This is a genomic window from Parvularcula lutaonensis, assembly GCF_014651915.1.
GTDB lineage: Bacteria > Pseudomonadota > Alphaproteobacteria > Caulobacterales > Parvularculaceae > Parvularcula > Parvularcula lutaonensis.
Genome location: NZ_BMXU01000001.1, coordinates 513171 through 738058 on the forward strand (window position 1 = coordinate 513171; position 224888 = coordinate 738058).

The 224888-nt window shown below is 63.2% G+C and carries 220 protein-coding genes, 3 tRNA genes and 1 pseudogene (2 of these 224 cut by a window edge); 139 read left to right on the forward strand and 85 right to left on the reverse strand.

What is annotated here, in order from left to right; translation table 11 throughout:
- On the reverse strand, positions 1-1470 hold the 5' portion of the coding sequence (locus tag IE053_RS02360) for a M28 family peptidase (RefSeq protein WP_189571137.1). The gene continues 255 nt to the left of window position 1, outside the view; 1470 of the gene's 1725 nt are visible here — the first part of the coding sequence; it begins with the start codon at positions 1468-1470; its stop codon lies beyond the left edge, outside the window.
- Between the two features lie 85 nt (positions 1471-1555).
- Here IE053_RS02360 and IE053_RS02365 point away from each other — a divergent pair, with 85 nt between their 5' ends.
- The 3 genes from IE053_RS02365 to IE053_RS02375 all read left to right on the forward strand — a co-directional run bounded on the left by IE053_RS02365 (position 1556) and on the right by IE053_RS02375 (position 4924).
- Positions 1556-3052 carry a flavin-containing monooxygenase gene (locus IE053_RS02365; protein WP_189571140.1) on the forward strand — a complete coding sequence of 499 codons (1497 nt, stop codon included), beginning with the start codon at positions 1556-1558 and terminating at the stop codon, positions 3050-3052.
- The gene (locus IE053_RS02370; protein WP_189571143.1) at positions 3049-3882 is read left to right on the forward strand and encodes an SDR family NAD(P)-dependent oxidoreductase; all 834 of its coding nucleotides are present in this window, start codon (positions 3049-3051) and stop codon (positions 3880-3882) included. The genes IE053_RS02365 and IE053_RS02370 overlap by 4 nt, the downstream gene beginning before the upstream one ends.
- 112 nt (positions 3883-3994) lie before the next feature.
- A complete protein-coding gene (locus IE053_RS02375; protein WP_189571146.1) occupies positions 3995-4924 on the forward strand; it encodes a hypothetical protein in 930 nt (309 codons plus the stop codon).
- An 89-nt stretch (positions 4925-5013) separates the two neighbouring features.
- Here the strand turns inward: IE053_RS02375 and IE053_RS02380 are convergent, their stop codons facing one another.
- Together IE053_RS02380 and IE053_RS02385 are read right to left on the reverse strand one after the other, a co-directional pair.
- Positions 5014-7323 carry an ATP-dependent helicase gene (locus IE053_RS02380; protein WP_189571149.1) on the reverse strand — a complete coding sequence of 770 codons (2310 nt, stop codon included), beginning with the start codon at positions 7321-7323 and terminating at the stop codon, positions 5014-5016.
- Positions 7324-7365: 42 nt separating this feature from the next.
- On the reverse strand, positions 7366-7728 hold the full coding sequence (locus IE053_RS02385) for a hypothetical protein (RefSeq protein ID WP_189571152.1): 363 nt from the start codon (positions 7726-7728) through the stop codon (positions 7366-7368).
- Between IE053_RS02385 and dnaE the strand changes: the two genes are divergently transcribed.
- Together dnaE and IE053_RS02395 are read left to right on the forward strand one after the other, a co-directional pair.
- Complete coding sequence (dnaE, locus tag IE053_RS02390; protein WP_189571155.1) at positions 7727-11176, forward strand: DNA polymerase III subunit alpha; 3450 nt, start codon at positions 7727-7729, stop codon at positions 11174-11176. The two genes, IE053_RS02385 and dnaE, sit on opposite strands and share 2 nt — an antisense overlap.
- A 62-nt stretch (positions 11177-11238) precedes the next feature.
- Positions 11239-11808: a fasciclin domain-containing protein gene (locus IE053_RS02395; protein WP_189571158.1), complete on the forward strand. Its 570-nt coding sequence runs from the start codon at positions 11239-11241 to the stop codon at positions 11806-11808.
- Here IE053_RS02395 and purN read toward each other — a convergent pair whose 3' ends face one another.
- Together purN and purM are read right to left on the reverse strand one after the other, a co-directional pair.
- Positions 11809-12420, reverse strand: coding sequence for a phosphoribosylglycinamide formyltransferase (purN, locus tag IE053_RS02400; protein ID WP_189571161.1), 612 nt, complete (start codon positions 12418-12420; stop codon positions 11809-11811). It lies immediately after the preceding gene.
- Entirely contained in the window at positions 12417-13409 is a 993-nt protein-coding gene (gene purM / locus IE053_RS02405) for a phosphoribosylformylglycinamidine cyclo-ligase (RefSeq protein WP_189571164.1), read from the reverse strand. Before purM ends, purN begins: the two co-directional genes overlap by 4 nt.
- A gap of 130 nt (positions 13410-13539) precedes the next feature.
- Here purM and IE053_RS02410 point away from each other — a divergent pair, with 130 nt between their 5' ends.
- The 4 genes from IE053_RS02410 to IE053_RS02425 are packed head-to-tail and all read left to right on the forward strand — an operon-like array spanning position 13540 to position 19268.
- Positions 13540-14931: a DUF2066 domain-containing protein gene (locus tag IE053_RS02410; RefSeq protein ID WP_189571167.1), complete on the forward strand. Its 1392-nt coding sequence runs from the start codon at positions 13540-13542 to the stop codon at positions 14929-14931.
- A 3-nt stretch (positions 14932-14934) separates the two neighbouring features.
- Positions 14935-15570: a P-loop NTPase family protein gene (locus IE053_RS02415; protein ID WP_189571170.1), complete on the forward strand. Its 636-nt coding sequence runs from the start codon at positions 14935-14937 to the stop codon at positions 15568-15570.
- 23 nt (positions 15571-15593) lie between these two features.
- Positions 15594-17774, forward strand: coding sequence for an RNA degradosome polyphosphate kinase (locus tag IE053_RS02420; protein WP_189574641.1), 2181 nt, complete (start codon positions 15594-15596; stop codon positions 17772-17774).
- Between the two features lie 6 nt (positions 17775-17780).
- Positions 17781-19268 (forward strand): Ppx/GppA family phosphatase, encoded by a 1488-nt coding sequence (locus IE053_RS02425; protein ID WP_189571173.1) that lies wholly within the window; start codon positions 17781-17783, stop codon positions 19266-19268.
- Here the strand turns inward: IE053_RS02425 and rnd are convergent.
- From rnd to secA, 5 genes are read right to left on the reverse strand one after another with little or no spacing between them, the layout of a single operon-like run.
- The gene (rnd, locus tag IE053_RS02430) at positions 19261-20418 is read right to left on the reverse strand and encodes a ribonuclease D (protein WP_229786027.1); all 1158 of its coding nucleotides are present in this window, start codon (positions 20416-20418) and stop codon (positions 19261-19263) included. The genes IE053_RS02425 and rnd overlap by 8 nt on opposite strands.
- Entirely contained in the window at positions 20415-21293 is an 879-nt protein-coding gene (locus IE053_RS02435) for a 50S ribosomal protein L11 methyltransferase (RefSeq protein ID WP_189571176.1), read from the reverse strand. Before IE053_RS02435 ends, rnd begins: the two co-directional genes overlap by 4 nt.
- Entirely contained in the window at positions 21290-22555 is a 1266-nt protein-coding gene (gene tyrS, locus IE053_RS02440) for a tyrosine--tRNA ligase (protein WP_189571178.1), read from the reverse strand. The genes IE053_RS02435 and tyrS overlap by 4 nt, the downstream gene beginning before the upstream one ends.
- Positions 22552-23574 carry a DUF885 family protein gene (locus tag IE053_RS02445; protein WP_189571180.1) on the reverse strand — a complete coding sequence of 341 codons (1023 nt, stop codon included), beginning with the start codon at positions 23572-23574 and terminating at the stop codon, positions 22552-22554. The genes tyrS and IE053_RS02445 overlap by 4 nt, the downstream gene beginning before the upstream one ends.
- Positions 23575-23599: 25 nt before the next feature.
- Entirely contained in the window at positions 23600-26554 is a 2955-nt protein-coding gene (gene secA / locus IE053_RS02450) for a preprotein translocase subunit SecA (RefSeq protein ID WP_189571194.1), read from the reverse strand.
- A 227-nt stretch (positions 26555-26781) separates the two neighbouring features.
- Here secA and IE053_RS02455 point away from each other — a divergent pair, with 227 nt between their 5' ends.
- Together IE053_RS02455 and IE053_RS02460 are read left to right on the forward strand one after the other, a co-directional pair.
- Positions 26782-27798, forward strand: a complete 1017-nt coding sequence (locus IE053_RS02455; RefSeq protein WP_189571197.1) for a peptidylprolyl isomerase — start codon at positions 26782-26784, stop codon at positions 27796-27798.
- 47 nt (positions 27799-27845) lie between these two features.
- On the forward strand, positions 27846-28229 hold the full coding sequence (locus IE053_RS02460; protein ID WP_189571199.1) for a (deoxy)nucleoside triphosphate pyrophosphohydrolase: 384 nt from the start codon (positions 27846-27848) through the stop codon (positions 28227-28229).
- Here the strand turns inward: IE053_RS02460 and IE053_RS02465 are convergent.
- Positions 28226-29092 carry a class I SAM-dependent methyltransferase gene (locus tag IE053_RS02465; RefSeq protein WP_189571203.1) on the reverse strand — a complete coding sequence of 289 codons (867 nt, stop codon included), beginning with the start codon at positions 29090-29092 and terminating at the stop codon, positions 28226-28228. The genes IE053_RS02460 and IE053_RS02465 overlap by 4 nt on opposite strands.
- On the opposite strand from IE053_RS02465, the gene IE053_RS02470 reads away from it, so the two are divergent.
- The 4 genes from IE053_RS02470 to IE053_RS02485 are packed head-to-tail and all read left to right on the forward strand — an operon-like array spanning position 29006 to position 31465.
- Entirely contained in the window at positions 29006-29929 is a 924-nt protein-coding gene (locus IE053_RS02470; RefSeq protein WP_268249038.1) for a ComF family protein, read from the forward strand. The genes IE053_RS02465 and IE053_RS02470 overlap by 87 nt on opposite strands.
- A 10-nt stretch (positions 29930-29939) precedes the next feature.
- Positions 29940-30197, forward strand: a complete 258-nt coding sequence (gene grxC, locus IE053_RS02475; RefSeq protein WP_189571209.1) for a glutaredoxin 3 — start codon at positions 29940-29942, stop codon at positions 30195-30197.
- Positions 30198-30200: 3 nt separating this feature from the next.
- A complete protein-coding gene (locus tag IE053_RS02480; RefSeq protein WP_189571212.1) occupies positions 30201-31019 on the forward strand; it encodes a carbon-nitrogen hydrolase family protein in 819 nt (272 codons plus the stop codon).
- Positions 31016-31465: a DUF1178 family protein gene (locus IE053_RS02485; RefSeq protein WP_189571215.1), complete on the forward strand. Its 450-nt coding sequence runs from the start codon at positions 31016-31018 to the stop codon at positions 31463-31465. Before IE053_RS02480 ends, IE053_RS02485 begins: the two co-directional genes overlap by 4 nt.
- Here IE053_RS02485 and IE053_RS02490 read toward each other — a convergent pair.
- Positions 31462-31845, reverse strand: a complete 384-nt coding sequence (locus IE053_RS02490) for a hypothetical protein (protein ID WP_189571218.1) — start codon at positions 31843-31845, stop codon at positions 31462-31464. The two genes, IE053_RS02485 and IE053_RS02490, sit on opposite strands and share 4 nt — an antisense overlap.
- A gap of 97 nt (positions 31846-31942) precedes the next feature.
- Between IE053_RS02490 and recJ the strand changes: the two genes are divergently transcribed.
- The 3 genes from recJ to IE053_RS02505 all read left to right on the forward strand — a co-directional run bounded on the left by recJ (position 31943) and on the right by IE053_RS02505 (position 34400).
- Positions 31943-33742 (forward strand): single-stranded-DNA-specific exonuclease RecJ, encoded by a 1800-nt coding sequence (gene recJ / locus IE053_RS02495; RefSeq protein WP_189571221.1) that lies wholly within the window; start codon positions 31943-31945, stop codon positions 33740-33742.
- Between the two features lie 104 nt (positions 33743-33846).
- Positions 33847-33921: transfer RNA gene (locus IE053_RS02500), tRNA-Glu, on the forward strand.
- Positions 33922-34049: 128 nt separating this feature from the next.
- Positions 34050-34400, forward strand: coding sequence for a hypothetical protein (locus tag IE053_RS02505; protein WP_189571224.1), 351 nt, complete (start codon positions 34050-34052; stop codon positions 34398-34400).
- Between the two features lie 143 nt (positions 34401-34543).
- Here the strand turns inward: IE053_RS02505 and IE053_RS02510 are convergent, their stop codons facing one another.
- Positions 34544-36349, reverse strand: coding sequence for an ABC-F family ATP-binding cassette domain-containing protein (locus tag IE053_RS02510; RefSeq protein ID WP_189571240.1), 1806 nt, complete (start codon positions 36347-36349; stop codon positions 34544-34546).
- 63 nt (positions 36350-36412) lie between these two features.
- Between IE053_RS02510 and IE053_RS02515 the strand changes: the two genes are divergently transcribed.
- Positions 36413-37129 (forward strand): hypothetical protein, encoded by a 717-nt coding sequence (locus tag IE053_RS02515; protein WP_189571243.1) that lies wholly within the window; start codon positions 36413-36415, stop codon positions 37127-37129.
- A 101-nt stretch (positions 37130-37230) separates the two neighbouring features.
- The gene (locus IE053_RS02520; RefSeq protein ID WP_189571246.1) at positions 37231-38775 is read left to right on the forward strand and encodes a S10 family peptidase; all 1545 of its coding nucleotides are present in this window, start codon (positions 37231-37233) and stop codon (positions 38773-38775) included.
- A gap of 122 nt (positions 38776-38897) precedes the next feature.
- Here the strand turns inward: IE053_RS02520 and IE053_RS02525 are convergent, their stop codons facing one another.
- The 4 genes from IE053_RS02525 to lgt all read right to left on the reverse strand — a co-directional run bounded on the left by IE053_RS02525 (position 38898) and on the right by lgt (position 42693).
- Entirely contained in the window at positions 38898-39842 is a 945-nt protein-coding gene (locus tag IE053_RS02525) for a ribose-phosphate pyrophosphokinase (RefSeq protein ID WP_189571249.1), read from the reverse strand.
- A gap of 63 nt (positions 39843-39905) precedes the next feature.
- Entirely contained in the window at positions 39906-40667 is a 762-nt protein-coding gene (gene pgeF, locus IE053_RS02530; RefSeq protein WP_189571252.1) for a peptidoglycan editing factor PgeF, read from the reverse strand.
- On the reverse strand, positions 40664-41785 hold the full coding sequence (locus IE053_RS02535) for a class I SAM-dependent methyltransferase (RefSeq protein WP_189571255.1): 1122 nt from the start codon (positions 41783-41785) through the stop codon (positions 40664-40666). Before IE053_RS02535 ends, pgeF begins: the two co-directional genes overlap by 4 nt.
- Complete coding sequence (lgt, locus tag IE053_RS02540; protein WP_189571258.1) at positions 41782-42693, reverse strand: prolipoprotein diacylglyceryl transferase; 912 nt, start codon at positions 42691-42693, stop codon at positions 41782-41784. The genes IE053_RS02535 and lgt overlap by 4 nt, the downstream gene beginning before the upstream one ends.
- Before the next feature lie 355 nt (positions 42694-43048).
- On the opposite strand from lgt, the gene IE053_RS02545 reads away from it, so the two are divergent.
- The 4 genes from IE053_RS02545 (at position 43049) to IE053_RS02560 (ending at position 47397) form a co-directional block, all read left to right on the forward strand.
- Positions 43049-43291, forward strand: coding sequence for an accessory factor UbiK family protein (locus IE053_RS02545; RefSeq protein ID WP_189571261.1), 243 nt, complete (start codon positions 43049-43051; stop codon positions 43289-43291).
- Positions 43292-43770: 479 nt separating this feature from the next.
- Positions 43771-45318, forward strand: a complete 1548-nt coding sequence (locus tag IE053_RS02550; RefSeq protein WP_229786121.1) for a DUF1800 domain-containing protein — start codon at positions 43771-43773, stop codon at positions 45316-45318.
- Between the two features lie 7 nt (positions 45319-45325).
- Positions 45326-46672, forward strand: a complete 1347-nt coding sequence (locus IE053_RS02555; protein ID WP_189571267.1) for a DUF1501 domain-containing protein — start codon at positions 45326-45328, stop codon at positions 46670-46672.
- 221 nt (positions 46673-46893) lie between these two features.
- Positions 46894-47397, forward strand: a complete 504-nt coding sequence (locus IE053_RS02560) for a type III secretion system chaperone family protein (protein ID WP_189571269.1) — start codon at positions 46894-46896, stop codon at positions 47395-47397.
- Here the strand turns inward: IE053_RS02560 and IE053_RS02565 are convergent.
- Positions 47394-48113, reverse strand: coding sequence for a queuosine precursor transporter (locus IE053_RS02565; protein ID WP_189571272.1), 720 nt, complete (start codon positions 48111-48113; stop codon positions 47394-47396). The genes IE053_RS02560 and IE053_RS02565 overlap by 4 nt on opposite strands.
- A gap of 107 nt (positions 48114-48220) precedes the next feature.
- Here IE053_RS02565 and proC point away from each other — a divergent pair, with 107 nt between their 5' ends.
- From proC to IE053_RS02600, 7 genes are all read left to right on the forward strand, one after another.
- A complete protein-coding gene (proC, locus tag IE053_RS02570; protein ID WP_189571275.1) occupies positions 48221-49048 on the forward strand; it encodes a pyrroline-5-carboxylate reductase in 828 nt (275 codons plus the stop codon).
- A gap of 39 nt (positions 49049-49087) precedes the next feature.
- Positions 49088-49726, forward strand: coding sequence for a histidine phosphatase family protein (locus IE053_RS02575; RefSeq protein ID WP_189571277.1), 639 nt, complete (start codon positions 49088-49090; stop codon positions 49724-49726).
- Complete coding sequence (locus IE053_RS02580; RefSeq protein ID WP_189571280.1) at positions 49723-49971, forward strand: exodeoxyribonuclease VII small subunit; 249 nt, start codon at positions 49723-49725, stop codon at positions 49969-49971. Before IE053_RS02575 ends, IE053_RS02580 begins: the two co-directional genes overlap by 4 nt.
- A 68-nt stretch (positions 49972-50039) precedes the next feature.
- Entirely contained in the window at positions 50040-51983 is a 1944-nt protein-coding gene (dxs, locus tag IE053_RS02585) for a 1-deoxy-D-xylulose-5-phosphate synthase (RefSeq protein ID WP_189571285.1), read from the forward strand.
- Positions 51984-51986: 3 nt separating this feature from the next.
- Complete coding sequence (locus tag IE053_RS02590) at positions 51987-52724, forward strand: TlyA family RNA methyltransferase (protein ID WP_189571288.1); 738 nt, start codon at positions 51987-51989, stop codon at positions 52722-52724.
- On the forward strand, positions 52702-53949 hold the full coding sequence (locus IE053_RS02595; protein ID WP_189571291.1) for a class I SAM-dependent RNA methyltransferase: 1248 nt from the start codon (positions 52702-52704) through the stop codon (positions 53947-53949). The genes IE053_RS02590 and IE053_RS02595 overlap by 23 nt, the downstream gene beginning before the upstream one ends.
- A 2-nt stretch (positions 53950-53951) precedes the next feature.
- Entirely contained in the window at positions 53952-55031 is a 1080-nt protein-coding gene (locus tag IE053_RS02600; RefSeq protein ID WP_189571293.1) for a class I SAM-dependent methyltransferase, read from the forward strand.
- Between the two features lie 40 nt (positions 55032-55071).
- On the opposite strand, the gene IE053_RS02605 is transcribed toward IE053_RS02600, so the two are convergent.
- From IE053_RS02605 to IE053_RS02620, 4 genes are read right to left on the reverse strand one after another with little or no spacing between them, the layout of a single operon-like run.
- Positions 55072-55509 carry a PaaI family thioesterase gene (locus IE053_RS02605; RefSeq protein ID WP_189571296.1) on the reverse strand — a complete coding sequence of 146 codons (438 nt, stop codon included), beginning with the start codon at positions 55507-55509 and terminating at the stop codon, positions 55072-55074.
- Complete coding sequence (locus IE053_RS02610; RefSeq protein ID WP_189571299.1) at positions 55506-55970, reverse strand: PaaI family thioesterase; 465 nt, start codon at positions 55968-55970, stop codon at positions 55506-55508. Before IE053_RS02610 ends, IE053_RS02605 begins: the two co-directional genes overlap by 4 nt.
- Positions 55967-56257 (reverse strand): chorismate mutase, encoded by a 291-nt coding sequence (locus tag IE053_RS02615; protein WP_189571302.1) that lies wholly within the window; start codon positions 56255-56257, stop codon positions 55967-55969. The genes IE053_RS02610 and IE053_RS02615 overlap by 4 nt, the downstream gene beginning before the upstream one ends.
- Positions 56258-56271: 14 nt before the next feature.
- Positions 56272-57504 carry a bifunctional alpha/beta hydrolase/OsmC family protein gene (locus tag IE053_RS02620; RefSeq protein ID WP_189571304.1) on the reverse strand — a complete coding sequence of 411 codons (1233 nt, stop codon included), beginning with the start codon at positions 57502-57504 and terminating at the stop codon, positions 56272-56274.
- Positions 57505-57675: 171 nt separating this feature from the next.
- On the opposite strand from IE053_RS02620, the gene IE053_RS02625 reads away from it, so the two are divergent.
- Positions 57676-59091, forward strand: a complete 1416-nt coding sequence (locus tag IE053_RS02625) for an alpha/beta hydrolase family protein (RefSeq protein WP_189571307.1) — start codon at positions 57676-57678, stop codon at positions 59089-59091.
- Here IE053_RS02625 and IE053_RS02630 read toward each other — a convergent pair whose 3' ends face one another.
- The 3 genes from IE053_RS02630 to IE053_RS02640 all read right to left on the reverse strand — a co-directional run bounded on the left by IE053_RS02630 (position 59092) and on the right by IE053_RS02640 (position 62967).
- Positions 59092-60528, reverse strand: coding sequence for a cryptochrome/photolyase family protein (locus tag IE053_RS02630; protein WP_189571310.1), 1437 nt, complete (start codon positions 60526-60528; stop codon positions 59092-59094). It abuts the gene before it with no gap.
- 127 nt (positions 60529-60655) lie between these two features.
- The gene (locus IE053_RS02635) at positions 60656-61402 is read right to left on the reverse strand and encodes a PEP-CTERM sorting domain-containing protein (RefSeq protein ID WP_189571324.1); all 747 of its coding nucleotides are present in this window, start codon (positions 61400-61402) and stop codon (positions 60656-60658) included.
- A 212-nt stretch (positions 61403-61614) separates the two neighbouring features.
- Entirely contained in the window at positions 61615-62967 is a 1353-nt protein-coding gene (locus IE053_RS02640) for an SAM-dependent methyltransferase (RefSeq protein ID WP_189571327.1), read from the reverse strand.
- A gap of 159 nt (positions 62968-63126) precedes the next feature.
- Between IE053_RS02640 and parC the strand changes: the two genes are divergently transcribed.
- The 3 genes from parC (at position 63127) to IE053_RS02655 (ending at position 66680) form a co-directional block, all read left to right on the forward strand.
- The gene (gene parC, locus IE053_RS02645; protein ID WP_189571330.1) at positions 63127-65403 is read left to right on the forward strand and encodes a DNA topoisomerase IV subunit A; all 2277 of its coding nucleotides are present in this window, start codon (positions 63127-63129) and stop codon (positions 65401-65403) included.
- Positions 65404-65456: 53 nt separating this feature from the next.
- Positions 65457-66302, forward strand: a complete 846-nt coding sequence (locus IE053_RS02650) for a MipA/OmpV family protein (protein WP_189571332.1) — start codon at positions 65457-65459, stop codon at positions 66300-66302.
- A gap of 78 nt (positions 66303-66380) precedes the next feature.
- Positions 66381-66680, forward strand: a complete 300-nt coding sequence (locus tag IE053_RS02655; RefSeq protein ID WP_189571335.1) for a hypothetical protein — start codon at positions 66381-66383, stop codon at positions 66678-66680.
- On the opposite strand, the gene IE053_RS02660 is transcribed toward IE053_RS02655, so the two are convergent.
- On the reverse strand, positions 66654-66980 hold the full coding sequence (locus IE053_RS02660) for a DUF1330 domain-containing protein (RefSeq protein ID WP_189571338.1): 327 nt from the start codon (positions 66978-66980) through the stop codon (positions 66654-66656). The genes IE053_RS02655 and IE053_RS02660 overlap by 27 nt on opposite strands.
- A gap of 68 nt (positions 66981-67048) precedes the next feature.
- Here IE053_RS02660 and metG point away from each other — a divergent pair, with 68 nt between their 5' ends.
- The gene (metG, locus tag IE053_RS02665) at positions 67049-68722 is read left to right on the forward strand and encodes a methionine--tRNA ligase (RefSeq protein WP_189571342.1); all 1674 of its coding nucleotides are present in this window, start codon (positions 67049-67051) and stop codon (positions 68720-68722) included.
- Between the two features lie 164 nt (positions 68723-68886).
- On the opposite strand, the gene IE053_RS02670 is transcribed toward metG, so the two are convergent.
- The 5 genes and pseudogenes from IE053_RS02670 to rpmH form a co-directional block, all read right to left on the reverse strand.
- Positions 68887-69210, reverse strand: coding sequence for a hypothetical protein (locus tag IE053_RS02670; RefSeq protein WP_189571346.1), 324 nt, complete (start codon positions 69208-69210; stop codon positions 68887-68889).
- Entirely contained in the window at positions 69207-69998 is a 792-nt protein-coding gene (locus tag IE053_RS02675) for a DUF1338 domain-containing protein (protein ID WP_189571349.1), read from the reverse strand. Before IE053_RS02675 ends, IE053_RS02670 begins: the two co-directional genes overlap by 4 nt.
- Positions 69999-70001: 3 nt before the next feature.
- Entirely contained in the window at positions 70002-71783 is a 1782-nt protein-coding gene (gene yidC, locus IE053_RS02680; protein WP_189571353.1) for a membrane protein insertase YidC, read from the reverse strand.
- Between the two features lie 71 nt (positions 71784-71854).
- Positions 71855-72163, reverse strand: a pseudogene (gene rnpA / locus IE053_RS14650) (ribonuclease P protein component); the annotation flags it as partial.
- 17 nt (positions 72164-72180) lie between these two features.
- Positions 72181-72315, reverse strand: a complete 135-nt coding sequence (gene rpmH, locus IE053_RS02690; RefSeq protein ID WP_189574647.1) for a 50S ribosomal protein L34 — start codon at positions 72313-72315, stop codon at positions 72181-72183.
- A gap of 98 nt (positions 72316-72413) precedes the next feature.
- On the opposite strand from rpmH, the gene IE053_RS02695 reads away from it, so the two are divergent.
- Entirely contained in the window at positions 72414-73895 is a 1482-nt protein-coding gene (locus IE053_RS02695) for a dihydrolipoyl dehydrogenase family protein (RefSeq protein ID WP_229786028.1), read from the forward strand.
- A complete protein-coding gene (locus IE053_RS02700) occupies positions 73895-74509 on the forward strand; it encodes a sensor histidine kinase (protein ID WP_189571355.1) in 615 nt (204 codons plus the stop codon). The genes IE053_RS02695 and IE053_RS02700 overlap by 1 nt, the downstream gene beginning before the upstream one ends.
- On the opposite strand, the gene IE053_RS02705 is transcribed toward IE053_RS02700, so the two are convergent.
- The 3 genes from IE053_RS02705 to IE053_RS02715 are packed head-to-tail and all read right to left on the reverse strand — an operon-like array spanning position 74506 to position 77713.
- Complete coding sequence (locus IE053_RS02705; protein ID WP_189571358.1) at positions 74506-75435, reverse strand: lysophospholipid acyltransferase family protein; 930 nt, start codon at positions 75433-75435, stop codon at positions 74506-74508. The genes IE053_RS02700 and IE053_RS02705 overlap by 4 nt on opposite strands.
- Entirely contained in the window at positions 75432-76412 is a 981-nt protein-coding gene (gene lpxK / locus IE053_RS02710) for a tetraacyldisaccharide 4'-kinase (protein ID WP_189571361.1), read from the reverse strand. The genes IE053_RS02705 and lpxK overlap by 4 nt, the downstream gene beginning before the upstream one ends.
- The gene (locus IE053_RS02715; RefSeq protein ID WP_189571362.1) at positions 76412-77713 is read right to left on the reverse strand and encodes a 3-deoxy-D-manno-octulosonic acid transferase; all 1302 of its coding nucleotides are present in this window, start codon (positions 77711-77713) and stop codon (positions 76412-76414) included. Before IE053_RS02715 ends, lpxK begins: the two co-directional genes overlap by 1 nt.
- A 157-nt stretch (positions 77714-77870) precedes the next feature.
- On the opposite strand from IE053_RS02715, the gene IE053_RS02720 reads away from it, so the two are divergent.
- The 3 genes from IE053_RS02720 to IE053_RS02730 are packed head-to-tail and all read left to right on the forward strand — an operon-like array spanning position 77871 to position 81294.
- Positions 77871-79667 (forward strand): ABC transporter ATP-binding protein, encoded by a 1797-nt coding sequence (locus IE053_RS02720; RefSeq protein WP_189571365.1) that lies wholly within the window; start codon positions 77871-77873, stop codon positions 79665-79667.
- Positions 79664-80599, forward strand: a complete 936-nt coding sequence (locus tag IE053_RS02725) for a DMT family transporter (protein WP_189571368.1) — start codon at positions 79664-79666, stop codon at positions 80597-80599. The genes IE053_RS02720 and IE053_RS02725 overlap by 4 nt, the downstream gene beginning before the upstream one ends.
- A complete protein-coding gene (locus IE053_RS02730; protein WP_189571371.1) occupies positions 80596-81294 on the forward strand; it encodes an N-acetylmuramoyl-L-alanine amidase in 699 nt (232 codons plus the stop codon). The genes IE053_RS02725 and IE053_RS02730 overlap by 4 nt, the downstream gene beginning before the upstream one ends.
- Before the next feature lie 165 nt (positions 81295-81459).
- Here the strand turns inward: IE053_RS02730 and IE053_RS02735 are convergent, their stop codons facing one another.
- Positions 81460-81921 carry an ABA4-like family protein gene (locus tag IE053_RS02735; protein WP_189571374.1) on the reverse strand — a complete coding sequence of 154 codons (462 nt, stop codon included), beginning with the start codon at positions 81919-81921 and terminating at the stop codon, positions 81460-81462.
- Positions 81922-81962: 41 nt separating this feature from the next.
- Here IE053_RS02735 and IE053_RS02740 point away from each other — a divergent pair, with 41 nt between their 5' ends.
- Positions 81963-82478, forward strand: a complete 516-nt coding sequence (locus IE053_RS02740; RefSeq protein WP_189571377.1) for a gluconokinase — start codon at positions 81963-81965, stop codon at positions 82476-82478.
- Here the strand turns inward: IE053_RS02740 and IE053_RS02745 are convergent.
- From IE053_RS02745 to dnaG, 5 genes are all read right to left on the reverse strand, one after another.
- Positions 82475-83401 carry a DUF2167 domain-containing protein gene (locus IE053_RS02745; RefSeq protein WP_189571380.1) on the reverse strand — a complete coding sequence of 309 codons (927 nt, stop codon included), beginning with the start codon at positions 83399-83401 and terminating at the stop codon, positions 82475-82477. The two genes, IE053_RS02740 and IE053_RS02745, sit on opposite strands and share 4 nt — an antisense overlap.
- Before the next feature lie 160 nt (positions 83402-83561).
- Positions 83562-84035, reverse strand: a complete 474-nt coding sequence (locus IE053_RS02750; protein WP_189571383.1) for a YaiI/YqxD family protein — start codon at positions 84033-84035, stop codon at positions 83562-83564.
- Entirely contained in the window at positions 84028-84525 is a 498-nt protein-coding gene (locus IE053_RS02755; protein WP_189571386.1) for a YbjN domain-containing protein, read from the reverse strand. Before IE053_RS02755 ends, IE053_RS02750 begins: the two co-directional genes overlap by 8 nt.
- Before the next feature lie 104 nt (positions 84526-84629).
- Complete coding sequence (gene rpoD / locus IE053_RS02760; protein WP_189571389.1) at positions 84630-86576, reverse strand: RNA polymerase sigma factor RpoD; 1947 nt, start codon at positions 86574-86576, stop codon at positions 84630-84632.
- A gap of 40 nt (positions 86577-86616) precedes the next feature.
- Complete coding sequence (gene dnaG, locus IE053_RS02765; protein ID WP_189571392.1) at positions 86617-88482, reverse strand: DNA primase; 1866 nt, start codon at positions 88480-88482, stop codon at positions 86617-86619.
- 249 nt (positions 88483-88731) lie between these two features.
- On the opposite strand from dnaG, the gene IE053_RS02770 reads away from it, so the two are divergent.
- Entirely contained in the window at positions 88732-89793 is a 1062-nt protein-coding gene (locus IE053_RS02770; protein ID WP_189571395.1) for a hypothetical protein, read from the forward strand.
- Positions 89794-89795: 2 nt separating this feature from the next.
- Here IE053_RS02770 and IE053_RS02775 read toward each other — a convergent pair whose 3' ends face one another.
- Positions 89796-90269 (reverse strand): GatB/YqeY domain-containing protein, encoded by a 474-nt coding sequence (locus IE053_RS02775; protein ID WP_189571398.1) that lies wholly within the window; start codon positions 90267-90269, stop codon positions 89796-89798.
- A 160-nt stretch (positions 90270-90429) separates the two neighbouring features.
- Here IE053_RS02775 and carA point away from each other — a divergent pair, with 160 nt between their 5' ends.
- Both carA and IE053_RS02785 read left to right on the forward strand, forming a co-directional pair.
- Positions 90430-91572, forward strand: coding sequence for a glutamine-hydrolyzing carbamoyl-phosphate synthase small subunit (gene carA / locus IE053_RS02780; RefSeq protein WP_189574666.1), 1143 nt, complete (start codon positions 90430-90432; stop codon positions 91570-91572).
- Positions 91573-91716: 144 nt separating this feature from the next.
- A complete protein-coding gene (locus IE053_RS02785) occupies positions 91717-91977 on the forward strand; it encodes a hypothetical protein (RefSeq protein ID WP_189571401.1) in 261 nt (86 codons plus the stop codon).
- A 15-nt stretch (positions 91978-91992) separates the two neighbouring features.
- Here IE053_RS02785 and IE053_RS02790 read toward each other — a convergent pair whose 3' ends face one another.
- Together IE053_RS02790 and IE053_RS02795 are read right to left on the reverse strand one after the other, a co-directional pair.
- Positions 91993-92517, reverse strand: coding sequence for an SRPBCC family protein (locus IE053_RS02790; RefSeq protein WP_189571404.1), 525 nt, complete (start codon positions 92515-92517; stop codon positions 91993-91995).
- Positions 92495-92845 carry an ArsR/SmtB family transcription factor gene (locus IE053_RS02795; protein WP_189571407.1) on the reverse strand — a complete coding sequence of 117 codons (351 nt, stop codon included), beginning with the start codon at positions 92843-92845 and terminating at the stop codon, positions 92495-92497. Before IE053_RS02795 ends, IE053_RS02790 begins: the two co-directional genes overlap by 23 nt.
- A 111-nt stretch (positions 92846-92956) precedes the next feature.
- On the opposite strand from IE053_RS02795, the gene IE053_RS02800 reads away from it, so the two are divergent.
- Positions 92957-93580 carry a hypothetical protein gene (locus IE053_RS02800; protein ID WP_189571410.1) on the forward strand — a complete coding sequence of 208 codons (624 nt, stop codon included), beginning with the start codon at positions 92957-92959 and terminating at the stop codon, positions 93578-93580.
- 5 nt (positions 93581-93585) lie between these two features.
- On the opposite strand, the gene rnr is transcribed toward IE053_RS02800, so the two are convergent.
- Positions 93586-95913, reverse strand: a complete 2328-nt coding sequence (rnr, locus tag IE053_RS02805; RefSeq protein ID WP_189571413.1) for a ribonuclease R — start codon at positions 95911-95913, stop codon at positions 93586-93588.
- Positions 95914-96043: 130 nt separating this feature from the next.
- On the opposite strand from rnr, the gene IE053_RS02810 reads away from it, so the two are divergent.
- The gene (locus IE053_RS02810; RefSeq protein WP_189571416.1) at positions 96044-97210 is read left to right on the forward strand and encodes a LysM peptidoglycan-binding domain-containing M23 family metallopeptidase; all 1167 of its coding nucleotides are present in this window, start codon (positions 96044-96046) and stop codon (positions 97208-97210) included.
- A gap of 664 nt (positions 97211-97874) precedes the next feature.
- Here the strand turns inward: IE053_RS02810 and IE053_RS02815 are convergent.
- Positions 97875-98807: a DUF3108 domain-containing protein gene (locus tag IE053_RS02815; protein WP_189571420.1), complete on the reverse strand. Its 933-nt coding sequence runs from the start codon at positions 98805-98807 to the stop codon at positions 97875-97877.
- A gap of 177 nt (positions 98808-98984) precedes the next feature.
- Here IE053_RS02815 and rpmB point away from each other — a divergent pair, with 177 nt between their 5' ends.
- Positions 98985-99266: a 50S ribosomal protein L28 gene (rpmB, locus tag IE053_RS02820; RefSeq protein ID WP_189571423.1), complete on the forward strand. Its 282-nt coding sequence runs from the start codon at positions 98985-98987 to the stop codon at positions 99264-99266.
- A 42-nt stretch (positions 99267-99308) separates the two neighbouring features.
- Positions 99309-100049, forward strand: a complete 741-nt coding sequence (locus IE053_RS02825; RefSeq protein WP_189571426.1) for a VUT family protein — start codon at positions 99309-99311, stop codon at positions 100047-100049.
- On the opposite strand, the gene IE053_RS02830 is transcribed toward IE053_RS02825, so the two are convergent.
- Positions 99978-101003 carry an esterase-like activity of phytase family protein gene (locus tag IE053_RS02830; RefSeq protein ID WP_189571429.1) on the reverse strand — a complete coding sequence of 342 codons (1026 nt, stop codon included), beginning with the start codon at positions 101001-101003 and terminating at the stop codon, positions 99978-99980. The genes IE053_RS02825 and IE053_RS02830 overlap by 72 nt on opposite strands.
- The gene (cobT, locus tag IE053_RS02835; protein ID WP_229786030.1) at positions 101000-102859 is read right to left on the reverse strand and encodes a cobaltochelatase subunit CobT; all 1860 of its coding nucleotides are present in this window, start codon (positions 102857-102859) and stop codon (positions 101000-101002) included. The genes IE053_RS02830 and cobT overlap by 4 nt, the downstream gene beginning before the upstream one ends.
- Positions 102860-103093: 234 nt before the next feature.
- On the opposite strand from cobT, the gene IE053_RS02840 reads away from it, so the two are divergent.
- Entirely contained in the window at positions 103094-103969 is an 876-nt protein-coding gene (locus IE053_RS02840; RefSeq protein WP_189571446.1) for a VPLPA-CTERM sorting domain-containing protein, read from the forward strand.
- Positions 103970-104025: 56 nt separating this feature from the next.
- Here the strand turns inward: IE053_RS02840 and parE are convergent, their stop codons facing one another.
- From parE to sfsA, 3 genes are all read right to left on the reverse strand, one after another.
- Entirely contained in the window at positions 104026-106014 is a 1989-nt protein-coding gene (parE, locus tag IE053_RS02845; protein WP_189571449.1) for a DNA topoisomerase IV subunit B, read from the reverse strand.
- A gap of 70 nt (positions 106015-106084) precedes the next feature.
- Positions 106085-106429, reverse strand: a complete 345-nt coding sequence (locus IE053_RS02850) for a hypothetical protein (protein ID WP_189571452.1) — start codon at positions 106427-106429, stop codon at positions 106085-106087.
- 59 nt (positions 106430-106488) lie between these two features.
- The gene (sfsA, locus tag IE053_RS02855; RefSeq protein WP_189571455.1) at positions 106489-107208 is read right to left on the reverse strand and encodes a DNA/RNA nuclease SfsA; all 720 of its coding nucleotides are present in this window, start codon (positions 107206-107208) and stop codon (positions 106489-106491) included.
- A gap of 46 nt (positions 107209-107254) precedes the next feature.
- On the opposite strand from sfsA, the gene IE053_RS02860 reads away from it, so the two are divergent.
- The 3 genes from IE053_RS02860 (at position 107255) to IE053_RS02870 (ending at position 108600) form a co-directional block, all read left to right on the forward strand.
- Entirely contained in the window at positions 107255-108043 is a 789-nt protein-coding gene (locus tag IE053_RS02860; protein WP_189571458.1) for a competence/damage-inducible protein A, read from the forward strand.
- A gap of 35 nt (positions 108044-108078) precedes the next feature.
- Positions 108079-108465 (forward strand): response regulator, encoded by a 387-nt coding sequence (locus tag IE053_RS02865; RefSeq protein ID WP_189571461.1) that lies wholly within the window; start codon positions 108079-108081, stop codon positions 108463-108465.
- 50 nt (positions 108466-108515) lie between these two features.
- Positions 108516-108600: transfer RNA gene (locus IE053_RS02870), tRNA-Leu, on the forward strand.
- 141 nt (positions 108601-108741) lie between these two features.
- Here the strand turns inward: IE053_RS02870 and IE053_RS02875 are convergent.
- Positions 108742-109668, reverse strand: a complete 927-nt coding sequence (locus IE053_RS02875; protein WP_189571465.1) for an alpha/beta hydrolase family protein — start codon at positions 109666-109668, stop codon at positions 108742-108744.
- Between the two features lie 103 nt (positions 109669-109771).
- Between IE053_RS02875 and IE053_RS02880 the strand changes: the two genes are divergently transcribed.
- Positions 109772-110995, forward strand: coding sequence for a kynureninase (locus tag IE053_RS02880; RefSeq protein WP_189571469.1), 1224 nt, complete (start codon positions 109772-109774; stop codon positions 110993-110995).
- Here the strand turns inward: IE053_RS02880 and IE053_RS02885 are convergent.
- The 6 genes from IE053_RS02885 to IE053_RS02910 all read right to left on the reverse strand — a co-directional run bounded on the left by IE053_RS02885 (position 110992) and on the right by IE053_RS02910 (position 115603).
- Entirely contained in the window at positions 110992-111729 is a 738-nt protein-coding gene (locus IE053_RS02885; RefSeq protein ID WP_189571472.1) for a sterol desaturase family protein, read from the reverse strand. The genes IE053_RS02880 and IE053_RS02885 overlap by 4 nt on opposite strands.
- The gene (locus tag IE053_RS02890) at positions 111729-112382 is read right to left on the reverse strand and encodes a DUF2959 family protein (protein WP_189571475.1); all 654 of its coding nucleotides are present in this window, start codon (positions 112380-112382) and stop codon (positions 111729-111731) included. The genes IE053_RS02885 and IE053_RS02890 overlap by 1 nt, the downstream gene beginning before the upstream one ends.
- Before the next feature lie 130 nt (positions 112383-112512).
- Positions 112513-113178, reverse strand: coding sequence for a 50S ribosomal protein L25/general stress protein Ctc (locus IE053_RS02895; protein ID WP_189571478.1), 666 nt, complete (start codon positions 113176-113178; stop codon positions 112513-112515).
- Positions 113179-113682: 504 nt separating this feature from the next.
- Positions 113683-114243: a demethoxyubiquinone hydroxylase family protein gene (locus tag IE053_RS02900; RefSeq protein ID WP_229786031.1), complete on the reverse strand. Its 561-nt coding sequence runs from the start codon at positions 114241-114243 to the stop codon at positions 113683-113685.
- Between the two features lie 3 nt (positions 114244-114246).
- Positions 114247-114819 carry a disulfide bond formation protein B gene (locus IE053_RS02905; protein WP_189571481.1) on the reverse strand — a complete coding sequence of 191 codons (573 nt, stop codon included), beginning with the start codon at positions 114817-114819 and terminating at the stop codon, positions 114247-114249.
- Positions 114820-114892: 73 nt separating this feature from the next.
- On the reverse strand, positions 114893-115603 hold the full coding sequence (locus IE053_RS02910) for an exopolysaccharide biosynthesis protein (protein ID WP_189571484.1): 711 nt from the start codon (positions 115601-115603) through the stop codon (positions 114893-114895).
- 61 nt (positions 115604-115664) lie between these two features.
- Between IE053_RS02910 and IE053_RS02915 the strand changes: the two genes are divergently transcribed.
- From IE053_RS02915 to IE053_RS02935, 5 genes are all read left to right on the forward strand, one after another.
- A tRNA-Leu gene (locus tag IE053_RS02915) sits at positions 115665-115749 on the forward strand.
- Between the two features lie 128 nt (positions 115750-115877).
- Complete coding sequence (locus IE053_RS02920; protein ID WP_189571488.1) at positions 115878-116075, forward strand: hypothetical protein; 198 nt, start codon at positions 115878-115880, stop codon at positions 116073-116075.
- Positions 116076-116144: 69 nt separating this feature from the next.
- The gene (locus IE053_RS14615; RefSeq protein WP_308430423.1) at positions 116145-117449 is read left to right on the forward strand and encodes a M23 family metallopeptidase; all 1305 of its coding nucleotides are present in this window, start codon (positions 116145-116147) and stop codon (positions 117447-117449) included.
- Between the two features lie 67 nt (positions 117450-117516).
- Positions 117517-118131 (forward strand): histidine phosphotransferase family protein, encoded by a 615-nt coding sequence (locus tag IE053_RS02930; protein WP_189571491.1) that lies wholly within the window; start codon positions 117517-117519, stop codon positions 118129-118131.
- Between the two features lie 77 nt (positions 118132-118208).
- Complete coding sequence (locus IE053_RS02935; RefSeq protein ID WP_189571494.1) at positions 118209-118592, forward strand: response regulator; 384 nt, start codon at positions 118209-118211, stop codon at positions 118590-118592.
- On the opposite strand, the gene IE053_RS02940 is transcribed toward IE053_RS02935, so the two are convergent.
- Positions 118577-119089, reverse strand: coding sequence for a CinA family protein (locus tag IE053_RS02940; RefSeq protein ID WP_189571497.1), 513 nt, complete (start codon positions 119087-119089; stop codon positions 118577-118579). The genes IE053_RS02935 and IE053_RS02940 overlap by 16 nt on opposite strands.
- Positions 119086-120246 (reverse strand): bifunctional 2-C-methyl-D-erythritol 4-phosphate cytidylyltransferase/2-C-methyl-D-erythritol 2,4-cyclodiphosphate synthase, encoded by a 1161-nt coding sequence (locus IE053_RS02945; RefSeq protein WP_189571500.1) that lies wholly within the window; start codon positions 120244-120246, stop codon positions 119086-119088. Before IE053_RS02945 ends, IE053_RS02940 begins: the two co-directional genes overlap by 4 nt.
- Positions 120247-120389: 143 nt before the next feature.
- Here IE053_RS02945 and IE053_RS02950 point away from each other — a divergent pair, with 143 nt between their 5' ends.
- The 6 genes from IE053_RS02950 to IE053_RS02975 all read left to right on the forward strand — a co-directional run bounded on the left by IE053_RS02950 (position 120390) and on the right by IE053_RS02975 (position 125318).
- On the forward strand, positions 120390-121487 hold the full coding sequence (locus tag IE053_RS02950; protein ID WP_189571503.1) for a hypothetical protein: 1098 nt from the start codon (positions 120390-120392) through the stop codon (positions 121485-121487).
- A 163-nt stretch (positions 121488-121650) separates the two neighbouring features.
- Positions 121651-122172, forward strand: coding sequence for a 50S ribosomal protein L10 (rplJ, locus tag IE053_RS02955; RefSeq protein ID WP_189571505.1), 522 nt, complete (start codon positions 121651-121653; stop codon positions 122170-122172).
- 51 nt (positions 122173-122223) lie between these two features.
- Positions 122224-122604, forward strand: coding sequence for a 50S ribosomal protein L7/L12 (gene rplL / locus IE053_RS02960; protein WP_189571508.1), 381 nt, complete (start codon positions 122224-122226; stop codon positions 122602-122604).
- Positions 122605-122750: 146 nt separating this feature from the next.
- Positions 122751-123362 (forward strand): hypothetical protein, encoded by a 612-nt coding sequence (locus IE053_RS02965; protein ID WP_189571511.1) that lies wholly within the window; start codon positions 122751-122753, stop codon positions 123360-123362.
- Positions 123363-123423: 61 nt separating this feature from the next.
- Complete coding sequence (locus tag IE053_RS02970) at positions 123424-124302, forward strand: DUF4349 domain-containing protein (protein ID WP_189571513.1); 879 nt, start codon at positions 123424-123426, stop codon at positions 124300-124302.
- A gap of 86 nt (positions 124303-124388) precedes the next feature.
- Positions 124389-125318, forward strand: a complete 930-nt coding sequence (locus IE053_RS02975; protein ID WP_189571515.1) for a sterol desaturase family protein — start codon at positions 124389-124391, stop codon at positions 125316-125318.
- Between the two features lie 9 nt (positions 125319-125327).
- On the opposite strand, the gene IE053_RS02980 is transcribed toward IE053_RS02975, so the two are convergent.
- Together IE053_RS02980 and IE053_RS02985 are read right to left on the reverse strand one after the other, a co-directional pair.
- Positions 125328-125954 (reverse strand): glutathione S-transferase family protein, encoded by a 627-nt coding sequence (locus IE053_RS02980; RefSeq protein WP_189571518.1) that lies wholly within the window; start codon positions 125952-125954, stop codon positions 125328-125330.
- A gap of 167 nt (positions 125955-126121) precedes the next feature.
- The gene (locus IE053_RS02985) at positions 126122-126418 is read right to left on the reverse strand and encodes a UrcA family protein (protein WP_189571520.1); all 297 of its coding nucleotides are present in this window, start codon (positions 126416-126418) and stop codon (positions 126122-126124) included.
- 270 nt (positions 126419-126688) lie between these two features.
- On the opposite strand from IE053_RS02985, the gene IE053_RS02990 reads away from it, so the two are divergent.
- Positions 126689-128665 carry a winged helix-turn-helix domain-containing protein gene (locus IE053_RS02990; protein WP_189571523.1) on the forward strand — a complete coding sequence of 659 codons (1977 nt, stop codon included), beginning with the start codon at positions 126689-126691 and terminating at the stop codon, positions 128663-128665.
- Positions 128666-128677: 12 nt separating this feature from the next.
- Here IE053_RS02990 and IE053_RS02995 read toward each other — a convergent pair whose 3' ends face one another.
- Positions 128678-130618: a S9 family peptidase gene (locus IE053_RS02995; protein WP_189571525.1), complete on the reverse strand. Its 1941-nt coding sequence runs from the start codon at positions 130616-130618 to the stop codon at positions 128678-128680.
- A 525-nt stretch (positions 130619-131143) separates the two neighbouring features.
- On the opposite strand from IE053_RS02995, the gene rpoB reads away from it, so the two are divergent.
- The 36 genes from rpoB (at position 131144) to rplQ (ending at position 161092) form a co-directional block, all read left to right on the forward strand.
- A complete protein-coding gene (gene rpoB / locus IE053_RS03000) occupies positions 131144-135229 on the forward strand; it encodes a DNA-directed RNA polymerase subunit beta (protein ID WP_189571528.1) in 4086 nt (1361 codons plus the stop codon).
- Between the two features lie 81 nt (positions 135230-135310).
- Positions 135311-139522: a DNA-directed RNA polymerase subunit beta' gene (rpoC, locus tag IE053_RS03005; RefSeq protein ID WP_189571531.1), complete on the forward strand. Its 4212-nt coding sequence runs from the start codon at positions 135311-135313 to the stop codon at positions 139520-139522.
- A 163-nt stretch (positions 139523-139685) separates the two neighbouring features.
- Positions 139686-140657, forward strand: coding sequence for a glycosyltransferase family 2 protein (locus tag IE053_RS03010; RefSeq protein ID WP_189571534.1), 972 nt, complete (start codon positions 139686-139688; stop codon positions 140655-140657).
- Positions 140654-141637, forward strand: a complete 984-nt coding sequence (locus IE053_RS03015) for a sulfotransferase family protein (RefSeq protein ID WP_189571537.1) — start codon at positions 140654-140656, stop codon at positions 141635-141637. Before IE053_RS03010 ends, IE053_RS03015 begins: the two co-directional genes overlap by 4 nt.
- A 249-nt stretch (positions 141638-141886) precedes the next feature.
- Positions 141887-142258 (forward strand): 30S ribosomal protein S12, encoded by a 372-nt coding sequence (rpsL, locus tag IE053_RS03020; protein ID WP_183817093.1) that lies wholly within the window; start codon positions 141887-141889, stop codon positions 142256-142258.
- 14 nt (positions 142259-142272) lie between these two features.
- Positions 142273-142743 carry a 30S ribosomal protein S7 gene (gene rpsG, locus IE053_RS03025; RefSeq protein WP_189571540.1) on the forward strand — a complete coding sequence of 157 codons (471 nt, stop codon included), beginning with the start codon at positions 142273-142275 and terminating at the stop codon, positions 142741-142743.
- A 15-nt stretch (positions 142744-142758) separates the two neighbouring features.
- Positions 142759-143187, forward strand: a complete 429-nt coding sequence (locus tag IE053_RS03030; protein ID WP_189571544.1) for a hypothetical protein — start codon at positions 142759-142761, stop codon at positions 143185-143187.
- Positions 143188-143217: 30 nt separating this feature from the next.
- A complete protein-coding gene (fusA, locus tag IE053_RS03035; RefSeq protein WP_189571547.1) occupies positions 143218-145311 on the forward strand; it encodes an elongation factor G in 2094 nt (697 codons plus the stop codon).
- Positions 145312-145337: 26 nt separating this feature from the next.
- A complete protein-coding gene (tuf, locus tag IE053_RS03040; RefSeq protein WP_189571550.1) occupies positions 145338-146513 on the forward strand; it encodes an elongation factor Tu in 1176 nt (391 codons plus the stop codon).
- 117 nt (positions 146514-146630) lie between these two features.
- Complete coding sequence (gene rpsJ / locus IE053_RS03045; protein ID WP_189571553.1) at positions 146631-146942, forward strand: 30S ribosomal protein S10; 312 nt, start codon at positions 146631-146633, stop codon at positions 146940-146942.
- A gap of 27 nt (positions 146943-146969) precedes the next feature.
- Entirely contained in the window at positions 146970-147872 is a 903-nt protein-coding gene (gene rplC, locus IE053_RS03050) for a 50S ribosomal protein L3 (RefSeq protein ID WP_189574675.1), read from the forward strand.
- Positions 147872-148492, forward strand: a complete 621-nt coding sequence (gene rplD / locus IE053_RS03055) for a 50S ribosomal protein L4 (RefSeq protein WP_189571556.1) — start codon at positions 147872-147874, stop codon at positions 148490-148492. The genes rplC and rplD overlap by 1 nt, the downstream gene beginning before the upstream one ends.
- Positions 148489-148788: a 50S ribosomal protein L23 gene (locus IE053_RS03060; protein WP_189571559.1), complete on the forward strand. Its 300-nt coding sequence runs from the start codon at positions 148489-148491 to the stop codon at positions 148786-148788. Before rplD ends, IE053_RS03060 begins: the two co-directional genes overlap by 4 nt.
- Positions 148789-148792: 4 nt before the next feature.
- A complete protein-coding gene (gene rplB / locus IE053_RS03065; protein WP_189571562.1) occupies positions 148793-149632 on the forward strand; it encodes a 50S ribosomal protein L2 in 840 nt (279 codons plus the stop codon).
- Between the two features lie 3 nt (positions 149633-149635).
- Positions 149636-149914, forward strand: coding sequence for a 30S ribosomal protein S19 (gene rpsS, locus IE053_RS03070; protein WP_189571565.1), 279 nt, complete (start codon positions 149636-149638; stop codon positions 149912-149914).
- A gap of 2 nt (positions 149915-149916) precedes the next feature.
- Complete coding sequence (gene rplV / locus IE053_RS03075; RefSeq protein WP_189571579.1) at positions 149917-150294, forward strand: 50S ribosomal protein L22; 378 nt, start codon at positions 149917-149919, stop codon at positions 150292-150294.
- On the forward strand, positions 150294-151019 hold the full coding sequence (gene rpsC / locus IE053_RS03080; RefSeq protein WP_189571583.1) for a 30S ribosomal protein S3: 726 nt from the start codon (positions 150294-150296) through the stop codon (positions 151017-151019). Before rplV ends, rpsC begins: the two co-directional genes overlap by 1 nt.
- Before the next feature lie 10 nt (positions 151020-151029).
- Positions 151030-151449 carry a 50S ribosomal protein L16 gene (rplP, locus tag IE053_RS03085; protein ID WP_189571586.1) on the forward strand — a complete coding sequence of 140 codons (420 nt, stop codon included), beginning with the start codon at positions 151030-151032 and terminating at the stop codon, positions 151447-151449.
- Positions 151449-151694: a 50S ribosomal protein L29 gene (gene rpmC, locus IE053_RS03090; RefSeq protein ID WP_189571588.1), complete on the forward strand. Its 246-nt coding sequence runs from the start codon at positions 151449-151451 to the stop codon at positions 151692-151694. Before rplP ends, rpmC begins: the two co-directional genes overlap by 1 nt.
- Complete coding sequence (gene rpsQ, locus IE053_RS03095; RefSeq protein ID WP_189571591.1) at positions 151687-151941, forward strand: 30S ribosomal protein S17; 255 nt, start codon at positions 151687-151689, stop codon at positions 151939-151941. Before rpmC ends, rpsQ begins: the two co-directional genes overlap by 8 nt.
- 50 nt (positions 151942-151991) lie before the next feature.
- The gene (rplN, locus tag IE053_RS03100) at positions 151992-152360 is read left to right on the forward strand and encodes a 50S ribosomal protein L14 (protein ID WP_189571594.1); all 369 of its coding nucleotides are present in this window, start codon (positions 151992-151994) and stop codon (positions 152358-152360) included.
- Positions 152360-152674, forward strand: coding sequence for a 50S ribosomal protein L24 (rplX, locus tag IE053_RS03105; protein ID WP_189571597.1), 315 nt, complete (start codon positions 152360-152362; stop codon positions 152672-152674). Before rplN ends, rplX begins: the two co-directional genes overlap by 1 nt.
- Positions 152667-153233 carry a 50S ribosomal protein L5 gene (rplE, locus tag IE053_RS03110; protein WP_189571600.1) on the forward strand — a complete coding sequence of 189 codons (567 nt, stop codon included), beginning with the start codon at positions 152667-152669 and terminating at the stop codon, positions 153231-153233. Before rplX ends, rplE begins: the two co-directional genes overlap by 8 nt.
- 57 nt (positions 153234-153290) lie before the next feature.
- A complete protein-coding gene (gene rpsN / locus IE053_RS03115; RefSeq protein WP_189571617.1) occupies positions 153291-153596 on the forward strand; it encodes a 30S ribosomal protein S14 in 306 nt (101 codons plus the stop codon).
- A 15-nt stretch (positions 153597-153611) separates the two neighbouring features.
- Positions 153612-154010, forward strand: a complete 399-nt coding sequence (gene rpsH, locus IE053_RS03120; protein WP_189571620.1) for a 30S ribosomal protein S8 — start codon at positions 153612-153614, stop codon at positions 154008-154010.
- A gap of 2 nt (positions 154011-154012) precedes the next feature.
- Positions 154013-154546, forward strand: a complete 534-nt coding sequence (gene rplF, locus IE053_RS03125) for a 50S ribosomal protein L6 (protein ID WP_189571623.1) — start codon at positions 154013-154015, stop codon at positions 154544-154546.
- Positions 154547-154548: 2 nt separating this feature from the next.
- Complete coding sequence (rplR, locus tag IE053_RS03130; protein WP_189571626.1) at positions 154549-154911, forward strand: 50S ribosomal protein L18; 363 nt, start codon at positions 154549-154551, stop codon at positions 154909-154911.
- A gap of 10 nt (positions 154912-154921) precedes the next feature.
- Positions 154922-155512 carry a 30S ribosomal protein S5 gene (gene rpsE, locus IE053_RS03135; protein WP_189571629.1) on the forward strand — a complete coding sequence of 197 codons (591 nt, stop codon included), beginning with the start codon at positions 154922-154924 and terminating at the stop codon, positions 155510-155512.
- Positions 155513-155604: 92 nt separating this feature from the next.
- Positions 155605-155790, forward strand: a complete 186-nt coding sequence (gene rpmD, locus IE053_RS14405; RefSeq protein ID WP_373302865.1) for a 50S ribosomal protein L30 — start codon at positions 155605-155607, stop codon at positions 155788-155790.
- Positions 155791-155923: 133 nt separating this feature from the next.
- Positions 155924-156433, forward strand: a complete 510-nt coding sequence (rplO, locus tag IE053_RS03145) for a 50S ribosomal protein L15 (protein WP_189574677.1) — start codon at positions 155924-155926, stop codon at positions 156431-156433.
- A gap of 158 nt (positions 156434-156591) precedes the next feature.
- Positions 156592-157941, forward strand: coding sequence for a preprotein translocase subunit SecY (secY, locus tag IE053_RS03150; protein ID WP_189571635.1), 1350 nt, complete (start codon positions 156592-156594; stop codon positions 157939-157941).
- On the forward strand, positions 157938-158543 hold the full coding sequence (locus tag IE053_RS03155; protein ID WP_189571638.1) for an adenylate kinase: 606 nt from the start codon (positions 157938-157940) through the stop codon (positions 158541-158543). Before secY ends, IE053_RS03155 begins: the two co-directional genes overlap by 4 nt.
- A gap of 132 nt (positions 158544-158675) precedes the next feature.
- On the forward strand, positions 158676-159044 hold the full coding sequence (rpsM, locus tag IE053_RS03160) for a 30S ribosomal protein S13 (protein ID WP_189571641.1): 369 nt from the start codon (positions 158676-158678) through the stop codon (positions 159042-159044).
- Positions 159044-159439 carry a 30S ribosomal protein S11 gene (rpsK, locus tag IE053_RS03165; RefSeq protein ID WP_189571645.1) on the forward strand — a complete coding sequence of 132 codons (396 nt, stop codon included), beginning with the start codon at positions 159044-159046 and terminating at the stop codon, positions 159437-159439. Before rpsM ends, rpsK begins: the two co-directional genes overlap by 1 nt.
- A 53-nt stretch (positions 159440-159492) precedes the next feature.
- Positions 159493-160509: a DNA-directed RNA polymerase subunit alpha gene (locus IE053_RS03170; RefSeq protein WP_189571647.1), complete on the forward strand. Its 1017-nt coding sequence runs from the start codon at positions 159493-159495 to the stop codon at positions 160507-160509.
- A 163-nt stretch (positions 160510-160672) separates the two neighbouring features.
- Positions 160673-161092: a 50S ribosomal protein L17 gene (rplQ, locus tag IE053_RS03175; RefSeq protein WP_189571650.1), complete on the forward strand. Its 420-nt coding sequence runs from the start codon at positions 160673-160675 to the stop codon at positions 161090-161092.
- Between the two features lie 56 nt (positions 161093-161148).
- Here rplQ and IE053_RS03180 read toward each other — a convergent pair whose 3' ends face one another.
- Positions 161149-161871 carry a sulfotransferase family 2 domain-containing protein gene (locus tag IE053_RS03180; RefSeq protein ID WP_189571652.1) on the reverse strand — a complete coding sequence of 241 codons (723 nt, stop codon included), beginning with the start codon at positions 161869-161871 and terminating at the stop codon, positions 161149-161151.
- 105 nt (positions 161872-161976) lie between these two features.
- Here IE053_RS03180 and IE053_RS03185 point away from each other — a divergent pair, with 105 nt between their 5' ends.
- Positions 161977-163287, forward strand: a complete 1311-nt coding sequence (locus IE053_RS03185; RefSeq protein WP_189571655.1) for a metal-dependent hydrolase family protein — start codon at positions 161977-161979, stop codon at positions 163285-163287.
- 3 nt (positions 163288-163290) lie between these two features.
- On the opposite strand, the gene IE053_RS03190 is transcribed toward IE053_RS03185, so the two are convergent.
- Positions 163291-164463, reverse strand: coding sequence for a glycosyltransferase family 2 protein (locus IE053_RS03190; protein WP_189571658.1), 1173 nt, complete (start codon positions 164461-164463; stop codon positions 163291-163293).
- Positions 164464-164595: 132 nt separating this feature from the next.
- On the opposite strand from IE053_RS03190, the gene IE053_RS03195 reads away from it, so the two are divergent.
- Genes IE053_RS03195 through IE053_RS03215 form a run of 6 tightly spaced genes read left to right on the forward strand, consistent with a single transcriptional unit; the run spans position 164596 to position 170942 of the window.
- On the forward strand, positions 164596-165972 hold the full coding sequence (locus IE053_RS03195; protein ID WP_229786032.1) for a Do family serine endopeptidase: 1377 nt from the start codon (positions 164596-164598) through the stop codon (positions 165970-165972).
- Positions 165972-167273, forward strand: coding sequence for a replication-associated recombination protein A (locus IE053_RS03200; protein WP_189571668.1), 1302 nt, complete (start codon positions 165972-165974; stop codon positions 167271-167273). The genes IE053_RS03195 and IE053_RS03200 overlap by 1 nt, the downstream gene beginning before the upstream one ends.
- Before the next feature lie 53 nt (positions 167274-167326).
- Positions 167327-167452: a hypothetical protein gene (locus IE053_RS14555; protein WP_268249039.1), complete on the forward strand. Its 126-nt coding sequence runs from the start codon at positions 167327-167329 to the stop codon at positions 167450-167452.
- Positions 167453-167456: 4 nt separating this feature from the next.
- Positions 167457-169034 (forward strand): hypothetical protein, encoded by a 1578-nt coding sequence (locus tag IE053_RS03205; protein ID WP_189571674.1) that lies wholly within the window; start codon positions 167457-167459, stop codon positions 169032-169034.
- Positions 169031-169975, forward strand: coding sequence for a site-specific tyrosine recombinase (locus IE053_RS03210; protein WP_189571677.1), 945 nt, complete (start codon positions 169031-169033; stop codon positions 169973-169975). The genes IE053_RS03205 and IE053_RS03210 overlap by 4 nt, the downstream gene beginning before the upstream one ends.
- On the forward strand, positions 169959-170942 hold the full coding sequence (locus IE053_RS03215) for an acetyl-CoA carboxylase carboxyltransferase subunit alpha (protein ID WP_189571683.1): 984 nt from the start codon (positions 169959-169961) through the stop codon (positions 170940-170942). The genes IE053_RS03210 and IE053_RS03215 overlap by 17 nt, the downstream gene beginning before the upstream one ends.
- Positions 170943-171021: 79 nt before the next feature.
- Here IE053_RS03215 and IE053_RS03220 read toward each other — a convergent pair whose 3' ends face one another.
- On the reverse strand, positions 171022-173988 hold the full coding sequence (locus IE053_RS03220; protein WP_189571687.1) for a helicase-related protein: 2967 nt from the start codon (positions 173986-173988) through the stop codon (positions 171022-171024).
- A gap of 139 nt (positions 173989-174127) precedes the next feature.
- Here IE053_RS03220 and IE053_RS03225 point away from each other — a divergent pair, with 139 nt between their 5' ends.
- The 4 genes from IE053_RS03225 (at position 174128) to IE053_RS03240 (ending at position 178209) form a co-directional block, all read left to right on the forward strand.
- A complete protein-coding gene (locus tag IE053_RS03225; RefSeq protein WP_189571690.1) occupies positions 174128-174517 on the forward strand; it encodes a hypothetical protein in 390 nt (129 codons plus the stop codon).
- A 316-nt stretch (positions 174518-174833) separates the two neighbouring features.
- The gene (locus tag IE053_RS03230) at positions 174834-176567 is read left to right on the forward strand and encodes a DUF5666 domain-containing protein (RefSeq protein WP_189571695.1); all 1734 of its coding nucleotides are present in this window, start codon (positions 174834-174836) and stop codon (positions 176565-176567) included.
- An 88-nt stretch (positions 176568-176655) separates the two neighbouring features.
- Entirely contained in the window at positions 176656-177555 is a 900-nt protein-coding gene (locus IE053_RS03235) for an alpha/beta fold hydrolase (protein ID WP_189571699.1), read from the forward strand.
- Positions 177556-177561: 6 nt separating this feature from the next.
- Positions 177562-178209, forward strand: a complete 648-nt coding sequence (locus IE053_RS03240; protein WP_189571703.1) for an RluA family pseudouridine synthase — start codon at positions 177562-177564, stop codon at positions 178207-178209.
- Between the two features lie 51 nt (positions 178210-178260).
- On the opposite strand, the gene IE053_RS03245 is transcribed toward IE053_RS03240, so the two are convergent.
- A complete protein-coding gene (locus IE053_RS03245) occupies positions 178261-179403 on the reverse strand; it encodes a flagellar biosynthesis protein FlhF (protein ID WP_189571706.1) in 1143 nt (380 codons plus the stop codon).
- Between the two features lie 251 nt (positions 179404-179654).
- Positions 179655-179936, reverse strand: coding sequence for a CtrA inhibitor SciP (gene sciP, locus IE053_RS03250; RefSeq protein WP_373302862.1), 282 nt, complete (start codon positions 179934-179936; stop codon positions 179655-179657).
- Between the two features lie 383 nt (positions 179937-180319).
- Between sciP and aspS the strand changes: the two genes are divergently transcribed.
- Together aspS and IE053_RS03260 are read left to right on the forward strand one after the other, a co-directional pair.
- The gene (gene aspS / locus IE053_RS03255; RefSeq protein ID WP_189571710.1) at positions 180320-182155 is read left to right on the forward strand and encodes an aspartate--tRNA ligase; all 1836 of its coding nucleotides are present in this window, start codon (positions 180320-180322) and stop codon (positions 182153-182155) included.
- Between the two features lie 117 nt (positions 182156-182272).
- Entirely contained in the window at positions 182273-182797 is a 525-nt protein-coding gene (locus IE053_RS03260; RefSeq protein WP_189571713.1) for a hypothetical protein, read from the forward strand.
- A 343-nt stretch (positions 182798-183140) separates the two neighbouring features.
- Here the strand turns inward: IE053_RS03260 and IE053_RS03265 are convergent, their stop codons facing one another.
- Both IE053_RS03265 and IE053_RS03270 read right to left on the reverse strand, forming a co-directional pair.
- Complete coding sequence (locus tag IE053_RS03265) at positions 183141-183620, reverse strand: hypothetical protein (protein ID WP_189571716.1); 480 nt, start codon at positions 183618-183620, stop codon at positions 183141-183143.
- Positions 183621-183697: 77 nt separating this feature from the next.
- Positions 183698-184249: a DsbE family thiol:disulfide interchange protein gene (locus IE053_RS03270; RefSeq protein ID WP_189571720.1), complete on the reverse strand. Its 552-nt coding sequence runs from the start codon at positions 184247-184249 to the stop codon at positions 183698-183700.
- 105 nt (positions 184250-184354) lie between these two features.
- Between IE053_RS03270 and IE053_RS03275 the strand changes: the two genes are divergently transcribed.
- The 3 genes from IE053_RS03275 to IE053_RS03285 are packed head-to-tail and all read left to right on the forward strand — an operon-like array spanning position 184355 to position 185347.
- Positions 184355-184747: a hypothetical protein gene (locus IE053_RS03275; RefSeq protein ID WP_189571723.1), complete on the forward strand. Its 393-nt coding sequence runs from the start codon at positions 184355-184357 to the stop codon at positions 184745-184747.
- Positions 184748-184759: 12 nt separating this feature from the next.
- Positions 184760-184969 carry a hypothetical protein gene (locus IE053_RS03280; RefSeq protein WP_189571726.1) on the forward strand — a complete coding sequence of 70 codons (210 nt, stop codon included), beginning with the start codon at positions 184760-184762 and terminating at the stop codon, positions 184967-184969.
- A gap of 3 nt (positions 184970-184972) precedes the next feature.
- A complete protein-coding gene (locus IE053_RS03285) occupies positions 184973-185347 on the forward strand; it encodes a YbjQ family protein (RefSeq protein WP_189571729.1) in 375 nt (124 codons plus the stop codon).
- Positions 185348-185533: 186 nt separating this feature from the next.
- Here the strand turns inward: IE053_RS03285 and IE053_RS03290 are convergent, their stop codons facing one another.
- Together IE053_RS03290 and IE053_RS03295 are read right to left on the reverse strand one after the other, a co-directional pair.
- The gene (locus IE053_RS03290) at positions 185534-185803 is read right to left on the reverse strand and encodes a hypothetical protein (protein ID WP_189571732.1); all 270 of its coding nucleotides are present in this window, start codon (positions 185801-185803) and stop codon (positions 185534-185536) included.
- A gap of 440 nt (positions 185804-186243) precedes the next feature.
- A complete protein-coding gene (locus IE053_RS03295; RefSeq protein WP_189571735.1) occupies positions 186244-187731 on the reverse strand; it encodes a phosphomannomutase/phosphoglucomutase in 1488 nt (495 codons plus the stop codon).
- A gap of 166 nt (positions 187732-187897) precedes the next feature.
- Between IE053_RS03295 and IE053_RS03300 the strand changes: the two genes are divergently transcribed.
- The 14 genes from IE053_RS03300 to IE053_RS03365 all read left to right on the forward strand — a co-directional run bounded on the left by IE053_RS03300 (position 187898) and on the right by IE053_RS03365 (position 203533).
- Entirely contained in the window at positions 187898-190522 is a 2625-nt protein-coding gene (locus IE053_RS03300) for a penicillin-binding protein 1A (RefSeq protein WP_189571737.1), read from the forward strand.
- 87 nt (positions 190523-190609) lie between these two features.
- Complete coding sequence (locus tag IE053_RS03305) at positions 190610-192361, forward strand: gamma-glutamyltransferase family protein (protein ID WP_189571740.1); 1752 nt, start codon at positions 190610-190612, stop codon at positions 192359-192361.
- 81 nt (positions 192362-192442) lie between these two features.
- On the forward strand, positions 192443-194068 hold the full coding sequence (locus IE053_RS03310) for a SulP family inorganic anion transporter (protein WP_229786033.1): 1626 nt from the start codon (positions 192443-192445) through the stop codon (positions 194066-194068).
- Positions 194069-194134: 66 nt separating this feature from the next.
- Positions 194135-194845 carry a hypothetical protein gene (locus tag IE053_RS03315; protein WP_189571743.1) on the forward strand — a complete coding sequence of 237 codons (711 nt, stop codon included), beginning with the start codon at positions 194135-194137 and terminating at the stop codon, positions 194843-194845.
- 298 nt (positions 194846-195143) lie between these two features.
- Entirely contained in the window at positions 195144-196253 is a 1110-nt protein-coding gene (prfB, locus tag IE053_RS03320; protein WP_189571746.1) for a peptide chain release factor 2, read from the forward strand.
- A complete protein-coding gene (locus IE053_RS03325; protein ID WP_189571749.1) occupies positions 196250-196501 on the forward strand; it encodes a hypothetical protein in 252 nt (83 codons plus the stop codon). The genes prfB and IE053_RS03325 overlap by 4 nt, the downstream gene beginning before the upstream one ends.
- A gap of 55 nt (positions 196502-196556) precedes the next feature.
- Positions 196557-196976, forward strand: coding sequence for a hypothetical protein (locus tag IE053_RS03330; RefSeq protein WP_189571751.1), 420 nt, complete (start codon positions 196557-196559; stop codon positions 196974-196976).
- 30 nt (positions 196977-197006) lie between these two features.
- Positions 197007-198116: a THUMP domain-containing class I SAM-dependent RNA methyltransferase gene (locus tag IE053_RS03335; protein WP_189571754.1), complete on the forward strand. Its 1110-nt coding sequence runs from the start codon at positions 197007-197009 to the stop codon at positions 198114-198116.
- A 165-nt stretch (positions 198117-198281) separates the two neighbouring features.
- On the forward strand, positions 198282-199178 hold the full coding sequence (locus IE053_RS03340; RefSeq protein WP_189571757.1) for a septal ring lytic transglycosylase RlpA family protein: 897 nt from the start codon (positions 198282-198284) through the stop codon (positions 199176-199178).
- On the forward strand, positions 199178-200335 hold the full coding sequence (locus IE053_RS03345; RefSeq protein ID WP_189571760.1) for a D-alanyl-D-alanine carboxypeptidase family protein: 1158 nt from the start codon (positions 199178-199180) through the stop codon (positions 200333-200335). Before IE053_RS03340 ends, IE053_RS03345 begins: the two co-directional genes overlap by 1 nt.
- Positions 200332-200967 (forward strand): dTMP kinase, encoded by a 636-nt coding sequence (gene tmk, locus IE053_RS03350; protein WP_229786034.1) that lies wholly within the window; start codon positions 200332-200334, stop codon positions 200965-200967. Before IE053_RS03345 ends, tmk begins: the two co-directional genes overlap by 4 nt.
- Positions 200945-201928, forward strand: coding sequence for a DNA polymerase III delta subunit-related protein (locus tag IE053_RS03355; protein WP_189571762.1), 984 nt, complete (start codon positions 200945-200947; stop codon positions 201926-201928). Before tmk ends, IE053_RS03355 begins: the two co-directional genes overlap by 23 nt.
- Positions 201918-202697, forward strand: a complete 780-nt coding sequence (locus tag IE053_RS03360; protein ID WP_189571765.1) for a TatD family hydrolase — start codon at positions 201918-201920, stop codon at positions 202695-202697. Before IE053_RS03355 ends, IE053_RS03360 begins: the two co-directional genes overlap by 11 nt.
- Complete coding sequence (locus IE053_RS03365) at positions 202694-203533, forward strand: MBL fold metallo-hydrolase (protein WP_189571767.1); 840 nt, start codon at positions 202694-202696, stop codon at positions 203531-203533. The genes IE053_RS03360 and IE053_RS03365 overlap by 4 nt, the downstream gene beginning before the upstream one ends.
- A 68-nt stretch (positions 203534-203601) precedes the next feature.
- On the opposite strand, the gene IE053_RS03370 is transcribed toward IE053_RS03365, so the two are convergent.
- The 3 genes from IE053_RS03370 to IE053_RS03380 form a co-directional block, all read right to left on the reverse strand.
- The gene (locus IE053_RS03370; RefSeq protein WP_189571770.1) at positions 203602-204474 is read right to left on the reverse strand and encodes a sulfotransferase; all 873 of its coding nucleotides are present in this window, start codon (positions 204472-204474) and stop codon (positions 203602-203604) included.
- A gap of 74 nt (positions 204475-204548) precedes the next feature.
- On the reverse strand, positions 204549-205295 hold the full coding sequence (locus IE053_RS03375; RefSeq protein WP_189571773.1) for a hypothetical protein: 747 nt from the start codon (positions 205293-205295) through the stop codon (positions 204549-204551).
- Between the two features lie 260 nt (positions 205296-205555).
- Positions 205556-206302, reverse strand: a complete 747-nt coding sequence (locus IE053_RS03380; RefSeq protein WP_189571776.1) for a histidine phosphatase family protein — start codon at positions 206300-206302, stop codon at positions 205556-205558.
- Positions 206303-206450: 148 nt separating this feature from the next.
- Between IE053_RS03380 and IE053_RS03385 the strand changes: the two genes are divergently transcribed.
- Both IE053_RS03385 and IE053_RS03390 read left to right on the forward strand, forming a co-directional pair.
- On the forward strand, positions 206451-208115 hold the full coding sequence (locus IE053_RS03385; RefSeq protein ID WP_189571779.1) for a D-alanyl-D-alanine carboxypeptidase family protein: 1665 nt from the start codon (positions 206451-206453) through the stop codon (positions 208113-208115).
- Positions 208112-209362 (forward strand): hypothetical protein, encoded by a 1251-nt coding sequence (locus tag IE053_RS03390; protein WP_189571782.1) that lies wholly within the window; start codon positions 208112-208114, stop codon positions 209360-209362. Before IE053_RS03385 ends, IE053_RS03390 begins: the two co-directional genes overlap by 4 nt.
- Here the strand turns inward: IE053_RS03390 and mfd are convergent.
- The 4 genes from mfd to IE053_RS03410 form a co-directional block, all read right to left on the reverse strand.
- A complete protein-coding gene (gene mfd, locus IE053_RS03395) occupies positions 209359-212862 on the reverse strand; it encodes a transcription-repair coupling factor (protein WP_189574694.1) in 3504 nt (1167 codons plus the stop codon). The two genes, IE053_RS03390 and mfd, sit on opposite strands and share 4 nt — an antisense overlap.
- A 144-nt stretch (positions 212863-213006) precedes the next feature.
- Complete coding sequence (locus IE053_RS03400) at positions 213007-214719, reverse strand: ArnT family glycosyltransferase (RefSeq protein ID WP_189571786.1); 1713 nt, start codon at positions 214717-214719, stop codon at positions 213007-213009.
- On the reverse strand, positions 214716-215453 hold the full coding sequence (locus IE053_RS03405; protein WP_189571789.1) for a glycosyltransferase family 2 protein: 738 nt from the start codon (positions 215451-215453) through the stop codon (positions 214716-214718). Before IE053_RS03405 ends, IE053_RS03400 begins: the two co-directional genes overlap by 4 nt.
- Before the next feature lie 208 nt (positions 215454-215661).
- Entirely contained in the window at positions 215662-215937 is a 276-nt protein-coding gene (locus tag IE053_RS03410; RefSeq protein ID WP_189571792.1) for an FAD assembly factor SdhE, read from the reverse strand.
- Between the two features lie 138 nt (positions 215938-216075).
- On the opposite strand from IE053_RS03410, the gene fdxA reads away from it, so the two are divergent.
- The 5 genes from fdxA to IE053_RS03435 all read left to right on the forward strand — a co-directional run bounded on the left by fdxA (position 216076) and on the right by IE053_RS03435 (position 220402).
- Positions 216076-216417 (forward strand): ferredoxin FdxA, encoded by a 342-nt coding sequence (gene fdxA / locus IE053_RS03415; RefSeq protein WP_189574696.1) that lies wholly within the window; start codon positions 216076-216078, stop codon positions 216415-216417.
- Between the two features lie 482 nt (positions 216418-216899).
- Positions 216900-217436, forward strand: coding sequence for a CarD family transcriptional regulator (locus tag IE053_RS03420; RefSeq protein WP_189574698.1), 537 nt, complete (start codon positions 216900-216902; stop codon positions 217434-217436).
- A 96-nt stretch (positions 217437-217532) separates the two neighbouring features.
- Positions 217533-218633 carry a sensor histidine kinase gene (locus IE053_RS03425; RefSeq protein WP_189571794.1) on the forward strand — a complete coding sequence of 367 codons (1101 nt, stop codon included), beginning with the start codon at positions 217533-217535 and terminating at the stop codon, positions 218631-218633.
- The gene (locus IE053_RS03430; RefSeq protein ID WP_189571797.1) at positions 218630-219004 is read left to right on the forward strand and encodes a response regulator; all 375 of its coding nucleotides are present in this window, start codon (positions 218630-218632) and stop codon (positions 219002-219004) included. Before IE053_RS03425 ends, IE053_RS03430 begins: the two co-directional genes overlap by 4 nt.
- A gap of 48 nt (positions 219005-219052) precedes the next feature.
- Positions 219053-220402: a Na+/H+ antiporter NhaC family protein gene (locus tag IE053_RS03435; protein WP_189571800.1), complete on the forward strand. Its 1350-nt coding sequence runs from the start codon at positions 219053-219055 to the stop codon at positions 220400-220402.
- A 111-nt stretch (positions 220403-220513) separates the two neighbouring features.
- Here IE053_RS03435 and IE053_RS03440 read toward each other — a convergent pair whose 3' ends face one another.
- From IE053_RS03440 to guaB, 7 genes are all read right to left on the reverse strand, one after another.
- Positions 220514-221308: an SDR family oxidoreductase gene (locus IE053_RS03440; RefSeq protein ID WP_189571802.1), complete on the reverse strand. Its 795-nt coding sequence runs from the start codon at positions 221306-221308 to the stop codon at positions 220514-220516.
- A gap of 30 nt (positions 221309-221338) precedes the next feature.
- Positions 221339-221917, reverse strand: a complete 579-nt coding sequence (locus IE053_RS03445) for a DUF4167 domain-containing protein (RefSeq protein ID WP_189571805.1) — start codon at positions 221915-221917, stop codon at positions 221339-221341.
- Between the two features lie 202 nt (positions 221918-222119).
- Positions 222120-223358 carry an RsmB/NOP family class I SAM-dependent RNA methyltransferase gene (locus tag IE053_RS03450; protein WP_189571808.1) on the reverse strand — a complete coding sequence of 413 codons (1239 nt, stop codon included), beginning with the start codon at positions 223356-223358 and terminating at the stop codon, positions 222120-222122.
- A gap of 2 nt (positions 223359-223360) precedes the next feature.
- Positions 223361-223648, reverse strand: a complete 288-nt coding sequence (locus tag IE053_RS14655) for an SDR family oxidoreductase (protein WP_373302863.1) — start codon at positions 223646-223648, stop codon at positions 223361-223363.
- Positions 223572-223784, reverse strand: coding sequence for a hypothetical protein (locus IE053_RS03460; RefSeq protein WP_189571811.1), 213 nt, complete (start codon positions 223782-223784; stop codon positions 223572-223574). Before IE053_RS03460 ends, IE053_RS14655 begins: the two co-directional genes overlap by 77 nt.
- 55 nt (positions 223785-223839) lie before the next feature.
- Positions 223840-224373, reverse strand: coding sequence for a pseudouridine synthase (locus IE053_RS03465; protein ID WP_189571814.1), 534 nt, complete (start codon positions 224371-224373; stop codon positions 223840-223842).
- A gap of 18 nt (positions 224374-224391) precedes the next feature.
- Positions 224392-224888, reverse strand: partial view of an IMP dehydrogenase gene (gene guaB, locus IE053_RS03470; protein ID WP_189571817.1) — the final stretch only. 979 nt of this gene lie beyond the right edge of the window; only the last 497 of its 1476 coding nucleotides appear in the window; its start codon lies beyond the right edge, outside the window — the gene reads right to left on this strand; its stop codon occupies positions 224392-224394.

Sequence of the window (224888 nt, forward strand, 5' to 3'; positions counted from 1 at the left end):
GTTGTCGACATAGAGCATCGGGACACCGCGTTTCGCGAACTCGACGTGGTCAGAGCGGTAGAAGTAACCGCGCTCGGGCGTCGGGTCGGGGCGGAGGACCTTGCCTTTCCGGCCTGCTACCTCAGCCAGGATGTCCTCGAGCTCCGAGGAGCCATAGCCGACGACGGTGAGGTCGTTGGCGGGACCCGTGGGCAGGATGGCGTCGATATTGATGCCGCCGACGATCGAAGAGAGCGGAACCGGCGGGTTCTCCGCGAAGGCTTTGGAGCCAAGGAGGCCCGATTCTTCCGCCGTCACGGCGAGGAAGATCTGGGAGCGCGAAGGGCGGTAGCCTGCATCGGCATAGGTCTCGGCGATGGCGAGGATGCCGCCCGTGCCCGTCGCGTTGTCAACGGCGCCGTTATAGATTCCGTCTTTGCCATTTGCCTGCATCGCCTCGTCAACGCCCAGATGGTCCCAGTGCGCGGTATAGATCACGTATTCGTCAGGCCTGTCGGTGCCGGGCAGGACACCCGCGACATTGGCGCTTTCGGTCTCTTCGAGGCTCTGGGTCAGGTTGGCGGAGAAGGTGATCTCTCCAATCGGCACGGGCGTGAAGCCGGCCATGGTGGCCTGCTCTTCCATGCCCTCGAGATCCATGCCTGCCTGCTCGAACAGCTGCTCGGCCTGTTCCTCGGTGATCCAGCCCTCGAGCATGACGGGAGCCGTGTCGTTCGGGTTGCGCGGCAGGTTGAGCTGCGGGCCCGACCATGAGCCTTCCACGACGCCCCAGCCATAGGCTGCGGGAGCGGCCTGGTGAATGATGATGGCCGCCGCTGCGCCCTGGCGCGCGGCTTCTTCGAACTTGTAGGTCCAGCGACCGTAATAGGTCATGGCGTTGCCGCCGAAATCCTCGCCCTGCTGGCGGAAGCCCGGATCGTTGATGAGCATGACCACCGTCTTTCCGGTGGCATCGAGCCCTGCATAATCGTCCCAGCCATACTCCGGCGCCACGACGCCGTGGCCGACGAAGATGACTTCGGAGTCCTCGATCGAAAGCTCGGGGTCATCGCGCTTGGTCCAGTAGACAGCTTCCGGTCCGTATTCGAGCGGATCGCTGAGCGTGTCGGAGTAGTTGAACCGTGCCGATGACCGGCTTGGGTCGAGGGTCCTGCTGACCAGCGTCACCGGGTGCTCGAAGCTGTCGCCGATCGGCTCGAGACCGAGGCGCTCCATCTCCGAGACGAGGTACTCACGGGTCTTCTTGCCGCCGGGCGTGCCCGGTGCGCGACCCTCGAAGCTGTCATCGGCCAGGGTGAGAACATGGCGCTTCAGGACCTCTTCGGAAACCGGGCCAAGCGCCTCCATCGGGTCTTCGGAAGCGGCCTGGGCCTGAGGCGCGGCCGTGGTGTCCGCGTCCGTCCGCTCGCTGCCGCCGCACCCAAGGAGGGCGATAACAGTTATGCCTAGAAGCGCCTTTGTCTTGAACATGAATTCTGCTCATCTCTTGCTTAATTTGCTGGATAATCGCGCCTGGCCTCGGGAACAAGCGGGAAAGGGCGCTGCAGGGAGGAACATGGAGCAGCAACGGATCGAGGATGTCGTCATCATCGGTGCCGGCCTGTCAGGGATCGGCGCGGCCAGTCGCCTGCGCATTCACCTGCCGCACCTGTCGCTCAGGATCTTCGAAGCGCGTGATTCGATGGGCGGGACCTGGGACCTCTTCCGCTATCCCGGCATCCGCTCGGACAGCGACATGTACACCCTGGGCTATCCCTTCAGGCCCTGGCACCTGCCCAAGGCGCTGACGGATGGTCCTTCGATCAAGAAATATATCGAGGAGACGGCCGCCGAGTACGGTGTCGACGACAAGATCGAGTATCGCTCGAAGGTCACCGAGCTCTCCTTCAATTCCGACGAGGCGCTGTGGACCGCCAAGGTCGAGCGCGAGGACGGCTCGGTCGAGCGGGTGATGTCGCGCTTCGTGATTTCCGGCGTTGGCTACTACGACTATGAGCGGGGCCATGTGCCGATGATGGGCGGGGAGGAAGACTTCCGTGGCCAGATCATCGAGCCGCAGTTCTGGCCCGAGGACCTCGACTACCAGGGCAAGAAGGTTGCGGTGATCGGCTCTGGCGCGACGGCCGTGACAATCGTTCCGGCCATGGCCCAGTCGGGGGCCGGACACGTCGCGATGATCCAGCGCTCGCCGACCTACATCGCCTCGCTGCCCGCCAAGGACCCGTGGTTCGATACGGTCAGCAAGGTGCTGCCGCCCGCTGCGACCTACAAATTCTTCCGTATCAAGAGGCTGCTGATGGGCACCATGACCTATCAGCTCTCGAGGCGCTTCCCCGGCTGGATGAAAAAACAGATCCTCAAGGCGACGGAAGAGGCCCTCGAAGGCAAGGTGCCGGTCGACCCGCACTTCAAGCCGAGTTACAACCCGTGGGACCAGCGCTTCTGCCTCGTTCCGGACAATGACCTTTTCGATGTCCTGAAAGACGGCAGTGCCTCCATCCACACGGGCGCTATCGAGAAGTTCACCGAGAAGGGCGTGCTGCTCGCCGATGGGACGGAGGTCGAAGCCGACATCGTCATCAAGGCGACGGGTCTCAAGCTGAAGCCGCTTTCGGGCATGAACATGTTCGTGGACGGAGAGAAGCGCGAGTTCAAGGACAGCTTTATTTACAAGGGCTTCATGTTCTCAGGGATGCCGAACTTCGCGGCGCTGTTCGGGTACACGAACGCTTCATGGACGCTGAAGACCGACCTTGCCTGCCGCTATCTCTGCCGCCTCATCAAGGAGATGGAAGACCGCGGCATGGACATCATCGAGCCGAGCTATGGTGCGGTGGCGCCCGAGGCACACCCGGCGATCGACCTCAAATCCGGCTATGTGAACCGCGGCATCGACATGTTCCCCAAACAGGGCGGCGAACGTCCGTGGAGGAACCATCAGTCCTATATAGCGGATTACTTCGACATGAAGTTCGCGAAGCTCGATGATGGCGTCATGACCTTCCGCAAGGCCGAACCCGTTCCCGTGCTGATGAAGGAAGCCGCTGAATGACCCAAGGCAAGGGCACCGTCGTCATCACCGGTGCAGGGAGCGGGATCGGCAGGGCGCTGACGGCGCTCTGTGCAGAGCGCGGCTATGACCTCGTCCTTTACGACATCAATGGCGAGGAGCTGGAGAGCTCTGCCGAAACCGCGCGGGCAAAGGGCGTGAAGGTTGCCGCCCGTGTCCTCGACGTGGCTGATGAAGGCGCGATCAACCAGGCCGCGGAGGAGGTGGCGCAGGAGCAGGGTGCGATCCGTATGCTGTTCAACAATGCTGGGGTTGCACTGGGCGGGCTGTTCGAAGACTACACGCCGGAGGAATACAAATGGCTGATGGACATCAATTTTTACGGTGTCGTCAACATGAGCCGGGCGTTCCTGCCGCTGTTGCGCAAGTATGAGGGCAAGGCGCAGCTGGTGAATGTCAGCTCTGTCTTCGGCATTATCGCGCCGGAAGGCCAGACGGCCTATTCAGCCGCGAAATTTGCCGTGCGCGGCTTCTCGGAGGCGCTGCGGCACGAGCTTGAAGGCTCGAATGTCGGCGTGACGGTGGTCCATCCCGGCGGCGTGGCGACCAATATCGCCAAGCGCGCACGGGTCTCCGACAAGGTCCCGAAGGAACAGCACGAGATCGCGCTCAAACGCGCGGAAAAATCGCTGAGCATGCCCCCGCCGCGGGCCGCGGAGATCATCCTGAACGCTGCGGAGCGGGGCGACGGCCGGATTCTCGTCGGGACCGACGCGCGGATCCTGACGGCAATCACGAGGGCCTTTCCGATCCATTATTGGAAGATCCTGAAAGCCATACCCGGCCTGCGACCCCCGGAACGGCAACAATGATAGCGCTAACGCCGGTTTTAAGCATGTTTCTTCCAATGTTACGGCGAACTCACGCGGTGGACTGACAGGTTCTGTTACGTTGGAACTCCTGAGGGGATGAAAGGAGTGTTTGATGCGTATCAAACCTGTTGCCGCACTCCTGGCGGCTGGATTTGCGGTTTCTCTGTTGCCGGGTGTGGCAGCGGCGGAAGACGGCCGCGACAAGACCCCGAAGATCAGGCTCGAAGGCGCTTCGGAACCCGAGACGGGATCGGCGCGCAGGGAAGCCCAGCGCCGGGAGGCCCGGCGTCCTGAGAACGTCCGCCGCTACTCGAACAACGAAGACCGACATGGCGTCGATGCCGACATCCGCATCCGCGTCGGGGATCGCCACCGCCGCGATCGCGACCGGCATTACGGCGGCCGCCACTGGCGCGGCGACCGTTGGAACCGTCTGTACTATGATGATTGGTACTGGGACAGCTGGTACTGGAACAATTGGGACCGCTGGGACCGCTACGACAACTGGAACTGGCGGGTCGACAACCGGCGCCACTACCGCCGTGGCTTGCGCAGTGAGCTAATCATCACCCGTGATGGCGTCATCAAGCGGCTGTGGATCCGTCGTGGCCGGGTCGTGGATGTCGATATCATCGGCAGGGTCTCGAACCGTGGCCGTCGTGGAAGGGATTACGGCTGGCACGATGATCGCGACTGGGATGACCGGAATGATCGCCGCCGTCGCCGCGATGATCGCTATTATGATGATTATGACGACCGCCGTGACCGCGACTATTATCCGTACAGGGGCAATTCGGCGCAGAACCTCGAAGGGCCCGAAGTGCGCTACCAGAGCGATGATGGCGAGATCGTCGGCCGGGTGATCCGAGATCCGAACATCCGGCGCGAGGCGCTGGGCGATGCCGACCTCCGTCTCGATGACCGGCTGGAAGGCGGGGAAGTGAGACGGCCCGTCGAGCGCCTGGCGCCGGAAACCCGGTCCCCGGAAGCCCAGCCCAAGACCTTCCAGGGCATCAAGGGCCGCGTGGTCTACGACGACTGATTGGCCAGCGCAGGGGCACCGGCCTCCCCCTCGACGGTGCCCCAGCCAAGAAAGCGCGCTCCACCCGGAGCGCGCTTTTTCTTTGGAGATCAGGCAGCGGTCAGGAAGCTGCTGATGACCTTCTTGACGCCGACATCGTCGAACTCGACTTCGAGCTTGGTGCCTTCGGCGCGCAGGACGGTGCCTTCGCCGAATTTCTTGTGCGCCACGCGCTCGCCCTTGCAAAAGGTCTCGTCTCCCGGCGCGGACGAAGCGATCAGGCGCGCTGTCCCTTCGATCGGCTCGTTCGTCTGTTGGCGGCCATATTGCCGGGCGCGCTTCCAGCCGGGGGTCTGGTAGGTCGAGGCGCTGTCATCGAGGACAAGATCGGCGAAACGCGACTGCGCGGGCATCTCGCGGGCCGAGACGCCGTAGAGGCCCGGCTCTGAAAGCACGTCGACCTCTTCTTCAGGCAGCTCGTCAATGAAGCGCGAGGGCAGGGAGTTCTGCCAGCGGCCATAGACCTGCCGGTTCGATGCAAAGCTGATGCGGCAGCTCTCCCGCGCGCGGGTGATGCCGACATAGGCAAGGCGCCGCTCTTCCTCGAGGCCGACCTGGCCGTTCTCGTCGATGCTCCTCCGTGAGGGGAAGATCTCTTCCTCCCAGCCGGGCAGGAAGACGACAGGGAATTCGAGGCCCTTTGCCGCGTGGAGGGTCATCAGCCAGACCTGCCCGTCCTCGGACTCCGTGCTGCGTTCCGCAACGAGGCTGACATGGTCGAGGTAGCCCGCAAGGGTGTCAAACTCTGACGCCGCGTTGACAAGTTCCTTGAGGTTCTCGAGCTTGGTCGGGGCCTGGACGTTCTTGGAGTTCTTCCAATAGTCCGTGTAACCTGCTTCTTCGAGGACCATCTCGGCCAGCTCTGCCGGTTTCATGGTCTCGGCCTCGCGTGCCCAGCGCTCAAGGGAGAGGAGGAATGTGGCCATGGCGCCCTTGGCCTTGCCCTTCAGCTCGTTCGTCTCGAGCATCAGTTGCCCGGCAGCAGCCATGGAGATGCCGTTCTTCCGTGCAAGGACGTTAAGTTGGGCCAGCGTCTTGTCACCGAAACCGCGCCGCGGCTTGTTGATCACCCGCGAGAACGAAAGGTCATCCGCCGGGTTCCTGACCAGCCTGAGATAGGCGAGGGCGTCTCGCGTCTCCTCGCGTTCGTAGAAGCGCGGACCGCCGACCACCTGGTAGGGAATACCGTTGGTGTTGAAGCGCTCTTCGAAGGCGCGCATCTGGAACGACGCGCGGACGAGGACAGCCATGTCGCTCAGGGAGCGGCCCTTCATCTGCTCGCTCTCGATATCCTCGGCGACCTGGCGCGCCTCTTCCTCGCCGTCCCAGACTCCGCGCAGCTTGATGAGCTCGCCGCCTTCCTGCTCCGTCCACAGATCCTTGCCGAGGCGTCCCTTGTTGTTGCTGATGATCGCACCGGCGGCATTCAGGATCGGCTGGGTCGAGCGGTAGTTCTGCTCGAGCCTGATGACCTTCGCGCCCGGAAAATCCTTCTCGAAGCGGAGGATGTTCTCCACCTCCGCACCGCGCCAGCCATAGATCGACTGGTCGTCGTCCCCGACCACGCAGATATTCGGCGGGGTGTCGTCGGATGTCTTGGCAAGGAGGCGCAGCCAGAGATACTGCGCGACGTTCGTGTCCTGATACTCGTCCACCAGCATGTAGCGGAAGCGGCGATGATACTCGGCCTGAATGTCCGGATTGCTGCGAAAGATTGTCAGGTTGTGGACGAGGAGATCGCCGAAATCCGCGGCGTTGAGCGTGATGAGACGGTCCTGATACTCCCTGTAAAGAGCGATCGCCTTGCCATCGCCGAAGACATCCGCCTCGTGATGGGCGAGATCCGACGGGCGCTGGCCCGCGTTCTTCCAGCCGTCGATCACGGCGGCCATGCCGCGGCCCGTCCAGCGTTTCTCATCAAGTCCCGCCGCTTCGATCACCTGTTTGCAGAGGCGGATCTGGTCGTCCGTGTCGATGATCGTGAAGCTCGGTTTCAGCCCGACGACCTCGGCATGGCGGCGGAGGATCTGGGCTGCGACCGAGTGGAAAGTCCCCATCCAGCGGAGGCCCTCCGCACGCTCGGACCCGACCAGGCTCGCCACGCGATCCCGCATCTCCCGCGCGGCCTTGTTGGTGAAGGTGACGGCGAGAATTTCCCACGGGTTCGCGCGGCCGCTGGCGAGAAGGTGCGCGATCCGCGTGGTCAGCGCCTTCGTCTTGCCGGTCCCGGCACCGGCCAGCATCAGGACCGGTCCTTCGGTCGTGAGCACGGCATCGCGCTGGGCGTCGTTGAGGTCGTCTAGATAGGGCGCGTTCTGCGCCGGCGCCGTCGGTCGGGCGCGCTCGGAAAGAGAAGGCATCGGCTCCCTATAGAGGAGTCGGAACGCCTCGTGAACGCCTCATCAGGGGCTTCCGTGCACGCTGACGATGATTTCAGGAGTTGCGATTCTTCTTTGTGGATAACTGGCCAGGATTTTCTCGCGGTGCGGAACACATTGAGAACACTGGGTTCTGGGTGCTTCTCCGGTGGTTTCGTGGCGTGACACCCCAACGACCTCCGAAAAAAGCCGTTGTCTTGTTGCTGGAAAAATGCGAACGGGAGGAGAACAAAAAAGGGGCGAACCATGACCTTCGTGAAAGATCTTGCCGGATTTACCATTGTTCTCAGTATTCTTGCCACTGCTGTTGCCCTGATCGGTTGAATTCTGGCCTGTGGAGAATGAGCTGCGCCACGGGGCGGCGGAATCGCCTAGCGTCTGGGCCATGCCGGCCTCGTTCATCCATCTCCACACCCATTCCGCCTATTCGCTCGCTGAAGGGGCGATCCCCGTCAAAAAGCTGAAGAGTCTGTGCGAGGCGGCGCAGATGCCAGCCCTCGCGGTGACGGATACGAACAACCTGTTCGGCGCGCTCGAAGTCGCGGAAACCTTCGCCGAAGCAGGCATCCAGCCGATCACGGGCATCGAACTCGCCATTCTTCCCGAAGGGGAGGCCGATCCGCGGGCCAAGCCGAAGCCGCTCTGCAAGCTGGTCCTTCTGGCGCAAAACGAGGCCGGGTACATGCGGATAATGGAGCTCGCCTCGAAGAGCTTCCTGCAGCCTGCCCGGCCGGGCGAAGCTTGCGTCACGCTGGTGGATGCCTGTCAGGACACGGACGGCATTATCTGCCTTTCCGGCGGGCTCGACGGGCCGATTGACCGCGCCCTCAAGGAAGGCGACCGGCGCAGGGCGTCGAAGCTGACGTCGATGCTGGCCTCGGCGTTCCCACAGCGGTTCTATATCGAACTGCAGCGCTCGCCACTCACCTCCGGGACCGACGCGCGCGGGCGTTTCCCACATGAAAAGGCGCTGGTGGAAGAAGCCTTCGGCAAGGACCTGCCGCTGGTTGCGACCAACAATGTCTATTTCCCCAAGCGGAAGGATCACGCCGCGCACGACGCGCTGCTCTGCATCGCCGACGGTACCTATATCTCCCAAGACGATCGCCGCACGGTGCCGGAGGACTTCTGGTTCAAGACCGAAGACGAGATGCTTGCGCTCTTCGAGGATCTGCCAGAGGCGACGGCCAACACTGTCGAGATCGCCCAGCGCTGTGCCTTCCGGCCGCGGACGCACGCTCCGATGCTTCCGAGCTTTGCCGGCGATCTTGAGGGAGAGACGAAGGCGCTCGAAACGATGGCGTGGGAGGGGCTCGAGAAACGCCTTGCCGAGATCGAGCCTGCCGCTCCGCGTGAAGAGTATGAAAAACGCCTGACCCACGAACTCAACGTCATCGCGACGATGGGCTTCCCCGGCTATTTCCTGATCGTGGCTGATTTCATCCAGTGGGCGAAGGCGCAGGACATTCCCGTCGGTCCGGGCCGCGGGTCCGGTGCCGGCAGCCTCGTGGCCTATGCATTGACGATCACGGACCTCGATCCGCTGCGCTTCGGCCTGCTTTTCGAGCGCTTCCTGAACCCCGAGCGGATCTCGATGCCGGACTTCGACATCGACTTCTGTCAGGACCGGCGGGACGAGGTGATCCGCTACGTCCAGGAGAAATACGGCCATGACCGCGTGGCCCAGATCATCACCTTCGGCAAGCTGCAGGCGCGCGCCGTGCTGCGGGATGTGGGCCGTGTGTTGCAGATGCCGTTCGGACAGGTCGACCGGCTCTGCAAGCTGGTGCCGAACAACCCGGCGAACCCGGTGACCCTCCAGGAGGCCGTGGACGGAGAACCGCGCTTCGCCGAGGAGCGCCGCGCCGATCCGCAGGTCGGTGTACTGATCGATACGGCGCTCAAGCTCGAGGGGCTCTACCGCCACGCCTCGACCCACGCTGCGGGCGTCGTGATCGGTGACCGGCCGCTGCACGAAATCGTGCCGCTCTATCTCGACCCGCGCTCGCCAATGCCTGCGACCCAGTTCAACATGAAATGGGTTGAACCCGCGGGCCTCGTGAAGTTCGACTTCCTCGGCCTCAAGACCCTCACGGTGATCCGCAGGGCGATCGAGAACCTCGCCAAGGAGGGCATCTCGCTCGATATCGACAAAATTCCCGTAACGGACGAACGCACCTTTGCCATGCTGACCCGTGGCGAGGCGACCGGCGTGTTCCAGCTCGAAAGCGCGGGCATGCGCGCCGCGCTCAAGGGCATGAAGCCGGACACGCTCGAAGACATCATCGCGCTCGTCTCGCTCTATCGTCCGGGGCCGATGGACAACATTCCGACCTACAACGCGCGAAAGGCGGGCGAGGAAGATCCCGACTACCTGCACCCGATGCTGGAGGGTGTGCTCAAGGAGACTTTCGGCGTCATCATCTACCAGGAGCAGGTGATGCAGATCGCGCAGATCCTCTCCGGCTACTCGCTTGGGGAAGCTGACCTTCTCCGCCGCGCGATGGGCAAGAAGAAGAAAGAGGAGATGGACAAGCAGAAGGTCCGTTTCATCAAGGGTGCAAAGGAAAAGAACGTTGATCCGAACGCCGCTGAACGGATCTTCGAACTGGTCGCGAAGTTCGCGGGCTACGGCTTCAACAAGTCCCACGCCGCTGCCTATGCCTGGATCAGCTACCAGACGGCTTATCTGAAGGCGCACCATCCGGCGGCGTTCCTCGCCGCGTCGATGTCGCTTGACCTTGCGAACACGGACAAACTCGCGATTTTCGTGGGCGAAGCGAAGCGCTCGGGCGTCAAGATGCATCCGCCCTGCATCAACAGGTCCGGTGCCGATTTTGCCGCCCGGAACGGTGAGGTCTACTACGCCCTCGGCGCGGTGAAGAATGTCGGCTTCGAGGCGATGCGCCACATCGAAGCTGTCCGGCGGGAAGGTGGTCCGTTCACGGACCTTTATGACTTCGCCGAGCGCATAGACGGGCGCCAGGTCGGCAAGCGTGGAATCGAGCAGCTTGCGCGGGCCGGCGCGTTCGATGCAATCCATGACAACCGGGCCGAGGTGCTTGCTGCGGCTGACTTCATCTGCCGCTATTCCGCTGCGTGTGCGGAAGAACGAAGTTCGGCCCAGGCTGGCCTGTTCGGCGGCGGGCGGAGCGACGTGCCGCGGCCGAAGCTGCCCACGGCTGCGCCGTGGCCGGTGGCCGAAGCCCTTGAGGAGGAGAGAGCAGCCATTGGCTTCTACCTTTCCGGCCACCCGCTCTCCGCCTACCGTGATGAGCTCGAGCGGATGAACATCGCGCCCGCTGGCCCGCTGCACGCCGAGCAGGATATCGGCACGCGGAGCCTGCTCCTTGCCGGTGTCGTCCGTGAGGTGAACAACCGCCGCTCGAAATCGGGCAAGCGTTTCGCGTGGATCGCGCTGTCCGACGAAAGCTGTGATTTCGAGGTCACGGCGTTCAGCGAGGTGCTTGAGCGCTTTGAAGAGCTGCTGACGCCGGGCACGCCGCTGGTCCTGTCGGTCACGGCTGACGACAACAGCGGTAGCCTGCGCCTGACGCTTGAGAGCGTGCGGAAGCTCGACAGGACATCCGCGCCGAAAGGTCTTGAGCGGTTGGCGATCACTGTGGCCGAGCCTGATGCCATGCCCGCCATACGGGCGAGCCTCAAAGCCTGCGCGTGTGACGACGAAGATGTGGCCCCACGGCTCGTCCTGCCGCTCTCGGATGAAGGGTGCGAGGTCATCATTGCCCTGCCTGAGGAGTACCGTGCAGGCGCGAAAAGCCGGGGTCCGCTGCAGCTTATCAAGGGCGTGGGCGCCGTGACACGCTTGGCCTAAGTTCCCATAAAGGAACCATCTCATCCGGCACTCCGTCCGGGTGGCCAGAAGAGGAATCTGTCATGTCGATCCGCCACGCACTACCCGCAGCCCTGTTGACCGCTTTCATTGCTGCGTGCGGAGGCGGGGACAAGGCATCCCAGTCCGAGGGCACTGGCGCTTCCTCCGAAACGTCGACCACAGCGGAGGTGGAAGAGGGCCGCTCGATGCTGGATGTCATCCGCGAGGAGCCGCGCTTCTCGACCCTGCGAGCGGCGATCGAGGCGGCGGACCTCGAGGCTACGTTCGAAGAAGAAGGCCCGATGACGCTCTTCGCGCCGAACAATGAAGCCTTCGCGAACCTGCCCGAAGCGGCGTCGGTCGAGGTGCTCACTGCCCCCGCCAACCGGGACCTGCTGCGTGAGATCCTTGCCTACCACGTCGTCCCCGGACGGGTTCAATCATCCGACCTCGTTGGCAAGGCGTCCGAGACCGAGACGCTCAACGGCACGCCTCTGCGCTATGACGGGACCGGAGCTGTCATCCAGGTCGGGCAGGTTCCCGCAACCGCGGTGGTCACGATCCCGGATATCGAGGCGACGAACGGGGTTGTCCATGTCGTCGATGCCGTTCTTCTTCCGCCTTCGGAGTGATCAGCGCAGGGACAGGAGGATGCCCGGCTGCACGTCCCATTCAGGCTCGCCGCCAAGACACTTGGCGAGGGCCGCCGGGTAGAGGAGGTGCTCCGCTTTCTGGACCCGCGCAGCGAGCGTATCCGGTGTGTCCTCTGCCTTCACCGGCACCACGGCCTGGCCAACGATGGGACCGCCATCGAGCTCGGGCGTGACGTAGTGGACGGTGCAGCCTGAGACGGCGACCTTCGCCTCAATGGCCTGTTCATGGACATGCAGCCCACGGAAGAGCGGCAGGAGCGAGGGATGGATGTTCAGCATGCGCCCGTTCCACCGGACGACGAAGTCTTCGGACAGGACCCGCATGAAGCCCGCAAGGCAGACAAAGTCGGCTCCTGCCTCTTCGAGCGCGGTTTGTACGCCTTTCTCGAATTCCGCACGGCTCTTGCCCTTGCTGGCGACGACGGCCGTCGGGATGCCGGCTTGCTTCGCGAGCGCGAGACCGCCTGCACCATCCTTGTTCGACAGCACAAGGACGATCTCGCCCGGGATCTTTCCCGCACGCTGGGCCTCGATGATCGTCGCCATGTTCGAGCCGCGCCCCGAAATGAGAATAGCGATCTTCGTGGTCATGCGGCCTCGAGCGATCCGATGGCGAAGCTGCCTGGGACAGTCGAGAGGACGGCGTCGGCCTTGTCCTCGGCCGCGACCAACACCATGCCAATCCCTGCATTGAAGACGGTGCGAAGCTCCGTGTCCGACAGGTTGCCCGCGGTCTGCAGCCATTCGAACAGCGGCGGTCTCGGCAGGCGGTCTTCGTCGTAACGTGCCGTCAGCCCGTCGGGCAGCACCCGCGGCATGTTCTCGACCAGGCCGCCGCCGGTGATGTGGGAGAGGCCCTTGAGAAGTCCCGCATCGAGGGCGGGCTTCAGATCCTTCACGTAGATCCTCGTCGGTGCCATCAGCGCCTCGGCCCATGTGCCGCCCCACGGGGTCTCGGCATCGAGCTTCACGCCCTGTTCCCTGATCAGCTTACGGATCAGGGAATAGCCGTTCGAGTGGGCGCCGGAGGAGGGCAGCGCGAGGAGGACATCGCCTGCCTGCATCTCTCCCATGCGCGGCAGGAGCCCTTCGCGCTCGGCGGCGCCGACGCAGAAGCCTGCGAGGTCGAAATGGCCGTCCTCATAAAGGCCCGGCATTTCCGCGGTCTCCCCGCCGATCAGTGCCGCTCCGGCCTCGAGGCAGCCATCTGCGATGCCCTTCACGATGGTTGCGGCATCGTCGACCTCGAGCTTACCGGTGGCGAAGTAATCAAGGAAGAAGAGGGGTTCGGCGCCCTGCACGAGGACGTCGTTCACGCACATCGCGACGAGGTCGATGCCTATGCCGTCGAAGATCCCGGTTTCGATCGCCAGCAGGAGCTTGGTGCCGACACCATCGGTGCCCGAGACGAGGATCGGGTCCTTGTAGCCGGTCGCCTTAAGGTCGAAGAGGCCGCCGAAGCCGCCGAGATCGCTGTCAGCCCCCGGCCTGCGGGTTACCTTCGCGAAGGGAGCGATGCGTTTTACGAGTTGGTTGCCGGCGTCGATATCCACGCCGGCCTTTTTGTAGGCGTCGGTCATGGCCCCCGATAGGCGGCTCCGGCCCTCCCGTGAAGCCCTTACCGAAGACCAAGGTTTCAGACGCGGTTAGCAGTCGCGTCGCGGGGCAGGCGGTGCTAGAGATTCGCCGAACGTTCCCGGGGACCCCTGAATGCCGCGTCTACTTGTCTTGATCGCCCTCGTGTTCGCAGGCGCCAGCGCTTCGGCGCAGGACGTGTTCACCGTGCCTGAAGTGCCGGTCTTTGCCGAGGCGAAGACCTCGGCAGAAGCCCAGCAGCAGGCCCGTGACCAAGGTCGGAAAAAGGCTCTCGATCTTCTCTTCCGTCGCCTTGTGGCCGAGGAGGACTGGATCTACCTGCCCACGCTCTCGACCGGTGCCTATGCACCGGCGTTTGACCGCGCGCAGGACGAGTTCGCGGATTACGGCCTCTCGGTGACGGTGAAGCAGCCGATTACCCTGTCCGACGAACAGGTGCAGGCTTTCGAGCAAGAGACCAATGTCTTCGACGAAAAATCGTCGGGCACGACCTACCGAGCGAACATCACCTACCGCTTCAAGCCGGACGCGATCCGCAACACCCTGCGCCGCGCCAGCCTGCCTTACTCCGAGGAGCAGGCGCAGCAGGTGATGATCCTTCCAGTCCTGCAGACGGACAACGGTGTCTATCTCTGGGAAGCCAAGAACCCCTGGGCCCGCGCATGGCTGGAGCGGCCCCTGACCCATGAGCTGACTCCCATGGTCTTGCCGCGTGGCGACCTGATCGATACCCAGGCGATTACCGCGGCCGAGGCCCTCAACCTCAACACTGCGGCGCTGCGCGCTTTTGCCGAGCGCTATAACACCGGGCGGCTGTTCGTGGCCCTCGGTCGGCTGACCGAGGCGGACGACCAGTTCCGCCTCTATGTCCGGCTGATCGAGGCGACGCCGCCCGCAATCGGTAGCCGGGAAGCCTCGGCCATCGGCTCGCAGGTGACCGAAGCGTTCTTCCGCGGCCCGAATGACGATTTCCCGCTGCTCGCCCGCCGCGCGGTGGAGAGCACGGTCGCCAAGCACGCCAACAACTGGAAGCGCCAGACGCTCGTCGATTACTCCCAGCAACGCCAGTTCGAGCTGACGGCCTGGTTCTCGTCCCAGCGGGAGTGGTCGGATATCCAAGAGGCGCTCGACTCCACGGCCCTTGTGGTCGACCGGGAGGATGGGGTCTTCAACCGTGAGAACGCCAAGATGCAGCTCACCGTGGTCGGGGCCGAGGAGCAATTCGAGCTCGCCATGCGCCAGTTCGGGCTCGACGTCTGGCAGGACACGGGCGGCAACTGGCATATCGCCAAGCGTGAGCTGGCGGCCGAGCTGAAGACCCGCCTCGAGCCGCTGACCACTGACCTCGACCGCGAAGAAGAGCGCCGCCGCGGGCTTGGCCGTTTCTTCCGCCGCGACCGCGAGCGCGGCGATACTCCCGAAGCCGAGATCAGAGCCGGAGAGAGCGAGAGCGAGGACGATATTCCCGATCTCCCTGACGATCTCTTCGGAGACGGCGGACAGTAAGCCTTGAGCCAGCAAACCGCCTTGCCCTTTGCGCCTCGGGTGCATGGCGAGGCGCCCTATCGGCCCAGCCCTCGCCAGACTGAGGTCGGGGACGCCCTGACCCGGCAGGCCGAAGCCTTGCTGCGTGCGCCTGGTGGCCTGACGACGCTCGTTCTTCACGGGCCTGAGGGCGCGGGGAAAACGCGCCTTCTCTTCGAGCTGTTCGGAGCGCGGCCCGAGCTGCCGGTGGAGGTGCTCGACGTGGCGGAAGTCGGTCCGATGGATCTCTTTGCCGAGATCAACCGCAGCGCTGCGGTGAGGCAGGTTCTTGTGCTCGAGGCGCGCATCGCGCCACAGCGGTGGTACCGTGAGGCCGAAAACGTGCCGCCGGACCTCCTCTCAAGGCTCCATGCATCGCCTCAGTTCCACCTCGACAGGCCAGGCGCTGACGCGCTTTTCGCTGTCTTGTGTGCAGACCTATCGCTTCACGGGCACAAACTTAACGACGCTGAGGCTAGGATGGTGGCCGACAGGCTCCCGAGGCACTTCGGCGCGCCGCGGGCGTTCTGTCGCGCTCTCGACCGGGCCGGGCGTCAACCTTCGCGCCGGGCGCTGTTGAACTGGGCGCTCGAAAGGGTTCATGTCGCGCCGAAGGATTGATCCGGAGAGATCTCGTGACCTCGATGCCGCCGCAGCCGCCGGTCCCTGCCCAAGGCGCTGATAAAGCGCCAGCCCTGACGCTCGACAGTCCGGGCCGGTTCATCAATCGGGAGCTGAGCTGGCTCGACTTCAACGATCGTGTCCTCGAAGAGGCGAACAATGAGCGCCATCCGCTACTCGAGCGGCTGCGCTTCCTGTCGATCTCCGCGTCGAACCTCGACGAGTTTTTCATGGTCCGTGTCGCGGGCCTGGTCGGACAGGTGCGCTCCGGCGTCACGACGCTGAGCCAGGAAGGCTTGAGCCCCCGCAAGCAGCTCAAGCTTATCAATGAACGTGCCGCCGCCGTCATGGGACGCCAGCAGGAGACCTGGCGCACCTTGCGCCGTATGCTGACAGAAGAAGGTGTGGAACTCGTCGAGGCAACCGATCTCAACGACAGCGAAGCCCGCTGGCTCGAAGCAGAATTCCTGGCCAACATGTTCCCGGTCCTGACGCCGCTCGCCCTCGATCCGGCGCATCCATTCCCGTTCATCCCCAATCTCGGTTTCGTGCTCTGCTACCAGCTCGAAGGCCCTGCAGGCGAACTGACGGCGCTCCTGCCGGTACCGAGCAAGGTCAGGCGATTCATCCGCCTTCCGACGAATAGCGAGATGGAGAATGGCCGACCAAGGGTCCGCTATATCACCCTGGAGCGAACGATCTCCCACTTCCTGCACCATGTATTCCCTGAACGGACGATCATGTCCTCCGGCGCGTTTCGTGTCATCAGGGACAGCGATGTCGAGATCGAGGAAGAGGCCGAAGATCTCGTCCAGCAGTTCGAGACCATGCTCCGACGCCGCCGCCGAGGTGATGTCATCCGCCTGACGATGGATGCGGAGATGCCGTTCGCCCTTCGCGATCTCGTCAGCGCCAAGCTCGATGTGCATCCCAACGATGTGGTCCTCGTCAATGGCCTCCTCGGGCTGGCGCAGACGTCCGAGATGATCCCGTCGGACCGGCCCGACCTCCTCTTCCCGCCGTTTGAAGCCCGCTTTCCCGAACGTATTCGCGAGCACAATATGGACTGTTTTTCCGCCATTGCGGAGAAAGACATCGTCGTTCACCATCCGTATGAAGACTTCGATGTCGTCGTCCAGTTCCTCAATCAGGCCGCAGCAGACCCTGAGGTTATCGCGATCAAGCAGACGCTCTATCGCACATCAAAGGACTCGCCGATCGTCAAGGCGCTGATCGAAGCAGCCGAGGCAGGAAAGAACGTGACCGCGCTTGTGGAGCTCAAGGCGCGCTTCGATGAAGAGGCCAACATCCAGTGGGCAAGGGCGCTCGAGCGGGCAGGGGTCAATGTCGTCTACGGATTCGTCGACTACAAGACCCACGCGAAGCTGAGCTACGTTGTCCGGCGCGAAGGCGCTTCGACCAGAAGCTATGTCCATGTCGGCACCGGGAACTATCACCAGATTACAGCGAAAGTGTATACGGACATTTCGCTATTCACCTGCGACGAAGCGATCGCTCGGGATACGGCCCGTGTTTTCAACTATGTCACCGGCTACGCCGCGCCGAAGTCCTTCGAGCGACTCTCCATCGCTCCGGTGAACATGCGGCAGACCTTCGAGCAACTGATTGATGACGAAATCGCGCATGTGAAGGCCGGACGGCCCGGAGCGATCTGGGCCAAGATGAACTCGCTTGTCGATGGACCGCTGATCGACAAACTGTATGAGGCAAGCTGCGCCGGGGTGGAGATCGACCTCATCGTTCGCGGCATCTGTTGCCTCCGTCCGGGTGTCGAGGGTCTCTCGGAGAACATCCGTGTCAAGAGTATTGTAGGCCGGTATCTCGAGCATTCTCGTATCTATTGCTTCGGCGCCGGGCAGGAGCTTCCGTCTGACCAGGCGAAAGTCTTCATCTCGTCAGCGGACTGGATGCCCCGGAACCTCAACCGCCGGGTTGAAGTTCTGTGCCCGGTCACCAACGAGACGACGCATAACCAGATCCTCGACCAGATCATGGTCGCAAATCTCAAGGACAACATGCAGAGCTGGTCGCTGGGACCGGATGGGCAGTATACCCGCGTCGAGGTGGAGCCCGGTGAGGATCCTTTCAACGTGCACGACTATTTCATGACCAATCCAAGCCTGTCAGGGCGCGGAGCAGCGTTGAAAGAGCGGCCCCCACGCATGTTGTCGGTGGAGGACTAGACTTTCATGCCCCACTGGCCACGCCGCGCCGTCGTCGATATCGGGTCGAACTCCGTCCGCCTCGTGATCTTTTCGGGGCCGCCGCGCGTCCCGGTGACGATTACGAACGAGAAAGCGCTTTGTGGTCTTGGCGACCGTGATCCTGAGACTGGCGAGCTGCGCGAAGAAGCGATGCAGCGCGCGCTATCGACGTTGCGCCGCTTCCGCGCGGTGATTGAAACCGAAGAGCCCGAGACGCTCGACGTCTTCGCCACCGCAGCCGTGCGCGATGCGCCGAACGGGCATGGGTTCCTGAACGAGATCAGGGATATCGGTTTCGAGCCTCGGCTCATCTCGGGTGAGAAGGAAGCGCGCCTGGCTGGCCTTGGCATCCTGTGCAGTGCGCCGGAAATCAAACGCGAGAAGATCGCTGCGATCGGCGGTGATCTCGGTGGCGGCAGCCTTGAGCTAAGCCTCCTTGGCGGACCGCGGGGTGACGTTACGAATATGGTCAGCCTGCCGATCGGTTCACTCAGCATGCAGGCGCGTTTCGGCACCGACCGGAAGGCAGCAGCCAAGGCGGTCGAAGCCTATTTCGACGAGCTGCCTTGGCTGCGGGAAGTCCCGACGCCTCAGCTCTACATCGTCGGCGGTTCATGGCGAGCCATTGCGCGAGTGGCGATGCACCAAGGCGAGCATCCTGTCCCCATCCTTGACCATTATACGATGAGTGCGGAACAAACGGTCGAGGTTTGCCAGTTTGTCGAAACAGCCGACCCCGAGGCGATCGGGTCGATCAGCGGCGTGCAGAAAAAGCGTGTCCCGGTCCTTCCCATGGCTGCCATTGTGCTGCGGAAGCTGGTCGAAGTCTCTAGGCCCAACAAGGTGGTGGTCAGTGCCTGCGGCGTGCGGGAGGGGCTGCTCTTTGACCGCTTGCCCGCGCGCCTGCGAGCGGAAGAGCCTCTGTTCGCCTTGGCCGAGGATATTGCCGAGCGGTTGAGTGGCGGACGGACGCCGCACGCTGACGCCGTCTGCAGACTGGTCGACCCGATTTTCGATGAGACCCCAGCAATGCGAAGGCTGAGGACTGCAGCGGCCATCATGGTGCGTATGGGGAACATGACGCACCCTGACCGTCGCGCTGTCCATGCCGCTGCGACGATCATGGCTGCGCCATTCTTGGGCATTGACCATATCGAACGAACGATCCTAGCGGTGATGGTGAAGGCCCGCTTCAACGGGTCGATCAATAAAGACGACCCGGTGATCCCGATGGCCGTCATTGATGACGAGCAGCAGGAATATGCCGTGCGCGTGGGCTATGCCCACCGCCTGGCCAGCAGTCTGCGGACGCCGCTTTACGATGAAGAGAGCGGCTTCGAACTTGAGCTCGATGACGGGGAGCTTCTGCTGAAAGTAGAGCCGAGGGTTGCCGACTTCGTCGCGGAGGCGGCGGTGAAGGACTTCCACCGGCTTGCCTCCGCAATGAAGCTCGAAGGCCGCATTGTCAGCTAGACGAGCGGTCTACGACCGAAACCCGTTTGCCTTCGAGGCCCAGCGCAAGCTCGCCGCGCTTCAGCCTTAGGGCCATGTCTCCAAACACCTCGCGCCGCCAGCCGCGCAGGGCGGGAATATCCGCATTGTCGTCCAGTGCCAGGGCGTCGAGGTCGGAGGCGCTCGCGAGGAGCTTGGGCGCAACGTTGTGCGCCTCGCACTGCCGTTTCAGCAGCACACGGAGAAGGTCGACAACATCCGGTGGACCGGGCTCCCGCTGTCGCTTCTCGATACGAGGCAACGCATCGCGGGGTATCTCCCGACCCCGGGCAACAGCATCGAGAAGACCCTTGCCCGCTGCTGACCGCTCGAAGCCGTTGGGGACAGAGCGGAGATTGCCGAGTTCGCCGGCCGAGCTTGGCAGGGCACGCGCGACTTCGAAGATGACTTCATCCTTGATGATCCGGGCGCGCGGGACGTTCTTGCGCTGCGCCTCTGCTTCACGCCAGCGGGCGATCTCGATGATCGGCCCCAGTTCTTTCGGCTTTACGTTCCGCATCTTGAGGCGCTGCCAGGCTTCTTCCGGCTTCACCACGTAAAGCGAAGGGTCGGAGAGGGCCGCCATTTCTTCCTCGACCCAGGCATGGCGCCTAGTTTCCCGCAGGCGTTGCAGCAGGTTTTCGAACACATCGCGCAGGTGCGTCACGTCACCGAGGGCGTAGTTGAGCTGCTTCTCGGACAGGGGACGTCGCGACCAGTCCGTGAAGCGACTGCCCTTGTCGATCTGCTTCCCCGTCAGCTCACGGACAAGTGGTTCGTAGCCGACCTGGTCGCCAAAGCCGAAGACCATGGCTGCGATCTGCGTGTCAAAGAGCGGGGTGGGAAGCTCGCCCATAAGGTGCACGAAAATTTCGAGATCCTGTCGGGCGGCATGGAAGACTTTCACCACCTCTTCGTCGCGCAACAGCTGGAAGAAGCCTTCGAGCGAGACACCTTCGGCCAGGGGGTCGATGATGACGGCCTCGTCCGGCGTGGCGGCCTGGATCAGGCAGAGTTGGGCGTAATAGGTCTTTTCACGCAGGAACTCGGTATCGACCGTGACGTATTCAGCCTTGCGGGCCCGCTCCGAGAACGCGGTGATGTCTTCCGTTTTCGTCAGGACGGGGATCATGCTCGGCCCTCCTTGAGGTGGAGAAGCGGCCAACGATCGGTGCCGCGCTTCTCCGCAAGATCGAGGCCTTGGTCCGCATACGCAGCTTCGACCCGGTCGGATTGCTCATCAAGCAGTCCCGCGAGGATGACCCGCCCCCCATCCGCGGTAACCGCCCTGATGTCCGGCGCCAGTTCGATAAGCGGGCCTGCGAGAATGTTGGCGATCACGAGGTCAAAGGGCGCGTTGTCAGCGATGGCTGCCGAAGCCGTGCCTTCCGCGACCTCCCAGATGATTCCGGGAGCGTCGTTGATCTCGGCGTTCTCGGCAGCGATGGGTATGGACGGCTCGTCAATGTCTGTGGCGACGATCACGGCATCGGGCCAGAGCTTCCGCGCTGCGATGGCGAGCACGCCCGAGCCGGTTCCAAGATCGAGGATCTTCTTCACCGGCAGTCCTGCCATGTCGCTCAGCATGTCGAGACAGGCATGGGTGGTGGGATGATGACCAGTGCCGAAGGCGCGGTTCGCCTCGATCTGGAGCTTGATGCCGTCCATCTTCGAGGCTTTCTCCGCATCGTGGGAGCCGAAGAGGACGAAGCAGCCGGACTTGACAACGCCGAGGCCTTCGAGCGCGTGGGCGACCCAGTCGCGGTCTTCGAGGTCTTCACGGACGGGAGGGCCAAGCTCTTGCGGGAGCATTCCTAGGGCGTTGGCCGGAATCGGGTCCTCCGTATAGGCATGAAGGCCCCATGGGGCATCCGCCGCCTCGACCGAAGCGTCATCCAGCCGGACGAGGGAGGCCGCATCGACAGGGGGATCGATAAGCTCCGTCAGGATCAACTCAGCCTGTTCGAGAAGCTCCTTCGGCCCGGTCCAGGTGGTGCGGACAGTCATGAGGACACCTTCACGAGGCCGTGCTTCTTCTTTCCGATCGAGAGCTTGATCGCGCCATCGCGGACATCCTCCGGGTTCAGCGGGCGCTCCTCGATCAGTGGTTCATCGTTGATCTTGAGGGCGCCGCCCTTGATGTGCCGGCGGCCCTCGCCATTGCTGGCAATGAGCGAAAGCTCCTGAAACGGACGGAAGAGCGGGAGTCCCTCGGCAAGCTCGGCCGCGCTGACCTCCACCGACGGCAGGTCGGACGCCGCCGAGCCCTGCTCGAAGGTCTGGCGAGCGGTTTCCGCAGCCTTTTCCGCAGCTTCACGGCCATGGAGCAGCGCCGTGGCTTCAGTTGCGAGAATCTTCTTGGCCTCGTTGATCTCGCCGCCCTCCAGCTTCTCGAGGCGCTCGATCTCGTCGATCGGAAGAAGCGTGAAACGGCGCAGCATTTTGCCGACATCGGCATCGTCGGTATTGCGCCAGAACTGCCAGTAGTCATACGGGCTGAACTTGTCGCCATTGAGCCAGACGGCGCCGCTTTCGGTCTTGCCCATCTTCTTGCCCGAAGCCGTGGTGACAAGCGGCGTGGTCAGTCCGTAGGCGTGACGCTCCCTGCCTTCAGCGGCAGAGACGCGGCGGATGAGTTCGACACCGTTGATGATGTTTCCCCACTGATCACTTCCGCCCATCTGCAGGATACAACCGTGACGCTTCTGCAGTTCGAGGAAGTCGTAGGCCTGCATCAGCATGTAGTTGAATTCGAGGAACGTCATCGGCTGTTCACGGTCGAGGCGGAGTTTGACCGAATCGAACGTCAGCATACGATTGATCGTGAAGTGGACGCCGTAGTCTCGCAGGAACGAGATATAGGACAGCTCCGACAACCAGTCGTCATTATTGACCATCAGTGCGTCGTTCGACCCGTCACCGAAAGTCAGGAAGGGGTCGAAGGCTTTCTTGATACCGGCAATATTCGCCGCGATGTCGGCATCGGAGAGAAGCTTCCGCTGCTCGTCCTTGCCCGTCGGATCACCAACTTTCGTCGTCCCTCCGCCCATCAGCGCGATCGGTTTGTGGCCGGCGCGCTGCAGGTGGTGGAGCATCATGATCTGGGTCAGGCTGCCGACGTGGAGGCTGTCCGCAGTGGCGTCAAAGCCGATATAGGCGGTCACGGTGCCGTTCAGGAATGCCTCATCCAGTGCGCCGGGGTCCGTTGTCTGATGAATGAACCCGCGTTCGTCGAGAGTGCGGAGAAAATCGGAGCGGAAATCGCTCATAGTCGTTGTTCCTGCTTGTCGATCCACTGCTGGAGGTGCGTGGACAGAAGATGTGCCGGGAGCGGCCCTTCAGAGGTCAGGGCAGCCGCAAATGCTTCCGGGTCATAGCGGGGGCCAAGGCGCGCTTTTGCATCCGCTTCGGCCTGGAGGATCACCAGCAAACCGGTGAAAGCCGCGAGGTGCCTGTCGGGCTGGTGGCGGATCGTTTCGATGACCTGCCGACTTTCCTCCTCGCCGAGTCCCGTTCGTGAGCGGAAGACAAGGAGCGCCTCCTCTTCGGAGAACGAATGGCCATGGAGTTGCAGGTCAGCAAGGGCGAGGGTGCGGTACCACGGGAGGAGGTCGGCGCGCTGCTCTGAGGTCTTGAGCTGCTCGTAGAGCGCCAGACCGGCACGGTACTCGAGGAAGTCGATCTGGGAGCGGAACACTGGCACCACTGGCCCGTCGACCAAGGGCTGGGTCGGCGGCTCAAGGGTCAGGCGGACCGCCGGCATGTGGTGGAGCGGCCTGACATCCTCTTCCGCAGTCAGCACGCTGAAAGAAGCTTCCGTTTCATCCGCCTTCGCGCCGATATGGTAGCGGCTCAGTGCCTCCCTGCGGGCTGGTGTATCCTCCGCTGCGAGCGCGGCTTCAGAAAGCGCGATGTCTCTCAGCGAGACCTCTGAAAAGAGGTCGAAATTGAGCTGCCCCTCGGGGGAGAGGCCTTCGCGGTCGAACTTGCGGTTGAGCTCGGTGAGCTGACTTTCGATCATGCTCTTTCGCTGCTGCGCCTGGCCTGCCGTCAGGGGAATCGAAGGGTCGATGAAGGGCCATTCGGCAGTGCGGAGGGGGTCACGGGCCAGCCGTTCGGGCCACAGGCCGTCGAGGAAGGCCACGAGCCTTCCGTCCTGCCGTAACCGCTCGGCATCGACCGCCTCCGTCAGCGGTTCGAGCGGGCGGGACCGGGCCGTGTCCGCAGGTTCGCCGCAGGCCGCGAGGGCGGCTACAGCTCCTGAGATAGCGATCAGTCCACGCCTCATTGTCGTGCGCCTTCGGTGGGGAGAATCACTCCGCGGCTTGCGTTCCCGCGTTCGGATGGCCGTGGCAATGCTTGAACTTCTTGCCGGAGCCACAGGGGCAGGGCGCGTTGCGGCTGACCCGGCCCCAGGTCGAGGGATCATCCGCACGCACCGCCTTGCTCGCGCGTTGTGCACGGACGGAACTGGTGCCGACGGCCTGGCCGTAGCTGCGATAGGGGGCTTCGGGCCCGCCATGGCCGGCGTCGTTCTCGCCCGTGGTGGCGTCGATGTGAACTTCCTTCAGCTTCTCCGGGTCGAGCTGCCCGCGCTTCTGGAGTTCGGCGATCAGGCGCTTGGCCTCCTCGACATCGAGACGCGGAGCCTCGGCAGGGCGCTGCTGCTGGATCTGGACGTGGTAGAGGCTCCGCGTCACCTCGCGGCGCAGACCGTCGAGCAGGTTCTGGAACAACGCAAAGGCTTCGTTCTTGAACTCGTTCAGCGGGTCCCGCTGGCCAACGCCGCGCAGGCCAACGACGGAGCGCAAATGATCGAGCTGCTGCAGGTGCTCGCGCCATTCGCGGTCGATCGTCTGCAGGAGGATCGCCTTCTCGATCTTCCGGGTGTTCTCATCACCGAATTCCGCGGTCTTCTCGGCCCACTTCTTCTCGGCAGCTTCGCGAACCCGGCTGATGATCTCGTCATCCGCCACGCCTTCTTCAGCGGCCCAGTCGTGAACCGGCAGGTCCAGGCCGAAGATCTCTTCGATCTCCTTCTTGAGGCCGTCGAGATCCCATTGCTCCGCATAGGAACGTTCCGGGACATAGGTCAGGACCGTGTCTTCGATGACGGAGTCACGCATGTCCGCGACGATCTCGCTGACGTCGTCGCTCTCCATGAACTCGATACGCTGCTCGAAGATCGCTTTGCGCTGGTCGTTCATCACGTCGTCGTATTTCAGGACGTTCTTGCGGATGTCGAAGTTGCGCTGCTCGATCTTCTTCTGGGCGTTCTCGACCGCCTTGGTGAACCAAGGGTGCTCGATCGACTCGTCCGGTTGGATGCCGAAGCGTTTCAGCATCTTCTCCATGCCCGAGCCGAAGATCCGCATCAGGTCGTCTTCGAGCGAGAGGTAGAATTTCGTCGTACCCGGATCGCCCTGACGGCCCGAGCGGCCCCGGAGCTGGTTGTCGATCCGGCGACTTTCGTGACGTTCCGTGCCAAGAACGTAGAGGCCTCCAGCCTCGAGGGCCTTCTTTTTCTGGTCTGCGATCCGGGCCTCGATCTCCGCACGCTTGGCGGCGATCGTCTCGGCATCATCCTCGTCGGACAGCTGGGTCATGATTTCCATGTCCACCGAACCGCCGAGCTGGATGTCCGTACCACGGCCAGCCATGTTGGTGGCGATGGTCACGGCGCCCGGCTCACCGGCCTTGGCGACGATCTCCGCCTCCTGTTCGTGGAAGCGGGCGTTGAGGACGCTGTGCGGCACCGGGATCGGCTTGCGCGACATGGCCTCGATCTCGTCCGCGAGCTTTGTGAGCTCGGCTTTCTCTTCGACCTGCTTGTCCTTCAGGTCGTCGGCCTTCTTGCGGAGGTCGGCTGCGACCTCGCGCCAGAACTTCTTGTCCGAGAGAAGCTGCGAGAGATACTCTGACTTTTCGATGGAAACCGTGCCGACGAGGACCGGCTGGCCTTTCAGGTGGCAGCGGGCGATTTCCTTGGCGATCGCGCGGTATTTCTCGCGCGCCGACATGTACAGTTCGTCGTCGAGGTCTTCCCGTGCGATCGGCTTGTTCGTCGGAATCTCGTAGACGTTCAGGTCATAGATGTCCTGGAATTCGCCTTCTTCGGTCAGGGCCGTCCCGGTCATGCCGGAAAGCTTCTTGTACAGACGGAAGTAGTTCTGGAACGTGATCGACGCCATCGTCACGTTCTCGGGCTTGATATCGACGCCTTCCTTGGCCTCGACAGCCTGGTGCAGGCCATCGGACCAGCGGCGGCCTTCCATCATCCGGCCGGTGAACTCGTCGATGATGACGACCTTGTTGTCCTTGACGATGTAGTCCTTGTCGCGCGTGAACATCTTGTGCGCACGCAGGGCGTTCTGGACGTGGTGGACGATGGCAACGTTCTCGGCCTCGTAAAGGCTTTCGCCTTCGATCAGCCCGGCCTCGCGGAGGAGGTCTTCGATCTTCTCGTTGCCTTCGTCGGTGAGGATGACGGTCTTCTTTTTCTCGTCGATCTCGTAGTCTTCTTCGGTAAGCTGAGGGATCAGCTTGTCGATGGCGATGTACAGCTCGGACTTGTCATCGGTCGGACCACTGATGATCAGGGGGGTCCGCGCTTCGTCGATCAGGATCGAGTCCACCTCGTCCACGATCGCGTAGGCGTGGCCGCGCTGGACCATCTGGTCGCGCGATTGCTTCATGTTATCGCGAAGATAGTCGAAGCCGAGCTCGTTGTTCGTCGCGTAGGTGATGTCGCAGGCATACATCGCGCGCCGCTCGTCGTCGTTGAGCTCGTGGTAGATGACGCCCGTGGTCATGCCGAGCTGGGCGAAGACCTTGCCCATCCATTCGGCGTCGCGCTTGGCGAGGTAATCGTTGACGGTGACGATGTGCACGCCTTCGCCGGTCAGGGCGTTGAGGTAGGCTGGCAGTGTCGCAACCAGGGTCTTGCCTTCACCGGTCTTCATCTCGGCGATGTTGCCGCCATGAAGGACCATGCCGCCGACGAGTTGCACGTCATACGGACGGAGTCCGAGAGCCCTGTCGGCCGCTTCGCGCACGAGGGCGAAGGCCTCGTCGAGAAGCTGGTCCAGCGTCTCGCCGTCCTGATAGCGCTTCTTCAGCTCTTCGGTCTTGGCCTTGATGCCTTCGTCGGAGAGCGCGGCCATGTCATCGGCCAGCTCCCCGATCTTCTTCGCGCGCTTCATCAGCGGCTTCAGACGCCTTTCGTTGGCGGAGCCGAACAGACGCTGCGCGAGCGATTTTTTTGCCATTCCTGAATGCCTTCTCGAACCGTCGATGCCCCGCGGGAGAGCAAGAACCGTGCACGGCCGCTTGGCCGCGGGCAGTGGGCCCTCGGGGAGGTCTGCAGATAGGGAGGGGTCCCGCGCGATGTCAAATCCCCGAGGGGTGTGTCGGGACGGCACTTGTCTTGCACTGGATAATTCTTCACTGGCTCATAAGCCGGTTAATGACGAGTTAACGGATCACGGAAACGGGAATGGTGAGCGTGGAACACAAGACACCTTCTACGAAACGTGTGGGCGCGAAGGCGTCCTGGGGTTTTCAGGCCAAGGCTGCTGCCGCGGCGCTGTCCGGCTTTGGACCGCGCGCGGCGCTGCACGGGGTCTTCGCAGCGGTGCTGGTCTGCACCGCTGCGGCCGAAGCGATTCGCCTTGGCGTGGTCGAGCGTCCCATGACGCTGATGACCGCCTACACGGATGTCGATCCGGTGGTGGCCAAGGTCGGCCGCGAGGTTCTGCGTGTCTCCGATGCCGTGGCACATGCGCAGTTCATCGGCGACGACGTTGAGAATGCTGCTGTTCCGCAACTTATCGCCTCGGGCACCGTGGATGACGCCGCCGATCATCTCGCTCTGGCACAGCTTGCGCGTGAGCAGGGCCTCGACGGGGCTCTAGAAATCCGCGCGGCAGTGGCGCTCGCCGAACGCCAGATCCTCGCCGAGGCATTCCTCGACCGCGTTGTCAGCGCGGCCGTGACCGAGGATGCCATCCGCGCCCGCTACGAAGCGGAGAAGGCTGCCCTCGAACAGGACAGTATCCTGCGCCTTTCGAAGATTGTCGTGGCCACCGAAGAAGAAGCCCTTGCGATCGCCGACCGCCTGCCGCGTTCGACGTTTTCCAGCCTAGCTGCGTCGAAGTCGCTGGACGAGGCGACTGCAGAGAAGGGGGGCCTGATGGGCGATGTCAGGCTGTCGGAACTGCCTGAAGAGCTTGCCGCTGCCGTGGCCGAGCTCCCGATCGGTGGTCATACCGCTCCGATAGCGACGGACGACGGCTACACGATCCTGAAACTCGAAAGCCGACGTGCCCAGCGTCTGGCCCCGTTCTCTGAACGGCACGATGCCATCGCCGCCACGCTGCGCGATGAAGCCATTGCATCCGCGATTGCTGCAGCACGGGAGAAGGCGCCGGCCCGGATCCGCGCCGCCGAAGCGATCATGGCCGATGAAGCGCAAGTCTCGGGTGGCACCCTCGCCACCGTGCGCCGTCTCTGATTCGCATCGCTGTTCCCCTCCGGGAACAATCTCACTAAGGGCCGCGTATGCTCATCGTCGCGGCCGTTGCCCTGATCGACAAAACCGGATGTGTCCTTCTCAGCCAAAGGCCTGAAGGAAAGGCCCATGCTGGCCAGTGGGAATTTCCGGGCGGCAAGGTCGAAGAGGGCGAGAACGTCGGCGAAGCCCTGATCCGGGAGCTGCGGGAAGAGCTTGGCATCGACACGGAGACGAGTTGCCTCGCTCCGCTGGCCTTCAACGGAGAGGGCGACCTCCTGCTGCTCCTCTATGCCTGCCGGAAATACAAAGGTGTCCCGACACCCTTGGAAGGCCAGACCCTCGCATGGGCGCGTCCCGACGAGATTTTCTCCTATGACCTGGTCCCGGCGGACAAGCCACTGGCTGCCGCCGTGCGCGACCTTCTGAGTTAGTCGCCTTTCATGCCCCGCACGGCGTCGGCCAGCGATGCCTTCGCGCTTCCGGGCTTGAGCGGCTTGGGCTGGCTCGGATGCGGCGCCCAGCCAGTCAGCACGCCGATCTCGAACACCGTCTCCTGTCCGTCGAGCGTCGCCAGCGCCTGACCCAGCACGTCACGCCGCAGAGCCCGGCTCCCCTTGGCCAGCGCGAGCGTCTCGCCCATGCCGCGGAGGTCCTGCAGCAGGGTCATGGGGTTTCGGTAGCGCACGGTCACTGGCTGCACGTCCACCACGGGGAGGGCGAACCCCGCCCGCTGGAGAAGGCCCCCTGCGTCCTTCGTCGCGACGAACGGGGCAACCCGCGGTGAGACGCCGCCGGTCACGGCCGCTTCGGCGTCACGAAGCGCCTGGCGGAGGTTCGAAAGCGTCCGCTCGGCTGGGAAGCTGGCAATGAAAAGGCCATCGGGTTCCAGCACCCGCCGCATCTCGACCAAAGCGCCCGGAAGGTCGTCTTCGGCGTGGAGGCTCATCAGCGAGACAACGAGGTCGAAGCTCTTGTCAGCGAAGGGCAGGGCGTTGGCGCGGGCCTCGACCGGCGCATCGGTGCCGAGCGCCTTCAGGAACGCTGCGCTCTCGCCAGCGATCGTTACCTCACCCACATCGGCCTTCTCGGTCAGGATCTCTGCCAGCAGCGGCGCGCCGGGACCATGAAACAGGGCTCGCTCGAAGCGTTTCTGCACCGTCTCGAGACGGTCGAGCGCGTCCTCGGCCACCTTTCGGTGCAGGAAGTCATGCGCTGGAAAGTTGCGCGCGGCGCGGGCGAGCCGCAGCTTGCGCAGTTCGGGGGCAAACACCGAGGGCGGCGAAGGTTGAGTCATTCCGGTCGAATCCATGACGGAGCCCTTGCCACGAGGCAGGACGGAGGGCGAGGCCAAGCCTTGCTTGCAAGGCCGTTTGCCGCGGTCGCATCGCTTCTTTTCCCGACCCAGTGCCCGGTAACGGGCCAGGCGGTGGCAACATCGGGGTTTTTCTCTCCCGAAGGTTGGGCTCGCCTGAGCTTTGTCGCTCCACCCGGCTGTTCGCTCTGCGGTGCGCCCTTCGACCATGCGGAGAAGGAAGAGCCGCTCTGCGCGCCCTGCGCGGCTCCCCACAAATACCCCCGCAATCTGTGTGGACCGAAGCGGCTCGACGCGGTCCAAAGCGCGCTGCGCTATGACGAGGTGTCCGCGCAGCTTGCCCTCTCTCTCAAATATGCTGACCGGCAGGACCTCGTCCCGGCGCTCGGCGCGGTCATGAAGGTGGCCCTCGACAGGCTCGCCCCGTCGCAGGACGCCGTTCTCGCACCGGTCCCGCTTCACCCGAGCAGGTTACGGCAGCGCCGTTTCAACCAAGCCGCGCTCCTCGCAAGCGCGCTTTCAAAGCGCAGCGGGCTGGCGGCGGATCCGGCGCTCCTTCTCAGGCGCAAGGCGACCTCGCAGCAGAAGGGGCTCGGTTTCGAGGGGCGCTTCCGCAATCTCTCCGGAGCGTTTGAGGCGCGCCCGGCAGCCCAGGGCCGGAACGTCATCATCGTCGACGATGTTCTCACCTCGGGAGCCACGCTGGTTGGTTGCGCGCGTGCCCTGCGCAGGGCGGGTGCTCGCGGCATCACAGCTGTGACCCTGGCGAGGGTTTTCCCCGACGCCAAAGCTCCCCAAGTGGATTTGCCGGAACTCTAGGGACCACAGAATGGCCAAAGTCACAGTTTATACGAAGATCATGTGCCCGTACTGCATCCGCGCCATGGACGTCCTCAGGAAGAAGGGCGCCGAGATCGAGGAGATCCCCGCCGCTTTCGACAAGGCGAAGAAGCAGGAGATGGTGCAGCGATCGGGCGGCCGGACGACCTTCCCGCAGATCTTCATCGGCGACGAGCATATTGGCGGCTGCGATGACCTCCTTGCCCTTGAGCGCGCGGGCAAGCTCGACGCGAAGCTGGCGGCGTAAGCGATGAGGGCGGCGGTCATCCAGATGCGCTCCGGGATCGACCGGTCCCGCAATCTCGAGGATGCCGAGAAGCTGATCCGCGAGGCGGCGGAGGACGGTGCGCAACTGATCCTGACGCCCGAAATGACAACGCTGCTCGACCGCAACAGGGACCGCCTGATGGCGAGCCTCATCGAACCCCGGCCTGACGAGGAGGACTTCTTCGCCGAGCTTTCCCGAGAAGTCGGCGCGACGCTCATCATCGGCTCGGTGCCGGTCCTGGGCCAGCAGAAGGTCGCCAACCGCTCCATGGTCTTCAGCGAAGGCCGCAAGATCGCGACCTATGACAAGATCCACCTTTTCGACGTGGACCTTGATACCGGTGAGAGCTGGCGCGAATCGAACCTCTACCAAGAGGGAAAGGAAGCGGTTCTGGTCGAAGGCATCGGTGCCAAGGTCGGCCTTTCGATCTGCTACGACCTGCGCTTTCCGCACCTTTATCGTCGCCTGGCCCAGGCAGGGGCGGAGGTGCTGACCGTGCCCGCTGCTTTCACGGTGCCCACCGGCGAAGCGCACTGGGAAGTGCTCTTGAGGGCGCGGGCGATCGAGACAGGCAGTTTTGTCCTCGCCGCCGCGCAGGGCGGAGAGCACGAGGATGGCAGGCACACATTCGGCCACTCCATGATCGTCGATCCTTGGGGATCGGTCCTCGACAAACTGTCCCACGACAGCCCGGGCGTCGCGATGGCCGATCTCGACCTCGCCAAGGTCCGCGACGTGCGGTCCCGCATCCCCTCGCTGGTGCTTGAACGCAGCCCCGCCATTCGCACATATAGAGCGTGATTAAATACTCTCTCCGCTGTGCCCAGGACCACCGGTTCGAGGGCTGGTTCTCGTCATCGGCCGATTTCGACCGGCAGAAGGACGAGGCCATGCTCGAATGCCCGGCCTGCGGGACCTCCGATGTTTCCAAGGCCCTGATGGCCCCCGCCATCGTCAAAGGCGGCGTATCCGCCTCGAAAGCCAAGAATGCCATCGAAGCGATCTCCCAAGAATGGAACGAGGTCGCGCGCAGGGCCAAGGACTACGTCGAGAAGAACTTCGAAAACGTCGGCAAGCGGTTCCCCGAAGAAGCCCGCCGCATCCACTATGGCGAAACCGACCCCAAGCCGATCTTCGGCGAGGCCACTCCGAAAGAGGTGAAGGAGCTGAAGGACGAAGGCGTGCAGGTCGCGCCCGTCCCGCAGCCGATCCCTGATGCCGGCGAGACGAAGAAGAAGCTGAACTAGCCAGCGTCGCAGTAATCAGGCTTCTCAATCCAGAATTCGGGTTCCTGCTCGTCGACTGCAACGTACCCAGAGCGATCCTCATTCCATACGAGGCGCAGTGTTTTCTGTGTATTGTAACTCCCGACTTTCGACTGGTCGGTCATGGTGACCAACTGTTCCTGCTCATCCGCGACTTTGAAGGATCGATACCAATCGGGCTCATCGATTACGAGCGTGTCGGCTCCCAAGCGAATTGTGTTCGCCGGGAAAAAATCGATTGGCGTGTCCGCGCAGCTCGCCTTCAGCCGCTGGCCGAGGCTTGAGCGGAAGCTGCGGAGCTGGAGCTCCGTCTGGAGAGCTTCAGCGGTTAGGACTGGAGGGGGAGCTTCGAAAAAGATCATTGAGATGCTGTAAGGGTGGATAAGTATCTAGCTGTTGCTAGTCGGCCAGGGCCCCGCTTGTCTACCGTCCAGCTATCAGACCGTGTAGCCTGTATCCGTGCCCCTTGATTCGTTTTCCGACGCGCCGCTCCTAGGCGTCAGCCGGTCCGCCTCCGGACGGATCTGGCGGCAGCGTCCTGTCTGCAGGCGGACGGCCGATCTCGCTGTCCAGCGATACGGCATCGACGCGCTCCTTGCCGACGTTCTCGTCGGGCGCGGGGTAGCGGCGGAGGAGATCGAGGCGCATCTCGCGCCATCGCTGCGCCAGAGCCTTCCTGACCCTTCTGTCCTTATGGAGATGGACGTCGCTGCAGAGCGTCTTGCAGACGCTGTCCAGCGCGGCGAGACGATCGGCATCTTCGGCGATTATGACGTTGACGGAACGACAGCCTCGGCGCTCCTCTACCGTTACCTGCGCAGTATCGGCGCGGAGCCGGTCGTCCACCTTCCGGATCGCTTCACGGAAGGCTACGGGCCGAGCCGTGAAGGATTCCGCAGCTTGGAAGAGCGCGGGGCGAGCGTCATCGTCACGGTGGACTGCGGCTCGAACCACGGAGACATCGTCGGCGCTTCGTCAGCGGACGTCCTTGTCCTCGACCATCACCTGATGTGGGAGCGGCCGGAGGTCTTCGCGCTCGTGAACCCCCAGCGGCCGGGCGACACTTCTGGTCTCGGCGGGCTGTCAGCGGGCGGCATCGCCTTCATGACGATGGTGGCGACAAACCGTGTCCTGAGGGGGCGCGGCTGGTTCCAGACGCGGCCCGAGCCGAAGATCATCCAGTCCCTCGACCTCGTGGCCCTCAGCCTCATCTGCGATGTCATGCCGCTCAAGGGCCTCACCCGGACGCTGGTTGCCCAGGGTCTCAAGCTCCTCGGCGATCTCGAGCATGGGCAGGGCGGTAATCCTGGCCTCCGCGCGCTTGCCGCAGAAGCCGGGTTGTCCGGCGCTGCGCAGGCAAGCCATTTCGGCTTCCAGATCGGCCCGCGGATCAACGCGGCAGGCCGCATCGGCCATGCGCGCATAGCCTTCGATCTTCTGACTACGGACGAGACTTCACGCGCAGCAACCATCGCCGCAAAGCTCGAAGCCCTGAACAAGGAACGCCGCCGCCTCGAAGACCAGGTAAGGCGCGAGGCACTCCAGCAGGTCGATGCGCAGGACCTCCCCGAAGACGCGCCGATTGTTGCCGCAGGCGAAGGCTGGCACCCCGGCGTCGTCGGTATCGTGGCGGGACGCCTCAAGGAACGCTACAACCGTCCGGCCTTCGCCATCGCCATGCAGGACGGTGAGGGGACAGGCTCGGGACGTTCCGTACCCGGCGTCGACCTTGGATCCGCCGTCAGCGAAGCGGCCAAGCTCGGCATCATCACAGGGGGCGGTGGCCACGCCATGGCCGCGGGTCTCAGTCTCACTGAAGCGCAGATCGCGCCGTTCCGGGAATTCATGGCCGAGAAACTCAGCCGGGCGGTGGCCAGCGCCACGGAGGAACATCCGCTGATCCTCGATGGCGTGGTCGGGATCGGTGCTGTCCACGGAACGACCTGCAAGGCTCTCGGCCCGGCAGGCCCCTTCGGCAATGGCAACCCGGAGCCGCGCTTCGCCCTCGCGGACGTCGTCATCCGCCATGCCCGTCCGGTGGGTGAGCGTCACCTTTCCATCACCATCGAAGACAAAGTCGGCAAGACCGCCCGCGGCATCGCTTTCGGTGTCGTCGGCGAGCCCCTCGGCGACCTCCTCGATTCAGGCGACCGCCGCCGTCTCCATCTCGCAGGCCGGATCACGCCTGATACCTGGCGCGGCGGCGAGGCAGCCCAGTTCGAGCTCGACGACGCCAGCGAGGCATCGCCAGAGCTCTAGCCTCTGGAAAACTCGCGACGAAACTTCCCGCCGCTTCGGACAAAAAAGGGGTTGATCGCACTTCCGCGATTTTCTATGTGCGCGGCTCGGGCGCAGCCCACTGCGCTCCCTTCGTCTATCGGTTAGGACGCCAGGTTTTCAACCTGGAAAGAGGGGTTCGATTCCCCTAGGGAGTGCCACTTTTCTTCCTCTATTCTGCCATTGTTTCGGCAAAGTCTTGTGACACTTTGCGACAGAAGCGGCCCGTCCTGAGAAAGGCCTGCGACAAGGTCGGGACAGGGTCATGGCGGAAGAGAGGAGTCCTGCCATGTCGCTCAAGACCGTCATCACAGCCGCCCTGGCGCTCGGTGCCGTCGCCTGTGCCAGCCAGTCCCAGGCCCAAGCCGCGCCGGGTTGGCGTCTCAATCCGGCTGCATGCCCTGATCTTCGCGAGGATATCCGTGATGCCCGTGTGACGCGGAGCAGGCGGGACCTGCGCGAGGACCGGCGTGACCGCCGCGTCACCAATTGCCCGGCCTCTGCCTTCGTCTTTGTCGGCAGCCAGCGGACGAGAAAGCCCCCGCGGCCTCATTTCTCGGCGATCTACGTGACCTCCGGCGGGACCTATTACGGTATTCGCAGCGGTCGCCGTGTGCCGATCCTGATCGTCGAGAGATGAGCCCCTAACCAGCCCACGAGCCGGGTCTGGAAAAAACAACCCACCTCGCTGGCGGGTCGCTTCTTCGGAAGGACAAGGCTGGCACCAGAATTTGTGCGTCGGTTCGCGCCGACCGGCTTCCACAGCCGGTCGGTCTCGTGATGTCAGCCTTCCAGCTCTTCCCGCTTCATCTCCAGTTCCAGCCATTGCTCTTCTGCGGCCTCCAGCGCTTCCTGCGCGGCGGCGAGGCCCTTTTGCGCCTTGTCGAAAGCATCGGGGTCCTTGGTGAAGAGGTCCGGGTCGGCGAGGGCGGCTTCGTGCGTTGCGATCTCCGCCGAGAGCTCTTCCATCCGTGCCGGGAGGGTTTCGAGGGCGTGCTTGTCTTTGAAGCTGAGCTTGCCGGAGGATTTCCTGCGGGCAGGGGGCGAAGCTTTCTTCTCCGCTTTCGGAGCGGATTCCTTCGGCTTGAGCATGTCCTTGCGCTGGCGGGCCATGTCGGCATAGCCGCCGGGATATTCGCGCCAGCGGCCGGGGCCCTCCTCGGGCACGGGCGTCAGGACACTGGTGACCACCCGGTCGAGGAAGTCCCGGTCATGGCTGACCAGCATCAACGTACCCTGATAGTTCGCCAGCGCCTCTTCGAGAACATCGAGCGTCTCGAGGTCGAGATCGTTGGTCGGCTCGTCGAGCACGAGGAGATTCGACGGCTTGGCGAGCGCGATGGCGAGCGCCAGCCTGCCGCGCTCTCCGCCTGACAGTGCACCGATCGGCTGGCGCGCCTGCTCGGGGGAGAAAAGGAAATCCTTGAGATAACTCAGCGCATGGCGCGGCTGGCCCCCGATGGTGATCTGGTCTCCGCGTCCTTCGGTCAGCGCGTCCATCAGGCGGGTCGTGTCCTTGAGACCCGCCCGTTCCTGGTCGAGGCCGATGATCTCCAGCTTCGTGCCATGCCGGACCATGCCCTCATCAGGTTCCATCTGCCCAAGGAGCAGTTTGAGGAGGGTCGTCTTGCCCGCGCCATTGGGCCCGACAATGCCGAGGCGATCGCCACGGTTGAGCTTCAGGTCCAGGCCCGTGACTATCGCCCGGTCGCCATAGGAAAAGGAGAGGCCCTTCGCCTCGATCACCTGCTTGCCAGAAGCCTCCGCCTCGCTCACCGTCAGGTCGACGGCCCCCTGTGGCCCGCGTCGCTCCGCACGCTGACGGCGAAGGTCGCCGAGCTGAGCGAGCCTGCGAACATTCCGCTTGCGGCGAGCGGTGACGCCAAACCGAAGCCAGTGCTCCTCGCGCACGATCTTGCGGTCGAGCTTGTGGGCGGCGAGTTCCTCCTCTTCGAGGACCTTGTCGCGCCAGCTCTCGAAAGCCTTGAAGCCCTCGTTGAGGTGGCGCGTCTCGCCGCGGTCGAGCCAGACGGTCTCCGTCGTCAGGTTATCGAGGAACCGTCGGTCGTGGCTGATGACAACCAGTGCGGAGCGGCTGCGCTTGAGCTCGCTCTCCAGCCAGAGAATGGTATCGAGGTCGAGATGGTTCGTCGGCTCGTCCAGCAGCAGCACCTCGGGCTGCGGCGCGAGCGTACGGGCAATCGCGATGCGCCGCTTCTCGCCCCCAGAGAGCGGCTTCGGATCGGCGGAGGGGTCGATCCCGAGTTCCGCCAGCAACCGTCCGACTTCGCCGGGATCATCCGTAGGCGACAACCCGCCCATCACGACATCCTCGGCCGTTGCGTAGGCCGAGAAATCGGGATCCTGCTCGAGATAGTGGAACGTCGTGCCGGACCGCACGGTCCGCTCGCCGCTGTCCGCTTCCACAATGCCCGCCGCGATCTTCAGGAAGGTCGACTTGCCCGACCCGTTGCGGCCGACCAGTGCGATCTTCGCGCCGTCATGGACGACCATTTCGGCACCGTTGAGCAGCGGCGTGCCTCCAAAGGTGAGGCGAATGTCTTTGAGCGAGAGGAGCGGGGCAGCCATCCGCGCTCGGTAAGCGGGGGACGACGCTGATGCAATCCTCGGCGGATCGTGGCATGGGGCGGTATGGTTCGTATTGCTCTCACCGTTATCGCTCTTTGTCTCTCGACCGCCGCACAGGCGCAGAACACCGCTGGCGTCTTCGGCCCGATCATCAAGGAAGGCCACAAGCTGGCGGAGTATCGCTTCTCCAGTGGAGAGCCCTTCGACAACCTCACGCCCTGGGCGCAGAGGATCTTCTACGAACAGTCGTTCAATGACCGTCTGATGGGCAGGCTCGAATACCAATGGCGGGACCAGTCGGAGTTCACCGATGCCCAGTTCGAATTCCTTCGCGCGATGCTGTGGATCGATGCCGGCAAGCTGACCGAGAACTGGCATACCGGCTTCCGCATCGATGCGAGGGTCCGGGACGGTGGCAGGCCGGACGACATTGCGCTCAGCTGGTCGAACCAGTTCACGCTCTCCGAGGATACCTTCGCCCGCTTCGTGGTGATGAGCTTATTCAATATCGGCGACGGAGTCGATGCATCGCCTGTCATCGAGACCCGTTCGAGCATCTTCAAACGCCTCGACAGCGGGCACAGCATTGGCGTCGAACTCTATGACAACCTCGGCCAGGTGAACGCCTTCGCATCCTTCGAAAAAGGGCGTCACGAGATCGCGCCCGTCATCACCTGGCCGGTGCCCGGGCCCTACACGCTGTATACGAGCGTCTCGTTCGGCCTGTCCGATCCCGTTCCCGATTACGGGCTGCGCCTTCGGGTCGGGCGCCAGTTCTAGGCGCTGCTCCCGCGCCGGTTGTGCGCGCGCTTGCTGCTTTCTCCTAGCCTTGGCGCCGCGGGGCGCTAGGCTCCGCTTCTGACTGAACAAGGGAACCCGCCATGCTGCTCAGCCTGACCGCTGCGCTGTTCCTCAGCGCCGCTGCCATCGACGACCACGATAACGGGGCGGCTAAAGGCTCCCGCGCCAAGATCAGCCAGGTCGCAGGCGAGACCACCAGGCGCTGGGACCTGAAAGGCGAGGACTTCGACTACGACGTGAGGGCGGGCTTCCTCCCCCTCGGGCCTGAAGGCGCACCGGACGCCGAGATCTTCCACACGGCCTATCTCAAGAAGGGCGCGGATGCTTCCGAACGGCCAATCACCTTCGTCTTCAACGGCGGGCCGGGCGCAGCATCGGTCTACCTGCACATGGGTGCGCTGGGGCCGAAGCGGATCGCCTTCACCGAAGATGGCGACATCAAGGCACCGCCGGTGGAGCTCGAGGATAATCCCGACAGCTGGCTACCGTATACGGACCTCGTCTTCATTGACCCGGTCGGGACGGGCTTCTCGCGGTTTGTCGGGGAAGCAGCGGAGATGGAGGGCGGCGAGCCCAAGGGAGCCAAGGACTATCAGTCCGTAAGCGGAGACCTCCGCGCCTTGGGCGAGTTCATTGAACGCTACCTTGCCGAGAACAATCGCTTCCTGTCGCCGGTCGTCGTGGCCGGCGAGAGCTATGGCGGCTTCCGCGCGGCGATGCTGGCGCAGCTCCTTCCGCGCCAGCATGACGTGCCGCTATCGGGTTCGGTTCTCATCTCTCCGAAGTTCGATCTCTTCGGAGGCCGCAGTGACAACCTGCACCCCGCGCCATGGCTGACCCGCGTGCCGAGCTATGCCGCTTCTGCTGCCAGCCAGGGCAAGGGACTCGCCGACGAAAAGCTCACCTCGATCGAGGCCATGGCCGGCATCCTCGAGGAGGCGGAAGCCTTCGCGGTCGAAGACTACACGCGCTACCTCGTGCAGGGCGAGATGATGGACGAAAGCGAGCAGGCGGAAATCCTCGAGCGCTTCGCCGAGATCACCGGCGTCAGCGAAGGCTTTGCCAAGCTCCAGCGCGGGCGGGTCTCGCAGTCGGAATATGCGAGCGAGCTGCTGCGCGAGAACGGCCAGCTCGTCGGGATTTACGACGCAACGATTGCCGTCACTGATCCCAGTCCTGAGCAGTTCGAGTCCGGCTACAATGACGACCCGCTCTTCGTCCTGTCAGGTCCCTACCGCGCGGGGCTTATCAGCTATCTGTCGGAGATCGGCTTTTCCATGCCTGACCGGCGCTACGACAGCCTGTCGGGTTCTGTCGGCTCGGCTTGGCGCTACTATGTCGGCTCGCCCAAGCGGCCCCAGCCGCCCGCCGCCGCCGAGGCGCTACGTGAGGGGCTGACGATGAACAAGCACCTCAAGGTCTGGATCACCCATGGCGCGATGGACCTGCAGACCCCCTATTTCGAGAGCGCCTATGTCATTGCCAATATGGGTATTCCGGAGTCCGTCCGCGGCAATGTCCGGCTCGATACCTATTATGGCGGGCACATGTATTACATGCACCGACAGTCCTCGAAGGAATTTGCCGAGGATGCGGGGGCGTTCTTTGAAAGCCTGGGTGACTGACTGCGCGCCTCACGGCCTGACCGTGGGGCCTCCAGCCTGAACCAGTCAGCAGGCTGATGGGGCAAGCTGCTCAACCCACGATTCCCGGGCCACGCCTTTGCCGTGGGAGGGGATTTGGCCGATCAGTCGAAAAGGCTCGACACCGACTCCTCGTTCGCGATCCGGCGGATCGCTTCGCCAAGGAGGCGGTCGACGGAGACCACGTCGATCTTCTTCGCGCCTGCGCGTCGCCCGTCATCCGCGATCGAGTCGGTGATCACCAGCTTCGAGAGGTGCTCGGAGGTCTCGACGCGCTCGACGGCTTTGCCGGACAGGACGCCGTGGCTGATATAGGCTTCGACCTTCGTGGCGCCCTTGCCCTTGAGAGCTTCAGCGGCGTTCACCAGCGTGCCACCCGAATCAACAATGTCGTCGAACAGGATGCAGTCCATGCCGCTGACGTCGCCGATGATGTTCATCACTTCCGACACGCCAGCCTTCTCACGCCGCTTGTCGACGATCGCTAGGGGCAGGTCTCCAAGGCGCTTTGACAGCGCACGGGCGCGAACCACGCCGCCGACATCTGGCGACACGATACAGGTGTTCGAGAGGTCATCCCTCCGTGTGCGCTTGATATGTTCTTCGAAAACCGGCGTGGCATAGAGATTGTCGGTCGGAATATCGAAGAAGCCCTGGATCTGCCCTGCGTGGAGGTCCATCGTCAGCACACGGTCAGCGCCGGCCGTGGTGATGAGGTTGGCCACCAGCTTGGCCGAGATGGGGGTGCGGGGCCCGGCCTTCCGGTCCTGTCGCGCATAGCCGAAATAGGGGATGACCGCGGTGATCCGGCTGGCCGAAGCGCGGGCCAGCGCATCGATCATGATGAGCAGTTCCATGAGGTGGTCATTGGCCGGATTGGACGTCGACTGGATGACGAAGACATCTTCGCCCCGGACGTTCTCCTGGATCTCGACATGCACCTCGCTGTCATTGAAGCGTTTCACCTGCGCATTGGCGACAGGGGTATCGAGGCGTTTCGAGATGGCTTCTGCGAGGGTGAGGTTCGAGTTCCCGGTGAGGATTTTCATGGCGCTGGCTCCTGGACGCGCGGGGTTTGTGACGGCCCCATGTCAGGAGTCAAGAAGCTCGGGTCACGCAAGCGTGACCATGATGGCCGAGACGTTGTGGCCGAATTGCTTCTCGCCTCTTCGCTGCGCGGCGCGATAGCTGAAATAGCGCTCGGACTCTGCCAGCGTATCTCCGCCGACATCGTCGATCCTGTCCGCCGTGATGCCGGCATCCTGCAGCCTGTCGCGGACGAACCCCGTATGGTCATAGAGGCTCCGGCCAGTGCCGAGCGCTTCGAAGTGCCGCGTGGCTTCTGGAAACCCGGCCGTCACTTGGGCGATCAGGTCGTCCCGGACCTCGAAGCTGGCCCGTCGCAATGACGGGCCGATCACGGCGCGAAGCTCTGAAGGCTCAGCGCCTTTCGATGCCATAAGGTCGACCGTGCTCTGAATAATACCGAGGAGGCTCCCGCGCCATCCTGCGTGAACCGCCGCGACCATCCCGCCGCCTTCGATCAGGATTGGCACGCAGTCCGCGGTCAGGACAGCAACCGCCAGACCCGGCGTGAGGGTGACGAGGGCATCGGCTTCGGGCCGCCTGTCGTGGTCGAAAGGCACATCGATGAACAGCGCGCGGGCGGAGTGCGTCTGCTTGGCGGTCAGCACGTGGTCCGCGCCAAGCGCTCTCGCGATGCGCCTGCGGTTCTCCACCACCGGTTCCGGGGCATCGCCCGAATGAAAGCTGCCATTGAGGCCGGCGAAGACGCCCTTGGACACACCGCCTTCCCGGCTGAAAAAGCCGTGCGGCGACGAGATCAGCGCACTGACGAGCCTCGGCGGGCTCATTCGAAACCTGGAGGGACCGGGCTCCCCTTGGGGGATAGCGCCAGCACCTTGAACAGGCTTCCCATGCCATCCCGGTCGATGAGGCGAAGCCCGCCAGAGACGAACTCCTCGCGTTTCTTCTCATCAGCGATGCCTTTTGCCACCGCTTCAAGGCGGAGCTTCAGGCCCAGTCGTTCGAGGAAGTCGCCCTGGCGCACAGGGCCGTCCGTGCGCAGCTCTTCGGCGCGCGCGCGGCGGGCGAGGGCGGAGAAATCCACATGGGCGGTCACGTCTGCGAGGCCCGGTTTCTGCAGCACGGGCCAGAACTGGTGTCCTTTCATCGCCTGCAGCGTGTCGCCATAGCCTGCGCGACCGTGGCCGTAGTCGATGATGAGGGCACGGCCCTTGGCATCGCGCAGGCGGTGGCCGATCTCGGCGATGATCTCACCGCCAACCGAACAGGTTTCGAAGATATCCTCTGGCTTCGCGCCGGGCGGCATGCCCTGTTGCCCGCCATATTCCTTTTCGGAAAGCACGAAGGCCAACCGATCGTCATCGGTCAGGCCGACGAGACGCTCGCGCCAGGGGGTGTCGCCATCGCTGGCGGTGCGGACGAACTGCCTGATGGGCAGGCAGTCGAAGAATTCGTTGGCGACAAGCAGGGTCGGGCCGAGGGGCACGTCCTCGAGCTTGTCCGCCCAAGTGATCGTCACCCCGGTCTCCGCCAGCAGATGTTTCTGCGCATAACGCATGCGCCCCGAAGCCTCGATCATGTAGACATGGACGGCCTGGAGGAAGCGGGGACGGACCTTCGCCACACGGAGGATGTCCGACATCAGCGTGCCGCGTCCGGGGCCCAGTTCGACGAGGTTGAATGCAGAGGGCGCGCCCATTGCTTCCCATGAATGCACGAGCCAGCTCCCGATCAGCTCACCGAAGACCTGGCTGATCTCAGGGCTGGTCGTGAAATCGCCCTGCGCGCCGAGAGCGGTCTGGGTGGCGTAGTACCCGTGCTGGGGGTGGATCAGGGCGTCGGTCATGAAATCGCCGACGCGGATCGGACCGTGATCGCGGATCAGCTTGACGAGCCGTGTTTCGAGCGGTGTCGGCGTGTCGTCCTCAATTTGCGTCTTGCTCATGCTGCGTTCCGGGTCCCTCTGAACCGGGGGTGCCCGCGGTAGAGGAGGAAGAGGCCGACGAGCACCATCGGTAGCGACAGAAGCATGCCCCGGGTCAGGAAGCCAAGGGTCGCCGCATAGCTGTCGGGCTCACGGAAGAACTCCACGAAGAACCGCGATGCTCCGTAGCCTGCAAGGAACAGCCCCGTGGCTGCGCCGCGGAAGCGCAGGATCCGGAACCGGGTCACGGCAATGCGGAGGACAATGAAGAGAAGGACACCTTCGAGCGCGGCTTCATACAGCTGGCTCGGATGCCGCGGCACCGCATCGGCTGCGTAGATCCAGCGGTCCTGCGCCTCGCTGAAGTAATCCGGGAACCGCATGCCGATCCAGCTATCGGTCGGACGGCCGAAGAGCTCGCCATTGATGAAGTTCGCCAGCCTCCCGAAGAACAGGCCGATGGGTGCCGCGCAGGCGAGAAGGTCGCCGATGCGCAGCGGGTCCGTTCCCCGCTTCTTGGAAAAGATCCAGGTGACAAGGGCGACGCCGATCAGGCCACCGTGAAAGCTCATGCCGCCAGTCCAGACGGCGAGGGGAGGCCAGACCGGAATCGTCCCCAGAAGCTGCGGCCAGTCATTAAAATCCTGCCAGATCAGCTCTGGCCGGTAGAACATGACGAAACCGAAACGACCCCCGAGAATGACGCCAAGGATGATCCAACTGACAAAATCGTCTAACGCCTGTTTATCGAGCGGCGGGCGTTCAGGGTTCCTGATCGAGCCCCTGGCGTTCCATAGTTTGTGATCCTTGAGCAGCTTGCCAAGGTAAATCCAACCCAATGAAATGCCTGCCAAATATGCAAGAGCATACCAACGGATCGGCAGCGGGCCGAGGTGGAAGAAAACCGGGTCGATCTCTGGGAAATTCATGCTTCGCCCTTAGTCCGATTGGGTGACGCTGAACAGCGTCGGGCTTGCGGGTTTTCCACAGTCCGTGCTTGATCCTGTTAGGGCCGTGGGCGGTATTGAAAACCGTTCATTCACCGATGGGTTGTATCACAACCTCTGTTCGTTGTGTTGGGAACAGCGGGCAGCGACTCGCCTTGGTGGGTGGGGCGCAAACTTCGCGGACGGGTGCGACATCAGGGAAGGCGTCGTTTCGTTCATTGGTATGGTGCGGTGATCAAAGGGGATTGCAGGGAAGAACAGACGTGGTTGATGCTTGACGGCAGTGGGATTTGGGAGCTTTTGCTCGTCGTCAGTTGATAGCATCGAGGCCATTCACATGCAGACGAAATCGCCAGTCTTCGACGGTGTCGCGAAACTTATCGCGGAGGCCGCGGGAACGGCCGACGGTGTGCGCCGTGAGGCAGAAACTGCCTTGGCGAGCCAGCTGCAGCGCTTTCTGGCGGACCAGGACCTGGTCACGCGTGAGGAGTTCGAGACCGTCCAGGAGATGGCAGAACGCCTGCGTGAGGAGGTTGAGGCCCTGAAAGCAGAGGTCTCGGAGCTGAAGAAGAGCTGCTAGCCAGGCGGCCATCCACGCGTCCCAGCAATGAGCGGTGATCATCGCGGACGGGCCTTTTGGCCCGAAGGCGGTGAAAAGTGTTCAGTAGGACAGCTTCGACGATTGCGTTGGTACTGCTTCTGGCAGCTTGTAAATCTGGGGGAGCCGATGGCGGTGCCCCCGTGGGCGGTGCTCCCGCTCCCAATCCGGCACCGGCCCCTGCGCCGGCTCCCAGCCCCGATCCGGCCCCTGCGCCGGCTCCCAGCCCCGACCCGGCCCCTGCGCCGGCTCCCAGCCCTGACCCGGCCCCCGCGCCGGCTCCCAGCCCCGACCCGGCCCCCGCGCCGCCTCCCAGCCCCGACCCGGCCCCCGCGCCGGCTCCCAGCCCCGACCCGGCCCCTGCGCCGGCTCCGAGCCCGACCCCGGCGCCCCAGCCGACCACTCCTCCGGCTCCTCCTCCGAATCCGAAGAACAACCCGGACGACGCCGCTCGTTTCTTGGTGCAGGCGAGCTTCGGCCCGACGCCCCAGACGATCGTGGATGTCCAGACCCTCGGCTATGAAGGTTGGATTCAGGACCAGTTCGGCAAGCCTCTCGGTCAGGACCTGCTGGCTCGTTACCAGGACCACCTGGCAGCCGGCGGCGTGAACAAGCGTCTCGGCCACATGGTGCAGTTTTGGGAGCACGCGCTTTACGGAGATGACCAGCTCCGTTGGCGCTCGGTTCTCGCGCTGTCGCAGATTTTCGTGGTCTCCTACCAAGACCCCGAGCTCGTGCCGCTTTCGCAGGCGGGTACGGTTTTCCTGACCTATCTCCGTGACGAGGCGCTGGGCAATTACTGCGACCTCGTTCGCAAGGTTACTTACAGCCCGGTGATGGGCATGTACCTGACCTATCACGGCAACCGTAAGACGGACCCTGTGAAGGGCTTCGTTCCGGACGAGAACTATGCCCGCGAGATCCTCCAGCTCTTTACCATCGGCACGGAGGAGCTGAACCTCGACGGAACCAGCAAGGGCGTCGAGACGTATGACAGTTCCGACATCAGCGAACTGGCGAAGGTCTTCACGGGCCTCAACTCCGAGGGTGTCCTCTTTGCCCGCGGCGCGCGCGACCCTGAGTCGAACAAGCCGATGATCGGCTTCGACTATCAGCACGAGCCAGGCACGAAGACCTTCCTCGGCACCACGTTGAACAACGGCACCGACACGATCGCCGATGTGAACGAGGCCCTGGACCACATTCTCGCGCACCCGAACGTTGCTCCGTTCGTCGCCAAGCAGATGATCCAGAAGTTCGTCACCTCGAACCCGTCGCCGGCCTACGTCCAGCGCGTGGCGCAAGCCTTCAACGCTGGGCAATACCAGTTCAGCGATGGCTCGACCGCGGGCACGGGACGGCGCTGTGACATGAAGGCGACGCTCGCCGCAGTCCTTCTCGACCAGGAAGCGCGCAGCCCGACCTTCTACCAGCGTGACGACTACGGGAAGGTCCGCTCGACGCTCCTGCGTCAGGCCCAATTCCTTCGTCTGTTCACTGTGCCGCGCCAGATTTCGACCACGGGCATCCTGCCGGACATCGGCGCTCTGGGCTTCGACAACTCGAAGAACAACATGCCCTTCATGTTCGGACCGTCCGTATTCAACTTCTACCGCTCGACCTATGTTCCGGCGGGTACGGAGATTGCGCGCCGCGGCATGGTCGCCCCGGAGATGCAGATCTTCACGGCGGACAACATCCTCAACATCACCGATTGGACGCAAGGAAAGTTCGTCGGCAACTTTACCGGTGGCAACTCTGTCCTCATCAAGGACAACGACTACCTGGCGCAGCTCGCACGCACGCCGGACCAGCTCGTCGATGAGCTCGATACGCTGATGACCTATGGCACCCTCGCGCCCGAAGTCAGGCAGCACATGATCGACATGCTCAGTGAGATCGAAAGCAGCCGGTCGCCGTCACAGGTGTCCGACAACGGTCTCAGCCAACGTCTCAGCATCGCTGCATCGATGTTCATGACGACCCCTGAATACATCGTCCAAAGGTAGGCTCATTATGACGACCAGACGCGATTTTCTCAGAACAAGCCTCGCCGGCGGCATCGCCGTCACTTCGATGAGCCTGCCTGCGGCGGCTCAGGCACAAACCCCCGGCTACAAGGCGCTCGTCTGTATACTGCTGGACGGTGGTATGGACAGCTTCGACTGCCTCGTCCCGAACACGACGAACGACTACAATCGGTGGAGCGGCTACCGCCAATCCATGCTCAAGGGCTATGACCCCGGCCAGCGGGACATGTCCTCGCTCCATGCCCTGACGACGGCAGGCAGCCCGAACCTCGGCTTCGTGCCGGAGATGGCCGACATGGCCACGCTCTACAACGAAGGGTCGATGGCGATCGTCTCGAATGTCGGGCCGCTCGTCCAGCCGACCACGGCAGCTCAGGTTGCTGCGGGTACGGCGCAACTGCCTCCGCGCCTGGAAAGCCACAATGACCAGCTTGCGATCTGGCAGACCATGGCCCCCGACGGGCAGGCGACCGGCTGGGCGGGCCGTTTCATCGACCAGTTCGGCGACCTTGATCCGCTCGCGCGCATCACCGTCGGCCGCCCTGCACCGATGGCTCCGAGCGACCTGTCTCCTGGGATCACCCTGTCGCGCGGCTCGCTGACCCTGCCGCTCGGCATGGGCGAGAGCCGGATCTACGGTAGCCCGTGGCTTCCGAGCCAATTCGAGCGTCACTATCGTGGCCAGAACCGTTCGTATTCGAACATCCTGATGCAGGAGGTTCTCAACGCGCAGAACCGGGCGCTTGATGGCTCGATCTCCCTGCAGGACGCGCTGGCGATCCAGACCGCAGGTGGTGCTGTCGCACGGCCGGGCAACGACCTCTCCAATGACCTCGCCATGGTGGCTGACGTCATCGCGCACCACCAGCAAACCGGGGTCAGCCGCCAGGTCTTCTGTGTGCAGATGTACGGCTTCGATACCCACGCAAACCAGGCGGATCGCCTGCCGCCGCTCCAGGCAGAGCTCTCCGAAGCGTTGCTCTCCTTCCACCGCGGCATGGAAGCGATCGGTATGGAGAACGATGTCACCACCTTCACGGTATCGGACTTTGGCCGGACGCTGGTCGGCAACTCGAACGGCACCGATCACGGCTGGGGCGGCATGTCTTTCGTCGTCGGTGGTGCGGTCAATGGTGGCCGCTTCGTCGGCAATGTCCCGCCATACAGCACCGGCCACGGCCAGGACTGGCGGCGCGGGGCGCTGATCCCCGAGACCTCCATCGAGCAGTTCGGCTCGGCGCTCGGTAGCTGGTTTGGTGTCGACAATGCCGGGCTCGACAATGTTTTCCCCAACCGGGGCCGCTTCGACATGAACGCGACACAGATCTTCTAACTGCAGGTCCGCCGAGCCACGGGGCAGGGTAGCCCCTTTTTCCCGATCGGTTGGTGCGTTCCACCAGCCGGTCGGGATCGTTTTGTCTCCGACTCATTCCTTATCCAGATGTGCCCCGGTCGTCCGCGACTCCGCTTGGCGCTGGTCCCGAGTCATCCCCCTATGGTCATCACTCGCCCCCGGGTTGCCGCCAGGGCGCGCTTCGCCATACGGAGACGGCCATGACGCTCACGGATTTTTCGTACGAACAGCAACCGATCGACCCCATCGAGATGATCGAGTCGCTGGCCCGTGCGCGGGATCTTGACGCCCAGCGTGTCGATGACACCGAAGTCCATGTCTGTCTCTCGGGCTCCTGGCGCGACGTCTCCATGTGGTTCTCTTGGCGGCGCGAGGCACAGGTCCTGCAGATCGGCGCACCTCTCGAGATCAAGGTCCCGAATGCCCGCAAGGCCGAGGTGCTGAAGCTCCTTGCCCTGATTAATGAGCGTCTCTGGGTCGGCCATTTCGACCTCTGGCAGCGTGACGGCGAGGTGGTTTACCGCAATGGCGCCGTGCTGTCTGAAGCCGAGGGGCTCTCTCACGGCCAGGCCGAAGTCCTGCTGCGCGGCGCCATGGAAGCCTTCGAGCGCTATTATCCGACGTTCAACTACGTCGTCTGGGCAGGAAAGAGCGCCGAGGAAGCGATCGCTGCCTCGATTCTCGATGTCGAGGGTTCGGCTTAAATATCCGCTCCCGGAGCATCGTAGACGTCGACGCCTTCTGACCGCTTGAGGGCATTGACCACCTTGTAGGTCACCGGCGTCAGCAGGGCTTCCCACGCGACCTTGAGCGCATAGTTCGTCACCATGACTGTGAGAACGAGCTCCAAGGTCCACACGCCGAGGAAGGCGAGGGGATAGAAGATCAGGCTGTCGACGCCTTGTCCCACGATCGTGGAGCCGATCGTTCGCTGCCAGAGCCGCGAGCCTTTCATGCGCACCTTCATCACCGCCATGACCCGCGCATTGGCGATCTCCCCGAAATAGAGTGCCAGCAGCGAGGCCGCGACGATCCGCGGCGCCTGTCCGAAATTGGCCTCGAAGGCCGATTGTCGGTCGATTCCGCCGATATCAGCGTTCCAGCCCGGCGCGGGCGGCATCAGGGTGATGATCCCCGCCATCACCGCTGCGAACAGTGCCGCTGCCGTTGCCGCTCGGATCGCCCGCCTTGCCCGTTTGTAGCCATAGACCTCGGTCAGCACGTCGCCGAGCACATAGGAGAGGGGGAAGAAGAGGACACCGGCACCAAAGGCGAAGCCTCCGATATCCGCGACCTTCCCGGCGCCGATGATGTTCGAGCAGACGACAATGACGCAGGTCGCGGCGAGCAGCAGGTCGAAATACTTGAAATGCCTCGCAGAGGCTTCTTCCCCGCTGATATTGCGCAATGCTTCTGCCATGGCCCTGTCCGGTGCTGCCGAGGCCCGTCCTAGCCTCGGAGGCGAGAAAGGGAACCTGTCCGCTCGGCCCCCTTGGGTTCTGGGCAGACTCCGCTAAAGCGCCAGCCATGACCAAACCGATCAGCATGATCCAAATCGGCGCCGGCTCCATGGGCGGCGCTCTTCTGAAGTCCTGGATAGACAGCGGCGTCATCGACCCGGCATCTTCTGCCATCATCGACCCACGCCCGACGCCGGAACTGGAGGAGATGTGCGGCAAGGCCGGCCTCGCCATCAATCCCGAAGCCGATCGCGGTTACGACCTCTGCGTTCTCGGGATCAAGCCGCAGATGTTTGGCGGCATCGTGCCCGCGCTCGACTGGCCGGAATTCGGCGACACGCTGTTTGTTTCCATCGCTGCGGGCATCACGGTCGAGGAGATCGGCATGCTCCTCAAGCCGAAGGCTCCGGAGCCCCGCGTCCTCCGCGTCATGCCAACGCTTCCCGCCAAGGTCCGCGCGGGCGTGACTCTTCTTGCAGAGAACCCTGCGCTCTCCGCCGAGGATCGTGCCATGGGCGAGCGCCTGATGGCCGCTGCCGGTGCGGTGCACTGGTGCAGGGACGAGGATGAGCTCGACCGCCTGATGGGGGTCACGGGCTGTGCCCCCGCCTTCCTGCTTCGTGCTGTCGAAGGCCTGATGGCGGCAGCCGAGGACCAGGGCGCCAGCACAGAGGATGCGCGCTTCCTCGCCGAGCAGACCTTTATCGGGACCGCTAAGCTGCTCGAGGCCGACGGGCGTGATCCCGGCACTCTTCGGGAGGCCGTGACCAGCCCTGGCGGGACGACGGCCGCGGGCCTCGATGTCCTGAACGAAAGAGGAATCGTGGAAAGCTTCGTTGCGGCTGTCGCGAACGCGTACAAACGCGCGCAGGAACTGGCCAAAGGCACGAAATAGCTGGCCCTCGTTCGCGGGCGCCTTTAAGAACTTCGATCGATGACCGGCATGATCGTCACTGCGCGTCACGGGCGCCCCAATGTTGACCGCAGCGTGAAGATCACGGCGCGGGAATACGGGCGCTGGTGGGCGAATTACGACCTGACGGGGCTCGCTCCCGACCAAGAGCCGCCGCAGAGCCTCATCGACATCGCCTCGAATGCCGAGGTCGTCCTTTGCTCGACCATGCCGAGGGCGATCGAGACGGCCGACGCCGTGGTCGATAGTGCCCGGATCGTTCCGCGGGATTCTCTCTTCGTGGAAGCCCCGTTGCCGCCGCCGCCCTTTTTCCCAGACTGGATCAAGCTGACGCCGACGACGTGGGGCGTCATCAGCCGCACCTTCTGGTTCCTCGGCTACGCGCCCAAGGGTTGCGAGAGCCACCGCAAGGCCCGCAAGCGGGTGAAGGCCGTGGCCGACCGCCTGGTTGCGGAGGTCGAAAGCTCGGGCGGTGACGTTCTTCTTTGCGCGCACGGTTATCTCAACTGGATGATTCACCGTGTGCTGATCAAGCGCGGGTGGGAGCTGGTCGAGCACCGGGGCGGCAACGACTACTGGTCCCACAGGGCCTACCGCAAAAAGGAAAAGGTGAGGAGCCGCGCAGCAAGGCCGCGCCGCGCCTCGATGGCTGCCGAATGACCCAGAAGACCGACACGGATGTCGCGGCGCTCTCCTTCGAGGAAGCGCTGAAACAGCTCGAAGCGATCATCGCGAAGCTCGAAAGCGGCGAGGTCGCGCTCGAGGAATCCATTACGCTCTATGAGCGCGGCGCAGCGTTGAAAGCCCACTGCGAGAAAACCCTCGCCGCAGCCCGTGAGCGAATCGAGAAAATCGTCGAAGGCAAGGGCGGCGACGTGAAGGCTGAGCCTGCGAGCTTCGAATAGTCTGGGCCGGCGTGCCGCAGCATTGCTTGCTTGCGGCGCAGGACAGAACCGCTTAGCCCTTAAGGGTTATGCCAGTGAACACCCCCCTTCTTGACCGCGTCACCGTTCCCTCCGACCTGCGCAAATTGCCGAAGTCTGACCTTCGCCAGCTTTGTGACGAACTGAGGGCGGAGGTCGTGGATGCGGTGTCCCATACGGGCGGGCACCTTGGTTCGGGACTGGGGGTCGTGGAGCTGACCACGGCGATCCATTACGTCTTCAACACGCCAAAGGACCGGCTGATCTTCGACGTTGGCCACCAGTGCTACCCGCACAAGGTGCTGACGGGGCGGCGGGACCGGATCAGGACCTTGCGCCAAAAGGACGGTCTGTCGGGGTTCACCAAGCGGTCCGAGAGCGAGTACGACCCCTTCGGCGCGGCCCATGCGGCGACCTCGATCTCAGCGGCTGTGGGTTTTGCTGCGGCGCGGGATCTCAAGGCCGAAGCGGGCGACAAGTCCGAGGAAGACCGCCGGGTCATCGCGGTGATCGGCGATGGCTCGATGTCGGCGGGCATGGCCTATGAGGCGATGAACAATGCCGGCGACCGCGCTTCCCAGCTCACCGTCATCCTCAACGACAACGACATGTCGATCGCCCCGCCTGTGGGCGCGATGTCGGCCTATCTCGCCCGCGCGGCGAGCTCGGGCAGCTATCAGGGCTTCCGCAACCTCGCCAAGCAGCTGACCAAGAACCTGCCCAAGCGGGTCCGCGATCTTGCCGCCAAAGCCGAGGAGTATGGCCGCGGCATGGTGACCGGCGGGACGCTGTTCGAGGAGCTGGGCTTTTATTACGTCGGCCCGATCGACGGGCACAATCTCGACCACCTTCTTCCCGTGCTCGAAAACGTCAAGGACATCACCGATGGCCCGGTTCTGGTCCATGTCGTCACGCAAAAGGGCAAGGGCTACCAGATGGCCGTGGACAAGGGCGACAAGCTCCACGCGGTCTCGAAATTCGACGTCGTCTCGGGCGAGGAGAAGAAGTCTGTCTCCAATGCGCCGTCCTACACCTCCGTCTTCGCCCAGCAGCTGATCGAGGAGGCGCGGAAGAACGAGCGGATCGTCGGCATCACCGCGGCGATGCCCTCGGGCACCGGCATCGACAAGTTCATGAAGGAATTCCCGGACCGCACCTTCGACGTCGGCATCGCCGAGCAGCACGCCGTGACCTTCGCGGCGGGGCTGGCGGCGGATGGCATGGTGCCGTTTGCGGCGATCTATTCGACCTTCCTGCAGCGGGCTTACGACTCGGTCGCCCATGACGTGGCGCTGCAAAACCTGCCGGTCCGCTTCGCGATGGATAGGGCGGGCCTCGTCGGCAATGACGGCGCGACCCATGCGGGGGCGTTCGACACGGCCTATCTCGGCTGCCTGCCGAACATGGTGCTGATGGCCTGCGGCGACGAAGCCGAGCTCCAGGCGATGACCCGCACGGCTGCCGAGTTCGACGAGCACCCGATTGCCTTCCGTTTCCCGCGGGGCGAGGGCGCTGGCGTCGAGATGTATGAGGCGGGCAAGGTGCCACTTCTCGAGATCGGCAAGGGCCGCATCGTGAAGGAGGGGACCAGTGTCTGCCTCCTCAATTTCGGCGGCAGGCTTTCCGAGGTCCTCAAAGCGAGCGAGATCCTCGGTGCCCGCGGCCTCTCGGCCACCGTCGCCGACGCCCGCTTCGCCAAGCCTCTGGACGAGGACCTGATCCGCAGGCTCGCCAAGGAGCACGAGGTCCTCATCACCATCGAGGAAGGCTCGATCGGCGGCTTCGGGTCCTTCGTCCTCCACTTCCTCGCGCGCGAAGGCCTCCTCGACCTCGGCCAGCTCAAGGTCCGCACCATGCACCTCCCCGACCGCTACCAGGACCAGGCCAGCCCCAAGGAAATGTACGAAGAAGCAGGTCTCATGGCAGAAGACGTCGCGAAGCAGGCCCTCATGGCCTTCGGCCAGGAGCCGCAGGCAGCCGACGCCCGCGCCTAAGCCATGCGCCTCGACCAGGCGCTCGTTGAAAAGGGCCTCGCGCCCAGCCGTGCTCGCGCGCAGGATATGATCCGTGCGGGGCATATCCTTGTCGATGGTGCGGCTTCAACCAAGCCCGCGGCGAAAGTCGCCACCGGCGCTCGCCTCGAGGTCAAAGGCGAAGCCCATGACTATGTCTCCCGCGCCGCCCTCAAGCTGGTGGGCGGGCTCGATACCTTCGCCATTGATCCTGCAGGCAAGACCTGCCTCGATCTCGGCTCGTCCACCGGGGGGTTCACCGACGTGCTCCTGAGACGCGGCGCAGCGAAGGTCTTCGCTGTCGATGTCGGCACGGACCAGTTGCACGGGACCCTCCGCCGCGACCCCCGCGTTGTCAGCCTTGAGAACACCCACGCAAAGGCATTGAGCCGGGACCTTGTCGCAGACCCGGTTGATCTCTTTGTCTGCGACGTGAGCTTCATCAGCATCAGGAAAGCCCTCCCGCCAGCCCTTTGCTTGGCATCGCCCGCGGCTGAACTCTGCACTCTCGTGAAGCCGCAGTTCGAGCTTGGTCGCGAGGCCATCGGCAAGAATGGCCGCGTCTTAACGCCCCCGGAGGAGCAGGAGGCCTATATTCGCCGCGAGATCGTGCCGTTCCTCGGAAATCTCGGTTGGCCGGTTCATGCTCTTGCCGTAAGTCCCATTGCCGGGGGCGAGGGCACGTTGGAGTTTCTGCTTCATGCGACGAAGACGCCCACCTAAGCGCGCCTCGGCCAAGGCGGTGATCTGCACACTGAGGGTAGATGGCCTCAATGCTTCCGGCGAAGGGACGGCTGGGTCTGTCCGTGTACCGTTTGCGCTGCCAGGGGAGCGGGTTGTTGCTTCAGTGTCCGGCCATGCAGCGAGAGTGCGCGACCGCCAGACAGATGCGGAGGATCGGCACGAGCCTGTCTGCCCGCATTTCGGCCTCCCCGGCGATGGTTGCGGCGGCTGCTTGCTGCAGCATCTGGGCGCCGACCGGGCGCTTGAGCTGAAAGAAGAGCGCCTGCTGTCAGCGATCAGGCGCTTCTTCCCCGACGCCGAAATCGCTGCTGTCCATCGCTCGCCCCCGAAAAGCCGCAGGCGCGCCAAGCTGGCCGTCAGGCCCAATGCAGCCGGGTTCAGGGAGCTGGCCGGAAAGAAAATCATCGACCTTCAGTCCTGTGACGTTCTGCACCTGGAGATCTTCGGCCTCCTCGCGCCGCTGAAGGAACTGGCGAAAACCCTGGACGAGACTTTCGACGCGCAGGTGACATGCACGGCGACGGGATTGGACGTCGCCATCGAGGGTATTGACGAGAGCGAACTGAGCCTCCGCGCCCGCGAGGCGCTGGTCGACTTCGCGCAGGAAAGGGACCTTGCGAGGCTCTCCGTCGACGGCGTGCCCATGGCCGAGAGGCGCACCCCGCGGATCGAACTCGGCGGGGTCTCCGTCACGGTGCCATCCGGCGTGTTCCTGCAGGCCACCTTCGAAGGCGAGAAAGCGCTGATCGGCGAGGTGCTGGCGGCGTGCAAAGGCGCCGCTTCGGTTGCGGACCTGTTCTGCGGCCTCGGCACCTTCGCCCTGCCGCTCAGTGCCAGGGCCAAGGTCTTTGCCGTCGATGCAGCGGGACCGGCGGTCGCTTCGCTCGATGCGGCTGCGAAGGCCGCCGACCGACCGATCGAGGCCGAGGCGCGCGATCTCTTCAAGCGGCCGCTGATGGCAGGTGCGCTGAAGCCCTTCGGCGCGATCGTCTTCGATCCGCCGCGGGCCGGGGCAGGGGACCAGGCCGCAGAGATCGCTGCCTCCGGCGCCGAGACCATCGTTGCTGTGAGCTGCAACCCGCAGAGCCTCGCCCGCGACGCGGAGAAGCTGGCTGCGGCCTACGATCTCACCCGCCTCGCGCTGGTGGATCAGTTCGGCTGGTCGCCCCATGTAGAAGCGGTGGCGGTGTTCAAACGGAGGTAGCGATGGGGCTGGTCGGCACGATCGAGAGGCGGATGCGCGAGGCACAGTACCGCGCGGCGACGACGGCGAAGGTCGGCTGGTTCTCGACCTTCTACGTCATGGGGCGCCACATCGTCGGGCCGCTGACCAAGCCCGGCGAGGTGCCGAAGCCCAGCAAGACGCCAGCGCCATCGCTCGCGACCATGCGCGCCGCGTTCGGCCAGCTCTTCGATGATGAGTGGGCAGACATCGACCGTGGCGTCTACAGGATGCCGCGCGAGTTTCGTGAGCGGCCCGACCCCTTCCGTTCCCTGAGCAATGCGCGGGATTACCTGCGTGAAGCGAGGGCTGTGGCGAAGCGTGCCCATACCCCCGGCGGCGGCGTCGAGGTCCGCGAGCGCACATCCGACGACTTGCCGAACTACTACCGCCAGAATTTCCACTTCCAGTCGGATGGCTGGCTGTCCGAGCGCTCGGCCAAGGTCTATGACACGCAGGTCGAGGTCCTGTTCACCGGCTCTGCCGACGCGATGCGCCGTCGCGCTCTGCCCTTCATCGCCGAGGAAATCCGGCGGCTGGTCCGTGAGGGACGCGCCGAGAGTGACATCCACTTCGCTGACGTTGCCTGCGGCACGGGCCGCCTCCTCAGCGATGTGGTGGATAATTTCCCTGACCTGAGCATCTCAGCGGTCGATCTTTCAGAGCCCTATCTCGGCGAAGCGCGCCGCGCTGCCGAAGGTGCCAGAAATGCCCGCTTCATCGGTGCCCCCGCGGAGAAACTGCCCTTTGCCGATGGCTCAGTCGATATTCTGACCACGGTCTATCTGTTCCACGAGCTTCCGCCGAAGGTCCGACGGGAGGTGGCTGCGGAGATCGCGCGTGTGCTGAAGCCCGGTGGACTCTACGTCCACCTCGATAGCGTGCAGTATGGCGACACTTCGATGGATGCTCTGCTGGAGGGTTTTCCGGCCGCGTTCCACGAGCCCTACTATGACAGCTATTGTAAAGAGCAGCTTGCGGAGCTTTTCGGCGAAGCAGGGCTGGAGCCTGACGGCCAGCGGGTCGGGTTCCTGTCGAAGGCTTCGGCGTTCAGGAAACGCTGAGTACATCCCAGGGCGGAACGCAATGCGATCCGCCCTATCATCACTCCTCAAACACCCTGAGCGCGATCTGCGCGCTCGCCACTTCCCGCTCCCGGTCGCCCTGCCAGCCGCGGGCTTCGACAAAGGCAATCCGCCTGCCGACCCGTTGCACGGACACGGCGACGTCGAGGTCCACGTCCCGGCTTCCGCGGAGATAGCTCGTATGCACGCTGATGGACCGAGCCCTTAAAGGCTCTGGCGTCCGACTCAGCACTTCGAGCGTTGCCGCATACTGAAGGAATGCAGAGATCACACCGCCGTGCAGCGCCCGGATCACCGGGTTGCCGATATGCGGCTCGTCAAAGGTCAGCCGGTAGCGCTGCTCTCCGTTCTCGATCGAGATTCGGGTGCCGAACCAGGCGCCGATGTTCGAGCCTTCGACGAGAGCCCTCGCTCGCGCGAGGGTTTCCTCGGAAACGTCAAGAAGATCGCGTCTCATATCCGGCTCACCTGCGCTGAGCGCGTGCCGACCATGAAGGTCCCCGCGGCGGTGGCTAGAAGCGTTCCGTCTTCGGACGTTGCCTTGCCGCGCACGATGGAAACATCATCCATGATGCCCTCGCAGATCGCCTCGCAGACAATGTTCTCCCCCGGCTTCGCATGGGTGTAAGTATCGGTCTGCAGGTTGATCGTCGCGAGGGGCTGGAAGGTTTCGAGGTCCGACCATGTCGCCATGCCCATGATGGTATCGAGCAGGATCGTCATCAGGCCTGGATGGATTGTGTCGCCGTCGAGGAAGCGCTCGCTCGGCGTCACCCGCACGGCGATCTCTCCACGACCGACCCGCAAGGGTTTCGGCGCCAGTTCCGAGAACAGGGGATGTTCCTTGGTGAAAGCCGCCTGAATACCCTGGAAGGCCATGGCGATTCCGGGAGCGAGGGGTTGCGGCGCGTCGGTCATCGCGTTCTCAGTCTTTCTTCCTCGTACTGAATGCCCCAGCCGATGATCTGGCGCCATAGCGCCTCGGCGAGGGCAGGGGGAAGGGATTGCTCTTCGGCCCGGGCACGGACCTTGTCCACAACCTCCTGGATGCGCCAGGGCACGGTGGCCTCGTCCGGTGAGTTCTTGAGCTGCCATGCCCGGTCCACATAGGTCCAGCGCTCGGCCAAGAGGTCCACGAGCGCCTTGTCCAGCCGGTCGATCTCCGTCCGGACTTCGCTCATCGTCTTGCAGTCTTCAGCTTTCATCCTGCCCCCTCCGGTCAGGTAGCGGGCTCCTCCCGCGTGTCGATATCCGCGCCGCGTTCCAGCGTCCTGTGCACCGGGCACCGGTCGGCAATCTGGAGGATACGCTGCCTCTGCTCTTCACTCAATTCGCCTTCCAGGGATACTTTACGGGTGAAGTGGTCGATCGGCGGCTCCTTCTCCATGGCATCTGCGGCGCCGTCGGCGTGACGCTTCTCATGATCCACCTTGACGGTGACCCGATCGAGGGGAAGCTTCTTGAAATCCGCATACATCCTGATGGTCATCGTGGTGCAGGCCCCAAGGGCGATCGAGAGATACTCGTAGGGCGAGGGGCCAGTCCCAAGGCCGCCTTTGACCGCGGTCGGCTCGTCCGCCAGCAGGCGGTGCGGACCGGCTTTGACCAGGGCCTGGAATTTGCCCTGTCCGGTCTCGCGCACCTCGACTCCCATGGCCTCTTCCTCGGCTCCCTGGGCAGCCGCCACGCCGTCACCGATATAGCGCTCGGCCCAAGCCGCGATCACGTTTGCGGCATAGGCAGCGTCTTCCTTCTTGCTGAGCAGGTGGTCGGCCGTATCAAGACTGATGAAACTCTTCGGATGCTTCGCAGCGACGAACAAGCGGGTGGCATTATCAATGCCAACGACATCGTCCGTGGGCGCATGGAGGATCAGGAACGGCCGCTTCAGCTCTGCTGCGCAGGCTTCGATATCGTGGGCCTCAAGGTCGTCGAGGAACTGCTTCCGGATACGGAAGGGACGATCGGCCAGGCTCACCTCCGCTTCCCCCTTCTCATGGATCTCGTCCAGCTTGCCGCCAAACTGCTCAGCGACATGACTGGTGTCAGCGGGCGCCGCGATGGTTGCTACGGCTTTCACGGAAGGCAGGTCCCGCGCCACCGCGATCACGGCTGCCCCGCCAAGCGAATGGCCGACCAGCAGCGCCGGGGCTTCGTAATTGTCAGAGAGGAACTGCGCGGCAGCCTTGAGGTCCCCGAGGTTCATCGTGAAGTTCGTCGACACGAAATCACCGCCCGATCCACCGAGCCCGGTGAAGTCGAAGCGAAGGACAGCGATCCCTGCCTTGGTCAGCGCCGTCGCCACGGCTCGGCTGGCGGTCAGGTCCTTCGAACAGGTGAAGCAATGGGCAAAAAGCGCAAAGGCTTTCGGCATGCCTGCAGGCATATCCAGCCGAGCAGACAGCTTCGCGCCGCCTGCGCCGTCGAATTCGATATGGACGGGTTTGGCCATGGATGTCCTCCTCGCTCCTTTGACCGGAATGGGCCCAGTGTCGTTCCTGCGCCAGTCTTCGCCGCAGTGCCCCCTGTGGTTACGTGCGGGTACCGCTGCGATCGCAGTCTTTCGGGGTGGCAACAATTTCGGAAAACTCCTAAATGATTTTCCGAAAGGGAAGTCGGGCTCATGGTCACACGTCTGTTGTTGTTCGTCGTTTTGCTATGTGGGCTGGCGGGCTGCGGCGGCGAGCCTGAAGCGGGCGAGGGCCGGAGCGAGGCTGTTCTCGCTGACTACGCAGGCGACTGGGAGGGCGAGCTCCGGCTCATGGGCCAGAGGCTTCCTCTGGTCCTGCATATCGAACCGGGCACCGATGATGCGGTCACCCTCGACAGTCCGGCCCAGAGCGCCTTCGGCATCGCTGCCTCTGACTACGGCGTCGAGGAGGGCGTCCTCGATCTCCGCTGGGACGCTCTTGGGGCGCGTTATGTCGGCCGGTTGAGCGAGGATGGCGAGCAGATCTCGGGGCAGTTCTCCCAGAACGGCCCCTATTTCGAGCTGAACTTCATCCGCGCCGGGACTGCTCCCGCTACCGAGGGAAGCCCTCGCGCCGAGGCGGCAATGCCGAATCGTCCGCAGGAGCCGCAGCCTCCCTTTCCCTACCAGGTGGTCGAGGTCATCTTGCCCGAGGAGGCAGGCGCGCCGCGACTCGGTGGGACGCTGACCATGCCTGACGGTGAAGGGCCATTTCCCGGCGTTGTGTTGCTGACCGGATCGGGACCTCAGGACCGGGACGAGACGATCCTGGGGCATAAGCCTTTCAAGCTGATTGCGGACCGTCTCAGCCGGAACGGCGTTGCGGTCCTGCGCCTCGATGACCGCGGCGTGGGCGAAAGTGGCGGCGATTTCGCCGCGACAACCATGGACGACAAGGCGGCAGATGCGCGGCGCGCGATGAGACGCCTTGCAGACGAAGAGCATGTTGGCGCGGTCGGCCTGCTCGGTCACTCGGAAGGCGGAATGACGGCCTTGCTTGCAGCCGAGGGTGCTGAGGTCGATTTCATCGTGACGCTCGCAGGTCCGTTCGTGAAACCTGATGTCCTGATCGTGGAGCAGCTCAGGCTTGCCCTTGAACGATCGGGCGTCCCCGCTGCGACCGTGGAGCAGCAGACAGCGCTTCAACGCCGTCTCCTCGACGCTGCACTCGATGCAGACACGCCCGGTAAAGCTTGCGCCTCCGTCGCGGCGGTTGCCGAGGAATTTGGCGAAGCCATCAAGGCACAGGCAGGGCAGCTCTGCACGCCGAGCTTTTTCTCTTTCCTGCGCACGGACCCTGCCGCATTGGCAGCGGGTTACGACGGTCCGCTTCTTGCGCTGTTTGGCGAGAAGGATTTCCAGGTCCCGCCGCAGATGAATGCAGATGCTCTCCGGGCGATTGCCGGCGACCGCGACAATGTCGAGATCGTCGTCGTCCCGGACGCGAACCATCTCTTCCAGACTGCCGGAACCGGGCTGATCGAGGAATATGGAGAAATCGAGGAGACCATGCGCGAGGATGCCCTCGAACAGATTGCCTCTTTCGTCAGCGGTCAGACAGAAAGGTAATTACTTGATCGCCTTGTATCGGGACAGGGCCTCCTCGCGCATCTTGCCGTGGTCAACGATCGGCTCGGGGTAGTCTTTCCCAAGCTCGACCCCAGCCTTTCGCAGCACGTCCTTCGGCGCTTGCCAGGGCGCATGGATATGCTTTTTCGGCATGTCTTTCAGCTCCGGCACGTGCCTGCGGACATAGTCCCCGTCCGGATCGAATTTCTCGCCCTGCGTGATGGGATTGAACACGCGGAAGAAGGGCGCGGCGTCGGCGCCGCATCCTGCGACCCACTGCCAGCTTGCAGTGTTGGAGGCGGGGTCGGCGCAGACCAGGGTGTCCCAGAACCATTTCATGCCCTTGCGCCAGTCGACCAGCAGGTCCTTGACAAGAAAGCTTCCGACAATCATCCGCACGCGGTTATGCATATGCCCCTCGGTCCAGAGCTGGCGCATCCCGGCATCGACAATGGGATAGCCGGTCTGGCCCTTCTTCCAGGCTTCCAGCTTGTCTTCGTCATTGTCCCACTCGAACCCCTTGAACTTGTCCATCAGTGGTTCGTCGAACATGTGACCGAAATGGTAGAGGAGATTGTAGCTGAACTCCCGCCATGCGAGTTCGGAGAGGAAGGTGTTTCCTTCTTCCTGCGGAATGTCTCCGTCCTCGATCTTCTGCTGCATCTCACGATACATCGTGACCGGAGAAATTTCGCCGAAGTGGATGTGCGGCGCCATGCGTGAGGTATGGTCAAGATCGGGACGATTGCGATGGCTGGCATAGTTCTTGGCGCCTTCGCTCTTCAGCCAGTCAAGCCAGCGCCTGCGCGCGCCCCGCTCGCCGGGTGTCCAGACCGGCTCGAAGCCCTCGGCCCAGTTCGGCCTGGTCGGCAGCAGCCCCCAGTCATCGAGCTTGTCCGTGTCCGGAACACGGGATGGGGCTTCGAGCTTCTGCACCTTCGCAAGCGGGTCACGGATGTCGCGCTGCTGCACCTGCTTCCAGTAAGGAGTATAGACCTTGTACGGACCACCAGACTTGGTACAGATCTCCCAGGGCTCGTTAAGCAGCCGCCCGTTGAAGCTCTTGACCTCGAAGTCCTCTGAAAGCTGCTCTTTCAGCGCTTTGTCCTGTTCGATCTGCCAGGGCATGTAGCGGCGGTTCCAGTAGACCGCCCCGGCACCGAGTTCTTCGGCAATCTGCGGGACGATCATCCCGGCATTCCCCCGCCTGAGGATCAGGGTACCACCGAATTTTTCGAAATCGTCCTGCAATGCGGAGAGCGAGTGGTGCAGCCACCATCGTTGGGCGCCACCCATTTTCCACTCACCCGCAACTTCGTCGTCGAGCACGTAGAGGCAGGCAACGGCGCCGCCGCGATCTGCAGCCGCTCTCAGGGCCGGGTTGTCGTCGAAACGGAGATCTTCGCGGAGCCAGACGAGGGCGGGCTTTTCAATCATGCCGGACAGTTAGCGCGCATCCACGCAAGACCAGACGCGACGCCTTGCCTCGCACCGGGACTAACTGTGACGCGGGCACAAAAAAGCGCGGCCGAAGCCGCGCTTTTCTAATCTATGGGCCTGTCGCTTAGGCTTTGCGACGACGGCGCGCCGCGGCGAGACCACCAAGGCCAGCCAGGAAGAGCGGCAGGGCGCCAGGAACCGGAACGAGAGTGCCATCTTCCGGGCGGAACGTAATCCCGGCGAGGGCAAAGTCACCATCGCTGTCGTCCGCACCGGCGCCCGGCGAGAACATGATCGAGGTCACGCCACCAACACCGCCGAGAAGCTCGCTCTCGAAACCACGGCTCGTACCACGCTGGGTCGTCGCGAAGGTTTCCCAGCTGCCGATTGACGTCGTGCCGGTGAAGAGTTCCGCGATAGCGCTCTCGGTCTGAGCAAGCGTCGGCGTGGAGACGTTGGGGTCCGAGAACAGGTCGAGGTAGAACAGCTCGGTCACGATGACCGGAACGCTGAACGACACCTTGACCATCTGGTTGCCCTTGGTGCTGACTTCGTCGTTGCCGATGCCCAGGCCATCGCTGTCACAGGCGAACATGCCGCCCGGCTGGCAGTGCGGACCGGGTTGCGAGTTCTCGTCGGCGTTCGTGGCACCCGGGAAGCCTTCGATCGTGACGATCACTTGGCCGATCCGGATTTCGAACGGGTTGAGGGTGTTGTTCTGAGGCACGCCGTTACGCTCGTTGATACCGTTCGCGTTGGTATCCGAGCCGGGGCCCACAGCGTGTTTGGTCAGGTCAAGGAGCGCGGCGTTGGCGGTCCCGAGGCTGAGTGCAGCGATTGACGCAGCTGCAAGCGAAAAGAGTTTTTTCATGTCATTCCCACTGGTCACAAGGCGCGCTCGTCTTGGACCCCCCAAAACTGCTTACCTGCGATGCACCATACAGGAATTTATGACTACCTGTATAGCTAAAATTCGTAGCAATTCTGTGAACAGGTTAATGTCCTCAAAAAACTGGCGAATTTCCGCCGCCTGCTTCAGTTTCCAACGGCTCCGTAAAGTTAAGACAAAGGGTAAACGCAACGTTAACCATAGTATAGTGCGGATCGGTCGAGGGGAAGGGCTGTGCGCCCAGGTTGGCGTTTTACTGCAGTTATCGCGTAGTTCGACGAAGCCCCTCTTTCGAACCCCTTGATGAAGAGCGCGAAGTATATTTGCCACAAGGAAGTACGGGCCTCTCCGGCCTCTTTGACAGCGGCCTCACGGTTGGCCGCCAGGCGCTCTTCCCAGGCCTTCAAGGTCAAGAAAAAGTGTTCACGGAGACACTCGACGTCCATCACCTCGAGACCGATTCGCCCCATATTGGTGATCGTATTGCCCACGTAATCGAGTTCGCCGCCCGGGAAGATGTAGGTAGTGATGAACTCCATCGAACGTGTCTGTTTGCGGAAATTCTTGAGATCCCGGCCCCCGCGGCGCGTCGTCGCCTGATGATAGTGAATGCCCTTTGGTTTCAGGAGCCGCCTGATGATCTCGAAATGGCGGTCGAAATTCTCCCAGCCGACATGCTCGAACATCTCGACCTGGCTGATCTTGTCATAGACCTCGCGCTGGTCCGCCAGTTCTCGGTAGTCCTTGAGTTCGAGCGTCACCAGGTCTTGAAGGCCCATCTCCCGCACCTTTTCCTGGCCATGGGCGAGCTGTTCCTTCGACAGGGTCAGGCCATGGACATGGGCGCCGTAATGCTTCGCCGCATGGCAGGCGAGCGAGCCCCAGCCGCAGCCGATATCGAGCAGCCTGTCCCCCGGTTTCAGCCGCAGCTTCCTGCAGATCATGTCCATCTTGTGGAGCTGGGCTTCTTCAAGCGTGTCGTCTTCGGACCGGTAATAAGCAGACGAATAGAGCAGATTTTCGTCGAGGAAGAGTTTGAAGAACGCGTTCGAGACGTCGTAGTGGAAGCTGATTAGTTCCTTGTCATCGCGCTCTTCGTAAGTTGCGCCGGCGTCCTTGGTGTAGCCGGGCAGGTCCTTTGCCGCGATGTTGCCACCGATGATGAAGGGCAGGGCATGCCTCGCCATTTTCAGCCGGTCGATTCGCTTGAGAAGATGCACGGCGTCGCCGTGATTCCACCGCTCGATGAACTGGTAGGGGCTGCCGCCATTCAGCCTGATGTCCTGCCCGGCCACCAGCTGGAGCAGCGTCACCAGGTTGGGCTTGAGGAGGAGCTTCCGCACCGCGTTAGGCGAGGCGATCGCCAGCACAAGGTCGTCGCGCGCCCCTTCCTTGAGGGGCACGCGGTCACCGTTCCAGAGTTCGACCGTGAAGTCGGCCTTCAGGTGGGTGGCGATCTCGCCCAGCATCACTCTCATTGCTTCGAGCTGCTTGCGTGCGCGCTTGCCCCCCGATCCCAGGGTCGGCCCGTTGGCGGTCTGCTTCATGAATTCGTGCCCGGTCGTCAGTCTTGAGCCCTAGCCCTTAAAGGAGGTCACGTTTCCGCGGGAAGCCCAAAAGCGACCTGTCCCATTGATGATAAACTGGGGCTTTATCACTGGCGCGGTGCGCATTAACGCTGGCCGCTACCCTTCAAGGAGACGCCGATGGCCCGCCGCCCCAAGGGCACCAAAGCTGCGCCGCCCCCGCCGCCCGAGCAGATTTTCGATGAGCCGATCACGGAAGCGCTGTCCCAGCGCTATTTGGCCTATGCGCTCTCGACCATCACCGCGCGGGCGCTTCCCGATGTTCGTGACGGCCTGAAGCCCGTTCACCGTCGGATTCTTTATGCGATGCGCGGGATGCGGCTTGCGCCCTCGGGCAGCTACAAGAAGTCGGCCAAGATCGTCGGCGAGGTGATGGGCAATTTCCACCCTCATGGCGACCAAGCCATTTACGACGCCCTCGTTCGTCTCGTGCAGGACTTCTCCGTCCGAGTGCCCCTTGTCGATGGACAGGGGAACTTCGGCAATGTCGACGGCGACAATGCGGCTGCCATGCGGTACACGGAAAGCCGGATGACCGAGGCCGCCGAGCTCCTGCTCGAAGGCATCGATGAAGACGCCGTCGACTTTCGCGATACCTATGACGGCGAGGGCAAGGAGCCTGTGGTCCTTCCCGCCGCCTTCCCGCATCTCCTTGCCAATGGCGCGGCAGGCATCGCAGTGGGCATGGCCACGTCCATCCCTCCGCATAACCCGGCGGAGCTGATCGACGCGGCGATCCATCTCATCAAGACCCCCGCCGCCCGCACCGAGACGCTGCTGAAGCACGTCAAGGGCCCCGATTTCCCGACCGGCGGTGTCTGCATCGAGCCCTATGAGAGCCTGGTCGAGGCCTATGAGACCGGACGCGGCGGCTTCCGCCTGCGGGCCAAGTGGCACACGGAGGACCTTGGTCGCGGAAAATACCAGATCGTCGTCACCGAGGTTCCCTACCAGGTCCAGAAAGCTCGCCTGATCGAGCGGATCGCCGAGCTTATCAACGGCAAGAAGCTGCCGATCATCACCGATGTCCGCGACGAGAGCGCCGAGGACGTGCGCCTCGTGCTCGAGCCGCGAGCTGGCACGCTCGATCCCAACGCCGTCATGGCCGCCATGTTCAAGGCGACCGACCTCGAGATCCGCTTCCCGCTGAACATGAACGTTCTCGATGCGGACGGTGCGCCGCGGGTGATGGGCCTGCGCGATGCACTGAACGCCTTTGTCGATCACCGCCGTGAGGTGCTCCTGCGCCGTTCGCGCTTCCGCCTCGACAAGATCGAGCACCGGCTCGAGATCCTCGCCGGCTACCTCATTGCCTATCTCAACCTCGACGAGGTGATCCGGATCATTCGGTATGAGGACCATCCAAAGGAAGAGCTCATCAAGGCATTCGACCTCAGCGACGTGCAGGCTGAAGCCATCCTCGACATGCGCCTGCGCCGCCTGCGCAAGCTCGAGGAAATGGAAATCAAGAAAGAAAACGCCGCCCTGAAGAAGGAGCGGGCGGAGCTCAAGAAGCTGGTCAAGTCCGAAGAACTCCAGAATGCCCGGATGACAGCTGACCTGCGCGAAGTGAAGAAGAGCTTCGGTGGCAAGGACGGTCTCGGTGCGCGCCGCACCGAAATGTCCGATGCCCCTGCTGATGACAACATCAACATCGATGACCTTGTCGAGAAAGAGCCGGTGACGGTGGTCATCTCCGCCAAGGGGTGGGTCCGGACCCTGAAGGGCCACACGGAAGACCCCTCTTCAATCAAATACAAGGACGGCGACCGCGAGCGCTTCGTTCTTAACGCGATGAGCACGGACAAACTCACGCTCTTCTCCACTGCGGGCAAGAGCTACACTCTTGCGGTGAACGAACTGCCGGGCGGAAGAGGGCAGGGCGAGCCGATCCGCCTGCTGATCGATCTCGGGCCGGGTGATGAACCGGTGACGGTGCTCAAGCAGGCGGAGGGGCGGCACTTCCTCCTCGCCTCGACGGCGGGACATGGCCTGTTCGTCAAGGAAGAGGACACCTACGCCAACACCCGCAAGGGCAAGCAGCTCCTGAACCTCGCGCCGGGCGCCGAGATGGTCGTCGCGCGGCCGCTGGAGAAAGCGCCGACGAAGAAGGACTTCGTCGCTTCCGTCACATCGAACCGCAAGCTGCTCGTCTTCCCCGCCAGCGAGCTTCCCACCATGACCCGCGGCAAGGGCGTGATCCTGCAGAAATCGGCCAAGGCGAACCTTGTCGATGCCAAGCTTGTTGATCCCGAAATCGGTCTTACCTGGGTCGACCGTGCCGGCCGCGAGCAGTCCGAACCGAAGTGGAAAAACTGGATTGGCAAACGTGGCGGTGCGGGCACAGCCGTGCCGAAAGGTTTCCCGCGGAACTTGAAACTCGGCCAAGCAGGTTAACCTAAGAGGCGACCTGTGTGAGAGTAGAAGTCGAGTCGGGGAGTCGGTCTTTTATGTACCGGAAATACTTGGGTCTTCTGGCTGGCGCGGCCAGCATCGGCGCGCTTGCCCACGCACAGACACCGGAAGAGATCGAGCAGTACAAGAAAATGACGATCTTCCAGCTCGGCGCCGCGGTCGCGGTCAATAACGAGCCGTACCGGAATTTCAACGGCGGCGACCCGAACAAGCTGGTCGTCCCGTTCTACGTCTATAACAAGAACAACCTGACCCTTGCGGGCCCGAACATCTCCTACCGTTTCTGGCGTCCCCTCGACGTGCAGATCTCGGCAGAGGGCAAGTACCGCTTCCAGAACTACGAAGAGGATGACAGCCCGTTCCTTGAAGGCATGGGCGATCGCAACGGCACTTTCGAAGTCGGCCTCAAGGCGCAGAAGCGCTACAACCGCCTCCGACTGCAGGCCGAAGGCTTCGTCGACGCAGCAGGCCAGCACGATGGCTATGAGCTCACGGCGCGCGCGACCCTCGAGGTCGGCAATGGCCGGATGATCTCCTTCCGTCCGCTGGTGGGCGTGAGCTACCAGTCAGAAAACCTGATCCAGTATTATTATGGCATCACCAATGCCGAGGCCCGCGTGAACCAGGCCGTCGGAGACGGAACCTTCATGGACCGCCCGGCCTATTTCGCCGATGGCGGTGCCGTGACGCCTTTCGCGGGCGCTCAGGTCCGGGTCCGCCTCTCGCGCAGGCTCGCTTTCCAGGGGCAGGTGAAATCGGCCTTCCTCCCCGACGGCATCACCGACAGCGCGATTGTCGAGAAGGACAACCGCACCAGCGCCTTCTTCGGCCTCAGCTACGCGCTGTCAGGACCGGGCGTGAAGCCGGGGCAGTGGCTGTAAAAGGCGCCGAACAGAGCTGGAATTAGGGCCGAAGCTCCACATATCTTCATGAGGATATCTTCATGAGGAGCTTCAACGTTGAACCGGCCATTCTTCGACTTCGTTTTCTCGTTTCAGGGTCTTGCGACGCTGATCTTTCTCATGGTCGTTGCCGAGTACTGGGCGTGGTTCCTCGTCGGTTTCGGTCTCCTTCTGACGGTCCTTGTTGCCCACTTCTTCAGAGGCGGCACCGCCCCGATCGACCCGGACCGCAAGAAGATCAAGGAGAGCCCCAACAGCTATTGGACCGCCGAACAGAAGCGCGCGTTCTGGGCGCGGAAGGAGGCCGAGCGGCGCCGTGCCATGGCGGCTTCAGCTCCCCTCGATCCCCCTCGGTAGCTCCTTCGCGAAGCTGATCATCAGGCTCCCATCGCTCAATTCCTCGCGGCGGAGCTTGAGATAGGGCGCGTATTCGTCTGATCCGTAGAATCCCTGGGCTGCTTCCATCGAGGGAAACTCCGCCAGCACGGCCCAGTTGCCGGGTTGCTCCCCCTCGACCACTCCGGCGGTTTTCGTCGCGGCGAGGAACCGCCCCCCGAACTTCTCGATGATCGGGCCGAGATGCCGGCCATAGCGGTCCATGTAGTCGTCGTGGTCCTTCACCTGGACATAGACGAATGTGTAGACGGGCTGGTTCATCGGGCTCTCTCCTCTGGTCGCGTCATTGCCCCCGTTGCGCCGCCGAAAAGAAGCGGGCATCAGGCGCCATGGCTCGAATTCTGATTACCTCCGCGCTCCCCTACATCAATGGCATCAAGCACCTTGGAAACCTCGTCGGCTCGATGCTGCCGGCGGATGTCTATGCGCGCTTCATGCGGGCGAGGGGGCATGACGTGCTGGCGATCTGCGCCACGGACGAACACGGCACCCCGGCCGAACTCGCCGCGCTGAAGGCCGGGCAGGATGTCGCCGACTACTGCGCGACCCAGTACCGGATCCAGAAGGAAGCGGGCGAAGCCTTCGGCCTCAGCTTCGACCATTTCGGCCGCTCCTCCTCGCCGGAGAACCACCGGCTCACCCAGCACTTTGCGAAGAGGCTGCAGGAGAACGGCTTCATCGCCGAGGTCGAGGAAGAGCAGGTCTACTCCAATGCGGACGGACGCTTCCTGCCCGACCGCTATGTCGAGGGCACCTGCCCGAACTGCGGCTTCGAGAAAGCCCGCGGCGACCAGTGCGACAACTGCGGCAAGCTCCTCGATCCCACCGACCTGATCGAGCCGTACTCGGCGCTCTCGGGCTCGAAGGACATCGAGCGGCGAAAGACCAAGCACCTCCACCTCCTCCAATCCAAGCTCGAGGACGAGGTCCGCGCCTGGGTCGATCAGCACCCGGAATGGCCGGTCCTGACGAAGTCGATCGCGTATAAATGGCTTGATGAGGGCTTGCGCGACCGATCGATCACCCGCGATCTCTCCTGGGGCATTCCGGTCCCCGGTCTGCCGGGCAAGGTCTTCTATGTCTGGTTCGATGCTCCCATCGCCTATATCGCCGCGACGGAGCAGGGGATCGGAGAGGACTACCGGAAATGGTGGCGTGAGGACGAAGGTGCCGACGATGTCCGCTACGTCCAGTTCATGGGCAAGGACAATGTGGCGTTCCACACGGTCAGCTTCCCCGCAACCATTCTCGGCTCGCGAGAACCGTGGAAGAAAGTCGATACGCTGAAGAGCCTCAACTGGCTCACCTGGTATGGCGGCAAGTTCTCGACCTCCGAGAACCGCGGCATTTTCATGGACCAGGCGCTGGAGTTGCTGCCCGCCGACCTCTGGCGCTGGTATCTCATGGCTAATGCTCCTGAGTCGGACGATACGGCTTTCACGCTGGAGAGCTTCCAGCAGACGGTGAACAAAGACCTCGCCGACGTCCTCGGCAATTTCGTCAATCGCATTGCCCGCTTCACCGCCTCGAAATTCGACGGTGTCGTTCCCGATGGCGGTGAGCCGGGCGAGGCGGAGGCTGAACTGCAATCTCAGCTTTCGAATCGGATTGCTGAGTATACGAAGCATCTCGAAGCGATGGAGTTCCGCAAGGCCTTCGCCGAACTGCGCGGTATCTGGGTCCTCGGCAACGAATACCTGCAAAGCGCCGCGCCGTGGGCGGCCTTCAAGGAAGACAAGGACAAGGCGGCGATGATCGTTCGCACGGCCCTCAATCTCATCCCGCTCTACGCCCAACTCTCAGCCCCGGTCATTCCGCACACCGCGGACAAGCTGGCTGATGTTTTCGGCACGGAGGCTCAAGGCTGGCCAGAGGAAGGCGAAGCCCTGCTCGACAAGCTCGAACGCGGCAAAGCCTTCGAGGCCCCGCCGGTCCTCTTCAAGAAGGTCGAGGACGAGCAGGTCGAGGAATGGGCCGAACGCTTCGGCGCGCCCCGGGGGTAGGGCTTCAGAGCGCCGCTGCCAGAAAAGTGCTGTCATCGCGGGGCGCTCGGTAGAGCGAGCCCGGGACCGCAACAGTGCTCTGTCCGCAGTCCGGGCTCAGGCGTCGCCTGCCCGGGAATGACGGCGGAGATTGCTCCTGCAATTCAGGATGACCGTCAGGCTCTCTACCGCTTCTTCCGGTACTTCTTCTCAAACGCCGCGTTCAGCGTCTTCGCGTCGGTCGCTCGTGAGTAATGCTCACGGCGGAAGCGGCTCCGGACGAGGTAAGAGCCGATGAGCGCGAAGGCCAAGGTCCCGAAGAACACAAGTGCCGTGAAGGGAAGCAGCGAGGAGAAGATCTCAGGGCTGAACTTCCCGCTACGGAGCAAACGGACTGCCGTCCCGAGGATCAAGAGCCCGACGTAGAAAAGCCCGGCCGCCATCAAAGACTGGCGGACGATGGTGCCGAGGTCGGCGAGGTAGTATTTCGCCGCCTCGGAGAACGTCACTGGTTGGTGCTCTCGAAGATCTTGTCGGCACTGGCGGCGACGAAGCCCTGATAGAGCCCCCCTTCGGGCATCTCGTAGCGGCGGGCGAATTCGTAAAAGCAGCTCGGCAGCTCGAAGGTTCCATCCGTGAACGTCACCGGGACCTTGGTCGCCATGGTCGAGCACTGCTCCAGATAGACCTCGGGCGAGCCCTTGATGAGGCCGCCCGACGTATTCATCGGATAGCCGGACTCCTCGACAAACTCCGCGAGATCCTTGAGCTCGTCGAACGTCTTCAGGGCGTTGAAGAAGACGGTGAAATGGTTTGCACAGAAGCCGAACGCCGAAAGCCACGCCGCGTATTCGCTCTCGGCATAGAGCTTCTCATAGTCCGCGTGCGATGTATCCCAGGGCCGGCCCATGTTCAGCATCATCGGGTCCGAGAGCTGGTCTTCGGTCATTGTGTCGACCAAACATTCCATGGTGTGCCTAAGCTCGTCAGAGCACTTTTCGAGAAGCAGCTCCGAGATGAAGACCTTCGGGCGCAGCGGGTCCTCATGCGCGTAGTATTTCGCGTAGAGTTTCTTCGCCTCGAAATGGTACTCGTCCTGCTCGGTATAGCCGAGGTCAAGAAAAGGCTGGGCCAGTTTGTGGATGCCCAGCCTGTGATCGTTCAGCGTACGGAAGGCGACGTGGTCGTTGACGACCGTTTCGCCGCGCGTCTCGAAGAGATCCTTGATCTCCTGAGCCTGCGGGGTGAGGGCGGCGTAACGCTGCCAGAGCTGGCTGAAGAGATCGTCGAGGGTCATTCCTTACTCCGCAGGCTTTTCTTTGACCGCACCCTTCTTCGAGAAGGTCTGCTTGATATTGCCGAGCAGGTCCACTTCAACGCCTGCGCGCTTCATGATGACGTATTGTTGCACCACGCCGAGGAAGGTGTTCCAGAACCAGTAGAGCACGAGCCCTGAGGCGAAGGGCGCGAAGATGAACATGAAGATCAGCGGCAGGAAGCCGAAGACCTGCGCTTGGACCGGGTCGGCCGGCGGCGGGTTCAGCTTCGTCTGCACCCACATTGCCGCGCCCATCAGGAGGGGCAGGATACCGATGCCGAGGAAGGGCCCGATGACCGGAACGACCGTGGGGTCGTAGGGAAGCAGCCCGAAGAGGTTGAAGATTGTTGTCGGATCGCGCGAGGCGAGATCCTTGATATAGAGGAACGGTTCGTGCCGGATCTCGATCGTCGTGAAGAGCACCTTATAGAGTGCGAAAAAGATCGGCATCTGCAGGAGCACTGGCAGGCAGCCAGAAGCCGGATTGATCTTGTGCTTCTTGTAGAGCGCCATGATCTCCTGCTGTTGCTTGAGCTTGTCGTCCTTGTACCGCTCCTGGATGCGCTTCATCTCCGGCGCGACCTTCCGCATCCCGGCCATGGAGCGGTAGCTCGCATTGGCGAGGGGGAAGAGCAGGGCCTTGATGACGAGGGTGAGGAGCAGGATCGCGACGCCGTAATTGCCCGTCAGCTCGGCAAAGAAGTGCAGCGTGTGGAAAATCGGCCGCGTCAGGAAGAAGAACATCCCCCAGTCCACGGCCTTGTCGAAATCGGAGATGCCGAGATTTTTCTCGTAGTTCTGCAGGGTTTCCACGACCTTGGCACCTGCGAACATGTGCGAGGTAACCGAAGCCGTATCGCCCGGCTGGAGCATGAAACCATCCAGCTGGTAGCTCGCACGGTAGACTGGCGTGGCCGTGTTGGGCACGCGCGTCAGCTTGAGCTGGAAGGGGGTATCCTGCGGCGGGATTGCCGCGGCGAGCCAGTACTTGTCGGTAATCCCGGCCCAGCCGCCAATGCCTGTTTCGGTGACGGCGTTCTTGGGATTCTTGTCGAGCTTCTTGTATTTCCGGTCGTAGAGCTGGCCGTCCACGACACCCAGGGGACCCTCGAACAGGATCATGAAGTTCTGGAGGTCCTCCGGCAGGCCCTTCTGGATCGCGAAGCCATAGGGCAGCACCGAGGCCTGCTCCGTGCCTTCATTCGTCACCGAATGCTCGGCAGTGAACATGAACTCGTCATCAACCGAGATCTTGAGCGTGTGTAGCACATCACCGTCGCGGCGGGTGAGGGTGACGGGCGTTTCGGGCGTCAGGCGGGCCCCTTCGGGCGCGCTCCAAACGACCTGGTCATCGCCCTCGCCATTCACGATCAGACCGCTGCGGATATAGGTCGCTGTGGTCGTGGAGCGGGGGCTCAGCACGTTGACCAGAGGCGCATCATCGTCCGGTGCGACGCGATAATTCTTGAGCGAGATATCGTCGAGGGTCGCGCCGCGCAGGTTCAGCGAGCCGATCATGCTCGGTGTGTCGATGGCGATCCGGCCCGGCGCCTGTTTCAGGGCCTCGATCCGCGTCAGCGTCGCATCGACGGTCGGCACGGCCAGGTCGGCCGTGAGAGACTCAGGTGCCGATTCGGCGGCCGCGATGCCAGCTTCGCGTTGCGCCTCACGCTGTGCCTCCCGCTGCGGGCCCAGGACCATCACGTCCCAGCCGATCAGGATGATGAAGGCGAGCCCGAGGGCGACGATAAAATTGCGATCCATGGAGCGCTCTTTCTCTCGCGCCACCGGCCCTGACCGGTGCGCGTCACAAAGGGTTCGGGCGCGGATGCGCCTCAGCCGTCGCGAGCCTCTAGGAGGGCCGTGCGAAGCTCGTCAAGCAGGAGTGGGAACGGGGCTGTGAATGCTTTCCTGCGAGCGATCAGCACATAGTCACGACCGGGCTCTGCGTGGAGCGGGAAAACGTCACGCACGGCCGCGCGCAATCGCCGCTTGATGCGGTTCCTGATGACGGCTGTGCCAAGTTTTTTCGTAACCGTCAGGCCCACTCTTGCGAACTCGTGTTCATTCGAGAGGAACTGCAGGGTGAAGCAGCTTTTGGAAACACGACGGCCTGAGCGCGCGCGAATGAAATCGGCACGCTTCCTGAGCGTCTCGACCCTTAGGCCGACAGTTGCTTCCGGCCCTTGGAACGACGGTTCGCAAGGACTTTGCGACCGCCAACGGTCGCTTTGCGGGCAAAGAAGCCGTGACGGCGTTTGCGTTTCAGGTTCGAGGGTTGAAACGTGCGTTTCATCGGTGACCACCGGTCTATTGTCTGACAAGGCGTGGCCAATACTCGAAGACCCGGCGCGTGGTCAACGCGTCATGCGAGAATTTTGACGGAGAATTATCATGGCCGACGCTAGCGGCGCCGCGAGCGTGGACGAGGAAACACGGGTGATGAAGACGATCAACGCTGATGTCTGCGTGATTGGAGCAGGCTCTGCCGGCCTGACGGCGGCTGGCGGCGCGGGTGCGCTGGGCCGCAAGACGATCCTGATCGAAGCGCACAAGATGGGCGGCGACTGCCTGAACTTCGGCTGCGTCCCGTCGAAGACGCTGATCGCCTCGGCCAGGGTCGCGCACACCATGAAAGACGCCGCGCGATTCGGGATCGAGCCAGTGGCGGAGCCGAAAGTCGACTTCCTGAAAGTGATCGCGCGGGTCCAGAAGGTGATCGCGGATATCGCCTACCATGACTCCGAAGAACGGATGAAAGAGGAGTTTGGCGTGGACACCATCCGCGCCCGCGCGAACTTCGTGGGGCCACGCGAGGTCATCGCGGGGGATGTCCGGGTGAAGGCAAAGCACTTTGTCATCGCCACGGGCAGCTCGGCCTTCATCCCGCCGATCCCAGGCCTCGAAGGCACGGGCTACCTCACCAACGAGACAGTGTTCTCGCAGACCTTCCAGCCGAAGAAGCTGCTCGTCCTCGGGGGTGGCCCGATCGGCGCGGAAATGGCCCAGGCGCACAGGCTGCTTGGCTCCGACGTCACGATCATCGAAAAGGGGCGGATCTTGGGCAAGGACGACCCCGAGCTCGTGGATGTCGTCCGCAAGCGCCTCGTTGCCGACGGCATCGACATCCGCGAGGGCACCGGCGCCACCGCCGTCCGCAAGCAAGGCGATTCCTTCATCGTCACTGTCGAAACCGAAGACGGTGGGACCGAAGAGGTCTCGGGCGACCAGCTCCTTGTCGCGGTGGGTCGCAAGGCCAACGTCGATAATCTCGGTCTCGAAGCGGCCGGCGTCGAATACGATCCGCGCGGTATCAAGGTGAACGAATATCTCGAGACCTCGAACAGCCGGATCTACGCCGTCGGTGACGTGAACGGAGGACTTCAGTTCACCCATGTCGCGGGCGCGCAGGGACGCATTGCGCTCAACAACATCCTGCTCAAAGTCCTCAAGAAGAAATTCAACCCCGACATCGTTCCCTGGGTTACCTACACCGAGCCGGAGCTCGCCCATGTCGGCCTCACCGAGAGCCAGCTCAAGGAGCGCGGCATCAAATACGAGGTCGCGCGTGCGGGCTTCGACCATAACGACCGGGCCCATGCCGAGGGTGCGCCAGAGGGTATCCTGAAGATCTATGTCGACGGCAGCGGGAAAATCCGCGGCGTGGACGCTGTCGGTATCCACGCCGGCGAGATCATCCAGCAATTCGCGCTGGCTGTATCGAGTGGCCTGAAAATCGGCGCCTTCGACGACATGATCGCTCCGTATCCGACTCTTGGCGAGATTTCGAAAGCTGCGGCTGACGAGTACAGCTTCGACAAGCTGTTCACGCCGTTCAACAGGGCAGCGCTCAAGCTGCTGGCGATGTTCGACTGATGGATCGCCGCGCGGACATCTACCACAAGGCCGTCCGTGCGCTGCGCCACGACGCGCGCAACCTCCTGTCGGGCGTCGCCATCATGGCCGACCATTTCGAAGCGACCGGTGACGCCAAGGGAAAGCAGTTCGCCCGGTACCTGTCCGACAAGATCAACCTCATGGTGAGGATCGCCGAGCGGGCGGACATCCTTGCGGATATCGAGGAGACCTCGCCGTCTTCCCACGCACCGGGCGCCTTGGTCCGTTCAGTGATCGAAGAGCTGCCTGAAGGCCGGGACCTCGTCTCCGTCGATGTCGCCGATGATCCGCTCTCGTGCAGCCCGGTCCTGCTCGAACTCGCCCTGCGAGAGGTGTTGGGCAACGCCGTGGCGACAGGCACCCCGGTGTCCGTCCGTCGGGAAGGGAGCGAGCTCGTCGTTAGCGATAACGGTCCGGGCGTCAGCGACTTGGTTCGGGAGAAGCTCTTCGAGCCGTTCCGCGGCGCCAAGCGCCCCGGCGGCACGAGCCTCGGGCTACCGATTGCTCTCGCCGCGATGAAAGCCCAGGGCGGCGACATCTCCGTCGAAAGCTCCGCCGACGGAACGACGGTCAGGCTCAGCTTTCCCGGTTAGGCCGGGGTGATTTCCGCAGGCCACCTGCGGTGGAACCAGAGCCATTGCTCGGGCCGGGCGAGGATGAAGGAGCCGAGGACTTCGTTGACCTCCGCCGTCACTTCCTCGACCGACCGGTCGCCTGCTTCGATGGGCTTGTGCATCGTCACGACGAAGCGCGGGCCGGGGCGGCGGATGATCTGGAGCGGGACCAGCGGGATGCCCATCTTCTTGGCCAGCCTCGCCGCCGCCGGAGCGGTCATCGCCGGGTAGCCGAGCAGCGGCACTTCAATGCCGTCATTGAGCTTCTGGTCGACCAGCATGGTCAGCGAGTAGCCGTTCTTGAGGGCCGTCAACAGGTCGCGCCCGCCGCGCTTGCCCTTCGGAATCTGGAGCCGCGTCATCGCCTTGCCGCGCAGCTCGATGATTTTCTTGTCCACGAGAGCGTTGTTCGGTGCCCTGTAGACGGAACCGAACTGCGCCCCTTCCTTGCGCAGCATCGCGCCAAGGGCCTCCCAATTGGCAAAGTGCCCGGAGAAGTAGATCGCCTGCTTGCCGCCTCGCGTGAATTCGCGCAGCGCGTCGATATTCTCCACCTGCACGCGGTCGGCCAGCTCCTCGATGTGGGCATACTCTGCCATCGTCCGCCCGACATTCTCCCAGCAGTCGCGCAGGATGGCCGATCGCTCGGCCTGCGTCATATCCGGGTAGATCAGCCGCAGGTTCGCGTCGCCGCGCTTGTGCACCTTGCGCACGAGCGGACCCAGGACCCGCATCGTCTTGCCCAGGAAATCCGACGCCCGCTCGATCGGCATCTGGCCCATCAGCCACAGGAGGCCAAGAAACAGCCCGGCCTCGATCCGGCGGCCCACGGTCACCGGCTTGTTCTTGCGCGGCTCGGGCAGCGCGATGTCTGCGTCCCATGCAGGTGCTGTCGTTTCGCTCATCGTCGATCCTCAACCAGGCGCAGCAGGCGGTCCCTGTCATCGACCTGCGTCGCGCCGCGAATGGCGGTGATGCCATCTCGGGCGGCAGGTTCAAGCCGGATATAGTCTTTTTCCGTCGTCACAAGCTGCGCTCCCGCCGCCGTAGCCTCCACCCGGAGCGCGGCGATCTCACCCTCGGTGAAGCTGTGATGATCGGGAAAGGTCAGAAACTTGATAGGTTTCGCTGCTGCTTCTTCAAGGGACCGGGAAAAGCGCTCCGGCCTCCCAATGCCGCAAAAAGCCAGGATCGGCCCCTCGGGGATTGAAGTTCGATCGATCGCGAACCATGCCCGAAACAGCGGCTTGCCGCCTGCAAGCCTTGCCAGTTCGGGCGGCGTTTCAGCCTCCGGACCCGGCAGGACCGCGACAATCGCATCGGCTCGCGCTGCCGCCGCTTCAGGCTTCTCCCGCAGGGGGCCGGCTGGGAACACCCGTCCATTGCCAAACAGCGTGTCTCCATCGACCAGCATCAGAGAAAGCGTTTTCTTGAGGCTCGGGTTCTGGAAGCCGTCATCCATGACAATAAGCGTCGCGCCATCCCGCGCCGCAGCCTCGGCTCCTGCTGGCCGGTCGGCGCTGACCCAGACCGGCAGGTCCTGCGCAAGCATCAGTGGCTCGTCGCCGACCAGCGCCGCGGCATCGTCCTCCGTGACCCTCCGCGTGCCCTTCTCCTTGCCGCCATAGCCGCGGGTCAGGACATGGGCCTCATGACCACGCTCTCGCAGGGACTTCGTCAGCATCCGCACGAAAGGGGTCTTGCCCACGCCGCCCACGGTGGCGTTCCCGACACAGATGACCGGGCAGGGCGGCTCCGCCCCAGGCTTCGACAGCCTTCGCTGGACAATCTGATGGTAGATCTCGCCCACCGGCGACAGTGCGCGGGCGAGGAAGGCGTTCCGCTGGTCCCGCTGCCAGAAGCGAGGGGCGTCGAGCGGCATCAGTCTTGGATGCCGGCCTTGAGAAGCACGGGCTCAAGCGCTTCGATCAGGCCCTCGAGCACGGTCTTCGCGCTCTCCTCGGCCCATTCCTTCGCCTGGTCCGACATGGTCTTCCGGGTCATCTCGTCACTGAGAAGACGGCTGAGTGCGGCGGCAAGGTCGCGCTCGTTCCGCACGAGGGCCGAGCTTCCCGACTGGCGCATCGCTTCATAGGTATCCGCAAAGTTGAACACTTGCGGCCCATGCAGGATCGCACAGCCGAGCCGGGCAGGCTCCAACGGGTTGTGGCCGCCAATCGCGGGGAAGCTCCCGCCGACAAAGGCGATGTCCGAAAGTGAATAGAAAATCCCCAGCTCGCCCAGCGTGTCCGCGATATAGACCTGCGTCGTCTCGTCGATCTTCTCGCCATGGGACCGTCTGGCCACGGAGAAACCGTGGTCATGGCAGATGTCCTGGATTTCGTCCCCGCGCGAGGGATGCCGCGGTGCAAGGAACAGCACCGTGTTCGGAAGTTCTGCGAGGATCTGGCGGTGAGCCGACAGGACCTGCACCTCTTCGGTCTCATGGGTCGAGGCGGCGAGCCACCGCGGACGACCAGCGAGCCAGCCTTCCACCTCCGCGACCATGCCCTGCGGCGCGGGCAGCGGATCAGCGGCGAGCTTCAGGTTGCCCAAAGTGCCCACATGGCTCTCCGAAAGGGTCTCGAAGCGCTCCGCGTTCTCCTGATTCTGGGCGATGATGATGTCGAAGACCCCGAGAAGCTCCCGCGCCGCCCGCTTGCGCCCCTGCCAGCTTTCGAAGCTGCGCGGCGACATCCGGCCATTGATGAGAGCCATTGGCAGGTTGCGCTTCGCCGCTTCACCCAGCATCACGGGCCAAAGCTCGCTTTCGACGAAAAATGCAGCGTCAGGTTTCCAGTGATCGAGGAACCGCCGGACGAAATGCGGCTGGTCGATCGGCACGTATTGGTGGACCGCGCTCTCCGGCAGCCTGCGGCCCATCAGCTCCGCGGAGGTGACGGTGTGTGTGGTCACGAGAAACTTCAGGTCGGGATACTTCAGCGCCAGCCCCTCCACGAGGGGCAGGACCGAGAGCGACTCACCCACTGAAGCTCCGTGCAGCCAGATCAGCTTGCCGTCGGGCCGGGGCAGGGAAGGGATTCCGCGCCGTTCCGAGAGGCGCGAAGGGTCTTCCTTCCCGGCACGCAGCCGCCGCTCCAGCGCATAATTCGCCACCGGCCTCAGCAGCTTGGTCGCTGCGCGGTAGGTTCTGAGAGACCAGGCCTTGGGAGGCGTTGGCATGCGTTGGGCTCCTGACGGTCGGCAGTACTTATGCCACCGCGTGACGGTGGACGCAGCCTATGCCACTGGACGGTATAAAAAGCACGGCACTGCGACGCTTTTTTGCAAAAAGTTCGGCATCGCTGGACCGGCGCGGCCACTCGGGCAAAAGGAAGCCATGATTCCGCCCAAACGATCGCTCCTTTTGAGAATCTGGCGTGAGCACCTGTCCCGCTATGCGGGGCGGCTGGCGCTGGCTTTCCTGTTCATGATCGGCCTCGCCCTTGCCGAAGTGGGATTCGTGCTGGCGACGGAGTGGATCTTCGCAGGGCTCGAACCCGACCGGGCGAGTCGCTTTGCCGATGTGAACGCCCGAAACGTGATGATCTGGGGGCCTTTGCTCATCATCGTGCTCGCCATCGTTCAGGCAGGCTTTTTCTATCTCCAGGCGCTGACGGCACAGGGCGTGGGGATTGCGACCCTCCGCGACCTCCAGAACCGCATGTTCGGCGCGATCCTCCGCTACGACGTTGGCCAGGTCAAAGGGCGGACAGACGGCGAGGCCCGCGTCGGCGGCCTCGTCAGCCGCTTCACCAACGACATGACCACCCTGCGCGAGACCCTGCGCCGGGCGCCCAACGGTCTCCGCGATCTCGTCAGGCTGGTCGGCTTCATCGGCGTCCTTGCCTTTCTCGACCCGGTCCTCTTCCTCTGTGTTTTGCTGATCTACCCGCTTGTCGGCATCCCGATCTCCATCATCGGCCGGGCCATCCGCAGGCTCGCGCGGCGGGTCCAGGCCCAGATCGGTGACATGACGGGGCTCCTGGCGGAGAGCATCGGCGCCTTGGAAACCATCAAGGGCTATGGCCTCGAGGAGCATGAGCGGAAGCGCATGGCGCAGGCGTTCGAGGAGCGCCGCTCGCTGCTGATGAAGCTGGTCCGCTACACGTCGGCCAACGAGCCGATGGTCACCGTGGTCGCTTCCCTGTCGATTGCCTTCATCATCGCTGTCGCCGCATGGCGGATCGATGCAGGTCTCCTGACCGGGCCCGAGCTCGTCGCCTTTCTCATCGCCATGGCCCTGCTCAGCCAGCCCGCCCGTGGCCTCGGCACGTTGAACGCTGTCCTGCAGGAAGGTCTCGCTGCGATGGAGCGCGTCTTCGGCGTCATCGATGCCAAGCCCAAGATCGTCGATCCGCCCCATCCCAAACCACTCCCCATCGAAGCCGGGAAAGCCCCGGCCATCGGGTTCGAGAATGTTGTTTTCTCCTATGACGAGGGCGTGCCGCTCCTCCGGGGTTTCAACCTCGACATCCCCGCCGGGGCCACGGCGGCGCTGGTCGGCCCGTCCGGTGCAGGCAAATCCACCGTGTTCGGATTGCTCCCACGCTTCTACGACCCGCAGGCAGGCAGGATCACGATCAACGGCACCGGAGTCCACGAGGTGAGCCTCGCCGCGCTCCGTTCACAGATGAGCATCGTCACCCAGACACCGATCCTCTTCGACACCACCATCGCGGACAACATCCGCATGGGGCGTCAGAACGCCAGCGATGCCGAAGTGCAGGCCGCCGCCAAGGCTGCCGCGGCACACCGTTTCATCGAACGCATGCCCGACGGCTACAATTCCAGGGTCGGTGCGGGCGGCAATGCCCTTTCTGGCGGGGAGCGCCAGCGCATCGCCCTTGCGCGGGCTTTCCTCAAGGACGCGCCCATCCTCCTTCTCGACGAGGCGACCTCCGCCCTCGACGCCGAGAGCGAGCGCCTGATCGAGGAAGCCATGAAGCGCCTGCGCGAAGGCCGCACCACTCTCATCATCGCGCACAGGCTCTCCACCATCCGCGACGCCGACCTCATCGCCGTCATGCAGGACGGCCAGCTCATTGAGCAGGGGACCCATGAGGGCCTCCTTTCCCAAGGCGGCCTTTATGCAAGGCTCGTTGCGCTTCAGGACCGCCAGGCGGAGCCGGCATGAAGCCTGCCCATGCGCTGCTCCTGATCGCGATCTGCCTTGCGTGGGGCCTGCACATGGTCATCGTGAAGGCGGTGACCGGAATCGTCGACCCGCTGACCTATGTCGCCTTCCGCATGCCGATCCTTGCGCTGATCCTCTCGCCGCTCCTGCGCTGGTACCCGGGGCAGATGCACCGCGTGCTGATTGCCGGGGCCTGTTTCGGTGGCCTCAATTACATGCTGATGTTCACTGGCATTTCGCTGACCACGGCGTCCATCGGCTCGGTCCTCGCCGAAAGTTACGTCATCATCGCCACGATCTTCTCGGTCGTCTTCCTTGGCGAGACAGTCGGCTGGAAGCGCATCGCAGGCATCGCCACGGCGCTCATTGGTGTGCTGATCATCGCCACGGCAGACGGAGATGCTACCGGCAGCGCCAACCTTCCCCTGGGCGCGTTCCTCATCATCTGCGGCTGCACGGCCGAGGCGACAGGCGCGATCTTCGTCAAGAAGATCGACGGCGTGAAACCGCTCGCCCTGCTTGCCTGGATGGCCCTCGTGGGCAGTATCGTCAGCATCCTGCCTGCAGCCATCCTCGCCAAGGACCATTTCGCATGGATCTCCGATGGGTCCTTTACTGCCGTAAGCGGTGCGCTCCTCTATTCGATCCTCATCGCCAGCGTCTTTGGCCACACCAGCTACTATTTCCTGCTGCAGCGCGTTCCGCTCAGCATCATCGCGCCCTCGGGCCTGCTCATCACCTTTTTCGCCGTTCTCTTCGGCGTCCTGCTGCTGGGCGAGGTGCTGACCCCGCGCCTGATCCTGGGGACCGGTCTCGTGGTGGCAGGTGTTGCCGTGGTCCTGCTGCGCAGCCACCAGCCTGACCGCAAGCAGGTGCTTGCCGCCGCCGCGGCATCCGACGACCAACCGGCTCAGGAGGCTTTGACGCCATGATCGACAAGGAATGGACCTCGCCCAATCACGGCGACCGCAAGGGCAGGGACATCTCGATGGTCGTGCTGCACTACACCGGCATGAAGACGGCGGAAGAGGCGCTTGAGCGCCTCTGTGATCCCCAAGCGGAGGTGTCGGCCCACTACCTCATCGAAGAGAACGGCCGTCTGCACCAGCTCGTCCGCGAGGAGCGCCGCGCCTGGCATGCCGGCGTCGCCCAGTGGGGCGGTGAGACCGACATCAATTCCGTCTCCATCGGCATCGAGCTTGTCAATCCGGGTCATGAGTTCGGCTACCGGGACTTTCCCGACGACCAGGTCGACGCGCTCATCGACCTCCTCGAAGCTATCAAGGATCGTTACCAGATCCCCCGTGCGCGGATCGTAGGCCATTCCGATGTCGCCCCCGGCCGCAAGGAAGACCCAGGCGAGAAGTTCCCCTGGAATGCCCTGGCTGCGGAGAAGCTCGCCATCGGCCCGTGGTCAGGCCAGATGCCGCTCACTTTGCCCAATGAAGAGCAGGCCCTCGGCCAGCTCGCCACCATCGGCTACGGTGTCGAGACGTTCGGCGCTGAGGCCTGCATCCTTGCCTTCCAGCGCCGCTTCTGTCCGCGGCGCATGGGGCAGGGCCTCGACCAGGAAACCCGCGCCGCCATTGCCGAGGCCTGCGAGAAAACGGGCGCCTGTTCGGCCTGACCGCTAGCGGAAGAATCCGCCATGCCAGAGCGCCCAGCCGACGATCACGATGAACAGGACGAAGCCGACGGCGAAGAAGGATCCTTTGGGTTTCATGGTCATCGCTCCACTGTCTGCGCCCAGTTCTAGAGCGGAGGGGCCGCGCCGGTGCAAGCCCCCGAGGGGCTAGGCGCGACTTTGCAGCTCCGCTGGAACCGCGACCAGCTCCCGCCGCATCACCTGCCGCATGACGAGGTAGAGGAGGAGCCCGAACGGCCCGGCCATGAAGGTGAAGAACAGAGGCACGATCACGAGCAGGTGCGGAACCCGGTTGGCCTGCGCATCCCTGACGATCCAGGCGCCGACAAACAGGTCGAAGGCCAGATAGTGCACCCAGCCTGCCACGAACCCGTACTCGTTCGACATGAGCCCCATCACGCTCTCCAGCGTCGAGAAGTCCGGCGCCTCGAAACCCCCGCCCGCGGCGGTCAGGTGGATCAGGAGGCTGAGATAGAGAACCGCCAGCACCGGCACGACGAGTCCGAACGCAAAGAGCTGGGTGAACCGCCAGCGCGGCAGGAAGACAAGCAGCAGCCAGGCGGGCAGCACGCTCATATTGACGTATTGGAACAACTGGTCGGCGCTCATGCTATGCCCTCGAACATCGAATCCGGGAGAGCCTAGAGGGGATGAGCCAGAACGCCACCAGCCTTCAGCAGAGAAGGCTCATCGTCGTCATGGGACCGGCGGGCGCGGGCAAGAGCGCCGTCGGATCGGCTGTCGCCCGGTTGCTCGGCGTCAGGTTCATCGAAGGCGACGAGTTCCACCCGCCGGAGAACATCGCGAAAATCAGGGCGGGGATGGGCCTGACCAATGAAGAGCGCCGCCCGTGGATCAGGTCCATCGGCGAGGCCGTGCGCGCTTTGGATGACCCGGTCGCTGTCCTCGCCTGCTCGGCCCTCAACTGGAAAATCCGTGCGATGATGAAAGAGGAGATCCCGGCGGATCTCCGCTTCTTTCTCCTCGACGTTCCGGAGGCGGAGCTCCGCCGACGCCTCGCCACGCGTCAAGGCCACTTCGCGGGCCCCGCACTCCTCCAAAGCCAACTTGCCGCCATGGACAGGGCAGAGGAGGCGAGAAGGGTGGACGGCACGAGGCCGGTCGCCGCGATCGCCAGGGAGATCGCGGCGCTGGCCGAAGCCTAGTCTTCCTTCTTGCCTGAGAAGAGGCGCCTCAGGAACGCGAACGGCGCGAGGAGCACGAACCAGAACTTCTTGAGAAGCAGGAGTGCCGCGCCGAGAAGTCCCGCGCTCTTGGCGAATTTCACCCCGGCCAGCGCGGCGAGGACACCGACAGCGCCCGCTGCCGCAACCTTGTCGCCTTCCTCGAAGTCCGCATAGGATTGTTCCGCATTCGGCTCGTAGGCCGTGAGGATCGTTTCCAGCTCTCTCTCGATCTCTTCGGCCGAGATGTCGTCGTTGAAGGGAACGAGGCTGAACTTCACATAGCCGCGACGGTCGAACCGGGTTGCCTCGACATTGATGACCGGATCACCGGCCCAGTCCATCCGTGTCGCATAGTAGAGATAAGCCTTGTCACGATTGAGCGTGGGGTAGACGAACCAGTCATCCGCCGTGATCTCGATCCCGAGATTGGCGCTCTGGCCCTTGAGGCCCTCGACCATGTCGTCCCAGATCTGGTTGATCTGCTTCTCCCGGTCCGCTGCCTCCCAGTCATCGAACGTCACATAGCCATCGGAATTGGGCTTCTCGATGATGAGTGTATCGATGGCCTCGGTCGGCTGGAGGATCATGGCGTCGATGATCCGGCAACTGCCCGGTTGCCAGCCCCAGTCGTTTTCCGTCGTGTCGCAGATCGCATCGCGGCTCGCATCGATGCTGAACGAGCTGGTCGGCGTCAGGCTGCCGCGCTGGAGTTCCTTCGGCTCGGTCAGCCACGAATAGCCTTCGTAAAGCTCCGCTGCGCCGGGTCGCAGAATGTTCGGATTGGACAGCTCGGCCGCCAGTTCGACGGCGGGTTCGAGATCAGCCTGCGTCTCTTGTGCTTCCTGCGCATGAGCGCAAAGCGGCGCCGCCATGAACGCGCCGAGAATGATGAACTTCTTCATGATGCCCCTGTGTTTTCAGAAGGAGCATGAAGTGTTGGGCACGAGCGATCAACCGTTTGTGAGGCCCGGTTGCTTTTTTTGTCATGTCGGCCTTGAGCGTTTGGAAAAGCCGGGCGGCCACGTTTGTCGCTGCGGGCAGCGCGCGGTGATTGGCCTCGGATCAGTTTCTGACCGCGCGCCCAACCAACAGGTCCAGCGTCTGCAGGAACCGCGAGCGGTCTTCCTTCGTGAAGGGCGGGCCACCTTTGCCGTATTGGTCGCCGCTGCCGCGGAGGTCGTTCATGATGGCGCGCTGGGCGATCGCGCCGCCTATGGTATTTTCCGTGAACGGATGTCCGTTGGGGCCTGTGACCTCTGCGCCGGCCTTCAGGCACCTGTCGGCGAGCAGGATGTCCGCCGTGACCACCACCTTGCCAGGGCCAGAGAGCTCCGCAACCCTGTCATCGGCCTCGTCAAAACCTCCGCCCACGACCTGTTGCCTGATGAGCGGGTGCCGTTCGAGACGAAATCCCTGGTTGGCGATGAACAGGACAGGCACGCCGTAGCGCAGGGCAACCCGGATGCACTCTTCCTTGACCGGACAGGCATCGGCATCAACGAGCAGGACAGGCTCGTCCGTTGACGGATCAGTCATCGCCCGGCTTGTCGCTGTCGTCGGGGAAGGGGAAGTCCTCCTCGAACCAGCGCACCGCTGTCGCCCACCAATCGATCACGTCATCGAAATTGCGCTTCGTCAAACCGCCACGTGTCGAGACAACCCATTCCAGCCAGGGGTCGCCGTTCTTGTCGATGGACGCACTGCCAAGGGGTCGGTTGAAATTGTAGGCGTTCGTTGCCTCGAGCGATGTGCCTTCGGGCAGGTCGAAGCCGATCTGGAATTTCAGCGAGTGACAGACATCCTCCTTGTCACAATCGAGGAAGTAGATGTCGTAGTTCCATCCACCGATACCCGTGCGAATGACATTGTAGCCCTCATCATCCGTCTCGAGCAGCGCGCGATAGCCCGCATTCTGGAGATAGCGGACAACGGTCTCCGGACGCTCGGCCAGGACCTGCTGGGCGTGTGCGGAGGACAGGCCGGACAGGCCGAGAGCGGCAATTGCCGTGATTGACCGTGTGATCATGGGAACCCCCTGTATTCGCTGGCAAGCTTGCATGGCTTCTGCCTCAGGAAAAGAGGGGGGGAGCACCCGAAACGAAATAGGCCGCCCGGAGGCGGCCCTGCTTCTTAGTTGTCGAGGAAGCTGCGGAGCTTCCGGCTCCGGCTCGGATGCTTGAGCTTGCGGAGCGCTTTCGCCTCGATCTGGCGGATGCGCTCACGGGTGACCGAGAACTGCTGGCCGACCTCTTCGAGGGTGTGGTCCGTGTTCATGCCGATACCGAACCGCATACGGAGGACACGTTCCTCGCGCGGCGTCAGCGAAGCGAGGACGCGGGTCGTGGTCTCGCGCAGGTTCGACTGGATTGCGGCATCGATCGGGAGGACGGCGTTCTTGTCCTCGATGAAATCGCCGAGATGGCTGTCTTCCTCGTCACCGATCGGCGTTTCTAGGGAGATCGGCTCCTTGGCGATTTTCATCACCTTGCGGACCTTTTCCAGCGGCATGGAAAGCTTGTTGGCAAGCTCTTCCGGCGTCGGCTCGCGGCCGATCTCGTTGAGGATCTGGCGCGAGGTGCGGACGATCTTGTTGATCGTCTCGATCATGTGGACCGGGATGCGGATGGTCCGCGCCTGGTCTGCGATCGAGCGGGTGATCGCCTGGCGGATCCACCAGGTCGCGTAGGTCGAGAACTTGTAGCCGCGGCGGTATTCGAATTTATCGACCGCTTTCATCAGGCCGATATTGCCCTCCTGGATCAGGTCCAGGAACTGAAGGCCGCGGTTCGTGTATTTCTTCGCGATCGAAATGACGAGGCGCAGGTTCGCTTCGACCATTTCCTTCTTGGCGATCCGCGCTTCGCGCTCGCCCTTCTGCACGGTCTGCACGATGCGGCGGAAGTCCGACACAGTCAGGCCGGTCTCCTGGGCAAGCTGGCCGATTTCGTCACGGATGGCGATGATCTGCTTTTCGCCCTTGGTCGTGAAGTTCTGCCAGCCGCGCCCTTCAAGCTTCGAGACGCGTTCGAGCCAGTCCGGATCAAGCTCGTTGCCGAGATATTCGGCAAGGAACTCCTGACGGTTGACGCCATAGCTGTCGGCGAGGCGCACCAGCTTGCCTTCGAGGCCCATCAGGGCACGGTTGATGGCGTAGAGCTGCTCGACCAGCGCCTCGATGCGGTGGTTGTGCAGGCGCACCGAGCGGACCCGCTCGACAATGTCTTTCTGGAGTTTCTTCAGGCGCTTGAGCTGGCTTTCGGAAAGGTCTTCACCCTGCAGCTGCTGCTCGATCTGGATGTCCTGGAGCCTGCGGAGCTTCTTGAAGTCGTCCGCGATGTCCTGGAAGGTCTGCATGACACCGTCGCGCAGTTCGGCTTCCTTGGCCGACAGCGACAGGTCGCCTTCGTCGAATTCGTCTTCGTCCTCGCCAGTTTCGGCGGCGCGGGCTTCCTGTTCCTTCTGGACGCGCTCGGCGACTTCCGGCCGGGTCATGTCCGGGCGGCTCTCGGGGCCACCGGAGAAGGTCGCGTCGAGGTCGATGATGTCGCGCAGGAGCACGCGGCCTTCCTCGAGTTCCTCGCGCCAGACCGTGATGGCCTCGAACGTCAGCGAGCTCTCGCAGAGCGCGCGGATCATCGATTCGCGGCCAGCCTCGATGCGCTTGGCAATGGCGATCTCGCCCTCACGGGAGAGCAGCTCAACCGCGCCCATCTCGCGGAGATACATCCGCACAGGATCATCGGTGCGGTCGCTGTCGGCCTTGGTGTTGGTGGTGACGGTCTGGGCCGTCTTCTTCTCGACGACTGCAGAGCCGGTGGCTTTCTCGCCAGCCTTCTCTTCTTCCTCGGCCTCTTCGTTCTCGGTGACGTTGATGCCCATGTCCGAGAGCTTGGACATGATGTCTTCGATCTGCTCGGAATTGTACTCGTCCTCGGGGAGGACGGCATTCAGCTGGTCGTAGGTGATGTAGCCTTTTTTCTTCGCCTCTTCGATCAGCTTCTTGACCGAAGCGAGGTTCATATCGAGCACCGGCTGTTCGCCCGTCTCGTCGGCTTGCACTTGAGAAGTCTTGCTCATTCGGCCCCTTGTCGCGCCTTAAGGCCCGGACGAGGGTGCGCTATGCCGCGTCACTTCCTCCGGAGCCATTCTGCCTATCCGTCCCAGCTCCAAGGCTTAGCCGGACGGAGTTTAACCAAATTTTCTCTCGGGCCGGGTCGAGATGGGCCTCCGCACCCGCTTCACTGATCTCCGCGTTCAGGATCTTCTGCCGCCGGTCGATCAGGTAAACGTCGCGCCATCCGTCCTTGGCGATCCCGTCCTCTGCATCTCGTCTAATGAAACGGACCGTCCGTACCAGGGGGTCCGCAGACCAGCGCTGGTAGATGGATTCCGCTTCCGAACAAACGCTCAACTGAGTACGCAAGCCTTCAAAGTCAAGGTCTGGAGCGCCGATCAATGCATCCACCGTCCGGCTCCAAAGCTTTGCCAAATCTGGGTCTTCGATGGTGAGCGCGAGAATGTCCTCTTCGAAATGATGGAAGAGCTGGGGGTGATGGATCAGGCCGATCACGAGCTGCGCCTCACGGGCGGAATTCTTCGGCGCTCCGATGCCTCCCTGGCCAAGGCGTGAACGAAGCTCGGGCGACAGCTTGGCAGGTGGCTGAACCCTCCGCTTTCGCTGGGCTTGCCGTCGTTCCTTGCTGTCCCGGATGATCTGCCCCCGCAGGTCATAGAGCCGGTCCTTGAAGGCTTGGCGCATGGCCCCCTTCATCGCCGGGTCCTGGATCCGGCTCGCCCGCTCCATGATCTCGGTCTCGAGGGCTGCGATGTTCTCGGCGGAGCCGGCGCCATGCCTTGCTAGGGCCAATTGCCACATCGTGTCCTCGGCATCGCTGCGGGCGGCGAGGATCTGGTCCATGGCGGGTTTGCCGCCACGCCGCAGCAGATCGTCCGGGTCCTCGCCATCCGGGAGGAAGGCAAAGCGCAGGGACTGCTTCGCCGACAGGGCGGGCAGGGCACGGTCCAGCGCCCGTTCCGCGGCGCTGCGGCCTGCGCGGTCGCCGTCGAAGCACAGGACCGGCGCCTGCTGCACCCGCCAGAGGAGCCTCAATTGGTCCTCGGTCAGCGCCGTGCCCAGTGGCGCAACCGCGGCATAGCCCGCCGCGTCGAGGGCGAGGGCATCCATGTAGCCTTCGCAGACCAGGAGCGGGGCATCGCCCTTCAGCTTGGTCCGCGCGCGCCCGAAATTGTAGAGCACGCGGCCCTTGTGGAAGACATCCGTCTCCGGCGAGTTCAGGTACTTGGCCGGCGCGTCCTTTTCGAGTGCCCGGCCGCCAAAGGCGATCACGCGCCCGCGGCCATCGAAGATCGGGAACATCACCCGGTGACGGAAGCCGTCATAGGTGGAGCCGTCGCTCTCCCGGACCTTGAGAAGCCCTGCGCTGACGAGGATTTTCTCGTCCACGCCCCGGCCAAGGAAGAACCGCTTCAGCGAATCCCAACCCTGCGGCGCGTAGCCGAGGCCGAAGGCTTCGAGGCTCGACCGCTTGACCCCGCGACGACGCAGGTAGTCCCGCGCCTCGGCGCCTTCAGGCTCCATCAGCGCTTTCTGGAAGAAATCACTCGCATCGGCGAGGACCTTGTAGAGGACTTCCCGCTCGGACAGCTTGCGCTCGTCTGCCTGGGTCATGCGTGGCACTTCCATGCCTGCGAGTGCCGCCAGCTCTTCCACTGCCTCGGGGAAGGTCCGGTTCTGGTGCAGCATCAGGAACTTGATGATGTCGCCCGAATTGCCCGACGAGAAATCGAAGAAGGCCATCTTCTCGTCATTCACGTAGAAACTCGGCGTCCGCTCCTTGTTGAAGGGGCTGAGACCGCGCCACTCGCGGCCCGCCTTCTTGAGCTGCACGTGCCGCCCGATGACGTCCGACGCCCGAAGGCGCGACTTCAATTCATCGAGGAACTGGGGCGGAAAGCTGGTCATGGTCTGGAGCCTAACCCGCGTCGCGCTGCGATGCGACGCCGCGATATCAACAACACTTTCTTAAGAATCGTTTATGTGAGGTTAACGGCGGGATTTAGTATCATCGTCACTACCAGGAGAAGAACCGGGCACGGCTCTTGCAAAGCAGGGCGTGAGTGAAGCTGTCGAGGAGCGCCCTCTCTGACCTCTCGAGATGAGAATACGCGCCGCAAGGACGCCCTGCTTGTCAGCGCGCGTCGGGCAAGGCGATTGCGGAACGCCGTCATCGGCGGGACCAGCGCCCTTGCGCTCGTGGCCCTGATGGCATCGAAGGGCTCGTCGATCGCGGCCCTCTCGGGTGACGGTCTCGATCTCAATCCTGGCGCAATCTTGATGCGGAGCCTCGTCACCGGCACTGCGCCGGAGACGCAGGAATCGTCCCTCACTGACGTTCGGGCCCGTTCCGAGGCGGCGCTGGCCAAGCGTTTCGAGGAGCAGGGGCTCTCGGCTGATGGCGCGCATCAGGACGGCAAGGGCGAACGCTACGATGTCGGCGAAGACGGCGACTCGTCCGGCCACGCCAAGCGCGACGCAAACTTTGATCCTGACATGTTCGACCGGATCATGCAGGCCCTCGCCGATGCCGAGGCGGCCGCTGACACCGCGGGTGGTCTCGATTTGGGAAAATCGGCTTCGCCTCTTGTGCCTGCTGGTCTCGGTGGGCCGACGGGCGGGGACGGCACGTCCGATACGCCTGATGGCTCCTCCCGAGCAGGCGGCGACACAGGCTCGGCCGGTCCGATCGGCGGCGGCGTCGGTGGCGGTGTTCCTGTCGGCGGCGGCGGCACGCCTGGCGCGGTTCCAGGCGGAAATTCTCCCGTTCCCGGCGGAAATCCGGTTGACGATGATCCCGAGGCGGATACGCCGCCCGAAGGCGACAACCCTCCGGGCGACAACCCTCCGGGCGACAACCCTCCGGGCGACAACCCTCCGGGCGACAACCCTCCGGGCGACAACCCTCCGGGCGACAACCCTCCGGGCGACAACCCTCCTGATTGCGAGAGCCCTGTCGCCGGCATGCCTGTCCCGACGGATGGCATCGACGGCACGCTGGCGGGCGAAGTGATGCCGAGCGCTGGCGGTTCAGGCAGCCCCAACGGCGCCGATGGCCAGCTGCCGAGCGACTGCAATGGCGATGAGCAGCCGGACGATCCTGACGGGCCTAACCCGCCGGGCGACAACCCGCCGGGTGGCGAGGTGCCGATCCCGGCGCCGTTCCTGCTGTTGCCAGCAGGTCTCGCGATGCTCCTGAGGAAGAGAAAGCGCGCCTAGCTTCAGCCGAGGCGCGCCTTCACCAACTTGTTCGCAGCGGAGAAATCCATCCGCCCGGCGTAGTTCTGCTTCAGCGCGCCCATGCACTTGCCCATGTCCTTGAGCCCTTCGGCGCCAATCTCGGCGATCACGCTATCGACAGCGTTTTCGATCTCCGATTCGCTCATTTGCTTGGGCAGGTAGCCGCGGATCACGTCGATCTCGGCCCGCTCCTGCTCGGCCATTTCGATCCGGCCGGCCTCTTCATAGGTTCTCGCGCTGTCCTGGCGCTGCTTGACCATCTTGGTCAGCACCTCGCGGACTTCGTCGTCGGACAGGCCGCAGCAGCGGTCCTCGCTGCGCGCCTGGATGTCTCTGTCTTTGATCGCAGCCTGCATCAGGCGCAGGGTGGAGATCCGGACCTTGTCGTCGCGCGCCTTCATGGCCGCTTTCAGGTCCGTTGCGATTTGCTTCGCAAGGTGTCCTTGCTCGCTCATTTCAGTCCTTTCGGGGCCTGCTTGAGGGGGAGGGCAGGCCGATTTACCTTTTCCCTTGCGCGGGCCGCGACCAGGTGTATCAACCGGGCCGTTTGCCGCGAGATAAAGGGTCCCCGGTCCTTCTCGGAGCCTGACGGGAACCGCTGGAGATGATGTGCCGCTGAGACTGAGTCAAGACACGAACATCCGTCCTGTCACCGGGCTTCTGGTGCTTGAGGATGGAACAGTTCTGGAGGGCCAAGGGTTCGGCGCGGTCGGCGAGGCCGTGGGCGAGGTCTGCTTCAACACCGCGATGACCGGCTATCAGGAGATCCTGACCGATCCGTCCTACGCGGCGCAGATCGTCACCTTCACCTTTCCGCATATCGGTAATGTCGGCGTCAATGACGAGGACATCGAGAACGCCGCGGCCAACGCCGCCATCGCGGCCCGCGGCGCAATCGTCCGCGCGGATGTCACGGCGCCGTCGAACCACCGTGCACGGATGGACCTCGAGGCGTGGATGCGCCGCCGCGGCATCATCGGCCTTACCGGCGTGGACACCCGTGCCCTGACCGTCCGTATCCGGGAGCAGGGGATGCCGAAGGGCGTCATCGCTCACAATCCCAATGGCCGCTTCGACCGCGACAGGCTCATCGAGCGGGCGAAAGCCTGGCACGGCCTCGAGGGCCTCGATCTCGCAAAGGAAGTCTCCACCGAACGCCCCTTCGTCATCGACGGCGATGGCCCCCATGTGGTCCTTCTCGATTTCGGCGTGAAGCGGAACATCCTCAACCGCCTGAAGGCCGCGGGCTGCAAGGTCACGGTTGTCCCGGCCAAGACGGGCTTCGACGAGATCATGGCTGCCAAGCCCGACGGCGTCGTTCTCAGCAATGGTCCGGGTGATCCTGCCGCCACCGCGCAATATGCCGTACCCGTCATTCAGAAGCTGATGGAAGCACGGGTGCCGATGTTCGGCATCTGCCTTGGCCACCAGCTCATGGCCCTCGCCGTCGGCGCCACGACCGTGAAGATGGCTCAGGGTCACCACGGAGCCAACCACCCGGTGCTTGAGCACGAGACCGGCAAGGTCGAGATCGTGTCGATGAACCACGGCTTCGCGGTGGACGAGGAGAGCCTCCCGGATCGCGTCGAAAGCACGTATACGTCTCTTTTCGATGGCACCAATGCAGGCATCCGGGTCAAGGACGCCCCCGCGCTGGCCGTCCAGCACCATCCCGAGGCTTCGCCTGGCCCGCAGGACAGTTTCCCCGTCTTCGACCGTTTCGTGGAGCTGATGCTCAAAGAGAAGTCGGCGGCCTAGACCATCCTCAACAGGCAAAGCCGTAAAGGGACGTCCCGGCAGCGTCCTTTTTATTGTGCGCCTGCGAAGACACTTTCGCTCAAAAGAACGTTGCCAACGGTTAACCTTCTGCTAGCGTCGTCCTCTTGGGACAGGAGGTATATCATGGTCACCAAGGGGCTATTGGGGCTTTTCAATCTCGGCATCTTGCCGCTGGTCGTCGTTTTTCTCATCGCGATGTTCGCGCCGGGAATTTTTGACCAACTCGCCGCGGGTGGCGATACGGTCGTCAATCTCATCGGCGACCTGATCCCGGTGGAAGGTGCCGAGAACGCCAGTGGCGAACTCGCCGGTGGTTCGCTCGTCACGCTCTATCTCGGCGTATTGCTGGGCCGTGTCGCGGCGTTCTTCCGCTCGCGCGACTAAAGACGGCAGGGCGGATCAACCGCCCACCCGCTTCCAGTACATCTCTTCGAGCGGGGCGTAGTGGACCCAGAAGTCGCGCGCCTCGCAACCACTCACCAGGTCGACCAGCAGGTCGAGATGGGCGTGCCACCCTGCGGCCGCGCCCCAACGATGCTCGTCACGCACGAGCCTGGTGTGGAGGAGATGCAGGACGGTCCCGTCGCCATCCGGCGTCAGGGTGATCGTCACGTGGGTTGAAGCACCGCTTTCTTCCGGCCAGCTGAAGGCCAGGAGGCGCGGCGGGTCATAGGCCGTGATCGTGCCTTCAAAGGTGATCGGATCACCGCATCCCACCGTCTTCGGCGGAGGGGAAGCGGAAATTCTGCTATGGTCGAAGTCAAACACGACGGTGCCGCCGACCTCGTTTCCTGTCTCGCCTGCACAGAACCATCGCTTCCGCAGCGCAGGGTCAGTCAGGTATTCCCACACCCGTTCAGGCAGGGCAGGCAGTCGGCGCCGGATTTCGAGCTGGTCTTCCTCAAGCTGAACGTCCGTGCTCATCGCTCTTCTCCTCCTTGAGCGCCTGCTCGAGGGCATAGTGAGCGCTGCTCCAGAAAACGCGGTACTTGTCGAGCCAGTCATGCGCCCGCTTCAGCCGGGCCGCATCGAGGGCGATCATTTGCTGGCGGCCGTGCTTGCGCCTGCGCACCAGACCCGCCCGTTCAAGGACCTGCACATGTTTCGATGCGCCTGCGAGGCTCATCGAGAGCGGGGCGGCAAGGTCACTGACGCTGCGCTCCCCGAGGGTCAGCTCGGCCAGCATCGCCCGCCGGGACGGATCACTGAGGGCGCCAAAAGTGGCATCAAGATCGTTTAATTGCTCAACCATAGGGTTGAGTATATCGGCCACTCCAAAAAGTCAACCAATAGGTTGAGTGACGGTCGCGGTTGCCGTGCGTCCGCATGAACCATAACCTTCGGCTTCATCTGGGAGGGCACCATGATCAGGACTTTCATCGCCGCGGCAACCGCGGCACTTCTTGCGACCTCGGCGCAGGCGCAAATCCCCGAACCGCTGGCCAGCACCAAGCTGCCAAATGTGGATCGCGCGACGCTGGTTCCGGTCCTTCAGCAGATGGGCTTGCGCCCCGAGACCGTGACGCTGGAGAGCGGCGAAGCGCTCGCCATCACCACGCCGAGCATGACTGTCATCCTGCGTCCGCGGGTCTGCAATCCGGACTGCGCAGGACTCTTCATGCTGTCGATCGTGCCGGATTCCGGAACGGCGGATCAGATCAACGCCTACAATTCTTTCGTCCCCGGTTCGAAAGCCGTGCGTCTGCCGAACGGCTCCACCGCTATCAGCCGTTACCTCATCGCAGATTACGGGCTGATAGCAGGCTCGTTCCTCATCGACCTCCAGGTCTTCGCCAACACCGTCGGCCGCTGGCAGCAACGGAACTTCCCGATGGGCAGCAACGTCCAGTCGGTCTCGCTGACCGAGCCCGGCGAAAGCCAGTTCGACTCCGAGATGCAGGATCTCCTCGACGATGTTCTCGAGCGGCCCGAACTCTGGAGCCGGGAAGTCGGGCATAGCAAATTTGACGGGATCTTCCCGCAGTAGGCGGACTATCGATTCTTCTTCTTCGGTTTCCGCTTGAAGCTCAGGGGCGGCGCATTGGATGTCGGTGCGTCGCCTTTTTTCCTGTTCTTCGCGCGTGACGCCGCGCGCTTGGCCTTCTCATGCCGGGAAGGGGGCTTTGCGTCCTTCCTGTCCGCTTCCTTCTTCGTCTTCTTCTTCTCCGCCTTCTTCGGCGAAGCCTTTTTCCGCTCTTTCAGCTCCTCGGCAGGCCGCGGCTTGGTCAGCATCTCGAAAAGCAGCCCGCCCTGGACCGGCGTCACTTCCAGAAGCCGCACCTTGACAGGCATTCCCATCGTGTAGGCGCTACCATTGCGCTCGGAGACGAGGGCGTTGCGTGTCTCGTCAAACTCGAACCGTTCCCATCCTAATGTCCGTGCAGGGATGAAACCATCCGCACCGGTCTCGTCGAGCGTGACGAACAGGCCGACACGGGTCACGCCACTGATCCTGGCGGAGAACGTCGCGCCGGTGCGTTCCTGCAGGAAGCTTGCAAGCATCCGCGCCTCGGTATCTCGCTCGGCCTGCACGGCGGCCCGCTCGCGCTGCGAGATCCCTTCGGCCACGCTGTCGAGCCTGTTCTCGTCTTCGGGCCGCTCCGCCCCCGGACCAAGGCCGAGGGCCCGGACGATCGCCCTATGTACCGTCAGGTCCGCATACCGACGAATAGGCGACGTGAAGTGGGCATAGCGCTTCAGCGACAGGCCGAAATGCCCGATATTCTCGGTGTCATAGATCGCCTGGCTCTGCGACCGCAGGACCGACATCGCGATGATGTCCATCTCGTCCTGCTTGCGCGCCTTGGCGAGAATGCCGTTCAGGTTCGATGCCCGCACCTCGTCCGCGCGGGGTAGGGTGTAGCCCAGCGGCGCAAGGTATTGCCGCAGGCCATCCAGCCGCTCCGGGTCCGGACGGTCATGCACACGGTAGATCGCTGTTCGGTCATGCTCCTGCAGCGTCTCCGCCGCGCAGACATTCGCCAGGACCATGAACTCCTCGATCAGCCGGTGCGCATCCATCCGCTCCTTGCGCGTGACGCCGGTGACATTGCCGCTCCCGTCGGTTTCGATCCGCCGCTCGGGGATGTCGAGATCGAGCGGCTTCCTGCGCTCCCGCGCCACCACCAGCGCGCGGTACGCTTCGAAGAGCGTCTTCACTTCGGCCGGGCCATCCTCGGTTCCGTCCTCAATCGCCTGAGCCTCCTCATAGGCGAGGTTCCTGTGATTCTTAATCTGTGCACGGAAAAACCGATGCTTCCGCTTCGAGCCCGATTTGTCGATCTCGATCTCGCAGCACAACGCCAGCCGAACTTGGCCTTCCTTCAGTGAGCAGAGGTCGTTCGACAGCCTCTCCGGCAGCATCGGCACCACCCGGTCGGGCAGGTAGACCGAGTTGCCGCGTTTCTCCGCTTCCTTGTCGAGGGCGCTCCCCGGACGGACGAAGTAGCTGACATCGGCAATCGCCACGGTCAGGCGGAAGCCCCCATCCTCCAGCTTCTCCGCATGCACCGCATCGTCGTGGTCCCGCGCGGCGGCCGGGTCGATGGTCATCAGGGGCCGGTCCGTCAGGTCGATGTGATGCTCCGAGGGCTCCATCTTCAGGGCCTCGGCCTCACGAAGGACCTGCGGCGGGAATTCCAGCGGAATGTCCTGCTCGGCAAGGGCGATGAGCGAGAGGTTCTTCTGCTCCTCGACCGAGCCTATCACCTCCGTGATCCGCCCCTTTTGCGGGCCGTAGCCCCGCTGCGGCTTCGGCTCTGCCCAGACCAGGTCGCCGTCCTTCGCACCAAGCGTCTCGTTCTTCTCGATACGGAAGAAGCTCTTCGACTTGCGGCTGACAGGCTCCACCGTCCCGCCTTCGCGCTCTTCGCGGAAGACGCCCAGCATACGTCCCTGCGGCTTGCCCAGGGGCTTGAGCACCGAGGCGACAACCCGGTCGCCATCTTTCCGAAGCTTGCCGAGAAACCGGTCCCCGACGCCGATGGCAGGCTTCACCCGGCCCGCTTCCTTAGACGGCAGCACGACCTTCGTCTCTGCTTCGTCCTTCGTCAGGGAGCAGGTGAGGTCGCCCTCGTCATCCATCCCCGTGACGACCAGCACCGTGACCGGCGGCAATTGCCCTGGCCGCTTCGCCCGTTTGCCGTCGAGGGAGAGCTTGCCCTCATCCTCCAGCCGCTTCAGGGCGCGCCGCAGCTCCGCGCGCTCCGCGCCTTTCACGCCAAAGGCGCGGGCGATGTCGCGACGGGTGACGGGGGTTTTGCGTTCGGCATTCTCGCGCTCGACATAAGCGACGAGATCCTTGTCAGTGGGAAGACTCATGCATCTTCAATGGCACAGACTGCGCCCTGTCCCAAAAGGAAACGATCTGGGACGGGGGATTAGCCGTTTGTTAAGCGTAGCAGGCGCATTCGTTAGGGGTCTCCTAACCGGCAGACCCGGAGAGCCCACTATGCCTACCGCGCGCAAGAACCTTTTCCTTCCTGTTTCCAGCTTCGCCCTCGTGGCTGCGGCAGGTGTTGCCGTGCTGTTCGATGCGGCGCATGCGGAGAGCCAGGTGCCCGTTCGCTATGGCACCGATCCCGGTTATGCCGGTGAGGCGCCGCAGGCCCTGAGCTATGCTGATGAAGACGCGCCGGCCCCCGTGGGGGAGATCGAGCATATCGTCCAGGCTGGTGATACGGTCTACGCCCTTGGTCGCCTCTATGACGTCCCTCCGGCTTCGATCATCGCCAAGAATCGCATGGCGGCTCCCTACGAGCTTCAGATCGGCCAGCTTGTGTACATACCGCAGGGGCAGGCCGAAGCACTGCCGCGGACCCAGACGGTCGGCATCGACCGCCGTCCGATCGCCAATGTCCAAACGCCGCGCACCAAGCCGCGCGAAGGCCGCTTCGCCCTCGATTCGGTTTATGAGGTCCGTCAGGGCGACACGGTCTACAGTTTGTCGCGCCGTTTCGGCATGTCGGTCACCGACTTCGCTGCCGCCAACAACCTGCGCCAGCCCTACACGATTTCGGTCGGCCAGCGTCTCGTCGTGCCCGGTGCCGCAGCGCCCGCGCCTGGCCGCGCGACCCAGCCGATCATTGCTGGCAGCGACATTCGTCGCCGCACGCCTGACCAACGCCAGCTCAACGCCAAGGTGATCGAGGAGACGATGTCGCCCCGCCGCCTGCCGGAGCTGGGCTCGAACAGCCCCTTCGCGTGGCCCGTCCGCGGCCCTGTGCTGATGGACTTCGGTGACAAGACCGCTTCGGGCACCCGCAGCGACGGCATCAACATCGCAGCGCCGATCGGCGCGCCCGTGCGTGCCACCGCCGATGGCGAGGTCGTCTATCGCGGCTCCGAGCTCGACGGTTATGGCAACCTGCTTCTCGTCAAGCACGACAATGGCTGGGTGTCGGCCTATGCCCACACCGACGCGATCCTCGTCAGGAAGGGCGATTACGTCCGTCAGGGTCAGGTCATCGCCAAGGTCGGGCGCTCCGGCAGCGTTGACCGCCCGCAGCTTCACTTCCAGCTAAGGAAGGACCTGCAGCCCACTGACCCGATCGTCGCCATGCAGGGCGAACTTGATGGAGCAGGGCAGGCCCTCACAGCCGCCAGCCTCCGCCGATAGATCCCAGCTCCACTGTCATTCCGGGGCGGGCAAGGCCCGAGCCCGGAACCAAGACAGTGCCGGCGTCGGTTCCCGGGCTCGCACGACGAGCGTCCCGGAATGGTACCCTGAGCACCGCCCATCAGGCGCTTCCCACGGTCCGGTCGTGGGGAGCGTCAGAAAAGAAATCCCCGCGCGCTCCAGCCAGCGTATCCTGTCCGTCCCTGCTGCTATTCAGGACAATCCGGGTTCGTCACGGATTGGCAGCGGGGCGGTGTTCCTCGACGCTACGGATGACAACCCTTGGGCGCTGGACGAGGGCTCAAAGTGCTCTGTGGGCCCCTCGCAGAAAAACACCGGGAGCGGAGGCGAAAGGCCCGCATACAGATTATACTGGAAGCGAGCCCTACCGTCCGCTCCGTTACCTGATCTCCTCTGTCCTCAAGCAGCGAAGCGATAGGACAGACGAAAAGGTCCTCAAACAGCGAAGCGATAGGACAGACGAAAACCACGACCACCTACGGGCGGCTCTCGGTGCTGCAGTGATCCCGGGGCGCTCAAAGAGCGAGCCCGGCACCCGAAAAGCGCTGCCCATGGCTTCCAGGCGCGAGCCCCGCCCGCGCCGGAATGACGGAAAGGGGCGGAGTGAGGTTCCGCTCACCGACCCGAACGAAAGGAGCTACCCCTAGAGGTTCGTCACCTCGCCATCGGCCTCGATCAGCTTTGGACGTTTCGCCTGGAGCGATGCCCCGATCAGCCCCGACCGGGCGACGATCTTCACCGGGACGTATTTCAACGTCTCGCTCTGCAACGCTTCCGGTACTTCGGCCATGTAGACCCAGATTTCGCCCTCGATGTCGCCGCGGTTCTTTTCCTTGTAGCCGGCGATCTTCTCCTGCGTCAGGCGGCACTTGTAAGCGTCGCCCTTGAAGCGGCCGGAGCCGTTCTTCTTCACGTACTCCTTGCCATCGGGCTTCATCACCAGGTCGAAACGGCGGCGCCCATCGAGGACAGGAACGAGGCGGTCGCAGGGTTCTTCGCCGGGGGCGACCGGCGTGAAAGTGAGGGCCACGAGGGCGGCGAGGGGGTCGACGGCACCCTCGGCCAGCTCCTCGGGAACCGGCTCGCGGAAATTGTACTCGGGCAGGGACCACAGGCGGTAACGGCGCTCGCCCGGCGCCCGGTAGATCTCAGTGCGCTGCTGGTCGTCGTCTCCGTCATAGTCGTGATTGTAATAATAGGTGGAGACGATCTCGCCATCCTCGCCGAACAGGCCCGAGGCCACGGCCGTTGCCTCGCCGTCGGAGAACCAGCGGGCAATTCCCCGCTGCTCCATCTTGTAGTCGACCCGGTAGCCTTTCTCCGTGACCGTCACGTCAAGGAAGACCCGGCCGATATCGAGGCCAGCCAGCTCGCCCTTGAGGGTGGTGGAATAGGTGACGCCGTCATCGCCGATATCGAACGGCGCTTCCCCAAGGGGTTCAGGCTTGGGATCCACTGCGAAGAGCGCCGTCCAGGCCGGGGTGCCATAGTCCGGGTAGGGACCCGTATCGCTCGCGAAGGAGACGCCAAAAGCAACAGGAACCAAAGCAAGCGTGGAAGCCACGAGACGGACCATATTCTTACCCAAGAGCAACAGAGGCTCCGGGCCCCCTACAGGTGAATGCGTAACAATCTAAATGGTTCGCTGAAAGCGAGACTGAACGGTTCCCACGGCTTTGTAACGCTTGACGGGGGCCGGGGTCGCCGCTAGGCGCGCTCCTTCCGATTTCTCTACTTTTGCTCGAGGTCATCCATGTCCCGCGTTTGCGAGTTCACCGGCAAAAAGCCGATGGTGGGCAACAACGTCTCCCACGCCCAGAACAAAACCAAGCGCCGCTTCCTGCCGAATCTGTGCAACGTCACACTGACGAGCGAGCGCCTTGGCCGCCAATTCAAATTCCGTATCAGTGCTCACGCGCTGCGTTCGGTTGACCACATTGGCGGTCTCGACGCTTTCCTTCTGAAGGCGAAGGACGATGTGCTGTCCGACCGCGCCCGCAAGGTGAAGAAGGACATCGCGGCGGCCTCGGCTTAAGCGTAGGCGTCCTGTCCGTCGACAGCGCCTTTGGGGGTGCGGATGACGGCCGATCACAAGCCGTTCGATACGGGGTCAGCTGACCTGGCTGACACCATGGTGGTGGAGCGGTTCTACGACCGTGAGCTCACCGGTCGTGAACGTGCGATCAAACTGCTGAAACAGTCGCTTGCCGCGCTGGCCCGCCTCGTCGGGCTGGCGCTTTTGCTTGTGCCGTTCCAGCTCATGGGTGTCGTCACGCTCGACCTGCCCCTGTCGATGTTCGACAGGCTGACCCCTGAGGACGGGCTTGCTGCCTCCCGCTTCATGAGCCAAGGGGAGGGGTACCTGATGATGGTCCTCCTCGCGGTCCTGCTGATGACCCGGCGTTGGGGCAGCCAGCTCACCGGACGCGTCATCATGCTGTCTTGGGTGTTAACCATCGTCTTCCTCACCATGCTGATCGTCGACCTCGCGCCAGAGCTGGACAGCGAAGACTTCCCCAGTGCGCGGTTCGTCGGATCGCTCATCGGTTCTTGGTTTGTCGGCCAGCTTGTGGCCGTGACGGTCTACGACCTGCTCCGCGGTGGTGCGTGGTGGCGCGCGCCGTTTTTCGGCTCCGCCCTGGGGTTTGCGGTTCAGGCGGCGATCTACTTCCCCGGAGCCTTCGCGGGCACAGGTGCTCCCTGGGGCTGGTGGATGGCGGTGAGTCTGTTCCTGACCACCCTGATTTCAGCCGTCTTCCTTCTCTTCTACGGCCCGCTCCGCCGCCTCATCCGCCCCGTCCCCGGCCTGGGCGGGTGACAGCGCGCAGCTTCCAGACAGCCTGAGGGTCATCAGCACGGTGCGCTGGACGGGATTGAAATTGTCGTCGGAGACCAGGAGCAGGTTCTCGCCGCCGTCTGCCGATCGGTAGAACGCGATCCCCTCCATGTTATCCGCCCCGTCGAGGACATTGAGACGACCGAGATTCCTCGCCCTCACATCGCCACCATCAAGGGACCGGAGATCGGAAATCCGCAGCACCTTCACCTTCGCCCGTGGGCCATGGAACCGGTCGTAGGCACGCTCGAGCACGAAAAGCCGATCCGTATCCGGATCAGCTGTCGCGTCCGTTACCGCGAAATCTCTCTCCGTCCGGTAATAGCCGGCAAGCGTCGGCTCGTCTCCATCCCACAGGACGATCGGAGCGCGACTGCCGCCGATTTTGCATTCGGAGATGAAGACGACCTCATCATCCGACACCCGCGCGGCAGCCTCGAACCCGGTATTGCGGGAGAGACCGCGGACGAAGGACAGGTCGACTTCCGAGGACAGGACATTCATCTCGCGACCGAGCACCTCTGCATAGACTGCGTCATTGTCCCGCTCCCGCGTGATGAGCCAGCCATCCTTGTAAGGAACGAGCGCTTCGGTGTCCTTGCCGCCGCCTGGCGCTAACTTGTCGCGCTGGAAGTAGCGGATCACATGGTTGCTGAGGAGCTGCAGCTTCCCGTGCTCACCGATAACGACATCGGCGAACCAGAGCTGGCCACGGTCACTCAGGAACACGGCCCGCTTGTTCTCCGTATCGAGATCGATGCCGGAATAGCCACCGAATTGCGGCGGTCCGTAGGCCGTCGTCCCTGATGTCATGGTCATGCAGCCGATCTCGCGGCCGGCAGGGCGCAAGCCAGAGAAACGCTCGAACCGGACGTCGATCTCGATCGGCTCGCCGGGCGATAAAGCAAAAAACGCTGCCGCGAAAAGGCCGATCACGCGCGGCGCCTTCTCGCCACGGGCGCCTGGGTCTCGTCTTCGAACAGCGCCGCGAGCTGCTCGGTCATCGCGCCGCCAAGCTGGTCGACGTCGGTGATTGTGATGGCGCGGCGGTAGAACCGGGTGACGTCGTGACCAATACCGATCGCCAGCAGTTCCACGGGCGAGCGGTTCTCGATCATTGCGATAACCTCCCGAAGGTGTCGTTCGAGATAACTTCCTCCGTTGGCAGATGATGTCGTGTCATCGACCGGTGCACCATCGGAAATCACCATCAGGATACGCCGCTGCTCGGGTCGGGCGATCAGCCGGTCATGGGCCCAGAGCAGGGCTTCGCCGTCGATATTCTCCTTCAGGAGACCTTCCTTGAGCATCAGGCCGAGATTCTCCCTGCTCCTGCGCCAGGGAACGCCGGCGGGCTTGTAGATGATGTGCCGGAGGTCATTCAGACGACCGGGATGCTTTGGCCGACCATCGCGGACCCACTTCTCCCGCGACTGGCCGCCTTTCCAGGCCTTCGTCGTGAAGCCGAGGATCTCGACCTTCACGCCGCAACGCTCCAGAGTTCGCGCGAGAATGTCAGCGCAGATGGCTGCAACGGTGATCGGCCTGCCGCGCATCGATCCCGAATTGTCGATCAGGAGCGTGACCGTCGTGTCGCGAAACTCCTGCTCGGTCTCCTGCTTGAACGAAAGCGGCTGGAATGGGTCGATGACCACCCGCGAAAGCCGGGCTGCATCGAGGACCCCCTCATCAAGATCAAACTGCCATGCGCGGTTCTGTTGCGCCAGCAGGCGACGGTGCAGGCGGTTGGCCAGCCGCGCGACGACGGCATGCAGGTTTTCGAGCTGGCCATCGAGCTGTTTGCGAAGCCGGACCAGCTCATCGGGAAGGCAGAGCTCGTGGGCATGGGCGATCTGGTCATATTCTGTCGTGTAAGGACGATAGATTTCGCCTGAGTCACCGAGTGTTTCCCGGCGCAGGATCGGCGCCTCGTCGCCTGCCTCGTCGCGTGGATCGCCTTCGTCGATCTGGGTCGGATCATCCGGCATGTCGGCTTCGCCATCATTGGCCTCGCCAAAGTCCGGCGTCTGGTCTTCGGGCTCGCTATCGCCTTCAGGGGCCTGGTTCTCGTCCTCGTCCTGCCCGTCGACCTCCGGCTGTTCGCCTTCGTCAGGCGGGGCGTCCTGGTCGTCTTCCCGTGTTTCCTCGTCACCGGTCTTGTCACCAAGATCGATGGCTTCGATGATCTCGCGGGCGAGCTTCGAGAAGGCTTCCTGATCGATGTGGGTGTCCCGGGCGACCAGCGCATCAAGGGCGTCGCCGCAGGTATTCTCGATCTCCTCGCGCCAAAGCTCGACAAGTTTCTCCGCAGACTGAGGAACTGGTCGCCCGGTCATCCGCTCCCGCGCAAGAAGCTGGATGATATCGGTGACCGGAACGTCCTGCCGGTCTTCCATCCGGCGGTAGCCTTTCTCGTCGAGGGCCCGCTCCAACGCCGCGTCGAGATTGCGCCCGATACCCTCCATCGCATTCGCGCCGAGGGCCTCGCAGCGGAGGTCTTCGAGAGCCGCGAAGAGCACACGACCCTCCGGGTTATCCGGCTGGAGCTTTTGGTGCAGCGCTTCGTCATGATGGGCGAGTTTGAGCGCGGCAGCGTCGGCATGGCCGCGGCTGATGGAGACTTTCTTCCGGTCCAGCTTGCGTGGCGGAAGCGGCAGGCGCGCCTCCGAGCCATCGACAACCGGACGGTCGCCGCCAAACTTCACGTCAGCCTCGGGCTCGGCGGAAATGGCCCGCGTCGCCTGGGCGAGCACGCGCTTGAAGCGCTCGGTCGGGCTCTCTTGTTCTTTCATGGGGCACATTTAGGCGCGTGCACCCCTTGCCGTCACCCTCTCATGCGCGGCGTGTTGCCTCTACGGGATTAACCATGCGCGCGAGGTAGGTCAGTGGCCCGACTCGATACGTCCTGGTTAAGGCCAGAACATTCGACAGGCGAACATACGAGTCGTTCTTCCCGTATCGAATGCAAGCATTCCTTCCTTGATCGAAGCAGCTGTCAGAAAACGCCAGGTTGACGGAAACGTGTAATGGAGACGCAACGGCTGAGGAAAAATCCTTCCTTCTCAATCGTGTATTGGGGATCGAAGATTAATGCACTGAATTTGCGAGGAGAATTCAGAGGTTCAATGGTTAACACCAGCTTCATGCCGGAACGGTTCATGGTCAACACCCGCCCGATCTGCGGCGTCGGCCATCAACCATGCTTGGTTACGTTGTTGACTGGTATGGGGCGTGCACTGAATGGTCGGGAACCGAATTCTTACCTCACGGGGGTTAACATGAAAAAGCTTCTCACCGCCGCAGCGGCGTCCCTGTTTGCAGTCACCGGCGCGCAAGCTGCTGTGATCGATTTCGATGACGGGGTCGTTTGGAGCTCTGTCGGAGCTAACTACCAAGGCATTGACTGGTCAGACCAGAACCGCGGTTTCCTGTTTGGCAAAGCGAATGGTTCGGCAGACCAGTACGCCTTTGTCCATAATGGTGATCCTAACGATACAACGTTGCCTGACGCTACAATTCGCTCGATAGATGGCAGCCTCCTTCATTTTTCCGGAGGCGAGTTTGCAAAACGCTATCCGACGCAAGGACTCCTCTTCACGATTACAGCCTACGCGAACGGTGTCGAGACTGGATCCTTCACGATCTCTGATCTTTGGGCGGGACACTTTAAGGACTACAGTTTCTCCTTGATCGGCGATTCCTTCAAATTCTCATCGGGCGGCAATCTGGTGCTGAATCAGATCTGGCGCGCGCCATATGTCTGGATGGAATCCGCGGTGGCGATGGACGATCTTCGCATCTCATCAGTCCAGACCTACGAAAACCCGGTCCCCGCAGCAGGGCTGCTGCTTCTCACCGGCCTTGGTGCGCTTGGCTTCAAGCGCCGCAAGCAGAGCGCATAAAATTTGCTCACGGAGTAACTATGGAAACGGGCCCCTTGAGGCCCGTTTTTCATTGCTCAGACGTCGAGGACTTCCTGCGCAAAGGCTGCGTTTTCCTGGATGAACTGGAAGCGCGGCTCGGCTTTCTTGCCCATGAGGCGACCGAAGAGATCTGACGCAGCGTCACCATCGGGTGGCAACTTCACCCGCGCGAGCTGGCGGGTGGCGGGGTTCATCGTGGTTTCTTTCAGGTCACTGGCATTCATTTCGCCGAGGCCCTTGAAGCGGCCGATATCGACCTTGGCGTTGGCCGGGAACTCCTTCGCCCGAAGTTCTTCACGCTGAGCATCGTCGAGGGCGTAGACCGTCTTGCCCTTGTGGCTGAGGCGGTAGAGCGGCGGCTGGGCGAGGTAGAGCCTGCCAGCGCGGACGAGATCCGGCATCTCCGTGAAAAACAGGGTCATCAGAAGCGCTGCGATATGCGCGCCGTCGACGTCGGCATCGGTCATGATGATGACCTTGTCATAGCGAAGGTCGTCGAGATCGAACTTGCCGCCGAGGCCCACGCCCAGGGCAAGCGCGATGTCCATCACTTCCTGATTGGCCATGATCTTGTCGCGGGTGGAGCTTGCGACGTTCAGGATCTTGCCGCGCAAGGGGAGGATGGCTTGCGTCTCGCGGTTGCGAGCCTGCTTCGCCGAGCCGCCTGCGGAATCACCCTCAACGAGGAAAATTTCCGTACCCGTTCGGTCCTTCGCCGTGCAGTCGGCAAGCTTGCCGGGCAGGCGGAGCTTTTTCATCGCGGAAGCCCGCTGGACCTCTTTTTCCTTACGCCGACGAACCCGTGACTCGGCTTGGTCGATGACGTGCTGGAGGAGTTTCTCCGCTTCCTTCGGATGGTCGGCGAGCCAGTGATCGAAGGCGGGGCGCACCGCCGCGTCTGTCAGTTTCTGCGCCTCGACAGTGGCCAGCTTGTCTTTGGTTTGCCCCTGGAATTCAGGGTTCGAGACGAAGACCGACAGCACCGCCGCCGCCGTGCCGAGCACGTCTTCGGCCGTGATCTGTGCCGCCTTCTTGTTGCCGGTCATCTCCGCATAGGCCTTGAGACCGCGGGTCAGAGCCTGCCGGAAACCCTGCTCATGGGTGCCGCCTTCGGGGGTCGGGATCGTGTTGCAGTACGAAGACGTGAAGCCGTCCGCCATCTGACCAGCCGGGCTCTGGAACCCCGCCGCGCCCCAGGCGATGGCCCATTCGATGGTGCCATGGCCGCCTTCCTTGGCGACCTTTCCGGAAAACAGGGACGAGGTGATGGTCGGACGTTCACCGATGATCGTGCCGAGATAGTCCTTCAACCCGCCGGGAAAACGTAGAGTCGCCTTCTCGGGCGTCGTGTCGCCCTCGGACAGCAGTTCCTTGTCGCAGGACCAGCGGATCTCGACGCCGCCGAAGAGGTAGGCTTTCGACTTCGCCATGCGGAAGATCCGGGCCGGCTTGAAGCTCAGCTTCTTGCCGAAAATCTCCGGGTCCGGATGGAAGGAAACCTGCGTCCCGCGGCGGCCCGAGACCTTGCCGACCTTCTTGAGCGGCGAGGTGGGGATGCCCTTGGAATAGGTCTGGCGATACAGCTGCTGGTCCCGAGCAACTTCCACAGTCAACTGATCGGTCAGCGCATTGACGACGGAAATACCGACGCCGTGCAGGCCGCCGGAGGTCGCATAAGCCTTGTTCGAGAATTTTCCGCCCGCATGGAGGGTGGTCATGATGACTTCGAGGGCGGACTTGGTCTTGAACTTGGGGTGCTTGTCGACAGGAATGCCGCGGCCATTGTCGCCAACCGTCAAAGTTCCGTCCGCAGCCAAGTGGACTTCGATCCGTGTCGCGTGGCCGGCCACCGCTTCGTCCATCGAGTTGTCGAGGACCTCGGCGAAGAGGTGATGGAGTGCCCGCTCGTCCGTGCCGCCGATATACATGCCAGGGCGCTTGCGCACCGGCTCCAGGCCTTCGAGGACCTCGATATCCTTGGCGCTGTAGGAAGTGGCTTTCGCGGCCCGGCGGGTGGCGGACATGACGTCTCCGGTTTGTCTCGGAACAGGGTAGGAACGGAGGCCTTAGGCTGCTCCGGCCCTTGAGGGAAGCTCAGCGGAGCCTTCTGGGGATATCGACCCGTCGCATCGGCTCGCCCAAGGCCCTCTGGGTCGTTGCAGTCTCGTCCTCCCGGTCATCCTCTCCGTCCGTCTCATGGAGAGGCGCGGACAGCTCTTCAGGCAGGACCTCCTCGGCATTGCGGAAAAAGCTGTCGACCCGCGGGTCCTTCCTCCGGAGCCAGCGCAGGAAGCGCGCGGCAAGCGGGTTCGATGCCACGAGAATGATGATCGAGATGAAGAGCAACAGCAGCCCGAGCGGGATCGGCGAGATTGTCAGCGGAATGCTGACCACGAGCAATACGAGCCCGACGATCGTCCCAATCATGCGCCAGATCATCCGCGCTTCCTCCACGCCTGAGGATGTAATTTAGGGTTGGGCCGGGATGAATGCCAGTGTCAGGCCTCAACCGGGACGGCAGCGCGCGGCGTGATCGCCCCCGGTGCGATGTCGCAAACGACGGCACGCATCTGGACGCCCTGCTGCGCGGCCCAGCTCAGGCCTTCGGCGTATTTCGGGTCGAGGTCCGCTGCGGCTTTCACGGCTTCCGCGTCACCACGTTGGACGATGAAGAGGAGAAAGGCATCGTGTCCTTCGTCCACCATCCGCGCGAGCTCCCGCAGGTGCTTGAGCCCGCGGGTTGTCACACAGTCCGGGAACTCGGCGATGCCGTCGTCGCGCCGCAGGAGGTGGCAGTTCTTCACCTCGATGTAGCGGTCGCGTTCCGCTCGCTGGAGGAGGTCGATCCGCGACTTTTCCTCGCCATAACGGACCTCCCGCGCAAGGTCGCCTTCGGGGTCGATGCCATCGACGAAGCCTGCGCGAATGGCTTCTTCGGCCAGCCGGTTGGGCAGGTTGGTGTTGATGCCGACCGGGACCACCCCGCCGCTGGGCGGGCTGGGGCAATCCACGATCTCCAGCGTGAGCGGCAGCTTGCGGTTCTTGTTCGGCGAACGGCTGAGCCAGCAGGGTGCATCCTCCGGCGCAACGCCCAGCATCGCGCCGGGGTTCGGGCAATGCACTGTCTCTTCGCGACCATCCGGGTGGACGACATCGGCGAGGAAGCGCTTGTAGCGACGGATCAGGCGGGCGGGCTCGAGGGGTGGGTCAAACTGCACGGGTCAGGGGTTAGACGGGCTCGCCGGATAGCGCTACCGGGGCCGTATGACAGAAAGCTCCTATCCCCGCGCCGCGTGCCTGCTCATCGGTGATGAACTCCTCAGCGGCCGCACCCGCGACGCCAATTCCCACCACCTCGCGCGCGTTCTCCACGACCGCGGTCTCGAACTGATCGAGATTCGCGTGGTCCCCGACGAGATGCCCGCCATCGTGTCTTCGCTCCGTGAACTGAAAGACAAGGCGGAGATCGTCTTTACATCCGGTGGGATCGGTCCGACCCATGACGACATCACCGCCGATGCGGTGGCGGAGGCATTGGGGCGCCCGATCGCCGTGCGCGAGGACGCGCTGGAGATCCTGAAGCATCACTACGCGAAGCGCGGCGAAGAGGTCACCGATGCCCGACGCCGCATGGCGCGTGTGCCCGAGGGCGCCGAATTGATCCCCAATGCGATCACTGGAGCCCCCGGCTTCGTGGTCGACAATGTCTATGTCATGGCGGGCGTGCCCGCGATCTTCGAAGCCATGCTCGATGCGGTGAAGGACAGACTGCCGACCGGGCCGGAGGAGACGGCGTTCAGCGTCATTGGCGAGCTTGGCGAAAGCTCGATTGCCGATGGCCTCCGTGATCTCCAGACAGCGCTCAAGGGGCTGAAGATCGGCTCCTATCCCGGTCCGACGGGCAGGGGCGGTGACCTCGTCATCGTCTGCCGTTCCCAGAATCCCGCGACAGCAGAGCAGGCCGCTCTCGCGGTCAAGGCGCTCTTCGCGGCCCAGGGGGGCGATGCTCGCATCGAAGAAGGCCAGCTACGGCAATCACTTAATAGTAATTAAGCGAACGCTGACGGTTTTGTGGTGTCTTTGCTCCCATGAGAGGGACCACCACACCCGCCGTTCTCGTCTGCGAGGATGACCCGATCCAGGCCAAGGTCCTGGCCGAAGGACTGATGCGGCGGGGCATGACCGTCATCGGCCCTTGCGCGACGCCCGAAGACGCCAAGGCACAGGCGGAGCGCCATGAGGTGAGTGCGGCTCTCCTCGATGTCTCTCTCGAGGGCGGAAGCTGCGCCGACGCGGCATCGGTTTTGGCCGGGCGAGGCGTGCCCTTCGCCTTCATCACCGGCTACAGCACCGACGCGGCCAGCACTTTGCGGAAATTCTCCGACCACCTCGTGGTGCCGAAGCCCATTCCCCCAGACCTCCTGGACCAGATCATCGATACGCTCATCCCGCCTGCCGCCCTGCCTGCGGAGTAGAACGGCCCGGTTGCCATACGCAGCCATGCTGCCCCATATGACCCGACCCTGCGGGCGTGATGGAATTGGTAGACATAGCGGACTTAAAATCCGTAGCCTTCTGGCGTGGGGGTTCGAGTCCCCCCGCCCGCACCAGCTTTCCATCTCACGCCAAGTTGCGCTTCCAACGGGGCGGCGTCGATGGCCGGGGTCGCGGCCTTGGGGACTTCGCCCCTGCCAGCGGCATCCCGGAATCTGCGCAGCAAGTCTGCAGGACCCATCAACCAAGCCCTCGGCCTAGAAGCCCAGCAGTTCCTCTAGCAGCTCCACCTGACGCTCCCACGCTTCCGTGCCCGGAGCGATCAGCTCCACATGGCCGCCCGGCACTTCGACATAGCGGGCATCGCCGCCCGCATCACGGACATCCGCCGTGAAGCCGAGGCCGAGGATGGGCGGGGCGATCCTGTCGCGAGTGGCGTTGACGCTGACCTGTTCCGCGGGCGGAGGGAGAAGGCGCGCAAGGCTCGTGTCCGTAAAAACATCCGGACGGTCGGGGGAGGGCTCTCCGGTGAGAAGGTCCATGACGTCGGCAAGACAGCTCGGCAGCGTGACAGGTGCCGACCGTTCGAGATCCGCAAGCCCGCCTGATACAACGGCACTTGCGATCAGGAAGGGATCGCCTGAATGAAGGGGGCTGTCTTCCGGCAGGTTCGGCCGCGCCGAAGCCCAAGCGACCAGGTGCCCGCCCGCCGAGTGCCCGAAGCCGGCGACACGGCTCGTGTCCAGGGACCATTCGGCAGGCACGTTGCGCAGCGCATCGACGGCTTCTGCCACATCGGAAAACGTCCCCGGATAGCCGCCGCCTTCCTCGTCAACGCCGCGATACTCGATGTTCCAGACCGCCATGCCGCGCTGGCGCAAGTCCTCGGCGGCATAATTCATCAGTGTGCGGTCCGCGATCGCCTTCTGCCAGCAACCGCCGTGGATCATCAGGACGACAGGGTGCGGGCCTTCCCCTTCGGGCAGCCAGACATCGATGACGCCAGCATCCCCCTCACGGTAACGCAGCGTTTCGCTCGGCTCTGGCAGCGGGCGTGAGGTCAGGTCCGGCCAGGCCATCAGCGGGGCCTCCTCGCCGATGACCAGTGGCTCCTCGGCCTCGATCTCCATGTCGACTTCGCCGCAGGCCGCGACCAGCGCCAGCACGCCCAACATCACACGCATGTCTTTTGCCCCATGAAAGCTCCGTCCAGCCTAGGCCCACCGCGCCGATCTGTCAGCCGCCGAAGCTCTGGCCACAGCGCGCCTGACGCGGCAGAGGAGGGGGATGACCAGGATCCCGACCTCGCGCGCCGAAGCCGAAGCCCTCGACGCCGCCGACCCGCTCGCCCCTGCGCGGGCAAGGTTCAGGCTGCCCGAAGGTGTCACCTATCTCGTCGGCCATTCCCTTGGCCCGGCGACCGAGATGGCCATCGCACGGGCAGAGAAAACGGCGACCGAAGAATGGGCGAACGGCATCGTCCGTTCGTGGAACACGGCGGGCTGGATCGACCTCGGCCAGAGCGTTGGCGCACGGATCGCCCGGCTGATCGGCGCGAAGCCTGAGGAGGTGGTGGTCTGCGACTCGGTTTCGGTGAACCTCTTCAAGCTCGCTGTTGCCGCTCTTCCGCTCGCGAAAGAGCGGCGGGTAATGGTCGAGGACGACGAGTTCCCGACAGACCAGTACATGACCGGCGGCATTGCACGGACGACAGGCGCAGCCTTCGACCACTTGCCTGCTGGCGAGGGGATCGAAGCGCTCGCGAAAGGCGGGGTGCTGATCAAGAGCGCGGTCAACTACCGTACGGCTGAGATCATCGACATGGCGGCTTTCGAGCAGGAGGCACGCCGCACGGGCGCTGTCATCGTCTGGGATCTGAGCCACGCAGGCGGCATCGTGCCGGTGAAGCTCAATGATAGCGGTGCCCTTTTCGCGACGGGGTGCACGTACAAATACATGAATGGCGGGCCGGGTGCGCCGTCCTACCTCTACGTCGCTGCCGGTATCGTAGGCGAGGTCCATACCCCGCTGCCCGGCTGGCTGGGCCATGCCCAACCGTTCGCCTTCTCAAAAGAGTATCAGCCTGCGGAGGGTGTCAGCCGTTTCGTCGCTGGCACCCCGACCATACTGTCGCTTTCCGCCCTCGACGGTGCTCTCGATGCTTTCGACGGCATCGAGATCGGTGCCGTGCACGGGAAGGCGCAGGCGCTGGGCGATCTCTGCTCCATGCAGGCGGCGACATTCGGCCTCACGCTCGGCTCTCCTGCCGCAGGCGAGCGGCGGGGCGGGCATGTCAGCCTCCGCCATCAGGAGGGCTACGCCGTGACGCAGGCCCTCGCGGCGCGCGGCATCCTTTCGGATTTCAGGACGCCGGACACGATCCGCTTCGGGCTATCGCCACTTTTCCTACGGTACACAGACGTTTGGGACACAGTGGCCGCGCTCGGCGACATCCTGGAACACCGTCTCTGGGACAGGCCAGAGTTCAAGGTCCGGGCCAAGGTCACCTAGGCTTTCCCGAACGGGTCCTTCATCAGCTGGCCGAACGGTGCGTCATGCGTCCCTTCGACACCGTACTGCCCCCGCGTGTCCGCCTCCCGGTAGGTGCCGAAGAACCTGTCCCAGAAGGTGAAAAGCGTGCCGTAATTGCTGTCCGTGTACCGTCGCTCCGGGATGTGGTGGATGCGGTGGTGGTGCGGCGAAACAATCACCTTGCGGATCGCGTCGTCGGTCTTCTCCCTCAGCATGACGTTCGAATGGTGAAAGCCAGCCGCGATGATGACCAGTGCGTCGAAGAGCAGGATTGCCGGGATCGAAATATCCAGCGCAAGCACCCAAAGCCCGCGCACGAAAGCCGAGAGGATCACCTCGCCCGGATGGAACCGCAGCGCCGAGGTGACGTCGAGAAACTCGTCATAATGATGCACACGGTGGAAACGCCAAAGCAGCGGGACTTCATGGTTCGCCCGGTGCCACCAGTAGATGTAGAACTCGAGCAGCAGAATATCCGTGCCGAGACGAAGCCACATCGGCCAGGCCTCGCGCCAGGCCGGCCCGATCTCCGCCGCGCCAAGCGAAACAGGCGTCACGACGAGAAACGTCGTCCCGAACCCGACCACGCCAAGCATGGCATTGCGCAAGAGCCGCGCCCGACTACTTGGCCATGGGAAGGCGGGACGCAGCCTCTCCCATAAAAACCATCCGGCAAGCAGGGCGACGGTGACGCCCGTGAGAATGCCGGTCATCAGCTCGCAGGCATGGCCGCGATGAAGGCCTCGGCTTCCGCGATCGCCTTGTCCATCTCACGGATCAGGTCGTCCACGCGGCTTTTGATCTGGGCGAGTTCGGTATCGAGTCCGGCGATCGCCTGGGCGTTGAGGTTGTGCTTCAAGAAAAGGACCTGGTCTTCGAAGAGTTCTAGCACTGGATCCATCCGCGCCGCAGCCGCGTTCATCGCGGCGAGCACCTGCTTATAGCGCTGTTCTGTTTCGCGCAGTTGCTGCTCCGACCGCCGGCGGAGGTCCGGAGACTGATAGTCGTTCAGCTCCTGCCGCCATTCCCGGAAAAGCGCCGTGCCGACATTCTCGATCGAATCGATCCGCGACTTCACCAGCTTGGCTTCGCCCTCGAGCTTTTCGTACTGTTTCGACAGGCGGTCATAGGTCTTGCCAAGCTCGCCGCCGTCGAAATTCACGAGAGCGCGGTATTGTTCCAGCGCGTCCTTGAACTCCTCCTGCGCATGAGCCTGGGCGTCGCGGGCGCTATCGACCCTGTTCACCAGGATGTCGCGCTTCTCGATGCCGATATTCTCGAGCGCATTGTAATAGGTGCTCGCGCAGCCGGAGATCACGACGCTGCCGAGCACGAGAGCGAGGGCGGGAGGAGAACGAAACACCATTGTTCGATTATGGTCCGCGGCGTTCCGGCCCCCAAGCGAAATTCTCGTGAATGGCAGTCCCGCGACGCAAAAACGCCCCGGTCCGCAAGGGAGCCGGGGCGTTCGTGGAAAACTGCGTGAAGCGCGAGGCTTACTCGGCGTCGCCGTCCGCGTCGTCCTTGACCTCGGTGGCCGGGACTTCGTCCGGTGCGACTTCGTCTTCCTCGTCAGCTTCCTGCGACTTGAGGCCCGACGGCGCAGCGATCGTCGCGATGGTGAAATCGCGGTCGGTGATCGTCAGCTCGACGCCCTTCGGCAGGGTGGTGTCGGAGATCTTGATCGTGTCCGACAGCTCTTTCGAAGCGAGATCGAATTCGAAGGCTTCGGGGATCTCGGTCGCCGGGGCAACGACTTCGACTTCGTGACGGACGACGTTCAGCACGCCGCCTGCCTTAAGGCCCGGACAGGTCTCTTCGTTGAGGAAACGGACCGGGACGTTGACCGTGACCTTGGTGCGGGCATCGACGCGCATCAGGTCGACATGGATCGGCAGGTCCTTGACGACGTCGACCTGGATGTCGCGGCCGATGACCTGGTGCTTCTTGCCCTCGAGTTCGACGATCGACAGAACGTCGATGAGACGGCCGTTGTTATAGGCCTTCAGCACCTCGTTGTATTTCATCTTGATGTTCATCGGCTCGTCCTTGCCGCCATAGATCACGGCGGGGACCCAGCCATCACGGCGCACGGCGCGGGAGCCGCCGGTGCCGGAGCGCTTGCGGGGTTCGCAGGCAAAAACAGTTGCTTCAGAAGACATGGCTCGGTCCTTTCAGTTCATCCCGCAGACTGGACCTCCAGCCCCCGGAAGAAGAGCTGCGCATGCCTGAGCAGGGCGGCGCGCAGCCCGGGTTTCCTTTGAAGCGCTGGCGGGTAGTGGAAAGGCTGCCATTTGGCAAGCCCGTAGGGCGGAACGCAAAGCGATCCGCCTTCACCGCGACCAATGGCAGGTCGCTGGCGCGTTCCGCGTGACATATCCCCGCGCGCTCGACCTGCGCTATCCTCCCCTTGCAGCACCCACGGAGGGCCTCCCGGTACCGTCGGCGCGAAGGGGACGTGCTTTTCGGAGCTCCGTGGACTGAGGGTGCGCCCTCGGTTCGCCGATGGTCCATGACCGGCGTGAGCTGATGTTCGGCCGTCCCTTATGCGCTGGATCTGGAGACGCCAGGCGATGGGCGTGTAGGAAGCCTGCACGCTGCGGCAAGCCGCGGGGCGATCCCTTCTCACATGGTTCCGTCCGCGTCAGGCGGATGTCTGGCGCGCCTCAGACCTTTTCGCTGACCTTGATCGCGAGATTGCAGCCTGCCTCGATGATCCGCTTCATGAAGCGGTAGCCCGGTGCCTGCTCGGCGCCCTCTTCGATGGCGGTGTCGTGGTGCTCGAGCTCGTCTTCGCGGAACTCCGCGAACGTCGCCCGGAGTTCGTCCTCACCTTGACCATCAAGCTCGTCGACCTGCTCCTGGTAGTGCTTCTCGATCACGCTTTCGACAGCGGATGTGCAGGCCATCGCGGCTTTCTCCCCCATCAGCGCGGTGCCTGCGCCGAGGGCGAAGCCCGCCGCGTTCCAGAGCGGGGCGAGGAGCGTCGGCCGCGCGCCGCGCTCGGCAAGGAGGCGGTCGAAGGTCTCGAGGTGCTTCTGCTCGCCTTCCTCCATGTCCTTCAGGAGGAGCGCGATCCGGGTCTTGCCGGGGAGGTCGCCGAAGACGGCGCGCTGGCCGCGGTAGATCTGCACCGCGCCATACTCGCCGGCATGGTCCACACGGAGCATTTCTTCGGTCCGGCGCTTCAACTGGGTCGGGACGGGCGGTCTGGCAGTCTCGCTCAAGGCTTACTCCGCGATTGCAGGGGAGCCGACGCGGTCATTGCGGAGGCCCTTCGCCGCCCTGAGGAAGGATAGGCCGGCAACACCGGCAAGCATTAGCGAAATGAGAGCGTTGTAGCCAGCCATCGAGATCCCGAAGAGCCGCCAGGCGGCTTCGCTGCAGGACGGACCCGCGGCCGGTTCCTCGAGCGAGCTGAGCAGGTCGCTGCCTACGAAATTCGTCAGGTCCGCATTGCGTCCGCCGCCGGCGCATTCGTTCGGGCCGGGCCAGAAACCCCACTCGACGCCTGCATGGTAGCCGGCCAGCCCGGCGCTGAAGAGATAAAGGAGCACCATGGCCCCCAGGAAGGCAGCGAAGATCCGGGTGCCGCCCCGCGCCAGCATCATCACGGCGATGGCAAGAATGGCCACGCCAATGGCGGCCCAGTGGACCTCCCGCTGGTCAAGGCAAAGAAGGCAAGGGGTGAGACCAGCAATGCGCTCAAAGGCATGCGCGGCGGCGATCAGCGAGAAGCTGACCCCTGCGCACACACCGATCGCGATCTTGGGATCGGAAAGTCGTTCAAGACCTCTAGTCATTACGCTTACTTCGCGCCGACGCATCGTCATGGAAACCCTTCCGCGCGTCGCGCGCGCGTACGTCGCAGGCAGCCTAGCCAGAAATCCGGCCAACCACGAATGCCTTCATCGCCGAAATCGCCTCGGCGCCGAAAAAGACGAGCAGGAACACCCAGATAAGACCGATCGCAAGACCAAGCAGGATGAGAAGGCCGTCACGCTCCAGAAGGCCCACCGCGGCGAGCCCGACGCCGATTCCCGGCGTCGTGTTGGTCATCGGCAGGGGAACGAGGATCGAAGCCGCGGGAATCAGCATCAAGGCACCAACGATTCGGGCGCCGGTGCCTTCGGAAAGGAAGGTCAGGCGCGGCTTCGCGAGGCGCTCGAGAAAGCCGAGGGTCCGGTGAGCCCGGTCCACGGTCCTACGCAGGCCAGCGACGGAGACCTCACGCTCGCCCAGCGCCTTGGGCAGCCAGGGATGCTCCCGCCCCGCAGCCAGTTGCGCGGCGAGGGCCAGCATGGGCAGGGACACGATCTGCGGGATGCCATAAAGAAAAGGGATCGCGCAGGGCAGGGCCAGGATGAGGATGGCAAGGCCGAATGCGCGCTCGTCCAAGGCATCGATCAGCCGGTGCAGGGTGATCTTGTCCTCGTCATCCGGTCGCGGATCCTCGGCGGCGAAGCGTTCGAGGACATTCGCCAGCATGACGGTCACGCGGGCTTCGGCGTTCTCGGATGCATTCATCGGCTGCTCCATCCTGTCGGGGCTTTCGCGATAGCTGTCGAGCGTAAACAAACCAAGCACATGCGCCAGCCCTCGGAACTACTGGACATCGAAAGGAACGACCTTACTGTGGCGCCGTCACGCGGGTGTGGCGGAATTGGTAGACGCAGGGGATTCAAAATCCCCCGCCGCAAGGCTTGTCGGTTCGAGTCCGACCACCCGTACCACCTTTTGTTTCACGGAGCGCAGCGCCTTCGACGGCTCGCGGAGAGGGGCTTCTGCCTACCCAAAACGAACCTTCTCTTCCCTTTGGCCATTCCCTGACCACATGATGGAACCAGCACGGGAGACCGCCATGAGCGACAAGGCAGCCCAGACCCTCGACGAAGATGCGATCCGCCGGATCATCGAAGCCACCGTGGCCGCCGCGGGGGAACCTGATCCCTCGACGCTGCCACATCTTGTCCGCCAGCGCCTGCAGGGCCAGGCCACCGGCGACATCGACCTTGAGCAGTATATCAAGCGGGTCCTGCGCGAAATGCGGAAGGCCTGAACAAGCCTTTCTTAAACGTAGGCCACCCGGTTCTTGAGATCGCAAGACTTGTCGAGCAAGTCTTGCCGGATGAGGGCAATCCTGCTTGCAGCGCTTGCGGCGACGGTCGCGTGTCTGTCCCCGGCGGTGGGGCAGGAAGACGAGCCGCGCCGTCCGCTCTGGACGGGAGCGGATACCCTCGACGACCAGAGCCTGTTCGGCCAGTTCCGCGCCCTGCGCGACAGCCAGCAATTCATCACCGAGCCCATTCTTGATGGCGAAGCGCTCCCTGAGTTCCTGCAGCGCCTCGGTGTTCCGGCCACCGATGCAAATGCGGCATCGCAAGCGGTTTTCGCTGAGGCTGGGATCGAGAAGCTTCCCGACGACACCGTGGTCCGCGTCAAATTCATGCGCAGCCCGGCCACTGTCTTCGAGATCGCGTCAGGTGCCTACCCCAGGGCCCTGCAGGCGATGGAGATCCTTCTCGGGACGGACAGGCTGATTGTCGTCGGCCGGACCGATGACGGGTTCGAGGCAGCGTCCCGGCCGGTCGATCTCGAGATCCGCTACGTGGCCGCGGCGGGAGAGATCAACCGATCGCTGTTCTCCGCGGCTTTGGGAGCCGGCGTGCCGCGCGAGGTGATGATCCGCTTCGCCGACGTCTTCGCCTTCGACGTCGATTTCGCCCGCGAGATCTTCCGTGGGGACCGGTTCGAAATCATCTACGAGGTCTATGTCGACAAGGAGGGGGAGGAGATCGGCGTCGGAGAAATCGTCTTCGCGGCGCTAACCTGGAAAGGCGGGACTGAAGCCATCGGTTACTATCGGTTCAAGCCAGAGGGAGCCGAAGAAGCCGCCTATTACGCTGCCAACGGACGAAATCCACGCACGCTCCTGATGAAGTCGCCGATCAATGGCGCGCGGGTCACCTCGCGCTTCGGTCGCAGGCGCCACCCGGTGCTCGGCTTTGTCAAAGGCCATGCCGGCGTCGATTTCGGCGCGCCGCGGGGAACCCCGGTCCTGGCGGCAGGTGACGGTGTGGTGAAACTCGCAGGCCCCCGCGGCACGTTCGGCAATTACATCCGACTCGAACACTCCGAAGGGCTCGAGACCGCCTATGCGCACCTCAACGGCTTCGCCAAGGGCCTGAAACAGGGCCAGCGGGTCAAGCAGGGCGAAGTGATCGGCTATGTCGGCTCGACAGGTCGCTCCACCGGACCGCACCTTCACTACGAAGTCCTCGTCCAAGGCCAGCCGCAGAACCCCGAAACCGTCAAGGTCGCGGTGGGGGAAACCCTCGAAGGAGAGACTCTCGAATCCTTCTACGGGGTGCGTGAGACCTTCAACGACATGCGGATCCGCCCCTTTGCCGTCGCAGAGGCAAGACTTCCTTAACCTCTTGCCGTCGACCTCAGGGGGCTTCAATGCCGCTTCCCATCATCCCGGTCGGAGAACCAACCGAATGCAGCACGATTCCGAACTCGATTTTGCATCCCTCCTTGCCTCGCGACTCTGCCACGACCTCGTCAATCCGGCGGGCGCCCTGAACACCGGTCTCGACGTCGTGAAGACCGAGACCGACCCGATGATGATCGAGGAAGGCCAGAAGCTGATCGCCACGTCGATGGAGCGCGTGCTTTCTATGATCGAATTCGCCCGCGTCGCTTACGGTGCGTCGGGCGGCAGCGAGGGGACCATTGACATGGCCATGGTCCGTGACTTGACGAAACGGGTTTTCGCGCATTTCAAGGCTGACCTTGACTGGCAGATCGAGAAGCCGGGCCTCGAGAAAGCCGAGGGGCGGGCGCTGATGAACCTGCTGCTTGTCTGTGAGCGCATTGTCCCGCGCCGCGACAGCGTCGTCCGGGTCGAGGAGGCGGGAGACGGCTACGCCATTATCGCCACGGGCAAACGGGCCAAGGTGCCCGAGGATGTCGCTGCTGCGTTCGCAGGCGCGGACGGCGATTTCGAGCCGAAGGCGATGCCCGCCCGGCTGGCCCAGAAACTCGCGGCGACTGTGGGTAAGTCGATCACCGTCGAAAGCGGCGAGGACATGGTGACGATCCTGCTTCGATAAACTTTGAGGCGTCGAGTTAAATAACGCTTGAGCCTGTCTGCCCCATGGGATCGCTACCGCAAACCGAAGGGGCAGAAATGGCACGTTCCGTGGTGATCGAGGATTCCAGCCGGGTCCGCGGGATCGCGATCGAGCTGTTGGGCCGCCTCGGAATTGAGGCCGAAGGGATCGCAACGGCGAAGGAGGGGGCGAGCTTTCTCATCGAGTACAAGCCCGACCTGGTGCTCCTCGACTGGGACCTGCCGAAGCTCGGTGCACTCGACATCCTCACGGCCATGGCCGAAGCGGCATTGTCGCCGAAACCCAAGGTGATCCTGATGGCCACGGAGAACGACCCCAAGCAATTCGCGCTGGCGCGGGCGGCAGGCGCGGCGCGTTACATCCTCAAGCCTTTCGATGCCGATGACCTCCGAGCAGCCCTGCGCGGCGCGGGAGTCAATGTCGATCAGGATACGGACTGACCGCAGAGGTCGATCCCGCGCAGGAGCAGTCGTAGCCCGTTCCGCATCGCGAGGGTCCTGACGAGATCGCGGCAATGGCCCGGAAAGAGCCTGCGGTCCGAGATTGTCCCGAAGGGACCCGACAACCCGAACCAGACAAGGCCGACAGGCTTTTCAGCGGTACCGCCGCCGGGTCCTGCGACGCCGGTGACCGAGACGGCGATGTCGGCTCCCGAGCGCGCTCGGGCACCGGTCGCCATCTCCATGGCCACGCACCTGCTGACGGCACCGTGGTCATCAAGGGTTTCCTTCCGCACACCGAGAAGGTCGATCTTGGCTTCGTTGGCGTAGGTCACGAACCCATGAGTGAAAACTGCTGACGATCCGGGGACGGAGGTGAGGGCGGCGGAGATGAGGCCCCCCGTGCAGCTCTCGGCGGTCGCAGCGGTCAAGCCTTCCGACGCGGCGCGGGTGATGACCTTTTGGGCCAGCGCGCGGGACTGCGGGTCGCCGATCATGACGCAGGCAGGGTTACGGTCACGAGCGCCTGCGCGGCGATCCCTTCGCCACGCCCGGTAAAGCCGAGCTTCTCCGTGGTCGTTGCTTTCACAGCCACGCGGTCGAGGCTTATACCCATGATCTCGGCCAGCGCACCGCGCATCGCTTCGCGATGAGGGCCCACCTTGGGCGCTTCGCAAATCAGGGTGACGTCCGTGTGCAGGATCCTTCCCCCGCGTTTCTTCACGAGCTCGGCAGCGTGGCGCAGGAAGACTTCCGATGGCGCCCCGCGCCATTGCTCGTCCGAAGGCGGAAAATGCTGGCCGATATCGCCCTCGGCAAGAGCGCCGTAGATCGCATCGGTCAGGGCGTGCATCCCGACATCGGCATCGGAATGGCCCCTGAGCTTCTGCGTGTGCGGAATGTCAACGCCGCAGAGGGTGACGTGGTCGCCATCCTCGAAGGCGTGGACATCAAAGCCTTGCCCGACACGGGTTTCCATGGCGCTCTCCAGTAGCCGCTCGGCCAGAGCGAAATCCTCCGGACGGGTGATCTTGATATTGGTGGGGTCGTCTTCGACCAAGGTGACCGGCCTGCCCGCGGCCTCGAACAGGGAGGCGTCGTCCGTCATGTCTTCGCGCTCCGAGAACTGACGATGCAGGTCGAGAATTTCTTCGAAGCGGAAGCCTTGGGGCGTCTGCGCCCGCCAGAGGCGATCGCGCGGGACTGTGCCGCTAATGACCGGGCCGTCTCCCGCGCGCTTCAGGGTATCGCTGACCGGCAGCGCGGCGATCGCCCCGCTGTCGCGGCGGGCAGCGTCGATGACACGGTCGATGGTCGCGGAGCTGACGAAAGGACGGGCACCATCATGAATCAATACGATGTCGGGTTCTTCGCGCGCGAGCGCTTCGAGGCCGCGCAGGACAGAAGCCTGTCGCTCGGCGCCTCCCGGCACCGGTGGAGCGATCTTGGGCAGGCCGCTGGCGGCATCGGCAAAGCGGTCTTCCTGTCCCTCGGCTATCACGGCAAGGATCGACGTGATCCGTGGGTGATCCGCAAATGCGCGGAGGGTCCTTCGCAGGACAGGTTCTCCGACGATGCTCCGGTACTGTTTGGGAAGCTCGCCACCTGCCCGGACACCCTTGCCTGCAGCGACGATAACAACGGCAACTTTCATGGCCCGGCTTTGGCAGAAACCGGGCAAGGCGGGTAGCCCCGTCTCCAGCGACTCCCTTTTCTCCGTGATTTCGGATAAGAAATAGAGGCTTTTCTCCGTGATTTCGGATAAGAAATAGAGGTCAGGCTGGGTTGGAGCCGCGTATGGGTGCGATCGGAAGTCTCCTGAAGGGCATTATCGCTGCCGCGGTCGTCACGGCGATCGTGTGGATCGGCGCGCTTCTCCTGCTGAACGTCGCGTGCCCGCTTGGTTGCGAGGCACTCGCGCCGTATTCGGAACTGGTGAAACAGCCCGCTCCGCTGCTCGGTGAAGGCATGTCGATGGCGATGCTGCTGATCGCCATCCTGTTCCTTGGTCTCGTCATTGTGCTCACGCCGAGGGACATGGTGATTTCCCTCGCTGCGGTCTTTGCGATCCTGATCGGCGCGGTTGTCTTCCTGATGCACATGACCCCGGTTCTGGAGGCGCAGGAACCCGAGCCTGAGCCTGTCGTCACACCGGCGCCCGAGCTTGATGCCGCCGCGAGCGAGCTGCCGATCCTCGAGCCGGCGCGCTGCGCACCGGACGAGTTCCTGAGCGAAGATGGCTGCCGCAAATGCATGGTGACGGAGACGGTGACACGGCCCCCGCGCCTCGACTTCGGCCCGGTCGAGACCGGCGCATTCTGGCAGTACGCCAAGGACCGCACCGTCATCAGTGGCGGGCAGGCGATGGACGTCGACAGCTTTGTCCGCTCCCTCGCGAGCAGGGCGGACTTCTGTTCGGCGGAGGCGGTGCTGGTCTTCGGATCGGCTTCATCCGACGGCCTGCGTTCGGTGAACGAGCAGCGGGCCCGGAGAAGGGCCGAGAACCTGGCCGATGCCGTGCGCGAGGCGTGCGGGCCGAGCGGGCCTGAAATCTTCGCGCTCAGCCTTGGCCAGTCCGAAGCCGAACGTGACGTGGACGAGGATCGCCCGGTCACGATCACGGCGATCAGGCGCTCGAACGGCTATGAGCTGACCGGCGAGCTGATCCTCGATGAACTCGGCTATGAATTGGCCGAGGGCCGGGCGGTTTCGCCGCTCCTCGAACGCCGGGAGAGGTTCCCGCACCCCTGGTCAGGTCCGAACGGAACGGCATCCGCGCTCGAAGTGAAACCTCGCCCCGTCGAAACACGGATGGTCCCGGCCCCTGGCGCGCCTGAAAGCTGCGGCGCGCCTGATCTCTTGGGGGTTGACGGACGCCCGCCCCTGCGCCAGTAGGCCCGCTCGCGCAGGTGAGCTGCGCCACGTCGAAGACCGCAGGCATCCATAAGCCCTGCCGAGACGGCTGAAAGCCAATCGGATGCGTCAGGCCGTATGGCCCGATGGCACGCATCGTTCTCCGCCGCGGCACGGTCTCAACTGCCCATAAGCGGAGAGTTTCATGCCCCTCTCTAGGGAACAAAAGAAGGATCAGGTTGCCTGGTTCGAACGTGTCCTCAACGACAATGAAGTCGTTGTGGTCATGAAGAACAGCGGCCTGACCGTTGCGGAGGTCTCCGACCTGCGTAACCAGATGCGCGAAGCGGGTGGCGGCGTGAAAGTCGTCAAGAACCGCCTCGCCAAGATCGCTATCGGCGATCGTCCGGGTTCGGAAGTCAAAGAACTGTTCACCGGCCCGACCGTCATCGCCTATTCGGCGGATCCGGTGACGGCTCCGAAAGTCGTCGTCAAATGGGCGAAGGATCACGACAATCTCGAGATCCTCGGTGCCCTGATGGGCGAAACCGCCCTCGATGCGCCGGGCGTCGACAGCCTGTCGAAAATGCCGTCCCGCGAAGAAGTTCTCTCGCAGATCGTTGGCAGCCTTACCGCTCCGTGGACGAACGTCCTCGGTGCCGTTGGCGCACCGGCTGCGAACCTTGCCGGTATCGTCAAGACGATCGCCGAAAAAGAAGACGCGTAACAACAACCGTTCTCTGATCCGAACACAGACTAACCAAGGAAGACCCAAACCATGGCAGACATCAAAGCACTCGCCGAACAACTCGTTGGCCTCACCCTGCTCGAAGCCAAAGAGCTCCAGGACCTCATGAAAGAAGAGTACGGCATCGAGCCGGCCGCCGGTGGCGCCGTCATGATGGCCGGCCCGGGTGGCGGCGACGGTGGCGCGGCCGCTGAAGAGAAGACCGAATTCGACGTCATCCTCGCTTCCGCTGGCGACAAGAAAATCAACGTCATCAAGGAAGTCCGCGGCATCACCGGCCTGGGCCTCAAGGAAGCCAAGGAACTCGTCGAAGGCGCTCCGAAGCCGGTCAAGGAAGCCGTCTCGAAAGAAGAAGCCGAAGAGCTCAAAGCCAAGCTCGAAGCTGCTGGCGCGACCGTCGAGCTCAAGTAATCTCGTCTCCTCAGGGAGATCCGAGCGGAAAACCCCGCGGCAGCGATGCCGCGGGGTTTTTCTTTGCCGGGGGTGGTGAGCATAAAAGCATTTGATTCAGGGGGGTGATCCGTCCACCTTCGTGCAGGGCTTATGGGGAACTCGTTATGATGTTGGTTTTTGGCGATGGGTCGCAACAGGCGGACCTGTCCCGTGAGGGTATTGGGGCTGCCCTCCGGCGTCTCCGCCATGACGGGCTGCGAATGGTATCGCTGGTCCGGACCCAGGACGAGTGGCTGATCGCCATCGCCTGCGAGACGGGTTTTGAACTCTTCTACCTGAACGACGCCAAGCTCGATTACCGGCGTCGTCTGGGCGTGAAGTCGGCCGATGATGTCGCCGTCATCATGCTGGCGTTCGCTGATGGCGATACGTCATGGTCGCAAGGATTCGAGGCCATCACGGCTGACGAAATCATCTTCGCCCTCGGCGAGGATGAGGACGAAGTCGCCGGGTATCTCGCAAACCTTCCCGCCGGGATCGCGCTCCTCGTTGCGTTTGCCGTCGACACCCCTCTTGGTTTCGGAACCATTCTGGATGCGTTCATCGAGGGCGCCGCGGCAGGATTGATCGGCGGTCTGGGCGGCGGGCTTGCGGCAGGTGTGTTCCAGTCGAACCTGCCCAAGGCTGTTGGTTATCTCGCGGTCCTGTTTGCCATCGCAGGCAGTGTCGGTGCCTTTCTCGCGCTCCGCTGGTTCGCGCTGGGGCTCGTTGGCTGACAGGAAGGCCACTTGCCGGTGGAACCCTCCCATGCAAGCGTTTGCGCAAGGGAGAGCGACCATGCGGTTCATGACAGCGTTTGCGGCCATGCTAGCACTCGGTGCCTGCAATGATGATGGTGCCTATAATGCACAGCAGCCTGTCTACGCCGAACTTGCCGAGGAAGCGGACACGGTTGCCGTAACCGGTGCTCGGTTAAAAAGCGGCGCACCGCCGACGGAGCAGGGCGGGGAGCCGTCTGCGACCCGCTACCTCGCCTATGCGTATAGCGGCACGCTGCTCCTCCCCTCGGAATCGGTGAAGCCGGTCCTCAGCCGGCACGAGGAAGCCTGTATCGCCGCGGGCCCCTCGACTTGTCAGGTGCTGGAGAGCTCTGTCGAGGAACGAAACGCGGACAGTGTGTTCGGGACACTCAGTTTCCGGGCGACACGCGACTATATGAACGCCTTCCGTGCAGGGCTGGCAGCGGAGGCGGAGGCCGTAAAAGGCTCTGTCGTCAGCATGAATGCCAGCGTGGAAGACCTGACCCGGGAGATCCTCGACACTTCCGCCCGGCTCGAGGCGCAGAGGAAGCTGCGCGACCGTCTGCTCGTCCTGCTTGAGAAAGACACGGACGATGTTGGCGACCTGCTTCAGGTGGAGCGTGAGCTGGCACGCGTGCAGTCCGAAATCGAGAGCACCGAGAGCTGGCTCCGTGCCCTTGAAGGCCGGGTCAGCATGGACCGGATGACGCTGTCCTACCAGTCGATCCGAAAGCCGGTGACCCAGAGCACCGGCCAGCCACTGGCGGAAGCATTCCGCAACTTCTTCTACGTGGTGTCCGAGAGCCTCGCGGCAGTTATTCTCTTTGTCGCGGCGGCGCTGCCATGGCTGATCGTGGCGATCCCCGCGCTCTTCCTTCTCCGCTTCGCGATCAACAGGATCCGCCGGAAACCCTGATCGGGCCGGACTGCTGCTGACTGGTGTGTCGGCTTGGCAATCGCTCCGGAGCGCGTAACCTCTGAAGGAGCGAGGAGGGCGGCCCGATGAGCGTCCACCACTACCTTTTGTTTTTCGCGCCGGTTTTCCTGACGATGATCGCCGTCGAAGTTTTTGTCGGCCGCAAGCGGGGACTGGCGCTCTACTCACGGGGCGAGACAACGGCCTCGATCGCGATCGCCCTCGGCCAGCGTCTCCTAGCGCTGTTCCCGCTCAGCCTCGTCGGTTTCATCACCCTGTCGGCTTATGAGAACCGGCTGTTCGAGATCCCGAGCGATGCCTGGTGGTATATCCCGCTGCTCTTTGTGCTGATGGAGTTCGCCTATTACTGGTTCCATAGGCTCAGCCATGGCGTGCGGTGGCTCTGGGCGACGCACTCTGTCCATCATTCGATCGAGGAGATGAACATCCTCGCTTCCTACCGGTTCGGCTGGACCGGCAGGATCTCGATGGGCGGCCTGATCTACGCGCCGCTGGCCCTGCTGGGTTTTCCGCCTGCGCATTACCTTGCGATGCTGGCGGTAAACCTGATGTACCAGTCATGGCTGCATACCGATCTCATCGGGAAGCTCGGCCCGCTCGAGGGGATCGTGAACACGCCTTCGGCGCACCGGGTCCACCATGCGAAGAACGCCGATTACCTGGACCGGAACCATGGTGGTGTGCTGATGGTCTTCGACCGGCTCTTCGGTACCTACCAGGCCGAGAGGGACCACGTCCCGGTGGAGTACGGCCTGGTGACCCCGTCAGGGTCAAAAAACCCGCTCAGGATCGCTTTCCACGAATGGGGCAGCATGCTGAAGGACCTGCGGCGGCATCGGCCTGCCGCGTGGCCGGGTCTGCTCTTCGGCCCGCCCGGATGGGCCCCGGACGGGCAGGCTCGGACCAGCGCAGACATCAGACGGGAGTACCGTAACAGCCTGGGCGCGCCGGATGCGAACCTGGCGATTGCGCCGTCTGTTCAGCCTGCGGAGTAGGCGCGCGGTCTACTGCGCTTTCGCAGCTTCCATCTCAGCGATCAGCGCCATGTCCCGGGCCTTGGCCTTGCGGAAGGGGTCTCGGCCGGTGAGACGGCCTGCATAGGCCGCGAACGCGTCTCGCTTAGGCAGCGTCTCGAACTGGAGGCCCCAGACAATCTGGCTGCCGAGATAGACGTCGGCGGCGGAGAAGCGCGCGCCGCAGACATAGTCTCGATCGCTGAGGAGGGTTTCGAGCACATCGACGACCTTGTCGTAGCTGCCGAAACCGAAGGAGCGGCTCTGTTCTTCGGTGGGAACGATACCCGCCGAGTTCATGCTCACCGCCTGCTCGACCGGCCCAGCGGCAAAGAACATCCAGCGGTAATAGTCGTGCCTGTCTTCAGGCGTGGGGCCGAGACCCTTTTCGGGGAAGGCGTCAGCGAGATAGGCGCAGATCGCGGCGACCTCGGTCACCACCTTGCCGTCATGGCGGATGGCGGGCACTTTCCCCATGGGATTGATCGCGGTGTATTCCGGACCCTTCATTTCGGGTCCGTACTGGATGATCCGCTCTTCATAGGGCGCGCCAACCTCTTCGAGCATCCAGCGGACTATCTGCCCGCGCGACATCGGGTTGGTGAAGAATTCCAGCATGGCCTTGCCCTCGGATTGCCGCCTGAAGGGAACAAAAGATGTACGCTCCCGCAAGGATGGATCACAGCTCTCGGGAAAACTCCTGCCGCTAGGGAGTCGGCAGGGGTCCCGCGCACACCTCAAGAACCGCGAGCGGAGTGCCCGCGGCTCCTTCGATCGTGCGACACTCAGAATCGGGCGCGGTCTTGGTAGGCTGCTGTCAGGACAGGTTCGTCGAGTTCGGTGATCACGCCCTCAATGGCGTCCTCGGTACAGCGACGGATCTTGTGGCCAGGCGTGCCGTGGCGTTCGCCCTGCTTGCAGAAGCGGCGGGCCTTGGTTTCCAGCCGGTCGAGCAGCGCTTCGCGCGCACCTTCGGATCGAAGCTCGTTCTCGTCGAAGGCGAAGGTGAAGTCCTTGGCCTCGGCGGCTCCAGCGGGATGGGCTGCGTTGAGGATAGCGGCGGTGAGAAGGGTGGCGATCATGGTCGTGGTCTCCCCGGGGTTGGTGACCAGACCCAGATGGACCGCGACCCCGCTGCACAACCCGATGGCAGGCTGACGTTTTGCGGAGGGCTTTATGATGGCCACCATCAGTCAGATTTCGAGGGGAAATTCGCGCCTGCTGGCGATTCCATCAGGGTTTCATCAGGCCGCCATCCGGCGATTTCAGGGCCTCACGGGTGGAAGATCGTCGCAAACGATCTCATCTCGACGGGGAGTCATGGGGCAGGATCGCAAGGGAAGGAACACGACGTGCCGGAGAATGCCCGCCAGAAACTGGTCCAGATCGGTGAGTTCCTCTTCGATCGCAGCCGGAACCTGCTCACGCGCGGCGAGGCCGAGCAAACCCTTGAGCCCAAGGTTGCCGATCTACTCGCCCGGTTTGCGAGGGAACCCGGCCAGACCCTTTCTCGCGGCACGCTGCTCGACGATGTCTGGGGCACCCGCATCGGTTCCGATGAGAGCCTGACTCGCGCAGTATCGCTCCTGCGCAAGGCATTCAAAGCCGATGAGGGGGCCACCTATATCGAGACCGTGCCAAAGCGGGGCTATCGCCTCGTGGCGCCGGTGGGGGATGCCGAGCAGGCGCCTCGGGTCGAGACACAGCCTGCTGCGAAAGCCGCGGAGGGTCGAAGCGAGCCCGGAGCCGGTGAGGTTCGGCAACCGGAACATGCAGGGCCGTCAGTGTTCCGGCGTTCCGGACTGAGCGGGGCCGTGGCCCACGTAACATCGAGTGTCGTCTATAGCGTCGCCGGTCTTGCCGCGCTGGCGATCATGGCGATCGTGTTGGTCACCATGGTGGAGATGGCGAAGAAGCGGGACATGATGGCGAGCGGGGGCATCGCTGTCGCGAGCTTCACCGGCGAGGCGTCCAGCGAGCGTTCTTCCGAACTCGCCGCGTCGCTGGCGGAAAGACTTCCCGCGGTCCTGATGGCCAATACACTCGATGTCCGCACGGATCCGGAGCGGGCAGGGCTGTTGCTGTCAGGTTCGGTGGATCATCAGGGCGGGGACATTTTTGTCGTCTCCGTCCAGCTTGTCTCCCAAGCGACGGGATCGGTCCTCTGGGCGGCCCAGCTCAAGCGTCATGACGACGAAGGCTCATCCATCCGCGACGACGTCCTCGGATCGGTGGGTCACGCCCTTGGCTGTGCGATCAAAGGCTTTGACGTCTACGACATGAACGCAGCCTTTCTGCCGATCGCCATGCGCTATTGCAGCGCCTCGCGGGATGCACCGGGCACCGCCGCGCATATCGAGGCGATGAACGATCTCCTCGGTATCGCTTCGGACAATGCTTCGGTCTGGGCTGCGCAGGCCGTCGCGCAGGTGCTTTGGGCGCAGCAGAACACAGGCCGTGCGGACCGCATTCCCGAAGATGCGCTGGACGCTCTCGACAATGCCTTCAGCATGGCGATCGAAAAGGACGCCCCGGCGATCGCGCTGGCCGAAGTGATGACATCCGCCCCAGGAGCGCTTTCGCTCTCCGAGCGGGAAGAGAAGCTGCGGGTTGCAGCGCTCGACCACGGGCCGATGCGCAATCTCGCGCGGAGCCTCCTCGCCGAGCAGTTCCTCAGCGTGGGAAGGCACGCCGAGGCCGAGGCGCTGGCCACCGCGATCAGGAACACCGATCCTGCCCATGCAGGTGCTTACAGGCTGAGCGTGCTGGCCGAGACGCAGGACGGGAACTGGGAACGGGCCCAGGCGTTCCAGGAGGCGGGGGAGCGGTTCGATCCGGAGGCGGATTGGCTGGCGTCAAGCGGTTTCGATCTTGCGCTTTACCGAGGCGATCTCCCGACAGCTGCGGCTCTCTGGGAAGAGCAGGGAGCGAAAGCCTTCATTGGCGTCGGCGGTTCTGGTACCGCCTGCATCGACCTGTTTCTCGAGACTGCCCGCGCCAAGCAGGCGGACGACCTTGCGAGTGTTCGTCTCGACCGCGCCTGTATCGGCGTCGATCCAGTGACACGAGCGCGGCTCTTCCTGGCACTTGGCGAAAACGTCTTTGCGGCGCAGGAGCTGACCCGTGTGGGGTCGGGAACAACACCCGACGCAAGGCGGGCGCTGTTCGCGCCTGCCTTCGACCCGTTCCGGAATGACGAGAGGTTCTGGGGTGCTCTCCAGCGCACTGGCCTGATCGAGAGCTACATAGAGACCGGGCGCTGGCCGGATTTCTGCGGCGATCGCCGTTTCACCCCGGCCTGCGAGGAGGCCGCCCGCTTTGGGAGCTGACGGCCAACACTTTTAGTCCGTTCCGAGATGGTCTTCCAGGAACTTCGTGATTTCCTGGTACAGATGGACGCGGTTGTTCAGTTTCCTGACGGAGTGCCCTTCATCGGGCCAGCGCAGGTACTTCACCTCGACCCCGCGCTCCCGAAGGGCCTTCACCATGCGGTCGCTTTCGGAGACCGGGTCGCGGGGATCATTCGCGCCGTGGCTGAAGAGCATCGCGGCCTTGATCCTGTCGACATTGTTGATGGGTGAGATCGAGGCGAAGAAAGCCCGTTCCTCGGGGTCTGTGATGTCGCCATATTCGATGACGTCCGATGCCTTGAGATAGGGCGATGCCTCCTCCAGCGCGCGGACCCAGTCAGAGACGCCCACGAGCGAAACGCCCGCCTTGAAGAGATCAGGATACGCGCCAACCGCTGCGTTGGTGAGGTAGCCGCCATAGGACCCGCCCATGATTGCCACGCGCTCTCCATCAAGGCCGTCCGCCTGCTTCAGCCACGCCACGGCATCGGCGACATCGTCAACGGCCTTGGTCCGGTTCCGTCCGTTGTCCATCCTTGCAAAGCTCTTCCCGAAGCCCGTCGAGCCGCGGAAGTTAAGGTCGAGCACGGCGATGCCGCGGGTGGTCAGGTACTGCGCCAGCGGTTCGAAGGTGGGACGGGCCTGCGCCGTGGGGCCGCCATGGACCATAATCACCACCGGCGCATTGCCTTCCGTATCAGGACGATAGAGAAGCCCCTGCAGTTCCACTCCGTCACGGGCCTCGAAACGGACAGGCTTTGGGGCCTGGAAAGATGCCAGGTCGAGGCCGCCATCCTGCGGTTCCGCCAGGATATCGAAGCGCGGGCGGCGCTTGGTGAGGTCGAGGAGGCCCACCGTGCCGGGCGTTGTCGGTCCGCGCAGGGTCACAGCCAGCTTGGCCGCGTCCTTCGCGCCGTCGAGGCTGTAGATTCCTCGCGGCAGTTCGGGGAGGAATACCCGGCGGTTGTTCCGGGTGACATCAAAGGCACCGATGCCCGAATAGCCGTCCTCATTCTCGGTCCAGACGAGGTAGCGGCCCCCGGCGAGTTCGACATCCTCGATATCCCGGTCGTCATGCTCGTGAAGGAAGGAGAGAGCTGCGTTGGCGTCGCCGGTTTCCTCGAAGGCTTCGAGATCGAAGAAGGCGAGGGCCTGGAATTCGCGCCCGTGGTTCGTCGCCATCCAGAAGCCCGACCCATCGGGCTTGAAGACGAAGCTCTGGTAGTTCGAGATATCCTCGGGATTGAGGAGCGTCGTGAGCTCTCCGGTGCTGACGTCCAGCAAGTGGAGGACGTTGCCATCCTCGCCGCGGGTCTCCGTCACGATCACTTCGTCGGTGCCCGGACGCCATGCCTGCGGGAAGAAACCGAACCGGCCTTCATAGACCTCGCGCACGCCGTCGTCGTCGCTGAGATAAATGTCGAAGTCCGTGCCGTTCCGGCGTGTGGTCGCGAACACGAAGCGGTCGCCATCATCGTCGAAGTCACCAAAGCTGTTGAACGCCTCGGAGGCATCGAGCAGCCTCTCCTCGTGGTGGCCGTCCACGGTGAGGAGGGTATATCCCACCCGCTCGTTCCCGTCCGTGTCAGCGGCAATCCTGATCCTGCCGTCAGGGGCGAAGCCAAAGCCCGAAACACCTGTGCCAAAGGTCAGCTGTTTCGGCTGGCCGCCTTCATCGGGAACGGCGAAGACCTGCGGCTCGCCCGTGATGGAGCTGGTGAACAGGACCGTCTCGCCGTCGGGGCTGATCGTTCCGCCCGAAGCGCCGGTGACCTTGAAAAAGCGGACAACGTTCGGCGGTTCGGCGCCAGCAAGACCGACGCTTGCCGGTGCAGGCGAGGGGATGTCCTCGGGAAATTCCCAGTCTTGCTCGGATTGCGAGGCCTGCAGGGCGATCGCCGCGGCCGAAGCGGTCAGCATGGTGATGAGCATGGTTGCGCCTCCTTCTTGTTCCCGCCTCGTTAGCGTCGAGGCTGTCGCGGGGTCGAGGCGCTCAGGCAGCGTCGAAGGGGCACTGGGCAGCCCGCACGCCCACGCGTAGCCGCGGCGCCGGTTGGGCGTGTCACGGCCATGGGCGATGGTCCTTGCCTCGCGCCCGGGCGGGTGTCTCCCTGGTTCGTCGAGCGATGCTGATCGCGAGCGGTGATGAACAGGGCGTGGCGAAAAAAGCGCTTGTCAATCACTTAGCTTTGCATTAACGCGCGCGTTTCCGGGGTCGGCGGCCTTCCCGGAACTGGCTGTGCACGTGCAAACGAACTTCGTTGTAAACAACTGATTTTTTCGAGCGCTTCATACCCCGCTCGCCCGATGGGCGCGGGGTATTGGCGCTTTCACTCGCCGTCGCGTTCCGCCGGACGCGACTTGGAGCGCCTGAAGTCTCGGGCGTTCGGAAATTCTGGGTGCCCCGCCGGGCGCCCGCAGGAACAAAGGCCCACCGGGGTCAGTTAAGGGCGGTTTATGGCTCAGAGCTTTGTCGAAAAGAAACGCATCCGCAAGGGCTTCGGTCGCATCGGTGATGCGGTCACGATGCCGAACCTGATCCAGGTTCAGCGCGAATCCTACGAGGCTTTCCTCCAGCGCTATGTTGCGCCGGAACAGCGCAAGCGCGACGGGCTCGAGGCCGTTTTCAAATCGGTCTTCCCGATCTCGGACTTCACCGAGACCGCCTATCTTCAATACGTCTCCTACGAATTCGAAGACCCTAAATTCGACACCGAAGAGTGCATGCAGCGCGACATGACCTATTCGGCGCCGCTGAAGGTCAAGCTCCAGCTCGCCGTGTTCGAGGTCGACGAAGATACCGGCGCGAAGTCCGTGAAGGACATCAAGGAGCAGGAAGTCTACATGGGCGAACTGCCGCTCATGACGGACAACGGTACTTTCATCATCAACGGCACCGAGCGCGTCATTGTCAGCCAGATGCATCGTTCGCCGGGCGTCTTTTTCGACCACGACAAGGGCAAGACCCACTCTTCGGGCAAGTTGCTCTTCGCAGCGCGAATCATTCCCTATCGCGGCTCGTGGCTCGATTTCGAGTTCGACCCCAAGGACATCGTCAACGTCCGTATCGACCGTCGCCGCAAGCTTCCGGCGACGACGCTTCTCTACGCCCTCGGCCTCGACCAGGAAGACATCCTCGAGATCTTCTACGACCGGGTGAAGCACACGCGGCAGGGGCATGGTTTCACCATGCCGATCGACAAGGAGCGCCTGCAGGGCTCCAAACCCGAGCGTGACCTCGTTGATGCCGAGACCGGCGAAGTTGCCGTTCCCGCTGGCAAGAAGGTCACGGCCCGCACGATCAAGCAGCTCGAAGAAGCCGGCACGAAGAACTTCTTCCTGACCCGCGAGCAGATGCTGGGCCGCTATTTCGCGCGCGACCTCGTCAACCGCGAAACGGGTGAGCTCTATGCCGAGGCTGGCGACGAAGTGACGGAAGAGGCGCTCGAGCGTCTCGAGGAAGTCGGCATCGACGAGTTCGAGACCCTCGACATCGACCACGTCAATATCGGCGCCTACATGCGCAACACCCTCGCCGCCGACAAGAACAACGGCCGCGAGACCGCGCTGATCGACATCTACCGCGTCATGCGTCCCGGCGAGCCGCCGACGCTCGATACTGCGGAAGCCCTGTTCTCCGGTCTCTTCTTCGATGAAGAGCGCTACGACCTCTCGGCTGTCGGCCGGGTGAAGATGAACATGCGCCTCGGCTTCGACAACAACGAAGTCACCGACGAGATGCGCACCCTCCGCAAGGAAGACATCATCGCGGTCCTCAAGACGCTGAACGACCTGCGCGACGGCCGCGGCGAGATCGACGACATCGACAACCTCGGCAACCGCCGCGTGCGTTCGGTTGGCGAGCTGATGGAGAACCAGTACCGCATCGGCCTGCTGCGCATGGAGCGGGCGATCAAGGAGCGGATGAGCTCCGTCGAAATCGACAACATCATGCCGAACGACCTCATCAACGCGAAGCCGGCTGCCGCCGCGGTTCGCGAGTTCTTCGGCTCGTCGCAGCTCAGCCAGTTCATGGACCAGACCAACCCGCTGTCCGAGATCACCCACAAGCGCCGTCTGTCGGCGCTTGGGCCGGGTGGCCTGACCCGCGAGCGTGCCGGTTTCGAAGTCCGTGACGTTCACCCGACCCACTATGGCCGGATCTGTCCGATCGAGACGCCGGAAGGCCCGAACATCGGTCTCATCAACTCCCTGGCGACCCACGCGCAGGTCAACAAGTACGGCTTCATCGAGAGCCCGTATCGGCGCGTCGTCGATGGCAAGGTGACCGGCGAGGTCGTCTACCTGTCCGCCATGGAGGAGCAGCGGCACGCAATTGCCCAGGCGAATGCCGAGCTGAACGAAGACGGCTCGTTCGCGAACGAGTTCGTCAACGCCCGCTACCGGGGTGAAGCGACGCTGATCCCTCGGGAAGAGATCGCCTTCATCGACGTCTCGCCCAAGCAGCTCGTCTCCGTGGCCGCAGCGCTCATCCCGTTCCTCGAGAACGACGACGCGAACCGCGCGCTCATGGGTTCGAACATGCAACGCCAGGCCGTGCCGCTGATCCAGGCCGAAGCGCCTTATGTCGGTACCGGCATGGAAAGCGTCGTGGCGCGGGATTCAGGGGCTGCCATGGCTGCCCGCCGCGCAGGCTTTGTCGAGCAGGTCGATGCCCAGCGTATCGTTATTCGCGCGACGAAAGAGCAGGACACCTCCAAGCCAGGCGTCGATATCTACAACCTGCGCAAGTTCCAGCGCTCGAACCAGAACACATGTATCAACCAGCGCCCGCTGGTGAAGATCGGTGACGAGGTCGAGGCCGGTGACATCATCGCTGACGGCCCGTCCACGGATCTCGGCGAGCTGGCGCTCGGCAAGAACGTGCTCGTCGCGTTCATGCCCTGGAACGGCTACAACTTCGAAGACTCGATCCTCATCAGTGAGCGGATCGTGCGCGATGACGTCTTCACCTCGATCCACCTCGAGGAATTCGAAGTCGCTGCTCGTGACACGAAGCTTGGGCCTGAAGAAATCACGCGCGATATCCCCAACGTGTCGGAGGAAGCCCTGCGCAACCTCGACGAAGCCGGGATCGTGGCGATCGGTGCCGAAGTGCATCCGGGCGACATTCTTGTCGGCAAGATCACGCCGAAGGGCGAGAGTCCGATGACCCCGGAGGAGAAACTCCTTCGGGCCATCTTTGGCGAGAAGGCGGCGGACGTTCGCGACACTTCGCTCAAGCTGCCTCCTGGTGTTTCCGGCACGGTGGTCGAGGTCCGCGTCTTCAACCGCCACGGCGTCGAGAAGGACGAGCGGGCCCAGCAGATCGAGCGTGACGAGATCGAACGTCTCGCCCTCGACCGTGACGACGAGCAGGCGATCCTCGACCGCAACATCTTTGGCCGCCTCGAGGAGATGCTCCTCGGCGAGGAAGCCGTCTCGGGTCCGAAGGGCTTCCCGAAGGGTAAGATCACCCGCGAGAGCCTGAAGGAAACCCAGCGTGGGCTGTGGTGGAAGATCGCCATCGCCGACGATGCCAAGATGGGCGAGATCGAGGGCCTGAAGAAGCAGTACGAGGAGAGCCGCGAGCGCCTCGAAGACCGCTTCAAGGACAAGGTTGAGAAACTCCAGCGTGGCGACGAGCTGCCGCCGGGCGTCATGAAGATGGTCAAGGTCTTCGTCGCTGTGAAGCGCAAGCTCCAGCCGGGCGACAAGATGGCCGGCCGTCACGGCAACAAGGGTGTCATCTCGAAGATCGCGCCGATGGAAGATATGCCGTTCCTCGAGGACGGTACGCCGGTCGACATCGTGCTCAACCCGCTCGGCGTTCCTTCGCGGATGAATGTCGGCCAGATCCTCGAAACCCACCTCGGCTTTGCCTGCCGCGGTCTTGGCCGTGACATCCAGGAAGCCTGGGAAGCGTGGGAGCGCGGTGAAAGCGGCAAGAAGGAGTTCGTCGAGAAGCTGAAGGACGTCTACGGTCCGGACCAGGAGCTTCCGAAATCGGATGAAGACCTGAAGGAGCTCGGCAAGAACCTCTTCAAGGGCGTGCCGATCAGCACCCCTGTCTTCGATGGTGCCCGCGAGGCGGAGATCGTCGAAATGCTGAAGAAGGCAGGGATCTCCGAGACCGGCCAAGTGACGCTGCAGGATGGCCGCACGGGTGAAGCCTTCGCCCGCCCGGTGACCGTGGGGTACAAGTACCTCCTCAAGCTGCATCACCTTGTCGACGACAAGATCCACGCCCGTTCGATCGGCCCGTACTCGCTCGTCACCCAGCAGCCGTTGGGCGGCAAGGCGCAGTTCGGCGGTCAGCGCTTCGGCGAGATGGAGGTCTGGGCCCTCGAAGCTTACGGTGCGGCCTACACCCTCCAGGAAATGCTCACCGTGAAGTCGGACGACGTCGCGGGCCGGACCAAGGTCTACGAAGCGATCGTCCGCGGCGACGACAGCTTCGAAGCCGGGATCCCGGAGAGCTTCAACGTTCTCGTCAAAGAGATGCGTTCGCTCGGCCTGAACGTCGAGCTTCAGAACCGATAAGCGTTCTGGCCGGAGGGCGAGCCCTCCGGCCACAGAGTTTTCGCGGGGATGACCCGCACCGATTTTGAGAGGAGAGACCCTATGTCTCAGGAACTCGCAAACGTCTTCAATCCGCTGGCCCAGCCGCAGACGTTCAACCAGATCCGCATCTCTCTGGCTTCGCCGGAGAAGATCCTGTCGTGGTCCTACGGCGAGATCAAAAAGCCGGAGACCATCAACTACCGGACGTTCAAGCCGGAGCGTGACGGCCTCTTCTGTGCGCGGATCTTCGGTCCCGTGAAGGACTATGAGTGCCTTTGCGGCAAGTACAAGCGCATGAAGTACAAGGGTGTCGTCTGCGAGAAGTGCGGCGTCGAAGTCACCCTGTCGAAGGTGCGCCGTGAGCGGATGGGCCACATCGAGCTCGCCGCGCCGGTCGCGCACATCTGGTTCCTGAAATCGCTTCCGTCCCGGATCGCGATGTTCCTCGACATGACCCTCAAGGATGTCGAGCGGGTCCTCTATTTCGAGCAGTACATCGTCATCGAGCCGGGCATCACGCCGCTGGAGCCGCTGCAGCTGCTCACCGAAGAAGAGTATATCGAGGCCCAGGAGCAGTACGGCGAAGACCAGTTCACGGCCGGTATCGGTGCCGAGGCCATCCGCGAGATCCTCGCCAACATGGATCTAGAGGCGATCGCCGAACAGCTCCGTGTCGAGATCGCCGAGTCGACCTCCGAGCTGAAGCCGAAAAAACTCGCCAAGCGCCTCAAGCTGATCGAGAACTTCATGGCCTCGGGCAACAAGCCCGAATGGATGATCATGACGGTCATTCCGGTCATCCCGCCGGAGCTGCGTCCGCTCGTGCCGCTCGATGGTGGCCGCTTCGCGACGTCGGACCTCAACGATCTCTATCGGCGGGTCATCAACCGGAACAACCGCCTCAAGCGCCTCATCGAGCTGCGCGCGCCTGACATCATCGTCCGCAACGAAAAGCGGATGCTGCAGGAAGCCGTCGATGCGCTGTTCGACAATGGCCGCCGCGGCCGCGTCATCACGGGTACGAACAAGCGCCCGCTGAAGTCGCTGTCGGACATGCTCAAGGGCAAGCAGGGCCGCTTCCGCCAGAACCTTCTCGGCAAGCGCGTCGACTATTCGGGCCGTTCGGTCATCGTGGTCGGGCCCGAACTCAAATTGCACGAGTGCGGACTACCGAAGAAGATGGCGCTCGAGCTCTTCAAGCCGTTCATCTATTCGCGGCTTGACGCGATGGGCCTCTCCGCCACGGTGAAACAGGCGAAGAAGCTTGTGGAGAAAGAGCGTCCGGAGGTCTGGGACATCCTCGACGAGGTGATCCGTGAGCACCCGGTGATGCTGAACCGCGCGCCGACGCTCCACCGCCTCGGTATCCAGGCATTCGAGCCGAAGCTCATCGAAGGCAAGGCCATCAACCTGCACCCGCTCGTCTGTACGGCCTTCAATGCCGACTTCGACGGCGACCAGATGGCCGTGCACGTGCCGCTGTCGCTCGAGGCACAGCTCGAAGCCCGTGTGCTGATGATGTCGACCAACAACATCCTCAGCCCCGCGAACGGCAAGCCGATCATCGTGCCGTCGCAGGACATTGTCCTCGGCCTCTACTACATCACGCTCGAAAAAGAGGGTGAGCCGGGCGAGGGCATGGTGTTCTCGGACATCAACGAGATCGAGCACGCCCTGCAGGCTGGCGTCGTCACTCTCCACACCAAGATCAAGGCCGTCTGGCGCTCTGTCGATGCCGAAGGCAACGAGACGATGGAGCTCGTCGACACCACGGCCGGCCGGATGAAGGTCGCCTCGGTCCTGCCGAAGGACAACAATGTCCCGTTTGAGGTCATCAACAAGCTGCTGACCAAGAAGACGATCCAGGGCCTGATCGACACCGTCTACCGCCACTGCGGCCAGAAGAAGACCGTCATTTTCGCCGACCAGATCATGGACCTTGGCTTCAAGGAAGCCTGCAAGGCCGGTATCTCCTTCGGCAAGGACGACATGGTCATTCCGGAAACGAAGGCTGCGATCGTCGAGGAGACGCGCCAGCTCGTTTCCGAGTACGAGCAGCAGTATGCGGACGGCCTCATCACGCGCGGCGAGAAGTACAACAAGGTCGTCGACGCCTGGGCGAAGTGTACGGACCGTGTCGCCGAGGAGATGATGAAAGAGATCTCCACGACGAAGTTCGATCCCGAAACCGGGCGGCAGCTCGAGCCGAACTCGGTCTTTATGATGTCGCATTCCGGCGCCCGTGGTTCACCCACCCAGATGCGCCAGCTCGCCGCCATGCGCGGCCTGATGGCCAAGCCTTCCGGTGAGATCATCGAGACTCCGATCGTCTCGAACTTCAAGGAAGGCCTGACGGTGCTCGAGTACTTCAACTCGACCCACGGCGCGCGGAAGGGTCTTGCGGACACCGCGCTCAAGACGGCGAACTCGGGATACCTCACCCGTCGCCTCGTCGACGTCGCGCAGGATTGCATTGTCAAGGAAGAGGATTGCGGCACCGAAACCGGCATCACGCTGGAAGCCATTGTCGATAGCGGCGAGATTGTTCTCAGCCTGTCCGAGCGCCTGCTCGGCCGGACCCTACTGAATGATGCCGTCGATCCGGACTCCGGTGAAGTCATGATCCCGGCGGGCACCCAGCTCGACGAGAACCAGGCCGAAGCGATCGAATTGGCGGGCATCCAGAAGGTGAAGGTCCGCTCGCCGCTGACCTGCGAAACCCCGATCGGTGTCTGCGCCACCTGCTACGGCCGTGACCTTGCGCGCGGCGAGCCGGTGAACGTCGGTGAAGCCGTCGGCGTCATTGCGGCCCAGTCGATCGGTGAGCCGGGCACGCAGCTGACCATGCGGACCTTCCACGTCGGTGGTACCGCACAGGTTGGCGACGTCTCGCTGATCGAAGCCAGCCATGAAGGCACCATTCGCCTCGAAAACCGCAATGTCGTGAAGGACTCTGCCGGCGACCTCGTCGTCATGGGCCGGAACACGCTCATCAAGATCGTCGGCAAGGAGGGCGAGGATCTCGCTTCCTTCAAGGTGACGTATGGCACGAAGCTGCGCGTCGATGACGGCGACAAGGTCGAGCGCGGCCAGCGCCTCGCCGACTGGGATCCCTACACGCTGCCGATCATGACCGAGGCTGCGGGCAAGGTGAAATACGAGGACCTTGTCGAGTCCGTCAGTGTCCAACTCGTTGCTGACGAGGACACGGGTCTTGCGAGCCGCGTGGTCACCGACTGGCGTTCGAACCCGCGCGGTGCGGACCTGCGTCCGGCCATGCTGATCGTCGATGACGAGGGCGAGCCGGTGAAGCTGGAGAACGGCCAGGAAGCTCGCGTGCTCCTGCCGGTCGAGGCCATTCTCTCGGTCGAAGACGGAGCGAAAGTCGGGCCGGGTGACGTGCTCGCGCGTATCCCGACCGAGGGCGCAAAGACCCGGGACATCACCGGTGGTCTGCCCCGTGTCGCCGAGCTCTTCGAGGCGCGTCGCCCGAAGGACCACGCGATCATCGCGGAGATCGACGGCCGCGTCGAATTCGGTCGCGACTACAAGAACAAGCGCCGGATCTCGATCATTCCGACCGAGGAGGGTGCGGAACCCCGCGAGTATCTCGTCCCGAAAGGCAAGCACCTTGCGGTTCAGGAAGGCGACTTCATCGCCAAGGGCGAGTACATCCTCGACGGCAACCCGGCGCCCCACGACATCCTCGACGTGCTCGGCATCGAGGCGCTTGCTGATTATCTCATCAACGAGATTCAGGAGGTTTACCGCCTGCAGGGCGTGCCGATCAACGACAAGCACATCGAAGTGATCGTCCGGCAAATGCTCCAGAAGGTCGAAGTCCGCGATCCGGGCGACAGCCCGTTCCTCAAGGACGAGCAGGTCGACAAGGTCGAGTTCGACGAGGTCAACGCCCAGCTCAAGGAGAATGGCCAGACCCCGGCAACGGGCGATCCTGTCCTCCTCGGCATCACCAAGGCGTCGCTCCAGACCCGCAGCTTCATCTCGGCGGCCTCCTTCCAGGAGACCACCAGGGTCCTCACCGAGGCAGCGGTTCAGGGCAAGGTCGACACCCTGGAAGGCCTCAAGGAGAACGTCATTGTCGGCCGCCTCATTCCGGCCGGCACCGGTGGCCAGATGGCCAAGCACCAGCTCGAAGCCGACAAGCGCGACGAAAAGCTCATCGAAGAGCGCGAAGTCCGCGAAGCGGCGGCCCTCCCGGCACCCGACCAGGTCTTCGAGAGTGGCGGCGACACGGCCGCGGCCGAGTAAGAATTCAGGAAGGCGGGCTACGGCCCGCCTTTTTGTTTAGACAGAGCTGCTAGGATTCCGCCATCCCGAACGTCTCGGGGCGAATCCCGTTCCAGGGGCCGACTGACGCTGCCTGCGTCAGGTCTGGTTGGGATGAAGGCAGCAGGGCCAGGGACCACGGATCATGCTCGACGACCTCGGCATCGTCGTCATCGGACGGAACGAAGGAGAGCGGCTGAAGACCTGCTTCGGATCGCTGCCCAATGGCGTCCCCGTCGTCTATGTCGACTCGGGCTCCACCGACGGCTCGCCCGAATGGGCGGAGGCGCAGGGGGCGGAAGTGGTTCGTTTGTCGACGGACAGACCATTCTCCGCTGCGCGCGCGCGGAACGAGGGCTCCGAGCGGTTGGTGCAGCTGCATCCGGACACGTCCTATGTCCAGTTCATCGACGGCGACTGCGAGCTCCTCGACGGCTGGCTTGAAACCGGGCTTGCTGCCCTGCGCGCCAACGAAAAGCTCGCCGCCGTCGCAGGGCTGCGGCGAGAGCGCTATCCCGGAAAAAGCTGGTACAACGAGCTGTGTGCCTATGAATGGGACACCCCGATTGGCCGCGCCGACGCGATCGGTGGCGATGCGATCTACCGGGTCGAGGCACTCACGAAGGCCGGGCTGTTCGATCCCATGATGATGGCGGGGGAGGAGCCGGAACTCTGCCTCCGCCTGCGCAGGCTGGGCTACGAGATCGAGCGGCTCGATGCCGACATGACCTTGCATGACGCGGCAATCGAGAGCTTTGGCGCGTGGTGGAAGCGGGCGGTTCGGTCAGGCTACGCCTACACCCTCGGAATGCTCAAACACGGCCGTGATGGGTATAATGTCCGCGAGGTGATCAGGGCCCTTGTTTGGGGCGGCCTTTATCCTCTTCTCGTTTTCCTGACGCTTGTCTTCGGGCCCCGTGTCGTCGCCTTCGGCTTGATCGCATTCGGCATTCTCAAATGGTGGCGGGTGACCCGTCGCGTCGGTGCGCGCTACCGGAACCCCGGAAAATATGCGGCATTCATGATGCTCACGAATGTTGCAGAGGTTCGCGGCATCATTCGTGCTCTGGTCGAAACGGCCAAGGGAGAACGCCGTATCGTGGAGTACAAAGGGTGAGCACGCAGCTTTCGACGGACGACATCGAGACCCGCGCACCGACGCCGAGAGAGCGACCGCATATCGTGCTCTGCGGCTCCCTCCGTGCGGGGACGACGATGCTCAGGCTCATGCTCGGCCGTCACCCGCTGGTCGAGGGACTGGGCGAGAGTGATTTCCTGTTCGATGGCGCCCCCATCGACAACGAGGCGACGCCCGAGAGGATCGAGTGGTTCCGCCACCGGTCGGTCGACCGCCGACCCGCGCGATGCCTGGGGTTCAGGCCGCCGACCGGCGAGCGCTATGTCGATATGCTCAATGATCTCATCGCCCAGCACCGCATCGGGCGCGATCATCTCCTGATCACACTGCATCGCCACTTCGATATCGCTGCTCGGATGCTGCCCAACGCGTTCTTCATCAGGCTGCAGCGTGATCCTCGCGATGTCGCGCTGTCGGCCGTTCCGATGGGATGGGGTGGCATCCCCTATTTCGGGCTCGACGTCTGGATGCAGGCCGAACGCGACTGGCTCCGTGCGAAGGACCACATTCCTGAAGAGCGGCGCGCCTTCATCCGCTACGAAGACCTGGTCCGAGATCCAAGGGGCGAGCTTTCCCGTGTGCTTGATGCGGCGGGCCTGCCCTTCGACAAGGCCGTGCTGGCGCCGGGGGATAACACCACCTACGCAGCCCCCAAGCCGCGGGAGCACGAAGCTTTCCGCAGGAAACTGAGCGAAAGGGAGATCCGGGAGATCAATGCCCGGCTAGCCTGGCTGCCGGAGGATTATGGCTACAACCTGTCTCCCGCCGAATCACCCAGCGCGATCCGTTCCCTCGAGCTTCGAGCGCTCAAGATTGCTGGCATCTTCAAATGGCGGCTTGACCGCTATGGTCTCGGCCTCACGCTCGCTGACGTGGCGGGCCGCAAGCTTGGGCTGAAGGGCCTTGAGGCCAAGGCCCGCCGTGAGATGCGGGTCATCGACGCTGCGCATCTGAAGTAGTCGACGCTGGTCTGCGAGAACCTGACGGATTGCTTGTGGAAAGCCGCCTCTATCCTGCTTGACGTCTCGCCTATGACCCGCTAGCGGCACCAGACGCCAGATAGGGCGCTGTCGGTTCGCCGAAACAACCCTAGGCACATCGTCAAGGCAGGTCATTGTTACCGCGCGGGTTTTCCTTTGCGCGGCACTCTTTTTGGCATTTCTGTCTGGCGATCCTGGTCACGAGATTTTGGAACGAAAAGGGCTCTAATGCCGACGATTCAGCAGCTGATCCGCAAGCCGCGGAAGCCGAAGCGGAAGATCAACAAGGTTCCGCACCTGCAGGGTAACCCGCAGAAACGCGGCGTGTGCACCCGTGTCTACACCACGACCCCGAAGAAGCCGAACTCCGCGCTTCGGAAGGTCGCCAAGGTGCGCCTGACCAACGGTTACGAGGTCATCAGCTACATCCCCGGTGAGGGTCACAACCTTCAGGAGCACTCGGTGGTTCTCATCCGTGGTGGCCGCGTGAAGGACCTTCCGGGTGTCCGCTATCACATCCTTCGCGGTGTCCTCGACACCCAAGGCGTCAAAGACCGCAAGCAGCGCCGTTCGAAATACGGCGCCAAGCGTCCCAAGTAATAGGGTAGGCGAGCATGTCCCGCAGAAGACGCGCCGAGAAACGGCACATCAACCCGGACCCGAAATTTCACGACGTCCAGGTTTCGAAGTTCATGAATTACGTGATGCTCGACGGCAAGAAATCTGCCGCCGAGAAGATCGTATACGGCGCATTCGAGCGCATGGAAGAGAAGCTCCGCCGCCCGCCGGTCGAGACCTTCCGCGAAGCCATGGAAAACGTGGTGCCTGCTGTTGAGGTCCGTTCGCGCCGCGTGGGCGGTGCGACGTACCAGGTCCCCGTCGAGGTTCGCCCGGACCGCAAGCAGGCCTTGGCCATGCGCTGGATCATCGGTGCAGCTCGCAAGCGCAACGAAACCACCATGATCGAGCGCCTGTCGGGTGAGCTCATGGACGCGGCGCAAAACCGCGGCGCGGCCGTCAAGAAACGCGAGGATACGCACAAGATGGCGGAAGCCAACCGCGCGTTCTCGCACTATCGCTGGTAGTCCGGAGCAGGTTTGATGAACAAGCTTCTCTCCATCCTCGCAGTTGCGTCCCTTGCGATTGCTGCCTGCTCGACCACGGTTCCTGAGGAGCCGGAGGTCCAGCGCGCCAACGCCACGCCGCGCGCGACGCTGAACACCGTAACCGTCGGTGGCCAGTCTGTCCGCACGCTGGCCGACGCTGTTACCGCTGGTGAGATCGAGCGGCGGGCACGTCTTGCGGCGGCAGCCGGTTTCGAGGGCGACAACAAGGGCAACGCCTGTTTCCAGGAGCCGGTGTTCCGCGGTGTCGTCGGGGGAGAGCTTGCCTCGGACCAGACCCGCCGCCGCGAGTTCTGGACCTACTCGGTCTGTGGCGAGAGCTACGAAGTCCCGGTTACGGTAACAAAAAGACAAGGCTCGGCGACGGTTGATTTTTCCGTCGGTTCCGGGCGAGAGGCGCGCTGAGACCCTTAGGCTCGGCAAGGATCACGAGACATGACACGCGAATACCCTATCGAGGACTATCGGAACTTCGGGATCATGGCCCACATTGATGCGGGCAAGACCACGACGACCGAGCGTATCCTCTACTACACCGGCAAGTCCTACAAGATCGGCGAAGTCCATGACGGCGCCGCGACCATGGACTGGATGGAGCAGGAGCAGGAGCGGGGTATCACCATTACCTCGGCTGCGACGACCACCTTCTGGACCGGCCGCGACGGCAAGAAGCGCCGCTTCAACATCATTGACACTCCGGGCCACGTCGACTTCACCATCGAGGTCGAGCGTTCGCTGCGCGTGCTCGATGGTGCCATCGCTCTTCTCGACGGTAACGCCGGTGTCGAGCCCCAGACGGAAACCGTCTGGCGCCAGGGCGACAAGTACCGCGTGCCGCGGATGTTCTTCATCAACAAGATGGATAAGCTCGGCGCGAACTTCTACACGTCCGTTGACTCCATCCACGAGCGTCTCGGCTGCAAGACCGTCGTTCTCCAGTTGCCCATCGGTGAAGAGAGCGACTTCAAGGGCGTCGTCGATCTCATCGAGATGGACGCGATCGTCTGGAACGAGGAAACCCTCGGCGCGAGTTTCGATCGCGTGGAGATTCCGGACGACCTGAAGGAAAAGGCGGCGGAGTACCGCGAGAAGATGATCGAAACGATCGTCGAGCTCGATGAAGAGGCGATGGAAGCCTATCTCGAGGGCAACGAGCCTTCGAACGAGAAGATCCGTGAGCTGATCCGCAAGGGCACGATCAACGTCGAATTCCACCCGGTGCTGCTTGGTACGGCGTTCAAGAACAAGGGCGTGCAGCCGCTTCTCGACGCGGTGATCGACTTCCTGCCTTCGCCGGTCGACGTCCCGCCGATCAAGGGTATCGAGCCTGACACGGGCAAGGAAGTGACGCGTCTGTCTTCTGACGACGAGCCGCTTTCGATGCTTGCCTTCAAGATCATGAATGACCCGTTTGTCGGTACGCTGACCTTCTGCCGCATCTACTCCGGCACCTTGGAGCAGGGCGCTTCGGTGCTCAACACCGTCAAGGGCAAGAAGGAGCGCGTCGGCCGCATGCTGCTGATGCACTCCAACCAGCAGGAAGAGATCAAGAGCGCATACGCCGGTGACATCGTCGCGATCGCGGGCCTGAAAGACACGACAACGGGCGATACGCTCTGCGTTCCGAACAAGCCGGTGATCCTCGAGCGTATGGAGTTCCCGGAGCCGGTGATCTCGCTCGCTGTCGAGCCGAAGACCAAGGCTGACCAGGAGAAGATGGGCATCGCGCTCAACCGTCTCGCGGCGGAGGATCCGTCCTTCCGTGTGCACACGGATGAAGAAAGCGGCCAGACGATCATCGCGGGCATGGGCGAGCTTCACCTCGACATCCTCGTCGACCGGATGAAGCGTGAGTTCAAGGTCGAAGCCAATGTCGGTGCTCCGCAGGTTGCCTACCGTGAGACCATCACCAAGGCTGCCGACATCGACTACACCCACAAGAAGCAGTCGGGTGGTACGGGTCAGTTCGCGCGCGTGAAGTTCCGCATCCAGCCAGGCGAGCCGGGGTCCGGTTTTGTCTTCAAGAACTCGATCGTCGGTGGTGCCATTCCGAAGGAATACATTCCGGGTGTCGAGAAGGGTCTTCGTTCGGTTCAGGAAGCGGGTCTTCTCGTGGGCTTCCCGATCCTCGACTTCGAAGTCGATCTCTATGACGGTGCCTTCCACGACGTCGACTCGTCGGTCCTTGCCTTCGAGATCGCTGCTCGTGGCGCCATGAAGGAATACAAGGACCAGCTTGGCCTCGCTCTTCTCGAGCCGGTCATGAAGGTCGAAGTCGTGACCCCGGACGAATACACCGGAACCGTCATCGGCGACCTCAACTCGCGTCGTGGCCAGATCCAGGGCCAGGAGGTCCGCGGCAACGCAACCGTCGTCAACGCGATGGTGCCGCTTGCCAACATGTTTGGCTACGTGAACAACCTGCGTTCGGCCACCCAGGGTCGTGCTCAGTACACCATGCAATTCGATCACTACGAGCGCGTTCCCAACGCGGTCGCGGATGAAGTCAAGGCGAAACTCGCCGGGTAACACGGTCAGAATACGGAGATAGGATTATGGCCAAGGAAAAGTTTGAACGGACGAAACCGCACGTCAATATTGGCACGATCGGTCACGTCGACCACGGCAAGACCACGCTGACCGCAGCGATCACCAAGTATTTCGGTGATTTCCGCGCGTACGACGAGATCGACGGTGCGCCGGAAGAGCGTGAGCGCGGCATCACGATTTCGACCGCACACGTCGAATACGAGACCGAAAACCGGCACTACGCTCACGTCGACTGCCCGGGTCACGCCGACTACGTCAAGAACATGATCACCGGTGCTGCCCAGATGGACGGCGCGATCCTTGTCGTGAACGCTGCCGACGGCCCGATGCCGCAGACCCGTGAGCACATCCTGCTCGCCCGTCAGGTCGGTGTCCCTGCGATCGTCGTGTTCCTGAACAAGGTCGACCAGGTCGATGACCCGGAGCTCCTGGAGCTCGTCGAAATGGAAGTGCGCGAGCTTCTCAGCTCTTATGACTTCCCGGGCGACGATATTCCGATCATCGCAGGCTCGGCTCTGGCTGCGCTCGAGGGCCGCGACCCGGAAATCGGTGAGAACAAGATCCGCGAGCTGATGGCTGCTGTTGACGAGTACATTCCGACCCCGGAACGTCCGATCGACCAACCCTTCCTGATGCCGATCGAAGACGTCTTTTCAATCTCGGGCCGTGGTACGGTGGTCACCGGTCGTGTCGAGCGTGGTGTCGTCACTGTTGGTGATGAACTCGAAATCGTCGGCATCCGCCCGACCACCAAGACGACCTGTACGGGCGTCGAGATGTTCCGCAAACTGCTCGATCGCGGTGAAGCCGGCGACAATGTCGGTGTTCTCCTCCGCGGTGTAGACCGTGATGGCGTTGAGCGCGGCCAGGTTCTCTGCAAGCCGGGTTCTGTGACCCCGCACACCAAATTCGTTGCTGAGGCCTACATCCTCACCAAGGAAGAGGGTGGCCGTCACACGCCGTTCTTCAACAACTACCGCCCGCAGTTCTACTTCCGCACCACCGACGTGACCGGCATCTGCACGCTGCCGGAAGGCACCGAGATGGTCATGCCGGGCGACAACGTGAAGCTGAACGTCGAACTGATCGTTCCGATCGCCATGGAAGAGAAGCTCCGCTTCGCTATCCGTGAAGGTGGCCGCACCGTCGGCGCCGGGATCGTTTCCTCGATCATCGAGTAAAATAGGCCTTTTCTTCGGCGGGCTGCTGCATTAGTGCGGCAGCCCGCCGATCACTTTTTTCAGCTCCTCTGAGGCGCTCGGCCCGCCATCACGAGCCCAGTCGTAAGGACTAGGACATTGCAACAGAATATCCGCATCCGGCTGAAGGCGTTCGACCACCGCGTGCTCGACACTTCCGCCAAGGAGATCGTCAACACGGCGAAGCGCACCGGCGCCCAGGTCCGTGGCCCGATCCCTCTCCCCACCCATATTGATCGGTACACTGTCCTTCGCTCGCCGCACGTCAACAAGAAGTCGCGCGAGCAGTTCGAGATGCGTACGCACAAGCGTGTTCTCGATATCGTGGAGCCGACCCCGCAAACCATCGACGCCCTGATGAAGCTGGACCTGTCCGCTGGCGTCGACGTTGAGATCAAGCTGGGAGCGTAAGCGATGTCCGTTACGGAACGTCAGCAAATGCGCAAGACCCAGCACCGGCCGCAACCGCTGCCTGCCCAACACCAGGTGCGCACCGGTCTGATCGGCAAGAAACTGGGGATGACGCGCCTCTACACTGCGGAAGGCACCCACGTGCCGGTCACGGTCGTCAGCCTCGAGAACTGCCAGGTTGTCAGCCATCGCACCGCTGAGAAGGACGGATACACCGCCCTCCAGCTCGGCGCAGGCACCGCCAAGCTGAAGCGCGTTTCGAAGCCGATGCGCGGTCACTTTGCCAAGGCGAAGGTCGAGCCGAAGCGCAAGCTCGCCGAGTTCCGCGTTCCTGAAGATGCCATGATCGAAGTGGGGTCGACCATGACCGCTGACCACTTCGTCGCTGGTCAGCGTGTCGACGTTGTCGGCACCTCGATCGGTAAGGGCTTTGCCGGCGGCATGAAGCGCCACAATTTTGGCGGCCTCCGCGCCTCGCACGGCGTGTCGATCTCGCACCGTTCGCACGGCTCTACCGGCCAGTGTCAGGATCCGGGCAAGGTTTTCAAAGGCAAGAAGATGGCCGGCCACATGGGTGACGTCCGCGTGACCACCCAAAACCTCGAAGTCGTCAAGACTGACGTGGCTCGCGGCCTGGTCATGATCAAGGGCGCGGTTCCGGGTTCTGCCGGGTCGTGGGTCCTGATCAAGGATGCCATCAAGAAACCTCTGCCCGAAGACGCTCCGCGTCCGGGCGCGTTCGCCGCTCCCAACGAAGAGGTCGAAGCTCCCGAAGAGGAATCTCTGCTGGCCGAGGCCGGCGAGAAGACGCCCGTCGGCGCTTATGACGCTCCGGTCCCTGAGGACGGCGGCGAAGCGAAGGAAGCCAATGCGGAGGAGCAGGGCGGTGACGCTGCTGCTCCTGCCGCTGACGAAGGAGACAAGAGCTGATGAAAGTCGACGTCATCACTCTCGGCGCGGACAAGTCCGGCGATGCTCAGCTGAAGGACGAAATCTTCGGCATTGCTGAGCCGCGCAAGGACCTCCTGCACCGGTACGTCGTTTGGCAGCTTGCCAAGCGCCAGCAAGGCACGCACAAAACGAAAGAGCGCGGCGAAGTCGCTGGCTCGACGAAAAAAATCGTCCGCCAGAAGGGCTCCGGCGGTGCTCGCCACGGCAACAAGAAGGCTCCGCAGTTCCGCGGTGGCGGCAAGGCTCACGGCCCCCGCGTCCGCAGCCACGCGATCGATCTTCCCAAGAAGGTCCGCAAGCTCGCCCTGCGTCACGCCCTTTCTGCCAAGCAGGGCGCTGGTGAGCTGATCGTCATTGACGAAGCCAAGCTCGACACGCCGAAAACCTCGGCGCTTGCGGGCAAGCTGAAGTCCCACGGACTCAAGAACGCGCTCATCATGGATGGCACGTTCGACGAGAACTTCTCGAAGGCTGCCCGTAACATCGAGGGCGTCAACATTCTCCCGGTCGCCGGCGCGAATGTCTACGACATCCTCAAGCACGAAAAGCTGGTCCTGACCAAGGCTGCGGTCGAGGGCCTGGAAGAGAGGCTCGCATGACCGAAGCGACTGCGAAGCATTACGACACCATCACGTCTCCGGTGATCACCGAGAAGGCGACGATCGGTGCCGAGCATAACCAGTACGTGTTCAAGGTGCCGCTGAAGGCGACGAAGCCTGAGATCGCTGAAGCCGTCGAAGCTCTTTTCGACGTCAAGGTGAAGGCCGTGAACACGCTGATCAACAAGGGTAAGGCCAAGCGCTTCCGTGGTCGTCCGTACACGCGTTCGGACGTGAAGAAAGCGATGGTCACCCTCGAAGACGGTCACAGCATCGACGTGACGACGGGGCTCTGAGACAATGGCACTGAAGACATACAATCCGACGTCGCCGGGTCGCCGCACCCTCGTGACCGTGGACCGCAAGGGTCTGCACAAGGGCCGTCCGGAAAAGACGCTCACCGAGGGTCTGCACAACAAGGGTGGCCGTAACAACAACGGTCGAATCACGGCCCGTCGTCAGGGTGGTGGCGCGAAGAAGCTGTACCGGATCATCGACTTCAAGCGGCAGCGTTACGACGCCATCGCGACGGTCGAGCGTCTCGAGTATGACCCGAACCGTTCGGCCTTCATCGCGCTCATCGAATACGGCGACGGCGTCAAAGCCTATATCCTTGCGCCGCAGCGCCTGCAGCCGGGCGACAAGGTCGTCTCGGGCGAGCGCGTCGACGTGAAGCCTGGCAACGCGATGCCGTTGAAGAACATCCCAGTCGGTACGATCGTCCACAATGTCGAGCTCAAGCCCCTCAAGGGCGGCCAGCTTGCCCGTTCGGCTGGCGCCTATGTCCAGCTGGTCGGTCGTGATGGCGACTATGCGCAGATCCGGCTCAAGTCCGGCGAGGTCCGCCTCGTCCATGGAGAGTGCCGCGCCACGATTGGAGCGGTTTCGAACCCGGATCACTCCAACACGGTTCTCGGCAAGGCCGGCCGCAAACGCCATATGGGCAAGCGCCCGGCGGTTCGCGGTGTCGCCATGAACCCGATCGATCACCCGCACGGTGGTGGCGAAGGCCGTACCTCGGGTGGCCGTCACCCCGTCACGCCGTGGGGCAAACCCACCAAAGGTAAACGGACGCGGAGCAATAAAGAGACAGACCGTCTCATCATTCGCTCGCGTCACGCGAAGAAGAAGGGACGCTAATTCATGCCGCGTTCAGTATGGAAAGGACCTTTCGTCGATCGGTACCTCCTCAAGAAGGCGGCTGAGGCCGGCGAGGGTGGTCACAAGGGCGGTATCAAAACCTGGTCCCGCCGTTCGACGATCCTGCCGCAGTTCGTGGGGCTGACGTTCAACGTCTATAACGGCCAGAAGTTTATCCCGGTGCATGTCACCGAGGACATGGTCGGCCACAAGCTCGGCGAGTTCAGCCCGACCCGTACCTATTACGGTCACGGCGCTGACAAGAAAGCGAAGCGGAAATAATCATGGGTCAGATGAAAAATCCGGTCCGTCGTGAGGAAGATCAGGCGATCGCCAAGGGTCGCATGATCAAGACCTCGCCGCAGAAGCTGAACCTCGTTGCTCAGTCGATCCGCGGTCTGAAGGTCGAGCGGGCCCTCAACGAACTCGAGTTCTCCCGCAAGCGCGTCGCTCGCGAGGTCAAGGCTGTCCTGGAAAGCGCGATCGCGAATGCCGAGAACAACCACGATCTCGATATCGACAGCCTCGTTGTCGAGGAAGCCTTTGTCGGCAAGAACCTCGTCATGAAGCGCTTCCGTCCGCGTGCCCGTGGCCGCATCGGTCGCATCAAGAAGCCGTTCGCCGAGATCACCATCAAACTCCGCGAGAAGGAGACTGCATAATGGGTCAGAAGGTTAACCCGATCGGTCTCCGTCTGGGGATCAACCGCACCTGGGACAGCCGTTGGTATGCGCCGAAAGGCGCATATGGGGATCTTCTCCACGAAGACCTTGCCATCCGGAACTATTTGCTCAAGCGGCTCAAGAATGCAGGCGTTTCGAAAATTGTTATCGAGCGTCCGCACAAGAAGTGCCGCGTCACGATCTACTCGGCGCGTCCGGGTGTCGTGATCGGCAAGAAGGGTGCTGACATCGAGAAGCTCCGCCAAGAGCTTTCGAAGATGTCGAGCTCGGAAACGGTCCTCAACATCGTCGAGATCCGCAAGCCGGAAACCGACGCCACGCTGGTTGCCGAAAACATCGCGCAGCAGCTGGAGCGCCGTGCGTCGTTCCGTCGCGCGATGAAGCGTGCCATGCAGACCGCGATGCGCATGGGTGCCCTCGGCATCCGCGTGAACTGTGCCGGTCGTCTCGGTGGTGCAGAGATCGCCCGAACGGAGTGGTACCGCGAAGGTCGCGTGCCGCTGCACACCCTGCGTGCCGACATCGACTACGGCACCGCCACCGCCCGCACCACCTATGGTGCGATCGGTATCAAGGTCTGGATCTTCAAAGGCGAGATCCTCGAGCACGATCCGATGGCGCATGAGCGTCGCCTGATCGAGGCCCAGACCGGCGGTCCGACCATGAGCCGCGAGCGTCGTCCGCGTCGCCGCGAGAACGCATAAGAGGTCTGAAATGCTACAGCCGAAACGGACGAAGTTCCGTAAACAGCATAAAGGCCGGATCAAGGGCACCGCTAAAGGCGGCACCAGCCTGAACTTCGGTTCCTACGGCCTCAAGGCCGTGGAGCCGGAGCGGGTCACCGCCCGCCAGATCGAGGCCACCCGTCGTGCGATCACCCGCCACATGAAGCGGGCCGGTCGTGTGTGGATCCGGATCTTCCCGGACGTGCCTGTCACCGCCAAGCCGACAGAAGTGCGGATGGGTAAGGGCAAGGGCTCGGTCGACCGTTGGGTTGCCAAGGTGAAGCCTGGCCGGATCATGTTCGAAATCGACGGCGTCAACGAGCAGGTCGCGCGTGAAGCGCTCGCGCTCGGTGCCGCGAAACTTCCGATTAAAACCCGCATCGTCAAGCGGATCGGGGAGGACGCGTAATGAACGCTCAAGAAGTTCGCGATCTCAGCGACGACGAACTCAACGCGAAGCTGCTCGATCTCAAGAAAGAGCAGTTCAACCTGCGGTTTCAACGTGCGTCGGGTCAGCTCGAGAAGACTTCTCGCGTGGCGGAGGTTCGTAAGGCCATTGCCCGCATCAAGACCATCCAGACCGAGCGCCGCAAGAACGCCGACGCTCCGGCCCGCACCAAGCCGGAACAAGTGAAAGAGGACAACGATGCCTAAGCGTATCCTGCAAGGGTCTGTCGTTTCGGATAAGGGCGATAAAACTGTTGTCGTCCGCGTGGACCGCAGTTATCTGCACCCGCTCCTGAAGAAGGTCGTACGGCGCTCCAAGCGCTATCACGCCCATGACGAAACCAACTCCGCCAAGGAAGGTGACGTCGTTCAGATCATCGAATGTGCGCCGAAGTCGAAGACCAAGCGCTGGGAAATCTTCAGCGGAGCCGATGCGGCTAAGGCTGAAGCTTAAATCTATTGGATAGCGCCCGGTTTCCCCGGGGCTGAACGGAGGATCAAGCTATGATCCAGATGCAGACGAACCTCGACGTCGCCGACAACAGCGGTGCGAAGAGGGTGCAGTGCATCAAGGTTCTTGGCGGGTCGAAGCGGAAATACGCTTCCGTGGGCGACATCATTGTGGTGTCGGTCAAGGAAGCCATGCCGCGCGGCCGTGTCAAAAAGGGCCAGGTGATGAAAGCTGTGGTGGTCCGGACCGCGAAAGACATCAAGCGTCGCGACGGTTCCGTGATCCGCTTCGACGGCAATGCAGCCGTCATCGTGAACAACAACAAGGAGCCGATCGGCACTCGTATCTTCGGCCCGGTGACGCGCGAGTTGCGCCGAGCCGGTCATATGAAGATCGTGTCGCTGGCGCCGGAGGTGCTCTAATGGCCGCGCGTATCAAGAAGGGTGACAAGGTCGTCGTCCTCGCGGGCAAGGACAAGGGTTCGGAAGGCGAAGTCCTGAAGGTCTTCCCGAATGAACAGCGCGTCCTCGTCCAGGGCTGCCAGATGGTCACCAAGCACGTGAAGCCGTCCCAGCAATCCGCTGGTGGCCTTCAGCGCACCGAGGCACCGATCCATGTGTCGAACGTCGCCCTGAAGGATCCGAAGGACGGCAAGCCGACCCGCGTCGGCTTCGAAATCCGCGACGGCAAGAAGGTCCGCGTCGCCAAGCGTTCGGGAGAGGTCATCGATGGCTGATACTGCCGTGGAAAACTACGTCCCGCGCCTGAAGGCCCGGTACAATGACGTCATCCGGGCCAAGCTCAAGGAAGAGCTCGGTCTCGCCAACGTCATGCAGATCCCCAAGCTCGGGAAGGTTGTCCTGAACATGGGCGTCGGCGATGCGGTCAATGACCGGAAGTCGATCGAGACCGCTCTTGCCGAGATGGAAGCCATTGCCGGCCAGAAGCCGGTTGTCACGAAGGCCAAGAAATCAATTGCGGGTTTCAAGGTTCGTGAAGAGATGGCGCTCGGCGTCAAGGTCACCTTGCGCCACGACCGCATGTATGAGTTTGTCGATCGGCTGATCACCATCGCGATGCCCCGGATTCGCGACTTCCGTGGCCTGAATCCGAAAAGCTTTGATGGCCGTGGCAATTTTGCCATGGGCTTGAAAGAGCACATCGTGTTCCCGGAGATCGACTACGACAAGGTAGAAGGCCAACGCGGGATGGACATCATCGTCTGCACCACATCGGACAATGACGATCACGCCCGTGCGCTTTTGAAAGAGTTCAACTTCCCCTTCCGCAAGTAAGGGGGCCGTCTTCGGTACTTCCGTCCGTGAACGGAAAAGGCCGGAAAGGAGAAAGACATGGCTAAAAAGGCTATGGTCGAGCGGGACCTCAAGCGTCGCCGCATGGCCAAGAAGTGGGACGCCCGTCGTGAGCGCCTGAAGGCGATCATGAGGGACGAGGCGGCCAGCCCGGAAGACAAGTTCAAGGCAGCGATGCAGCTTGCCGAGATCCCGCGCAACGCTTCGAAGACCCGTATCCGTAACCGGTGCCTCGTGACCGGCCGTCCGCGCGGTTACTACCGTAAGCTGAAGATGTCCCGTATCGCGCTGCGTGAGCTTGGCTCGCTCGGCAAGATCCCGGGTCTCGTGAAGTCGAGCTGGTAAGGAAGTCGAGCCAAGATGACCATCAGCGATCCTCTCGGTGATATGCTCACCCGCATCCGCAACGCGCAGATGCGCGGGATGAACAAGACCGTCACCCCTGCGTCCAAACTTCGCCAGCGCGTCCTCGACGTTCTGCAGGCGGAAGGCTTCATTCGCGGCTACACCCGCGTGGAGCAGGACAACAACAAAGCCGACCTCGAGATCGAGCTGAAATATTTCGATGGTGATCCTGTCATCTCGAAGATCAAGCGCGTGTCGAAGCCGGGTCGCCGGGTCTACAGCTCGGTGAAAGACATCGAGCCCGTCCGGAACGGCCTCGGTATCTCCATCCTGTCAACGCCCAAAGGCGTGATGTCCGACGCGGTTGCGCGCGAACAGAACGTCGGTGGCGAAGTCCTCTGCCAGGTGTACTGATCATGTCGCGCATTGGTAAGAAACCGGTCCCCATCCCGAGCGGCGTTGAAGCGAAGATCAACGGCCAAACCGTTCAGGCAAAAGGTCCGAAGGGCCAGCTCGAGTTCGTCGTGAACGAGCTCTGCCTGGTCAAAATGGGCGACGATGGCGTCGAGGTGACCCCGGTCAACAAGACCAAGGAAGCCCGTTCGCAGTGGGGCATGAGCCGCACGCAGGTCGCCAACATCTTCGAAGGCGTGACCCAAGGCTTCAAGAAGAACCTTGAGCTTGTTGGCGTCGGCTACCGTGCACAGATGAAGGGCAAGACCCTCGTTCTCGCACTGGGCTATAGCCATGATATCGAGTTCGAGCCGCCGCAGGGCATTGAGATCAAGGTCGGGAAACCGACCGAGATCGAGATCTCCGGCATCGACAAGCAGGTCGTTGGTGAAGTCGCAGCGAAGATCCGCAGCTTCCGTCCGCCGGAACCCTACAAGGGCAAAGGCGTGAAATACGCTGGCGAGTACATCTTCCGCAAGGAAGGGAAGAAGAAGTAATCATGCCTCTCACCCGGATTGCAAAACTCAAGAAACGCGCCGACCGCACCCGGACGGCGCTTGCGAAGCGTGCCGGTGGCCGTCCACGCCTCAGCGTCTATCGCTCGGGCAAGAACATCACTGCACAGATCATCGACGACGCCGCGGGCAAGACCCTCGCTTCGGCTTCCTCGCTGGAAAAAGAACTCCGCGAGGCTGGCAAGGGCTCGACCACGGACGCCGCTGCGAAGGTCGGATCCCTTGTCGCCGAGCGCGCGAAAGCCGCTGGCATCGAGAATGTGATCTTCGATCGCGGCGGTTACCTGTTCCACGGCCGGGTGAAAGCCCTGGCAGAAGCTGCCCGTGAGGGCGGCCTGAAATTCTGAGGTCAGACTGATGGCAAGAGAACCGAGACAAGGTGGTGATCGCCGTCGTCGTGGCGGCAATCGCGAAGAAGAGCGGGACGAGTTCCAGGACCGTCTTGTTGCGATCAACCGCGTCGCGAAGACCGTGAAGGGTGGTAAGAACTTCGGTTTTGCCGCTCTCGTCGTGGTCGGCGACCAGAAAGGTCGCGTCGGCTTCGGCAAGGGCAAGGCCCGCGAAGTGCCCGAGGCGATTCGCAAGGCTTCGCAGGAAGCCAAGCGCAACATGATCCGTGTGCCGCTCCGCGATGGTCGCACGCTGCACCACGATGCCCATGGTCGTCACGGTGCCGGCAAGGTCACCGTTCGTACGGCGCCCCCGGGTACCGGCGTCATCGCCGGTGGCCCGATGCGTGCCGTCTTTGAGATGCTGGGCGTCCAGGACGTGGTCGCGAAGTCGATCGGCACCTCGAACCCCTACAACATGGTCCGCGCGACCATCGACGCCCTGAAAGAGCAGTCGAACCCGCGTTCCATCGCGGCCAAGCGCGGTCTCAAAGTGTCGGACCTCATCGCCCGTCGCGCGGCGGTGCAGGCTGACGCCACCACGGTGGATGCAGGCTAATGGCTGACTACGAGAAGAAAACCACCGGCCGCGGCCGTGTGGTCGAGAAAAACCACGGTGCCGAGAAGGCCAAGAAAGAGGGCCGGCCCACGATCACCGTGCGCCAGTACGGCTCTCCGATCCGTCGCGAGGCGAGCCAGCTGGCCACCCTCAAGGGCCTGGGTCTCGGCAAGATCGGCCGGGAGCGCGAGCTCGAGGACACCCCGGCGATTCGCGGCATGGTTCGCAAGGTCCGCCACATGGTCGAGATCGTCGGCGAAGGCCGCGCGCTCAGTTAACCGGCTGATCGCAAGACAGGTATGGAGAGGGGAGGGCGCTTGCCCTCCCGCTTCGTTTGGGGCATTGCCCCCTCAGATCAAAGGCGAGGCCCGCGACTGCCGGGCCGTATAGTCGAAAGGACAAGACATGAGCATTCGTCTCACCGACCTCGCAGACAATCCCGGTGCCCGTAAGGAACGCAAGCGCGTTGGTCGCGGCATTGGCTCGGGCCGCGGCAAGACCGGCGGCCGCGGTGTGAAAGGCCAGAAATCCCGCTCGGGCGTCGCCATCAATGGCTTCGAGGGGGGGCAAATGCCGCTCCACATGCGTTTGCCGAAGCGTGGCTTCAACGCGCCGAACACGAAGACCTTCGCAGAGATCAACCTCGCGACGCTTCAGGCTGCCGCCGATGCCGGCCACGCCACCATCACCGAGGATGCCCTCGTCGAAGCCGGCCTCGTCAAGAACAAGCGCGATGGCCTCCGTCTCCTCGGCTCGGGCGAGCTTTCGGCCAAGGTCGACGTGACTGTCACCTACGCGACCAAGTCGGCTCGCGAAGCGGTGGAGAAGGCCGGCGGGAAGGTCACCATGACCCGTCCGGAAAAGACCAAGCGTCTTCGCGGCAAGGAACGCGAAGAGGCGAAGAAAGCCGGCAAGAAGTAGCACGAAGCGTCATCCCGGAGGCCGAAAGGCCGTCCGGGATCCATCGGTTGATGCGATGGGTTCCGGATCCGTCGGCGCTCCGGCCGGGATGATGTCCGGGCACGATCTTCTCGCCGGGGATGGTGCGCCGCAACGCAAGAGCGTCTAAGGACGTCGTTATGACTTCAGCCGCAGAACAAATGGCTTCGAACTTCAGCTTCGGCAACTTCGCCAAGGCTGACGAGCTTCGCAAGCGTATCCTCTTCACCCTCGGTGCACTGATCGTCTACCGTCTTGGCACGTTCATCCCGATTCCGGGGGTGAATCCCGAGGCTTTTGCCGATCTCTTCCAGACCCAGACAGGCGGCCTCCTTGGCACGTTCAACCTGTTCTCGGGTGGTGCGACAGAGCGGATGGCAATCCTCGCGCTCAACATCATGCCCTACATTTCGGCATCGATCATCATGCAGATGATGTCGGCCCTGGTGCCTTCGCTCGAGGCTATCAAGAAAGAGGGCGAAAGCGGGCGTCGCCAGATCAACCAGTACACGCGTTACCTGACGGTGTTGCTTGCGACCGTGCAGGGCTACTTCATTGCCGCGACCATCGTTGGCCAAACCAGCCCTTCGGGTATCCCCGTCGTGGCCAATGCAGGACCGCTCTTCATCCCCGCGACGGTCATTACCCTCGTTGGCGGCGTCATGTTCCTGGTCTGGCTTGGTGAGCAGATCACCGCGCGGGGGATCGGCAATGGCATCTCGCTAATCATTTTCGCAGGCATCATCGCAGAGCTGCCGCGTGCGGCCGCCGGTCTCCTGACGTCCGGCCAGACCGGTGCGATCCCAGCCTATGTGGTTGTCCTCGTCCTCGTGATGGCGATCGGCATCATCGCCTTCGTGGTGTTCATGGAGCGTTCGCAGAGGCGCCTCATTGTCCAGTATCCGCGCCGCCAGCAGGGCAACCGGATGACCCAGGGCGAGACGAGCCACCTGCCGCTCAAGCTGAATACCGCTGGCGTTATCCCTCCGATCTTCGCCAGCTCGCTTCTTTTCCTGCCGGCAACGGCGCAGGGCGCCATCGGCACCGATGCACCGCTATGGCTTCAGGATCTCGTGGGCGCGCTCAGCCCCGGCAGTTGGCTATACATTGCCATCTACGCCGTCGGCATCATCTTCTTCTGCTTCCTCTACACTTCGATTGTCTTCAATCCGGAGGATACGGCCGATACGCTGAAGCAGTATGGCGGCTACATTCAGGGTTACAGGCCCGGCAAGAAGACTGCCGAGTATATCGATTACGTGCTGACCCGAATCACGGTGATCGGCGCTGCGTACCTGACCTTTGTCTGTGTTCTCCCTGAGTTTCTGAGAATGCAGATTTCGGCGATCCCGGTGTATCTAGGGGGTACGTCGCTGCTCATTGTCGTGACGGTCACGCTGGACACGGTGCAACAGATCCAAGGCCATCTGCTGGCGCAGCAGTATGAGTCGCTGATCAAGAAGTCGAAACTACGGGGAGCGCGTCGGTGATAGTCATTTTCCTTGGACCGCCGGGAGCTGGGAAGGGGACCCAGGCCAAGATGATTGCGGCCCGCCGTGGTATCCCTCAACTTTCGACCGGTGATATGCTCCGTGCGGCAATTGCCGCTGGCACCGAACTCGGGAAGAAATGCCAGTCGATCATGGCGGCCGGTGATCTTGTTTCCGATGAGATCGTCACCGGCATCATCTCCGAGCGCATCGACATGGACGATTGCAAGTCCGGGTTCCTGCTCGACGGGTTCCCTCGGACAGTTCGGCAGGCCGAGCTGCTCGAGGAAATTCTCGAGGAGAAAGGCCGCCAGGTTGATGTCGTTCTTGAGCTCCGGGTTGATGACGAAGAACTCGTCAATCGCCTCAAGTCCCGTGTGGAAGAAACAAAGGCCGCCGGTGGCGAGGTCAGGGAAGACGACAACGAAGAGACGTTCCGCAAGCGTCTCAGTATTTACAACGAACAGACCGCGCCGCTCATCCCGTTTTACGAGAAGCGCGGCCTCGTCAAAGTGATCGACGGCATGAAGCCGATCGACGAAGTCACCGCCGAAATCGAGGCAGCTCTCGATTCGGTGGAGCCTGGCCGAAACCACGCTTGACATGGAAAGATGAGGGTTTAGACCCCCACTTTCCGCTAACACGGACCGCGGACCCTTTTGCCTGCGTGGCGAAAGAAAGTCCCAACAATTTCAAGGCACCGAAGTTCGGTGCACCCGCTAGAGAGGAATTCGATGGCCCGCATCGCCGGCGTTAACATCCCGAATAATAAGCGCGTTCATATCGCGCTGACCTATATTCATGGCATCGGACCGGCCAAGGCGATGGAAATCGTCGAGAAAACCGGTCTCGACACGAACCGTCGTGTCCAGGATCTCACGGATGCTGAAATTCTGAAGATCCGCGAGACGATCGACGCCGACTATACCGTCGAAGGCGACCTTCGCCGTGAGAACGCCCAGAACATCAAGCGCCTCATGGACCTCGGCTGCTATCGCGGCCTGCGTCACCGTCGTGGCCTTCCGGTTCGTGGCCAGCGCACGCACACCAACGCCCGCACCCGTAAAGGTCCGGCCAAACCGATCGCCGGGAAGAAGAAATAATGGCACGTACTCCGACCCGTCAGGCGCCGCGTCGCCGCGAACGCAAGAACATCGTTTCGGGCGTCGTTCATGTGAACGCCTCGTTCAACAACACGCATGTCACCATCACCGACGCGCAGGGCAATGCCATCAGCTGGTCCACGGCTGGCCACATGGGCTTCAAAGGCTCGCGCAAATCGACGCCTTTTGCCGCGCAGATGGCAGCTGAGGACGCTGCGAAGAAGGCCATGGAACATGGCCTCCGCTCGGTGGACGTTCTGGTTCGTGGTCCGGGTTCGGGCCGTGAGAGCGCGCTTCGCGCGCTGCAGGCTGCTGGTCTGACGGTCACGACCATCAAGGATGTCACGCCGATCCCGCATAACGGTGTCCGTCCGCGTAAACGCCGTCGCGTCTAACAGACTCACCTTAGGCTCGGGGCTCGCCTGCAAGCGCCCCAATTGGAGACCATATGCTCGAAAAAAACTGGCAGGAGCTCATCAAGCCGCAAAAGCTTGAAGTGCAGCCGGGTTTCGACCCGCAGCGCAAGGCGACGATCGTCGCCCAACCGCTTGAGCGCGGCTTCGGCCTGACGCTCGGCAACTCGCTCCGCCGTATCCTCATGTCCTCGTTGCAGGGTGCCGCTGTGACTTCGGTCCAGATCGACGGCGTCGTGCACGAATTCAGCTCGATCCCTGGTGTTCGTGAGGACGTCACGATCATCATCCTGAATATCAAGCAGCTCGCGCTGCGCATGCATGTTGACGGCCCGAAGCGCCTGACCCTCAAGAAGCAGGGGCCTGGTGTGGTCACTGCCGGCGACATTCAGGAAACCGCTGACATCGAGATCCTCGACAAGGATCACGTGATCTGCACCCTCGACGAGGGCGCAGACCTTCACATGGAATTCACGGTCCAGACCGGCAAGGGCTATGTCCCGGCCGATCGCAACCGTCCGGAAGACGCTCCCATCGGCCTGATCCCGGTCGACAGCCTGTATTCGCCGGTCCGCCGTGTCTCCTACCGCGTCGAGAACACCCGCGAAGGCCAGGTCCTCGACTATGACCGCCTGATCCTCGACATCGAGACCAATGGCGCTGTCAGCCCGGAAGACGCAGCAGCCTATGCTGCTCGGATCCTGCAGGACCAGCTCCAGATCTTCGTCAACTTCGACGAGCCTCAGGCCGACCAGACGCAGGAGAAGGAAGAAGAGCTGCTCTTCAACGCTGCTCTCCTCAAAAAGGTCGACGAGCTCGAGCTTTCGGTGCGTTCGGCGAACTGCCTGAAGAACGACAATATCGTCTATATCGGCGACCTCATCCAGAAAACCGAAGGAGAGATGCTCCGCACTCCGAACTTTGGTCGGAAGTCGCTGAACGAGATCAAGGAAGTCCTGGCTTCCCTCGGCCTGCATCTCGGTATGGACGTGCCGGACTGGCCGCCGGACAATATCGAAGAACTGGCTCGCAAGTTCGAGGACCAGTCGTAAGACCACTCCCTGCGGGTCGACCGTGGGGTCCATTTCTACCCCCTCGACGAGAGCCTTGCTGTTGGAGAGGGGCACCCCGGGCTCCGCTGGCACCATGCCGCGGTGGTTGCGGGAACCGAACAACCAAACCATCCGGCCTCGCCGGAGTAGTGGAGAGTGAACCATGCGCCACGGCGTTGCGCACCGCAAACTGAACCGCACGGCGAGCCACCGGAAGGCGATGTTCGCCAACATGGCGGCGTCGCTCATCAAGCACGAGCAGATCGTGACCACCCTTCCGAAGGCGAAGGAGCTCAAGCCGATCGCCGACAAGCTCATCACGCTTGCCAAGCGGGGCGACCTTCATGCCCGTCGTCAGGCGATCTCCAAGATCCGTGACGTCGAGATGGTCGGCAAGCTCTTCGACACGCTCGGCCCGCGCTATCAGGAGCGTAACGGCGGCTACACACGCGTCATGAAAGCGGGCTTCCGCTTCGGCGACAATGCTCCGCGCGCTGTCATCGAGTTCGTCGACCGCGATGAGACGGCCAAAGGCCAGGACTCGGGCCCGACGATGAAGCTGGTCGAGGCCGACGAAGAGTAAGTCTCAGGCCCCTTGCGAGGGGTCAGGGTATCAGGTTTCAGGAGAACGCCGCGCGGCTATTTCAGCCAGCGGCGTTTTTCTTTTGCGACCAGGAGCGGCGCCATCGCCTGGGCGCTCAAGTTTCGCCAGGAAGCTCGGGCGTCGGACGGCATCGCGCTCAGGTCTGGCCTGGAAAACCCGAAGCGGTCATAGTCCTCGGCATAGAACCTCAGGATCGCCTCGGCATCCTCGCGGTGAACGGTGACGTCACCAAGTTCCTTGGCTGAGGAGTTCGCTCTTTCGATCCCATAGGCCACCGTGTCTCCCGCGACCGCGTCGAGCCTGGCGACAAGGGCGTCGAATCCTGTCTCGAATCGGAAAACCTCGGCGTTCGCCGGAACGAAGTCCGCCTGCGGACGGATATGATTGTGGTAGATGCGTGGATCCTTCGCCGCCCCCGCAAACATGCGCCGTAGCCAGGACGAGAAGTCCGTCGCCATCCGTCCCTGGGCCTGTTTCTGGAAGCGGAATTCGCTGACGATCCGGTCGATCGGATCGCGCACCATCGTGAAGCAGAGGTCTATATCCTCGGGAATGAATTCGGTCAGGTCTTCGGCCGTGAAGTGCCCCGGCGGCGTGACGAAGCCGCGCTTCGCGAACTCCGCCATGAAGGTAGTCCGGTTCGACATCACCGGCGTGCCGAAACGCCGCCCGAGATAATTGGTGATCGCCGTGCCCGCGGTTTTCGGGACATGGACGAAAAAAATCCGGGGACCGCCGCGTGGAATGTAGAGAGGCATGGTCGGACCCGGTTTCTCCCTGCTGCACCGCACGCGCCAAAGGGCGCTGAACCGTCGTCATAGGCCAGTCTGGACAGAGGCCTTCAATACGCTTCTAGTTCCATAATGGTTAGATTTTTGTTCGCCGCCTCCGCTCTGGCGCTCGGCACGGCCCAGGCCGCCGACGTCACCGTCCTCCGTACCGACCGCCTCGTCGCCGTTCCCGGCGACAGCAGCCCCAAAGCGGCGACGATCCTGATCGAGGACGACAAGATCCTCGAGGTCCGGGATGGGCGCATTTCCGATCGGGCACTGTCGGAAGAGGGCCACACGGTCGAGGCGAGCTATGATCTCGGCGGGCACACCGTGCTGCCCGGCTTCATCGACGGTCATGTCCACATCACCAGCGAGAACAATCCGCGCGGAAGGCTCCAGCGCGTCGAGCTGAGCTCCGCCGACCGTGCGTTGATGGGTGCAGGATTCGCGAAGAAGACCCTCATGGCTGGCTTCACGACAGTCCGTGACGTGGGTGCCGACGGCGAGGCGATCTTTGCCCTGCGCTCGGGCATCGAGAGGGGCGATGTTCCGGGACCGCGCATCCTCGCCAGCGGCAACTCCGTTTCGATCACCGGCGGCCATGGTGACGGCACGCAGGGCTATGCCCTCGAAGTGGCGGAGCTGCTAAAGAGCCCTGCGGTCTGTGACGGCGCTGATGACTGCCGTCGTGCGGTTCGGGAGCAGATCCGCCGCGGCGCCGACCACATCAAGATCACTGCCACCGGCGGTGTCCTGTCGAACACACAGACAGGAACGGAGCAGCAGTTCACCAACGAAGAGCTCGCCGCCATCGTCGATGCCGCGAACAAAATGGGCCGCGATGTCACCGCGCATGCGCACGGCAAGGGCGGGATCGAAGCGGCGCTCAATGCCGGTGTGCGGACTATCGAGCACGGCACCTATCTCGACGATCGGACCATCCGTGCCTTCCGCCGGAACGACGCCTTCCTCGTGCCGACGCTTCTTGCTGGCGCCACGGTGGCCGAGTGGGCGAAAGACCCCAACACCTTCCTGACACCCGCCCAGCGCGCCAAGTCCGCCGAGGTCGGGCCTTTGATGCAGGAGATGGGGCGCCGCGCCCATGAGGGCGGCGTGAAGATTGCCTTCGGCACGGACTCGGGCGTCTCCAAGCACGGCGAGAACGCAAAGGAGTTCGCGCTGATGGTCGATGCAGGCATGACCGAGGAGGAAGCCATTCGTGCCGCCACGGTCGTCGGATCCCAGAACATCCGTATGGAAGACAAGATCGGCACGATCGAGGCGGGCAAGCTCGCCGACATTATCGCTGTGGAGGGCGATCCTCTCAGCGACATCGAATTGCTGCAGACCGCGGTCAATTTCGTGATGAAGGATGGCGAGGTCTTCAAGGCGCCCCAATAGCTCCTAGCTTCGCGGCGTGCGGGTCCAGCGCTTGGTGCTCGCACGCCCGGACTTTCCATAGACCCCGAATTTCGAGAGCAGGAACACCGGGAGCCGGGACAGCTCCGCAGGCGGCAGGACGCTGCGCCCGTCGCGAATATAGGCGATGACGACGGCATCGAAGAAGGTGAGGGCGGCAAGACCTGCCAGCAGGAGCGGCAGCCAGGCGCCGAGCATGAGGAGCACTGCGCCCACCCCGCCCGCGGCAAGCACGGCCGCTGCAAACACCGTCAGCGGAGGCACGGCGACGTTGAGGGCCAGCATGGCCTTCCACGGTGCGGTCAGCCCACTGACGAGAAGGCCCGGCACCCGTGCACGGGCCATGCGGAGGGAGCCATGTTCCCAACGCGCGCGCTGCACGGTGGCGGCGCTGTCGCTTTCGGGGAACGTGCTCGTCACCGCTACATCTGGCAGGAAGTCGATCCGCATACCCTGCTGCGCTAGGGTCAGGGTCAGGGCCAGGTCCTCGACGATTTCGCCGGAGCCGAGCGCCAGTTTCTCCGCGACAGGCCACGGGAATGCCGCGCCCGCTCCGGTCAGGCGGGTCGTCTTTGCGAGCCGCCACAGCCCTTCCATCCTGGTCTTGTTGATCAACCGCCAGGCGAAGGCCGCGATCTTTCTCGCAGGGCTGGCGCTTTCCGCCGCTTCCATGAGGTAGAGCGCCTGCGCAGGCCGGCCGGAGGTTTCGGCCACCGAAGCCACAGCTTCGAAGAGTCCTTCGGCGTGAAAGCAGTCCGCATCGGTGAAGACCACCGTTGCTGGCGGGTTCTGGCGCAGGTGGTCGAGCGCGAACTGCAGCGCATAGCCCTTGCCGCGCTTCTCCGCATCCTTGCGCGCCAGCATTTCGGCGCCAGCCGCCAGCGCCACATCCGCCGTCCGGTCGGAACAATTGTCCGCGACGACGATCAGCCGGTCCCGCGGCCGCAATTGGCGCTTCACGTCTTCAAGTGTCGCCGCGATGCCCGCTTCTTCGTTATGGGCGGGAATCACCACGGCCATCGGCCCGGCGCCGCCCTTGGCTACAGGTCCTCCGACCTTTCCGGATGCGAGGACTTCCACCAGCAGCCACAAGCCCAGCAGCAGCAATCCGGCGGAAAACACCGATGCGACCACCGCGAGGAGCATGACAATCTGCATGGGAACCCCTTTTTCCCGTCCGGACGCGACCAAAACCGCCTATCTCTTGGGGACAGGACCGGCTCCGGTCTTGCCAGGCCGGGTCTAACGACCCATCCAAAGGGCTACAACACGCACCTTTCGGGGATGTTCATGCGCGCAGTCACGCTTGTTCTAGCAGTTTTCGTCTCTCTCATCGCCAGCGCGTCGGCCGAAACGCGCCAGCCCGCGACAGATCTCGATCTCCGCGCCACCTATGCGCCGATCGTGAAGCAGACGGCGCCAGCGGTGGTGAACGTCTATACCAGCCGCACCGTCAGAACGCGCAGCCTCTTCGACGATCCCTTTTTCAGCCAGTTTTTCGGGCAGGCGCCGGGAGGGCAGACCCGCCAGCAAAATTCCCTGGGCTCGGGCGTGATCCTCGACCCTGACGGCATCATCGTGACGAACAACCACGTGGTCGAGGGAATGGATGAAATCCGCGTCTTCCTCCCTGACCGTCGCGAGTTCGAGGCCAAGCTCCTGCTCGCCGACCCCCAGACCGACCTGGCCGTCCTCAAGATCGATGCCGGTGAACCGCTACCGGCGCTCCGCTTTGCGGACAGCGACGCGGCGGAGGTCGGCGACATCGTCCTCGCCATCGGCAACCCGTTCGGGGTTGGCCAGACCGTCAGCTCAGGGATCGTCTCTGCGCTCAACCGGACGAATGTTTCGGTGTCGGACTTCCAGTTCTTCATCCAGACCGACGCCGCCATCAATCCCGGCAATTCGGGGGGCGCGCTCGTCGATATCGACGGCAACCTGCTCGGCATCAACACGGCGATCTATTCCCGGTCCGGAGGGTCGAACGGCATCGGGTTCGCCATCCCCGGCAATCTCGTGCAGCGGGTCCTGGCGAGCGCAGTGACGGGAGAGACCGTGGTGCGCCGCCCGTGGCTCGGTGTGCTCGGGAGCGACGTTGACAGCCGCATTGCCGAAGCCATCGGCCTCGACCGTCCGCGGGGCGCGCTTATCAGCCAGCTCTTCAAGGGCGGCCCAGCGGACCGGGCAGGCCTCAAGGAAGGCGACATCATCGTCTCCATCGCGGGGCAGGAAGTCATGGACGGCGAAGCCCTTCGCTATCGCCCGGCGACCCGCTCGCCCGGCGAGACCATCGAGATTCGCTACCTCCGCGATGGCCGCGAGCGCCGCACAAGGGCAAAGCTCGAGTATCCGCCCGAAATCCCGGCAGCCAATCGCACACTGATCGAAGCGGACTGCCCGCTCTACGGCGTGACAATCGCGAACCTTTCGCCAGCCCTCAACGAGGAACTGGGTCGCAACCCCTTTGACAAGGGCGTTGTCGTCATCGGCGTCGATCCCCGCGTCGCCACGCGCCGCACACCGGTCCGCGCTGGCTACCAGATCTTCGCCATCAACGGACAAAGTGTCGATAAGGTCGACGATGTCCTCCGGGCGCTCCGCTTGCCGATGGAATCGATCACCGTGCGCGATGCCCGCGGACGGACCGGAACGATCAGGCTCCGCTGATGAGCCTTTTCGATGCGGCAGGTCTTGGCGATGCGGTCCCGACACCGCTGGCCGAGCGGCTGCGTCCGCAATCCCTCGATGAGGTCGTCGGCCAGAAGCAGCTCCTTGGCGAGGGCGGCAAGCTCCGTGTACTTCTGAAGACAGAGGCATTGCCATCGATCATTCTCTACGGCCCGCCCGGAACCGGCAAGACCACCATCGCCCGCCTGATCGCCAAGGAGACAGGCCGGCACTTCGAGCAGCTCTCGGCCATTTTCTCCGGCGTGCCCGACCTCAAGAAGGCCTTCGCCGAAGCCGAGGCGCGGCGTGACACCGGCAGGGCAACGCTCCTTTTCGTCGACGAGCTCCATCGCTTCGACAAGCGCCAGCAGGACAGCTTCCTGCCGCATATGGAGACCGGCCTCATCACGCTTGTCGGTGCAACAACAGAAAATCCCAGCTTCGCTTTCAACCGCGCGCTTCTGAGCCGCGCGGTCGCGCTCAAGCTCGAACGTCTGACAGCGGAGGATCTCGAAATTCTTCTTCAGCGTGCGGAGAAGGAACTCGCCAAGTCGCTTCCGGTCACGGACGAGGGCCGCGCCGCCCTCATCGCCATGGCCGACGGCGATGGCCGCGCGCTCCTCTCCCTCGCCGACCAAATTGCCGCCTCGAGCCCGCCTGAGCCCATGGGTGCCGAAGCTCTCCGCCGATCGTTCTCGGGCCGCGCCATGGCGGGCGACAAGAGTGGCGACATCCATTACGACTTCGCGAGCCTGCTCCAGAAGTCGATCCGGGGTTCCGACGATGACGCGGCCCTTTATTGGACCGCGCGGATGCTCGAGGCGGGCGAAGACCCGATGTTCATTTTCCGCCGCTTGACGGTCATCGCGTCCGAAGACATCGGCAATGCCGACCCCCGTGCCTTGCAGGTGGTCATCGCCGCCCGCGAGGCTTTTCGCCAGCTCGGCGAACCCGAAGGACACATCCCGCTGGGGCAGGCCGTCGCCTATCTTGCCACCGCGCCTAAGTCGAACGCCAGCTACTCCGCTTTCAAGAAAGCCATGGCATTCGCCAAGAAAACCGGCTCGCTCCCGCCACCCATGCATGCGGTCAACGCGCCGACGAAGCTGATGAAGGAAGAGGGCAGGGGCGAGGGCTACGAATACGACCATGATGCCCCCGGCGGCCATGCCGGACTCAGTTACCTTCCCGAGGGTATGGAGAGGCTGGATTTCTACCAGCCCGTCGACCGGGGCTATGAGCGCGTGATCGCGGAGCGTTTGGCCCTGTTCCGGCAAAAACGACAGCAAAGACAGCGGTGAGACAGGTTCCGCTGCGCCGCGGCATGGTTTAGTGTCCCCGGACGGGTGGTCTCATGCGCTTCATCAGTTTTCTCGTCACGCTCCTCATTCTCGCCGTGGTGCTCCTTTACGTTCTGGGCGATCGGCGGCAGCCTGAGACCCGGACGATCACGCAGGAGGTCGAGCTCGACGCTCGGTAGCGCCATGAAGCAAGCCATCCTCGCCAGTTTTCTCGCCCTTGCGTCCGCGACCGCTCCCTTTTCAGCGGCAAAGGCGCAGGTCGAACGTGCGAATTTCGACTCGAGCCCTTTCTCGCTCGGCACGCTGACCGAGAACGAAGGCGCCCTTGGCCGGGACCTTTGGGACGGGGCCACGGCCGAGGAGATCGCCGACCAGCTTCGCAACGTCCCCACCAGCTACGAGGATCCTGTCAAACGCCTGATCCTGCGGCGGGTGCTGCTTTCGCCGGGCAACGGCCCCGACGGCGCGGATGCCGATCTTGCCGGGCTGAAGCTGCTTCGTGCAGCAGAGGCCGGTTATGTGATGGAAGCCGGCGCCCTGGCCGAGCTGATGCCCGGCCTCGTGGTCCAGCCCTCGCTCAGCCGCATTGTCGCGATGCGCGACCTTTACAAGCTCCAGTTCGACCAAGCCTGCGCGCGCGGGGCAAACCTTCGGGAGGGGCGCCAGCAGCCCTTCTTCGTCCGCCTGCGGGCTTTCTGCTACATCCATGCGGGCGAGACGCCTGCCGCTGAGCTGACCATCAGTCTGGCGCGGGAAGAGGGCGTCCTCTCCCCTGGGGACGAGCAGATGTATGCGAACCTCTTCGCTCGCAGCGTTCCCAACGAATTTCCCCGCAGCGCTCTTCAGTATGCAGCCTACCGCAAGCTCGGCGGGCTGTTCGCGCCTACGGATATTCCGGATGTCACGCCGGCCGTTGCAGCGGCCATTGTCTATGACCGCGGCCTTTCGACTCCGACACGCTCGGCCGCTCTCGTCCGCGCTGCTCGGGAAGACCTGGTCCCCGCCCGCGATCTTGCTGACGCTGCTGCCTCGCTCGAAGGCGAGGAGGTCGCGAGCGTCATCGCCACCATCGCGGCCCAGCCCGCAGGCTCCTTCAACCGGTCCCAGGCCATCGGTGAAGCCTTGGTTGCAGCGAAGCAGAACCCGGATCTCTACCTCGTCCTGACCAAGATCTATGGTCAGGAAATAGCCTCCATGCGGCCCGACGCCGTGACCATGCCCTACGCGACCGAGCTTGCGCTCAGTTCGCTGATCATCCGAAACTTCGCGACGGCTGAAGCCTGGATCCAGGCGGTCGCCGCCGAGAACACCATCGGAGCGGAACGCGCGTTCCTCAACCTTGCCAAGCTCTACAGCTATCTTCGCCCCGGCGCGGCGCAGCGTCTTGCAGGCGCGATCGGCGAGCGCCTGCCCGACCCGCCGGTTCCCGCCATTCGCATTCCCGATGCCCTGGCGCAGGCGCAGGCGAGCGCGGATCTCCCCACGACCGTGGACCGGGCGATCACGGCAGCGGCCAGCGGCGCGCGTGGATCCATGCTCCTCGCCGCACTCGCCACATCCGGCGTCCGTGCCTCGGGCGAGCTTGCCGCTGTGCGCGATACGGTCGGCGCGGCCCTTTACAAGCGTGCCGAAGCCAACCGCCTTGCCGCGGACGCAGCCTTCCAGCGTCAGGCCCTCGAGAGCGTAGGGTCCCTCCGTGAGGAGGTCATCAACAAGGAAGCCTACGTCCCGCGCCTCAAGCCGATCGCGGCAGGTCAGTGAGCGACGCCTGGGCCATCGAGGCCTTTCTCGAAATGATGGTCGTCGAGCGCGGCTCGTCCCAGCGGACCGTGCGCAATTACGGCCGTGACCTCGGCCGAGTCACAGAGTTCCTGGGCAAGCGCAACAAGGACCTCCTCTCCGCGGGCCGCGATGACCTTGCAGCCTATTTCCAGCATCTCGAAAAGACAGGCCGGAGCCAGGCAACAGCCGCGCTCTGCCTGTCCGCTATTCGCCAGTTCTACGGCTACGCCTTCGCTGACGAGCTGCGCCCCGATAACCCCGCGCTCACGCTCGAAGCGCCGAAGAAAGCCAAGCGCCTGCCGAAGGTCCTGACGGTGGAGGAGGTCTCCGACCTTCTCGATACCGCCGACCGCGAGGCTGAAAGCGGTGATGCCAAGGCGCTGCGGCTGCAAGCGCTGCTGCATGTGCTTTACGCCACGGGCCTCAGGGTTTCGGAGCTCGTCTCCCTCTCGGCCAACAGCTTTTTCGGCACCGGTGGCTCGATCCTAAGAATCAGGGGCAAGGGAGACAAGGAACGCCTTGTCCCCCTGACCGAGGAGGCCGAGAAAAACCTCCGCCGCTATCACGAAGAAGCGCGCCCGGCCTTCCTGCCCGAGGGTGGCAGCAAGTGGTTGTTTCCGAGCCGAGGCAAGCAAGGTCACCTGACCACCGCCCGTTTCGCGCAGCTTCTCAAGGAGATAGCGGCGAGGGCAGGAATTGAGCCCACGAAAATCAGCCCCCACGTCCTGCGCCACGCCTTTGCGACCCACCTGCTCGAAGGCGGCGCGGATTTAAGGTCCCTCCAACACCTTCTGGGGCATGCTGACATCACGACCACACAGGTCTACACGCACGTCAGACAAGACAGGCTGCGCAGGGCACTCGAAGAGTACCACCCCCTGGCGCGCCCCGGGAAAGGAAGTCATGCGGACGTATCTTGATTTCGAGAAGCCGATCGCGGAGCTCGAGACGAAAATCGACTCCCTGCGCGAGATGGACGACGAGAATGCCTCGAAGGAAGTCGAGCCGGAGATCCAGCGCCTCGAAGAAAAGGCGAAGAAGATCCTCAAGGACACCTATGCCGGGCTTAGCCGCTGGCAGAAGACGCAGGTCGCGCGCCATCCGAACCGTCCGCACTTCATCGACTATTCAAAGGGGCTTGCCACCGGCTTCACCGAGCTGTGCGGTGACCGCGCCTTCGGTGACGATCGCGCCATCATCGGCGGGGTTGCGCATATCGGTAAGCACCGCGTGGTCATGATGGGCCATGAGAAGGGCACCGACACCGAGAGCCGCCTGACCCATAATTTCGGCATGGCCCGGCCCGAAGGCTACCGGAAGGCCATCCGCCTCGTGGAGATGGCTGAGCGCTTCGGCCTGCCTGTCGTCACCCTTGTCGATACCGCCGGTGCCTATCCCGGCCGCGGTGCTGAAGAGCGCGGCCAGGCTGAAGCAATCGCTTCGTCCACGGCCAAATTCCTCGAAGCCCGCGTCCCGGTGATCGCGATCATCACCGGCGAAGGCGGCTCGGGCGGTGCCATCGCGCTTGCCGCGGGCAACCGTGTCCTGATGCTCGAACATTCCATTTACTCGGTGATCTCGCCCGAGGGCTGCGCTGCGATCCTCTGGAAGGACGCCATGGCCAAGGGCGAGAACAAGGCGCCCGATGCTGCCGATGCCATGAAGATCTCCGCGCAGGACCTCCAAAAGCTTGGCGTGATCGACGGCATCATCCCGGAGCCCGTGGGCGGCAGCCACCGCGCCCCGGACCTTGCCATTGCTGCGGTCAAGGACGCCATCTGCCAGCACCTCGATGAACTCGTCGGCCTGTCGCCGGAAGAGCTGGTCGCCCAGCGGCGGGAGAAGTTCCTGGAACTTGGTCGACAGGGCCTCGACGCCGCGGCCTGATCCGGAACATCGGAATTCAGAACAAGAAAGGCCGACGGAGAAACCTCTGTCGGCCTTTCTTTTTTTCTGGTCTGCCGGCTCAGTCCTTTTTCAGGTTCGCCAGCACCGCGAAGGGGCTGTCGGGATCGGCCTCTTTCGACTTCCTCGGGCCAGAGCTGAACGTGCGTGGCTTTTGTGGGCCCTTTTGTGGGCGCTTGCCCTTGCCCTTGGGCGGTCCGCCGCGCTTGGCGTCTGCGCCGTGCTTCCCGCCCGGCTTGCCGCGGCGCTGCTGTCCTTGGCCACGGTTGTTCCGCGGCGGCTGGTAGCGCCACAGGGTCACCGTCTCCATCACGGGTTCTCCCGGCGTTGCCGCTGTCTCGGGCGTCACGTCAACGGTGGGGGCGGGGTCGCCCGCGGCGCTGACCGGCGTCTCCACCGGCTGGGCCTCACCCTCCGTGGGGGTCGCTGCCTCCGCAGGCAGTGCGCCGTCAGCAGGAGCCTCGGGCGCTCCAGCGATCTCGATGGCGGGCGTTGCTGCGGGATCGGTCTCGGGCTGCGCGCGCGCCGCCGTCGGTGCCGGATCCTCTACGGTCTCGGCCACCGGATCGGCAATCTTCGGCGCCTCGGCTTTCACCTCGCGTTCCACCGTCTGTTTGCGGTATCCGAGGTTCTTGAGAATGTCTTCGAAAGCCTCTCCGGAAACGCCGACGAGGCTCATCATCCGCTGGTTGGCTTCGAAGCCTTCCTTGGAGCCCTGTTCCCGCGCCGAACGGATTTCCTGCGCAAGGCGCTCGAGCATGTCGATCCGCACCGCCCGGTTGCCGGATGGCCGGTAGCCGACGGCGTACCAGAAGGCATGTGGGACCTTCTCCTCGGCTTCGACCGATGTTGCGCCAGCCTGCGGCACCGGGAAAGCGTCGGGATCGTTGCCGCTCCACAGCGCCCAGAGCAGGCCGAGGAACTGCGCCGGAGCAGGTTTCAGGAGGGCGGGGATAAAGAGGGTGTACTCGCCGAACCGGACGCCGAGCTTGCGCAGGCCCGCCCGCTCGTCCTGGGTCAGCGCCTTGACCTCCTCGGCGATCGGCCGCCGCGACATAGCGCCGAAATTCTCGACCAGGCGGAAAGCCACGCCCCGTGCACCGGGGGACAGGGCCTCTGGGTGATCGGACGGACGGTTCAGCGCCGCCTGCAGGGCGACGAGCGGCCCCGCCAGCCCCTCCACGCGGTCAGCGATGAAGGCGCGCAAACGCTCCTCGATCGCGGCCACCGCGCTGGCGGGCATGTGCTCCATCGCCACGAACTTGAAGTCGGGCCGCAGGGGCTGCGGGCCTTTGACGAGCTGAGCGACGACGCTCTGCCGCCAGACGATCTCGCCGCCGGGCTCGAGCCTGAATTCTTCCGGCTTGGCCGAGGCCAGCGCGGAGGCTCGCGCCATCAGCTCGGGCTGCAGGGCCTTCAGTGCGGCAAACCGCACGGCCTTTTCGTGAGGACCCCGGGCCTTGGGATCGAGAATGAACTGAAAGCCCAAAAGCCGTCCGACGAATTCGCCTTCCACGACGACCTCTCCATTGTTGCGGACGCCCGCGAGGAGCGGGGCGTCATCCTTGAGCCGCTTCAAAAGGACTGACGTGCGGCGGTCAACAAAGCGTTGTGTCAGTCTCTCGTGCAGGACATCCGAAAGGCGGTCCTCGATACGCCGCGCTTCGTTCTGGAAGTGCGCCGCGTCGTCAAGCCATCCCGAGCGATGGCTGAGATAAGTCCAGGTCCGCACATGGGCGATCCTGTTGGAAAGCGCATCGACGTCGCCGTTCGGATTGTCCAGCCGGGAAAGCTGGAGTTCGGCCCATTCCGAGCGTATCGAGCCGCGCTCCATCAGCTGCTGGTAGAGCTCGCCAAGCATCACCGCATGCTGGTCAGGGGTGACTTTCCGGAAGTCGGGGACCTGGCAGACCTCCCAGAGGAGCTTCAGCGCCGCGCCGCCCTTGGCCATGTCACGAATATCGTGACGCCGGGCGAGTCGGCGTAGGGCCTCCTCGTCATCATCCATCCGCGCCCTGACGAGGCCGTCTTCCGGAGGCGGCATTTCGAGCGACCGCAACAGGGCGGGCAAACTTCCAAAACGGACGTTCGGATTACGCCATTGGAGCGCGGTCACCGGCTCGAACGTATGTTCGGAAACCTGCTCGACCAGGTCTTCGTCAAAAGGCGGAGCCTCAGCGGTGGAGCCCCATGTGCCATCCCGAACATGCCGTCCGGCGCGCCCGGCAATTTGCGCCACTTCGGTCGGAAACAAGTGCCGCGCGTTCTTGCCATCGAACTTGCGGCCAGCCGCGAAAGCCACGTGGTCGATGTCCATGTTGAGGCCCATCCCGATCGCATCGGTGGCCACGAGATAGTCGACCTCGCCTTCGTTATAGAGCGCTGCCTGTGCGTTCCGGGTCCTCGGGCTGAGCGCGCCCATGACCACGGCCGCGCCGCCGCGCTGGCGCCGGATGAGCTCCGCGATGGAGTAGACGTTCTCGGCAGAGAAGGCGACGATTGCCGAGCGCCGAGGCAGGCGTGTGACCTTCTTGTGCCCGATATGGGTAAGATGACTGAAGCGCTCGCGGCCGAGGAAGTTGATCTCCGGGATCAACCGCCGAAGGATCGGCGCCATGGTGTCCGAGCCCAGCATCAGCGTCTCGTTGCGCCCTCGGGCATGGAGGATCCGGTCGGTGAAAATACGTCCCCGCTCGGGATCGGCTGCAAGCTGCACTTCGTCTATCGCGAGGAAACTCACCTCGCGCTCCAGCGGCATCGCTTCGACCGTGCAGACCCAGTAGCTCGGATTGGGCGGGATGATCTTCTCTTCGCCCGTCACCATGGCCACGGCCCGCTTGCCGCGACGATCGACCATCTTTTCGTAGACCTCCCGCGCGAGCAGGCGCAGCGGCAGGCCGATCATGCCGGTCGAATGCGCGGCCATGCGCTCGAGGGCATAAAAGGTCTTGCCGGTATTCGTGGGACCGAGAACGGCCGTGACACCGCTGGGGCCTAGCCCTGGCGGCACGGGAAGAGGGCGGGACATCACCAGAACCTAGAGCAGGGTTGGCCCCCGGCGTCAAAGCGGCGATAAGGACATCAGGGCAACCTGTCGCGGGCAGCGGCGGGTCAGGGAACAGGGGACTGGGACAATGCTTCTCCGCCGCACAATCGCTTGCCTTTTCATGGGCTTGCTCCTCGCAAACTGCAGCGAGAACGTCTCGGAGCCACCGGGCATCCCCGAAGCGATGCAGCAGGACCTGCCCGAGGACATGAAATCGGAGCGCACGCCGGTCGAGATCAAGACCGCGACATGCCTTCTGTGGCCTTCCAACTTTCGGGGTGACTGCAACTTCGAACCCCGCGGCCGGGGCTCTTTTTCCGTGACTCTTCCCGAGGGCGAGGCTTTCTACGACGATGTCACGCAGCTCCTCGTGACCGTCTACATGGAGGGTCACGCAGACGTTCGCGCCATGAAGGCCGACGGCACGTCGGAAATGGTGGGCGAGGCCAAACGGTCGGAAACCTATCCCGCATGCTGGATCGGCACCGGTTTCTCGGTTTGTGCCTATTGAGACTGCATTCGAGCTAATCCCGCAATTCTGCGGTGATGACCAAGGACTATCGTCTCCCGCCAGCGGGGGTAGAACGCCCAGTACGCGCCGGGCAGGGCGTGGGCGGGGCAGAGCAGAACGCAGGGACATCACCATGAACGCACTTCGAACCGTATCCGCTTTGGCACTCACTGCGGGACTCCTCGCCTGTTCGGGTGGTGGCGGCGACAGCGCAGGGCAGCAGCAGCCTAGCGCGGGCGGCGGGACCTCGACCCCGCCGGCGGCGTAGTCGGGCACACCGATCACGTCCGAGGGCGTCATCACCGGCTTTGGCAGTGTGTTCGTCAACGGCAAAAAGTTCGAAGTCCTGAACTCGACGGTGGTCCAGATCGAGGGCCAGAACGGTGTCGGCGGCGGACAGAGCCTCCTGCGCCTTGGCCAGAAGGTCCGCGTTGAAGCGCGCGCTCTCGCCAATTCGAACGAGGCGGACGTGATTGTCTTCGACGAAGACCTGCGCGGTCCGGCCGTTCGGATCACGCCCGATGGAGACGATCCGTCGGTCGGCACGTTCAAGGTGATTGGCCAGACTGTCACCGTCGATGCCCTGACCATCATCGGAGAGGACTTCACGGACCTGAACGGTGATGGAGCGGTGGATATCCGCGATTTGGACGGGCGGCTCGGGACCGCAGGGGCGCCCTTCATCGTGGAGGTCTCCGGCTCGGTCACCGAGAGCGGGTTTATCGCCTCACGGATCGACAAGATTGACCGGGCGGCAGGCGACCCGAACACCGATGGAGACGAGTATGAGGTGAAGGGCTTTGTCGACCAGGTGATCGGCAGTGGAACATCGATCGTCATCAACGGCACCGAGTTCCTGATCGACAATGCCACCGTTCTTGAAGACGGGCTGATCGCCGACGACACACTCTTGGGGGTCTTTGTCGAGGTGAAGGCGGACCAGCAGGCCGATGGCAGCTACATCGCCCGCGAGATCGAACTCGGCGACGACAACGCGAATGACGCTCCGCAGGAAAACGAGGAATTCGAGATCGAAGGTATCCTCATCCCCGTCGACACCAGCGTCACGCCGAACACCATCGTCATTGGTGGCAGGACGATCGAGGTCGACGATGCAAGCGGCCTTGCGTCGCTCGTCGGCCAGAGGGTCGAAATCGGAGGCACGTTCGATGCGGCGGGCACGCTCGTCGTCAGCAAGACGGAAGTCGAGGTCGAGAACACGCTCGGCGTCTGGGATGAAGTTGCTTCGATCGACACCGCCGGCGGTACGTTCACGACCCGCCTTGGGATCGTGATCGAACCTACGGGGGAGAGCCGCCTGCTCGATCTTTCCGATCCGCAAGGCGGACCGCAGCGCACCGTGGATGCTTTTCTCAGCCGTCTCAGCGTCGGTGACGACATCCGCGCCAAAGGCTATCCTGATGCCTCAGGAGCCCCGGTGTGGACCCGGATCAGGGTCGAGCCCAAGGACCGGGACGGCTGCCGCGTCATGGGACCGCCCTCCGACCCGATTACTGCAGGCGTCAGCTTCACGATCCTCGGTGTCACGGTGGAGACATCCAGCATGACAGCACCGGGCAGCTTCCTCGGCGCCGATGATACCGATCTCGGTGCCGATGCGTTCTACAACCAGATCGCATCCGCCACCGCGGTCAAGGCGAAGGCGTCGGGTGACGCAGCCTGCGCAACAGGGCGGATGACCCTCGCGGATGGCGATGAGGTCTCTCTCGAGGAGGATGACGGTGTCGCTGCGAATGGTGACGATTCCGGGACTGAGTCCGAGGACATCGGCGTGATCGGTTCGGTTTCCGCCATCGATGCTGCGAACGGCTTCCTGACGGTTGCCGGCCAAGAGGTCTTCGTCGGACCGGCAACAATGATCGACAATGACATCGTTGCAGCGTTCAAGGGCACATCGCCTGCGCAAGAGCAGGATACGGCCTTTGCCAACCTCTCGGCATCCCTCGACGCGGTGTTCACGGTCGGCGATGTCCTGGAGATCGAACTCGATATCGAAGGCGCTGCGGTCGAGATCGAATACGCCAACTGATCCGATCCTGAGGGGAACTGGCGGCGCAAGCCGTTCCCCGCGGCAACGCGATCAAACCCCTGTGCAAGCGCTTGTCCTGAAGCTCTGCTTGTTGTTCATCTTGCGTGTGCGAAAGAGCGAAGCGGTTCAGGAAGCCTTCCACGGCGATGCCGAGAAACTGGCCATAGAGGGCGACCGTTCGGTCGTCGTCGCGCGCTATGGCGTGCCCGACGCGGGCAGGGTCCTGCTGTTCGATCCGGGTTCGTTTGGCATCTATGCCGACTTCCATCACATTGCCCAGCACCTCGCCCGCGAGGACTGGTACGTCATCGCCATGACCCGCGCCGGGATGTACCAAAGCGATCCGCTCCCTGAGGGTCAGGACCCGGTTCCGAGGTTCCACGTGGCCGATATGGCACGGGTTCTCGATACGCTGGGCATCGACCGCAAGGTGATCCTCGCCGGACACTCGATGGCCGGGGTGCGGCTTCACATGGCGGGGCGCATCATGCCCGAACGTTTCCGCGGTCTTGCGCTTCTCGATGCGGTCTGCCCATCGCAAATGCGGGGGCTCGCATGGGCCGGCTGGGTTGCCTGGGCGCAGCTGATCGGCAGGGCAGGGGCCCGCTTTGCCCGCAGCCGCATGGGCGGGCTGATGGAGAGCGTGCATCCGAATCTTCTCAAGCTCGAAGGCCAACCGCGAAACGACAAGCTCGCTTCGGTCATGTCAGAGAAGCACCTGCGCTGTGCGGCCAGGGAGGTCGCGGTGACCGAACGCAAAGCCTTGGGCGAGCCCGTCGAGCCAGCCATCAAGCTCCCTGCGTTCTTCGCGACAGCGACACAGGTCAGTCAGGGTACATCCGAACTGCTGAGGGAATATGAGAAGGAAGGCACCTGGACCCGCCGTATCCATCTCAAGAATGACGGCCACATGTCGATGCTGACGCCTCCCTCTTCGCACCTCATCGCCGAGGGGATTGACGAGCTTTGGGAAGCGGGCGCGCGCTAGCCTGCCATGCCGCTTCCGATGAAACCCTACATGCCACCTTTGGAGCCGCGGCTCAGTCTCGTCCATGAAGACGGAGCGCTCCTCGTGTTCGATAAGCCATCCGGCTTGCTTTCCGTCCCCGGCAGGACCGAGCCGGACTGCCTCGAGGCGCGGGTCATTGAGCGCTATCCCGAAGCCCTCACCGTCCACCGCCTCGACATGGCGACCTCCGGCGTGATCGTCATGGCACGGAGCAAGGAGGCGCTCGCTCATCTGGGCAAGCAGTTCGAAAAGCGCCAGACGAGGAAGCGCTACATTGCCGTCGTCGAGGGTGCGCCCGACGCTGACAGCGGCACCATCGACGCGCCCCTGCGCTGCGACTGGCCGAACCGTCCCTTGCAGATGATCTGCGAGGAGCACGGCCGTCCGGCAGTGACCCATTGGGAGGTGCTGGAGCGCGGCGAAGGCAGGACGCGCCTTGCCCTGACCCCCGTCACAGGCCGCAGCCACCAGCTGCGGGTGCACCTTGCCTCGATCGGCCATCCGATCCTCGGGGACGAATGGTACGGAGACGCAACCTCGGCGCCGCGGCTTCTTCTGCATGCGGAGCGGTTGGAGCTACGCCACCCGAATGGCGGTGCGTGGATGAGCTTCGAAGTCCGGGCGCCGTTCTGACCATCTGGCATACCGAGGTGGCGACGCAGGATATTTGCGGTGACGTGGGGCCTAGCGTCCCCTACCAAGCCTCGCCGGGACATCCATCAGTAGCCTGCGGGCAAGATAATCCGGCTGCGCATCGATCAGGCCGTCGGCAATGAAGGGAGCTTCGGAGAAATAGGCGAGGGCCATGCCCGACTGGTAGCAGGCGGAGATCGCGGCACCGATCCGGCGCGAGGCGTCGAACTTCGTGATGATGCAGCGGCGCACGCCGAGATCGGCGAAGGCCGAGACCCAGTCCGTATGCTCACCGACATCGCCGGAAGCCGGGATGACGAGAATCATCTCTGCGCCGAGCGCTTCGCGGAAGGCGCGCACGGCGGAAACGTCGGCGCTGGCGAACGGGCTGACGCCGGGCGTGTCGAGGATGATGCCTTCGCCCGGACGCTCCTGGCGCATGATCTGGGCGACCTGGCGCGGCTCCTCGACGGCCCAGAAGCGGGTATCGAGCGCGTCGGCATAGGTCTGCATCTGCTCGATGGCACCGGCACGGCCGACATCGGCGGAGATGAAAGCGAGACGGCCACCTTGGGCCGCGGCGCTGGCGGCGATCTTGGCAGCGGAAGAGGTCTTCCCGGCGCCGGTCTGCCCGATCAGCATGATCGGAACATCGCGCAGGATGTTCAGCGGCGCGAAGCGCAGGGTGCGCGAAAGGGCATGAGCAAGCTGTTCCACCTCGTCGCCGCGCCCGCCATGGTCATGGGCCTCGTCGACCAGCGCCCGGATCAGGTGCGGGGTCAGGCCATGACGGCCGAGCTTCTGCTCCCACGAACGCAGGAGCGGGTCCGCGTCGCTGCCGTGGTCACGGGCAAGGTTGCGGGAAAAATCACCGCGCAGGGCACTGACCGGGCTTTCCTCGCGGCGCGGGCGTTCGGGCACGATTTCAGGCTCGCTCACACGGGGCTCGCCCAGACCGCCAAGCGACGGCGCGGGAGCGGGCTCCTCGCGCTGCGGCTTGCGACCGAACAGGCCACCGCCTCCCGTGCCGCCTTCACCCTTGTAAAGCGGCTGTCCTTTCTGGATGGCGCGAAGTTCGACCCCGCCAGAGGGACTGCGCCTCACGGCCAGCACCACGCCGTCGGGGCCGAGAGCGCGGCGCATGGCGCGCTTGGCTTCGTCGACGGTGGCACCCTTGAAGGTCTGATAGCTCATCGGCGCAGGCTCGGGTCCCTTATCGGAACGCCTGGGGCGTTGGCCCCGGCGTCCGTACTCACTCGACCTCTCTGATTTGAGAAGGTCCTGTGAGCTACCTAACGGTTCATAGCCGAGCCTGAAAGTGCCGTGCATCATATGTTTCGGTCAGGGAAGCCCTGACTCCCGCCCTAGCTGCATTCAGCTTCAGCGATGCACGTTGCGTGCCGCAGCGGACCCAGCCCCCACCGGGACCGCTGCTGACAGCGCTTCTAGCGGTATTGCTGGATGCGGGTGGCGCGGAGCCCCTGCATGCCATGCTTGTCGATCGCCTTCTCCCAGGAAGCGTATTCCTCATCGGTGAGCTTGTAGCGCTCACAGGCGGCTTCGAAGCTGAGAAGGCCCCCGCGCACCGCGGAGACGACCTCGGCCTTGCGCCGGATGACCCAGCGCTTTGTGTTTGGCGACGGAAGGTCAGCGAGCGTAAGCGGTGTGCCATCAGGACCGATGACATAAGGCTCTCTCTGCTGCCTCTGGTGCATCATTGCGTTCATGTGCTTCCCCACGAAAGACCACCCCCACGGCGGACATAACTTCGGTGTGTTTCTGTGGGTGATAGTACATAACGCCTTCTAACATTGACCTAAGCCACAAGGTGAAAGGCCCGTGAAACGCGCATAAAATCTGGGGTTTGGAGCCGTGGAACTGTTCCGGATGGGTACAGGGCAGGGGCAGATGTCCCAAGCCGGAGCGAAAATTTACGGAGCCTGACAGAGGGTAAACATGACAGGCGTTAACCTTTTCAGGCACTGACCGACGATACCAGCACGCCATCCCGGCGACATTATGGCCGCCAAAAAGGCCCCGCCGCTTGACGGTCCCGCAGCGGCACGTCATGGCGTGGCCTTTCCCGGAATTCTCATCAGGAAGACGATCGATGCATCCTTACAGGTCCCACCACTGCGGCGCGCTCCGGGGATCCGATGTCGGCAAGGAGGTTCGCCTCGCCGGCTGGGTCCACAGGAAGCGCGACCATGGCGGCATCCTCTTCATTGACCTGCGCGACCATTACGGCCTGACGCAGGTTCTCTGCGAACCTGAGTTCGCGCAATTCGCGGAAGTCGACGCCGTGCGCGCCGAGAGCTGTATCCAGATCGACGGCGTCGTCGTCGCGCGGGCCGAGGACCAGGTGAACCCGAACCTTGCCACCGGCGAGATCGAAGTGCGGATCACCGACTTCAAGGTCCTGTCCGCTGCCGGTGACCTGCCGCTGCCGGTCTTCCAGGAGCCTGACTATCCGGAGGACATCCGGATGCGTCACCGCTATCTCGATCTCCGTCGCGAGACGATGCACAAGAACATCGTGCTGCGCTCCAACGTCGTGAAGGCGCTGCGCCGGGGCATGGAAGACGCGGGCTTTACCGAGTACCAGACCCCGATCCTGACGGCCTCGTCGCCGGAAGGTGCGCGGGACTTCCTCGTTCCGTCGCGGCTTCATCCGGGCAAGTTCTACGCGCTGCCGCAGGCGCCGCAGATCTTCAAGCAGCTCATCATGGTCTCCGGCTTCGACCGCTACTTCCAGATCGCGCCCTGCTTCCGTGACGAAGATGCCCGTGCCGACCGTTCGGCGGGTGAGTTCTACCAGCTCGATGTCGAGATGAGCTTCGTCGAGCAGCACGAGGTCTGGGACACGACCGGCCCCGTGGTCGCCAGGACCTTCGAGCTCTTCGCGGGCGACAAGAAAGTCGACCCCTATGAAAGCTGGCCGAAAATTCCCTATGCGGAATCGATGCTGAAATACGGCTCGGACAAGCCCGACCTCCGCATCCCGCTCGAGATGCAGGTCGTCACCGAGCACTTCAAAGGCTCTGGCTTCAAGATCTTCGCCTCCATGGCCGAAGATCCCGAGAAGCAGATCCGGGCCATTCCTGCGCCGGGCGGCGGCAGCCGTGCGTTCTGCGACCGGATGAACAGCTGGGCGCAGAAGCAGGGCCTGCCGGGCATGGGCTACATCATGTTCGACGATGGCGACGGCAAGGGTCCGCTCGCCAAGAACATCGGTCCTGAGCGCACCCACGCGATCCGCGAGCAGCTCGGCCTTCAGGCTGGCGACGCTGCCTTCTTCTTGGCTGGCAAGGTCGAGGAATTCGAGAAGGTGGCCGGTGCTGCGCGGGTCGAAATTGCGAAACAGCTTCATGAGCAGGGCAAGACCATGCCTGACGGCTCGCCGATCTTCGACGAAAACCGTTTTGCGTTCTGCTGGATCGTCGACTTCCCGATGTATGAGTGGGACGAGGAGCGGAAGAAGGTCGATTTCGGCCACAACCCGTTCTCCATGCCGCAGGGCGAGCTCGCTGCTCTCGAAAAAGCAACGACCCCGGAGGAAATCCTCCAGATCAAGGCCAACCAGTACGACCTTGTCTGCAATGGCTATGAGATGGCCTCGGGGGCGATCCGGAACCACAAGCCGGAGATCATGTACGCCGCCTTCGAAAAAGCCGGCTACGGCCCCGAAGTGGTCGAGAAGGAATTTGGCGGTATGCTGAACGCCTTCAAATATGGCGCGCCGCCCCACGGCGGCATCGCTTACGGCGTCGATCGCATTGTCATGCTGCTTGCGGACCAGGAAAACATCCGTGAAGTGACGATGTTCCCGCTGACCCAGAACGCCGAAGACCTTCTCCTCGGCGCGCCGTCGGAGCCTTCGGAAGAGCAGCTCAGGGACGTCCATATCCGTGTCGTGAAGCCGATCGTCGAGGCGAAGGATTCCTGACGAATAGCCTCGCCCGGGCAAGACAAGGAGCGCCCCGCGGGGCGCTTTTTTTTGTGGACCGCCGCCAACTGCATCTCGCGTTGGATCACACCGGCCGTTACAGGCTAACCGCGCGGGATGCTGATTCATTCCATGCTTGCCGCAACCGCCATGCTGCAGCCTTCCGACGAAGAGGCTGTCCTGCAAACCGTCGATCGCTTTTTCGAGGCTTACTACGACCGCAACGTGGCAGGCGTGAAGGCGACGCTGGCGCAAGGTGCGCTCGGCCACGGGCTCGTGGTCAACGGCGATAGCCGCGGGATCACGGCGCCGCTCGACATGCACCAGTGGGCGGAAAGCCTGAAGACCCTCACCACGCGCAACAACGAACTCTACTGGGAACCGAAGGTCGAGATACGCGCAGGTTCGCTAGCGCAGTTCTGGGCGCCTTACGTGATCGAGGTCGATGGTGTGCTCACCCATTGCGGCATCGACGCCTTCACCTTGGTCAAAGCTCAGGACGAGTGGAAGCTGTCCAGCCTCCAGTTCACCATGGAGCCGAGGGGTTGCGACGAGCTCGGCTATGACATCAGGCGAGAGGGTATGCGCCCAGCGTCTCTGGTCGAACATCTCGAAGGAAAGATCAGGCTCCCGCGCCAGTAATGCGCGCGCGGAAAGGTGGCTGCCGGAGAGATCCAAAGGGCAGAGGATCTCCCCGGCGTCGGACGACCCCCGGTCCGGGGGACTAAGAGGAGGGAGCACGTCCAGACCCACCACGCTCACCCCTCCGTCCGTCGCAGGAAGAAAGACCGCTCACCGGGTCGATCCTTTTGGGGATGGACCTGCAAGGATGGTGAGTTCGATCAAAAAAGACGAAGAAAGAGAGCGCTCAAAAGAGGTAAGCTGAGTTCGGGCATGAAGCAACAGGAGGTTGCAGTATCTTCAGCCGGTCCGAGCAGAGGGCGTTTCTCCGGTAGCTCGAGTCCCTGTCGACGGCGCCGCCTTTTCAGACCGACTGCTCGGCAGGTGCTCTCGGTCCGTCAGGGCCCCAGTCGACGTAGAAATTCGTCGTCTCCCAGTTCTCTTTTCGGTGGAGCGCCGTGAAGTTGATGGCGAGGTCGCCCTTGGTGGAGGTTGCCGCAACCTGGCAGACCGCGACGAAATACTGGCCGTCCGCGGCGGTCACGCCAGACTGGAAGCTGGGATATTCCACCTTGTCTACTGACGTGATCGGGCCGAAAGTGGTCAGGAGAAGCTGGCTCACCTGTTCGAGAACGCCGGTATTGGCGACAGCCTCCGGCGAGAGGTGCTTGCGGAACACCTCGGGATCATAGCTCTCGCCAATCTCCAGGGTGGCCAGTTCGACATAGGCCTTGGCATCGTTGATCTTGGCATAGGCGGTGAAGCCGACGATCGTGCCGACGCCCACCAGCAGCAGGACGAGGGCAAAGAACAGCCCTCCAAAGATCATCAGGATCGTACGCATAGCCCGCCCCATCAAAGCCCGATGGGATGAAAGCAGGCAAACCTATTGGAGAGCAAGCATGTTCTCGCCTGCAGGCATCAGGACGCGGGTTCCGCTGGCGCCTCGGCCTCCAGATCGCGCACGAGCGGCTTCAGCCGTCTCTGCCACTCGCGGTCAGTGATCGGGCCGACATGGCGGTAGCGGACCTTCCCCGCTTTATCGAGGATGAAGGTCTCCGGCGCACCGGTCACGCCGAACTCCGCCACCGCACGGCCTGTCTGGTCGAGGCCCACGGCAGTGAAGGGACTGCCATGCTGGTCGAGCCATTTGGCGGCGGCTTCCGGCGTATCGTTCCATGCGAGGCCGTAGATCTGCACGCCTTCCTCGGCCATCCGCAGCAAGACCGGGTGCTCATAGAGGCAGTAGACGCACCAGCTCCCCCAGACATTCACCAGCGTCACTTCGCCCTCGAACTCGGAAGGATCGAAGGGGCCAGGGTAGCGCGGGATTTTATCCAGTTCGACGGCCGGGGCGTCGAGGCCAATCAGGACCGACGGCATGGCCTGGCCGTTGATGGACAGGCCCCGAAAGGCGAACACTGCAACCATGCCGAACGCGATCAGGGGGAAGATCAGGAGCTGCTTATTCATCAGGTCGATATGGAGGAGGGGGCTTGTAAACACCAGCGCCCGTTCTTTTATCGAATAACATGATGCTTACAGTATCGTTAGCCAACAATCGGAGGAGGGCAAAACGTGGAAGAGATTGAAGACCGTCGCGGCGGGGGTGGTGTCTGGAAGTTCCTGCTGTTCCTGATGGTGGTAGCCGTCGCGCTGGGGACCTACGCGGTTTATCACTTCGGCGCGGATGCGGACATTTATATCAACGGCCGCACGGTCGATGAGCTGCAGCCTTGGGAAGTCGTGGGCGGCGTGATCATCGGCATCTTCGGCCTCATCATCGGTTTGATCGGCGGAGCGATCGGTCTGCTTATCGGCCTCGGCGCGGCCATTCTGGCGATCGCGCTGGCCATGCTCGGGATCATGACGGGCCTCTTCATCACTGCGGGTGTCATCCTCGGCCCGTTCCTCCTGATTGCGGCGATCATCCTGCTGCTGCGGCGGCGGTCCCACCCCGAGATGATCTGAGGGGTAAGCGCGATGAGTCTTGGGAACATCATGCTCACGGCGGTGATCGTCGCGGCCGTCGTTTATATCGGCATCATCGTGACCGGGATGATCGCGCTCTGGCCTTACGGGGTCGTCGGGCTGGCGGTGCTCGGCTTCTTCGGGCTGATCTTTGGGGCCGTGGTTTTCCAGCGTGTCACCAACAAGGAAGACCGCCACTACATCGAGAACGTGAAGGAGTAGGCGATGCTGCTGACGACCACGGACTACGCCGTCGGGCACGAGGTCATTGAAGTGCTGGGCCTCGTGCGCGGGAATGTCATCCGTGCACGGCATGTGGGGAACGACATCATCGCGGGCCTCAGGAACATCGTCGGTGGCGAGGTCAACGAATACACCAAGCTCATGGCGGAGGCACGGGAGCAGGCCGTCGACCGGATGATCAAGCACGCCGAAAGCATGGGCGCGGACGGCATCATCGGCGTCAATTTCACGACCGCTGCCGTCACGCAAGGGGCGGCGGAGATCCTTGCCTTTGGCACCGCAGTGAAGCTCGGGCCGAAACGGGTTTCGCAGCCTGTCTCCATGATGTCCGAAGACGGAGTGATGCGTCGGCGGTAAGCAGGCCGGCGCACCACCGGCTCCCCCCTGGAGAGGCCGGCATCATCGATGTCGGGCGAAGGTTAGGGCAGGTGTCGGTGAAGCACCCCTTCGGCCCGAAACCGCTCATGCGGCCCCGACCTCTCCAGGAGAGAGAAGGTGGCCCCGCGCCGGGGCGCGGGACCATTGGCAGTCAGGCAACTCCGCCTACTGACGGCAGAACGCCTCGGTGACCTGCGCCTGAGCGACCTGGGGATCGCAGGACGCCTCGGTCTCACCTGCCTGCCCGTTCGTGCAATCGTAGGAATAGGTGCAGGTCTCGTCGCTCTCCTCACCCTCGAGCTTTTCGACCGTACACGTGCATTGTGAAGTGGTGCCGGAATCGCCCAGCAGCTGGTCGATCAGGGCCAGTTGCTGGTCAGCAGGCATGGGAGCCACGCTGAGATATGACGACACGAGCAGCGATATGAGGTTCATGACGAACTCCTCCTCTTCGGTTGAACGAAGACGCCCGGTTGCTGCGAGGCAGGATAGCCTCGGAAGGATGGGTACACGGAGAGTGGATACGCGGCCCGTTGCATTGCGGTAAGCAATTGAAAGGTCGATGCTTTGTATACTGTCCGTAAGGTGAGGAAGGAGTGTCTCACCTACCAGCGCGGGAAACTCCGGAACCGGTCGTTGAACATGAACTGTTCACTCACGCAGCGCGGGACGGATGTTGCGGCAGGGTCACGGGGAGGTGAACGGCGTGCTGGTATCCCGGCACCGGCACAGCCTGAGCGCGGGACCCACAAAACACGCTATCGGTTCCGGGTTCGCTCTGGCGAGCGGCCCGTCATCTCAGAGTGTCGCACAGCTCGCCCCCTGGCGCCGTGGCGCATTCCCGATCTCAAATCAGGAAGTGCAGGTGGGTGACCTCAAAGCTCCTGATTGAACGCTCCGACGTCCGGTTCGGTCGCAAGGACTTCTTTCAGCTCAGCGAACATCTTGTTGCGCGCTTCTTCGCTGGAAGGGCTTTCCACCACGACGACCAGCTCGGGCTTGTTCGAGGAAGCCCGGATGAGACCCCAGGTGCCGTCCTCCACAGTGATACGCACACCATTGACGGTGTTCACGTCGACCACCTTCTGACCGATCATCTCGGTCTTCTTCGAGAGCTTCTCGACGATGCGGTCGATGACCTCGTATTTCTTCTCGTCGTCGCAATGGGGCGACATGGTTGGTGACTGGTACGTGGTCGGAAGATCCCGGCGCAGGCTAGACAGCGAGCGGCCCGGATTGCGCTCCAGCATCTTCAGGATCGCGATCGCCGCGACGAGGCCGTCATCGTACCCGCGCCCATAGGGCTCGCGGAAGAAGAAGTGGCCAGACTTCTCGAAACCGGCAACGGCGCCAAGCTCAGTCGTCTTGCGCTTGATGTAGCTGTGGCCCGTCTTCCAGTAATGCGTCGTCGCGCCGTTGGCCTTCAGGACCGGGTCGGTCGTGAAGAGACCCGTCGACTTCACGTCCACGACGAAGACGGCGTTCTTGATCTGGGCGGAGAGGTCCCGTGCCAGCATGACGCCGATCTTGTCAGCGAAGATCTCCTCGCCCTCGTCATCCACCACGCCGCACCGGTCGCCATCGCCGTCGAAGCCGAGCGCGAGGTCCGCCCCGTGTTCCTTCACGGCGGCCTGCATGGCGTGGAGCATCTCCATGTCTTCAGGGTTCGGATTGTATTTCGGGAAGGTGTGATCGAGTTCGGCATCCATCGGGATGACCTCGACACCGAGCCGCTTGAGGGCCTCAGGGGCATAGGCACCGGCCGTGCCGTTGCCACAGGCCGCGATGACCTTCAGCGGGCGCTTGATCTCGATGTCCTTGGTCAGGTCGTCGATGTAACGCTCGCGCAGGTCGGTGTGGTAGACATACTCGCCGCCTTCGCGCGCCACGCTTTCGCCGTTCAGGACGATGTCCTTGAGGCGGCCCATTTCGTCCGGCCCGAAGGTGAGGGGGGCTTCCACGCCCATCTTCACGCCGGTCCAGCCGTTTTCGTTATGGCTGGCGGTGACCATGGCGACGCACGGCACGTCGAGTTCGAACTGCGCGAAATAGGCGACGGGGGAGAGGGCGAGGCCGATGTCGTGGACCTTCACCCCTGCGGACATCAGGCCCACGGTCAGGGCTTGCTTGATCTGGGCCGAGTAGCTGCGGAAGTCGTGGCCGACGACGATCTCCGGACGCTTGCCGAGTTCGTGGATCAGGGTACCGAGTCCCGCGCCAAGGGCCTGGATGCCGAGGGTGTTGATTTCGTCGCCAAAGATCCAGCGGGCGTCATACTCGCGGAAGCCTGTCGGCTTCACCTTCGGAATGACTTCATAGTCCAGCGTGTTGGCTTTGATATCGGCCTGCGGCTTGGGCAGCATAGGAGGTTCCCCTTCTCGGTCGCTGGCGACACTAGTGAACGGAATCGATGCCGCAAGCCTTACTGTCGCGAAACTTCAGCGATTGTAGGGTTCAGGGAGGTCGCAGGGCGGACCACCTTGTGGTATCCCCTCTCTCCGTGGGGCTATCGGTGATTCGAAAAGCACGATGAACGAGTACGATAACGACGATCATGCGTACCGCTTCGGCGGCGTGGACAGCCCGCTGCGGGACGGCAGAGGCTATGACGACGAGCCGGAGAAGAAGCGCGGCGGCGGGTTCTTCCGCGCACTCTGGCGCGTTTTCAGCGTCATGTTCATCGCTGGTTTCGTGGTGGCGATCGCAGGCCTCGTCTATGCCTTCATCTATGTGAAGGGGCTGGAGCCCGAGCTCCCCGACTATACCAAGCTCGAGAATTACCAGCCCAAGGTGACGACCCGCATCCATGCGGGCGACGGCACTCTCGTGGCCGAGTTCGCGCGGGAGCGGCGTCTTTTCGTCCCGGCGGAATCGATACCCGACACGGTGAAGCAGGCTTTCATCAGCGCCGAGGACAAGACCTTCTACGAGCATGACGGCATTTATTGGCTCGGCATTCCCCGCGCCGCGCTCAACAACATCGAGAATATCCGCAACGGCGCGCCCCTCGAAGGTGCCTCGACCATCACCCAGCAGGTGGCCAAGAACTTCCTCCTGACCTCCGACCAGAAGATCGAGCGGAAGGTGAAGGAAGCGATCATCGCCCGCCGGATGGAAAAGGTCTTCTCGAAGGAGGAGATCCTCGAACTCTATCTCAACGAGATCTATCTCGGGAACCGCAGCTACGGCGTCGCTGCGGCGGCGCTCAACTATTTCGGCAAGCCGCTGAGCGAGATCGAACCGCATGAGGCTGCCTATCTCGCGACCCTCGCCAAGGCGCCTGCGAACTATCATCCGGTCTATAATGAGAGCCGGGCGATCGCCCGTCGCGACTGGATCCTCGGCCAGATGTTCGAGAATGGCTACCTGACGGCAGAGGAACTTGCGTTCTACCGCGACATGCCCCTCGGCGCACAACTGGCGCCTCCGCTGGGCGCGCGCTCTGCCGCCTTCGAGTATTTCGCCGAAGAGGTCCGCCGCGACGTGGCCGAGCGCTATGGCACGGACGCCCTTTATGACGGTGGCCTGTCGGTTCGCACGACGATCGACCCCGAGCTGCAGCTCAAGGCGGAGAAAGCCTTCCGTGAGGGGCTTGCCGAGTACGACATGCGCCATGGCTGGCGGGGCCCGCTCACGACCATCTCCCTGCCCGAAGACTTGGACGCGAAGACGACGGTCGAGCGCGAAGGCGACGAGGAGGTGCCCCTCTGGGCGCTCAGCCTGCGCGAAGCCAAGAAGCGTCTGGTCGCTGAACGGAAGTCGGCCGAAGACCTGGCGCCTTGGAAAATCGCCGTGGTGCTTTCGACCACCGATGCGGTGGCGGAAATCGGCTTCCGCGACGGCTCGGTCGGCTCGATCACCCTTCCCAATCTCAGCTGGGCGCGCCAGTTCATCTCGATCAACGAACTCGGCCCCGAAGTGGAAAGCGTCACCCAGGTCCTGACGCCGGGTGACGTGATCCTCGTCGAGCCGGTCGAGGGCGACAATTCCTATGCCCTGCGCCAGATCCCGGCGGCCAATGGCGGGATGCTCGCCATGGACCCGCACACCGGCCGTATCAAGGCGATGGTGGGCGGCTTCAGCTTCGGCCTTTCGGAGTTCAACCGCTCGACCCAGGCGTGGCGCCAACCAGGCTCGACCTTCAAGCCGTTCATCTATGCCGCAGCGCTCGATAATGGCTACACGCCGAGTTCGATCGTGCTTGACGCGCCCTTCGTGGCGCCGGGGCTGGACGGCACCTGGTACAAGCCGGGCAACTACGTCGCGGATCGCTTCTACGGCGACTCGACCCTTCGCCTCGGGATCGAGAAATCGCGGAACACAATGACGGCCCGTCTCGCCCAGGATCTCGGCATCGGCACCATCATCGAATATGCGGAGCGCATGGGCGTTTCTGATCGCCTGCCGCGGAACCTGTCCATTTCGCTCGGCGCGGGCGAGACAACGTTGATGCGCCTGACTGCTGCTTACGCCCAGTTCGTGAATGGCGGGAAAAAGATCGAGCCCACAATCATCGACCGGGTTCAGGACCGGCACGGCGATACGATCTTCGCCAGTGACGACCGGCCATGCTTCGGCTGCAATGTCGATGTCTGGGAGAACCAGGAAGAACCGCCCATCGTCGATGACCGCGAGCAGGTGATCGATCCGCGTACGGCGTTCCAGATGGTCTCGATCATGGAAGGCGTGATCGAGCGGGGGACGGGGACGAAGATCCGCGAGATGTTCCTTGACGAGCCGCTCCCGCCGCTGGCTGGCAAGACCGGCACCACCAACGATTATCGGGACGCGTGGTTCGTCGGTTTCTCGCCGGACCTTGCTGTCGGTGTGTTCGTCGGCTTCGACATGCCCCAGAGCCTCGGCAATGGCGAAGGCGGCGGCAACGTGGCCGCGCCGATCTTCGGCAAGTTCATGAAGGACGCCCTTGTCCCCGAGGAGGTTGTCCCGTTCCGGGCGCCGTCGGGCATCCGTCTCGTCCGGGTCAATGCCCGCACCGGCAAGCCCGCCAATGCCAACGAGCCGAACGTCATCCTCGAAGCCTTCAAGGCCGAGGACGACATCTATGGCCGGAGCCGGCGTTTTACCGGTGACGGCAACATCAACGCGCCTACGGGCGACGAAGACATCGATGGCGATCTCGGCGTGATCTACTGAACAAGCGGCGGGCCGCTTCGCGTTCCGCCCGGCTTGTGCTTTCCTTCGCTGGGCTGCGCGCCAGACGCAGCATCATGCGGAGGACCCATGTGCAAACCGATCGCAGCAGCCTTGAGCGCCATGGCGCTCTTCGGGGCGGCCATGTCCGCGGATGAGCTTGGGGCCGGGGGCAGGCCGGTAGGCGAAATTTGGTCGCGAAGCCCCGTCTACGCCCAGAACGGCATCGCTGCGACGGCTCATCCGCTCGCCAGCCAGGTTGCAATCGATATCCTCAAGGAGGGCGGCAGCGCCGTGGATGCGGCCATCGCGGCCAACGCTGCGCTCGGGCTTATGGAGCCCACGGGCAACGGCATCGGCGGCGACCTCTTCGCCATCATTTGGGACCCGGAGACAGAAAAGCTCTACGGCTACAACGGCTCGGGCCGCTCGCCCAAGGGGCTTAGCTATGACACGCTGATCGAGAAGCTGGACGGCGCGGACAGCCTTCCGCCCTTTGGTGCGTTGCCGGTCAGCGTGCCGGGTGCCGTGGACGGATGGTTCGCCATGCATGGCCGCTTTGGAAAGCTTCCCATGCGGGAAAACCTCGCTCCAGCAATCGCGTATGCGGAGGATGGCTTCCCCGTCAGTCCCGTGATCGCGACCTATTTCTCCATGAACTATGCCCGGTTCACCGAAGAGGGCCTGCGCGAACAGATCGAAGAGTTCGCCAATGCCGAGGCGACCTACTTTTCCGATGGCCCGCCTGAAGCCGGTGAGATTTTCCGCAACCCGGACCTCGCCAAGACCTACCGCACCCTTGCTAGGAAAGGTCGCAGGGCCTTCTACGAAGGCGAACTGGCTCGCACGATGTCAGACTACATGGAGCGCATCGGCGGGTATCTCCGCTACGAAGACTTCGCCGCGCATGAGGGCGAATGGGTCGAGCCTGCCTGCGTCAGCTATCAGGGGGCGGAGCTTTGCGAGCTTCCGCCTAACGGCCAGGGTTTCGCCGCGCTCCAGATGCTCAACATCCTGAAGAATGCCGACCTCGCCTCCATGGACAGGGCAGGGCCGGAGATCTTCCATACCATGGTAGAGGCCAAGCGCCTCGCCTTCGAGGACCTCGCCCGCTACTACGCCGATCCGGACACGTCGGAGTTCCCGATGGAACTGCTTTCCGAGGAGTACGGACAAGAGCGCTTCGCCCTCATCGACCCCGAAAAACCGCTGGGGAATCCCGGACCGGGCGGGCCTTGGGACAGCGATGGCGACACGACCTACCTGACCGTCGCCGACAAGGACGGCATGATGGTCTCCCTGATCCAGTCGAATTATCGCGGCATGGGGTCGGGCCTCGTGCCCGACGGGCTTGGCTTCATGTTCCAGGACAGGGGCCAGCTCTTCAGCCTCGATCCGAACCACCCGAACGTCTACGCCCCCGGCAAGCGGCCCTTCCACACGATCATTCCCGCCTTCGCGATGAAGGACGGCCAGCCCTGGATCAGCTTCGGCCTCATGGGCGGCGCGATGCAGCCCCAGGGCCATGTGCAGGTGATGGTGAACATCCTCGATTTCGGCATGAACCTGCAGGAGGCCGGCGACGCCGCACGCTTCAACCATTCGGGGGGCAGGGCACCAACCGGCAATCTTGACGATCAGCCTGCGGATACCGGCCGCCTGAGCGTTGAACCCGGCGTGCCGATGGCCACGGTAAAAGCCCTGCGCGCCATGGGCCATAATGTCGAGGTCATCGACAATGGCATCATCTTCGGCGGCTACCAGGCCATCATGCGCCAGGACAACGGCGTCTATGTCGGCGCGACCGAGATGCGGAAAGACGGGACGGTAGCGGGGTACTAGGGTGTAATCCGGCCCTCTCTTGCTGCAGCGCACAATCTGGGATAGGGGCAGCTCCAGCAACACAATTCCCCGAAGGCTCCGATGACCTCGAACACCGCCGCGACCATGTTCGCGGACGGCTTCAGCGCCGTTCGCACCTACGCCAAGACCACCGCCGAAGACCTCGGCAAGCTGACCCCCGGCATCCTCAAAACGGAAGTGCTGGCCGGCCTGACCGTGGCGCTGGCGCTGGTGCCGGAGGCTGTGGCGTTCGCGTTCGTGGCAGGGGTGAACCCGCTGGTCGGGCTCTACGCGGCGTTCATCGTCGGATTGGTCACGGCCTGCATCGGTGGCCGTCCGGGCATGATCTCTGGCGCGACGGGGGCGCTGGCCGTGGTCATGGTCGAGCTCGTGAGCTCCCACGGCGTCGAGTACCTGTTCGCCACCGTGGTCCTGATGGGCATCCTGCAGCTGATCGCCGGGGCTCTCCGCTGGGGCAAGTTCATCCGCATGGTGCCTTACCCGGTTATGCTGGGCTTTGTGAACGGCCTCGCCATCGTCATTGGCCTGGCGCAGCTCGAGCAGTTCAAGATCCCGACCGCCGATGGCGGGCATGAGTGGATGACAGGCTCGCAGCTTGTCATCACCCTCGGCCTCGTGGCGCTCACCATGCTGATCATCTGGGGGCTGCCGAAGATAACCAAGGCCATCCCTGCGCCCCTCGCGGGCATCGGCATCGTTGCGGCGATCGTCATCGGCTTCGGCATCGACGTGCCGCGGGTGGGCGACATGGCTTCGATCGAAGGCGGCTTGCCGCCGTTCCACATTCCCGAGGTCCCGTTCAACCTCGAGACCCTCCGTATCATCCTTCCCTATGCAGTCATTCTCGCGGCCATCGGCCTGATCGAGAGCCTGCTCACCCTGAACCTCGTCGGCGAGATCAAGGGCGAGAAGGGCGGCGCTTCGCAGGAATGTGCGGCGCAAGGCGTGGCGAACGTCATCACCGGCTTCTTCGGCGGCATGGGTGGTTGTGCCATGATCGGCCAGTCGATGATCAACGTGAAGTCGGGCGGCCTGCGCCGGATCTCCGGCATCGCGGCGGCGCTGTTCCTCCTCAGCTTCATCCTCTTCGCGTCCGGGCCGATCGAGCAGATCCCGCTCGCCGCGCTGGTCGGCGTGATGTTCATGGTGGTGCTCGGCACCTTTGCCTGGAAATCGCTGCAGATCCTCGCCCGCGTGCCGAAGTCCGATGCGCTGGTCATCATCATCGTCACGGTGGTCACCGTCATGGAGGATCTCGCCGTCGCGGTGCTTGTCGGGGTCATCGTCTCGGCACTGGTCTTCGCCTGGAAGCAGGCAACCAAGATGCACATCGCTGCCATCGAGGAAGACGAGGATGGCAAGCTCTACCGCGTCGAAGGCCCGCTCTTCTTCGGCTCGGTCGAAAGTTTCATGGACCTCTTTGATCCCAAGGGCGATCCGGACAAGGTGATCATCGACTTCGGCAGCGCCCGCGTCGCGGACCATTCGGGCCTCGCCGCCATCGACGCGCTGGCCCAGAAATACGCAACGGAGGGCAAGGACCTGCGCCTGCGCCACCTGTCACCGGACTGCCAGCGCCTTCTCACCACGGCGGGCCAGCTGATCGAGCCTGCGGAAGACGACCCGCAATACGGCGTCGCCACAGATTACGGCGTCAGGATCGGCCGGACGGATACGGGGCACTGAGGCGGCAGCTCCTTCGGTGCATCGGTCGTTTCCCTTCGCCATGCGGAGCGTGTAGCTTGGCGCGCGATGCTGATACTCTTGCTGCTGCAGGCAACGGCCCAGGGCGTTGCAGAGCGTGATCTTTTTGATCTGACCGAAGCGCTCGCCGGTTCATGGAACAACACCGAAGCGGTCTACTTCGCCGGTGAACTGGGCGATGAACCACCGCCGCACATGTCTCTCCATGTCCATGCCGATAACGATGGCACGATCAACCTCTCCAACGGGCAACGCTGGACCCTCGTGGCCAGGGATGGAGGTCTGCAGGCCGAAGCCCGGCAAGGTCTTCACCAATGCAGTTTCCGCGTGGACCGGACAGGCGATGTTTTCTTCCTCGCGCCGCTTGAGAGCGGGTGCCCGATGTTCGCTACCGAGAACCCGACGATCATGGTGACGGCAAGGGAAATGGCCTGGCCCGGCGTCGGTACCCTTTACCCCGCAGACATCTACTCCTGCTGGGTCAGCCGTCAGCGACCGGATGGGAGCTGGACCTTCGACGCAGATATCGAACTTTCCGAAGGCACCTACCACCAGATGGATGCAATTCCGGGGCTTCCGCCCGTCGGCATCAAGCTACGCCATGTGCGCTGGCCCTATGGCCGAAATCGCGACAGCCAGGTCCTCTATATCCACGAAACGGAGGACGAGCCCGCGGTGAGCTATGTCTGGGGTGAGCCCGATGCGCCGCGCCTGGCGGTAAACCTGCGATGGGTGCAAGTCAGTTGTACCCGGAACTGAGTTGCTAGAAGAAGTAGGCTTTCCTTTCGGCCGTGAAGCCGAACTATCGAACCCATCGACTTCCGTATCGGGAATAACTGCCTCGCTCCGGAGCAGTCTCTCCGCTGAGCCAACGACGATTGGGGTTGAAGCCCTTGCACTTCCATGGCGCCTCACTTGTGTTTCGAAGTGAGGTAGGGACTTCCAGTCCTTCCATCCCTAGGTTTTGGATCGATCCGATGGTGCAGTTCCGCCCAAGGCAGTTGCTCAATAAAGGTCAGCGCTCTAGACGGTGCGGCCAAGCCTTACGGACCTCACCATGCGCGCAGAAATCACCCATGCTTCCGATCAGGTTCAGGAATCGCTGAACCTGCTGCGCCGGTCGCTCGATTGGGACGTGGCCAATGCCCGCCTCAAGGAGCTCAACGACAAGGCTGAGGATCCAGCCCTCTGGGACGACCCGCAGGAAGCGCAGAAGCTGATGCAGGAGCGCACGCGGCTCGAAAACGCCATCAGTGCCCTGACAGACATCGCGCAGGAGCGCGAGGACCTGCTGGAGCTGGCGGAGATGGCCGAGGCCGAGGGCGACGAGGCTTCGATCGACGAGGTCGAAGCTTCGATGAAGGAGCTGGCCAAGCGCGCCCAGACGGCAGAGCTCGAGGCACTGCTCTCGGGCGAGGCGGACGGCAACAACTGCTACCTGGAGGTCCATGCCGGGGCAGGGGGCACGGAGTCCAATGACTGGGCCGGGATGCTCCTGCGCATGTACACCCGCTGGGCGCAGCAGCACGGCCATAAGGTCGAGGTGCTGGAGGAGCAGGCAGGCGACGAGGCGGGCATCAAGTCCGCCACCATTCTCGTCAAGGGTCCGAACGCCTATGGCTGGCTCAAGACCGAAAGCGGCGTTCACCGGCTGGTGCGGATCAGTCCCTATGACAGCGCCGCCAAGCGGCACACGTCTTTCGCCTCGGTCTGGGTCTATCCAGAGATCGACGACAAGATCGAGATCGAGATCAACGAAAGCGACTGCCGCGTGGATACCTTCCGCGCATCCGGCGCAGGCGGCCAGCATGTCAACACGACGGACTCCGCCGTCCGCATTACCCACGAGCCGACCGGCATCGTGGTGCAGTGCCAGTCCCAGCGTTCCCAGCACAAGAACCGAGCCGCGGCTTGGGACATGCTCCGTGCCCGGCTTTACGAGTTGGAGCTTCAGAAGCGCGAGGAAGAGGCCAATGCCGAGGCCGCGTCGAAGACCGACATTGGCTGGGGCCACCAGATCCGCTCTTATGTCCTGCAGCCGTACCAGATGGTCAAGGACCTCCGCACGCAAGTGGAAAGTCCGTCCCCTGACGCTGTGCTCGATGGCGACCTCGACAGGTTCATGGCCGCCGCACTGGCGCAGCGGGTGGCGGGCGACGAGGAGTGATCGTCAAGGCGATCTGGATTCTCGCGCTTTGGGTTTTCGCCCTGATCGCATTCGGTTTCGGACTTCATGCCCAAGGGGCGTTCCGCTGGGTGGCGTTTGTTTCGGGCGGAGGGTTCGCGGGTGTGCTGCCGCTGGTTGTCTTCCTGAGCAATACCCCTGAGAAGCTCCGTACCCACGTGATTTATCTCCTTGCCGGAGTGTCTCTCGTGGCTGCGTTTATCGTGGTGTCTCCATCGGTTTTTGGGTGAGCCCCTTGTCCCCTGAATTTCCTTGCTTAGGTTGAAGCGCTCAGGGGGGAGCGCCATGCGCCAGGTCTTTTACTATCTCATCAATATCGCGTTCTTGGTTTATGGCTTCGCGCGGTTGGTCGGCTCGGGCCTCGGCTTCGGACAGGCCGCGCGCTGGTTCGACACCGAGGTCGGAAGGCAGGCTGTCGATGCCCTGCGTCCGGGCTTCGCTGAACTGAGCGAGAACGCCATCGTAACCCTGCCCATGGCGGGGTATCTCGGCTGGAGCCTCCTGATGGGGGTGGTGCTGACGGTCGGATCGCTGCTCGCTCTGTTCAAGGCGCGTCTCGGATACATACTGATGGCGAGCTATTTCGCACTCTTCGCTCTGATGTTCGTCAACTACCAGATCATCAACGTCAAGCTCGTGCACCTCACCGTCGGCCTCGCGCTTTTTGCGGGATTGCTTCTTCTCTCCAAGCGCCGGAGCGCGTAACGCCGCGGCTCCGATGAAGGAGCCCGGTCGATGAGCCTCCCCCGTTTCGAGATTTTCCTCGCAGCCCCTCCGGGCCTTGAGCCAGTGCTGCTCGACGAGGTGCGCGACCACGGCTGGACGGCGGCGAAAGCCGTGCCGGGCGGGGTGGAGATCAAAGGTTCCTGGCCGGACATCTGGCGGGCAAACCTCCTGCTTCGGGGAGCTTCCCGCGTTCTTGTGCGCCTCGGCAGATTCAGGGCTGACGCGCTGAACACTCTTCATGGCAAAAGCAAGGAACTTCCGTGGAAGGAATTCCTAGCGCCAGAGCAGCCCTTCACCGTCGAGGCGACCTGCCGCAAGTCGAGGATCTACCACTCGGGCGCGGCGGCCGAGCGCGTCGCCAAAGCGGCGGCAGCGGTCACAGGGGCGGAGCCTTCGGAAGACGGCCTTCGCATTTTTGTCCGCATCGAGAACAACATGGTGACGATCAGCGCTGACAGCTCCGGTGATCTACTCCACCGCAGGGGTTTCAAGGAGGACGTGGCCAAGGCACCGCTACGGGAGACGCTCGCGGCGCTGTTCCTCCGCTCCATGGGCTATCGCGGAGAGACCACTGTCCTCGACCCGATGTGCGGTTCTGGCACCATCGTGCTCGAAGCGGCCGAAATGGCAGCCGGCCTCGCACCGGGCAGGGGGCGGCGCTTTGCTTTCCAGGAGTTCCCGAGCTTCAACCCGCAAGCATTCGACCGCGCCCGGACGAAAGCTCTCGGCGGGAGGGCAGACACATCGCTGCGCTTTCACGGCTCGGACAGGGCCGAAGGTGCGATCAAGGCTGCGAAGGCCAATGCCGAGCGGGCAGGCGTATCAGGTCTTTGCCGGTTCGAGCAGCGCACGGTCAGCGAGGTCACACCGCCGGACAGCCCGCCGGGTCTCCTCCTGACCAACCCGCCCTACGGCACCCGTATCGGCGACAGGAAAGCGCTTGCCGATCTCTACCGAGCCTTCGGTGCCGTGGTTCGGGATCGTTTCGCCGGGTGGCGCGTTGGCTTCGTGACTTCGGAGGATGCCCTTGCAAAAGCGACCGGCCTGAAGCTCGAAGCAGCCCCGCCCGTGCCCCACGGCTCCCTCAAGATCAGGCTCTGGTCAACACCTCGGGACTGAACGCGCTCGTCCCCGGAAACGAAGCGGAAGGCTCTTGGATTCACGCCTGTCCAAACCGAAAGGCGGGATAGCCTCACATCGCGTTGACCCTGATCTCAACGGCCCCTTAACCTTAGGGGGAGGAAGGGAAGGGCCACATCATCGCTGGCACGAGGACGTCTGTTTATGCGGTCAGTAGCTTCGCGCATCGTTGCGCTTGCCCTCATCTCCCTCCTTGCGGCCTGCGCCTCCAACGGCGGCAAGCAGGCGAGGGACGGGATCTACGGCACCCCCAATCCGCACCAAAAGGTCGGCAAGCCCTATCAGGTGAAAGGTGTCTGGTATGTCCCCAAGGCCGAGCCGAGTTACGATCGCATCGGCTTTGCGAGCTGGTATGGTCCGGGTTTCCATGGCCGACTGACCGCCAATGGCGAGGTCTTTGACGAGAACCGCCTGACGGCTGCGCACCCGACCCTGCCGCTGCCCTCAATCGTGGAAGTCACAAACCCGAAGAACGGCAGGCGGGTGACTTTGCGCGTCAATGACCGCGGTCCGTTTGCCAATGACCGCATTCTCGACCTCTCGAAAGAAGCCGCGCGCCAGCTGGGGACGCTGGAAGAGGGTGTCGCGACCGTCCGCGTCCGTTACAAGGGTCCGGCCAGGATCGACCAGGCGATTACTGCCCTCCGCCAGCCGGAGCGTGGCCAGTCCCTCGCGCTTGCCGCTGGCGCCGTCCCGCTCCCCCAACCGAAGCCCGATCCGGTCCTGCCTGAAGAAGCTGACGTGATCCTCGCCGATCTCGACGTCAGCGTGCTCGACGGCGTGCGCATTGGCGGGCCGCAGGACGAAGCCTATTTCGTGCAGGTCGGCGCCTTTTCCTCCGCCGGGAACGCGAGCGCCGCTGCAGCCCGCATTCCCGAGGACAAGCCCGTGGCCCTGCATAACAAGGACCTTGGCCACACGCGGTTGACCCTTGTCCGGCTCGGTCCGTTCAGCCATCCTTTCGCGGCGCAAAAAGCGCTTGAGGACGCCAAGCGTCTCGGTTTCCCTGACGCCCATATCATTGAAGGATCTGCCCGCTGATGCGGCTTTGGCCAGCCACAGTTCTCTCTCTCGCTCTCGTCGCCCTCCAACCGGCAACAGCCCAGAACGAAGATCTCATCAGGACCACAGCGACCCACGCGGCGATCATGGATGTCGCCACGGGCGAGTTGCTTTATGGCAAGGACGCGGCAACGCCCGTGCCGCCTGCCTCGATGTCCAAGCTGATGACGGTGGCCGTTGTTCTCGACCTCATCGAACAGGGGAAAATCAGTCTGGAAACGCCGTTCTACGTCTCCGAGAAGGCGTGGAAGACCGGCGGCTCGAAGATGTTCGTGCTGGTCGATACCCAGATCACGGTCGAGAACCTGCTCAAGGGCATCATCGTCCAGTCCGGGAATGATGCCTGCATCGTTGTCGCGGAGAACATCGCCGGCAGCGAAGAAGCGTTCGCCGAGCTGATGAATGCCCGCGCCCGTGCGTGGGGCCTCGAGGACTCGAGCTTCGCCAACCCCACGGGCCTTCCGCACCCTGATCAGCGGATGTCCATGCGCGACCTTGCCAAGCTGGCACGGCATATCTGGTTCGAATATCCCGAGTACCGCTACCTTTTCTCGATCCCCGAATTCACTTGGTCGAACATCACCCAGGCCAACCGCAATCCCCTGATCGGCACCATGGAAGGGGCCAAGGGAATGAAAACGGGTCACACGGAGGAAGCGGGTTACGGCGTTGTCGGTCTTGCCGAACGTGACGGCGAAGCCCGCATCGTCGTCGTGACAGGGCTCGACAGCGAAGCCCAGCGCCGCAGGACAGCCATCGCGATGATGGACGAAGCCTTCGAAGCCTTCGAAACAAAGACCTTCTTCTCCAAGGACCAGGTGGTCGGAACCGCCGAAGTCTTCGCCGGAAAGGCCGATACCGTCCCCCTCCGCATCGATCAGGACATCACCTATACGACCCACAAGCGTATCCTTGCGGGCGCCGAGGCGGAAATCGTCTATGACGGCCCGCTGCGCGCACCGCTGAGGGCAGGAGAGCAGGTGGCTGTCCTCCGCTTCGAGCTTCCGGGCGATCCAGTGCGCGAGTTTCCTCTTTACACGGCCGAACCCGTCAAGGGCCTCGGCGTCTTCGAGAAGATTGGCCTTGGCCTGAACAAGCTCCTGACTCCGCCGCCTGACGGGGCATCGTCGAAGTGACCTTCATCACTTTCGAAGGACCTGAGGGAGCGGGGAAGAGCACGCAAATCAAGCGCCTTGCCGATGCTTTCGAAAAGGCTGGCCACACGGTCGTGCTGACACGGGAACCCGGCGGCGCGCCCGAGGCGGAAGCCCTGCGCGCGCTACTCCTCGATCCGGCGCGCGAATGGTCACCCTTGGCCGAGGCGCTCCTGATGAACGCGGCCCGCGATGCGCACATGCGCCAGACGATCCTGCCAGCCCTCGAAGCCGGGCACGTCGTCCTCTGCGACCGTTTCTTCGACTCCACCCGCGCCTATCAGGCCAGTGTTGGCGAGGAGACGCTGGACGCGATCCACTGCGCCGTCGTCACCCGGCTCCCGGACCTGACCCTGCTTTTCGACCTTCCTGTCGAGGAAGGCCTGGCCCGAGCCTCGAAGAGAGGAGCCGCCGACCGCTTCGAAGGAAAAGGCCGTGCCTATCACGAGGGCGTCCGCAAGGCATTCCTCGCCAATGCAGGGAAGGACGCCCGCACTGTCATCATCGACGCCAGCCGCCCCATCGACGAAGTCTCGGCGCAGGTCCTGAAAGCGGTTAACGATCGCCTCCCCGGTCTGCTAGGGCAGGGGCATGGACACCCTCCCGCCTCCTGAAGAAGCCACGGATTTCCTCGCCGCCCCCCAGACGCGGCTTGCCGTCGAGCAACTGCTCGCCAGAGACGCCTTCGAGGGCGGCTTCATCATTTCCGGTGCCGAAGGGGCGGGTAAGGCGACCCTCGCCTTCACCCTCACCGCGACGATCCTGTCCGGCGGGAAGAGCCTTGGCGAGGCCGATCCGAAAGTCCGCAGCCTGATTGCTGCCGGATCGCACCCGGACGTGGTGGTGCTGCGCCGGACTGAGAACGAGAAGACCGGAAAGCTCCGCTCCGAGATCGATGTGGAAGCCGCGCGAAGGGTCATCGGACGGCTGCACCAGACCTCGACCTCTGGTCATTCCATCGTCATCGTCGATCTCGCTGACGAGCTTGGCCGTTCCGCATCGAACAGCTTGCTGAAAATTCTCGAAGAGCCTCCGAGAGGTGCTGCGCTCTTTCTTCTCAGCCGCTCGCCCTCACGCCTGCTACCAACCCTCACCAGTCGGTGCCGCAAAATCGCGCTACGGGCCGTCGAGGACGAGCCGCTAGCAGACTGGCTGGTCCAGAAGGCAGATTGCAGCCGGGAAGAGGCGCTCAGCTTTGCCCGTGACGCAGGAGGCGCGCCGGGCAGGGCGCTTCGCCTCTCGCTGGGCGAAGGCAAGGATGCCTCCCAGATGGCCGACGGCTTCCTCCGCGCCGTCCACGGCCGGGGCGACCTCCTCGCTGCCTCGCGCAAGTTCTCGGGCAAGAATGCCGAGCTGGTCGCCGAAGAGGCCCGCGAAATCGTCCTGACGCGACTTCGCCGCGCCTTGACCGAGGATGATCTTTCCCGGACGGACCTTGCGCGTCGTCTCGCAGCCTATGACAAGGCGAGGGCGCTGTTTGCAGAAGCGGGCACTGCGGATCCAGCCCAGACGGCGCTCGTCGCCGGGATGGCAATCCGTGATGCCCTGTCCGGAAAGGCCACGCATGTTCGTTGACAGCCACGTCAATCTGCACGGCGAGAAATACGAAGACGATCTCGATGAGGTTCTTCAGCGTGCCGAGGAAGCAGGCGTGGGCGCGATGCTCCTGATCTCGGATCGGCTTGAGAGCGTCCCCGCCATTGCCGAGATCGCTGAGCGCAGCCCCGCCTTCACGCGCTCCGTCGGTGTCCATCCACACCACGCCAAGGACTTTGGTGACCTGACCGCCGAGCGCCTGATCGAGCTGGCTCATCCCGAAAAAGTCGTCGGCATCGGCGAATGCGGACTCGACTACTATTACGAATATTCCGACCGGGACGTACAGAGACGCGTCTTCGCAGCGCACATCGCAGCCAGTCAGGAAACCGGACTACCGCTCATCATCCACACGCGGGACGCTGACGAAGACATGCAGAGGATGCTGGAAGAGGCTTATAAGGACCGTCCGTTCCCGTTTCTTCTCCACTGCTACACGTCAGGCCGCAGGCTGATGGAAGCGGGGCTCGAAATGGGGGGCTATGTCGCGTTTTCCGGCATCGTGACCTTCAAGCGCGCCGATGAGGTGAGGGCGCTGGCCAAGGACTGCCCGCTCGACCGCCTGCTCATCGAGACCGACTGCCCCTATCTCGCCCCTGTTCCCTATCGCGGTCGCCGTAACGAGCCGGCCTATGTCATCCCGGTGGCCGAGAAACTGGCCGAGATCCGTGGAGAACCGCTGAGCGTGATCGAGGAAGCGACCACCGAGAACTTCTTCCGCCTTTTCGAAAGAGCGCCGAGACCGTGAAGCTCCGTGCCGTCATCCTTGGCTGCGGCAGCTCGGGCGGCGTGCCGCGCATCGGCGGGCCTGATGGCCGCGGCGATTGGGGCGCATGCGATCCGTCCGAACCCAGGAACCGCCGTATGCGGTGTTCCATCGCCATTCAGCGTGCGCATGAAAACGGAAGCTGGGAGGGAGATCTCACGACGATCCTGATCGACACGTCGCCGGACATGCGTCTCCAGCTCATCGGGAATGGCATTCGTCTCGTGGATGCAGTGCTCATCACCCACGACCACGCCGACCAGACTCACGGCATGGACGACCTGCGGGCCGTTGCCCTCCAGAACATGGCCCGCGTGCCGGTTTACATCTCCGAGCACACCTCGCCCGCGATCAAGCACCGCTTTCGCTATCTCTTCGAGCAGTTACCGGGCAGCGCATACCCGGCAATCCTCGACCGGATCGAGATGCCGGAGGACGGGCAGACGGCATGGATCGATGGCCCCACAGGCCCGATTCCGTTCACGCCATTTCTCCAGAAGCACGGCCGCGTGCCTTCGCATGGCTTCCGCTGCGGCCCGTTCGCGTATTCGGCCGATCTCAATGACATGGAACCCGAAAGCTGGCCCATTGTGGAAGGCGTCGATTGCTGGATCATCGACGCGCTCCAGTACAAACCCCATGGCAGCCATCTGCACCTCGAGAAGTCGCTCGAATTCCTCGAACGCGCAGGCGCCCGGACCGGCGTCCTGACGAACCTGCACGTCGTCATGGACTACAACACACTCGCGAAGGAAGTGCCGGATAACGTCGATCCGGCCTATGATGGTATGACCATCGAACGGGAATGGCAGGAGTAGGACCACGCTCCAGCCCCCTGCCTGCCTCGTTTATTATTTGCGACAACACAAATTGTGCATCATACTGATTACCAGTCGAGGCGCTTGCCCAGCAGCTCCTCCAGCGCCCGGTTGTGCGGCTCGAAGAACGCGCTGAGCTCGTCGCGCACGCTCTGCGGCACCGGCTTCCTATTCGTTCCTCGATTGGCGATACGGTAGTCGATCTGCTCGTTCATCGTCTTGACGCCGAGGAAGTCGCAGACCCTGGCCACGGCGCGCTCGGGCGCCTCGAAGACATCCGTGCTGCCCATCACGAGGACCTGGTTCCTCGGGAAATGCCGCCACAGCCGCCGGATCTGTTCGTGATAAATTCCCCGCCGCTTGTAGCTCGCATGGATCATCGTCTCGCGTCCGCTTTCGCCCGCCCGCAACGCCGCGAGCTGGCGGTCATCCTCGATCGCCATGGCCTCTTCGATCGGCAGGGTTTCGCGGCCGGCGCGAAGTTCGTGGAAGTAATGCGAAATGGCTCTCTCCACCGGATCGCGAAGCAGCATGATGATCTTCGCATCGGGGACCGTTTCGCTGAGCGCCTCGATGGCTCCGGGCTCGAAACTGTAGCCTGCGGTCGCTTCACCGGTCAGCCGCCGCCCCTTCGCCACTTTCAACGGAAAATGCGCCCTGTACCAATTTTCCGTGTACCCTGCTCGCTTTCCCCTCGTGAAGTAATGGGTTTCCTTTCGGAAGGCCGGCATGATCTGCGGGTGTTTGATGAGATAGCTGTAAAGGCTCGACGTGCCGCTCTTCATCGCGCCGACAATCACAAAGTCGGGAAGTGCGCGGAGCGCGGCCATCCAATGGCGCACGCGAAACCTGGGCGGGCGCACGAGACGCCCGTCGTGGTGGGGCGCTGCAAGGAAGAGGGCCGTGTCCCCTTCCCCGCGCAGCGGTCTCGTCGTCTCCATGCCAGCAAGTTCCCTGCACCGTGACCCGTGCAGGATGGAACAGCTGATCCTGGAGGCAAGTCAAACCACGGTGCTCAGCCGTTGTCCCCCGCCCTTGCGTAGTATTGCTCCGCGTAGAGCGCCGCGAGAGTGCTGTTGAAGCCGCCGACGCCATAGGTAGCTTCAAAAAGGGAAAGTGCAGCCGTGCCCCTGATGAAAAAGGAGTTCCGGAAGCTGCTCAGGGCCCCGAATTCTGCGCGCATGGCTGCGAGTTCATTGGTGAGACCATCGATCCGCGTCAGTAATTCCTTGACGGAATCGCCGTTCTCATTGGCTCGAACATCACGCGCCTCGGTTGACGACACGGACGGCTCGCTCTCGAGGCCTGTTCTATCCCGGGTTTGCTGTGCTTCCAGCTTGGGTGCCTCGGACTTTGGCGCTGCCTCCGGTTTCAGCGCTTCGGATTGGGGTGATGTCTCGAGCTTTGGCGCATCGGATGGAGGTGCTGCGTCGAGTTTCGACGCCTGCAGTTGCGAAGCTTCATCCGGCCCATCCGTTACCTTGTCCGGAGCAGGCACTGGAGCGTCACGAAAACTGGGGAAACCGCCGGTGAAGAAACGCGCGGATGCGAGGCTCGGGCGGAAGTGCATCAACCCGAGCTGATTGTCGTGGCTGATTGAGAGAAGCGTCCGGGAGGCCTTGGCAGGCTTTGTTTTCTTCGGCTTCGAGTGCTCCGCGATCTCGGTCTTCGCCTTGCGGGCCATCTTTTCCGCAGCCGCGCCTTTTTTCTTCAGCAACTTTGCCCTGTCCGGACCGGCGTCCCGAAGGACTAGCCCTCTCATGGCTTTGCCGTGCGCCCGAGCCCACGGTGCAACACCTGCTGTTTCGATACCCATCTCGACCTCCTTAAACAAAAACTGCATAAAGATTGGCTTTTATTTGCCGATGCAGTTCTGACTGGACTAACGAGATCAACCCTTAGTTGGTGCGCTGAAACGATCTCTTGAGGTTTTTGAATCGCTTCTATTCAAAGCTGTTGGTCGAGCTTAGGATCGAAGACACCAAACTGCTCAAATCACTGTATTAAAGGCAGAAATGCCACTCAAAGGCCTTTACGGGGTCGGGCGCCACCAAAGTCGATCCCAAAGAGATGTTCCAGGCTCGTGCGCGGCAGGCGTTCCTTGATTGGGTCGTGGACGGTCAGGTTCACAGCCTTGAGGATCACCCGCTCGACCTCAACGCCTTCGCCACTCGGAACGACATCGAAATCGAGCACGTTGATGCCGCAGAGGTCCTGCTCGAAATGGCCAAGCGCGCCGAGCCCGCCCCCCGTCAAGTGAGCGAGAAGGATGCGGTTCACCCCCTCATGGGCGACGAGAATCCCCGTTTTCCAGGCGTGGTCGGTGATAAGGGATTGATACGCATCCACGATTCGCGCCTCAGCGTCCGCGAAGAGTTCCCCGCCCGGAAGGAAGCTGGCGCCCTCCTCGTCCGCGCCGTCGAAGCTGAAGGCGAGCCGGGCGCAGAGTTCCTCCGGCGTCTCCACCTTGACTTTGCCGCCGCGTATTTCCGCGAAGCCTTCGATCGACACCGGCTGGAGAGCGGAGTCCTGCTGGTCGAGCACGATGGAGAGCGTCTCGGCGGTCCGGGGCAGCCCTGAATTGAACGCAGCATCGAACCGCACCCCTGCCAGAGCCTTCCCTGCCAGCGCCGCTTGCGAGCGGCCCTCTTCGGTCAGCGGAACCTGTGTGAAATCCTCCAGGCCCGGCGCGAAATAATCCACATGGCCATGGCGCAGGAGGTAAAGCCGTCGCCGGCCGGTGAGCGGGAGTTCGCTTCCGTCAGTCATGAAACTGTCTCTGATCGATTCGGGCGCGGGTGCCGATTGCCCCGCGCCATGGTTATTTTTACGTTGATGACGAGAAAGGGTGCGCGCAAGCTCGTTTTCGGCGACACTTGCGCGCCATTCAGGGGCGGTTCTTGGGAGACTTTGGCGCGTGCGAGGCCATCACGTCTTAGCGGTCAGCTTTGTTGCGCTCGCGGCGATCTACGTCGTGTTGTTCAACACCTCGACGCGGATCGAGCCTGACGCTGCTTGGAGCCGTTTCGAGAGCTTGTCCGCTGCGGGATATGACGGTCGTGCGGTCGTGCACGGCGATCGCGCGCTTCGGCTTTGGCGTGAGATGGCGGACGCCGCGCCCCGGGATGTCCACAGCCGACAACTCGAAGTTGCTGACGCCCATTACCGAGGCGGCAAGCCAATGCGCGCGATCGAGGAATACGCTGCGGCGCTGTCTTCGGCGCAGGCAGCCAGCCTGACCGATGACCGCCGCATCGAGATCCGCCGCCGGATTGCTGAACTCGACCTTGCCCAGGGCAACGCCGCGCGTCCTGCGCTCATCGCCGCGCGCTTCCTGGAGCGCTCGGGCGACGCGCTCGCCAATCACAAGGACAGGGAGAGCGAGGGCGAGCAGCGTTTCCTCGACCTTGTTGACGCCATGCGACCGGGTTTCACCGATGTCCTTCCGGCCGATGGTTCAGGCCGCCGCATCGACAGTCGGGCCGGGAATTCTCTCGAGATCGCGGACGCGATGACCACCGTGGGCGGTTACTATGCCTTGGAGGCCGACGGCGCTTATGCAGCGGCCGGGCTCCTTTCCTCCGCCCATTCCATCCGCGAGAGCCAGCTCGGCCCGGACCACGCTGACACCATCCAGACTGCCCTTCTCCTCGCACCGGTTTACGAGCGCATCGATCGCCTGTCCGACGCCGAGGATCTCTACGAACAGGTCTTCCAGGCGGTGGAGCGGACCAAGGGCTCGAACAATCCCGAGCTCAGCCTCTATATCCGTCTTCTTTCAGGCATTTACGAGAAGCAGGGCCGCCTGACCGAGGCCGAGGCGCTGAACCGGCACATGCGGCAGATCTTCCGCGATGCTTTCGGCGCCCGCCGCTACGCCGCCAACCGCTCCCGCGACCGCCTCTTCGACATCAACCGACCGGTATCGGCCAGCTTCCCGCTGGAAGCCGATTATATCCCGCCGGATCTCGTCCGCGCGGCGGATTTCGGCATCCCCCTCTCCAAGTCACCGACGGTGGAGGAGATGCAAATGCGCCTTGCGAAGATCGACGGCACGTCGATGCCCGAGAGCCTCGCGGGGCTTCTCGAAGCCTGCTCCAGCGAGGGCGAACGCCTGACCCTGCGCTCGGCCTACCGCAGCCACCGGACCCAGCGCGTCCTTCACCGTATCAACAAGGACAAGGGCACCGTCGCCGATCCGGGCACGTCGGAGCACCAGCTGGGCCTCGCCGCGGATATCGACGTCAACCGCCGCTTCATGCGCGCCACTGACCGGGCCTATTCGTGCTTCGAGAAGAAGGCGTGGCAGTACGGCTTCATTCTCAGCTTCCCGCAGGGCAACACCTACCTTCCAGGCGCGGACAGCTACGAGCCATGGCACTGGCGCTTCGTCGGCCCACGCACCGCACTTCTCTACCGGGAGATCGGGCCGTGGGGGATGCCGCAGGAATTCCTGTCGGTCCTGCCCTGTTATGAGGAGCGCGCGCTCTCCGGCCTGTTTGTGGATAGAGAACGCGGCGATATCTGCATCGAATCGCTCACACAGTCGGCGTCGTCCGAGAGTGAGGAACGGGGCACATGATGAGCGACCATGATCACCGCGGGAGCGTCACCGTCCGGCTCCTCGGCGCAGCGCAGGCCTGGCGCGACCGACTGATCACAGAAGGTTTCGCTGTCCCCACTGGCGGGACACGCCGGGTCGCCCTCGCCGACCTCCGCGGGGTGAGCGATCTTTCGGCTGCGATTGCGGACGCTTCGGCTCTCGCAGGCGTCGAGCCGCTGGTCGCGGTCATTGGCCTCGATGACCGCCTGCCACCGGAGCCGCCTATCGGGGTCATGCTCGTCCGCAACGCCGAGGGTTGCGAGAGCGGTATTTTTCGCGCCCTGCGCAAGGCCGCAGCGTCCCGGATCGCGGCCCAGACCGCCAGCACGCGTTACCGCGCGCTTGCCTCGTCAGGCCACTGCTTCCCGAACGTGAAGCCCGAAGGTCTCGACACGCCGATCGCGCTGCTGGCTGATCCGCATCCTGAAGTTCTCCATCTCCTGACGGCGACAGCGCGGCGCGACCTCATCGCTCCGCTCACCTCCAGCCAGACGCTCCGCCTGCTAGAGGCGCAGCACGCCGGCGGCCTCCTTATCCACCTTGCAGGCGGCAAGGAGCATCGGCTACCTGTCCTGAAACTCATCCGCAGGCAGAGCGATCTCAAGGGCCTGCCGGTTGCGGTGATGGCTCCTGAATGGTCTCCGGAGGATGCCGGGCCATGGATCTCCGCAGGGGTCGACCTTCTTCTGACCCCGGACGAAGTCGAGCATGGGCTCGCTTTTCTCCGTTCGGCTGGCAACCGTTTCGTGGCCGAGCGCACGGTCAGCCGCGCTCTCGCGGCTTCGTCCATGTCCGATGACGGCGAGGCCTCGCCGATCTACGGCAGCGTGCTCTTCGAGCGGCTCGCGCTCGAACACCTGGCACAGGGTGATGATCTGGCTTTCGGGGCCATCCGGCTGACTCCGGACGAGCACGGGACCGAGCATGACCTGTCCGAAGCGGGGGTCTACATGGCCATGGCGATGTCGCCGCTCGACTTTGCGATGCGCGTCCGCGATGACCTGTTCATCGTCGCCATGCCCTATGCCGACCGCTTCCACGCCGGCCGGACCATGCGCACGCTGAAGACGCTGGTCGAGGACCTGAAATTCGGCACGGAGCCGGAGCCGGTGCTGATCTCGGCCAGGACAGCCTTCCTGGAAAGCACGGATGAGAGCCCGGCCGAGGCGGTCGCGCGTCTCGTCTCGGTCCTCGATCGGGAGCCAACGAGCCTCGCCCTGGCCTAGGCCGCGGCGGCTTTCTCCTCGGCAATCTCCACAAGGACATTCAGCACACGGCGACAGCCCTTGAGCCGGGCTTTCTCGTCCGGCCAGTTCTGCTTGAAGACCAGCTTCTGGTCCGGCCGCAGCTTCATGTCGTAGGGCGTCTCGGACAAGTACTGGACGAGACCGCCCGGGTTCGGGAAGCGGTCGCGGAAGGTGATGACAGCACCCTTCGGCCCGGCATCGATCTTCGCCACCTCGGCCCGACGGCAAAGCGCCTTGATGCCGACAATATCGAGCAGGTGCTCCACCTCCCGCGGCATGGGCCCGAAGCGGTCGATGAGCTCCGCGGCAAAGGCTTCGATCTCCTGGTCCTCCTTGGCGTCGGAGAGCCTGCGATAGAGAGACATCCGCACATCGAGGTCCATCACATAGGTCTCAGGGATGAGGACCGCCGTGCCGATATTGATCGAGGGCGACCACTGCTCGGACGCGGCTTCACCGTCCTTCATCTCGGCCACGGCCTCCTCCAGCATATGCTGGTAGAGCTCGACGCCGACTTCCTTGACAGTGCCCGATTGCTCCTCACCCAGAAGGTTGCCAGCGCCGCGTATATCGAGGTCATGGCTCGCCAAGGTGAAGCCTGCGCCCAGGGTATCCAGGGACTGCAGCACCTTGAGCCGTTTCTGTGCGCCCTCGGTCAGCTTCTTCCGTGCACTGGTCGTCATGTAGGCATAGGCGCGCTGCTTCGATCGGCCCACGCGTCCGCGGATCTGGTAGAGCTGCGCGAGACCAAACATGTCCGCACGGTGAACGATCAGCGTATTCGCAGTCGGCACGTCGATGCCGCTTTCCACGATGGTCGTCGCGAGAAGGACATCGAATTTGCCCTCATAGAAGGCCGTCATGATATCCTCGAGCTCGCCCGCTGCCATCTGTCCGTGGGCGGTGCGGTACTTCACCTCCGGGACATGCGTCTCGAGCCAGTCTTCGACATCCCGCAGGTCGGAGACGCGCGGGCAAACATAGAAGCTCTGGCCGCCCCGGTAGTGCTCGCGCAGGAGCGTCTCCCGCGCCACGACGCTGTCGAATGGCCCGATGGTCGTCCTGACGGCCAGCCTGTCGACCGGCGGCGTCGCAATGATCGACAGGTCGCGGATACCCGACATCGAGAGCTGGAGCGTCCGCGGGATCGGCGTTGCGGTCAGCGTCAGGACGTGAGTATCGCCGCGATACTCCTTCAGGCGCTCCTTGTGCTTGACGCCGAAATGCTGCTCCTCGTCGATGATGAGAAGGCCGAGGTCCCGGAAACCCACCTGCTTCGACAGGAGAGCATGGGTGCCGATCACGACGTCCACGGAGCCATCCTTGAGCCCCGCGCGCGTCTGGCTTGCTTCCTTCTGGGAGACAAAACGGGAAAGCTGGCGCACATTAAGCGGGAAGCCCGCAAAACGCTCCTTGAAGGCACGCGCATGCTGGCGTGCCAGCAGCGTCGTCGGGCAGATGAGGGCCACCTGCCGCCCGTTCATCGCCGCGACGAAGGCCGCGCGCATGGCGACCTCGGTCTTGCCAAAACCGACATCGCCGCAGACTAGCCGGTCCATGGGCCGGCCCGAGGCAAGGTCGGACAGCACGTCGTCAATGGCGTTGAGCTGGTCTTCGGTCTCCGCATACGGAAAGCGCGCGCAGAACTCGTCGTAGACGCCCTCGGGCGGGGTCAGCACCTCCGCCTTCTTGGCGGCGCGCTTGGCGGCGATGGCGATCAGCTGCTCGGCCATCATCTTGATGCGTTCACGCATCTTCGCCTTGCGAAGCGACCAGCCCTGTCCGCCAAGCTTGTCGAGCGGGTGGTTCGGATCGTCCGAACCGAAGCGCGAAAGCAGTTCGATATTCTCGACCGGCAGGTACATTTTCCCGCCGGCATATTCGAGTTCGAGACAGTCATGGGGGGCACCGCCGACCTCAAGGGTCTGGAGCCCTTGGTATCGCCCGACCCCGTGGCTCACATGGACGATCAGGTCGCCAACCGAAAGCGAAGAGGCTTCGGTCAGGAAGTTGTCAGCCTTCTTGGTCTTCCGCTTGCGGACGAGGCGGTCGCCGAGAATATCCTGCTCGGCGAGGATGCAGATCTCGTCCGTCTCGAAGCCATTCTCGAGGCCCAACACCACGACGGGTACGGTGCCCGAGCCAAGCTTCACGTCTTGCCAGCTCCTGAGGCTCGCAAGGCCCGAAACATCATGGTCGCCGATGACTGTCTTCAGGCGGTCCGCTGAACCCTCCGTCCACCCCGCAATGATGACAGTCTTGTCCTTGCGCTTCTCGTCGATATGGGCGGCGACTGCGTCGAAGACGTTCTGCCCCCCTGCCCGCTCGGCAGCGAAGCTCCGCGCTTTCTTGGCGCCGAAATCGAAGGCGCGCTTGTTCGGCTCGGGGGAAAATGGCGAAAGCGGGCGCAGGGCTACGTTCTGGAGGCTCTGGGTCCACTCGTCCCGGCCAAGGTAGAGCGCCGTCGGCTTGAGAGCGCGGTAAGGCACGCTGTCGAGGCTCGCCTTCTCGGAGGCCTTCATGTCCTCCGCACGCGCACTGTAATAGTCCTCGACCTGGTTGAAGCGTTCTTCGACCGCCTCCGCGCCCAGATGGTCGAAAAATGTCAGGCCATCGCCCACATAGTCGAACAGCGTGCCGAGGCTCTCGTAGTAGAGCGGCAGCCAGTGCTCCATCCCGGCCTGCCGCCGACCCTCGCTGACCGCTTCATAGACGGGGTCGTCGCCGGGCGTGCCGAACCGCTCGAGGTAGCCCTTGCGAAAGCGGCTGATGGTCTCATCGTTGAGCAGGACCTCCGACGCAGCCGTCAGGTGGATGCCCTTGCGCTGCCGCGTGGTCATCTGGCTCGCAGCGTCGAAGGCGCGAATTGATTCAAGCGTATCCCCGAAAAAGTCGAGCCGCAGAGGCTCTTTCGTGCCCGGAGGGAAAAGATCGAGAAGGCCACCGCGCACCGCGAACTCCCCCGGCTCGCGCACGGTCGAGGCTCGGGAATAGCCATTGCCGACAAGGTAAGCGATCAGCTCGTCCATCTCGACGGTCGCACCAGGCTTGGCACGGAAGCTCGCCTGCTTGATGACGGCCTTGGGCAGCGTCCGCTGGGTCGCAGCGGCTATGGTCGTGACGACGACAAGCGGTGTGCCGGGCTTCCTCAGCGCCAGCGTGGCGAGGGTCGCGAGCCGCTCCGCCACGACATCGGAGCCCGGCGACATCCGGTCATAGGGAAGGCAGTCCCACGCCGGATAGCGCAGGATAGGGATCGTTGGCGCAAAGAACTTCAGGGCGGAGATCATCGCAGCCGAACGCCCCGCGTCGCGGGTGATGATCGTCGTCACCTCGCCCGCCGCCTGCGCAGCCTCGGCGATGCAGAGCGCATCGGCTCCTTCGGGCGCGCCGTAGACGGTCACATGACCCTTGGGGCGGTAGGCTTCGTCCTTCGAGATGATCGGGTTGACCGATGTCAGCGCCACGCCGTTCTCCATGCGAAAAAGCACGGACCGCCTTCTGGCGCCGCGCTGGGAACGTCGGACCTAGTGTGCGGAGCGCAAGAGATCAACGCGGCAGGTTGCCAACTTATCCGTCATCCGGGGCCCGGTTTCCCGCTGCTGCCAGCCCGGAATGCCGGTTCAAAGCCGCCGCGGCTCGCCCTCGCCCAATCTGAGCGGGCTCGTCCCCATCACGATCAGGGTCAGGGTCATGTCCCGGCCCTTCGAGACATTCGTCCCGCGCACCTGCCCGAGGACGCGGATGGGTCGTCCCTGCATGGCCGCCGTGAACGAAGCCATTTCGCGCTCTTCCACGATGGCCACGCCGCAGCGGCCGTTGTCGATCAGGAAACGCGCCGCTTCCGCTCCGGTCTCAGCAAGCACCGTGTCGGTGCCGAAGTAGAAGACATTCGACGGCTCGCGGTAGCCAGCGGTGACGAAGCGCATGTCTTCGCAGCCCTCAAGCCGGGTCGCGATCTGCCAAGCACGGTTGGAGGGCCACATCTCGTCAAATCGCGGGACCGCTCCGCCAGCGAAGAGAGCGTAAAAGACCACCGCTGCGAGCCCCGTCCATGCAGTACCGTTGAAGGTCGGCTTCCTCAGTGTCCAAAGACCCACGATCAGCACAAGGATCGCCGCTGCGCACATCCCCAGCACCCACGGGGTGAAGAACTCCCCGCCGAGATCCGAGATCCCGAAATAGGCAGCCACCGGGAGCGCGATCGTCGCGAGCGCGAACAGCGCCAGCGCCAGCCAGTGCAGCGCCTTCCCGAGCCGGCCTTCCAGGATCTCTCCGGCGTCCCGCAGGCCGACCGCGCAGAGAAGCGCAAAGGCCGGGTAGACCGGCAGGACGTAGTGCGGCAGCTTTGTGCCAACGATCTCGTAGAGAATGAAAAACGGGAACGCCCACCCGATGAGGAAGACCATGGCGGGTTCCTTCCGGCGCATCCACGCTGCAGCCAGGCCCAGTCCGAGCAGCGCCGTTCCTGGCCAGAAAAGCACCGGCAGCAGGCTCGTGTGGTAGAGAAGCCACCCGCCGTGATCGTCGTCACCCTCGGCCACCTTTCCGAGAAGCGCATGGCCCACGGACTCGCGCAGGAACTCCCCATTGGTCTGGATCGAGATCAGCGCCACCCAGGTCAGGCCGACGGCCGCGAACACCACGACGCCCCGTAGCGGCCGAAGCCGCCTCAGAGCGTGCCAGTCCCGCGTCACCCCGACATAGAAGAGGATCGTCAGAACCGTCATGATCGTGATGATCGGCCCCTTGATGAGGACTGCGAGCCCGCTCGCGAACCAGAAGAGCAGTGGCCAGCCGCGGAATTCCTTTGGCGGAGCTCCCTTCGGTTGCACGAGGATATGAAACAGCGCGAGCTGGGACAGGGTGCCGGCCGCCATCAGCATGCTGTCGGTCTTCGCCATCCGTGCATCGGCTGCGGCCAGCATGGTGAAGCCGAGAATGCCCCCGGCGATGGCCCCCGCCGCCCCGCCGAACATCCGCGCACCGATCATGGCGGTGAAGAGGCAGGTGAGGATTACCCCGAGATAGCTTGGAAGCCGGTAGGCCCCGATCGGCGCCTCCGGCCCGCCGAAGGGCTGGGTCGCCACCACCTGCATCCAGTAGATGCCGGCGGGCTTCACATAGCGCGGCTCTTCCTGGAACCGGATGTCGATATAATCACCGGTCTCCATCATCTGCGTCGCGGCCTGGCTGTAACGGGCCTCGTCCCGGTCCGTGACAGGCATCGTCCACTGGCCCGGATATAGGACCAGCGCGACAAGCCACAGCATCAGCAGCGCCTGGCCAATGCCAAGCTTGCCCGCGGGCTGGTAGGCCGTGCCGAGCGGGCTCATCGCGTCCCCTCGGGGCGAAGCAGCATATGCTTGCCCGGCGTATGGGTCCGGCGCATCAGCCAGACGACGCCCATCAGGTCGAAGAAGCCCGCGACAGCACGCCCGATATTCGAGTATTTCGATTGTCCCGCGGCACGCGGACGGTTCGTGACCGGAACATAGCGCGCTTCATAGCCGAAATGCTTGTTCCACGCCGGAAGGTAGCGGTGGAGCGCGTCGAAGAACGGCATGGCGAGATAGAGATCCCGCGGCAGCACCTTGAGGCCGCACGCCGTATCCGGGCAGTCATCATGGAGCAGCGCCTTGCGCAGCCCGTTGGCAAGGCGCGAGGCCCATTTCCGGTTTGCGCCGTCGGTCCTGTTCTGCCGCACCCCGCCCACGAGGCCCACATCGCCGACGCAGGCGAGGTCGATCTCCGCCGCCATGCGCAGGAGGTCGTTGGGGTCGTCCTGGCCGTCGCCATCCATGGTGCCGATCCAGACCGTCCTTGCTGCAAGGGCGCCGGTGCGCACCGCAGCGGATTTTCCGGCCCGGACAGGATGGCTGATGACCTGGACGCGTTCATTGCCCGCGGCGCGCGCAGCCTCCGCGGTGCCATCGTCGGAGCCGTCATCGACGACGATGATGTGCGAGCCGACCGCTTCGGTCTTCGCGATCACTTCCTCGATCACCGGGCCGATCGTCTGGCCTTCGTTGAAACAGGGAATGATGATGGAAAGCGTCGCGTCCGCCATGCCCACATAACCTCGAAGCTAAACCTAGCGGATAGGCTGCGCAGCGCTGACGGGCAACCGGTAACCGACGGAGTGGTGTGCAGCTGCCAAGCGTTTCGCGGAGCTTGGGAAGAGCAGCAGGTATGTCTCGCGCGGATTTGCGAAAAGCTCATCGATGTCTTCGTCGGCATCGACGCTGGCTATCCACTGCCGCGTGACGAACCGCGGATCAGCGGGGGATCGTCGCCGCCACGTCGAAAGCCTGAAGCTTCTTCAGGACCGGTCCCTGATAGTTCGCCGGGGCCTCTTCCCGGCCGATGATCCAGCCGTAAAGTTGCTGGTCCGGGACTTCGAGCAGGAGCCGGAATTCCTCGGTCTCCTCATCGGTCATCTCGGCGAGATGCTTCTTGGCGAAGCGGCCGATCACGATGTCCGCCTCCTTGAAGCCGCGGTAGCTGGCCCGGTAGAGGAGCCGTTTCTTCTCGGGTGTGAGTTCTGCTGACATAGCCGTTCGAATAACCGATTTGACGCGGATGCGCGCTGCGACGCATTGCTGATTTCTATCGGCGAAGGCAACCACACCGGGTTGCTTCGCAAGCGCAACGTCATCATACCCTTCTCGCTCAGACCGGAGAGAGTGCCCGTGACCTACGTCGTCACCGATGCCTGCATCGCCTGCAAATATACAGACTGCGTCGAAGTCTGCCCCGTGGACTGTTTCTACGAGGGCGAGAATTTCCTGGTGATCAAGCCGGAGGAATGCATCGATTGCGGCGTCTGCGAACCTGAATGCCCGGTCGACGCGATCAAGCCGGATACCGAGGACCCCGACGGCAAGTGGGTCGAGATCAACGCGAAATACGCCGAAGTCTGGCCGAATATCACGGTGGCCAAGCCACCGCTCCCCGACGCCGACAAAATGGCCAATGTCGAGAACAAGCTCGAGACCCTTTTCAGCCCGAATCCCGGTGAGGGCGACCAGTAGTGGTCCCGCGCTCTCGCAACCTTCATCCCGATCCGGGACAGACAGGCTGGTAACTCTTGGAACTTTGTGCTATATGAGCCAAATGGTGACTTGGCACGAGGCGAAGTTCGAGCCGCTGGCGAAAGGACAGCGGGCTCCATGGGACCTCGGTCCGCAACATATCAGGACCACGGCGAGTCTTTCGGAAGCAGGGTGCTTTCGCACCACTGCCCGCTGAGAGAGGACCACGCGTTCCGATGCCCGGTCAACAGGTGATCGCAAGGATTTTCATCAGGATTTTCCGCACCGCTCGTTCTGCGGCTGCCGAAGTCCTGCTCTGACAGTCCATTGCCATAATAGAGAAGGCAAACGTGGCTAGCTCAAACACTGCTAACGCTCTGAAATCGATTAAACTGTCTCCCGCTCAGGCCAAGCCGAAGAAAGCGGAAGCAGAAGGCGAAAAGCCGAAAATCGCACCTGCTCCGCTGCGCCCGGCCCTCAAGGTGGCCAAGCGTGCCGAGGCCAACCGCGACAAGAACCAGAAGTTCAAGGTCAAAACGAACATCATCTATCCCGCGCACGGCGTCGGTTACATCACCGAGATCGAGAAGCAGGAAATCGCCGGCATGGAGATCGAGCTTTTCGTGATCGAGTTCGAGCACGAAAAGATGAAGCTCCGCGTTCCGGTTGCGAAGGCTGCTGCCGCAGGCATGCGGAACCTCGCCCCCGCGAAGAAGATCGACGAGATGATGAAGCTCATCCAGGGCAAGCCGCGGATCAAGCGCACCATGTGGTCGCGCCGCGCCCAGGAGTATGAGGCGAAAATCAACTCAGGCGACCTGCAGGCCGTCTGCGAAGTCGTTCGCGACCTCTTCCGCCCCGCCGACCAGCCGGAGCAGAGCTATTCCGAACGCCAGCTCTTCGAGCAGGCGCGGGAGCGCTTTGGCCGCGAGGTCGCTGCCGTCCGCAAGAAATCCTTGGACGAAGCGATTGCCGAGATCATGACCAATCTCGAAAAGCGCGCCAAGGCGGACGCATAAACTTCACAACCTGACGAAGTGTCCCCGGTTCCCGGAACCGAGGGTTCCGCCGTTCGGTTCCTTGCATTATTGCGAGCAGGACCGAGCGGCTTTTTCATGGCAGACACACACCAGTTCACATCCCTGGAAGAAGAGAACGCCGAGCTCCGGCGTCAGGTCGCCGAGCTGATGGAGCTGCGCGCCGCCGACGCGTCGGCAGCGGCGAAACGGGACCAGAGGCTCCGGTTACTCGAAGCCGTCCTTGAAATGGTCCCGGTCGGCGTTGTGTTGAGCGACGAGAACGGTCGCATCTACCACGGCAATTCCCGCGTCGAGGAGATGGTCGGGCACCCTGTTCTTTATTCGGAGGACGACGAGTCCTACGGGGAATGGGTCTCGTTCCATGCAGACGGGAAGCAGACCGAAAGCCACGAATATCCACTCGCGCGCGCTCTTGCGGGGGAGGAAGACCCCGAGCTGACGGTCCACTACCGGCGCGGCGACGGATCGATGTTCTGGATGCGGATCATCGGCCATGCCCTCAGGGACGCGGACGACCGGGTCGTTGGCGCCGCTGTCGCCTTGGTCGACGTCGATGAAGAATACAAACTGCAGGAAGATCAGCAAATTCTCATCAAGGAGCTCAACCACCGGGTCAAGAATGCCTTCGCCGTCGTGAAGTCGATCGTGAGCCAGTCCCTGCGGGGTCAGGACCTTCCCGATGGTCTCCGCCAGACGATCGACGACCGTCTGAACGCCTATGCGCGAGCCCACAGCAAGCTTGTCGGAAGCAAGTGGAACTTCGCGCCCGTCCGCTCCGTTGCCGAAGAGATTCTTCCCGATATCTGCGGCGACCGGATCACGATCGAGGGTCCTGACTGCGAACTGCCTTCCGAGCAGGCGCTCTCGCTATCGATGGCGTTTTACGAACTGGCGACCAACGCCACCAAGCACGGTGCCTTGTCAGTTCCGGATGGGCATATCGAACTGAGTTGGCAGGTCGAGGAGCGCGACAATAACGAAAAACACCTCCGCTTGATGTGGCACGAACGAGGTGGGCCGCCCGCTGTTCGTCCTGAGAGACGCGGATTTGGAAGTTTCATTATCGGCCGGGCCATAGCGGCACGCACCGCGGGCGAGGTCGAAACCGATTATACCGATCAGGGATTCGCGTGGACCTTGGATATGCCACTCGAAGCTCTAAGTGAGGAGACATGACGACAGCTTCGCCACAGCGCATTTTCATCGTCGAGGACGAGGTCACCATCGCATTCGAGATGAGTGATACCCTTGAGGACCTTGGGTTCGAAGTCGTCGGTCCGAGCGTCCACCTGTCCGACGCTGAGAAGAAAGCTGCCAACAAGACCTTCGATGTCGCCTGCCTCGATGTGAACCTCGGCAATGGCAAGACATCCAAGCCCGTCGCGGAGATCCTGCGGGAGCGCTCGATCCCTTACGTGTTCCTCACCGCCTATGATGCGGACCAGGTCGATTTCATCGATGACAAGGACATCGTCCTCAAGAAACCGGTCTCCCAGCAGGCCCTCGTGAACGCCATCAAGAGAGCGTACAGCGAAGCGGAAGCCTGAAGCAGCGGGTGAATTGCACCGAATCGAGGCTTGCGGCACACACGGTCGATGGAGTTTCTGTCGCTGTTACCGCCGGTCCTGGCGCTCGCCCTTGCCTTCTGGACGCGGAACGTCGTCCTTTCGCTGCTGCTTGGCCTCGCGTTGAGCGAGCTCCTGATTCTTGGCGGCAACCCGCTGATGACCTTCCCGGCGACCATCGAGCGCATCGTCGAGGTCTTTCTCTCTCCCGGTGACGCACAGATCATCCTGTTCTGCCTTCTCGTCGGCGGCCTTCTAGCGCTGATGCGCAGATCCGGGGGCATCGCCGCAACGGTGAAGCACCTTATCGATTCAGGAGCCGTCGCCACGCCGCGCAAGGCATCCCTCGCCACCGCCACTGCTGGCATCCTTCTCTTCATCGAAACAAACATCAGCCTGCTGACGGCAGGTATCCTCGGCCGGCCGCTGTTCGACCGTCTCAACCTCAGCCGAGAGCGCCTCGCCTATATCATCGACAGCACCTGCTCACCGATCAGCGTGCTGATCCTTTTCAATGGCTGGGGTGCCTATGCCCTCGGGCTGGTCGGCCCCTATGTGGGTGACGACGCCGTCAGCGTTGTGGCCGGTTCAATCCCGCTCAATTTCTACGCCCTCGGAACCGTCGCGCTGGTCCTCTTCACCGCATGGACGGGCAAGGTGTTTGGCCCGATGGCAAGAGCCGCGTCCCGCGGCGCCGAGGAAGTCGCCACGGAGGAGCCAACCCGCGCCGCCTATACGCTGGTTCCGGCGGGGATCCTCGTCTTCGGCACCCTCGGCTTCATGATGTGGACGGGCAATGGCGATATCCTGGAAGGCGATGGCGCGAAATCGGTCCTTCTCGCCGTTTCCCTGGCGATGACCGTTCTTCTCACCATGCTGGCGATGGCCAGAAGCTTCAGAAAGGGGGAGCTCACCGAGGTCACTTTCTCAGGCGTTGGCGAGCTCTTGCCCGCAACGACTGTCATCCTTCTCGCCCTCGCGCTCGGCGACAGCCTCCGCGCCCTCGGCACGGGAGAACTGATTGCCAGCCTCGCCACCGCATTCCCTGCGCCGTTCGCCTTCCCTGCCCTCATCTTTCTCGCTGCGGCGGGAACAAGTTTCGCCGTCGGCACGAGCTGGGGCACTTACGGCATCCTTATCCCTGTGGCGATGCCGATCGCCCTCGAAACAGGCATCCCGCCGAGCGTCATGCTCGCGGCAGTGCTTGGCGGCGGGGTGTTCGGCGACCATGCCTCGCCGATCTCCGACACCACGCTGATCGCCAGCCTCGCAGCGGGCTGCGACCATATCGAGCATGTCAGGACGCAGCTGCCCTACGCACTCCTCGCAGCGGCCGCGGCGACCCTGGGCTACCTCGCTATCGGGATCGCGACCGCCTGACACCTGCACCACTCGGCTGCTCCCGCCGTTCTCGTCACCGAGAACACAGGAGCACCGAACCATGGATCTCGCCATGGTGGCTGGCGAGGACATCGTGGAGCTTCGATAGCGCTACATTCCGCCCATACCGATCAAGGTGCCCCCGTCGATCGTGATGTGCTGGCCGTTCATCCACGCGCCCGCATCTGAAGCCAGGAATACGGCCGCGCCCGCGATATCGTCAGGCATGCCGAACCTCCGCATGGGGATCGATTGCGTGACCATCTTCTCGACCTTGGGATCCTTCCAGAGTGCTTCGGCGAAATGGGTCTTCACGATGCCGGGGCAGATACAGTTGATCCGCACATTGGCAGGCCCGAACTCGACGGCGAGGTTGCGCGCAACCTGCAGGTCCGCGGCCTTGGACACCCCGTAAAAACCGATGCCCTTGTTACCGACAAAAGCCGAGATCGACGAGATGATGACGATCGCTCCGCCGCCCTTCTCCTCCATGCCGGGCAGGACAAGGTGGCTGAGCTTGTGATTTGCCTTGATATTGCAGTTGAAGATCTTGTCGATCTGCTCGTCCGTGATGTCCTTGGACGGACCATAGGCCGGGTTCACGGCTGCGTTGCAGACCAGGATATCCGCCTTGCCGAAGCGGTCCTCATGCGCGGAGACAAGCTTTTCCAGCTCCTCCGTATGGGAAATATTGCAGGCCACTGCAAAGGCAGCATCCCGTCCTTCGGCGTCGTTGATATCGTTGGCCACAGTCTGGCAAGCGTCGAGCTTGCGCGAGGAAACGGTGACGTTGGCGCCATGCTGCGCCAGCCTGCGGGCAATCGCTTCGCCAATGCCTCGGCTCGCGCCAGTGACGATTGCGGACTTGCCGCTCAGGTCGAAAAGCGTGTTCTTGAAATCTGCCATGGGATGCTCCCTTTGTTGGGAGCACCGTAATTACTCAGCAGGCGCTTCTTCAAGCTGGAGAGCTGGTTTCTTCTGCTCCTCCGGCGAAGAGCCATCGGCCTGCGCGTCGTTCTCGTCGGAACTGCGGCGACGGCGGCGGCGGCGGCGAGGCTTCCCGTCGTCCGAATCATCCCCCGAAGCTTCCGCGTTCTCTTTTGCAGGGGAATCGTCAGGCTTCTTCTCTTCGGAGCCCTCGGTCTTCGCGTCGACCTGGGCTTCGCTGGAGTGCTGCTCCGCGTTCTCCTGGTCGTCCTGTTTTTTGTCTTCCTTCTTCTCGGGCTGCATGGACTTCATCAGCCGATAGTAGTGCTCGGCATGTTGCATCAGGCTTTCGCCACGGATGCGGTCGCCTGACGAGAACGCGTCACGCGCTAACGCCTGGTATTTGTCGTAAATCTGGGCAGCAGTGCCGCGGATCTTCACCTCCGGCCCCTGGCTGTCCATGGACCGGTTGGGGTTGTTGTTACCCCCCTGGCGGCGGCGGTTCGAGTTCCGCCCGCGTTTCGAGTATTGCGCCATCAGCGTATGGTCTTTGTCCTGTTGCTGTGTGTGGTTCGTCGCGCCCCTCATGAGGCGACGAAACGGGCTCTCCTAGCCGGGTCATTAGCCGCGAAGCGGCAACACACGAGGGACTGCAGATCAACGATCCGCAAAATCCACCCGGGGCATGGAGCCCAAACAACCTCTTTGTCTTGCAGAGATCCGGGGGACCTTGGTCCTTCGCCGTTTCTTCTACTTAGCGACAGTTCGCGGCGCTTCCAACCCCTGTTTTTCAGCCGTCTTGCCGTTTCAGTCGCATCAGTGTGAAGCCGTCGGTGTCCGACGCCCATGGGCTTAGCCTTAGCGCATCCTCGCTGACAAAGGGTTGAAGCCGCTCCTTGAGCTCCTCAGAAGCCGCAGCGAGCGGATGTTCGATCAAGAAGTCGCTGTATGTATTGATGAATTCGGCGACACGTTCATCATTTTCGCTATTCAGGAAAGAGCAGGTGACAAACACCAGCGTCCCGCCGGGCTTCACGAATTCCGCCGCCTGCCGGAGAACCTGATCCTGCTCCGCCTGCCTCTGCGCCAGGTGTTCGGGCGTCAGCCGCCATTTGGCGTCAGGATGCCGCCGCCAAGTCCCTGCGCCGGAACAGGGGGCATCGACGAAGACGAGATCGAGCTTGCCCTTCAGCGCCTCAAGCCGCTCAGGCTCCTGCGGCGCGATGACCTGCACGTTCCGCGCGCCTGCCCTGCGCAGCCGGTCGTGGATCGGCGCGAGGCGGCTCGCATCGGCATCATAGGCGAAGACCTGGCCTGAATTCTCCATCACCCCGGAGAGCGCGAGGGTCTTCCCCCCTCCCCCGGCGCAGAAGTCCAGCACCTGCTGCCCGTGGAGATCACCGCAGGTGAGGACAGTGAGCTGGCTCCCCTCGTCCTGCACCTCGACCCAGCCCTTGCCATAGGCGGGGATCACCGTGACCCCCGGCCCCTTTTCGGCGGCTGGCGACGGAGGGATGCGGAGACCGACCGGTGATAGCGGCGCCTCGAGCGCCCCCAGGCTCGCAAGCGCTTTTAACGCCTTCTCCCGATTTGCCTTCAGCGTATTGACGCGAAGGTCGACAGGGGCACGTGTCCCTAGCGATGCTGCGAATTGCTCCGCATTCGGAAGGTCATGCTCGAGGAACTCCGGCACGTCGAGTGCATCCAACGGCCGAGCATCCCGCTCATCGTCGCTCAGAGCCCCGTGGCCATGCTCTCCTGAAAAAGCCTCCTCGATGCGCGCTTCATCCCAACCCCAAAGGTTCTTCAGCGTCAGGAGCGTTGCGATCCGCGGGCTATCCTCCCCGCCGAAGCTCCGCCAACGCCGCAACACATCGAGACACAGCCCCCGCACAAAAGCCCGGTCCTTCGACCCGGCATAGCGGGCGTTGCGTGCCCAGTCCTGCACCAGCACGGAAAGTGGCGACGGCCTTTGCCGGTACCGCTCGAGGATATCGATGGACGCCGCAACGCGGCCAGGATCACGCAAGGTCAGCCATTCCCAATAAAGCCCGGATAGAGGGACATCCCACCATCCACGATCAACGTCGTGCCTGTGACGTAGTCGCTCTCTTCAGACAAGAGCCAGCTGACGGCTGCATCCGCCTCTTCGGTCTCCGGTGACGACGATCCTCTGTCGGTCGCCCATGGGGGAGCCTCCATTCGCTGGGTGGAACGCGAATGGCTGGCGAGACGAAGTGGTTCAGCCCCTGCGTGGTCGCAGGACACCGATAATGCCGACAAGCAGCAGCACGGCGAAGCTGGCATAGAACAAGCCATTTTGTGACCACCACGCTTCGCTCAGGAACGATGCAGCGCCTTCGCTCTCGGCGAGGAGCTGGTAGAAGTTGTGGCTGACAAGAAACATCAGCCCCACAGTCCCAATAAAGACCAGAATGTTCGACAACGCACGCATGGCGAGGCCTCCTGCTGGTGACCTCTATGCTAATATTGTGCCGCGCAGCATCAAGCTATTGATGCAGTTCCCGCCATTCTCCCGGCGCCAGCCCTTCGACTGACCAGCCACCAATAGACCAACGCACCAGCCGCAGGGTCGGAAGTCCCACATGTGCCGTCATCCGCCGCACCTGCCGATTCCGTCCTTCGGTGATCGTCAGCTCGAGCCAGCTCGTCGGCTTGTTCTTGCGGAAGCGGATTGGCGGATTGCGCGGCCAGAGATCAGGGTGATCGATCGACCGGACCTTCGCCGGCCGGGTCATGCCGTCCTTGAGCTGCACGCCCTTCCGCAGGGCTTCAATCTGCTCATCGGACGCCTCGCCTTCGACCTGCACGAGATAGGTCTTGGGCAGCTTGAACTTGGGCGAAGCAATCCGGGCCTGTAGCTTCCCGTCGTCGGTCAGTAGCAACAGCCCCTCGGAATCCCGATCCAGCCGTCCCGCCGCATAGACACCCGGCACGTCAATCAACCCCGACAGCCCCGGCCACTTCCCCTCATCGGTGAACTGGCTCAGGACATTCATGGGCTTATTGAGCGCGATCAGCATGCTGACCGAAACCAACGATCAAGTCGGGGTTGGATAGTTCGGCGCTTCGCGCGTGATGCTCACGTCGTGCACATGGCTCTCGCGAAGCCCTGCGCCCGTGATCCTCACGAATTTTGCCCGCTTCTGCATCTCATCGATTGTCGGCGCACCGACATAACCCATGGAGGCTCGGATTCCGCCGACCATCTGGTGCAGGATCGCACCGATCGGGCCTTTGTAGGGCACGCGGCCCTCGATACCCTCAGGCACCAACTTCATCGAGTCGCCGACATCGCTCTGGAAATAGCGGTCAGCAGACCCCCGCGCCATGGCCGTGATCGAGCCCATGCCGCGATAGCTCTTGTAGCTCCGCCCCTGGAACAGGAAGACTTCGCCCGGCGCTTCCTCCGTGCCCGCCAGAAGCGAGCCAACCATGCAGGCCGAAGCTCCTGCCGCCAGAGCCTTCGCCATGTCCCCGGAATATTTGATTCCGCCATCTGCAATAATCGGAACGCCGCTGTCCTTTGCCGCGCGGG

Bases quoted from the DNA above. Each gene is read 5' to 3' on its own strand.
- IE053_RS02950 (WP_189571503.1), top strand. From the start codon at position 120,390: ATGGGTGCGATCGGAAGTCTCCTGAAGGGCATTATCGCTGCCGCGGTC.
- IE053_RS02980 (WP_189571518.1), bottom strand. From the start codon at position 125,954: ATGCTGGAATTCTTCACCAACCCGATGTCGCGCGGGCAGATAGTCCGC.
- IE053_RS02720 (WP_189571365.1), top strand. From the start codon at position 77,871: ATGATTCCGCCCAAACGATCGCTCCTTTTGAGAATCTGGCGTGAGCAC.
- IE053_RS03335 (WP_189571754.1), top strand. From the start codon at position 197,007: ATGAGCCTCCCCCGTTTCGAGATTTTCCTCGCAGCCCCTCCGGGCCTT.
- IE053_RS02510 (WP_189571240.1), bottom strand. From the start codon at position 36,349: ATGGCTGCCCCGCTCCTCTCGCTCAAAGACATTCGCCTCACCTTTGGA.
- IE053_RS03190 (WP_189571658.1), bottom strand. From the start codon at position 164,463: ATGCAGATTGTCATGCTCCTCGCGGTGGTCGCATCGGTGTTTTCCGCC.
- IE053_RS02965 (WP_189571511.1), top strand. From the start codon at position 122,751: ATGATGTTGGTTTTTGGCGATGGGTCGCAACAGGCGGACCTGTCCCGT.
- IE053_RS02575 (WP_189571277.1), top strand. From the start codon at position 49,088: ATGACCGGCATGATCGTCACTGCGCGTCACGGGCGCCCCAATGTTGAC.
- IE053_RS03355 (WP_189571762.1), top strand. From the start codon at position 200,945: ATGGACACCCTCCCGCCTCCTGAAGAAGCCACGGATTTCCTCGCCGCC.
- tuf (WP_189571550.1), top strand. From the start codon at position 145,338: ATGGCCAAGGAAAAGTTTGAACGGACGAAACCGCACGTCAATATTGGC.
- IE053_RS02885 (WP_189571472.1), bottom strand. From the start codon at position 111,729: ATGACCGGCATTCTCACGGGCGTCACCGTCGCCCTGCTTGCCGGATGG.
- rpsN (WP_189571617.1), top strand. From the start codon at position 153,291: ATGGCTAAAAAGGCTATGGTCGAGCGGGACCTCAAGCGTCGCCGCATG.
- IE053_RS03245 (WP_189571706.1), bottom strand. From the start codon at position 179,403: ATGAGCTATCAGACCTTCAAGGGTGCCACCGTCGACGAAGCCAAGCGC.
- IE053_RS02895 (WP_189571478.1), bottom strand. From the start codon at position 113,178: ATGTCTTCTGAAGCAACTGTTTTTGCCTGCGAACCCCGCAAGCGCTCC.
- dnaG (WP_189571392.1), bottom strand. From the start codon at position 88,482: ATGACCAGCTTTCCGCCCCAGTTCCTCGATGAATTGAAGTCGCGCCTT.
- IE053_RS02520 (WP_189571246.1), top strand. From the start codon at position 37,231: ATGCTGCTCAGCCTGACCGCTGCGCTGTTCCTCAGCGCCGCTGCCATC.
- IE053_RS02420 (WP_189574641.1), top strand. From the start codon at position 15,594: ATGCCGCCGCAGCCGCCGGTCCCTGCCCAAGGCGCTGATAAAGCGCCA.
- IE053_RS03240 (WP_189571703.1), top strand. From the start codon at position 177,562: ATGCCGCTTCCGATGAAACCCTACATGCCACCTTTGGAGCCGCGGCTC.
- IE053_RS02675 (WP_189571349.1), bottom strand. From the start codon at position 69,998: ATGACCCTCGACGATCTCTTCAGCCAGCTCTGGCAGCGTTACGCCGCC.
- rpoC (WP_189571531.1), top strand. From the start codon at position 135,311: ATGTCTCAGGAACTCGCAAACGTCTTCAATCCGCTGGCCCAGCCGCAG.
- rpsS (WP_189571565.1), top strand. From the start codon at position 149,636: ATGCCGCGTTCAGTATGGAAAGGACCTTTCGTCGATCGGTACCTCCTC.
- rnr (WP_189571413.1), bottom strand. From the start codon at position 95,913: ATGAGTCTTCCCACTGACAAGGATCTCGTCGCTTATGTCGAGCGCGAG.
- cobT (WP_229786030.1), bottom strand. From the start codon at position 102,859: ATGAAAGAACAAGAGAGCCCGACCGAGCGCTTCAAGCGCGTGCTCGCC.
- IE053_RS02920 (WP_189571488.1), top strand. From the start codon at position 115,878: ATGAGCGACAAGGCAGCCCAGACCCTCGACGAAGATGCGATCCGCCGG.
- IE053_RS02560 (WP_189571269.1), top strand. From the start codon at position 46,894: ATGACGCTCACGGATTTTTCGTACGAACAGCAACCGATCGACCCCATC.
- IE053_RS03290 (WP_189571732.1), bottom strand. From the start codon at position 185,803: ATGAACCTCATATCGCTGCTCGTGTCGTCATATCTCAGCGTGGCTCCC.
- IE053_RS02460 (WP_189571199.1), top strand. From the start codon at position 27,846: ATGCTCATCGTCGCGGCCGTTGCCCTGATCGACAAAACCGGATGTGTC.
- rpmB (WP_189571423.1), top strand. From the start codon at position 98,985: ATGTCCCGCGTTTGCGAGTTCACCGGCAAAAAGCCGATGGTGGGCAAC.
- IE053_RS02425 (WP_189571173.1), top strand. From the start codon at position 17,781: ATGCCCCACTGGCCACGCCGCGCCGTCGTCGATATCGGGTCGAACTCC.
- IE053_RS03260 (WP_189571713.1), top strand. From the start codon at position 182,273: ATGCTGATTCATTCCATGCTTGCCGCAACCGCCATGCTGCAGCCTTCC.
- IE053_RS02750 (WP_189571383.1), bottom strand. From the start codon at position 84,035: ATGACTGATCCGTCAACGGACGAGCCTGTCCTGCTCGTTGATGCCGAT.
- IE053_RS02600 (WP_189571293.1), top strand. From the start codon at position 53,952: ATGGGGCTGGTCGGCACGATCGAGAGGCGGATGCGCGAGGCACAGTAC.
- IE053_RS02630 (WP_189571310.1), bottom strand. From the start codon at position 60,528: ATGATTGAAAAGCCCGCCCTCGTCTGGCTCCGCGAAGATCTCCGTTTC.
- rplL (WP_189571508.1), top strand. From the start codon at position 122,224: ATGGCAGACATCAAAGCACTCGCCGAACAACTCGTTGGCCTCACCCTG.
- IE053_RS02590 (WP_189571288.1), top strand. From the start codon at position 51,987: ATGCGCCTCGACCAGGCGCTCGTTGAAAAGGGCCTCGCGCCCAGCCGT.
- IE053_RS03200 (WP_189571668.1), top strand. From the start codon at position 165,972: ATGAGCCTTTTCGATGCGGCAGGTCTTGGCGATGCGGTCCCGACACCG.
- IE053_RS02795 (WP_189571407.1), bottom strand. From the start codon at position 92,845: ATGGTTGAGCAATTAAACGATCTTGATGCCACTTTTGGCGCCCTCAGT.
- IE053_RS02725 (WP_189571368.1), top strand. From the start codon at position 79,664: ATGAAGCCTGCCCATGCGCTGCTCCTGATCGCGATCTGCCTTGCGTGG.
- IE053_RS03185 (WP_189571655.1), top strand. From the start codon at position 161,977: ATGGTTAGATTTTTGTTCGCCGCCTCCGCTCTGGCGCTCGGCACGGCC.
- IE053_RS02505 (WP_189571224.1), top strand. From the start codon at position 34,050: ATGTCGCTCAAGACCGTCATCACAGCCGCCCTGGCGCTCGGTGCCGTC.
- IE053_RS14615 (WP_308430423.1), top strand. From the start codon at position 116,145: ATGAGGGCAATCCTGCTTGCAGCGCTTGCGGCGACGGTCGCGTGTCTG.
- IE053_RS03465 (WP_189571814.1), bottom strand. From the start codon at position 224,373: ATGCTGATCGCGCTCAATAAGCCCATGAATGTCCTGAGCCAGTTCACC.
- IE053_RS02620 (WP_189571304.1), bottom strand. From the start codon at position 57,504: ATGGCCAAACCCGTCCATATCGAATTCGACGGCGCAGGCGGCGCGAAG.
- IE053_RS02435 (WP_189571176.1), bottom strand. From the start codon at position 21,293: ATGACTGTCCGCACCACCTGGACCGGGCCGAAGGAGCTTCTCGAACAG.
- IE053_RS03305 (WP_189571740.1), top strand. From the start codon at position 190,610: ATGTGCAAACCGATCGCAGCAGCCTTGAGCGCCATGGCGCTCTTCGGG.
- IE053_RS02555 (WP_189571267.1), top strand. From the start codon at position 45,326: ATGACGACCAGACGCGATTTTCTCAGAACAAGCCTCGCCGGCGGCATC.
- rpsL (WP_183817093.1), top strand. From the start codon at position 141,887: ATGCCGACGATTCAGCAGCTGATCCGCAAGCCGCGGAAGCCGAAGCGG.
- parE (WP_189571449.1), bottom strand. From the start codon at position 106,014: ATGTCCGCCACCCGCCGGGCCGCGAAAGCCACTTCCTACAGCGCCAAG.
- IE053_RS02840 (WP_189571446.1), top strand. From the start codon at position 103,094: ATGGAGACGCAACGGCTGAGGAAAAATCCTTCCTTCTCAATCGTGTAT.
- tyrS (WP_189571178.1), bottom strand. From the start codon at position 22,555: ATGAGCGATTTCCGCTCCGATTTTCTCCGCACTCTCGACGAACGCGGG.
- fusA (WP_189571547.1), top strand. From the start codon at position 143,218: ATGACACGCGAATACCCTATCGAGGACTATCGGAACTTCGGGATCATG.
- rpmH (WP_189574647.1), bottom strand. From the start codon at position 72,315: ATGAAACGCACGTTTCAACCCTCGAACCTGAAACGCAAACGCCGTCAC.
- IE053_RS02565 (WP_189571272.1), bottom strand. From the start codon at position 48,113: ATGGCAGAAGCATTGCGCAATATCAGCGGGGAAGAAGCCTCTGCGAGG.
- IE053_RS02940 (WP_189571497.1), bottom strand. From the start codon at position 119,089: ATGATCGGCGACCCGCAGTCCCGCGCGCTGGCCCAAAAGGTCATCACC.
- IE053_RS02850 (WP_189571452.1), bottom strand. From the start codon at position 106,429: ATGATCTGGCGCATGATTGGGACGATCGTCGGGCTCGTATTGCTCGTG.
- IE053_RS02490 (WP_189571218.1), bottom strand. From the start codon at position 31,845: ATGATCTTTTTCGAAGCTCCCCCTCCAGTCCTAACCGCTGAAGCTCTC.
- rplJ (WP_189571505.1), top strand. From the start codon at position 121,651: ATGCCCCTCTCTAGGGAACAAAAGAAGGATCAGGTTGCCTGGTTCGAA.
- rplC (WP_189574675.1), top strand. From the start codon at position 146,970: ATGCGCAAGACCCAGCACCGGCCGCAACCGCTGCCTGCCCAACACCAG.
- IE053_RS02605 (WP_189571296.1), bottom strand. From the start codon at position 55,509: ATGAGACGCGATCTTCTTGACGTTTCCGAGGAAACCCTCGCGCGAGCG.
- IE053_RS03375 (WP_189571773.1), bottom strand. From the start codon at position 205,295: ATGAGAGGGCTAGTCCTTCGGGACGCCGGTCCGGACAGGGCAAAGTTG.
- rplD (WP_189571556.1), top strand. From the start codon at position 147,872: ATGAAAGTCGACGTCATCACTCTCGGCGCGGACAAGTCCGGCGATGCT.
- IE053_RS02525 (WP_189571249.1), bottom strand. From the start codon at position 39,842: ATGAAAATCCTCACCGGGAACTCGAACCTCACCCTCGCAGAAGCCATC.
- IE053_RS02790 (WP_189571404.1), bottom strand. From the start codon at position 92,517: ATGAGCACGGACGTTCAGCTTGAGGAAGACCAGCTCGAAATCCGGCGC.
- IE053_RS02695 (WP_229786028.1), top strand. From the start codon at position 72,414: ATGGCCGACGCTAGCGGCGCCGCGAGCGTGGACGAGGAAACACGGGTG.
- rplP (WP_189571586.1), top strand. From the start codon at position 151,030: ATGCTACAGCCGAAACGGACGAAGTTCCGTAAACAGCATAAAGGCCGG.
- IE053_RS03310 (WP_229786033.1), top strand. From the start codon at position 192,443: ATGACCTCGAACACCGCCGCGACCATGTTCGCGGACGGCTTCAGCGCC.
- IE053_RS03340 (WP_189571757.1), top strand. From the start codon at position 198,282: ATGCGGTCAGTAGCTTCGCGCATCGTTGCGCTTGCCCTCATCTCCCTC.
- sciP (WP_373302862.1), bottom strand. From the start codon at position 179,936: ATGAACGCAATGATGCACCAGAGGCAGCAGAGAGAGCCTTATGTCATC.
- IE053_RS03195 (WP_229786032.1), top strand. From the start codon at position 164,596: ATGCGCGCAGTCACGCTTGTTCTAGCAGTTTTCGTCTCTCTCATCGCC.
- IE053_RS03405 (WP_189571789.1), bottom strand. From the start codon at position 215,453: ATGGCGGACGCGACGCTTTCCATCATCATTCCCTGTTTCAACGAAGGC.
- rplB (WP_189571562.1), top strand. From the start codon at position 148,793: ATGGCACTGAAGACATACAATCCGACGTCGCCGGGTCGCCGCACCCTC.
- IE053_RS02610 (WP_189571299.1), bottom strand. From the start codon at position 55,970: ATGACCGACGCGCCGCAACCCCTCGCTCCCGGAATCGCCATGGCCTTC.
- IE053_RS03265 (WP_189571716.1), bottom strand. From the start codon at position 183,620: ATGCGTACGATCCTGATGATCTTTGGAGGGCTGTTCTTTGCCCTCGTC.
- IE053_RS02935 (WP_189571494.1), top strand. From the start codon at position 118,209: ATGGCACGTTCCGTGGTGATCGAGGATTCCAGCCGGGTCCGCGGGATC.
- rpmC (WP_189571588.1), top strand. From the start codon at position 151,449: ATGAACGCTCAAGAAGTTCGCGATCTCAGCGACGACGAACTCAACGCG.
- IE053_RS03400 (WP_189571786.1), bottom strand. From the start codon at position 214,719: ATGAGCCCGCTCGGCACGGCCTACCAGCCCGCGGGCAAGCTTGGCATT.
- IE053_RS02615 (WP_189571302.1), bottom strand. From the start codon at position 56,257: ATGAAAGCTGAAGACTGCAAGACGATGAGCGAAGTCCGGACGGAGATC.
- rnd (WP_229786027.1), bottom strand. From the start codon at position 20,418: ATGATCCCCGTCCTGACGAAAACGGAAGACATCACCGCGTTCTCGGAG.
- IE053_RS02800 (WP_189571410.1), top strand. From the start codon at position 92,957: ATGATCAGGACTTTCATCGCCGCGGCAACCGCGGCACTTCTTGCGACC.
- IE053_RS03300 (WP_189571737.1), top strand. From the start codon at position 187,898: ATGAACGAGTACGATAACGACGATCATGCGTACCGCTTCGGCGGCGTG.
- rplQ (WP_189571650.1), top strand. From the start codon at position 160,673: ATGCGCCACGGCGTTGCGCACCGCAAACTGAACCGCACGGCGAGCCAC.
- IE053_RS03410 (WP_189571792.1), bottom strand. From the start codon at position 215,937: ATGTCAGCAGAACTCACACCCGAGAAGAAACGGCTCCTCTACCGGGCC.
- IE053_RS02730 (WP_189571371.1), top strand. From the start codon at position 80,596: ATGATCGACAAGGAATGGACCTCGCCCAATCACGGCGACCGCAAGGGC.
- IE053_RS02865 (WP_189571461.1), top strand. From the start codon at position 108,079: ATGAGAGGGACCACCACACCCGCCGTTCTCGTCTGCGAGGATGACCCG.
- IE053_RS03220 (WP_189571687.1), bottom strand. From the start codon at position 173,988: ATGTCCCGCCCTCTTCCCGTGCCGCCAGGGCTAGGCCCCAGCGGTGTC.
- IE053_RS02890 (WP_189571475.1), bottom strand. From the start codon at position 112,382: ATGGTGTTTCGTTCTCCTCCCGCCCTCGCTCTCGTGCTCGGCAGCGTC.
- IE053_RS02515 (WP_189571243.1), top strand. From the start codon at position 36,413: ATGGTTCGTATTGCTCTCACCGTTATCGCTCTTTGTCTCTCGACCGCC.
- IE053_RS02995 (WP_189571525.1), bottom strand. From the start codon at position 130,618: ATGCTCATCACCATGCTGACCGCTTCGGCCGCGGCGATCGCCCTGCAG.
- IE053_RS02975 (WP_189571515.1), top strand. From the start codon at position 124,389: ATGAGCGTCCACCACTACCTTTTGTTTTTCGCGCCGGTTTTCCTGACG.
- rpsC (WP_189571583.1), top strand. From the start codon at position 150,294: ATGGGTCAGAAGGTTAACCCGATCGGTCTCCGTCTGGGGATCAACCGC.
- IE053_RS03440 (WP_189571802.1), bottom strand. From the start codon at position 221,308: ATGGCAGATTTCAAGAACACGCTTTTCGACCTGAGCGGCAAGTCCGCA.
- IE053_RS02810 (WP_189571416.1), top strand. From the start codon at position 96,044: ATGCCTACCGCGCGCAAGAACCTTTTCCTTCCTGTTTCCAGCTTCGCC.
- IE053_RS02735 (WP_189571374.1), bottom strand. From the start codon at position 81,921: ATGAGCGCCGACCAGTTGTTCCAATACGTCAATATGAGCGTGCTGCCC.
- IE053_RS02745 (WP_189571380.1), bottom strand. From the start codon at position 83,401: ATGAAGAAGTTCATCATTCTCGGCGCGTTCATGGCGGCGCCGCTTTGC.
- prfB (WP_189571746.1), top strand. From the start codon at position 195,144: ATGCGCGCAGAAATCACCCATGCTTCCGATCAGGTTCAGGAATCGCTG.
- dnaE (WP_189571155.1), top strand. From the start codon at position 7,727: ATGCCGGCCTCGTTCATCCATCTCCACACCCATTCCGCCTATTCGCTC.
- IE053_RS02365 (WP_189571140.1), top strand. From the start codon at position 1,556: ATGGAGCAGCAACGGATCGAGGATGTCGTCATCATCGGTGCCGGCCTG.
- IE053_RS03430 (WP_189571797.1), top strand. From the start codon at position 218,630: ATGACGACAGCTTCGCCACAGCGCATTTTCATCGTCGAGGACGAGGTC.
- IE053_RS02380 (WP_189571149.1), bottom strand. From the start codon at position 7,323: ATGCCTTCTCTTTCCGAGCGCGCCCGACCGACGGCGCCGGCGCAGAAC.
- IE053_RS03270 (WP_189571720.1), bottom strand. From the start codon at position 184,249: ATGAATAAGCAGCTCCTGATCTTCCCCCTGATCGCGTTCGGCATGGTT.
- IE053_RS03390 (WP_189571782.1), top strand. From the start codon at position 208,112: ATGATGAGCGACCATGATCACCGCGGGAGCGTCACCGTCCGGCTCCTC.
- rpsM (WP_189571641.1), top strand. From the start codon at position 158,676: ATGGCCCGCATCGCCGGCGTTAACATCCCGAATAATAAGCGCGTTCAT.
- rpsK (WP_189571645.1), top strand. From the start codon at position 159,044: ATGGCACGTACTCCGACCCGTCAGGCGCCGCGTCGCCGCGAACGCAAG.
- IE053_RS03170 (WP_189571647.1), top strand. From the start codon at position 159,493: ATGCTCGAAAAAAACTGGCAGGAGCTCATCAAGCCGCAAAAGCTTGAA.
- IE053_RS02595 (WP_189571291.1), top strand. From the start codon at position 52,702: ATGCGACGAAGACGCCCACCTAAGCGCGCCTCGGCCAAGGCGGTGATC.
- IE053_RS02455 (WP_189571197.1), top strand. From the start codon at position 26,782: ATGGTGAGCGTGGAACACAAGACACCTTCTACGAAACGTGTGGGCGCG.
- IE053_RS03295 (WP_189571735.1), bottom strand. From the start codon at position 187,731: ATGCTGCCCAAGCCGCAGGCCGATATCAAAGCCAACACGCTGGACTAT.
- IE053_RS03425 (WP_189571794.1), top strand. From the start codon at position 217,533: ATGGCAGACACACACCAGTTCACATCCCTGGAAGAAGAGAACGCCGAG.
- IE053_RS02535 (WP_189571255.1), bottom strand. From the start codon at position 41,785: ATGAGCAAGACGCAAATTGAGGACGACACGCCGACACCGCTCGAAACA.
- aspS (WP_189571710.1), top strand. From the start codon at position 180,320: ATGCATCCTTACAGGTCCCACCACTGCGGCGCGCTCCGGGGATCCGAT.
- grxC (WP_189571209.1), top strand. From the start codon at position 29,940: ATGGCCAAAGTCACAGTTTATACGAAGATCATGTGCCCGTACTGCATC.
- rpoB (WP_189571528.1), top strand. From the start codon at position 131,144: ATGGCTCAGAGCTTTGTCGAAAAGAAACGCATCCGCAAGGGCTTCGGT.
- IE053_RS02785 (WP_189571401.1), top strand. From the start codon at position 91,717: ATGGTCACCAAGGGGCTATTGGGGCTTTTCAATCTCGGCATCTTGCCG.
- IE053_RS02465 (WP_189571203.1), bottom strand. From the start codon at position 29,092: ATGACTCAACCTTCGCCGCCCTCGGTGTTTGCCCCCGAACTGCGCAAG.
- rplF (WP_189571623.1), top strand. From the start codon at position 154,013: ATGTCGCGCATTGGTAAGAAACCGGTCCCCATCCCGAGCGGCGTTGAA.
- IE053_RS02985 (WP_189571520.1), bottom strand. From the start codon at position 126,418: ATGATCGCCACCCTTCTCACCGCCGCTATCCTCAACGCAGCCCATCCC.
- IE053_RS02945 (WP_189571500.1), bottom strand. From the start codon at position 120,246: ATGAAAGTTGCCGTTGTTATCGTCGCTGCAGGCAAGGGTGTCCGGGCA.
- IE053_RS03345 (WP_189571760.1), top strand. From the start codon at position 199,178: ATGCGGCTTTGGCCAGCCACAGTTCTCTCTCTCGCTCTCGTCGCCCTC.
- proC (WP_189571275.1), top strand. From the start codon at position 48,221: ATGACCAAACCGATCAGCATGATCCAAATCGGCGCCGGCTCCATGGGC.
- IE053_RS02640 (WP_189571327.1), bottom strand. From the start codon at position 62,967: ATGAAGCAGACCGCCAACGGGCCGACCCTGGGATCGGGGGGCAAGCGC.
- IE053_RS03180 (WP_189571652.1), bottom strand. From the start codon at position 161,871: ATGCCTCTCTACATTCCACGCGGCGGTCCCCGGATTTTTTTCGTCCAT.
- rplE (WP_189571600.1), top strand. From the start codon at position 152,667: ATGGCTGATACTGCCGTGGAAAACTACGTCCCGCGCCTGAAGGCCCGG.
- IE053_RS03205 (WP_189571674.1), top strand. From the start codon at position 167,457: ATGAAGCAAGCCATCCTCGCCAGTTTTCTCGCCCTTGCGTCCGCGACC.
- IE053_RS02740 (WP_189571377.1), top strand. From the start codon at position 81,963: ATGAGCCAGAACGCCACCAGCCTTCAGCAGAGAAGGCTCATCGTCGTC.
- yidC (WP_189571353.1), bottom strand. From the start codon at position 71,783: ATGGATCGCAATTTTATCGTCGCCCTCGGGCTCGCCTTCATCATCCTG.
- IE053_RS03445 (WP_189571805.1), bottom strand. From the start codon at position 221,917: ATGAGGGGCGCGACGAACCACACACAGCAACAGGACAAAGACCATACG.
- rplX (WP_189571597.1), top strand. From the start codon at position 152,360: ATGGCCGCGCGTATCAAGAAGGGTGACAAGGTCGTCGTCCTCGCGGGC.
- IE053_RS03380 (WP_189571776.1), bottom strand. From the start codon at position 206,302: ATGACTGACGGAAGCGAACTCCCGCTCACCGGCCGGCGACGGCTTTAC.
- IE053_RS03370 (WP_189571770.1), bottom strand. From the start codon at position 204,474: ATGGAGACGACGAGACCGCTGCGCGGGGAAGGGGACACGGCCCTCTTC.
- IE053_RS02660 (WP_189571338.1), bottom strand. From the start codon at position 66,980: ATGAACCAGCCCGTCTACACATTCGTCTATGTCCAGGTGAAGGACCAC.
- IE053_RS03460 (WP_189571811.1), bottom strand. From the start codon at position 223,784: ATGCGTGCGTTGTCGAACATTCTGGTCTTTATTGGGACTGTGGGGCTG.
- IE053_RS02385 (WP_189571152.1), bottom strand. From the start codon at position 7,728: ATGGCCCAGACGCTAGGCGATTCCGCCGCCCCGTGGCGCAGCTCATTC.
- IE053_RS02775 (WP_189571398.1), bottom strand. From the start codon at position 90,269: ATGAGCGAGCAAGGACACCTTGCGAAGCAAATCGCAACGGACCTGAAA.
- IE053_RS02545 (WP_189571261.1), top strand. From the start codon at position 43,049: ATGCAGACGAAATCGCCAGTCTTCGACGGTGTCGCGAAACTTATCGCG.
- rpoD (WP_189571389.1), bottom strand. From the start codon at position 86,576: ATGAGCAAGACTTCTCAAGTGCAAGCCGACGAGACGGGCGAACAGCCG.
- lgt (WP_189571258.1), bottom strand. From the start codon at position 42,693: ATGAATTTCCCAGAGATCGACCCGGTTTTCTTCCACCTCGGCCCGCTG.
- IE053_RS02375 (WP_189571146.1), top strand. From the start codon at position 3,995: ATGCGTATCAAACCTGTTGCCGCACTCCTGGCGGCTGGATTTGCGGTT.
- pgeF (WP_189571252.1), bottom strand. From the start codon at position 40,667: ATGAGCCCGCCGAGGCTCGTCAGTGCGCTGATCTCGTCGCCGCACGGC.
- IE053_RS03285 (WP_189571729.1), top strand. From the start codon at position 184,973: ATGCTGCTGACGACCACGGACTACGCCGTCGGGCACGAGGTCATTGAA.
- mfd (WP_189574694.1), bottom strand. From the start codon at position 212,862: ATGGAGAACGGCGTGGCGCTGACATCGGTCAACCCGATCATCTCGAAG.
- rpsG (WP_189571540.1), top strand. From the start codon at position 142,273: ATGTCCCGCAGAAGACGCGCCGAGAAACGGCACATCAACCCGGACCCG.
- IE053_RS03225 (WP_189571690.1), top strand. From the start codon at position 174,128: ATGGGCTTGCTCCTCGCAAACTGCAGCGAGAACGTCTCGGAGCCACCG.
- IE053_RS02905 (WP_189571481.1), bottom strand. From the start codon at position 114,819: ATGACTAGAGGTCTTGAACGACTTTCCGATCCCAAGATCGCGATCGGT.
- IE053_RS02930 (WP_189571491.1), top strand. From the start codon at position 117,517: ATGCAGCACGATTCCGAACTCGATTTTGCATCCCTCCTTGCCTCGCGA.
- IE053_RS03315 (WP_189571743.1), top strand. From the start codon at position 194,135: ATGCTGATACTCTTGCTGCTGCAGGCAACGGCCCAGGGCGTTGCAGAG.
- IE053_RS03030 (WP_189571544.1), top strand. From the start codon at position 142,759: ATGAACAAGCTTCTCTCCATCCTCGCAGTTGCGTCCCTTGCGATTGCT.
- secY (WP_189571635.1), top strand. From the start codon at position 156,592: ATGACTTCAGCCGCAGAACAAATGGCTTCGAACTTCAGCTTCGGCAAC.
- parC (WP_189571330.1), top strand. From the start codon at position 63,127: ATGGCCCGCCGCCCCAAGGGCACCAAAGCTGCGCCGCCCCCGCCGCCC.
- IE053_RS02815 (WP_189571420.1), bottom strand. From the start codon at position 98,807: ATGGTCCGTCTCGTGGCTTCCACGCTTGCTTTGGTTCCTGTTGCTTTT.
- rplR (WP_189571626.1), top strand. From the start codon at position 154,549: ATGCCTCTCACCCGGATTGCAAAACTCAAGAAACGCGCCGACCGCACC.
- IE053_RS02395 (WP_189571158.1), top strand. From the start codon at position 11,239: ATGTCGATCCGCCACGCACTACCCGCAGCCCTGTTGACCGCTTTCATT.
- IE053_RS03280 (WP_189571726.1), top strand. From the start codon at position 184,760: ATGAGTCTTGGGAACATCATGCTCACGGCGGTGATCGTCGCGGCCGTC.
- IE053_RS03010 (WP_189571534.1), top strand. From the start codon at position 139,686: ATGCTCGACGACCTCGGCATCGTCGTCATCGGACGGAACGAAGGAGAG.
- IE053_RS02825 (WP_189571426.1), top strand. From the start codon at position 99,309: ATGACGGCCGATCACAAGCCGTTCGATACGGGGTCAGCTGACCTGGCT.
- dxs (WP_189571285.1), top strand. From the start codon at position 50,040: ATGCCAGTGAACACCCCCCTTCTTGACCGCGTCACCGTTCCCTCCGAC.
- IE053_RS02705 (WP_189571358.1), bottom strand. From the start codon at position 75,435: ATGAGCGAAACGACAGCACCTGCATGGGACGCAGACATCGCGCTGCCC.
- IE053_RS02580 (WP_189571280.1), top strand. From the start codon at position 49,723: ATGACCCAGAAGACCGACACGGATGTCGCGGCGCTCTCCTTCGAGGAA.
- rpsE (WP_189571629.1), top strand. From the start codon at position 154,922: ATGGCAAGAGAACCGAGACAAGGTGGTGATCGCCGTCGTCGTGGCGGC.
- IE053_RS03330 (WP_189571751.1), top strand. From the start codon at position 196,557: ATGCGCCAGGTCTTTTACTATCTCATCAATATCGCGTTCTTGGTTTAT.
- IE053_RS14655 (WP_373302863.1), bottom strand. From the start codon at position 223,648: ATGGCTTGTTCTATGCCAGCTTCGCCGTGCTGCTGCTTGTCGGCATTA.
- IE053_RS02755 (WP_189571386.1), bottom strand. From the start codon at position 84,525: ATGATCACACGGTCAATCACGGCAATTGCCGCTCTCGGCCTGTCCGGC.
- IE053_RS02410 (WP_189571167.1), top strand. From the start codon at position 13,540: ATGCCGCGTCTACTTGTCTTGATCGCCCTCGTGTTCGCAGGCGCCAGC.
- rplV (WP_189571579.1), top strand. From the start codon at position 149,917: ATGGGTCAGATGAAAAATCCGGTCCGTCGTGAGGAAGATCAGGCGATC.
- metG (WP_189571342.1), top strand. From the start codon at position 67,049: ATGGCTCGAATTCTGATTACCTCCGCGCTCCCCTACATCAATGGCATC.
- IE053_RS03060 (WP_189571559.1), top strand. From the start codon at position 148,489: ATGACCGAAGCGACTGCGAAGCATTACGACACCATCACGTCTCCGGTG.
- IE053_RS02625 (WP_189571307.1), top strand. From the start codon at position 57,676: ATGGTCACACGTCTGTTGTTGTTCGTCGTTTTGCTATGTGGGCTGGCG.
- rpsH (WP_189571620.1), top strand. From the start codon at position 153,612: ATGACCATCAGCGATCCTCTCGGTGATATGCTCACCCGCATCCGCAAC.
- IE053_RS02470 (WP_268249038.1), top strand. From the start codon at position 29,006: ATGCGCTGGAAAGTTGCGCGCGGCGCGGGCGAGCCGCAGCTTGCGCAG.
- rpsQ (WP_189571591.1), top strand. From the start codon at position 151,687: ATGCCTAAGCGTATCCTGCAAGGGTCTGTCGTTTCGGATAAGGGCGAT.
- IE053_RS02880 (WP_189571469.1), top strand. From the start codon at position 109,772: ATGACCAGGATCCCGACCTCGCGCGCCGAAGCCGAAGCCCTCGACGCC.
- lpxK (WP_189571361.1), bottom strand. From the start codon at position 76,412: ATGCCGCTCGACGCCCCTCGCTTCTGGCAGCGGGACCAGCGGAACGCC.
- IE053_RS03215 (WP_189571683.1), top strand. From the start codon at position 169,959: ATGCGGACGTATCTTGATTTCGAGAAGCCGATCGCGGAGCTCGAGACG.
- IE053_RS02875 (WP_189571465.1), bottom strand. From the start codon at position 109,668: ATGCGTGTGATGTTGGGCGTGCTGGCGCTGGTCGCGGCCTGCGGCGAA.
- IE053_RS02635 (WP_189571324.1), bottom strand. From the start codon at position 61,402: ATGAAAAAACTCTTTTCGCTTGCAGCTGCGTCAATCGCTGCACTCAGC.
- IE053_RS02700 (WP_189571355.1), top strand. From the start codon at position 73,895: ATGGATCGCCGCGCGGACATCTACCACAAGGCCGTCCGTGCGCTGCGC.
- IE053_RS02370 (WP_189571143.1), top strand. From the start codon at position 3,049: ATGACCCAAGGCAAGGGCACCGTCGTCATCACCGGTGCAGGGAGCGGG.
- IE053_RS02715 (WP_189571362.1), bottom strand. From the start codon at position 77,713: ATGCCAACGCCTCCCAAGGCCTGGTCTCTCAGAACCTACCGCGCAGCG.
- IE053_RS02860 (WP_189571458.1), top strand. From the start codon at position 107,255: ATGACAGAAAGCTCCTATCCCCGCGCCGCGTGCCTGCTCATCGGTGAT.
- purN (WP_189571161.1), bottom strand. From the start codon at position 12,420: ATGACCACGAAGATCGCTATTCTCATTTCGGGGCGCGGCTCGAACATG.
- purM (WP_189571164.1), bottom strand. From the start codon at position 13,409: ATGACCGACGCCTACAAAAAGGCCGGCGTGGATATCGACGCCGGCAAC.
- secA (WP_189571194.1), bottom strand. From the start codon at position 26,554: ATGGCAAAAAAATCGCTCGCGCAGCGTCTGTTCGGCTCCGCCAACGAA.
- IE053_RS02480 (WP_189571212.1), top strand. From the start codon at position 30,201: ATGAGGGCGGCGGTCATCCAGATGCGCTCCGGGATCGACCGGTCCCGC.
- rplN (WP_189571594.1), top strand. From the start codon at position 151,992: ATGATCCAGATGCAGACGAACCTCGACGTCGCCGACAACAGCGGTGCG.
- IE053_RS02970 (WP_189571513.1), top strand. From the start codon at position 123,424: ATGCGGTTCATGACAGCGTTTGCGGCCATGCTAGCACTCGGTGCCTGC.
- IE053_RS03360 (WP_189571765.1), top strand. From the start codon at position 201,918: ATGTTCGTTGACAGCCACGTCAATCTGCACGGCGAGAAATACGAAGAC.
- IE053_RS03435 (WP_189571800.1), top strand. From the start codon at position 219,053: ATGGAGTTTCTGTCGCTGTTACCGCCGGTCCTGGCGCTCGCCCTTGCC.
- IE053_RS02650 (WP_189571332.1), top strand. From the start codon at position 65,457: ATGTACCGGAAATACTTGGGTCTTCTGGCTGGCGCGGCCAGCATCGGC.
- IE053_RS14555 (WP_268249039.1), top strand. From the start codon at position 167,327: ATGCGCTTCATCAGTTTTCTCGTCACGCTCCTCATTCTCGCCGTGGTG.
- IE053_RS02445 (WP_189571180.1), bottom strand. From the start codon at position 23,574: ATGAGGCGTGGACTGATCGCTATCTCAGGAGCTGTAGCCGCCCTCGCG.